Origin of the sequence: Rhizobium indicum (assembly GCF_005862305.2) — a bacterium.
Lineage (GTDB): Bacteria > Pseudomonadota > Alphaproteobacteria > Rhizobiales > Rhizobiaceae > Rhizobium > Rhizobium indicum.
In genome coordinates, this window is sequence record NZ_CP054023.1 from 114,152 (window position 1) to 344,837 (window position 230,686).

General features: G+C 61.5%; 198 protein-coding genes and 4 pseudogenes (2 of these 202 cut by a window edge). 75 read left to right on the top strand and 127 right to left on the bottom strand.

Annotated features, from left to right (window positions below; genetic code table 11):
* Positions 1-349, top strand: the 3' portion of a protein-coding gene (locus FFM53_RS30285) for an MmgE/PrpD family protein (protein ID WP_138389626.1). Its footprint begins 1,025 nt before the window's first position; only the last 349 of its 1,374 coding nucleotides appear in the window; its start codon lies off the left edge, out of view; its stop codon occupies positions 347-349.
* Positions 350-415: 66 nt separating this feature from the next.
* Here the strand turns inward: FFM53_RS30285 and yghX are convergent, their stop codons facing one another.
* On the bottom strand, positions 416-1,303 hold the full coding sequence (yghX, locus tag FFM53_RS30290; protein WP_138389625.1) for a YghX family hydrolase: 888 nt from the start codon (positions 1,301-1,303) through the stop codon (positions 416-418).
* Between the two features lie 329 nt (positions 1,304-1,632).
* Between yghX and FFM53_RS30295 the strand changes: the two genes are divergently transcribed.
* From FFM53_RS30295 to FFM53_RS30315, 5 genes are all read left to right on the top strand, one after another.
* Positions 1,633-2,790: a Gfo/Idh/MocA family protein gene (locus FFM53_RS30295; protein WP_024320074.1), complete on the top strand. Its 1,158-nt coding sequence runs from the start codon at positions 1,633-1,635 to the stop codon at positions 2,788-2,790.
* Between the two features lie 13 nt (positions 2,791-2,803).
* A complete protein-coding gene (locus FFM53_RS30300) occupies positions 2,804-3,688 on the top strand; it encodes a carbohydrate ABC transporter permease (RefSeq protein WP_138389624.1) in 885 nt (294 codons plus the stop codon).
* Positions 3,685-4,542 carry a carbohydrate ABC transporter permease gene (locus FFM53_RS30305; RefSeq protein ID WP_003553169.1) on the top strand — a complete coding sequence of 286 codons (858 nt, stop codon included), beginning with the start codon at positions 3,685-3,687 and terminating at the stop codon, positions 4,540-4,542. The genes FFM53_RS30300 and FFM53_RS30305 overlap by 4 nt, the downstream gene beginning before the upstream one ends.
* Positions 4,543-4,615: 73 nt before the next feature.
* On the top strand, positions 4,616-5,821 hold the full coding sequence (locus tag FFM53_RS30310; RefSeq protein WP_138331655.1) for an ABC transporter substrate-binding protein: 1,206 nt from the start codon (positions 4,616-4,618) through the stop codon (positions 5,819-5,821).
* A 190-nt stretch (positions 5,822-6,011) separates the two neighbouring features.
* Positions 6,012-7,145 (top strand): ABC transporter ATP-binding protein, encoded by a 1,134-nt coding sequence (locus FFM53_RS30315; protein ID WP_173863087.1) that lies wholly within the window; start codon positions 6,012-6,014, stop codon positions 7,143-7,145.
* A 582-nt stretch (positions 7,146-7,727) separates the two neighbouring features.
* Here the strand turns inward: FFM53_RS30315 and FFM53_RS30320 are convergent.
* From FFM53_RS30320 to FFM53_RS30335, 4 genes are all read right to left on the bottom strand, one after another.
* Positions 7,728-9,434 carry an adenylate/guanylate cyclase domain-containing protein gene (locus FFM53_RS30320; RefSeq protein ID WP_138331427.1) on the bottom strand — a complete coding sequence of 569 codons (1,707 nt, stop codon included), beginning with the start codon at positions 9,432-9,434 and terminating at the stop codon, positions 7,728-7,730.
* Between the two features lie 499 nt (positions 9,435-9,933).
* Positions 9,934-11,034 carry a D-TA family PLP-dependent enzyme gene (locus tag FFM53_RS30325; RefSeq protein WP_138331428.1) on the bottom strand — a complete coding sequence of 367 codons (1,101 nt, stop codon included), beginning with the start codon at positions 11,032-11,034 and terminating at the stop codon, positions 9,934-9,936.
* Positions 11,035-12,510, bottom strand: coding sequence for a M81 family metallopeptidase (locus tag FFM53_RS30330; protein ID WP_138389623.1), 1,476 nt, complete (start codon positions 12,508-12,510; stop codon positions 11,035-11,037).
* A 30-nt stretch (positions 12,511-12,540) separates the two neighbouring features.
* Entirely contained in the window at positions 12,541-13,023 is a 483-nt protein-coding gene (locus tag FFM53_RS30335; protein ID WP_138331430.1) for a hypothetical protein, read from the bottom strand.
* A gap of 111 nt (positions 13,024-13,134) precedes the next feature.
* Here FFM53_RS30335 and FFM53_RS30340 point away from each other — a divergent pair, with 111 nt between their 5' ends.
* From FFM53_RS30340 to FFM53_RS30360, 5 genes are all read left to right on the top strand, one after another.
* Complete coding sequence (locus FFM53_RS30340; protein ID WP_003553181.1) at positions 13,135-13,524, top strand: RidA family protein; 390 nt, start codon at positions 13,135-13,137, stop codon at positions 13,522-13,524.
* 22 nt (positions 13,525-13,546) lie between these two features.
* Positions 13,547-14,410: a MurR/RpiR family transcriptional regulator gene (locus FFM53_RS30345; protein WP_138331431.1), complete on the top strand. Its 864-nt coding sequence runs from the start codon at positions 13,547-13,549 to the stop codon at positions 14,408-14,410.
* Between the two features lie 25 nt (positions 14,411-14,435).
* Positions 14,436-15,212, top strand: coding sequence for an SDR family oxidoreductase (locus FFM53_RS30350; RefSeq protein ID WP_138389622.1), 777 nt, complete (start codon positions 14,436-14,438; stop codon positions 15,210-15,212).
* A 15-nt stretch (positions 15,213-15,227) separates the two neighbouring features.
* A complete protein-coding gene (locus tag FFM53_RS30355; protein WP_138389621.1) occupies positions 15,228-16,427 on the top strand; it encodes an MFS transporter in 1,200 nt (399 codons plus the stop codon).
* An 84-nt stretch (positions 16,428-16,511) separates the two neighbouring features.
* Positions 16,512-17,714 (top strand): ROK family transcriptional regulator, encoded by a 1,203-nt coding sequence (locus FFM53_RS30360; RefSeq protein WP_138389620.1) that lies wholly within the window; start codon positions 16,512-16,514, stop codon positions 17,712-17,714.
* 35 nt (positions 17,715-17,749) lie between these two features.
* Here the strand turns inward: FFM53_RS30360 and FFM53_RS30365 are convergent, their stop codons facing one another.
* Positions 17,750-18,664, bottom strand: coding sequence for a DMT family transporter (locus FFM53_RS30365; RefSeq protein WP_138389619.1), 915 nt, complete (start codon positions 18,662-18,664; stop codon positions 17,750-17,752).
* Between the two features lie 154 nt (positions 18,665-18,818).
* On the opposite strand from FFM53_RS30365, the gene FFM53_RS30370 reads away from it, so the two are divergent.
* Positions 18,819-19,682 (top strand): helix-turn-helix domain-containing protein, encoded by an 864-nt coding sequence (locus FFM53_RS30370; RefSeq protein ID WP_484573301.1) that lies wholly within the window; start codon positions 18,819-18,821, stop codon positions 19,680-19,682.
* A gap of 104 nt (positions 19,683-19,786) precedes the next feature.
* On the opposite strand, the gene FFM53_RS30375 is transcribed toward FFM53_RS30370, so the two are convergent.
* Positions 19,787-20,788, bottom strand: a complete 1,002-nt coding sequence (locus FFM53_RS30375; protein WP_138389618.1) for an NADP-dependent oxidoreductase — start codon at positions 20,786-20,788, stop codon at positions 19,787-19,789.
* Between the two features lie 50 nt (positions 20,789-20,838).
* Positions 20,839-21,654 carry an oxidoreductase gene (locus tag FFM53_RS30380; RefSeq protein ID WP_138389617.1) on the bottom strand — a complete coding sequence of 272 codons (816 nt, stop codon included), beginning with the start codon at positions 21,652-21,654 and terminating at the stop codon, positions 20,839-20,841.
* 90 nt (positions 21,655-21,744) lie between these two features.
* On the opposite strand from FFM53_RS30380, the gene FFM53_RS30385 reads away from it, so the two are divergent.
* Positions 21,745-22,206: a winged helix-turn-helix transcriptional regulator gene (locus FFM53_RS30385; RefSeq protein WP_138389616.1), complete on the top strand. Its 462-nt coding sequence runs from the start codon at positions 21,745-21,747 to the stop codon at positions 22,204-22,206.
* Positions 22,207-22,302: 96 nt separating this feature from the next.
* Here the strand turns inward: FFM53_RS30385 and FFM53_RS30390 are convergent, their stop codons facing one another.
* Genes FFM53_RS30390 through FFM53_RS30420 form a run of 7 tightly spaced genes read right to left on the bottom strand, consistent with a single transcriptional unit; the run spans position 22,303 to position 30,160 of the window.
* Complete coding sequence (locus tag FFM53_RS30390; protein WP_138389615.1) at positions 22,303-24,324, bottom strand: beta-N-acetylhexosaminidase; 2,022 nt, start codon at positions 24,322-24,324, stop codon at positions 22,303-22,305.
* 37 nt (positions 24,325-24,361) lie between these two features.
* Complete coding sequence (locus FFM53_RS30395) at positions 24,362-24,832, bottom strand: GNAT family N-acetyltransferase (protein WP_138389614.1); 471 nt, start codon at positions 24,830-24,832, stop codon at positions 24,362-24,364.
* A gap of 11 nt (positions 24,833-24,843) precedes the next feature.
* Positions 24,844-25,770, bottom strand: coding sequence for an ABC transporter ATP-binding protein (locus FFM53_RS30400; protein WP_138389613.1), 927 nt, complete (start codon positions 25,768-25,770; stop codon positions 24,844-24,846).
* Complete coding sequence (locus FFM53_RS30405; RefSeq protein WP_138389612.1) at positions 25,767-26,582, bottom strand: ABC transporter ATP-binding protein; 816 nt, start codon at positions 26,580-26,582, stop codon at positions 25,767-25,769. Before FFM53_RS30405 ends, FFM53_RS30400 begins: the two co-directional genes overlap by 4 nt.
* Positions 26,579-27,481, bottom strand: a complete 903-nt coding sequence (locus FFM53_RS30410) for an ABC transporter permease (RefSeq protein WP_138331443.1) — start codon at positions 27,479-27,481, stop codon at positions 26,579-26,581. Before FFM53_RS30410 ends, FFM53_RS30405 begins: the two co-directional genes overlap by 4 nt.
* Complete coding sequence (locus FFM53_RS30415) at positions 27,481-28,461, bottom strand: ABC transporter permease (RefSeq protein ID WP_138389611.1); 981 nt, start codon at positions 28,459-28,461, stop codon at positions 27,481-27,483. The genes FFM53_RS30410 and FFM53_RS30415 overlap by 1 nt, the downstream gene beginning before the upstream one ends.
* 19 nt (positions 28,462-28,480) lie before the next feature.
* Complete coding sequence (locus tag FFM53_RS30420) at positions 28,481-30,160, bottom strand: ABC transporter substrate-binding protein (protein WP_138389610.1); 1,680 nt, start codon at positions 30,158-30,160, stop codon at positions 28,481-28,483.
* A gap of 384 nt (positions 30,161-30,544) precedes the next feature.
* Between FFM53_RS30420 and FFM53_RS30425 the strand changes: the two genes are divergently transcribed.
* Positions 30,545-31,453 (top strand): flagellin N-terminal helical domain-containing protein, encoded by a 909-nt coding sequence (locus FFM53_RS30425; protein ID WP_029874829.1) that lies wholly within the window; start codon positions 30,545-30,547, stop codon positions 31,451-31,453.
* Between the two features lie 237 nt (positions 31,454-31,690).
* Positions 31,691-33,232: a DHA2 family efflux MFS transporter permease subunit gene (locus FFM53_RS30430; protein WP_138389609.1), complete on the top strand. Its 1,542-nt coding sequence runs from the start codon at positions 31,691-31,693 to the stop codon at positions 33,230-33,232.
* A gap of 177 nt (positions 33,233-33,409) precedes the next feature.
* Here FFM53_RS30430 and FFM53_RS30435 read toward each other — a convergent pair.
* The 5 genes and pseudogenes from FFM53_RS30435 to FFM53_RS30455 form a co-directional block, all read right to left on the bottom strand.
* Positions 33,410-34,721: pseudogene (locus FFM53_RS30435) on the bottom strand (MFS transporter).
* A 297-nt stretch (positions 34,722-35,018) separates the two neighbouring features.
* Positions 35,019-35,315 (bottom strand): PRC-barrel domain-containing protein, encoded by a 297-nt coding sequence (locus FFM53_RS30440; protein WP_138331448.1) that lies wholly within the window; start codon positions 35,313-35,315, stop codon positions 35,019-35,021.
* A 223-nt stretch (positions 35,316-35,538) separates the two neighbouring features.
* Complete coding sequence (locus tag FFM53_RS30445; RefSeq protein ID WP_138389874.1) at positions 35,539-35,799, bottom strand: hypothetical protein; 261 nt, start codon at positions 35,797-35,799, stop codon at positions 35,539-35,541.
* 47 nt (positions 35,800-35,846) lie between these two features.
* Positions 35,847-36,635: a DNA polymerase III subunit epsilon gene (locus FFM53_RS30450; RefSeq protein WP_138389607.1), complete on the bottom strand. Its 789-nt coding sequence runs from the start codon at positions 36,633-36,635 to the stop codon at positions 35,847-35,849.
* Positions 36,636-37,488: 853 nt separating this feature from the next.
* On the bottom strand, positions 37,489-38,157 hold the full coding sequence (locus tag FFM53_RS30455; protein WP_138389606.1) for a hypothetical protein: 669 nt from the start codon (positions 38,155-38,157) through the stop codon (positions 37,489-37,491).
* 344 nt (positions 38,158-38,501) lie between these two features.
* On the opposite strand from FFM53_RS30455, the gene FFM53_RS30460 reads away from it, so the two are divergent.
* Complete coding sequence (locus FFM53_RS30460; protein ID WP_138389605.1) at positions 38,502-41,789, top strand: GH36-type glycosyl hydrolase domain-containing protein; 3,288 nt, start codon at positions 38,502-38,504, stop codon at positions 41,787-41,789.
* A 27-nt stretch (positions 41,790-41,816) separates the two neighbouring features.
* On the opposite strand, the gene FFM53_RS30465 is transcribed toward FFM53_RS30460, so the two are convergent.
* The 3 genes from FFM53_RS30465 to kduI form a co-directional block, all read right to left on the bottom strand.
* The gene (locus tag FFM53_RS30465; protein ID WP_138389604.1) at positions 41,817-42,557 is read right to left on the bottom strand and encodes a FadR/GntR family transcriptional regulator; all 741 of its coding nucleotides are present in this window, start codon (positions 42,555-42,557) and stop codon (positions 41,817-41,819) included.
* A gap of 219 nt (positions 42,558-42,776) precedes the next feature.
* The gene (gene kduD / locus FFM53_RS30470; RefSeq protein ID WP_017957689.1) at positions 42,777-43,541 is read right to left on the bottom strand and encodes a 2-dehydro-3-deoxy-D-gluconate 5-dehydrogenase KduD; all 765 of its coding nucleotides are present in this window, start codon (positions 43,539-43,541) and stop codon (positions 42,777-42,779) included.
* On the bottom strand, positions 43,538-44,374 hold the full coding sequence (kduI, locus tag FFM53_RS30475) for a 5-dehydro-4-deoxy-D-glucuronate isomerase (protein ID WP_138389603.1): 837 nt from the start codon (positions 44,372-44,374) through the stop codon (positions 43,538-43,540). The genes kduD and kduI overlap by 4 nt, the downstream gene beginning before the upstream one ends.
* 212 nt (positions 44,375-44,586) lie before the next feature.
* On the opposite strand from kduI, the gene FFM53_RS30480 reads away from it, so the two are divergent.
* Positions 44,587-44,850 carry a hypothetical protein gene (locus tag FFM53_RS30480; RefSeq protein WP_138389602.1) on the top strand — a complete coding sequence of 88 codons (264 nt, stop codon included), beginning with the start codon at positions 44,587-44,589 and terminating at the stop codon, positions 44,848-44,850.
* 151 nt (positions 44,851-45,001) lie between these two features.
* Here the strand turns inward: FFM53_RS30480 and FFM53_RS30485 are convergent, their stop codons facing one another.
* The 6 genes from FFM53_RS30485 to FFM53_RS30510 form a co-directional block, all read right to left on the bottom strand.
* Positions 45,002-45,148 (bottom strand): DUF1127 domain-containing protein, encoded by a 147-nt coding sequence (locus FFM53_RS30485; RefSeq protein ID WP_003548073.1) that lies wholly within the window; start codon positions 45,146-45,148, stop codon positions 45,002-45,004.
* Positions 45,149-45,331: 183 nt separating this feature from the next.
* Positions 45,332-46,312 carry a 3'-5' exonuclease gene (locus tag FFM53_RS30490; protein ID WP_138389601.1) on the bottom strand — a complete coding sequence of 327 codons (981 nt, stop codon included), beginning with the start codon at positions 46,310-46,312 and terminating at the stop codon, positions 45,332-45,334.
* 92 nt (positions 46,313-46,404) lie between these two features.
* Positions 46,405-47,784: a sensor histidine kinase gene (locus tag FFM53_RS30495; protein ID WP_138389600.1), complete on the bottom strand. Its 1,380-nt coding sequence runs from the start codon at positions 47,782-47,784 to the stop codon at positions 46,405-46,407.
* Positions 47,781-48,455, bottom strand: coding sequence for a response regulator transcription factor (locus tag FFM53_RS30500; RefSeq protein ID WP_138389599.1), 675 nt, complete (start codon positions 48,453-48,455; stop codon positions 47,781-47,783). Before FFM53_RS30500 ends, FFM53_RS30495 begins: the two co-directional genes overlap by 4 nt.
* Before the next feature lie 143 nt (positions 48,456-48,598).
* Positions 48,599-49,198: a class I SAM-dependent methyltransferase gene (locus FFM53_RS30505; protein ID WP_138389598.1), complete on the bottom strand. Its 600-nt coding sequence runs from the start codon at positions 49,196-49,198 to the stop codon at positions 48,599-48,601.
* 86 nt (positions 49,199-49,284) lie between these two features.
* Positions 49,285-50,175, bottom strand: a complete 891-nt coding sequence (locus tag FFM53_RS30510; RefSeq protein WP_138389597.1) for a haloalkane dehalogenase — start codon at positions 50,173-50,175, stop codon at positions 49,285-49,287.
* A gap of 90 nt (positions 50,176-50,265) precedes the next feature.
* Here FFM53_RS30510 and FFM53_RS30515 point away from each other — a divergent pair, with 90 nt between their 5' ends.
* The 3 genes from FFM53_RS30515 (at position 50,266) to FFM53_RS30525 (ending at position 53,284) form a co-directional block, all read left to right on the top strand.
* Complete coding sequence (locus tag FFM53_RS30515) at positions 50,266-50,688, top strand: MarR family winged helix-turn-helix transcriptional regulator (RefSeq protein ID WP_138389596.1); 423 nt, start codon at positions 50,266-50,268, stop codon at positions 50,686-50,688.
* A gap of 63 nt (positions 50,689-50,751) precedes the next feature.
* Positions 50,752-52,014 carry a flavin monoamine oxidase family protein gene (locus FFM53_RS30520; RefSeq protein WP_138389595.1) on the top strand — a complete coding sequence of 421 codons (1,263 nt, stop codon included), beginning with the start codon at positions 50,752-50,754 and terminating at the stop codon, positions 52,012-52,014.
* 238 nt (positions 52,015-52,252) lie between these two features.
* Positions 52,253-53,284 (top strand): aldo/keto reductase, encoded by a 1,032-nt coding sequence (locus FFM53_RS30525; RefSeq protein WP_138389594.1) that lies wholly within the window; start codon positions 52,253-52,255, stop codon positions 53,282-53,284.
* A gap of 109 nt (positions 53,285-53,393) precedes the next feature.
* On the opposite strand, the gene FFM53_RS30530 is transcribed toward FFM53_RS30525, so the two are convergent.
* Positions 53,394-55,178, bottom strand: coding sequence for a trimethylamine N-oxide permease (locus tag FFM53_RS30530; protein ID WP_138389593.1), 1,785 nt, complete (start codon positions 55,176-55,178; stop codon positions 53,394-53,396).
* Positions 55,179-55,428: 250 nt separating this feature from the next.
* Here FFM53_RS30530 and FFM53_RS30535 point away from each other — a divergent pair, with 250 nt between their 5' ends.
* The 4 genes from FFM53_RS30535 to FFM53_RS30550 all read left to right on the top strand — a co-directional run bounded on the left by FFM53_RS30535 (position 55,429) and on the right by FFM53_RS30550 (position 59,159).
* Complete coding sequence (locus FFM53_RS30535) at positions 55,429-57,798, top strand: trimethylamine N-oxide demethylase (RefSeq protein WP_138389592.1); 2,370 nt, start codon at positions 55,429-55,431, stop codon at positions 57,796-57,798.
* Between the two features lie 282 nt (positions 57,799-58,080).
* Positions 58,081-58,290 (top strand): cold-shock protein, encoded by a 210-nt coding sequence (locus tag FFM53_RS30540; protein ID WP_003548109.1) that lies wholly within the window; start codon positions 58,081-58,083, stop codon positions 58,288-58,290.
* A 128-nt stretch (positions 58,291-58,418) separates the two neighbouring features.
* Entirely contained in the window at positions 58,419-58,643 is a 225-nt protein-coding gene (locus FFM53_RS30545) for a hypothetical protein (protein ID WP_062940231.1), read from the top strand.
* A gap of 135 nt (positions 58,644-58,778) precedes the next feature.
* Complete coding sequence (locus FFM53_RS30550) at positions 58,779-59,159, top strand: DUF6481 family protein (protein ID WP_138389591.1); 381 nt, start codon at positions 58,779-58,781, stop codon at positions 59,157-59,159.
* Positions 59,160-59,200: 41 nt separating this feature from the next.
* Here the strand turns inward: FFM53_RS30550 and minE are convergent, their stop codons facing one another.
* The 16 genes from minE to FFM53_RS30630 form a co-directional block, all read right to left on the bottom strand.
* Positions 59,201-59,461: a cell division topological specificity factor MinE gene (minE, locus tag FFM53_RS30555; RefSeq protein ID WP_003548116.1), complete on the bottom strand. Its 261-nt coding sequence runs from the start codon at positions 59,459-59,461 to the stop codon at positions 59,201-59,203.
* Entirely contained in the window at positions 59,458-60,273 is an 816-nt protein-coding gene (minD, locus tag FFM53_RS30560; RefSeq protein WP_018448670.1) for a septum site-determining protein MinD, read from the bottom strand. Before minD ends, minE begins: the two co-directional genes overlap by 4 nt.
* Positions 60,274-60,358: 85 nt before the next feature.
* Positions 60,359-61,078 carry a septum site-determining protein MinC gene (gene minC, locus FFM53_RS30565; RefSeq protein WP_025397601.1) on the bottom strand — a complete coding sequence of 240 codons (720 nt, stop codon included), beginning with the start codon at positions 61,076-61,078 and terminating at the stop codon, positions 60,359-60,361.
* 209 nt (positions 61,079-61,287) lie between these two features.
* Positions 61,288-61,890 (bottom strand): methyl-accepting chemotaxis protein, encoded by a 603-nt coding sequence (locus FFM53_RS30570; protein WP_138389590.1) that lies wholly within the window; start codon positions 61,888-61,890, stop codon positions 61,288-61,290.
* A 102-nt stretch (positions 61,891-61,992) separates the two neighbouring features.
* Positions 61,993-63,330, bottom strand: a complete 1,338-nt coding sequence (locus FFM53_RS30575) for an NAD(P)-binding domain-containing protein (RefSeq protein ID WP_138389589.1) — start codon at positions 63,328-63,330, stop codon at positions 61,993-61,995.
* Positions 63,331-63,380: 50 nt separating this feature from the next.
* Positions 63,381-64,421 (bottom strand): heme-dependent oxidative N-demethylase family protein, encoded by a 1,041-nt coding sequence (locus FFM53_RS30580; RefSeq protein ID WP_138389588.1) that lies wholly within the window; start codon positions 64,419-64,421, stop codon positions 63,381-63,383.
* A 34-nt stretch (positions 64,422-64,455) separates the two neighbouring features.
* A complete protein-coding gene (locus FFM53_RS30585; RefSeq protein ID WP_138331467.1) occupies positions 64,456-65,421 on the bottom strand; it encodes a PDR/VanB family oxidoreductase in 966 nt (321 codons plus the stop codon).
* Positions 65,418-66,023, bottom strand: a complete 606-nt coding sequence (locus tag FFM53_RS30590; protein WP_097616669.1) for a dimethylamine monooxygenase subunit DmmA family protein — start codon at positions 66,021-66,023, stop codon at positions 65,418-65,420. The genes FFM53_RS30585 and FFM53_RS30590 overlap by 4 nt, the downstream gene beginning before the upstream one ends.
* Positions 66,024-66,034: 11 nt before the next feature.
* Positions 66,035-67,168: an aminomethyl transferase family protein gene (locus tag FFM53_RS30595; protein ID WP_138389587.1), complete on the bottom strand. Its 1,134-nt coding sequence runs from the start codon at positions 67,166-67,168 to the stop codon at positions 66,035-66,037.
* Positions 67,169-67,342: 174 nt separating this feature from the next.
* Positions 67,343-68,227 carry a formyltetrahydrofolate deformylase gene (purU, locus tag FFM53_RS30600; protein WP_173883696.1) on the bottom strand — a complete coding sequence of 295 codons (885 nt, stop codon included), beginning with the start codon at positions 68,225-68,227 and terminating at the stop codon, positions 67,343-67,345.
* 99 nt (positions 68,228-68,326) lie between these two features.
* Complete coding sequence (gene glnT / locus FFM53_RS30605) at positions 68,327-69,634, bottom strand: type III glutamate--ammonia ligase (protein WP_138331470.1); 1,308 nt, start codon at positions 69,632-69,634, stop codon at positions 68,327-68,329.
* A gap of 80 nt (positions 69,635-69,714) precedes the next feature.
* Positions 69,715-71,043 (bottom strand): FMN-binding glutamate synthase family protein, encoded by a 1,329-nt coding sequence (locus tag FFM53_RS30610; protein WP_003548137.1) that lies wholly within the window; start codon positions 71,041-71,043, stop codon positions 69,715-69,717.
* Positions 71,044-71,057: 14 nt separating this feature from the next.
* A complete protein-coding gene (locus FFM53_RS30615) occupies positions 71,058-71,744 on the bottom strand; it encodes a GltB/FmdC/FwdC-like GXGXG domain-containing protein (protein ID WP_027665463.1) in 687 nt (228 codons plus the stop codon).
* A gap of 38 nt (positions 71,745-71,782) precedes the next feature.
* Positions 71,783-72,691 (bottom strand): class II glutamine amidotransferase, encoded by a 909-nt coding sequence (locus FFM53_RS30620; protein ID WP_138389872.1) that lies wholly within the window; start codon positions 72,689-72,691, stop codon positions 71,783-71,785.
* Positions 72,692-72,779: 88 nt separating this feature from the next.
* On the bottom strand, positions 72,780-73,463 hold the full coding sequence (locus tag FFM53_RS30625; RefSeq protein WP_062944519.1) for a helix-turn-helix domain-containing protein: 684 nt from the start codon (positions 73,461-73,463) through the stop codon (positions 72,780-72,782).
* 80 nt (positions 73,464-73,543) lie between these two features.
* Entirely contained in the window at positions 73,544-74,503 is a 960-nt protein-coding gene (locus FFM53_RS30630) for a GlxA family transcriptional regulator (protein ID WP_138389871.1), read from the bottom strand.
* Between the two features lie 87 nt (positions 74,504-74,590).
* Between FFM53_RS30630 and FFM53_RS30635 the strand changes: the two genes are divergently transcribed.
* Genes FFM53_RS30635 through FFM53_RS30650 form a run of 4 tightly spaced genes read left to right on the top strand, consistent with a single transcriptional unit; the run spans position 74,591 to position 79,626 of the window.
* Complete coding sequence (locus tag FFM53_RS30635) at positions 74,591-75,841, top strand: sarcosine oxidase subunit beta family protein (protein ID WP_138389870.1); 1,251 nt, start codon at positions 74,591-74,593, stop codon at positions 75,839-75,841.
* Between the two features lie 11 nt (positions 75,842-75,852).
* Positions 75,853-76,134: a sarcosine oxidase subunit delta gene (locus tag FFM53_RS30640; RefSeq protein ID WP_138389869.1), complete on the top strand. Its 282-nt coding sequence runs from the start codon at positions 75,853-75,855 to the stop codon at positions 76,132-76,134.
* Positions 76,131-79,088 (top strand): sarcosine oxidase subunit alpha family protein, encoded by a 2,958-nt coding sequence (locus tag FFM53_RS30645; RefSeq protein WP_138389868.1) that lies wholly within the window; start codon positions 76,131-76,133, stop codon positions 79,086-79,088. Before FFM53_RS30640 ends, FFM53_RS30645 begins: the two co-directional genes overlap by 4 nt.
* Complete coding sequence (locus FFM53_RS30650; RefSeq protein WP_138389867.1) at positions 79,081-79,626, top strand: sarcosine oxidase subunit gamma; 546 nt, start codon at positions 79,081-79,083, stop codon at positions 79,624-79,626. Before FFM53_RS30645 ends, FFM53_RS30650 begins: the two co-directional genes overlap by 8 nt.
* A gap of 21 nt (positions 79,627-79,647) precedes the next feature.
* On the opposite strand, the gene FFM53_RS30655 is transcribed toward FFM53_RS30650, so the two are convergent.
* Positions 79,648-80,790 (bottom strand): TadA family conjugal transfer-associated ATPase, encoded by a 1,143-nt coding sequence (locus FFM53_RS30655; RefSeq protein ID WP_138389866.1) that lies wholly within the window; start codon positions 80,788-80,790, stop codon positions 79,648-79,650.
* The gene (locus FFM53_RS36865) at positions 80,790-80,912 is read right to left on the bottom strand and encodes a hypothetical protein (RefSeq protein ID WP_260060310.1); all 123 of its coding nucleotides are present in this window, start codon (positions 80,910-80,912) and stop codon (positions 80,790-80,792) included. The genes FFM53_RS30655 and FFM53_RS36865 overlap by 1 nt, the downstream gene beginning before the upstream one ends.
* 516 nt (positions 80,913-81,428) lie before the next feature.
* Between FFM53_RS36865 and FFM53_RS30660 the strand changes: the two genes are divergently transcribed.
* The 11 genes from FFM53_RS30660 (at position 81,429) to FFM53_RS30710 (ending at position 91,862) form a co-directional block, all read left to right on the top strand.
* Positions 81,429-81,632, top strand: a complete 204-nt coding sequence (locus tag FFM53_RS30660) for a hypothetical protein (RefSeq protein WP_003548168.1) — start codon at positions 81,429-81,431, stop codon at positions 81,630-81,632.
* 13 nt (positions 81,633-81,645) lie between these two features.
* Complete coding sequence (locus FFM53_RS30665; RefSeq protein ID WP_011655292.1) at positions 81,646-82,209, top strand: A24 family peptidase; 564 nt, start codon at positions 81,646-81,648, stop codon at positions 82,207-82,209.
* A gap of 5 nt (positions 82,210-82,214) precedes the next feature.
* Positions 82,215-83,012 (top strand): TadE/TadG family type IV pilus assembly protein, encoded by a 798-nt coding sequence (locus tag FFM53_RS30670; protein ID WP_138389865.1) that lies wholly within the window; start codon positions 82,215-82,217, stop codon positions 83,010-83,012.
* A complete protein-coding gene (locus tag FFM53_RS30675; RefSeq protein ID WP_138389864.1) occupies positions 83,009-84,646 on the top strand; it encodes a TadE/TadG family type IV pilus assembly protein in 1,638 nt (545 codons plus the stop codon). Before FFM53_RS30670 ends, FFM53_RS30675 begins: the two co-directional genes overlap by 4 nt.
* Entirely contained in the window at positions 84,618-85,295 is a 678-nt protein-coding gene (locus tag FFM53_RS30680; RefSeq protein WP_138389863.1) for a TadE/TadG family type IV pilus assembly protein, read from the top strand. Before FFM53_RS30675 ends, FFM53_RS30680 begins: the two co-directional genes overlap by 29 nt.
* Position 85,296: 1 nt before the next feature.
* Complete coding sequence (locus tag FFM53_RS30685; RefSeq protein ID WP_138389862.1) at positions 85,297-86,235, top strand: hypothetical protein; 939 nt, start codon at positions 85,297-85,299, stop codon at positions 86,233-86,235.
* On the top strand, positions 86,232-87,188 hold the full coding sequence (cpaB, locus tag FFM53_RS30690; protein WP_138389861.1) for a Flp pilus assembly protein CpaB: 957 nt from the start codon (positions 86,232-86,234) through the stop codon (positions 87,186-87,188). The genes FFM53_RS30685 and cpaB overlap by 4 nt, the downstream gene beginning before the upstream one ends.
* Before the next feature lie 20 nt (positions 87,189-87,208).
* Positions 87,209-89,107 (top strand): TadA family conjugal transfer-associated ATPase, encoded by a 1,899-nt coding sequence (locus FFM53_RS30695; protein WP_138389860.1) that lies wholly within the window; start codon positions 87,209-87,211, stop codon positions 89,105-89,107.
* 111 nt (positions 89,108-89,218) lie between these two features.
* Entirely contained in the window at positions 89,219-90,082 is an 864-nt protein-coding gene (locus tag FFM53_RS30700) for a type II secretion system F family protein (RefSeq protein ID WP_029872054.1), read from the top strand.
* Positions 90,079-90,984, top strand: coding sequence for a type II secretion system F family protein (locus tag FFM53_RS30705; RefSeq protein WP_138389859.1), 906 nt, complete (start codon positions 90,079-90,081; stop codon positions 90,982-90,984). Before FFM53_RS30700 ends, FFM53_RS30705 begins: the two co-directional genes overlap by 4 nt.
* 2 nt (positions 90,985-90,986) lie before the next feature.
* On the top strand, positions 90,987-91,862 hold the full coding sequence (locus tag FFM53_RS30710; RefSeq protein ID WP_138389858.1) for an FHA domain-containing protein: 876 nt from the start codon (positions 90,987-90,989) through the stop codon (positions 91,860-91,862).
* Positions 91,863-91,984: 122 nt separating this feature from the next.
* Here FFM53_RS30710 and FFM53_RS30715 read toward each other — a convergent pair whose 3' ends face one another.
* Positions 91,985-92,956 (bottom strand): HNH endonuclease, encoded by a 972-nt coding sequence (locus tag FFM53_RS30715; RefSeq protein ID WP_138389857.1) that lies wholly within the window; start codon positions 92,954-92,956, stop codon positions 91,985-91,987.
* Between the two features lie 367 nt (positions 92,957-93,323).
* Entirely contained in the window at positions 93,324-94,208 is an 885-nt protein-coding gene (locus FFM53_RS30720; protein WP_138389856.1) for a LysR family transcriptional regulator, read from the bottom strand.
* Positions 94,209-94,333: 125 nt separating this feature from the next.
* Here FFM53_RS30720 and FFM53_RS30725 point away from each other — a divergent pair, with 125 nt between their 5' ends.
* Positions 94,334-94,519 (top strand): 4-oxalocrotonate tautomerase, encoded by a 186-nt coding sequence (locus tag FFM53_RS30725; protein WP_130653853.1) that lies wholly within the window; start codon positions 94,334-94,336, stop codon positions 94,517-94,519.
* A 749-nt stretch (positions 94,520-95,268) separates the two neighbouring features.
* On the opposite strand, the gene FFM53_RS30730 is transcribed toward FFM53_RS30725, so the two are convergent.
* The 10 genes from FFM53_RS30730 to FFM53_RS30775 form a co-directional block, all read right to left on the bottom strand.
* A complete protein-coding gene (locus FFM53_RS30730) occupies positions 95,269-95,580 on the bottom strand; it encodes a DUF982 domain-containing protein (RefSeq protein ID WP_112908772.1) in 312 nt (103 codons plus the stop codon).
* Between the two features lie 541 nt (positions 95,581-96,121).
* Entirely contained in the window at positions 96,122-97,390 is a 1,269-nt protein-coding gene (locus tag FFM53_RS30735) for a hypothetical protein (RefSeq protein ID WP_246413340.1), read from the bottom strand.
* Between the two features lie 316 nt (positions 97,391-97,706).
* Positions 97,707-99,446: a retron Ec67 family RNA-directed DNA polymerase/endonuclease gene (locus FFM53_RS30740; RefSeq protein ID WP_138389855.1), complete on the bottom strand. Its 1,740-nt coding sequence runs from the start codon at positions 99,444-99,446 to the stop codon at positions 97,707-97,709.
* 372 nt (positions 99,447-99,818) lie between these two features.
* Positions 99,819-102,224 carry a protein kinase domain-containing protein gene (locus tag FFM53_RS30745; protein ID WP_138389854.1) on the bottom strand — a complete coding sequence of 802 codons (2,406 nt, stop codon included), beginning with the start codon at positions 102,222-102,224 and terminating at the stop codon, positions 99,819-99,821.
* A 42-nt stretch (positions 102,225-102,266) separates the two neighbouring features.
* Positions 102,267-103,451, bottom strand: coding sequence for a serpin family protein (locus tag FFM53_RS30750; RefSeq protein ID WP_138389853.1), 1,185 nt, complete (start codon positions 103,449-103,451; stop codon positions 102,267-102,269).
* A 13-nt stretch (positions 103,452-103,464) separates the two neighbouring features.
* The gene (locus tag FFM53_RS30755; protein WP_138389852.1) at positions 103,465-105,996 is read right to left on the bottom strand and encodes a trypsin-like serine protease; all 2,532 of its coding nucleotides are present in this window, start codon (positions 105,994-105,996) and stop codon (positions 103,465-103,467) included.
* Complete coding sequence (locus FFM53_RS30760; protein ID WP_138389851.1) at positions 105,993-107,609, bottom strand: caspase family protein; 1,617 nt, start codon at positions 107,607-107,609, stop codon at positions 105,993-105,995. Before FFM53_RS30760 ends, FFM53_RS30755 begins: the two co-directional genes overlap by 4 nt.
* Positions 107,610-107,631: 22 nt before the next feature.
* The gene (locus FFM53_RS30765) at positions 107,632-109,581 is read right to left on the bottom strand and encodes a DUF4384 domain-containing protein (RefSeq protein WP_138389850.1); all 1,950 of its coding nucleotides are present in this window, start codon (positions 109,579-109,581) and stop codon (positions 107,632-107,634) included.
* A 210-nt stretch (positions 109,582-109,791) separates the two neighbouring features.
* The gene (locus FFM53_RS30770) at positions 109,792-110,169 is read right to left on the bottom strand and encodes a hypothetical protein (protein WP_138389849.1); all 378 of its coding nucleotides are present in this window, start codon (positions 110,167-110,169) and stop codon (positions 109,792-109,794) included.
* A gap of 292 nt (positions 110,170-110,461) precedes the next feature.
* A complete protein-coding gene (locus FFM53_RS30775; RefSeq protein ID WP_011655317.1) occupies positions 110,462-111,052 on the bottom strand; it encodes a hypothetical protein in 591 nt (196 codons plus the stop codon).
* 151 nt (positions 111,053-111,203) lie between these two features.
* On the opposite strand from FFM53_RS30775, the gene FFM53_RS30780 reads away from it, so the two are divergent.
* The gene (locus tag FFM53_RS30780) at positions 111,204-112,814 is read left to right on the top strand and encodes an NHL repeat-containing protein (protein WP_138389848.1); all 1,611 of its coding nucleotides are present in this window, start codon (positions 111,204-111,206) and stop codon (positions 112,812-112,814) included.
* 295 nt (positions 112,815-113,109) lie between these two features.
* Here the strand turns inward: FFM53_RS30780 and FFM53_RS36640 are convergent, their stop codons facing one another.
* The 4 genes from FFM53_RS36640 to FFM53_RS30800 form a co-directional block, all read right to left on the bottom strand.
* The gene (locus FFM53_RS36640) at positions 113,110-113,775 is read right to left on the bottom strand and encodes a tail fiber domain-containing protein (RefSeq protein ID WP_246413342.1); all 666 of its coding nucleotides are present in this window, start codon (positions 113,773-113,775) and stop codon (positions 113,110-113,112) included.
* Positions 113,776-113,799: 24 nt separating this feature from the next.
* On the bottom strand, positions 113,800-116,379 hold the full coding sequence (locus tag FFM53_RS30790; RefSeq protein WP_138389846.1) for a caspase family protein: 2,580 nt from the start codon (positions 116,377-116,379) through the stop codon (positions 113,800-113,802).
* 223 nt (positions 116,380-116,602) lie between these two features.
* Positions 116,603-117,880: an L-fuconate dehydratase gene (locus FFM53_RS30795; RefSeq protein ID WP_138389845.1), complete on the bottom strand. Its 1,278-nt coding sequence runs from the start codon at positions 117,878-117,880 to the stop codon at positions 116,603-116,605.
* A gap of 78 nt (positions 117,881-117,958) precedes the next feature.
* On the bottom strand, positions 117,959-118,693 hold the full coding sequence (locus tag FFM53_RS30800) for an SDR family oxidoreductase (RefSeq protein WP_138389844.1): 735 nt from the start codon (positions 118,691-118,693) through the stop codon (positions 117,959-117,961).
* A gap of 416 nt (positions 118,694-119,109) precedes the next feature.
* On the opposite strand from FFM53_RS30800, the gene FFM53_RS30805 reads away from it, so the two are divergent.
* The 3 genes from FFM53_RS30805 (at position 119,110) to FFM53_RS30815 (ending at position 121,411) form a co-directional block, all read left to right on the top strand.
* Positions 119,110-119,895 carry an IclR family transcriptional regulator gene (locus FFM53_RS30805; RefSeq protein ID WP_138389843.1) on the top strand — a complete coding sequence of 262 codons (786 nt, stop codon included), beginning with the start codon at positions 119,110-119,112 and terminating at the stop codon, positions 119,893-119,895.
* A 72-nt stretch (positions 119,896-119,967) separates the two neighbouring features.
* A complete protein-coding gene (locus tag FFM53_RS30810; protein WP_138389842.1) occupies positions 119,968-120,804 on the top strand; it encodes an amidohydrolase family protein in 837 nt (278 codons plus the stop codon).
* Between the two features lie 202 nt (positions 120,805-121,006).
* On the top strand, positions 121,007-121,411 hold the full coding sequence (locus FFM53_RS30815; protein WP_025397650.1) for a helix-turn-helix domain-containing protein: 405 nt from the start codon (positions 121,007-121,009) through the stop codon (positions 121,409-121,411).
* 81 nt (positions 121,412-121,492) lie between these two features.
* Here FFM53_RS30815 and FFM53_RS30820 read toward each other — a convergent pair whose 3' ends face one another.
* The 9 genes from FFM53_RS30820 to FFM53_RS30860 all read right to left on the bottom strand — a co-directional run bounded on the left by FFM53_RS30820 (position 121,493) and on the right by FFM53_RS30860 (position 129,635).
* Positions 121,493-121,759: a hypothetical protein gene (locus FFM53_RS30820; protein ID WP_138331511.1), complete on the bottom strand. Its 267-nt coding sequence runs from the start codon at positions 121,757-121,759 to the stop codon at positions 121,493-121,495.
* 66 nt (positions 121,760-121,825) lie between these two features.
* Positions 121,826-122,569: a TfuA-like protein gene (locus tag FFM53_RS30825; protein WP_138389841.1), complete on the bottom strand. Its 744-nt coding sequence runs from the start codon at positions 122,567-122,569 to the stop codon at positions 121,826-121,828.
* Entirely contained in the window at positions 122,566-123,828 is a 1,263-nt protein-coding gene (locus FFM53_RS30830; RefSeq protein ID WP_138389840.1) for a YcaO-like family protein, read from the bottom strand. The genes FFM53_RS30825 and FFM53_RS30830 overlap by 4 nt, the downstream gene beginning before the upstream one ends.
* 13 nt (positions 123,829-123,841) lie before the next feature.
* The gene (locus FFM53_RS30835) at positions 123,842-123,985 is read right to left on the bottom strand and encodes a hypothetical protein (protein ID WP_171598191.1); all 144 of its coding nucleotides are present in this window, start codon (positions 123,983-123,985) and stop codon (positions 123,842-123,844) included.
* 105 nt (positions 123,986-124,090) lie between these two features.
* Complete coding sequence (locus FFM53_RS30840) at positions 124,091-126,037, bottom strand: AfsR/SARP family transcriptional regulator (RefSeq protein ID WP_138389839.1); 1,947 nt, start codon at positions 126,035-126,037, stop codon at positions 124,091-124,093.
* A gap of 267 nt (positions 126,038-126,304) precedes the next feature.
* Positions 126,305-127,063, bottom strand: coding sequence for a sugar phosphate isomerase/epimerase family protein (locus FFM53_RS30845; protein WP_138331515.1), 759 nt, complete (start codon positions 127,061-127,063; stop codon positions 126,305-126,307).
* A 25-nt stretch (positions 127,064-127,088) separates the two neighbouring features.
* Positions 127,089-128,108, bottom strand: coding sequence for a LacI family DNA-binding transcriptional regulator (locus tag FFM53_RS30850; RefSeq protein WP_138331516.1), 1,020 nt, complete (start codon positions 128,106-128,108; stop codon positions 127,089-127,091).
* 142 nt (positions 128,109-128,250) lie between these two features.
* Complete coding sequence (locus tag FFM53_RS30855; RefSeq protein ID WP_138331517.1) at positions 128,251-128,691, bottom strand: VOC family protein; 441 nt, start codon at positions 128,689-128,691, stop codon at positions 128,251-128,253.
* 131 nt (positions 128,692-128,822) lie between these two features.
* The gene (locus tag FFM53_RS30860; RefSeq protein WP_138389838.1) at positions 128,823-129,635 is read right to left on the bottom strand and encodes an aldo/keto reductase; all 813 of its coding nucleotides are present in this window, start codon (positions 129,633-129,635) and stop codon (positions 128,823-128,825) included.
* Positions 129,636-129,815: 180 nt separating this feature from the next.
* Here FFM53_RS30860 and FFM53_RS30865 point away from each other — a divergent pair, with 180 nt between their 5' ends.
* The 5 genes from FFM53_RS30865 to FFM53_RS30885 all read left to right on the top strand — a co-directional run bounded on the left by FFM53_RS30865 (position 129,816) and on the right by FFM53_RS30885 (position 134,598).
* A complete protein-coding gene (locus FFM53_RS30865; protein ID WP_032986887.1) occupies positions 129,816-130,712 on the top strand; it encodes a carbohydrate ABC transporter permease in 897 nt (298 codons plus the stop codon).
* Positions 130,709-131,647, top strand: a complete 939-nt coding sequence (locus FFM53_RS30870; protein WP_138389837.1) for a carbohydrate ABC transporter permease — start codon at positions 130,709-130,711, stop codon at positions 131,645-131,647. Before FFM53_RS30865 ends, FFM53_RS30870 begins: the two co-directional genes overlap by 4 nt.
* A 3-nt stretch (positions 131,648-131,650) precedes the next feature.
* Positions 131,651-132,751: an ABC transporter ATP-binding protein gene (locus tag FFM53_RS30875; protein ID WP_138389836.1), complete on the top strand. Its 1,101-nt coding sequence runs from the start codon at positions 131,651-131,653 to the stop codon at positions 132,749-132,751.
* Positions 132,752-132,777: 26 nt separating this feature from the next.
* A complete protein-coding gene (locus FFM53_RS30880) occupies positions 132,778-134,025 on the top strand; it encodes an ABC transporter substrate-binding protein (RefSeq protein WP_138389835.1) in 1,248 nt (415 codons plus the stop codon).
* Positions 134,026-134,109: 84 nt separating this feature from the next.
* Complete coding sequence (locus FFM53_RS30885; protein WP_138389834.1) at positions 134,110-134,598, top strand: VOC family protein; 489 nt, start codon at positions 134,110-134,112, stop codon at positions 134,596-134,598.
* A gap of 4 nt (positions 134,599-134,602) precedes the next feature.
* Here FFM53_RS30885 and nadC read toward each other — a convergent pair whose 3' ends face one another.
* The 8 genes from nadC to FFM53_RS30925 form a co-directional block, all read right to left on the bottom strand.
* A complete protein-coding gene (gene nadC / locus FFM53_RS30890; RefSeq protein WP_173883697.1) occupies positions 134,603-135,526 on the bottom strand; it encodes a carboxylating nicotinate-nucleotide diphosphorylase in 924 nt (307 codons plus the stop codon).
* Positions 135,504-137,045, bottom strand: coding sequence for an L-aspartate oxidase (locus FFM53_RS30895; RefSeq protein ID WP_138389832.1), 1,542 nt, complete (start codon positions 137,043-137,045; stop codon positions 135,504-135,506). Before FFM53_RS30895 ends, nadC begins: the two co-directional genes overlap by 23 nt.
* Entirely contained in the window at positions 137,042-138,013 is a 972-nt protein-coding gene (gene nadA, locus FFM53_RS30900; protein WP_138389831.1) for a quinolinate synthase NadA, read from the bottom strand. Before nadA ends, FFM53_RS30895 begins: the two co-directional genes overlap by 4 nt.
* Before the next feature lie 69 nt (positions 138,014-138,082).
* A complete protein-coding gene (locus FFM53_RS30905) occupies positions 138,083-139,081 on the bottom strand; it encodes an NUDIX hydrolase (RefSeq protein WP_173883698.1) in 999 nt (332 codons plus the stop codon).
* A gap of 29 nt (positions 139,082-139,110) precedes the next feature.
* Positions 139,111-139,926, bottom strand: coding sequence for a 3-methyl-2-oxobutanoate hydroxymethyltransferase (locus FFM53_RS30910; protein ID WP_173883699.1), 816 nt, complete (start codon positions 139,924-139,926; stop codon positions 139,111-139,113).
* Between the two features lie 26 nt (positions 139,927-139,952).
* Complete coding sequence (locus FFM53_RS30915) at positions 139,953-141,179, bottom strand: NAD(P)/FAD-dependent oxidoreductase (RefSeq protein ID WP_138389828.1); 1,227 nt, start codon at positions 141,177-141,179, stop codon at positions 139,953-139,955.
* Positions 141,180-141,190: 11 nt separating this feature from the next.
* Complete coding sequence (locus tag FFM53_RS30920) at positions 141,191-141,505, bottom strand: MocE family 2Fe-2S type ferredoxin (protein WP_138389827.1); 315 nt, start codon at positions 141,503-141,505, stop codon at positions 141,191-141,193.
* A 21-nt stretch (positions 141,506-141,526) separates the two neighbouring features.
* A complete protein-coding gene (locus tag FFM53_RS30925; protein ID WP_138389826.1) occupies positions 141,527-142,615 on the bottom strand; it encodes a fatty acid desaturase family protein in 1,089 nt (362 codons plus the stop codon).
* Positions 142,616-142,746: 131 nt separating this feature from the next.
* Between FFM53_RS30925 and FFM53_RS30930 the strand changes: the two genes are divergently transcribed.
* Both FFM53_RS30930 and FFM53_RS30935 read left to right on the top strand, forming a co-directional pair.
* A complete protein-coding gene (locus FFM53_RS30930; protein ID WP_138389825.1) occupies positions 142,747-143,775 on the top strand; it encodes a LacI family DNA-binding transcriptional regulator in 1,029 nt (342 codons plus the stop codon).
* 161 nt (positions 143,776-143,936) lie between these two features.
* Positions 143,937-144,749, top strand: coding sequence for a TIM barrel protein (locus tag FFM53_RS30935; RefSeq protein ID WP_138389824.1), 813 nt, complete (start codon positions 143,937-143,939; stop codon positions 144,747-144,749).
* Between the two features lie 99 nt (positions 144,750-144,848).
* Here the strand turns inward: FFM53_RS30935 and cobM are convergent, their stop codons facing one another.
* Positions 144,849-145,607, bottom strand: a complete 759-nt coding sequence (cobM, locus tag FFM53_RS30940) for a precorrin-4 C(11)-methyltransferase (protein ID WP_138389823.1) — start codon at positions 145,605-145,607, stop codon at positions 144,849-144,851.
* Positions 145,608-145,611: 4 nt separating this feature from the next.
* Positions 145,612-146,844: a precorrin-6y C5,15-methyltransferase (decarboxylating) subunit CbiE gene (gene cbiE, locus FFM53_RS30945; RefSeq protein WP_138389822.1), complete on the bottom strand. Its 1,233-nt coding sequence runs from the start codon at positions 146,842-146,844 to the stop codon at positions 145,612-145,614.
* Here cbiE and FFM53_RS30950 point away from each other — a divergent pair.
* Positions 146,843-147,613 carry a cobalt-precorrin-6A reductase gene (locus FFM53_RS30950; protein WP_138389821.1) on the top strand — a complete coding sequence of 257 codons (771 nt, stop codon included), beginning with the start codon at positions 146,843-146,845 and terminating at the stop codon, positions 147,611-147,613. The genes cbiE and FFM53_RS30950 overlap by 2 nt on opposite strands.
* On the opposite strand, the gene FFM53_RS30955 is transcribed toward FFM53_RS30950, so the two are convergent.
* The 5 genes from FFM53_RS30955 to cobF all read right to left on the bottom strand — a co-directional run bounded on the left by FFM53_RS30955 (position 147,577) and on the right by cobF (position 151,919).
* Entirely contained in the window at positions 147,577-148,341 is a 765-nt protein-coding gene (locus tag FFM53_RS30955; RefSeq protein ID WP_138389820.1) for a precorrin-3B C(17)-methyltransferase, read from the bottom strand. The two genes, FFM53_RS30950 and FFM53_RS30955, sit on opposite strands and share 37 nt — an antisense overlap.
* Positions 148,338-149,069 (bottom strand): precorrin-2 C(20)-methyltransferase, encoded by a 732-nt coding sequence (locus FFM53_RS30960; RefSeq protein ID WP_138389819.1) that lies wholly within the window; start codon positions 149,067-149,069, stop codon positions 148,338-148,340. Before FFM53_RS30960 ends, FFM53_RS30955 begins: the two co-directional genes overlap by 4 nt.
* A complete protein-coding gene (locus tag FFM53_RS30965) occupies positions 149,066-149,698 on the bottom strand; it encodes a precorrin-8X methylmutase (RefSeq protein WP_138389818.1) in 633 nt (210 codons plus the stop codon). Before FFM53_RS30965 ends, FFM53_RS30960 begins: the two co-directional genes overlap by 4 nt.
* 2 nt (positions 149,699-149,700) lie before the next feature.
* Positions 149,701-151,083: a precorrin-3B synthase gene (gene cobG / locus FFM53_RS30970; RefSeq protein ID WP_138389817.1), complete on the bottom strand. Its 1,383-nt coding sequence runs from the start codon at positions 151,081-151,083 to the stop codon at positions 149,701-149,703.
* Positions 151,084-151,154: 71 nt separating this feature from the next.
* Positions 151,155-151,919: a precorrin-6A synthase (deacetylating) gene (cobF, locus tag FFM53_RS30975; RefSeq protein ID WP_138389816.1), complete on the bottom strand. Its 765-nt coding sequence runs from the start codon at positions 151,917-151,919 to the stop codon at positions 151,155-151,157.
* Between the two features lie 202 nt (positions 151,920-152,121).
* Here cobF and repA point away from each other — a divergent pair, with 202 nt between their 5' ends.
* The 4 genes from repA to FFM53_RS30995 all read left to right on the top strand — a co-directional run bounded on the left by repA (position 152,122) and on the right by FFM53_RS30995 (position 156,993).
* Positions 152,122-153,318 carry a plasmid partitioning protein RepA gene (repA, locus tag FFM53_RS30980; RefSeq protein ID WP_138389815.1) on the top strand — a complete coding sequence of 399 codons (1,197 nt, stop codon included), beginning with the start codon at positions 152,122-152,124 and terminating at the stop codon, positions 153,316-153,318.
* The gene (repB, locus tag FFM53_RS30985; protein ID WP_138389814.1) at positions 153,315-154,310 is read left to right on the top strand and encodes a plasmid partitioning protein RepB; all 996 of its coding nucleotides are present in this window, start codon (positions 153,315-153,317) and stop codon (positions 154,308-154,310) included. The genes repA and repB overlap by 4 nt, the downstream gene beginning before the upstream one ends.
* Positions 154,311-154,464: 154 nt before the next feature.
* Positions 154,465-155,679, top strand: coding sequence for a plasmid replication protein RepC (repC, locus tag FFM53_RS30990; RefSeq protein ID WP_138389813.1), 1,215 nt, complete (start codon positions 154,465-154,467; stop codon positions 155,677-155,679).
* 180 nt (positions 155,680-155,859) lie between these two features.
* Entirely contained in the window at positions 155,860-156,993 is a 1,134-nt protein-coding gene (locus FFM53_RS30995) for an RHE_PE00001 family protein (RefSeq protein ID WP_029872108.1), read from the top strand.
* A gap of 332 nt (positions 156,994-157,325) precedes the next feature.
* Here the strand turns inward: FFM53_RS30995 and FFM53_RS31000 are convergent, their stop codons facing one another.
* Genes FFM53_RS31000 through FFM53_RS31010 form a run of 3 tightly spaced genes read right to left on the bottom strand, consistent with a single transcriptional unit; the run spans position 157,326 to position 159,350 of the window.
* On the bottom strand, positions 157,326-158,036 hold the full coding sequence (locus tag FFM53_RS31000; protein ID WP_062939857.1) for a Bax inhibitor-1/YccA family protein: 711 nt from the start codon (positions 158,034-158,036) through the stop codon (positions 157,326-157,328).
* A gap of 20 nt (positions 158,037-158,056) precedes the next feature.
* Positions 158,057-158,824 (bottom strand): anti-sigma factor family protein, encoded by a 768-nt coding sequence (locus FFM53_RS31005; RefSeq protein WP_138389812.1) that lies wholly within the window; start codon positions 158,822-158,824, stop codon positions 158,057-158,059.
* Positions 158,811-159,350, bottom strand: coding sequence for a sigma-70 family RNA polymerase sigma factor (locus tag FFM53_RS31010; protein ID WP_064655082.1), 540 nt, complete (start codon positions 159,348-159,350; stop codon positions 158,811-158,813). Before FFM53_RS31010 ends, FFM53_RS31005 begins: the two co-directional genes overlap by 14 nt.
* A gap of 186 nt (positions 159,351-159,536) precedes the next feature.
* On the opposite strand from FFM53_RS31010, the gene FFM53_RS31015 reads away from it, so the two are divergent.
* Positions 159,537-159,845: a hypothetical protein gene (locus tag FFM53_RS31015; RefSeq protein WP_064655084.1), complete on the top strand. Its 309-nt coding sequence runs from the start codon at positions 159,537-159,539 to the stop codon at positions 159,843-159,845.
* An 18-nt stretch (positions 159,846-159,863) separates the two neighbouring features.
* On the opposite strand, the gene cueR is transcribed toward FFM53_RS31015, so the two are convergent.
* The 5 genes from cueR to FFM53_RS31040 all read right to left on the bottom strand — a co-directional run bounded on the left by cueR (position 159,864) and on the right by FFM53_RS31040 (position 173,214).
* Positions 159,864-160,253, bottom strand: coding sequence for a Cu(I)-responsive transcriptional regulator (gene cueR / locus FFM53_RS31020; RefSeq protein WP_064655086.1), 390 nt, complete (start codon positions 160,251-160,253; stop codon positions 159,864-159,866).
* 9 nt (positions 160,254-160,262) lie between these two features.
* Complete coding sequence (locus FFM53_RS31025; RefSeq protein ID WP_138389811.1) at positions 160,263-162,788, bottom strand: heavy metal translocating P-type ATPase; 2,526 nt, start codon at positions 162,786-162,788, stop codon at positions 160,263-160,265.
* 108 nt (positions 162,789-162,896) lie between these two features.
* On the bottom strand, positions 162,897-165,506 hold the full coding sequence (gene treY, locus FFM53_RS31030; RefSeq protein ID WP_138389810.1) for a malto-oligosyltrehalose synthase: 2,610 nt from the start codon (positions 165,504-165,506) through the stop codon (positions 162,897-162,899).
* Positions 165,507-165,670: 164 nt separating this feature from the next.
* Positions 165,671-167,749, bottom strand: coding sequence for a penicillin-binding protein 1C (gene pbpC / locus FFM53_RS31035; RefSeq protein ID WP_138389809.1), 2,079 nt, complete (start codon positions 167,747-167,749; stop codon positions 165,671-165,673).
* Positions 167,746-173,214 (bottom strand): alpha-2-macroglobulin family protein, encoded by a 5,469-nt coding sequence (locus FFM53_RS31040; protein ID WP_138389808.1) that lies wholly within the window; start codon positions 173,212-173,214, stop codon positions 167,746-167,748. Before FFM53_RS31040 ends, pbpC begins: the two co-directional genes overlap by 4 nt.
* Before the next feature lie 198 nt (positions 173,215-173,412).
* Here FFM53_RS31040 and msrA point away from each other — a divergent pair, with 198 nt between their 5' ends.
* Positions 173,413-174,117 carry a peptide-methionine (S)-S-oxide reductase MsrA gene (gene msrA / locus FFM53_RS31045; RefSeq protein WP_138331552.1) on the top strand — a complete coding sequence of 235 codons (705 nt, stop codon included), beginning with the start codon at positions 173,413-173,415 and terminating at the stop codon, positions 174,115-174,117.
* A gap of 66 nt (positions 174,118-174,183) precedes the next feature.
* Here the strand turns inward: msrA and FFM53_RS31050 are convergent, their stop codons facing one another.
* On the bottom strand, positions 174,184-174,723 hold the full coding sequence (locus FFM53_RS31050) for a L,D-transpeptidase family protein (protein ID WP_138389807.1): 540 nt from the start codon (positions 174,721-174,723) through the stop codon (positions 174,184-174,186).
* Between the two features lie 282 nt (positions 174,724-175,005).
* Between FFM53_RS31050 and FFM53_RS31055 the strand changes: the two genes are divergently transcribed.
* On the top strand, positions 175,006-175,446 hold the full coding sequence (locus FFM53_RS31055) for a response regulator (RefSeq protein ID WP_138331554.1): 441 nt from the start codon (positions 175,006-175,008) through the stop codon (positions 175,444-175,446).
* A 29-nt stretch (positions 175,447-175,475) separates the two neighbouring features.
* Here the strand turns inward: FFM53_RS31055 and FFM53_RS31060 are convergent, their stop codons facing one another.
* Positions 175,476-176,216 (bottom strand): TetR/AcrR family transcriptional regulator, encoded by a 741-nt coding sequence (locus FFM53_RS31060; RefSeq protein WP_138389806.1) that lies wholly within the window; start codon positions 176,214-176,216, stop codon positions 175,476-175,478.
* Between the two features lie 268 nt (positions 176,217-176,484).
* Here FFM53_RS31060 and FFM53_RS31065 point away from each other — a divergent pair, with 268 nt between their 5' ends.
* On the top strand, positions 176,485-177,684 hold the full coding sequence (locus FFM53_RS31065) for a multidrug effflux MFS transporter (RefSeq protein WP_138389805.1): 1,200 nt from the start codon (positions 176,485-176,487) through the stop codon (positions 177,682-177,684).
* Positions 177,685-177,861: 177 nt separating this feature from the next.
* Here the strand turns inward: FFM53_RS31065 and FFM53_RS31070 are convergent, their stop codons facing one another.
* From FFM53_RS31070 to FFM53_RS31090, 5 genes are all read right to left on the bottom strand, one after another.
* A complete protein-coding gene (locus FFM53_RS31070) occupies positions 177,862-178,899 on the bottom strand; it encodes a LacI family DNA-binding transcriptional regulator (protein WP_138389804.1) in 1,038 nt (345 codons plus the stop codon).
* A gap of 127 nt (positions 178,900-179,026) precedes the next feature.
* A complete protein-coding gene (locus FFM53_RS31075) occupies positions 179,027-180,067 on the bottom strand; it encodes a LacI family DNA-binding transcriptional regulator (protein ID WP_138389803.1) in 1,041 nt (346 codons plus the stop codon).
* A 214-nt stretch (positions 180,068-180,281) separates the two neighbouring features.
* Complete coding sequence (locus FFM53_RS31080) at positions 180,282-180,581, bottom strand: hypothetical protein (RefSeq protein WP_138389802.1); 300 nt, start codon at positions 180,579-180,581, stop codon at positions 180,282-180,284.
* Positions 180,582-180,792: 211 nt separating this feature from the next.
* Positions 180,793-182,691 carry an ABC transporter ATP-binding protein gene (locus tag FFM53_RS31085; protein ID WP_138389801.1) on the bottom strand — a complete coding sequence of 633 codons (1,899 nt, stop codon included), beginning with the start codon at positions 182,689-182,691 and terminating at the stop codon, positions 180,793-180,795.
* A 92-nt stretch (positions 182,692-182,783) separates the two neighbouring features.
* Positions 182,784-184,745: an ABC transporter ATP-binding protein gene (locus FFM53_RS31090; RefSeq protein ID WP_173883700.1), complete on the bottom strand. Its 1,962-nt coding sequence runs from the start codon at positions 184,743-184,745 to the stop codon at positions 182,784-182,786.
* 122 nt (positions 184,746-184,867) lie between these two features.
* Between FFM53_RS31090 and FFM53_RS31095 the strand changes: the two genes are divergently transcribed.
* The 3 genes from FFM53_RS31095 to FFM53_RS31105 all read left to right on the top strand — a co-directional run bounded on the left by FFM53_RS31095 (position 184,868) and on the right by FFM53_RS31105 (position 189,242).
* Positions 184,868-185,485, top strand: a complete 618-nt coding sequence (locus FFM53_RS31095; RefSeq protein WP_138389800.1) for a flavodoxin family protein — start codon at positions 184,868-184,870, stop codon at positions 185,483-185,485.
* Positions 185,486-185,838: 353 nt separating this feature from the next.
* Positions 185,839-187,245 (top strand): FAD/NAD(P)-binding protein, encoded by a 1,407-nt coding sequence (locus FFM53_RS31100; protein WP_138389799.1) that lies wholly within the window; start codon positions 185,839-185,841, stop codon positions 187,243-187,245.
* Between the two features lie 68 nt (positions 187,246-187,313).
* Positions 187,314-189,242 carry a hybrid sensor histidine kinase/response regulator gene (locus FFM53_RS31105; protein ID WP_138389798.1) on the top strand — a complete coding sequence of 643 codons (1,929 nt, stop codon included), beginning with the start codon at positions 187,314-187,316 and terminating at the stop codon, positions 189,240-189,242.
* Here FFM53_RS31105 and FFM53_RS31110 read toward each other — a convergent pair.
* From FFM53_RS31110 to cyoA, 5 genes and pseudogenes are all read right to left on the bottom strand, one after another.
* Positions 189,237-190,025: an SURF1 family protein gene (locus FFM53_RS31110; protein WP_138389797.1), complete on the bottom strand. Its 789-nt coding sequence runs from the start codon at positions 190,023-190,025 to the stop codon at positions 189,237-189,239. The two genes, FFM53_RS31105 and FFM53_RS31110, sit on opposite strands and share 6 nt — an antisense overlap.
* A complete protein-coding gene (gene cyoD, locus FFM53_RS31115; protein ID WP_129419331.1) occupies positions 190,022-190,423 on the bottom strand; it encodes a cytochrome o ubiquinol oxidase subunit IV in 402 nt (133 codons plus the stop codon). The genes FFM53_RS31110 and cyoD overlap by 4 nt, the downstream gene beginning before the upstream one ends.
* A complete protein-coding gene (gene cyoC, locus FFM53_RS31120; RefSeq protein WP_138389796.1) occupies positions 190,420-191,040 on the bottom strand; it encodes a cytochrome o ubiquinol oxidase subunit III in 621 nt (206 codons plus the stop codon). Before cyoC ends, cyoD begins: the two co-directional genes overlap by 4 nt.
* Positions 191,041-191,046: 6 nt before the next feature.
* Positions 191,047-193,050, bottom strand: coding sequence for a cytochrome o ubiquinol oxidase subunit I (gene cyoB, locus FFM53_RS31125; RefSeq protein WP_138389795.1), 2,004 nt, complete (start codon positions 193,048-193,050; stop codon positions 191,047-191,049).
* Between the two features lie 42 nt (positions 193,051-193,092).
* Positions 193,093-194,258 (bottom strand): annotated as a pseudogene (cyoA, locus tag FFM53_RS31130) (ubiquinol oxidase subunit II).
* Positions 194,259-194,637: 379 nt separating this feature from the next.
* Here cyoA and FFM53_RS31135 point away from each other — a divergent pair.
* Complete coding sequence (locus FFM53_RS31135) at positions 194,638-195,969, top strand: MFS transporter (RefSeq protein WP_138389793.1); 1,332 nt, start codon at positions 194,638-194,640, stop codon at positions 195,967-195,969.
* A 38-nt stretch (positions 195,970-196,007) separates the two neighbouring features.
* A pseudogene (locus FFM53_RS31140) lies at positions 196,008-196,202 on the top strand (hypothetical protein); the annotation flags it as partial.
* Positions 196,203-196,237: 35 nt separating this feature from the next.
* Here FFM53_RS31140 and FFM53_RS31145 read toward each other — a convergent pair.
* The 10 genes from FFM53_RS31145 to FFM53_RS31190 form a co-directional block, all read right to left on the bottom strand.
* Positions 196,238-196,705 (bottom strand): cyclic nucleotide-binding domain-containing protein, encoded by a 468-nt coding sequence (locus tag FFM53_RS31145; protein ID WP_029872144.1) that lies wholly within the window; start codon positions 196,703-196,705, stop codon positions 196,238-196,240.
* Between the two features lie 101 nt (positions 196,706-196,806).
* On the bottom strand, positions 196,807-199,521 hold the full coding sequence (locus tag FFM53_RS31150; protein ID WP_138331567.1) for an ABC transporter transmembrane domain-containing protein: 2,715 nt from the start codon (positions 199,519-199,521) through the stop codon (positions 196,807-196,809).
* A 182-nt stretch (positions 199,522-199,703) separates the two neighbouring features.
* On the bottom strand, positions 199,704-200,849 hold the full coding sequence (locus FFM53_RS31155) for a glycosyltransferase family protein (protein WP_138389792.1): 1,146 nt from the start codon (positions 200,847-200,849) through the stop codon (positions 199,704-199,706).
* Positions 200,846-202,093, bottom strand: a complete 1,248-nt coding sequence (locus tag FFM53_RS31160; protein ID WP_138389791.1) for a glycosyltransferase — start codon at positions 202,091-202,093, stop codon at positions 200,846-200,848. Before FFM53_RS31160 ends, FFM53_RS31155 begins: the two co-directional genes overlap by 4 nt.
* Before the next feature lie 9 nt (positions 202,094-202,102).
* Positions 202,103-203,311 (bottom strand): glycosyltransferase family protein, encoded by a 1,209-nt coding sequence (locus tag FFM53_RS31165; RefSeq protein ID WP_138389790.1) that lies wholly within the window; start codon positions 203,309-203,311, stop codon positions 202,103-202,105.
* Positions 203,312-203,407: 96 nt separating this feature from the next.
* Complete coding sequence (locus tag FFM53_RS31170; RefSeq protein ID WP_164067319.1) at positions 203,408-204,580, bottom strand: ABC transporter permease; 1,173 nt, start codon at positions 204,578-204,580, stop codon at positions 203,408-203,410.
* Positions 204,580-205,578 (bottom strand): ABC transporter permease, encoded by a 999-nt coding sequence (locus FFM53_RS31175; RefSeq protein WP_003548391.1) that lies wholly within the window; start codon positions 205,576-205,578, stop codon positions 204,580-204,582. The genes FFM53_RS31170 and FFM53_RS31175 overlap by 1 nt, the downstream gene beginning before the upstream one ends.
* A 3-nt stretch (positions 205,579-205,581) precedes the next feature.
* Positions 205,582-207,489 carry an ABC transporter substrate-binding protein gene (locus FFM53_RS31180; RefSeq protein WP_138389789.1) on the bottom strand — a complete coding sequence of 636 codons (1,908 nt, stop codon included), beginning with the start codon at positions 207,487-207,489 and terminating at the stop codon, positions 205,582-205,584.
* Positions 207,489-209,378, bottom strand: coding sequence for an ABC transporter ATP-binding protein (locus tag FFM53_RS31185; protein WP_138331573.1), 1,890 nt, complete (start codon positions 209,376-209,378; stop codon positions 207,489-207,491). Before FFM53_RS31185 ends, FFM53_RS31180 begins: the two co-directional genes overlap by 1 nt.
* A 154-nt stretch (positions 209,379-209,532) precedes the next feature.
* Complete coding sequence (locus FFM53_RS31190; protein WP_138389788.1) at positions 209,533-210,876, bottom strand: adenylate/guanylate cyclase domain-containing protein; 1,344 nt, start codon at positions 210,874-210,876, stop codon at positions 209,533-209,535.
* A 455-nt stretch (positions 210,877-211,331) separates the two neighbouring features.
* Here FFM53_RS31190 and FFM53_RS31195 point away from each other — a divergent pair, with 455 nt between their 5' ends.
* Positions 211,332-212,669: a nucleotide sugar dehydrogenase gene (locus FFM53_RS31195; protein ID WP_138389787.1), complete on the top strand. Its 1,338-nt coding sequence runs from the start codon at positions 211,332-211,334 to the stop codon at positions 212,667-212,669.
* Between the two features lie 165 nt (positions 212,670-212,834).
* Positions 212,835-213,209, top strand: a complete 375-nt coding sequence (locus tag FFM53_RS31200) for a tudor domain-containing protein (protein WP_138331576.1) — start codon at positions 212,835-212,837, stop codon at positions 213,207-213,209.
* Between the two features lie 71 nt (positions 213,210-213,280).
* On the opposite strand, the pseudogene FFM53_RS31205 reads toward FFM53_RS31200, so the two are convergent.
* Positions 213,281-214,455 (bottom strand): annotated as a pseudogene (locus tag FFM53_RS31205) (DUF3095 domain-containing protein).
* A 224-nt stretch (positions 214,456-214,679) separates the two neighbouring features.
* On the opposite strand from FFM53_RS31205, the gene FFM53_RS31210 reads away from it, so the two are divergent.
* Positions 214,680-215,159, top strand: coding sequence for a class I SAM-dependent methyltransferase (locus tag FFM53_RS31210; protein WP_138331579.1), 480 nt, complete (start codon positions 214,680-214,682; stop codon positions 215,157-215,159).
* 67 nt (positions 215,160-215,226) lie between these two features.
* Here the strand turns inward: FFM53_RS31210 and FFM53_RS31215 are convergent, their stop codons facing one another.
* Positions 215,227-217,017 carry an ABC transporter ATP-binding protein gene (locus FFM53_RS31215; RefSeq protein WP_138331580.1) on the bottom strand — a complete coding sequence of 597 codons (1,791 nt, stop codon included), beginning with the start codon at positions 217,015-217,017 and terminating at the stop codon, positions 215,227-215,229.
* 344 nt (positions 217,018-217,361) lie between these two features.
* Positions 217,362-217,817: an Rrf2 family transcriptional regulator gene (locus FFM53_RS31220; protein ID WP_138331581.1), complete on the bottom strand. Its 456-nt coding sequence runs from the start codon at positions 217,815-217,817 to the stop codon at positions 217,362-217,364.
* A 131-nt stretch (positions 217,818-217,948) separates the two neighbouring features.
* On the opposite strand from FFM53_RS31220, the gene FFM53_RS31225 reads away from it, so the two are divergent.
* From FFM53_RS31225 to FFM53_RS31235, 3 genes are all read left to right on the top strand, one after another.
* Positions 217,949-218,854: an NAD(P)/FAD-dependent oxidoreductase gene (locus FFM53_RS31225; RefSeq protein WP_138389786.1), complete on the top strand. Its 906-nt coding sequence runs from the start codon at positions 217,949-217,951 to the stop codon at positions 218,852-218,854.
* 246 nt (positions 218,855-219,100) lie between these two features.
* The gene (locus FFM53_RS31230; protein WP_138389882.1) at positions 219,101-219,544 is read left to right on the top strand and encodes a DUF805 domain-containing protein; all 444 of its coding nucleotides are present in this window, start codon (positions 219,101-219,103) and stop codon (positions 219,542-219,544) included.
* A 186-nt stretch (positions 219,545-219,730) separates the two neighbouring features.
* Positions 219,731-220,063, top strand: a complete 333-nt coding sequence (locus FFM53_RS31235) for a hypothetical protein (protein ID WP_138389785.1) — start codon at positions 219,731-219,733, stop codon at positions 220,061-220,063.
* A gap of 154 nt (positions 220,064-220,217) precedes the next feature.
* On the opposite strand, the gene FFM53_RS31240 is transcribed toward FFM53_RS31235, so the two are convergent.
* Positions 220,218-221,096 carry an FkbM family methyltransferase gene (locus FFM53_RS31240; RefSeq protein WP_138389784.1) on the bottom strand — a complete coding sequence of 293 codons (879 nt, stop codon included), beginning with the start codon at positions 221,094-221,096 and terminating at the stop codon, positions 220,218-220,220.
* Positions 221,096-222,814, bottom strand: a complete 1,719-nt coding sequence (locus FFM53_RS31245) for an adenylate/guanylate cyclase domain-containing protein (RefSeq protein ID WP_138389783.1) — start codon at positions 222,812-222,814, stop codon at positions 221,096-221,098. The genes FFM53_RS31240 and FFM53_RS31245 overlap by 1 nt, the downstream gene beginning before the upstream one ends.
* Before the next feature lie 179 nt (positions 222,815-222,993).
* Here FFM53_RS31245 and FFM53_RS31250 point away from each other — a divergent pair, with 179 nt between their 5' ends.
* Together FFM53_RS31250 and FFM53_RS31255 are read left to right on the top strand one after the other, a co-directional pair.
* Positions 222,994-224,082, top strand: coding sequence for a glycosyltransferase family 4 protein (locus FFM53_RS31250; RefSeq protein WP_138389782.1), 1,089 nt, complete (start codon positions 222,994-222,996; stop codon positions 224,080-224,082).
* A complete protein-coding gene (locus tag FFM53_RS31255; protein WP_138389781.1) occupies positions 224,082-224,834 on the top strand; it encodes a polysaccharide deacetylase family protein in 753 nt (250 codons plus the stop codon). The genes FFM53_RS31250 and FFM53_RS31255 overlap by 1 nt, the downstream gene beginning before the upstream one ends.
* A gap of 10 nt (positions 224,835-224,844) precedes the next feature.
* Here FFM53_RS31255 and FFM53_RS31260 read toward each other — a convergent pair whose 3' ends face one another.
* From FFM53_RS31260 to FFM53_RS31270, 3 genes are all read right to left on the bottom strand, one after another.
* Positions 224,845-225,714, bottom strand: a complete 870-nt coding sequence (locus tag FFM53_RS31260; RefSeq protein ID WP_138389780.1) for an alpha/beta fold hydrolase — start codon at positions 225,712-225,714, stop codon at positions 224,845-224,847.
* 24 nt (positions 225,715-225,738) lie between these two features.
* The gene (locus FFM53_RS31265) at positions 225,739-226,113 is read right to left on the bottom strand and encodes a GFA family protein (RefSeq protein ID WP_131713100.1); all 375 of its coding nucleotides are present in this window, start codon (positions 226,111-226,113) and stop codon (positions 225,739-225,741) included.
* Positions 226,114-226,264: 151 nt separating this feature from the next.
* Positions 226,265-227,095 carry an MBL fold metallo-hydrolase gene (locus tag FFM53_RS31270; protein ID WP_138389779.1) on the bottom strand — a complete coding sequence of 277 codons (831 nt, stop codon included), beginning with the start codon at positions 227,093-227,095 and terminating at the stop codon, positions 226,265-226,267.
* 498 nt (positions 227,096-227,593) lie between these two features.
* On the opposite strand from FFM53_RS31270, the gene FFM53_RS31275 reads away from it, so the two are divergent.
* Both FFM53_RS31275 and FFM53_RS31280 read left to right on the top strand, forming a co-directional pair.
* Positions 227,594-228,262, top strand: coding sequence for a GntR family transcriptional regulator (locus FFM53_RS31275; protein WP_138389778.1), 669 nt, complete (start codon positions 227,594-227,596; stop codon positions 228,260-228,262).
* A 73-nt stretch (positions 228,263-228,335) separates the two neighbouring features.
* Entirely contained in the window at positions 228,336-229,010 is a 675-nt protein-coding gene (locus FFM53_RS31280) for a GntR family transcriptional regulator (protein WP_138389777.1), read from the top strand.
* A 107-nt stretch (positions 229,011-229,117) separates the two neighbouring features.
* Here the strand turns inward: FFM53_RS31280 and FFM53_RS31285 are convergent, their stop codons facing one another.
* On the bottom strand, positions 229,118-230,686 hold the 3' portion of the coding sequence (locus FFM53_RS31285) for a bifunctional sugar phosphate isomerase/epimerase/4-hydroxyphenylpyruvate dioxygenase family protein (protein WP_138389776.1). 327 nt of this gene lie beyond the right edge of the window; 1,569 of the gene's 1,896 nt are visible here — the last part of the coding sequence; its start codon lies off the right edge, out of view — the gene reads right to left on this strand; its stop codon occupies positions 229,118-229,120.

Here is a 230,686-nt window from a genome sequence, read left to right on the forward strand (position 1 = left end):
TACGCGGCAGGAGATCGAGCGGCCGGAAATCCGGGAACTCATGCCGCGCATCAAAATGCAGTCCTATACGGCGGAAGAGGAAAAAGGCGTGGAGCGCCTCCCGCATGTCGTCACGGTGACGATGCGCGACGGGCGCATTTATAAAAAGTCTCGCTTGCAGGCGAAGGGATCGCTTGAAGCGCCGATGAGCGTTCATGAACGTGAAGTCAAATTCCTGGACTGCTTGCGCTGGGGAAATCGGAATGTGTCCGGCGCCTCTTTCCTGCAGCTTCGCCGGCTTGCCGATTTTGAAAACCTGTCCGGCGACGATCCCTTCTGGAACCTGATCATAGGCCGTCAGTCGCCTTGACAGGCCACGGGACGGATAGGCGGCGGGGAATGGCTCCCCGCCGCAGCGCGTTCAAGACCGGCCTTCTCAGGCGAGGTATTTCGTAAACCAGTCGACCGTTCGCTGCCAGGCGAGCTTGGCAGCCGTCTCGTCGTAGCGCGGCGTGGAATCATTGTGGAAGCCGTGATTGACGTCGGGATAGACATAGGCCTCGTAGGTTTTTTGAGACGATTTCAGCGCAGCTTCGTAGGCCGGCCAGCCTTCGTTGATCCCCTTGTCCAGTCCGGCATAGTGGAGAAGCAGCGGCGCCTTGATCTTCGGCACGTCTTCGGCGCGCGGCTGCCGGCCGTAGAAGGGCACGGCTGCGGCAAGCTCCGGATAGGCCACCGCCGCGGCGTTGGAGACGCCGCCGCCATAGCAGAAGCCGGTGATGCCGACCTTGCCGGTGGTGAGATCGCTGCTCATCAAGAATTCGACCGCCGCGAAGAAGTCGTTCATCAGCTTTTCCGGGTCGACCTTCTGCTGGAGTTCTCGTCCCTTTTCGTCGTTGCCGGGATAGCCTCCGACCGAGGTCAGGCCATCCGGCGCAAGTGCGATGAAACCTGCCTTTGCCACGCGCCGCGCCACATCCTCGATATAGGGGTTCAGACCTCTGTTTTCATGAACGACCACCACGGCCGCGACTTTGCCGGTGGCGTTTTTAGGGCGGACGAGATAGCCGCGGACATCTCCATTTCCCTTTGGCGAGGGATAGGTGATGTATTCAGCTGATATATCGGGATCGGTGAACTCGACCTGGGTCGCCAGCGCATAGTCAGGGCTCAGCGATGAAAGAATGGCAGCTGCCGTAAGTCCGCCGACAGCGAATTTGCCGGCCCGGTCGAGAAACTCGCGCTTGGTAATTCTCCCGTGCGCGTAATAATCGTAGAGTTCGAGAAGTTCCTGAGGGAAATCCTTGGCTGTCATACGGGTCATGATGGCTCCTCCGTGCCTTCGGGTCTCGCATCATCCTACACACGTAAACTCACGAGTCTTTTCAACATTTCGCGAGTCCCGCGTGTGCTAGCCATGGCGATCGCTGCCTGCGGCGACCGGTGCTGAATTCGCGGCTCCTGCTTCAAGCGGCGCGCCCTCTTCCCTTTGGCAATCGGCGTCCGGCCGGTCGCAGCCAGCAATCGACCGCCGGCTACCGATCCATGAAAATTAATTTCATGCTCGCGCTTCGATGCCCGTTTTCTATTGACGCCTCCCGATTTTTGTCCCAACTTAAAGAAAATAAATTACTAAATGGGAACCTGATCGGCATGAAAGTGGGAATCATCGGGCTAGGATTCCGGCTCGGCTATCTCGGCTATGTTTTCAAGGCAATCGATAGCAGCTTCGACATTGTCGGCTATGTGGATCCGGAACCCGCCGGACTTCCCGGATTGACGGAAAAGGGAATTTCAGTCGGCAAGGCCTATGGTTCGCCGGAAGAGCTTCTTGCCTCCGAAAAACTCGATCTGCTGATGATCGGCTCCCCCAATCACCTGCATCTCGACCATATCAGGCTCGGGCTTCAAGCCGGTCTCAAGGTCTTTTGCGAAAAACCGATCGTCACGACGATCGCCGAAAGCATCGAACTTGCCCATCTGATGGCAAAATTCGGCCATGAGCGACTGATGGTCGGTCTCGTGTTGCGCTATTCTCCTCTTTATAAGGATCTCCGCGCCATCCAGGCCGAGGGCAAGCTTGGTCAGATCGTGTCGATCGAGGCCTCCGAACATATCGAGCCTTATCACGGCGCCTTCTTCATGCGCGACTGGCGCCGCTATGAGCGCTATTCCGGCAGCTTCATGCTGGAGAAATGCTGCCACGACCTCGATCTCTATAATGGCGTCGCCGGCGCACGGCCGGAGCGCGTCGCAAGTTTCGGCGGCCGCAAGAGCTTCATTCCGGCCAACGACCCGGCGCGCGAGGGCATCAACGACCTCGAGCTTTTCCACCGCAAGCCGAGCGGATGGATGGGATCGGACAAGGTCTTCGACAGCGATGCCGATATCATCGACTATCAGGTCGCGATCGTCGAATATGCCAATGGCGTCGGCATGAACTTTCACACCAATCTGAACGTGCCCGACCAGTTCCGCCGTTTCGCCATCATGGGTTCGCGCGGCATGGCCGAAGGCGATTTCGTGCGCGGCTATCTCGACGTTCACGAACAGCTGACCGGCAACAAGATTGTCGAAAACAAATATGCCGCCACCGAGCTCTCCCAGCACTACGGCGCCGATGAACAGATGGCGAGCGATCTGCTTGAAAGCGTGCGCACCGGGCTCGAACTTCCTGTTTCCACCCTGAATGCGCTCGAAGCCGGCATCCTCGCCTTGGCGATGGACGAAGCGAGGATGAAGAAAGCGGTCATCGATCTGCGTCCCATTTGGGACCGCTTCGACGAAGCCCTTCACGCAAGAGCGGCTTGAGGGGGGCGGCAGGATGAGTGTTCAACGAAGCACCTTCATCTTCGCCTGGATCCTTCTTCTCCCGGCTGTCCTTTATGTTCTGGCGATCGTCGCCTACCCGCTGGTGGATACGTTTATTCTCTCCTTCACCGATGCGTCTCTTCGGAAGACAACCAACTGGGTCGGCTGGGTGAATTACGAGAAGATCTTCAACGAGCGGTTTGCCGAAGTCATCATCCGCACCTTCATCTGGACGTTCTTCTCGGTTGCCCTGAAAATGGTGATCGGCACGTTCGGCGCATGCATGCTGAATGCTGCCGTACCCGGCCGCTCCCTGTTCCGGCTTTTGACCATGCCGCCATGGATCGTGCCGATGGCGATCGGCATCTTCATGTGGGGCTGGATGTATAATGGCCAGTTCGGGATGATATCAGGCATGCTGCAGCGCTTCGGTCTCGTCGACGGCCCTGTCGCCTTCCTCGCTTATGGAAACACCGCCTTCTGGGCAACGATCATCACCGACGTGTGGATCGGCGTGCCGTTGGTGACGATCTACTTCCTGGCGGCGATCCAATCCATTCCGAAGGATCTCTACGAGGCCGCCTGGACCGACGGCGCCGGCCGCTGGTACCGCTTCCGCCGCATCACGCTGCCGCTGATGGTTCCGGCGATCATCACCATGTCGATGCTGTCGCTGATCGCCACCTTCAACTCGTTCGACATCATCTGGATCCTGACGCAGGGCGGACCGAGCGGCGAGACGACGACGATGATCATCGACACCTATCAGACCGCGATCGGCTCGAAGAAATACGGTGAAGGTGCAGCGCGCGCCGTGTTGATCTGCATCTTCCTGTCGCTCTTCTGCTTCGCTTATTTCCGCGTCACCCGCCGCCTCAATCCGGAGAAACGCGCATGAGCAATGCAGCCATGATCGACCGTTACCGCTGGTGGGAAATCATCCTGATCTATTGCGGCATTGCGCTGTTTCTTTTCTTCGTGCTGTCGCCCTTCGTCGAAGGTTTCCTGGTTTCGCTGAAGCCGCTCAGCCAGCTTTTCTCCTCGCCCTATCGTTTCTGGCCGGAGAACGGCTCCTTCGAAGCCTATCGGACGATGTGGATCAGTGTGCCGGGCTTCGGGCGCTATATCTTCAACTCGTTCTTCATCTCGATCATCGTCACGCTGATCGTCCTCTGCCTCGTCATTCCGGCGGCCTATGCCTTTGCGAAGTTCGAATTCAGGGGCATGGGCATCCTGCTCGGCGCCTTCCTGACGGTGAACATGTTCTCCGGCGCCGTGCTGTTGATCCCGCTCTTCCGGCTGATGCGCAGCATCGGCGTGCTCAACACCTATCTCGCCATGATCGTGCCGGGCGTCGCCTTCCTGATCCCCTCGGCGATCTGGCTGCTGCGCACCTACATGATCCGCATTCCGCAGGAACTCAACGAAGCGGCCTACATGGATGGCGCCAGCCATTTCTACACGCTGCGCCGGGTCATCCTTCCCATTGCGATGCCGGGGATCATCGTCGTCGCCATCACCACCTTCATCGGCGCTTACGCCCAGCAATTCATCTTCGCGCTGACGTTCAACTCGAAGACCGAATACATGCCCTTGCCGGTGGGGCTCTTTGCTTACTTCGGCAAGCAGGAGGTCATCTGGAACGAACTGATGGCGGCTTCCTTCGTCGGTATCGCGCCGGCGATGGTCGTCATCTTCTTCCTTCAGCGCTACCTTGTCGGCGGGCTGACCGCCGGTGCGGTGAAACAATAAGACCAAAAAACGAGTGAACAGCTAACACAAGAATGGGAGTCACGACGTGAGCATTACCATCAAGACAGGCCTTATGGCGCTCGCCCTGCTCGGTTCGACGGCACTGACCGCCGTCACTGCCCAGGCGGCCGACAAGGAAATCAGCTGGATCTATTGCGGCGACACGATCGACCCGGTCCACACCAAATACATCAAGCAATGGGAAGAAAAGAACACAGGCTGGAAGGTCGCTCCCGAGGTCGTCGGATGGGCACAGTGCCAGGACAAGGCAACGACGCTCGCTGCCGCCGGCACGCCGGTGGCGATGGCCTATGTCGGCTCGCGCACGCTGAAGGAATTCGCGCAGAACGACCTTATCGTTCCTGTGCCGATGACAGATGACGAGAAGAAGACCTACTATCCGAACATCGTCAACACCGTGACCTTCGAGGGCACGCAGTGGGGTGTTCCGATCGCCTTCTCCACCAAGGCGCTCTATTGGAACAAGGATCTCTTCAAGCAGGCTGGTCTCGACCCCGAGACGCCCCCGAAGACTTGGGCTGAAGAAATCGAGATGGCAAAGACCATAAAGGAAAAGACCGGCATTCCGGGCTTCGGTCTTTCCGCCAAGACCTTCGACAACACGATGCACCAGTTCATGCATTGGGTTTACACCAACAACGGCACGGTGATTGATGCCGACGGCAAGGTCACGCTCGACAGCCCGCAGATTCTCGCCGCGCTGAAGGCCTACAAGGACATCGTCCCCTACTCCGAAGAAGGCCCGACCGCCTACGAGCAGAACGAAGTCCGCGCCATCTTCCTCGACGGCAAAGTGGCTATGATCCAGGCAGGCTCGGGTGCAGCCGACCGCCTGAAGGCAACGAAGATCAGCTGGGGCATCACGACGCTGCCGCTCGGCCCCGACGCCAAAGGCCCCGGCACGCTGCTGATCACCGACAGCCTGGCGATCTTCAAGGGTTCGGGGGTCGAGGACAAGGCGACGGAATTCGCCAAGTTCATCACCTCGCCGGATGTGCAATCCGAATACGAACTGCAGGGCGGCGCCGGCCTCACCCCGCTGCGGCCGTCGGCAAAGGTCGATGAATTCGTCGCCAAGGATCCCCACTGGAAGCCCTTGATCGACGGCATCAGCTACGGTGGTCCCGAGCCGCTCTTCACCGACTACAAGGGCTTCCAGAACTCGATGATCGAGATGGTACAGTCCGTGGTGACGGGCAAGGCCGAGCCGGAGGCAGCACTCAAGAAGGCTGCCGGCGAAGTCGAGGCGTTCAAGTAGGCCTCTTTGGGGTCGCGGGATCGCGGACGGCAACAGCCCGCGATCCCCCTCCTGCAGCGCCGCATGTCTTTTCGCAGTGCGGCGCTGTAACACCTTGAATTGCTGCATTCCTTAAGTCGAATCCGATGTAAGGAATTATGCAGTCACGATGATCGAATGTGCGACGAAGGCCGCCAGCGGAGACAGATTTTTGGGACAGCTCCTTCTCAACAAAGTTCAGAAGTTCTATGGCGACTACGAAGTTCTGAAGGGCGTGCAGCTCGATGTGAAGAACGGCGAGTTCGTCGTCTTCGTCGGGCCCTCAGGCTGCGGCAAATCCACCCTGCTGCGCATGATTGCCGGTCTCGACGCGACGACGGCAGGCGACATCGTCATCGATGGTGTCAGGGTCAATGATCTGCCGCCGGTCAAGCGCGGCATCGCCATGGTGTTCCAGTCCTACGCGCTCTATCCGCACATGACGGTCTTCGAGAACATTGCCTTCCCGCTTCGGGTCGAAAGGATGGAAGAGGAGAAGCTCAAGGCCAAGGTGGAAAACGCGGCGCGCATCCTTCACCTCGAACAGCGGCTGCAGCAGAAACCCGGCATGCTGTCCGGCGGCCAGCGCCAGCGCGTCGCGATCGGTCGCGCCATCGTGCGCGAACCGAAGATATTCCTGTTCGACGAGCCGCTTTCCAACCTCGACGCAGCACTTCGCGCCGACATGCGCATCGAGCTTGCCAAGCTGCACAGGCAGTTGAAGGCAACGATGATCTATGTGACGCACGACCAGGTCGAGGCGATGACCATGGCCGACCGCATCGTCGTGCTGGATTCCGGCGATATCTCCCAGACGGGCGCGCCGCTGGAGCTTTATCACAAGCCCGCAAATCAGTTTGTCGCCGGCTTCATCGGCAATCCGAAAATGAATTTTCTTCCCGTGACCTGCAAGGGCGTCAGCGCCAATGGCGTCGAGGTGGATTATCAGGGCCAGACAGCCGTGCTGCCGGTGACGCCGCGTGACGGCATGGCCGGCAAGGCTTTGACGCTCGGCATCCGGCCGGAGCATATCCAGCTCGGCGGCGGCGATATCGTCTTTAAGGTGACGCCGACGGTCATCGAGCGCCTCGGAGCAAATACGGTCGCTTACGCCTCGCTGAATGGAGAGTCCGAGAATTTCTGCGCCATGCTGCCGGGCAGCGTCGGCATCCGTGCGGACGCGCCTGTCGCAACCGGCATCAATGCCGCAGATTGCCATCTCTTCGACGAGGCGGGCATTGCTTTCGAGCGGCGCGTCGAGCTGACCGAAATCGATATGAATGTGATCAATCCGACGGCGGCTTGAACCGGCGGCCAGGGCGGCGTTTTTCCTACCGGGGGTCGGCTCCGGATACGGGCCAAACGACGCCCTAAGCAATTTTGGCTGCTCGCCGGTAGGGTTCGGGTGATTTTCACCCCACGAACGTCGTTGGACAATCTCCTGCAGATGGCAGAGTCGGGCCCATTTGCGTCATAACAACCTTCGGCCCAAAGCGGACATTTTTCCGTTGTCGACCTTCGGCGGCTTTGCGCTGTCATTTCGGCCGTTGAAGCATACCTTGCACCTGCCGGAAAGCAGACATCGTCTAGTTTCAAGGTAACGGCATCTTTGCGCCGCCGATAGCGGAAGTAAGCGTCGTCGCCTTCATGTCTCGGCGAAGCTGCTTAAATGTTTCGCAAAGCATCCTGTCTTCATTCTGGGCTACGGGCTCATCGCCACCATGATGCAAGGCGGTCCAGCGGAAAAGTCATGCGAGACTCGGGCTGGTTGACGCGTTTTGTGGAGCGTCTGAATAAGCTTGGCACTGCGATCCAGACCGCCGTTCTCGCACAGCGCATATCCCGTTGATCAAGTCCTCGAACGCGTCGGGATTGTCCCCACCCGCTGTCACATCTCCGGCAGGCCGGCCTTTCGGAAGCCGTCAACAAAGTGGTCTCGTACAGATGCATCGCGCAGCGGCTGGGAGCTGAGCCAATGGCCGATCGTGAAATGAGGGTGGGCGATCAGGAACAATTCTGCTTCTCGCCGCGCCTCCTCATGGTGGCCCAACTGCGCAAGCGTAGCAGCCAGGAATTTGCGTGAGTTGGTACGATACGTGTCTTTCCTGCGGAGCGTAGCGGCTGCCGCCTCATAGTCACGCGCGGCGTATTGCGCCTGCCCAAGATGACAAAGATACCAGCAGGCTGGGTAGGGATTGAGCCGCAGAGCTTTTTCGATCTGCGCCAGTCCGTCGGCAACCCTGCCGTCCAGCACGGACATGTCCGACATGGCGGCCCAGGTGTCGGCGTGGTTGGGGTCCAGCTCCAGGGCCTTGGCGAAGGCGGCCTCCGATTCCTCCCATCGCCGCTCATAAGCCAAAATGGTCCCCAGAACATAACGGCAGCCGGCATCGTTGGGATCCAGGTCGACCGCCTTCTGCGCGAACGTCGCCGCCATCCGACGGTTAGGATCTTCGGGCTCGCCGAAATGAGTCCAGGCAAGCCAACGGTTATAGGCGAGCAGACCGAGCGCCTCGGCATATGATGGCTCGAGCTCAACCGCGCGTTGGAGCAGCATATAGGCCTCACGCTCAGTTTGCGGCGACTCTTCCGTCAGGAGGCGGGCGCGCACACACAGATCGTACGCCTCAAAGTTCTTCGGCCGATTGCGCGGCGTCGGGATGGTCAGCCGGCCAACGAGGGCTTCAACAATCTTGGCGTTAACTTCATCCTGTAGTTCGAAAACATCTTCCACCGTCCTGTCAAACCGGTCGGCCCACAAGTGCTGGCCGGCAAGCGTGTCGACCAATTGGGCATTGATGCGGACACGGCCCATTGCGCGTCTGGCGCTCCCCTCGAGGACATAGCGGACGCCGAGTTCCTGGGCGACCAGCCGGACGTCGACCGGCTTGCCCTTGTAGACGTACACGGAATTGCGCGCGATGACGAACAGACCAGCCGTACGGGAAAGGTCGGTGATCAGGTCTTCGGTCAAGCCGTCGACGAAAGGCGCGTCCGCTTCATCCCCACTCATATTCGTGAACGGCAATACAGCGATCGAGGGACATTCGGGCAGCGGCAATATGCTCTGCAGCGCATCCGGCCAATGCCACACGTGGACCGGGCGAGTCAGGTTCTTCAGGTAGCGTTCGCCTGCATCAATGAACCGGTCGCTAATCTTGCCGACGATCTCGCCGTGAACATTGGCTGAAATGCAGATGCCTCCCGGTGCGGCCTGCGTCTGGAGGCGCGCCGCGACATTGACGTCGTCGCCGAGGACGTCTGAACCGTCGTCAATGACATCTCCCAGATTGACGCCTACACGCAAAAGCAGGCGCCGGTCTCCGGAAGCCTCAACAGCGGTGGTGGCCCGTTGCATTTCCAACGCTGCTGCGACCGCGTCCACCGCGCTACCGAATTCGATTAGGAAGCCGTCGCCCATGACCTTGAAGATGCGACCGTGGTAGCGCATCACAGCCGGCTCGATAACGCCGGAACGGAGTTCCCTGAGGTTCGCCAGCGTTGCGGCTTCATTAGCTTCCATCAGGCGTGAATATCCCACCACATCGGCAACGACGATGGCGGCAAGGCGACGCTGAATAGATTGATCCGTCATGTGAGGACAAGCCTAACGACCGAGTTCGCAAGTTATTGTTCAACCGCGGGTGAGTCAACAAGTGGTAAAGAGGTAATGTCCCGGCGATCTCCACCTCCATCGAGCCGTCATCCTTCTTTGTGACCGACGGCGTCGAGGTGGACGACACGGAAATGAGTATCCACGGAAAGCGGACGGTTCTTGAACGTCTGGTGATGGGCGGCGAGCGAGGGCCTCGGCGGAAGTGCCCAGTTCTGTCCCGGGGGAGACCCGAGCTGCAACTGCGCTATGTCTGCATTTCTGGCTAACTTTCCAGATGCGGCCAGTCTCCTTCCGGCCCCAAATCGGTCACTCACTCAATCTCGCCAAATGTCAGCCCTTAGCGCAACCAGGTCATCCCTTGCGCGCACGTCTCGCAACATCAGCTACTGTATTTTGCTGATACGGAGATCGCGAGCGATCCACCGATAACCGCAGCCTTCGGCAATCGGCATCATTTTGCTCCAGCCGGAACCGCCCCCTACCAGACGAGACCGCGGGCGGCGACCTGCTCGACGCGGGTGACGATGCCGCCCCGATGGAAGACCATCGTATCGAACAGATTGGACACCACGCAGGTGTGGTTCGGGATGATGAAGAGCTTCTCGCCGATCTGCGGCCGGGGGCCGGTGCAATTCGACAGGTCGATCACGCCGTGTTCTTCCGAGAGGCTGCTGATCCGCGCCTCGGGATAACCGACGATCAGCCCGTAGTCGCTAAAACCCTGAAGATCCGATGTCAGCGCCTTCGACCCGGCATCGATGACGGCGCGGTCGGCGTTTGGCCGCGACACGACGGTCGCCAGCACATGCATGGCGCAATCGTCCTCGGTGCAATGGCCCATGCGCACCATCTGGCGATCGTTGTAAATATAGGTGCCGGCGCGGTGTTCCGTGGCCGAGGTGACGAGATGCGCCTCGAAGAGGCTCGGCGTTCCGCCGTTGCTGACGATCGGGCAGGTTATGCCTTCCGTTTTCAGCTGCTTGAGCGCCTCTGTGATGAAGGCTTCCACGGCGGCGGCCGATTGCGGCTTCGGATAGGTCACGATGCCGCCGAAGGTGAGGCCGTCGGCAGCGGCGATGCGCTTGGCGAGCGAGGCCGCCTCACCCGGCGTCTGCACGCCGCAGCGGCTGCCGCCGGTATCGCATTCGACCAGAACCGTGAGCGGCTTGTGGCCGGAGAAATGTGCTGCCAGCCCGTCGACCGTCACTTCGCTGTCGGCGACGACCTTGAGGGCCGAAATTCTCTCGTTCAACTTGGCCAGCCGCTCGAGCTTCTGCGGTCCGAGGATGTTGAAGGTGATGAGGATGTCCTCGAAGCCTGCTTCGGCAAAAACTTCGGCTTCCGTCACCTTCTGGCAATTGATGCCCTTGGCGCCCGCGGCAACCTGCGCGACGGCGAGAGCCGGGATCTTGTGCGTCTTGATATGCGGGCGGAAGTTCAGTCCGTGCTGATCCATATAGGATTGAACGCGGTCTATGTTTGCCGCCAGCCGGTCTTCATCGATCACAGGACGCGGCGTCGAGAGATCGGCGATCCTGTCGCCTGCCTTGGCGATGACGGCAAACCGGTTGTCATGCATCTAGGCGGCTCCGCGTTCTGGTCCATGTGGATCGGCGATGATCGGCCATATGGTCTTCGGTGCCCGCCGGTATGGCGTCGTCGCCGGATTATTGGGATAGGGCGTTCCTGCAGAGCAGTAAAGGATCTCGGCCGCGATCTTCGAGAAGGACGCGAAGAAGTGGTTGGTGGATTTGATCACCAGGATCTTCTGCCTGGCGGGGTCGATGCCCATCGCCGAAAAAAGGCTCGGATCGAAGCTTTGAGCGCGTGTGGAATTGAGGATGATGTCGAGGCCGTCAAGCACGATATGTGCGGCATCGCCGAAAGGTGCGAGGCTCTCGCCGAACTGCATCTCGGCATTCTTCAGCAGCTTGACGATCTTGACGGTGCCATCGATGGGATTGCCGGTGCCGGGCGCCGACTTGGCGCCGAAGCGCAGCGGAATTTCTGCCCCCTCGCCCGCCGCAAAACAAATCTGGACGGCCACCGGATCCCAGATGGTACCGATCGCGGCATTCGTGACGCCGCGGGCGATCAGCTCTTCGAGGATAACCGTCGCATCCCCTGCCGTGCCGCCGCCCGGATTGTCCCAGACATCGGCAATGACGACAGGCCATGCGGTGGCGGCCATCGCACGCGCGACGGCTTCCTTCTCGTCGATCTGCGGGACCATGAAGGTGCCGCGCTTCGAAAATAGCTCAAGGCCGAGCTCACGCGCCAAAGCCGCGCCCTTCTCCGGCTTATTATCAGTCACGACAAGCAGCTTCGTTCCCATTTCGGGAACGTCGCCCACCATGAAGCCGTGGATCACCGAGATCGACAGGATGTCCGGATCATCCTTCTCGATCTGCATGATCTTGTCGACGAAGGAACGCATGGGCTCGCGCGATGTCGGGAAGACGTCGATCATCTTGCAGTCGAACACCGACATAACAGGCTTAATCCGGCCCTCAAGCGTCTCGACCGCGATGCGCCAGAGATCCTCGGCGCGGTCGACGAAGTCCGTATGCGGAAACTCCTTGAAATAGACAGCGAAATCGAGAGCGGCGACGCGTTTTGCGGTAAGATGGCTGTGCGGATCGAGCTCGGCGCAGATGAGGACATCAGGCCCGACGATCTCACGGATGCGCGACAGAAGATCGCCTTCCGTATCCTCGTATCCGGCTGCCACCATGGCGCCGTGCAGGCCCATGACGACGGCGTCGACAGGCATTGCCGCACGGAGTTGGCCGAGGATTTCGTCACGCAATTCCTCGTAGGTCGTCCGGTTGACGAGGCCTGCGGGGTCGGCCCAGGTAGCCGTTCCCTCAATCAGTTCCCAACCCTTTTCTCGGGTGACGCGCCTTCCGACGGTGATCGGCGCGGTGCAGAGCGTTGGTGTTTCGGGATGCTGGCCGGGCGGGGCATAGAGAGAGGCTTCGAACGCGCGACGATCCACGCAGATCGGGGAAAAGGTGTTGGTCTCGGTCGCCAATGCTGCCGTGAAAATGCGCAAGAAAGTGGCCTTCGTGTTGTCGGCCCCGCGTCAACCCATCGGGTTCGGCAGGTAGCCGGTGAAACCTGAGATTTTCCAGCGTCCTTGGTGAAGCCTGCAATAATAGAGCGTCTGCCATTGCATGACGTCTCGGGTACCGTCAGGCTTGGAAATGCCGCCGTCGAATTTCTTGCGGACAAGCGCCATGTCGCCTTCGATTTCGATTTCTTCCAGCGTTGTCGTGGTGAAGATCGCCGTGCGTGTATCTTCCGCGAAACTCTGTTTGGCGAAATCCTTCGCCTGCCTCAGCCATTCGTCTCGATAGGCAGACAGCGTCGGAAATGCGAGACGCCACTTGTCAGGGCTGACTTCCTTGCGGCCATCGATGCCGATGAAGCCCTCTTCCACGAAGTCATCCTCGACCATCGACCAATCGGCGGCCAGAAAGGCATCGATATCGCGCGGAACGAGCATCTCCCAGATAGAATATCGGGCGCTGTCGGACGGGAATGGATTCTTGAAAGGATCGCGCATATCTGCCCTGGATTGAAATTCTTTTCATAAATCGCGTTTTTCACTGGTCAAATTCTGCTTTCTATGGTCACTTGTCAACTTATCAAGAAAATAATTTGCAAGGACTTCAGCATGCCGATCAAGCGCTATGGCACTGTTCAAACGGGCGCCGGCGGCAAGGCGCTGCCTTTCGCACGTGCGGTCGAAGCCGACGGATGGCTGTATGTTTCCGGGCAGGTTGCGATGGAAGATGGCGAAATCATCGACGGCAACATCATCGCCCAGACCCACAAGACGATTGCCAATGTCCTTTCGATCCTCGATGAAGCCGGATACGGTGTCGAGGACGTCGTGCGCGTCGGCGTCTGGCTCGATGATCCGCGCGATTTCTGGACCTTCAACAAAATCTATCAGGAGTATTTCGGCGAACATCCGCCGGCACGAGCCTGTGTGCAATCGTCGATGATGGTTGATTGCAAGGTTGAGATCGACTGCGTGGCCTATAAGAAGAAGGATAGATAGCGAACTATCGGGGGGGACGGGCTTGGATATCTTTTCAACGCTGCAGGAAGACAAGGGCCGGCTCTCTCCCTCCGAGAGCCGCATCGCGGAGATCATCGTCAACGACTTCGAGTTTGCCGTGAATGCCTCGATCATCGAGCTCGCGGAACGGGCCGAGGTATCGCCGCCGACCGTTACCCGCTTTTGCCGGCGGCTCGGTTGCGAGAGCTTTTCCGACTTCAAGGTGCAGCTTGCCCGCACCGCCCATATCGGTGTTCGCTATCTGAAGCCGGAATCGAAAAGCACCGATCCGGCTGATGTCGCCCAGGATATCATCACCAAGGCGCAGAACGCGCTCTTTCTGCTGCATCGGTCGCTTGATCTTGCCGCGATCGAAGCCGCCGTTTCGCATATTGCCAAGGCCGATATGATCTATGCGTTCGGGTCGGGCGGCAATTCGTCGATGATCGCCGACGAGCTCCAGAACCGCCTGTTCCGTCTCGGGCTTCGCATCACCGCAAGTTCCGACCACAGCATGCAGCTGATGATGGCTGCCGCGGCAAGGCCCGGCGATGTGCTGATCGGCTCGTCCTTCTCCGGGCGCAATATGGAGCTGGTGCGCGCCTTCGAGCTTGCCCGCCAGACCAAGGTGAAGACGATCGCGCTCACGCAGACGGAAAGTCCGGTTGCCAAGGCCGCCGAAATCGTCGTGCCGATCGACCTTCCCGAGGGCCACAATATCTATCGCCCGACCTCGACGCGCATAGCCTACATCGCGACGATCGATATCCTGTCGAGCCTGGTTGCCTATGCCGTTCAGCCGAAGGCGACGACCACGCTTCGGCGCATCAAGCAGCAGCTGGTCATTCACCGCGATGGCGACGACCGGCAATTGCTTGGAGATTGAGGTTCATGAACGGGAGCGACAGAAAATGACGCAGTCGATAGCCATCGTTACCGGCGCTGCAGGCGATATCGGCGCGGCGATCGCCGCACGGCTTGCCGATGACCACGACGTCGTGTTGCTCGCCGATATCGATGCTGCGGCTGCGGCTGCCGTGGCGTTGAAGCTCGGGCCGGATAATCGCTTCGTCGCCATCGAATGCGATGTAACCAGCGAGACGAGCATAGCGGAATTGGCAAGACGCGCCGCCGACGTCGGCGTGGTTAAAACCCTGGTCAACAATGCGGGTGCCGCCCGCGCGACCAGCCTGCACGACACGACGCCCGAGATCTGGCGGGCGGACAATGCGCTCAATCTCGAAGCGGCATTCTTATGTTTCCGCGCATTCGAGCCCATGCTGACGGTTTCGAAGGGGTCAGTCGTCAATATCGCCTCGGTCAACGGCATGCATGTCTTCGGACACCCGGCCTATAGCGCCGCCAAGGCCGGCCTTTTGCATTTCACCCGGCTGGTCGCCGTGGAATACGGCAAGTTCGGCATCCGGTCCAATGCCGTCGCGCCCGGCACGGTGAAGACGCAGGCCTGGGAAGCCCGCGCGGCAGCCAATCCCAACGTTTTCGAGGAAGCACGCCGCTGGTATCCGCTGCAGCGCGTCGTCGATCCGAAAGATGTTGCCAATGCCGTGGCCTTCCTTGCCGGTCCCCAGGCCGCAGCCATCACCGGCGTCTGCCTGCCTGTCGATTGCGGCCTCACGGCAGGCCAGGCCGAACTCGCGCGGACCTTCTCGCAATCGGAACATTACTGACATTCAGATGCCCGCATGAGCCGCCTTTTCCCCGACGTCTTCCGCAATCCGGCGATCCGCGCCAGCATGATCGCCATTTTCACCTTCGGAATGGCGGGGGCGATGACCGCACCTTACCGTTCGGTCGTGGGTATCCGCGAATTGGGCTTAAGCGACGGCCTCTATTCCTTCCTGAGTTTCGTCTCGGCGGCGGTGAACGTCGTCATCAGCATTCTGCTCGGCAATCTCGCCGACCGGCTGGGCGAGTACCGCTCGACGATGATCGGCGCCTGCCTCTTCGGCATCGTCGGCTACGGCATGGTCTACGCCTTTCCGACTGCGGCCATATTCGTCATCAGCGGGTTGCTGCCCCTGCCGATCTACGGGGCGCTGAACTCGCTGCTGTTTGCCAATGCGCGCGCGGCCATGCACGGCATGAACCGAAGCGACATGGTGACGGCCAACTCCGGCGTGCGCGCCATGATCTCGCTGTCCTGGGTGCTGATCCCAGGGATAACTGGCCTGCTGCTGTCTGGCGCATCGAGCATGCTGCCGGCCTACCTCTTTGCCAGCATCTCATGTCTGCTCTGCCAGGGGATCATCGTCTTCGCCCTGCCGAAGCGGACGGGAACGGAGATGGCAGCAGTTCATCATCTCAGCTATCTCGGCGCGCTTCGCCAGGTGGTTTCGCCGCGCATCTCGGCGCATATTTGCGGGGTGGCGCTCATCACCAGCACGCTGCATCTCAATGACGCCCTTCTGCCATTGATCGCCACCGGTGCCGCGCATGGCAGGCTGAGCGACGTCGGCATTCTCGTTGGCATCGTCGCATTGCTGGAAGTCGTCTTCATCATCGTCTGGTCGCGGATCGCGAGGAAGACCGGCCAGATGACGGCGCTGGCCGCCGGTACCATCATCTATGCCGTGTTCCTCAGCCTGCTCGGCTTTGCCTCCGAGCCGTGGCACCTCTATGCGCTCGCCTTACTTGCAGGCATCGGAGCGTCGGCGATCATCACCATTCCGATCACCTATCTGCAGGATCTGATCGCCGACCGGCCGGGCCTCGGCAGCGCCCTGATCTCCGTCAATATCTTTGCCAGCGCCGGGATCGGCGCGCTGGTCTTTGCCGCAGGCACCTATGTGACAGGCTATTCGGGAACCGCGATCCTGAGCGCCGTCACCGGATTGTCCGGAATAGCGATCATCGGCCTCTTGCACAGACGCGGTGTCCGTTGAGCAAATAAGTCGTTCCGAAGAATGGAGCTTTCATCGGTGTTCGTCTTGTGACAAGGGTGACGCACCATTTCCTTTGAAGGCGACATGAAGGCGATCTCCGGCACGAATCTCGAGCAGGCCAAGTCTCACAACCGGCGTGTGGTGATCGAGGCTGTCCGCACGAACGGTCCCTTGTCGCGTGCGGCGATCGCCCGGATGACGGCGCTGACCGCCCAGACTGTGTCCAATATCGTCGAGGAACTGGAGAGATCCCACCTTCTCGTCCCGTCCGAGGCGCAGAAGCTGGCGCGCGGCCAGCCGATCATCCCCTACACCATCAATCCGCGCGGCGCCTATTCGATCGGCCTCGAACTTGGCCGCCAGCGCGCAAGTGGGATCCTGACGGATCTCTCCGGCGCCGTTTGCGCGCGCATCGAGCGCCACGTCGAACATCCGGATCCGCAACGGGCCATGCCGGCTCTCCAAGCCATCGTCGAGGATCTTCAGCAAGCCTTCGCATTCGACCGGAATAGGCTGCTCGGCGTCGGGATGGCCCTGCCCGGCCGCTATGCCGATGGCGGCACCACCTCTCTCAGCCCGCTGAACCTGCCCGGCTGGCAGGATTTTCCCGTTGGGCACGAGCTGGAACAGCGGGTAAAAGTGCCGGTGCTGGTCGAGAACGATGCGACGGCAGCAGCGATCGGCGAGCGTCTTCATGGTGTCGCCCGCGGTTTGGGCAGCTTCGTCTATCTGTTTCTCGCCGGCGGCGGGGGCATCGGCGCCGGAATGTTCCTCGACGGCCACCTCTACAAGGGTAGCCGCAACAATGCCGGCGAGATCGGGCATATTATCGTCGAACCGCATGGCAAGCTCTGCAGCTGTGGCAAGCGCGGCTGTCTGGATCGCTACGTCTCGCCGGCCGTTGCCTATGAATACATGGGCATTGCCAAGGCCGAGGAGCTGTCGCCCGACGATCTCGACGCGCTGATCGCCAAGGGCAGCGAAGGTCTCGACGCCTGGCTGGATCAGGCCGTCCAGCCGCTACGGCAGACCGTCGATTTTCTGGAACTGGCCTTCGATCCGCAGACCATCGTACTCGGAGGCAGCATCTCGACGTCGCTGATGCTTCGGCTTGCAGAGCGGCTGGAGCCGTTGCACACCCCGATCGACCCTAATCAAAAACGGGCGGTGCCCCGTGTCATGATCGGCACGACCGGCAAGGATACGGCAATCCTCGGCGCCGCCGCCCTGCCGATCTTTTCCGAAACCAATCCGCGCTTCGACGTCCTGCAAAAGCCGCTCGGCTAGCTACCTTCGCCCGGGAGATTGCCGAGGCCGGCCTCTCATCCGCCTGCCGGCAGCCTCGCCTCTGACTGCGGCGGGCGACGGGCTAGAGGTGGCGCAAAGATGACCACATTCCCGAGAAGCGTCAGCGCCAGGCCGAGCAGGCCTAGGCCGGTCCAGTGGTAGCCCTCGAAGACCGTCGACAATGACAGGGCGACGATCGGGAACAGGACGGTAGCATAGGCGGCGCGTGAGGAGCCGATGCGGGACACCAGCATGAGGTAGGTGGTGAAGCCGATCACCGATCCGATGGCCGCGAGATAGAGCAGCGCGGCAAGATAGGTGATGTTGGGCGGTGCCACGATCGGCGTTTGCGTCACGGCAATCAGGAACAGGAGGATGATCGTGCCATAGGTCATCCCCCAGGCATTGGCGGTCAGCGGTGAGATTCCGACCGCGCTGTTTCGACGCGATGCCATATTGCCCAGCGAGAAGAACAGCGTGCCAAGCGCTGCGAGCCCGATCCCTTTCAACGTGCCCATATCGAAATCGACGACAACGTCCGGTCCGAAAAGGAGGAGAAGGCCGGTTGCTCCGAGCGCCGCTGCGAGAAGCGTGCGGCCTGTAATGCGGTCGCCGAAGAAGAGGCGCGCATTGACGGCATTGTAGATCGTTGCGAGCGAGAAGATCACGGAGATCAGCCCGGACGGGATAGAGGCGGCGGCGTTGTAGAAGCAGATGAAATTGAGGCTGAACAGGCAGAGCGCTTGCGCAAGGATGAAAGGTTGATCGCGCAAGGCAGGGAGCTTGAGCCGCCGCATGACGGCCAGGATGGTGACCAGGATCACTGCTGCCACCGCAAATCTGTAAAAGACCGAGACCAAGACCGGCACGGGACCGACCTGCATCGCAATGGCGATCCAAGTCGTCCCCCATATGAGGACGGTCGCGATGAAGAGAGCGGCATTTGCCATGGAGTGATCCTCGTTTTCCCGACCAATAGGCGAACCGTGCGCAGGCCTCTTGCAGATTCTTGCTATCAAATCGATTTGCCCGGACTTCCGGCTCGCCATGCGGGTCGACCGCCGGTATTGTTCGCGCGGCATGGTCAGGTGTGGGGAAGAATTGGTGAAAGATAGCCGCCTCTCGGTTTTCAGGTTTTTGTCCGCATCTCCCACTGCACGGATGTCACAGTCCATCGATTTGGGTTTCGGGCGATCAGCTGCAATCTGGAGCAATGCACAGGACAGGATGAGCTATGAGCGGCCAAACGGTCATACGTTCAGTCTTTATCTCAGGGGCGGCGCCGGAACGCGTCGTCTGGATGGCAGCCCCGGCGCGCGCGGCCGTCCGGGGGTCCTGTGCATCATGCCACAGGAGCACTCATCCGCATGGGAAATCACCGAATTCTCCGAATTCGTCCATCTGTATCTTCCCGACGATCAGATGCGCCGGATGTTTGCTGAGACGTTTGACCGCGATGCTCGGCTCATGGCTCTTCCCGAAGTAACCTTCGCCGATGCACCCGCCTTGGCGCACACGCTTCGGCAGATGACGAAAGCGATGTTGGCGGGCGGCCATCTGCTGGCTGAGGAAGCGATGACGCAGGCGATCAACGATTTCTTCGTTGATCCGCGTTATGGAGGAATGCGTCCCTGCGCGATCAGCGGCGGGCTTGCTCCTCATGTGCGGCGCCGGAGTCTGGAGTATATCGAGGCCCATCTCGGTGAGACAATCCGCTTGCAGGATCTGGCGGCGATCGGGCAGCTCAGCGCGTTTCATTTTCAGCGGATGTTCCGGGCAAGCTACGGTGTGTCTCCGCATGGCTGGGTGGCCCACCGGCGTGTCGAGCGCGCCAAATCGATGTTATCAGACATGGACCCAATAGCGCAGATCGCTTCGGCCTGCGGCTTCAGCAGCCAGAGCCACATGACACGGGCATTTAAGTTGGGCACAGGCATCACACCCTCTGCCTACCGGCAACGACAGTGAAGCCCCTTCGCTCGACCGCACTTCTCTTTTCCGAAGCCAATCCGCGCTTCGGCGTCCTGCAAAAGGCGCTTGGCTAGGCCGAGGGCTCTTCGGCCTTCCAGACCTCACTTCACCGCGATGACGACTTTCCCCTTGACGCGGCCTGTTTCCACATAGTCCAGCGCCTCGTTGGTCTTCTCGAACGGGAAGGCCCGGTCGATGATAGGGCGGATGGCGCCCGCCTCGATCAGCGCGGTGATCTTGCCGAGTTGCGCGCCGTTTGCCGTCATGAAGAGGAAGGAATAGCCGATCCCCCGGCGTTTCGATTTCCGCCGGATGCCGAAGCTCAAGAAGCGCATGACCTGCTGCAGCAGCCAGCCGAAGCCGTTTTCCCTCGCGAAATCGGGATCGGGCGGACCCGATATCGAGATCAGCTTGCCGCCGGGCTTCAGGACGGCGAGCGATTTCTCCAGCGTATCCTTGCCGAGGCTGTTCAGCACGACGTCATAGCCCTTCAGCACCTTTTCGAAGTCGTCCTTCTTGTAGTCGACCACCACGTCCGCGCCGAGGCTTTTCACCAGATCGATATTTGCCGTGCTCGCCGTTGTCGCCACATGAGCGCCGAGATGCTTGGCAAGCTGGATCGCGATGGTGCCGACGCCGCCGGAACCCGCATGGATCAGCACCCTCTGGCCTTTCTGCAGCTTGGCGCGCTCGACCAGCGCCTGCCATGCGGTCAGCGCCACAAGCGGAATGGATGCGGCCTCTTCCATGCTGAGATTGGCGGGCTTCAGCGCAACATCGGCAGCGTCGATGGCGATATACTCGGCGAACGTGCCAATGCGATCCTGATCAGGACGCGCATAGACCTCGTCACCGGGTTTGAATTGCCGGACATTGGCGCCCACCCGGACCACGACGCCGGCGACATCGTTGCCGAGCACCAGCGGAAGCCGGTAGGGCAGGATGAGTTTGAACTCTCCGTCCCGGATCTTGGCATCCAGCGGGTTCACGCTGGCGGCATGGATCTCGACCATGACGTCGTTCTTGCGCAGCTGCGGTTCAGGGCTCTGGCCGAGCCTGAGGGCGCCACCTTTCTTGTAGCGATCGATCAGGAATGCTTTCATGAGGGCGAACTTTCGTTTCTGGGATGAGCCGGCAATGCGGCAAGGCAGGCTCAAGCGGGAAGTTTGTTGAATTTCCGGAGGCTCTTGTCGACGAAGGACTCGGGCAGGAAGCGGCGGATGAAGCGCACCTGGCCTGCTGCTTTCCCGGCCGTGTAGCGTCTCTTCGGCGAGGCCGCATTGGCGGCCCGGATGACGGTTGTGGCGACCACCTCGGGCGCATCGCCTTTTGAGACGATCTCGCGCATCAGCTTCTCCGCGTCGGCGCGCACTGCGTCATAGACGGCAAGCGGCCGGTCGGGGCGCGTGATGTTCTCCTCGAAGGAGGTGCGGGTGACACCCGGTTCGACGAGCACGACGCGGATGCCCTGTGTGCGCACTTCATGATCGAGGGATTCCGAATAACCTTCGACCGCGTGCTTGGTCGCTGCGTAGAGCGCGTTGAAGGGCGCCGGGATCAGCCCAAGGATCGAGCTCAGGTTGATGATCCGACCGCCGCGCTGCCGCCGCATCACCGGCAGCACCGCATTGGTCATGCGCATCGTGCCGAAGACGTTGACGTCGAATACGGCTTTGGCCTGCGCCGTCGTCGATTCCTCGGCGCCGCCGAGCAGGCCGATTCCGGCATTGTTGACCAGAAGATCGATCCGTCCCGTGCGTTTTAGAACCTCGTCGACGACGCTCTGCACGGACTGATCGTCGATGACGTCGCAGACCAGCATGGTGATCCCATCGGCGGTGTCGGCCATCGGCTTTCGGCTGGTGCCGAACACCCGGTAGCCGTCGCGCCGCAGCGCCTTCGCCGTCACCAGCCCGATGCCGGAGGAAGCCCCGGTGACCAGGGCAATGCCGCGTTCTCTTTTGCTCATTGACGTCTGCCTTCGTTTTTGTCGTGGAACATCCATGCGCATTCTGTTACTATCAAATCGATAGCAAGTCACTACTAAAAAGATACTGACATGAAGAATCTTTCCGAACAACCCTGCCTGATCGCCCGCAGCCTGGCGCTCGTCGGCGATGCGTGGAGCATGCTGATCATGCGCGACGCCCATGCGGGGCTGACCCGCTTCGATGAATTTCGCAAAAGCCTCGGCATCGTCCCGACAATGCTGACGGGGCGGCTGTCATCGCTGACCGAGGAAGGATTGCTGGAAAAGCGTCGCTATTCCGAGCGTCCGCCGCGCGACGAATATGTGCTGACGGAAGCCGGCCGCGACTTTCTGCCGGTGCTGTTTGCGATCGGCGCCTGGGGCCGCAAGCACCGCGGCGGCGGTGCAGTCACCCGCTTCTTCGACGCCGAGACCGGAACGGAGATCGATCCCGTCACCATCGACCGCGCGACCGGCGCGGAGATTGGAACACGTCCTATTCGTATCGCCGCACCCGAATGTCAGCTGCCAGCGGCAGATGAACGCACCTGACAACACCCGTTGAAAGCGATGTCAGTATCCTTGCCATCGCCGCCTCCGGTGATGGCAAGGGTGATCCTTAAATCAAAATCCAGCCCGATCCGGGCGCTAAGACTGCTGCAGCCCGTAGAGCAGCGGCATCAGTCCTGCGAGCGCCCTGAAACGCTCCCACGACTTGGATGACGGCTTCGTCCAACCCGTTTCGGCAAGCGCGGAAAGGCGCGGGAAGACGAGGCGGTCGAAAACGGCCCGATCCGTCATCGGCTCGGACCAGATGCAGGCCTGGATGCCGAGGAGTTTCTGTTTCTGGCTCGCCGTCCAGCCGCCGATGGGGTCGAAATTGTAGAGCTTCTCGGCATCCGAAGTCCCCGCCCAGCTGGCGCCGGGCTCGTCCCAGTCGGGCCTGAGCGCCATGTCGAGGTAATAGACCTGTCCGGGGCAGACGACTATCTCGTAGCCGCGCTCGGCAAGTTCGGCCGAGACCTCGACATTGCGCCAGCTGCAGAGATAGCTCTTGGATTTGTCGATGACATCGCCGTGGGCCGCCTCTTCCCAGCCGCCGGTGATGCAGCCCTTGCTCGCAAGGAAGCGCTGGACGCGGTTCAGGAATTCCGCCTGCAGGATGGCGGCACCCGAGCCGTGGATGTCGTCGGCGCCATGGGTATTGGTCACGACGTTCAGCCGCTTGGCATGTGCATCGGCAACCTCGTCGCCCGCCACGCTACGCAGGCGTTCGAGCGCTTCCGGCGAACCGGACCATGCACCAAGCGGAACCTCGTCGGCGCCGAGATGGATGATCTTGAACGGAAAGAGCTCGATGAGTTCGGAGAGGATCGTCTCGATGATCTCATAGGTCTTCTCGCGGGCCGGATTGATGCAATTGTCGGGAAAGCCCTGAACCGAATAATAGCTGCCGACCTCGGCTGGATCGCGCAGTTCCGGTATTGCCTGCAGCATGGCGTAGCAATGGCCGGGGACATCAATCTCCGGCACGATCTCCACGCCGAAGCTCTTGGCATGGGCGACGATCTCGCGGATGGCAGCCTTGGTGTAGTAACCGCCGGTGCGGGCCGGGCTCGAACCGAGCAGCGGCGGAACGGCAAGGCCGTGGCCACGCCAGGCGCCGACCGCGGTCAAATCAGGATAGGCGTCGATCTCGACGCGCCAGGCTTCGTCGTCGGAAAGATGCCAGTGGAAGCGGTTGAGCTTATTCCAGGCAAGCACCGCCAGCAGCTTCTTGACTTCAGCCGCGCCATAGAACTGGCGGGCGACGTCGAGATGCAGGCCGCGCCAACCCATCGACGGCTCATCGACGATCTCGCCGGAGGCCGGAAACTGGAAGACCTCGGGATGCAGCCTTGCACCGCGCCAGATCTGGCCGAGTGTGACGAGGCCGTAGAGGAAGCCGGTCTGGCTGCTTGCCTCGATCGTGATCGTCTCACCCTCGAAGCTCAGCCGATAGGCCTCTGGCCCGAAGCCGGCGGCATCCTTCAGGGCAACCGGAACCGCGCCTTCCGCCTCGCTCCGCACGATGCCTTCGACGGCGAAGAGATGCTCGACCAATGCTGCGAAACTGCGGGCTGCCGCCTCCCCTTCAGCGCTCTGCGCCTGCGGCGCAAAACCGGCCGGCAAGGGCCGACGGGAAGTGACCGCCACATGGTTCGGCCAGGGAATGATCGACACCTGAACGGGCGCATTGACCGGCACCGGAAAGATCTCGGCGCCACGCTTCAGCGGCGCATTGCTGACCGAAGATCGCGTCGGCTCTATGGTGAGCAGGATCGTGCTGCCGTCGGAAAGCGCGAGATAGCCGCTCGTCGCGCCGTCCGTCCAGTGACGGAACTGCCAGCTCAGCGCGTAGACCGAGATCGTCCACGTCTCGCCGGCGCCGAGAACGAAATTGGCCGGCGGCTGGAATTCGGTGAAATTCGAGAGCCGCTGCGAGACAGTGGCGCCTTCGACGCGCCCGGCCGGATCGACACGACCTGGGCCGCTCACGCACAGCGAAAAATTCGAAAGCGGCTCGGTGCCGAGGTTCTTGAGGCGCAGGACGTAGGTAAATTCCTTGCCGTCCGCAGGCGGATTCCAAAGGGTTTCAAGCCGCAGGGTTTTCGGTCGCGATGTGGGCATGGTCACTTTTTCCTTTTGAAGATCGGGCTTTTACAAATCAGGTCTTGAGCATTCCGGCGTAAATGCCGGGAGCGGAATTGGGGATCGGCACGGCTCCGACCGCCTTTTCGTAAAAGGCCGAGGGGCCGACGTCGCCGATGATCGCATAGGCATAGCCCATCGCTTTCAGGTCGTTCAGGCTGGCAAAAAGCAATGCCCGGCCGATGCCGAGCCCGCGAAGGCCTTCGTCGACGCCGGTCGGTCCGAAGAAGCCGCGCGCCGTCGCTTCATGGCAGGAAAAACCGACGAGCTTCTGCTCGCGCGTGGCGATGAAGCAGGTCGGCGGTTGGCGGGTCATCGCGACGGACGCCTCGCTCGCCCATCCCTCACCGAATTGTTCTGCGATCCAGCCAGTGATCAGCCGGAATTCCGGCGGCAGAGCCCGGCGGATCGTCACACCCTCGCGTGCCATTCGTTCGGGCGACTGCGTGTCTGGCGGCAGGGTGGAGAGGTTAACGAGATAGTCCACTTTGCCATCCTTCAGCTGGAAACGCCGAGTGCGCGTATGAAATGGTTGGAGCCGACCTGCTCGATGACAGCCGATTCCGGACGGCTGAGCGAGCGTACCTTTTCCGCCTGTTCGAGGAAACGCGCGCTTCCGCCGGTCACGAACGGCCGGCTGCCATCCGGAACGGCCGAAAGCAGCAATTTTGTATAGGGATGGCGCGGATCGGACAGAACCGTATCGGTGTCGCCCCATTCGACCATCTGGCCGGCGAACATGACGACGATCTCCTCGGCCACATGTGCGGCCGTCGCAATGTCGTGGGTGATATAGAGCAAGGCCAGGTCATTTTCCCGTTTCACCGTCGCGAGCAGATCGAGAATGTCCTTGCGGATGGAGACATCGAGCATCGAGGTCGGCTCATCGGCCACCAGCACGCTCGGCGCAACGGCAAGCGCGCGCGCGATATTCACCCGCTGCCGCTGGCCGCCCGAGAGTTCATGCGGGAATTTCTGCCTGGTCAAATCAGGTTCCAGCCCGACGCTTGTCAGCAGGCGGGCAATCTCTTCGGCAAGATCCGCCCTGGAGCCGCTCTGCCGGTGCAATTGCAGCGGCCGCGCCAGATGATGGCTGACCGTAAAGGCCGGGTTGAGCGATGAGAACGGATCCTGGAAGACCATCTGCACCTCCCTGCGATACTGATGCTCATCTTTTGCCTCGCCGCGGACGGTCAGATCCTGCCCGCGGAAAAACAGCCTGCCGCCCGTCGGTTTGTCCAAGCGCGCGATGATGCGGGCGCAGGTCGTCTTGCCGCAGCCGGATTCGCCGACCAGCGCCAGGGCCCGACCGGGAAAGAGCGAGAAGGACACACCTTTCAGCGCCTGTACCGGGCCGAAATTACGCGTGAGATCTTCGAGCCGGATCACGGCTTCAGCGACCACAGGATTTGTCTCCGCCTTCATGCCAAGACTCCCGAGTGATGCGGATTGCCTGGAAGCTGCGGAATGGCATTCCAAAGCTTGCGGGTATAATCGTGCAGCGGCGCCTGGGCGACCTGGCGCACGTCCCCCACTTCCACGAGTTCGCCCTTCAGCATGACACCGATGCGCTGGCAGAGCTGCGCCATCAGATGCAGGTCATGGGTGATGAAGAGCACCGAGAAACCATAGGTCCGCTGCAGATCGACGACCTGCTCGAGGATCTCCCGCTGCACGACCACGTCGAGGGCCGTCGTCGGCTCGTCCATGATGATAAGCTCGGGTCTCAGCGCCAGGCAGATGGCGATGACGATGCGCTGACGCATGCCGCCGGAGAACTGGTGCGGGTAATCGCCGATGCGATGCGTGGGAATGCCGACAAGGCGGAACATTTCCTCGCCGCGAGCCCTTGATTCCTCATGCGAGCAGCCTGTGTGTCGTCGCAGAACGTCATGGAACTGCGCCTCGACCCGCATCAGCGGATTGAGCGAATTCATCGCGCTCTGGAAGACCATGCCGATGCGCTTCCAGCGGATTCTCTGCAACTCGCGTTCCGGCAGCCTCAGGAGATCCTGTCCATCGAGCCTTATGCTGCCGCCGCTGATCCAGGCAGGCGCCTTGGAAAGACGCGTGATGGCATAGGCGATCGTGCTCTTGCCGCAGCCGGATTCACCGGCCAGCCCGAAGATCTCGCCACGGCCGATATTGAAGGAGACATCCTTGACGGCGCGGAACTCTCCCTTGTCGACGAGGTAGTCGACATTGAGCTTGTCGATTTCCAGAAGATTGTCGCTCATCGGCCAAGCTCCAATTCTCTGTTGCGGGCGCGGGTGAGGCGGAACCAGCGTGTCAGCGCCGGGCCGGAGCGAAGCTGCGGATTGGCGATCTCGTCGAAGGTGAAATTCAAAAGCGCAAGGCCAAGGCCGGTGAGCGCGATGCCTGCCGCGGGCACCCCAATATCCCACCAGGCGCCGACCATGATCGCCGAGGAATTCTGGGCGTTGTAAAGCATGGTGCCCCAGGAGACCTTCAAGGGATCCCCGAAGCCGAGATATTCGAGCGTCGTCTGGGCAACGATGGCGTAGATGATGCTGCCGACGAGATTGATGCCGATCAGCGTCGTCAGGTTCGGCAGGATCTCCACGAAGATGATGCGCCAGGCGGGCTCGCCGATCATCTTGGAAGCCGTGACGAAATCACGATTGCGAAGCGCCATCGTCTGTGACCGTGTCATGCGGGCGCCCCAAGGCCAGGAGGTCAGCGCGATGATCGACATGATCGCCATCGGCCCGACCGTGCCGGCGAAGGAGGCGAGCAGGATCAGCAACGGCATGTTCGGGATGACCAGGACGGCATTCGTCGCAAGATCGAGCACCGCATCGGTCTTGCCGCCAGCATAACCGGCGACGAGGCCGATGGCCGTGCCGACAATGGTGATGGCAATGCCCGTGGCAAAGCCGACGGAGAGAGAGCTGCGGGCGCCCCAGACGAACTGGCGATAGACATCCCGCCCCATCTTCGTGGTGCCCATGACATGTTCGATCGACGGCGGTTGGTGCGAGCGTCCGACACGCGCTCCGGGCTCGCCGGGCGCAATGATCGGCGCAAACAACGCCATCAGCCACAGGGCAACAATGATGACGAGGCCGGCCAGGGCTTTCTTCTGGCGGAGGATAGACCGTAGCCCGAAGCCCATTATACGGCCTCCCGCAATCTGGGATCGACGAGCCCGTAAATGATGTCGACGAGGAAATTGGCGCCGAGCGTCGCGAGTGTCATCAGCAGCAGCTGTCCCTGGATGACCGGGTAATCGCGGGCGATGCTCGCGGTATAGAGCGTCAGTCCCAGGCCGGGATAGTTGAAGACGATCTCGGTGACGATCGAGCCGCCAAAGACGGCGCCGAGCATCAGCGCCAGGTTGGTCAGCACCGGAAGCATGGCATTGCGGGCGCCGTAGCCGAACATGACAGTGAGATGGCTGAGCCCCTTGGCGCGCCCCATGGTCACATAGTCCTCGCCGAGCACCGAGATCATCGACGAGCGCATCGTCGTCTGGAATTCGCCGATCAGGAACGGCGAGAGCGTCAGCACCGGCAGGATCGCATGGGCGAAGACGCTGCCGATGAAGGTGAAATTGAAGGCGGGATCGAGGTTCGGATCGTAGGCATAGCCCACGGGAAACCAGCGCAGCGAGACCGCGAAGACGAAAAGCGTCGTCAGCGCCACGATGACAGGCGGCACCGAAATCATGATCACGGAGAGCGGCGAGACGATCGTGTCGAAGCGCCCGCCGCGACGCCAGGCCGAGACCGCGCCAAGCACGACACCGACGCAGAGCGAAAAGATGATCGCGGTCGTCACGAGAAAGACCGTCCAGAGCGTCGACCGGCCAAGAACCTGGACGACGGTCTGGGGATAATATTTGACCGAGACGCCGAGATCCAAGGTCGCAAGCCCCTTGAGGTAATCGACGAATTGCCAGAGCATCGGCTGGTCGACCGCGCCGAAGCGCGCCTTGATCGCCTCGACGGCGGCAGGTGTCGCCCGCGGACCTAGCTGGGCGACCATAGCGTCGACCGGACTCCCCGGCATGAGCCGGGGAAGAATGAAGTTCACGACGATGGCGAACGCCAGGGCGACCGCATAGACGCCGAGGCGCCGGCTCGAAATGCGCATTTCCGCTCCCTCGCGAGGCTCAACTGACCGGCTTGAGGCGCAGCAGATGCATCAGGCGCATGCGGTTGTTGTCATGATCCTCGGGGTTCATGACGGGATCCTTGTCGGTGACCCAGCCGGTGAAGCGCTTGCTGGAGAACTGATACCAGGTCGGCCCGTTGAACACCGGCACGACGGGGAAGTCGTCGGCGATCAGCAGCTGGATGTCGTTGAAGATCTTCTTGTGATCGTCCTCCGATGTTGCCTTCAGATACAGATCGAAAAGGGCGTCCAGCTTCGGGTTCGAATAGCGCGAGGGCGCGCCGGTGATGCGCCCGCCATAAGCGGTCGACAGGTTCTGGTAATAGCCGCGGAACGGCGTTGCGCCATCGGCGCGGGAGTTCATGACGACCTCGAAGCTGCCGTCGATGAGCTGCTTGCGCCACTGTTCATATTCCGGGGTCGCGACCGACGCGTTGATGCCGGCGGCGCGCAATCCTTCGACGGCGATCTGCACCGCATCGATCCAGTCGGTCCAGCCGTTCGGAACGATAATCGCGAAGGCGATCGGCTTGCCGCTCGGCGTCGTGCGGAAGCCGTCTGCACCCTTCTTGTAGCCGGCATCGTCGAGGATCTTGTTGGCTTTCTCGGTATCGAAACCCATGAAGGCGTCCTTGTCGCCTTCGGCGCCCTTGTTGCGCCAGGTCTCGAAGCGTGGCGGCAGGCCGGTCGCATGTTCGTTGACGACGGGATAGCCGAAGCCCGCAATATCGACCATCGACGTGCGATCCATGGCGAGGCTGAAGGCATGGCGGAAGTTCAGGTCCTTATAGGCCTCGAGATTGCCTTCATTGCCGCTCTTGAAATTCATCTGGAAAGCGACGGTCTCGGCCGGCGGCTGCCAATAGCCGTTATGGTCGGGATCGAGCGCCACGAAGGTCTTGTCGATCTGGGGAATGAAGGAGCCGATCCAGTCCATGTTGCCTTCCGGCAGGATCGCAAGCATCTGGTCGTTGCCCGAGATCTGCGGCAGCCTGAGGCAATCGACATGCAGCGAGGCGGCATCCCAGTAGTTCGGGTTGCGGCATTGCTCGTAGACCTGCGGCGTGAAACGGCGCAGCTCCGTCATCGGGCCGGACCCCACAGGCTTCTCGTTCTTGAAGGCGACCGGATCGGAAACATCCTTCCAGATATGCTCGGGAACGACGGCGAGGTCGGCGAGCGTTTCCGGAAAATCGGAATTCACCGCCTTGAGATCGATCTTGACTTGGGTTGCCGACGGCGCCTCGACGGAGGCAACGGTCTCGCCGACGCCGACGCCGACGGTGTCGAGTGCGGCGTTCTTGAGCATGAGATCGATCGTGTATTTCACATCGGCCGACGTCAGCGGCTGACCGTCCGACCATTTCAGGCCTGATCGCAGCGTATAGGTGACGGATTTCATATCCTCGGAAAATTTATAGTCGGTCGCCAGACGAAACACCGGCTTGCCGCCATCCTCCGCATTGAAGATGACCAAGGGTTCGTAGATGAAATCCATGGTGCTCTGCCGGCGGCCGGCAAGGTCGAACGGATTGAAGTTCTGCACCCAGCTGGACTGCTCCTCGATATGTATCGTCAGCACCGACTCTGCGGATGCACTGCCCGCCGCGAAAGCGACAAGCACTGCCCAGCCGGCACGCATGGAAATGTCACGGAATACGCGCTTGCTCGATCTCATCCCAACGTTCCCTTGTTCTTTATTTTTGAAGTCAATCAAATTGATTTAATATTGATAGTCAGTTTCCCGCCGACACGTCAATTGCCGATTGGAAATTTCTGCAGCGCCGCCGGATCGGCTCTCCGCAGACATTAACTGGGCATGACCTTCACCCAAAAGATGGCCGCCCAACCGAGCAGCCGAGCCATCGCATCACATTTCTGCAAAAAGATATCGCCGCGCCCCTTGGCGTTAACGATTAAGGTACTTTTAAGTACCATAATTGACCCAACGATGGCGAATTGACCTTCCCGAACACGGGTCGATAAGCATGAGGCTGCTCGCCACGGCCCGGATTCACCCGGGATGCAACACATCCAACTTCATGAACGGGTCGAATTTCCAATGACGAGCATCAATACGAACAATTCAGCGATGGCTGCCCTTCAGACGCTGCGCAGCATCAATTCCAATCTCGAGACGACGCAGAACAGTGTCTCTACCGGCTACCGGGTCGACACCGCATCCGACAACGCCGCCTATTGGTCGATCGCAACCACGATGCGGTCCGACAACAAGGCGCTCTCCGCCGTGTCCGACGCCCTTGGCCTCGGCGCAGCAAAGGTCGATACTGCCTATACGGCAATGGAAAATGCGATCGACGTCGTCGACGAGATCAAATCCAAGCTTGTGGCAGCGACTGAAGACGGTGTCGACAAATCAAAGGTCCAGGAAGAAATCACGCAGCTTCAGAATCAGCTGCTGAGCATCGCCCAGTCAGCGTCGTTCTCTGGTGAGAACTGGGTCGCGGGCGAAAGCGGCACGAAAAGCGTCGTGTCGTCCTTTGTTCGCGATGGCTCCGGCGCCGTTTCCGTTAAAGTGACGGATTATGCCCTGGATACCAGCTCCACGGGCAACGTGTTGTTCGGCATGAGCAGCGGGACGATCGATACCGCGTCCGGCATCCTCGGAACGGTGGACGCAAATGGCGATTCCGTCTATTCGCTCGACATTACCGACTTCACCACCGGTCAGATCCAGTCGGCGCTGTCGACTATCGAATCCGCGCTGTCGGCAATGACCTCTGCCGGTGCGCAGCTGGGTTCGATCTCGACGCGCATCGAACTGCAGGAAGACTTTGTCGGTGCGCTGTCGGATTCCATCGAGTCGGGCGTGGGACGGCTGGTCGACGCCGACATGGAGGAGGAGTCGAGCAGGCTGTCTGCCTTGCAGACACAACAGCAGCTGGCGATCCAGTCGCTATCGATCGCGAATTCGTCGTCGCAGAATATCCTGTCGCTCTTCCGCAGCTAAGCCCCGGACAAATAGGACGCTCGGACCAAATCCGTTGAACGGAGGATCGAGCCTGACCTACCCGGTCAGGCTCGATCGCAATTGGGGATGGAAATGCCTACAGCGCCGCTGTCTTTCAGACGCCGCGCTGCATCACTTTGAATTGCTGCATATTTTACTCTCGATCGATTCCGATTTAAGGAATTCTGCAGTAGTCTTCGCACCCTGGGCGGAGAATGCAGCGCGGGGGATCATCGCATGTCGGAACGACTTGAATCTGCCCGCCCTGATGAAACACCCGCCATCGTCTGGCTCGGCTTCATGGCGATGTGCGTCGGCATGTTCATGGCGATCCTCGACGTCCAGGTGGTGGCGACATCGCTGCCGACCATCCAGTCGGCGCTGGATATCGATCCGGATCAGATGAGCTGGATACAGACGGCCTATCTCATTGCCGAAGTGGTGGCGATCCCGCTCACCGGCTTCTTGACGCGGCTTCTGACGATGCGATGGCTGTTCGTTACCGCCATCTGCCTGTTCGTCGCAGCCTCCGCCGGCTGTGCAATGAGCGGCAGCTTCGGTGAGCTGGTCGCCTGGCGGGTGCTTCAGGGTTTTTCCGGCGGAACCCTGATCCCCTCGGTGTTTTCGGCTGTGTTCATTCTCTTTCGGAACGAGCGCCAGGCGCTTGCGACGACGATCGCCGGCGTTCTCGCGGTTTTGGCCCCGACCGTCGGACCGATCGTCGGCGGATGGCTGACTGAGACCTATTCCTGGCACTGGCTGTTCCTGATCAACATCCTTCCAGGCATTGCCTCGGCAATCCTGGCGGCACGGTCCCTGCCGAGGCAGGCGACCGATCCGTCCGAACTCAGGCATCTCGACGGCCTGTCGCTTCTGCTGATGGCAACCTCGCTGACGAGCCTGGAACTCAGCCTGAAAGAGGCGCCGACGAGCGGCTGGATCTCGGCCTATGTCCTAAGTCTGCTGGCGGTCTGCCTTGCGTCGGGAGGTGTCTTCATCTGGCGAACGCTGCGCAGAGACCGGCCGATCGTCGATCTCGGAAATTTCGGCGATCGAAACTTTCTCGTCGGTTCGGTTCTGAGCTTCGTGCTCGGCATCGGCCTCTTCGGCTCGGTCTATCTCATGCCGGTCTTTCTCGCTTTCATCAGAGGACACGACGCCCTTCAAATCGGCATGACGATGCTGGTCACCGGCGTCGCGCAATTGATCACGGCGCCGATCGCGGTCGCGCTGGAGAAGCGGATGGACGCGCGCGTGCTGTCGGCCGCCGGTTTCGCGCTCTTTGCGATCGGTGTCGGGATGAGCGCTTTTCAGGACCCTCGTTCGGATTATGACGCGATGTTCTGGCCGCAGGTCGTGCGCGGCGTCGCCATCATGTTCTGCCTGCTGCCACCGACGCGACTGGCGCTCGGCACTCTGCCGCCAGACCGCATTCCCGACGCGAGCGGACTTTTCAACCTGATGCGCAACCTCGGCGGGGCCATCGGCATCGCGCTGATCGACACCATCATCTACACGCGCTCGGAGCCGCTGGGACAGGGCCTCTGGACCCGCCTTCAAGCCGGCGACGTCGAGGCCGCGACATTCGTCGGCGCACCTCTCCAGACCATATCCGGGCATAGCGGCAGCTTCGACGCGGATACCACGGCGCTGCTCGATCCGCTGGTCCAGACCGCGGCAAGCGTCCAGGCAATCAACGAGGCCTGGATGGTAATTGCCGTCCTGACCGGCTGCGCCCTGCTCTCAGTGCCCTTTGCCAGGCGGCCAACGTCAACGTGAAAACCAGGGTTGACGAAACCGCTCTAAGAGAATCAACTAAGTTGTTGAAAAACCTGGAGCCGAGACTGCAATGGTGCCACCAGCTGTCAGTCTCGCCGCAAAAATTTATTCTGCGACAAGGTCGAACCTACCCTCCGCCATCCCGAGATGGAGGCCAACGCATCGGTCAAGCGGCTTCTAGGCTAGCGTAGCACTGCGTGTCTCTGCATCGATGAAATAGGCTGCAGCACCTGCCAACAGCAGCAAAGCAGCGAAAATCCCGATGACCAGGCCGAAATCTTTAGTCACAAAAAGACCGATCAACGATGGCGCAAGTAGCCCTCCAAGCCGAGCCATAGCACCGGCGGCACCCATTCCGGTTGCCCTAGATGCAGTGGGATAAAGCTCTGGCGTATAGGCGTAGAGTGCACCCCACGTACCAAGTAGCGCGAAACTCATGATTAGCAGTGACGACGCTACCAAGAGTGCGGATGAGCCGACGACGAACAAAATGGATCCCATCGCAGAAAGGATGCAAAATGCCACAAGCGTTGGACGCCGCCCCCATTTTTCGACGCCGTAGGCAGCGAGCGCATACCCAGGAAGCTGGGCAAGCGCGATCAGCACAAGAAAACCGTAGCCTCGAACGAAGCCAAAGCCGTCCCCGGCAAGTTTCGGAGGTATCCAGGTGAAGACGCCATAGTAAGAAATGGACACCAGAAACCAAACCGCGAGGATCAAAAGGGTTCGACGCCGCAGAGCGTGGGAGAATATTCCGATACTACGCGTCGTTGTCGCAGGCGCGATGTCAACCTCTTGTCCCAGAGCACTGCGGCCATTCACCAGGGCCATCCGGTCGATGATCGCCTTTGCTTCTCCACCCCTTCCCTTGCGCAGAAGATAGAGCGGCGATTCCGGCACGAAAAACCGCAGACCGAAACCGATAATCGCCGGGACCGCTGTTACGGCAAAGATCAATCGCCAGGCTTCGGCCACGTTCCAGAGACTGAGCAGCCAGGCTGCAAGTGCGACAACCAGAGTTCCGACGGCCCAGAAACCCTCCAGCAGCACCAGCCACCTGCCTCGGTTCTTCGCCGGTAGGAATTCGGCCATCATCGCATAGTCCACCGGCAACGTCCCGCCGACTGCTGCACCGGTCAGGAAGCGCATGAACAGGAGGAACGTGAAGTCTGGCGCGAAAATTGACAGCGTGCCAAAGACGGCATCACAGGAGACAGTCGCGATCAAAACGCCGCGACGGCCGATCCTATCGGCAAGCCTACCAAACCCCATTGCGCCCAGAAACATGCCAAGGAAAAACACCGTGCCCGTTGAAGCGCCTGCGGCACCGTTAGTTCGAAGCTCGTGGCGATCGAAGCGGCTGTGAAGCCCACTGCGATGACCTGCATGGCGTCAGTGCCCAGACCAACCCGAAGATGGCCATCAGCCGTCCCTGATATCGTCCTGCCCCCGCGTGGTTGAGTGCATCGTCGATTGTGATTGTGGTCATTTGTTTTCCATACCCGGCTGCCGTGGTCCGCTCATAGCGCATTCAGCCCAAAAGGTCACAGCCGCAAGCCGCGATGGAGGTCGTCGCCGCGATATAAAGGCGAATCGACCGTCTCCTGTGATGGCACGATGTCTAATGGCCAAAGGTTTTCCGCGAGGTTCACGTCGGACGGTAAACCGCCCACTTGACCACTAGTGGCACCACCCTCCTATCCGACGGCATTGGCCTCGGTCTGTCCCAACCGCGATCCTGAAAAGCCCGATGTTGAGATCGGGCTTTTAACTTCCTCGCCGTGAATTAGTCTCGATGCTCAGGCATTTCTTTCAGCTGATCTTTTGTCCAGGACGTAACTGCGTGAACGTCGCCATCTTCATCTCGCATGAAGTCCAGATCGCTGATCGGCACGGAAACAGGTTTCGCGCCAATGCCGAGAACCCCACCGACGTCGATGACGACATTTGCGCTGGTGCCTGAACCGTGCACGTGGTCCACGCTTCCAACCTTGTCGTCATCTGCGCCGTAGACAGTAGCGCCTTCAAGGACTGCGGCCGTTAGTTCGTCGGTGCCCAGTCTTACGTGCTTGCTGTGGTCCATTTCAAACTCCTCCGTTCGAGCCCATGTGAAAGCCGCCGGGGGTGCTGTTTGTTCCTGTGTGAGGCTAATGGTTGACGCTCAAAGAGCTATCGGCCTTTGGGGACCGTTGTTGCTCCTCGTTGTTTAAGCTCCTGTAGATGAACGGTTAACTTGGCGAATGGCTTGAAATCGTCGGCCGTGCCGAGCCCCATGGCCCTATCGCGCATTCGTAGCGAAATCTAACCTACGATTTCGGCTTAAAGAACCTATCGGCTTCCTTCATCGCATTCTGCGCCGATCCGTACAGCGCGCTTACGGCATCGCGCATTTCGGCAAACGCCTGCATGGTTCGTGGCGAAATGTAATCGCCTCTTGCTTCAGCATTGAGCCGCAAAGCTCTCTCGCAATCGGCGGCAATTCTATCCAGCTCCGGGGAAACCCGATAGAGCCGTTCCAAAATGGCGTCGATGTCACCCTTGGCGCGTTCAGACATTCGTTCTGTCATCAAACCCTCACCGCTGTGTCCCTTCCCCTGCAGCAGCCGAAGAACTCCTAAAGCAGTGTTCCCTGCTCGGCTTCGTCAGCCACTTTTACGTCCGCGTCACCACGGCGGCGAAGTTCCGTCTCCGCGCTGAAGCGGACGTCGGTATCCCGATCGCGAGCGAACGCCTGCAATACCGCAATATCCACCCGATCCCAGCTTTTTCCACGCTCGGGGCCTGTAGGTACTCGTGGCAAAAGGCCCGGCTCGCTGCTCCATTTCACCAGTTGCTCGAAGGTGGATTCATTCAACATGTCCCGCAAATGATGTCCGGTTACGTACGCATCGGGCATTGCGCGGTGGGCGGGAAGACCGATCGCGTGCACCAGTCCCTCGGGCATACGCAGATACCGGAGCATCTGGTTGGAGAACCTCGGCAGTTCAGGCCACAGGCGAAGCGCGCATTTCCACGTACATATCCAGGCCGCTCCCCTGGAAAATCTGGGGGTGCAGTAGCGCTGCTCGAAACTTGCCCGATGTGCAGCCAGTGCGATCACTCCACCTTCCGGCCGTAAGACGCTTGCGGCAATTTCTTTCCAAAAAGGTGCCGTCGCGACCTCTGCGTCCACGATGTGATGTATTGCCATCGTCTCAGGAGAGATCGGTCGCCCTGGATTTATAAGCAATGATCCGCGCTCATCGTCAACCCGCCATCTCCCGTCATGGCCAAGCACGACGTCCTGCCAGCCGATCTCGCAAACATCATTCGGGCCATTCCCGGCTGTTTCGAGGTCAACGACCCGGATGCGAGATGCATGATCTACAGGTTTTGATAGGATCCCACTGCTCTCAATCAACATATTTAGTTATTTCGACCCGATGCCGTAAAAGTCCAGATATCACTCGGACATGATGCGACAGGCTGCTAACGATTGTCGACATGGTCGACGTGCTTAACCTGAGCGACATGGCTAAAAGAGGCCTGCTCCGCCACTAGCACCGATCATTTTGGAGAATTTTCCCAATGTTCCGTAAAATAACCGGGGCCACTTACCAGGCCCAGGAGATCGGACTTTACGCGACGGCGTCTCGCCTGTATTGCAGCACCACTTCAAATCGCCTGCCGACTTGTTGGTTTTCGCGCTTTGAGCAACAAAAAGGGCGCTCCCCGGAAACGGGTTGAGCGCCCTATAACTTTCCTCCATTGCAATCGTGTCTCGACAGCTCGCATATCGCCCGGGTCTCACACAAACTCTATCAATGACTGAATTGCGGTTTAGAACCGAGGCCAGCGCCTGGGACTTGGATGCCCGTCAATCAAACCCGGCGGCAACGCGTGATTTTCGCGGACAAAAAAAGAGGGCCGACGGAGAACCGCGGCCCATTAATTGTGAAGGTATAAACCTCCAGAGGGGAACAGCTGAAACGACGGAACTGGGAGGAAAGCCGTCGTGTTGCATCAGCTGTGATCACCATGCTCCTTTTTTGACCGGTTGGAAAACATTTTTTGTGCAATGCAGCTATGCAACAGCGGATCATCCAGCCGAAGTGGTCCGTGGAGGATGGCATCTTGAAGGCTCTCACCGCGACCTCTTGAACTCTTTAGAAGGCGTCGATCCGGAGCCGGACTAGGCCACAGAGAAACGAGCCATCCAATGATGAAGAGGCCATGCGTGCGATGCCTTTGATCGGGTTCGGCGATTTCGCTTGATTTTACTCGGCGTCGTCGTTCGCCTTTGGGAACAGTTGCAGCACATTTGACCCACTCGGGTGCGCGAGAGCGCGCGCCTTTGGGCGCCGCGAGTTGTTTTCTCCAGCCTTTTGGATAGCTGAAACGAGACCTTCCCGCTGGCGATAATAATCTGGCTTGGCAGGCAGGGTGAGGTCAAACTCTTCGAGCATACGCTCAATAATGTCCATCGCTTCAGCCGCCAGACCAGCATAACCTTCTTGGCGTCGCTCGAAGAAGCCATCGTATCCGGGCTTGGAAAGGTCGAGACTATCCAACGCATAAGAAAGGGTCTTCACTCGGTTCGACAACCACAAAATTTCTTCTGAAAGCTCGGTACTAAAAAGTCCCCAGTTCGCGTCGTGCGGAAGTGCAAGGGTTGGATCGCGAACGTGAAACGCGAATTCGCCTTCATCCATAGGATTGAACTCGGGCATGTCGTGAACGGCCGCGTAGCTGGCTCCGACAAAATCGTCTAGGGCCAGCACCGTCAGCATCGCTAGGTTTCTAACCTCGGCTTTCGGGCGTCGGTTGATCCTAGACTTCGCAAGTCGAATGACGATGGGAAGCAAGGAGCCAGCGGCTAAACCGCCAGCGCCGATGAACGCTCCCATTGCCATGATCCCTTGAGTGGTTTCGAAGAACTGCGTCAATAGTCACCTCGTTGAATGGGAGCTGCGAGTTGCGTCAAGAAGCACGCACAGACGGAATCAGCGCTTTCCGTCCCAGTTTGCCTTGAACTTAATTGATAGGGAACTCCGTTCCCGCCGTATGGCGCCATTGAGCAACCTGACGGCATCATCGTCTCCGGCGACCTCAGTTCCTTTGACGCCTTGGCAATGACCTCTCGGTGCAACTTTCGAATTGAAACATCAAGTGATATCGGCTGGCCTGTCTTTCAAGGACCTAATCGAGAACCGGCGATAGTGGTAAGATTTCTCTCAACCATTTTGCGTCATCCTCCAGTTCCCTTCTGAAGCCAATCGACGAGATCTCAATGGCCACGGACCTTGACCGCAGTTTTCAAATGCCCCGACGCGACGAGCTTGGCCTCTTCACGATTAGCAACGGTTCCGGCCTGTCGATATCGGCCTTGCCGAACGGCACCCTGTTTGCCATCGAATACGCCGACGACAAGGGATCGGTGCAGATCAACCAGATCCAGGGCTCGCCGCTCGCCGGCGGCGTCGGTCGCCTTTATCTGCGCATCGGCGGGGCCGCGCCCGAGGTGGTGGAGCTTGTCGGGCCTCGCGCTAACGGCAGCTTCGGGCACGATGCGACGAGCCTCTCCTGGAGCGGCAAGAGAGGCAATATCGGCTACAATGTCCGCCTCGCGCTTCATCCCTCCGAAACGGCCTGGTTCTGGCGTGCCTCCATCCGGCATCTGAAGGATGGGACGCTGCCGGTCGATCTGGTGCTGATCCAGGACGTCGGTCTCGGCGATCGCGGCTTCCTGATGAACAGCGAAGCCTATGCATCGCAATATGTCGATCATCATATCGCCGATCACGAGACATTCGGCCCTGTCGTGATGAACCGGCAAAATCTCAAGCAGTCGGGCGCCCGCAACCCCTGGCTCGCGCAGGGCTGCCTCGATGGCGCGGCTGCCTATGCCACCGATGCGATCCAGCTGGTGCAGGCGAGTGACCGTCTCGGCGACCTGCTGGTCGGCCCCTTCGGCACCAACCTGCCGAGCAAACGGCGGCAGCAGGAGACGGCATGTCCCGCCATTCAGTCGAAATCGCTCTCCGTGCCGGCGACCGGCGCGACCGCGACCTTCTTTGCCGTGTTCGCCGCTGATCATCCCGAGGCGTCGAGCGATGCCGACCTTTCACGGCTTGACGAGCTCGCGGCCACAGACAGTGCGGTCTCCGATATCGAGGAGGCCACGCCGGTCCGCAGCCTGCTGCAGGATGCGGCCCTGCTGAAGGCCGAGGCGCTGGATAAAAAGGCGATCGGCAAGCTCTATCCGGAGCGGAGCCTGGAAGAGCGCGTCGACGGAAAGCTTCTTTCGTTTTTCGTGCCGGACGGCGTTCTGAACCGTCATGTGGTCCTGCGCGACAAGGAGTTGATGGTGGCGCGCCGTCACGGTGCCATCGTCCGCAGCGGCCAGAATATGCTGCTCGATGATGCGACGCTTGCCGCGACCTGTTGGATGCAAGGCATTTTCGCCGCCCAGTTGACGATCGGCAATACGTCTTTCCACAAGCTCTTTTCCGTCTCCCGAGACCCCTACAATCTGACCCGCGCCAGCGGGCTGCGCATCATGGCGGATGTCGGCGCCGGCTGGCAGCTACTGGCGGTGCCGTCGGCTTTCGAAATGGGGCTCAGCGATTGTCGCTGGATCTATCGCCTCCCCGAACGCACGATCATCGTATCGGCGGTCGCCTCCGGCGAGGATGCAGCGATGCAGTGGACCGTCTCCGTCGAAGGCGAGCGGTGCCGCTTCCTGGTGTTCGGCCACGTCGTGCTTGGCGAGCGAGAATATGATGCGGGCGGGCAGATCGAATTCGATACGTCAGCCAAACGCATCCTTTTCCGGCCGGACCCGGCCTGGCTCTGGGGCGAGCGTTATCCCGATGCCGGCTATTGGCTGGTGAGCTCGACGCCCGATGCGATCGAGGAGATCGGTGGCGACGAACTGCTCTATAGCGACGGGGTAACACGCAACGGCGCCTTCGTGGCGCTCCGATCCCTGATGACGCAGGCGCTCTCTTTCGCCGTCGTCGGCTCGATGACCGATGCGGCGGAAGCCGAGCGCCTGGCGCAACGTTACGAGGCCGGCATCACCCATGAAGCCATGCTTGCACCGGCATCAACATTCTGGCGGAACACCGTGCGCGGCGTGACGATCGTCGGCACGTCGCCTGATCTTGCCGCGCAGACGGCCCTGCTGCCCTGGCTTGCGCATGATGCGATCGTGCATCTGAGCGTACCGCACGGCCTCGAGCAATATACCGGTGCTGCCTGGGGCACACGCGACGCCTGCCAGGGGCCGATCGAATTCCTGCTCGCCTACGAGCATGACCGGGAGGCCAAGGAAGTGCTGAAAACCGTCTTCAGCGAACAATACCTGGAAAAGGGAGACTGGCCGCAATGGTTCATGCTGGAGCCCTATGCCAACATCCGGGCGGGCGATAGTCACGGCGACATCGTCGTCTGGCCGCTAAAGGCGCTCTGCGATTACATCGAAGCGACCGGCGATCTCGCCATCCTCCACGAGAAAGTCTCCTGGCGCGACGAAAAGACGATGGCCCGGGCGCCGGAGCTCGACACCATCGCGATCCATGTCGAGAAGCTGCTCGAGACCGTTCGCGAAGCTTTCATCCCGGGAACACATCTGATCCGCTATGGCGAGGGAGACTGGAACGATTCCCTGCAACCGGCCGATCCGCATCTGCGCGACTGGATGGTCAGCAGCTGGACCGTTGCCCTGCTCTATGAGCAGATCGTCCGTTATTCGGCGATCCTGCGCCGCCTCGGCCATGGCGGCAAGGCCAAGGGCTTGAGGAAGATCGCAACGGCGATGCGCCGGGATTTCAACCGCCATCTCGTGCGCGATGGCGTCGTTGCCGGCTACGGTATCTTCGATCCCAGCCATGACGGCGTCGAATTGCTGCTGCATCCGAGCGACCGGCGCACCGGGCTGCATTTCTCGCTGATCTCGATGACGCAGGCGATGCTCGGCGGCCTCTTCACGCCGGTTCAGAGGCGCGTTCATATGAAGCTCATCGAGGAGCATCTGCTCTTTCCCGACGGCGTGCGGCTGATGGAAAAGCCGGCGACCTATGCCGGCGGGCCTGAGACGCTGTTTCGCCGCGCCGAATCCTCCTCCTTCTTCGGCCGGGAGATCGGGCTCATGTATGTCCATGCGCATCTGCGCTACTGCGAAACGTTGGCGCTGGAGGCAGAAGTGGACGAACTCTGGAAGGCGATCGCCGTCGTCAATCCGATTTCTGTCACCACGGCGCTGCCACATGCTTCGCTGCGCCAGCGCAATACCTATTTCAGCAGCAGCGATGCGGCTTTTCACGATCGTTATCAGGCAACGGCGGAATGGGAGCGCGTCAAGGCGGGAGAGATGGCCGTCGACGGCGGATGGCGGATCTATTCAAGTGGCCCGGGGCTCTACACCAGGAGCTTCGTCGAAAATATCCTCGGCTTCAAACGGCGCTTCGGCCGGCGCAAACGCAAACCCCTTCTGCCCGCGATCCACGCCTCAGCCGATCTGCAAACGGATCACGCCGCCTGGCGGCGGCTGATGAAGCCGAAGCCTGAGGTGTGAAGTGGGCGGGTGCCATGCACTGCGGCATTATGCGGTAGCGTCGCGCAGCTCCTCGAAGCGTGCGGCGCTTTTCGACAGGTGGCTTCGGATGGCGCGACGGGCGGCGGATTCGTCGCGGTCGCGGATCGCCGCGAATATGGCATGGTGTTCCCTGCGCATACGCGCCGCATGGCGCTTGCGCTCGGCGGATGTCATCTTGTCCAAGCGCGCCCATTGCCGCGGCACCATGATGTTGCCGAACGTGTCGAAGAGGCGGCCGTAATAGGAGTTTTGCGTCGCGACCAGAATGGATCTGTGGAAGGCATAATCCTCTTGCGCGCCGTATCCACCCTCCTCGAGCGCCTTGTCGAGGGCGTCGAGACGATCCTGCATGCGCTCGATATCTTCCTGCGTGCGCCGCATCGCGGCAAGACCGGCGGCTTCGTATTCGACCCCCATGCGCAGCTCCAGCACGCGCAAAACCTCGTCGATCGACTGCAGGTCGTTGGGAATGATGGAGAAGGATCTGGGCGTCGGATCGTTCGAGACGAAAGCCCCAAGGCCTTGCCGCGTGGTGATCAGCCCCTTCGCGCGCAGCGCGGCGAGCGCTTCGCGGACGATCGTCCGGCTGACGCCGGTTGCCGTCATGATCGCCTGTTCGGTCGGCAGGCGTTGGCCGGGCTTCAGGTCGCCGGACTCGATTTGTGCCGTCAACATATCGGCAAGGTTGCTGCGCAGGTTGGGCGCCTGCTGAATGGTGGTAAAAACCGCGTTGTCCTTATCTGCCATCCTGATTCGAAATCCCGGTGTCGAGACGGCTGCGCCGACCCGTTTCCTGTTCGCATTCCGCATCCACACCAATGCGGTGGGCAGCGGTGCTAAAGCGCGTCGCGATCTTTCAGATTAGCTCCCCCGCTTTAGGTCTTTGTTTTTACACATGTCGTTACCACAAAACCGCATCACACTTTTGCGCGACATGTTTCAGGCCTGATCGGTTGGTGAGACCGATCAGCGCGCCAGCCAACCGCCATCGACGGGCAGCACCGTTCCATGCACGTAGTCGGATGCCGACGATGCCAGGAATACGGCCGCACCGCCGAGTTCGGACGGCGTTCCCCAGCGCCCGGCCGGGATGCGGGCAAGGATGGCGGCATTGCGGTCGGCATCCTCGCGCAGCGCCGTGGTGTTGTTGGTCACGAAGTAACCCGGCGCAATGGCGTTGACGTTGACGCCCTTGCCGGCCCATTCGCAGGCCAGCAGCTTGGTCAGTCCGGCAAGCCCACTTTTTGAGGCGGTATAAGACGGGATGCGGATGCCGCCCTGGAAGGAGAGCAGCGAGGCGATGTTGATAATCTTGCCCCTGCCCTTGTCGACCATGTGGCGGCCGGCCGCCTGCGACAGGAAGAAGGCGGTCTTCAGATTGACGTCGATCACCGCGTCCCAGTCTTCCTCGGTGAAGTCGAGCGCATCGGCGCGGCGGATGATGCCGGCATTGTTGACGAGGATGTCGAGGCCGCCGAAGGTCTGGATGGTCTCAGTGACGATCCCCTTGACCGGTTCGATGCTGGCGAGATCGGCCTTGACGACATGGAAGCGGCTTCCCGCCTCCTTCACCAGTGCCTCGGTTTCGTCCATCGAGGAGCGTCCGACGGCGACGATCGACGCACCGGCCTGCGCCAACGCGGCCGCGATGGCCTGGCCGAGCCCTGTATTGGCACCGGTGACGACGGCAACCCGGCCGGAAAGGTCGAAGGGATTTGCCACGATGCTCACCTCAGATCTGCAATGGCGATATGGTCCATGTCGGTGAAGCTCTTATTGTCGCCGGCCATCGCCCAGATGAAGCTGTAGTTCCTGGTGCCGGCGCCCGAATGGATCGACCACGGCGGCGAGATGACTGCCTGTTCGTTGGCGACAAGCATATGCCGGGTCTGCTGCGGCTCGCCCATGAAGTGGAAGACACGCTGCTCCGCTTCCAGATCGAAATAGAGATAGGCTTCCATGCGGCGGTCATGCGTATGGGCAGGCATGGTGTTCCAGACGCTGCCCGGCTCGATCATGGTGAAGCCCAGTGTGAGTTGGCACGACTGGCAGACATCAGGATGGATGAACTGGTAGATCGACCGCTTGTTGGCCGTCGCGGCTTCGCCCGGCGTCAGGTGACGGGCCTTTTCGCGGGTGAGCAATACGGTCGGGTGCGTTTGATGCGCTGGCGTCGAGACCAGATAGAACTTTGCCGGATTGGCGGCATCCGCGCTCTCGAACCTGATGTCCTTGGCACCCTTGCCGACATAGAGGCAATCATATTTGGCAAGATCGTAGTTCGTGCCGTCGACGATGATGCGGCCGGCACCGCCGATGTTCAGGGCGCCGAGTTCACGCTCGGCAAGGAAGGTTTCCTGTCCGATCGCCGTCGGCGCCGTCAGCGTCAGCCCCGGGCCGAGTGGCGTCGCGCCGCCGATGACCATCCGGTCGTAATGCGAATATGTGAGCCGGATCTCTCCGCTCGCGAAGACGGTTTCCACCAGAAAGTGACGCCGCAGCGTCTCCGTGTCGAAATCACGCACGGCCTCGGGATGGGAGGCGTGCCTCACGTCGATCTGCATGTCAATTTTCCTTCCGCTTCATTGTCGCTACGGGTCGTCGCTGTTGCGGAAGCCGATCTTGTCCGGCGTGTTCCGCTGCGGCGGTATCCATCCGGTTACATAGTTGTACGACAAGTTTGGTGTCAACAGGTTTGTCGGTGCTTGCTTGAGCAGACGCAAGGCCCGCAAGAGCACGAAAGAAAATCTGGGAATAGACAGGAGAATTTCTGGAAATGATGACGCCATCATCCAAGCAATGGATCGCAAGCGGCTGTTCTTGGCGCGATCCAGCGGTGCTATCGGCCAAAACGAAAAAGCCTGCCGCGGGAGGAGGTGCGGCAGGCTTTCGTAAAAAACCGAACGACAGCTGGGAGGAGGAGTGCTGTCATTCCACAGACGACCCTGGGAGGAGGATGGGGCGCCTGTACATCGAAGGGATGCGGGAGGAGGTGCATCGCTTCGATAGAAATAATCATACTTATTTTTTGCTCAGTTGATAGGCACTTCTTTGCAGGGCAGCTATGCGTTATGCGAAAAGCGGGAGGCTCGATCACGTGGTCCATCTGCCGGAAGCACAAAAGCAAAGCGCCCGCTCGGGAGGAAGCAGGCGCTGGCATAGTCTTTGAAGATGCTTGATCTAAGCTGCCGTTAGCGGGCGATGGCTGCGCGGGCGACGTTGCGGATTTCGCTGCGGCCGATGCCGAGGTCGTCCAGTTCGCGTGCGGACATACGACCCAGTTCAGCGACCGTCTGACGGTACTTGCGCCAGTTATTGAAAGAGCGTGCTACGTTCATGATGATCCCCTTTCGTGGGCTTTCGAAGCTTAGCTGCCAGTCCTTGGCGCTTCGTTCGCTTCGATGAGCTGTATATAGTATGGGACATCTGATTATTGCAGCGCCAATGCATCACTGCACCTATGCGGCGATTGCATGGGTCGCCATATCTTGCAGCGGATCAGGATCCGAACCGCTTCGCGATCAGAGTTTGAAACGATCGAAGGCCGTCAGCCGCACGATCGGCGGCTCCGCCTCGGCCCAGCGGTAAATATCCGAGCGCAGATAGGAAAGTTCGTCGCCGAGATCCTCTTCGCCGACTTCGATCCACCAGGACTTCAAGCGGCCGTCGCTGCCGTCCGACCAGCGGTAACCCCTCGCCTTCAGATGATCCTTCATCTCGAACGGGCTGTGTTCGGCAAAGATACGGATGCGCGAGCGCTGGCTGGCGCGGTAAAGCTCGGTGAACGGGCTTTCACCGTTGCGCTGCTCTCGATCGAGGATTTCCAGGAGTGCGTGGCAGTCGTCCACGGCGCGATGGCCTTCGTGGAAATATCCGGCCTGGCCGACGAGATAACCGAGCTTCGTACCCTCGAAGCCGCGGGCGCTCCAATCGATCTCCGAAACGGAGCATGCCCAGGCTTTGCCGGTGAAAATCTTCGAGAAGGCCTCGCAGAACGGCCGGTCGAAACCGGCATTGTGGGCAATGATCAGATCCGCCGGCTCGATCAGAGTTCTCAGCGATTGGATATCGATGAGCTGTCCTTCGACCATCGCATCGGTGATACCAGTCAGGCGGGTGATGTCCGGCGGGATCGGCCGGGACGGCTGTTGCAGGCCGCCGTAAATGCCGACGATATCGCCGATTGCGCCGTCATCGTCGAAGGTAAAGGCGACGGCGCCGATTTCGATGATCTCGTCGCTGCGGTGGTTGAGACCTGTGGTCTCGGTATCGAGAATGACGCCGAGCCGCGAAAACCCCGGCTGTCTGACTGACGCAATCGGCCGGGCGGCCAGTTTTCTCAAGATGCGATAGTTGCCGCTCTCTTCGAGCGCCCGCGCCATGTCTTCATCGGAGTGAACGACCGGCTGCGATGGCCGCCGGTGCGATGGACCGCGTGCCTTGGCAATCGCGGGCGATGCCTTGGCAAACATGTCGAGTTGCGAATCTCTGTGCACGCTCATCGAATCTATATGTCACGGAGACGCGATTTAATCCATCGCACGACAGCACCGCGCGCCTTTCGAAAGGCGCAAGGACGCTGTAGCACCTTAAATTATGCAGTAGCCAGGCGCGGCGGCGTGTCAGCGTCTGCGGTTTTGTCCGGCGGGAAGCTCAGCCGGCAGATCGCCCCGGGGCTGCGGTTGTCGATCGTCACCTCGCCGCCGTGCAAACGCAGGATATCGCGAACGAGATTGAGGCCGAGGCCGGCACCGCGTCCGTCGTGATGGCGCTTGAAGAATGGTTCGAATATGCGATCCCGCATATCGACGGGGATGCCCGGTCCCTCGTCCCTGACTTCGATCCAGTTGCAGCCTGAAGTCAGCGAGATGGTACCTTTCCTGCCGCCGTGGTTGATCGCGTTCTGCAGGATGTTCATCAGGGCGCGCTGCAACGCCAGAGGATCGCCCTCGATCTCGCCGGCGCCGTCGACATCGAACTGCACCGTATAACCGGCGGCAAAGGCCAGCGGCGCCATCTCGATGATGACCTTCCTTGCCAGCTGGCCGAGATCGACCTTGCAGAACTGGACCTTGCCCTGTTTCAGTCGCTGAAGATCGAGCATCTGCTCGGTGAGAACGGCGAGCCTGGCGGCATCTTCCAAGAGGTCGGTCTTGATCGAACTGTGCGGCAGCGATCCAATTCTGGTATTCAGAATGGCGATCGGCGTGCGCAGCTCATGGGCGGCATCGGTCAGAAACCGTTCCTGCCTCTCATAACCCTCGTCGAGACGGCCGAGCGCGCGGTTGACGGCATGCACCAACGGCGCGATCTCTTCGGGAATATCGTTTTCCGACAGCCGGCCGCCACGCTGGTCGATATCGATCGTATCGGCCTGGAGCGCGGCCTGGTCGATCCCGACCAGCGACCTTCGCACGACAAGCGGCGTCGCGATCAACGCACCCAACGCCATCACTGCGACGATAGGAATAACAATTTTCGCAAGGACCAGCGAAAGCTTGAGCAGGATGAAGGTGGAGGAGTTGGGGCCGTCGGTGCCCGTCAGAAACTGCACCTGTCCCCAATCCGTCGCAATCCACTTCATCCGGGCAGCCGGACGGTCGTGGTCGCCGAGATTCGAGCCGAACTTGGCCTGGCCGACATGATCGAGCGTGTTGCCGATTGCGGCATATTCTTCCGGAATCCGGCCCTCGGTTAAAACATGTCCCTGCATGTCGCGAATAGTGTACCAGAGATCGGGCGCGTCTTTGCGCAGCTGTCGTAAATCCTCGGTCTCCCTCAGGCTCAACTCTCCGGTGGGCTGGCGGAAGACAGCCTGGCGCAGGATCTCGATCGTGCCCTCCGTCGACCTGAATTCGGATATCTTGCCAACCGAAATCAGCACGATCATCACCAGGATGAGCACGACCGATTGCACGGCAAGAAGCCGCCAGAACAGGCGCTTGCGCAGCGAATAGGAGCATCGTTTGCTCATGATGCTTCACGCAGGAGATAACCCACGCCCCGGATTACGTTGATGACCACGCCTGCTTGCGATGCTGCCAGCTTGCGCCGCAACCGCGATATGTGGGAATCGAGCGCGTTCGACTGGATCTCGTCGTCGAAGCCGAAGACCGCTTCCATCAAGGCCGGTCTCGGCACCATGCGACCGGCACGGCGCATGAGGCATTCGAGCACCAGCGCCTCCCGGCGCGGCATTTCCAGACGCAGGCCGGAGACGATGATGTCGCAATAGGTCGGATCGAACGAAAGACGGCCGATCGAGATCAGCGCCGGGCGCAAGGTTTCGGAGCGGCGCATCACGGCGCGCAGCCGCGCCAGAAGTTCGTCGAAGACGAAGGGCTTGGCGAGGTAATCGTCGGCGCCGGTCTCAAGCCCGGTGATCCTGTCTGGAACCTCTCCCTTGGCGGTGATGACGATGATCGGCAGCGTCAGCCCCTTCTTGCGGATCTTCGGAATGAGTTCGAGGCCATCGCCGTCGGGTAGTTGCCGATCCAGAAGGACGGCGTCGTAGGCGCCGTCGCCGATCACCAGCTCTGCGTCGCCTAGGGTCGAAACGTGGTCCATCACCATGTCGTGCCTGGTGAGCGCCCCCCGGAGCGCCACGGCCATTTGAGGTTCATCCTCGATCAGTAATATGCGCATCTCACATTCCTGTCGTGGGGCCTATCGGAGGCCACTATCGGGGGTCCATAGGTGGAAACCATATCACCCTCGAGCAAGTCTGCGATGCCTGTTGCGCATCGAACGCCGGATTGCCGCCTCGTAGCGAAGGATTATATCCGCCATCATGCGCGGCGTTGCTCGATCAATATCATTGGCTGGTACCTGCGGCTGATCCGGTAGACGGCGGCCGGCGGGAGATTGCGCAACGTCCAGCCGATCCTCGTGGCGACAAGGCCGAGGGAGTCGAGGATTTCGACGGGCACCGGGCATTTCGGCCCGTAGGTGAACTGATAGAAGGCACCGTATGGCCTGAGATTGGAAAAGCAGCCCTCGAGGAGCGCCCGCACATCGTCGGGCCGCATGGCAAGAAGCGGAAGCCCGCTGACGACGCCGCCGAAGAAGCTTCCGGAAAGCGCCGTCTTCCATATCTGCCGGACGTCCAGCCGCAGCACCCTGGCATCGGGAAAGCGGCCTTGAAGCAGCGTGGCGAAATCCCGCTCGTATTCGACCAGCGTCAGATCGCGCTCTGCAATGCCGCGTTCCAAAAGGGCTGCGGTGAAAACACCGGTGCCCGGGCCGAGCTCGAGGACCGGCCCGGTCAGCGCAGAAATTTCCTTGGTCATCAGGCGCGCAAGGCGGGGACCTGACGGCGTGATCGAGGCGATGCGCAGCGGCGCGCGAAGCCAGGCGAGAAGAAAGCGTCGTCGATCGAAACGTGGCATGGGACCTTCACATTGGCAGATTGATCCCAGCTATGAACCCGCCCAACATTGCAACAGTCTGTCAAATCGCCGCCCGAGGCAGTTCTTCATGCCGGGAACGAGACCTTCCGGTGCGCTGTTCTGAGCCCCTTTCGGTCGATCCAGCTTTTGATTTCGGCGGCAATCGCCTCGGGCTGGTCCTCGGGGGCAATGTGGCGCGCCGGCCCGCAAGCTTTTATCTCCAGGCCTGCGATGCTGTCGCGACACCACGAAATCATCTCGCTGCCGATCAACAGCGTTTCGGAAGGCCCGTCGAAGGTCAGCAGCAGCTTGGGAGTCTCAGGACTGGCGGAAAGCCAGCGGTCATAGGCCTCGATCCTGGCAACCACATCGGCCGGCTCGCCATTGATCGGCATGGCGCGCGGCCATTCCAGCAGCGGGCGCCGGCTGTTACGGTCCGGATAGGGTGCGCGGTAGACATCCCAGTCGAAATCGCTGAGCCCTTTCAGCGTGGTCGCGCGCAAGGCCTGTTCGATGAAGAAATTTTCGTCGAGGACCTTGGCCTCGCCGGTTCCGGCACCCCGCAACAGTTCATAACGCGCCTTTCCACCGCCCGGCAGATCCTCCCAGCTCATCGGCCGCAGAATGGTTTCCATGAAGACGATCCCGCGCACCCGCTCGGCGTCGCGCGAGGCCCAGTCGAATGCCAGCGCGCCGCCCCAGTCGTGGCCGACGAGCACGACGTCGTCGAGGTCAAGCGCATCGAACCAGCCGTCGAGATAGGCGATGTGATCGCCATAGCGATAGCCGATATCGGGTTTGCCGGAGCGTCCCATGCCGATGAGATCGGGCGCCAGGCAGCGGCCGGGCCCGATGCCGGGCATGATGTTCCGCCAGAGATGCGATGAGGTGGGATTGCCGTGAAGGAAGACGATCGGGTCGCCCTCCCCCAGCTCCTCGTAGGAGATGAACGAGGTGAGGATATCGATGGTCGGCATATGGAGCTCCACGCTTTCGTGCTATATAGGCAGGCGACTGTCCATTTATCACATAGACAGGTAACTGTCTATGTTACTGCGTGAGGTTTCATGTCGTCGTCTTCCCTTGGCCTGTTGTTGCGTCTGGTCCATCAGCATTGGACACAGGCCGTCGAAGCGGCACTCGATGAGGCCGGCTATGGCGATATCCGCCCGCCGCATGCCAATGTCTTCACTTTCGCGCGGCCGCAGGGCATCCAGGTCAGTGAGCTGACCAAGCTCGCCCGTGTTCGCAAGCAGACGATGACGCAGGCCGTGGAAGAACTCGAGCGCTTGGGTTATGTCGAGCGCCGGCCCGATCCGAATGACCGGCGCGGCCGGCTGGTGTTTCTGACGGAAAAAGGCCAAGGGGTCAGGCCGATAGCGATGGCGGCAGGCCGGCGCGTCGATGAAAGCTGGGCGGCCTTGACCAGCCAGCAGCAGATGGATGATTTGCGCACCGCACTCCGGCGGCTGCTGGAGCAGCTGCAATAGCAAGGCGGGTTGGCATGAGAGCGACCCTTTCCACTTAACCGTCGCGCGACCAAAGGAGAATGCATGCCTGGTGACAACAGCAAAGGTGCCGACGAGGATGTCGTTATCATCGGCGCCGGCGCCGCCGGCATTGCCGCCGCCCGTCACCTGCAGGCAATCCGCCCGGATCTTTCCATCCTCCTGCTTGAAGCCGGCGATCGTCTCGGCGGTCGCGCTTGGACGGCCGGCTTGCCTGAAGCTGCCGATATCGGGCTCGATCTCGGCTGCGGCTGGCTGCATGGCGCGCGGACCAATGCCTGGACTGCGATCGCCGGCGAGGTCGGACTGACGGTCGACCACACGCCTGCGCCCTGGAACGATGGCGGACGGCGGCTTCAGCGGGATGACGCGGAGGCGCGTGCGGCAAGGCAGGCGATCGGCGCCTACTTCGAGCGCCTCGAGAGCCACGAGGGGAATGATGCAGCCATGGCCGATATGCTCGAGCCCAGAAATCCCTGGAACGGCCAGATCCGGGCGGTCGGCACCTATATCACCGGCGCCGAACTGGAGCGGTCGTCGGTCGTCGACTACAACAGATACGATCCCGGCCCTGGCCCTGACTGGCGGGTGCGCGAGGGTTATGGAACGCTGGTCTCGCTTTACGGCAAGCCGGTTCGGGCAAGGCTCGGCACCGAGGTCACGCGCATCGACCATCGTCATGCCGGCCACGTCGGCGTCGAGACGAACCAGGGTGTGCTCAGTGCCCGCGCGGTGCTGGTGACCGTTTCCACGAATGTGCTTGCCGCCGGCAAGATCGCCTTCGACCCGCCTTTGCCCGACAAGATCGAGGCGGCAGCCCGTTTACCTCTAGGGCTCGCCGACAAGCTGTTCTTGAGGCTCGCAAATCAGGAGGCGCTGCCGGCGGATACGCATATGTTGGGCTCTACCCGTCGCGGCGCGACCGGCACCTATCAGCTCAGGCCGTTTGGCGCTCCCGTCGTCGAGGCCTATTTCGCTGGCGACCTTGCGCATGATCTGGAGGGGCAAGGCAGAGAGGCTGCCTTCTCCTTCGCTGGAGATGAACTGGCGGCACATTTTGGCGCGGACATCCGCAAGGAGCTATCAGTCGCCGCAATGTCGGCTTGGGCAGCAGCGCCGCATATCGGCGGCTCCTATTCCTACGCCGAACCCGGCGCCTCCGATCAACGCGGCCGTCTCGCTGCGCCGCATGACGAGCGGATCTTCTTTGCCGGCGAAGCCTGTTCGAAGTCGCGTTATTCGACGGCGCACGGCGCCTACGAGACCGGTGTCGCCGCAGCCGATCTGATCGCCGGCTCGTTTTCGTAAAATCCGTGATCGTCGCCGGCTGCGGCGGCAGGCGGGAATATTTTTTTCTCACTTGTCGCGCGGGCGGGATTGGTTATGCTGCCCTCGCCTCTGTGCTCCCAGCTCAGGGCGCTATACGTCATCCGGCGGCAAGCGGCCGCCTCAAGCACAATATTGTCATTGTCATTGATTGCAGGAGCCCCGGCTTCTACCCCGACGTTTGCACGTCGGCTGCGGGTATCCGCATGAGGAGGAAGAAATGGATTATCGCAAGCTCGGTCCCAGCGGGACCGTCGTCACCGCCTATTGCCTCGGCACCATGACCTTCGGCGCGGAGGCCGATGAGGCCGCCTCGCACAAGCTGCTCGACGATTATTTCGCCTGGGGCGGCAATTTCATCGATACCGCCGATGTCTATAGCGCCGGCAAGTCGGAAGAGATCATCGGACGCTGGCTGAAGGCGCGCCCGACCGAGGCCCGCCAGGCGATCGTCGCCACCAAGGGGCGCTTTCCGATGGGCAACGGACCCAACGATATCGGCCTGTCGCGCCGGCATCTTGGCCAGGCTCTCGACGATTCGCTCCGCCGCCTCGGCCTCGAGCAGATCGACCTCTACCAGATGCATGCCTGGGACGCGCTGACGCCGATCGAGGAAACGCTGCGTTTCCTCGACGATGCGGTTACCTCCGGCAAGATCGGCTATTACGGCTTCTCCAATTATGTCGGCTGGCACATCGCCAAGGCCTCGGAGATCGCCAAGGCGCGCGGCTATACCCGCCCTGTGACGCTGCAGCCGCAATATAACCTGCTGGTGCGCGACATCGAGCTCGAGATCGTCGCTGCCTGTCAGGATGCCGGCATGGGTCTGTTGCCGTGGTCGCCGCTCGGCGGCGGCTGGCTGACCGGCAAGTACAAGCGCGACGAGATGCCGACGGGCGCCACCCGCCTCGGCGAAAACCCCAATCGCGGCGGCGAGTCCTATGCGCCGCGCAATGCGATGGAGAGAACCTGGGCGATCATCGCTGTCGTCGAGGAGATCGCCAAGGCGCATGGCGTCAGCATGGCGCAGGTGGCGCTCGCCTGGACGGCGGCGCAGCCGGCAATCACGTCCGTGATCCTCGGCGCCCGCACGCCGGAACAGCTCGCCGACAATCTCGGTGCCATGAAGCTCAAACTCTCCGACGACGAGATGGCGCGGTTGAACGAGGTGAGTGCGCCCCAGCCTTTCGACTATCCCTACGGCAAAGGCGGCATCAACCAGCGCCACCGCAAGATCGAGGGCGGCCGCTGAGCCCTCCGTCTGCAACCGGCTGAGTCGTCTCGCCCGGTCTGCAACCACCAATGAAAAAGCCGCCATGTTTCCATGGCGGCTTTTCGGCCTTTCTGCTTGGGAGGCGATTTTAGGCCGGAAGCTGGAAGATGACGTTGGCGATCAGGACGATCGCCAGGCCGCCGGCGAGTGCGAGATAGGGCAGGATGCCGGCTTTCTTGACGCCCAGATCCTGGCCGACGAGGCCAAGATCCTCCATCGCGCCGGCCGGGAATTTGCCGCCGTCGCGCACATAGTGGCGATAGGCGAAGACCGGCAGGATCAGGGCGGCGAAGATGAAGCCGACCCAGAGCGCATTGGAATAACCCCAGACCTTGGCACCGGCGCCGAGAAACAGCGCGTTGACGAAGGCCAGCACGGTGTTGAGGCCGATCAGCCAGGTCGGCGCCTTCCAGGGGCGTTCGATATGGCCGGAATCCATCCGGTGGATCCAGCCGGAATTGAGGTTCAGGAAGTTGAAGATGATGTAGCCGACATTCGAGACGGCGAGCACGAAGAAGTAGCCGCCGACATCCGAGGCGATCGCCAGCAGGAAGAGATTGAAGGCAAAATCGGTCCACATCGCCCTGGTCGGCGCGCCGTGTTCGTTGACGTGGTCGAGATATTTCGGCAGCCAGCCGTCCTTCGAGCCCTGGTAGAGCGTGCGCGAGGAACCGGCCATCGCCGTCATGATGGCGAGGAAGAGCGCCATGATCATCAACACGACGAGCAGCTGGGTAACGACGCGGCCGGCGCCGATCAGGCCGCCGAGCGCTTCGGCAACACCGGTGCCATCGACGATGCCGGGGGCCAGCATGCCTGCATGGCCGAGAACGCCCTGGAAGGCGAAGGGCACGAGGAAGAAAAACAGGCAGCAGGCAAGGCCTGAATAGAAGATCGCCTTGAAGGTGTCGGTCTTCGGGTTCTTGAGTTCGCGGGTGTAGCAGACCGCCGTCTCGAAGCCGTAGGTCGACCAGGCGGCGATATAGAGGCCGCCGAGGAAGAGCGTCCAGCCGCCGTTGCTCCAGGTGCCGTCGGCCGCGGCATAGGCGGCTGTCGGCGGCACGAGGCCGGTGACGTTGGTGGCAAGGATCTGGCCGCTGACGATCGGGTAAAGGCCGATGATGAGCAGCGGCACCAGCACGATGATGGCCAGCCATTTCTGCACGCTTGCCGTCTCCGAAATGCCGCGATGCTGGATCGCGAAGATGATCAGCATCAGCATGCCGCCGATGAAGAAGGTGGCGTTGATATTGGCGGTGGCGAGGAAGGGAATGTTGAAGCTCAAGAGCGACCAGCTGCGGATCGCCGGCGTCAGAGCGGCGATCCCGTCGGTGCCGAGCAACGCCTTGACGGCGTCATCCGGCGTGGTGCCGGCATGGGCTGCGATATATTCGGCGACGCGGGGGCTGTCGGCCGTGACGGAAGCGGCATGCGCTGAGATCCAGTCGAGGACCATTTGCGAATCCGCCGCCGGAATTGGGTAGAAAGCGTTGAGGATATAACCGGCGGCGATGGCGCAGCCGAGCGACAGCACCGGCGACCAGGCAAACCAGTTGCACCAGACGGACAGCGGCGCGATGAATTTCGAGTAACGCAGCCAGGCAGTGGCGCCGTAGACTGAAGCGCCGCCGGATTTGTTGGCGAACATGCCGGCGATTTCGGCATAGGTGAAGGATTGCAGGAAACCCATCACCATCGAGATGATCCAGACGACGAAGGCGAGCTTGCCCGTCGTGCCTGCGATGCCGCCAATGGAGAAAAGAACGAGCGGCGGCACGCCCGCAGCCACCCAGAATGCGCCCTTCCAGTCGAGCGCGCGTACAAGCTTACCTTCGGTGCCGGATGCAATCCCGGCCTCCACAACGTCTGTCATCGGTGAAATTCCCCATTCTATTTGTTCCGGACGTATCTTCGTACGTCTCCCTGAACGTGTCTCCCTGACAGTCTCAAGCCCGCCCGGATGATTTTGGCGATCCGTGTTCCCGACGGATTCCCCGAGTCTCAACTCTTTATGCATAGTGAAGATATTTTCTTTTTAGTCAACATCACTTTACTTTCCCCGGGCATTTTGTAACCTGCATGGGTGGGTGTCCGAGGACGCCCGATCCTCCCATGAGGGCAGTATGCGAGAACTTCATCCTGCTATGACAGGCCTGCGGCCGGCCGCTCCGAGCCTCGTGCATTATCCCGGCATTCCCACCCTGCCGGAGGGAACCGAGCGCTATAGGACAAAGGGCGGCGGATCGGTCGTTATGCGCGTCGAGCCGGGCGATCGCGTCAGCGTCATCGACAGCGAGGGCGGTCAGCTCTGCGAGATCTCCTTTCTCGACGAGAAAGGGCGTTTCCTCGCGGCCGGTCTCGGAACGGATTTCAGCAATTCAGCCGAGGGTTTGAAAGCCATTCTTCAAGCGGAGGATGAGAGCGCTGCCCGTACGCGTGCAGCGCTTCAGCGTCGCGGCGCCGATCTTGCAACGGCCGGCGCACTCAGCATCTTCGGGGCGGGATCGATGCCTGGCAGCCGGGCGGATTTCACGATTTCCCTGAAGGGCCTGCTGATCGTCGCGGCACCCGCCAGCGCCATGTCGCCGGAGGCGCAGGATACGGCGACGCCGATCGAGATCAGGATCATGCGCAGCCTGCTGATCCGCGATTACGCTTCCGCTTTGCCGGAACCGGCCGCCGATCCCGTCGAGGATATCCGCATCCGGGCGGCGACCGCCGCGGCCTATTTCGTGCGGGCCGGCGAATTCATCCAGATCATCGACGTCTATGGACGCCAGTGCACCGATTTCCAGGCCTTCGCCGCCCGCAAGGTTGACAAGGGTCTCGACCTCGCGCTCGATTCCACCGTCACCCGCACTCTGCTCGGCCGCAGCTATCCGATGCCGGGTCTCCCCTCCAAGGCCTTCGACCGCGACTTCGAGCCACTGGTCGAAATCGTCCAGGATACGATCGGGCGCCACGATGCTTTCGCGACCGCCTGCAACTCGCGTTATTACGACGACATGGGTTATCCCGGCCACGTCAATTGCACGGATAATTTCAATGCGGTGCTGGCGCCTTACGGCATTGCCGGCCGCAAGGGCTGGGAAGCGCTGAACTATTTCTACAACACCAATATCGACCACAACAACCAGCTCTATCTCGACGAGCCCTGGTCGCGTCCCGGCGATTACGTGCTGATGCGGGCGCTGACCGATCTCGTCTGTGTCTCCTCGTCCTGCCCTGACGATATCGACGCTGCGAACGGTTGGGATCCGACGGATATCCACGTCCGCACCTTTTCCGGAAAAGAGAAATTCTCACGAGCGGTGGCCTATCGCATGACCCCAGATGCAGACGCCGAACTGACGCGCGAAACCGCCTTCCATCCCCGCCTCTCCGCCTTGACGCGGGACTATACCGAATATCGCGGCTACTGGCTGCCGAACCGCTTTTCCAGCGAAGGGCCGGTCGAGGAATACTGGGCCTGCCGCGAGCGCGCTGCCGTCATCGACCTCTCGCCCTTGCGGAAATTCGAGGTGACGGGGCCGGATGCCGAAGAGCTGCTGCAATATTGCCTGACGCGCGACGTGCGCAAACTGTCGACCGGCCAGGTTGTCTATTCCGCCATGTGCTACGAAAACGGTGGCATGATCGACGATGGCACGCTGTTCCGGCTCGGTGACAAGAACTTCCGCTGGATCGGCGGCGATGATTTCAGCGGCATCTGGTTGCGTCAGCAGGCCGAGAAAAAGGGCTTCAAGGCCTGGGTCCGCTCTTCGACCGATCAGATGCACAACATTGCCCTGCAGGGGCCGAAAAGCCGCGATATCCTCAAGGAGATCATCTGGACGGCGCCGCGCCAGCCTGATATCGGCGAGCTCGAATGGTTCCGCTTCACCGTCGGCCGTATCGGCGGCTTCGAGGGTGCCCCAATCGTCGTCTCGCGCACGGGTTATACGGGTGAGCTCGGTTACGAGATCTTCTGTCATCCGAAGGATGCGCTGACGGTGTTCGACGCCGTCTGGGAGGCGGGCCAGCCGCACGGGTTGAAGCCGATGGGGCTGGAGGCGCTCGATATGGTTCGCATCGAGGCGGGCCTGATCTTTGCCCATCACGAATTCACCGACCAGACGGACCCGTTCGAGGCCGGGATCGGCTTCACGGTGCCGCTGAAATCCAAGCAGGACGAATTCATCGGCCGCGAGGCGCTGATCCGGCGCAAGGAGCATCCGCGCCATCTGCTCGTCGGCCTCGACATCAAGGCCAACGAGGCCGTCGGCCATGGCGATTGCATCCATATCGGCCGGGGCCAGGTGGGCGTTATCACCAGCGCCACGCGCTCGCCGATCCTCGGCAAGACGATCGCGCTCGCCCGCATCGACGTGATGCATGCAAGCCCCGGCACCGAGGTCGAGATCGGTAAGCTCGACGGCCACCAGAAGCGCCTGCCGGCGACGATCGTGCCGCTTTCGCACTACGACCCGCAGAAGACGCGGCCGCGCTCGTAATGCCTGCTTTCGAGGTCGGGAGACGGCGATCGGCAGTTGATATTGCCGCCGACGCGCACGACCAGCGAGATGCAATCTAATGGCGAATTGGCGAGTCAAAAAAACTAAAAGTTGACATATCCGGCTTTGATGATTATATCTCGGTGGTCGATATTGCTTGTTTGACTTTTGTTATCGCACGCTGGCAACGTGCCCTGGACGAACTTCCCTCTTCAAAATCGAGATCATCATCCGTCGTGCTTCCGCACGTGCGGTCGTTCAATTGCTATGAAAGGGTTTGTTATGACCACTGGCACAGTTAAATGGTTCAATTCCACCAAGGGCTTCGGCTTCATTCAGCCTGATGACGGCGGCGCTGACGCCTTCGTCCACATCTCTGCCGTCGAACGCGCCGGCATGCGCGAAATCGTCGAAGGCCAGAAGATCGGCTACGAGCTTGAGCGCGATAACAAGTCGGGCAAAATGTCCGCTTGCAATCTCCAAGCTGCTTAAACTGAAATCTGCTTTCCTTTGACCGCGGATGTACCGGCACTGTCGAAAGTATGATACTATCAAGGTCAGGCAAGTTGCCTGGCCTTTTTGCTGCTTTCGCCAAGCGGGCTCACAAATCCAGGATTAATATGACAGAGTCACACAGCAAATCACGCAAGCAGGCGGAGATTGCCTTTGGAAACGCGCAATCGCAATTCCTGGCGCGAAGCCGCGCGGTCGAAGAGATCGATTCGACCGTACGTGCCCGCGAGGAAAAAACCTTGCGGTTACGCGAAGCGCGTGAAGCCAAGGAATTGCAGGATCGCTTGACAGGGGTTACTGCTCCCAGCGCGAAGCGAAAAAAGAAAATCTGACCCTACGGCATAATTCCTTAAATCGGTCCGATTTCAGGATAAAGCGATGCAGCAGTTCAAGGTATTACAGCGCCCTTTGCGCGTCTTAAGACGTGCGGCGCCGTAGGGTCGAAGTCAAACAGTCAGGAAACAGATTTGAAAAACGCCAAAAACAACGAGCTTTCCGATCGCCGCAGCGCCGCTGCCGAAGCCAAGGCCGCTCTCCTCAATGCGTATCGCAGCGCCAAGGATTCAGCCGAACCCACCAGGCTGGCAAAGCAGGCGGAGCGTCAAGCCATTGCCGCGGCCAGGGAAGAACGTCGCGCTCAGCGAGAACGGGTCAAGCTCAAGGAGCTGGAGCGGGCTCAGGCCGCCGAGGCCGAACGTCAGGCTGCCGCCGAGGCCGCAGCACGCGCCGATGCCGACGCGCGCGAAGCAGCTGACAAAGACCGGATCGCCCGCGTGATTGCCGACGAAGCCGCCCGAAAGGCCGAACGCGACCTGCGTTACGCCAATCGCAAAGCCAGGAAGTCCTGATCGTCAGCGCCGCCTGTTGTCGTAACAGGCAGCGCTCTCTTTCAAGCGGCCTGCACGGCTGCATTCAGCGGGATTTCGACGTCGATCTCAAGGGTCGAGACGTACTCGTTGCGATCGATCGTCACCTGCACCTTGTCGTGGTCGAGCTGTACATGCTTTGCGATCACCGCCAGGATTTCCTCGCGCAGCAGGGTGACCAGGTCCGACCCTGCCGAGGAACGTTCATGGGCGAGAAGGACCTGCAGCCGTTCGCGGGCGGCCGGTGCGGTTCTCTGTTTGTTGAAAAGACGGAAAATATTCATGCCGCCCTCCGTCCGAAGATCTTTCCGAAAATATTCCTCTTTTCCTCTGGGATGGCGATCGGCACCGTCTCGCCGGCGAGCCGGCGAGCGGCGTCGAAATAGGCCATCGCAGCCGCGCTGCGGCTGTCTGCCAGCGTGACCGGCGCACCGATGTTGGATGCACGCAGAACATCCATGCTTTCGGGTATGATGCCGAGCAGCGGGATGGACAGGATTTCCAGGACGTCGTCGACCTTGAGCATGTCGCCGCGTTCGGCGCGGTTGGCGTCGTAGCGGGTGAGCAGCAAGTGCTTTTCCATCCGTTCGCCGCGTTCGGCCTTGGCGGTCTTGGCATCCAGCAGGCCGATGATGCGATCGGAATCGCGCACCGACGAGACCTCGGGATTGGTGACGACCACGGCAACATCGGCGTGGCGCATGGCGAGCGTTGCGCCGCGCTCGATCCCGGCGGGGCTGTCGCAGATGATCCAGTCGAAATAGCGCTTCAGGTCGTTGATGACGCGCTCGACGCCCTCGGCCGTCAGATTGTCCTTGTCGCGCGTCTGCGAGGCCGGCAGCAGGAACAGCGTTTCCAGCCGCTTGTCGCGGATCAGCGCCTGGGTGAGCTTGGCGTCGCCTTGGATGACATTGATCAGGTCGTAGACGACCCTGCGTTCGGCGCCCATGACGAGGTCTAGATTGCGCAGGCCGACATCGAAATCGACGACGACGACTTTTTCATTGCGTTGCGCCAGTGCCGCTCCCAATGCGGCGGTCGAGGTCGTCTTGCCAACCCCGCCCTTGCCTGACGTGACGACGATCACTTTCCCCATCATTGTCTCTCCTTTGCCGTGGCCCCAGTAATTCAAAGTGTTGCAGCATTCGTTGCGCCTCTCGAAGAGACGCGCGGCGCTGTCGTCAGATCAGTTTCTCTGCCATGATCGCGTCGTCTTCGAGCCAGAGTTGAACAGCCTGTCCGCGAAGATTGGGCGCCATGTCTTCCGCCATTTTGTAGATGCCGTCGATTGCAACCAGCTCGGCCTCGAGCTTGCGGCAAAAGATCCGCGCCGATGCGTTTCCGATGGATCCCGCCATGGCTCGGCCACGCAAGGCGCCATAGATATGGACGGACCCACCGGCGATGACCTCGGCACCCGAGGCAACCGATCCGATGACGGTGACGTCGCCTTCCGGAAAGATCACCGATTGCCCCGAGCGCACCGGCTCCCTGATGACGATCGATTGCATAGCCGGGCGGGTCTCTGCCACTGCCGGTTTGCCGGGCGGATCGGCAGGCTCCTTTGCCTGAACCTCGATATCGGAAACCGAACGACCGCCTTTGAGTGCTGGCGGCATGCCGGATCCGAGGATCGAAGGCCGCGCGCCCTCGATGCCCATGATGCTGACATTGCGCTTGGCAAGTTCGGCAATCAGGTCCTTCAGCTGCGGCCGGTCGATTTGCAGGTCCGTCAGATCGAGCACGACAGGCCGTCCGAGGAAGAAGCCGGCCGAACGCGCGGCCAGATCGTCCAGCCTGATCAACCAATCATCGATTGGAAGATCCGGGGACAGCATGACCGCGAGGAAAGAGCGGCCCTTGATGCGGATAGAGCGAGCGTCTGTTAGCACTTTGGTCATCTATGTGAAGAAATCGTTGACCATGTCTACCGCTGCTATGGTTAACAAAAAGTTAACGCAGCCTTAACATTAGCCATAATCACAGCAGATTCTTCAAGCGCAGGATTACCGCAAGTCATTGGAAAAGCGTTGCAATCTCTGGAAGCACTGAACGGTTAATAATGCGGCTTTCAACGTGAGCCGCAAATCTGCCGCTGCTTGGGCAACGCTCAGCCTTCCGCCTTGCGTTGTGCGTTGGAAATGGCGCGTGCGGCCTCTTCCGAGGAGTTGGCAAGCGTGCGCATCTCGGCGGCCAGTACGGCAAAGCCTGACCCGGCCGTGCCGGCGCGGGCGGCCTCGATGCCGGCATTGACAGCGAGCAGCTTGAGGTAACGCAGCGATTGCAGGATCTCATTGGTCTTCGAGGCGGTGACGCGCATATCGGCGGTCTGATCATCGATTCGCTGATAGAGTGATTCGATGTTGATGATGCTGCCTTCGAGATAGAGAAGCTCACCCTTTTCGTCCCAGATACCGCCGCCGGTCTCGGTGACCCAGACGAGATGTCCCATGGCGTGGCGGATGCGGTATTCCATCGTCCAGTCGGTGCGCCTTTCGAGCGCCCGTCCGACGATCTCGTCCATCAGAGGCACATCTTCCTCGTACATGATCGAGGTGAAGGTCCGCGTGCGGTTGCCGATGATCTCGTCGGCCGGATAACCGAAGATGCGCTCGATGCCGTTGGTCATCTCCAGCATCGTATAGTTTTCATCGGCGCGGCAGCGATAGAGAAAACCGCTCATGCGCCCGAGAATGCTCGTTTGAAAATCCATGAAGGCCACATCCGAAGAGAAGAGTTGCAGATGGATTTATGTCGTCTCGTTTCCGGAGGAGAGTGCCCGAACAGCCTCCTCCGGCAATGCAGGTCCGCCTCATCAGTTGCGCAGATATTCCTCCATGGAATCGTCGAGCGCCTCGACCCAGGGCGTGTGATGTGTGGGCGACATGTTGCCGGTCATCAGCGACCGGTAGGCATGGTCGCGGAAGCCCATGATGTTGTGGGCCTTGTGGTGTTCCCACTCCATGAAAGTCTGGTTGGTGCCCTCGATGTCGAAGCTGGGATAATCGGTTTCGGCAAGCAGTTCCTTCACATAGTCGCCCTGATACCAGATCATCTGCTCGGCATCTTCGAGCGTCTCCTCGCGGGCGCGCCACATGTCGAAATTCGCCTTCAGCTCCTCTTCCGGCGGCAGGGTGATGCGGCCCGTCATCACGTCGCGCGCCCACCAGGCCTGCACGTCGAACATGTTGAAGGTGTAGAACTGGTCCTGCATGCCGATATAGAAAAGCTGCGGGTTCTTGTCGAAGATCACCCCCTTGTAGAGGCTGTCGGCCCAGAGGCGGTTGGCGGTCTTCAGCCGGAGATCGTCTGGCAGGAAGGGAAAGTGGTGCTGGTATCCGGTGCAGAGGATCACCGCATCGACCTCCTTGGTCGAGCCGTCGAGGAAATGCGCCGTGCGGTTTTCGAGCTTGGTCAGCAGCGGCCGCTCCTCGAAATTCTCCGGCCATTTGAAGCCCATCGGTTTTGAGCGATAGCTCGTCGTCACCGATTTCGCGCCGTATTTCCAGCATTGCGAGCCGATGTCTTCGGCCGAATAGCTGCGGCCGACGAGCAGGATATCCTTGCCCTTGAACTCCAGCGCGTCGCGGAAGTCGTGGGCGTGCAGCACGCGGCCGTTGAAGGTCTTCACACCCTCGAAATAGGGCACGTTCGGCGTCGAGAAGTGACCGCTGGCGACGACGACATAGTCGAATTCCTCGTCATACATCCGGTCCTCGATGCGGTTATGCGCCGTCACCGTGAACTTCTTCGTCTGATCGTCGAAGCGGACCATGCGCACCGGCGTGCTGAAGCGCACCCAATGGCGGACGTTCGCCTTCTCGACGCGGCCCTTGATATAATCCCAGAGCACGGCGCGCGGCGGATAGGAGGCGATCGGCTTGCCGAAATGCTCCTCGAAGGAATAATCGGCAAATTCGAGGCATTCCTTCGGGCCGTTCGACCAGAGGTAACGATACATGCTGCCATGGACCGGCTCGCCATATTCGTCGAGCCCGGTGCGCCAGGTATAGTTCCAGAGCCCGCCCCAATCCGACTGCTTTTCGAAGCAGACGATCTCCGGGATCTCGGCGCCCTTCTGGGCCGCCGATTGAAAGGCGCGCAGCTGCGCCAGCCCGGAAGGACCGGCACCGATGACGGCTACTCTTGTCATGAAGCATTCCCCTCTTGATTATATCGTTTTATCTGGTGCATCGCTGCACCTCAGTCCGGATAGATGCCGGGGCTGGTCGGCGCCCCATCGTCATATTTCGAAAGCCAGTCGATCGTCGTCTCGCGGAAGCGGGTGAGGCCCTTGTAGTCGATAAGCTCCGGCGGCAGCGTCCTCAGCACGCGCGGAAAGCGGCGCGCCCATTTCGGCACGGTGACGAGCTCTTCCATGTTTATCAGGTAGCAGCGGATGACGAAGAGGATGGCGTTCGAGCGCGGCAGGCGCCAGAGGCTTTGCAATTCGACACGCAGATGCACCTTCTCGCCGACATTGTCTGGCGTCACCGTCGTGCGGTCAGGACCCCATTTGTGATAATTCTCCGGGCTGGTGTCGAGCCGCGGATTGATCGTCATCGTCCAGTTGAAGCGTCGTGTCGGCTTGCCCTGCTGCAGGTTCAGCAGGAATTTCAGCGCCCGGTCGAAGACGCCGATCTGGTGGGCGAGCGGCACCGGTCCGTGCCATTCCATGAAGTTCATGCCGATATCGAAATCGAGCGACCAGTCGGCCTGCGTCGTCACCATGCCGGCATCCATCCAGAGATTGCTGTCGCGCTGGTCGACGATGCAGAAGTCGCCCTGGGCCTGGCGGGTGATATATTCGAAGGGCTCATAGGGCAGCGTCGAGGCATCGCCGAAGGTGAAGCTGTCGTCGATGCCGAGTGGGCGGTTGATCCAGCGCCACTGGTCGCCGTTGCGGATCAGCGTGAAATGGTCGGGGTAACCCGCCGCCTGCTCTTCCATCAACAGTTCAAGCGTATCCCATTGCGCGCTCATCATGTGCGGCAGCGCCTGGTAGCGCAGCGGATCTTCTTTTAGGACGAGGGCCCGGTCGTGCATCTCGGCAACGTAATGCTCGTCGACGTCGATCAGGCTTTCATAGACGGTTCCCGCCCGGCCATGCACATGCGGCTCCATATTGACCGAATACATGTATTCGTCGCGGTCGAAGGGAAACGGGAAACGCCGAATGTTCTCGGGGCTGTTCCGATAGCTGAAATCGTTCCGGAAGGTTTCCTGCTTGAAGACGATTGCCATGTCCGGTCTCCTTGTTCCGCTTTTCCCGATGCCGCTAGAGATCAAGATGAAGCGTGTTTCCCTCGAAGCGGGAAACGCAGATCATCACCTTGCGGCCGGATGCTTTTTCTTCGCTCGTCAAATAGACGTCATGGTGCAGCAGCTTGCCGTCGCAGGTGACGACCCCGGTCTCGCATTGACCGCAGGCGCCGCCGCGACAGAGGAAGGGCGCGTCGACGCCCGCCGCCTCGATCGCCTCCAGCATGCTTTCGTGGTGGCCGACCTTCACGGTCTTGCCGGACCGCAGGAGCTCGATCGCGAAGGGCTTGCCTGGTAGAGACGACAGGAACCGTTCCGAATGCAGGTTCTGTTCCGGCCAGCCGGCGTTGAGGCCGGTTTTCAACACGCCGTCGATCATGCCAGACGGGCCGCAGACATAGAGATGTGTGCCGAGCGGCTGGCTGTCGAGCAGGCGCGTCAGGGGGATGGCGCCGCCTTCGGCATCGCAATAGATCTTGATGCGATGTCCGCCGTAACGCTCCTGGAGTTCCCGCCAATAGGCGCCGCGGTCGCGTGTGCGGATGGCATAATGCAGCTCGAAATTGGCGCCCTCGCGGGAAAACTGCTCCATCATCGCGATGAAGGGGGTAATGCCGATGCCGCCGGCGATCAGAAGATGCTTGCGCCCGCGCCAGTCCGGCTGGAAAAGGTTGACAGGATAGCTGACCTTCAGCTCGTCGCCTTCGCGGACTTTCTCATGCATGAAGGTGGAGCCGCCGCGCGAATCCTCGACGTGCAGCACGCTGATTTCATAAGCTGCGCAATCATGCGGCGGCGACATCAGCGAATAGGCGTTGCGGCGCATATGGCCGCCATCGTTCATCAAGACGATGACGTGGGCGCCGCCGGAGAAATAAGGCATCGGCTTGCCGTCAAGACGCTCGAAACGAAAGCGCTTGACGCGCTCGGCGATCGGGGTGATCCGCGCCACGCGGACAGGAATTTCAGTGCCACCGCTCAAAGGAACAACTCCTCCGGATCAGGCGCGCTGCCCGGTTCTTCCGCATCGATATTGACGCCCTGGAAGGCGGCGAGCCGGCGCGAATAATGGTCGCGCACCAGAAGCGGCAGCCCGCAATGGCTGCAGGCAAACGGGCTGGTGGTGACGTCGTCGGTGATGCCCTTGCAATGGACGCATTGCACGCGCCGGGCCAGCGAGCCGCGATGCTCGGTGATGACGGAGGCATGGTCCATGCCGTAATCGAGCGCCACCAGCATTGCCTGGCCGATGAAGCCCTCCGTGCCCGAAAGATAAAGCCGCGTGCCCATATGGGCGGTGGCAAGCGAACCCTTCAATCGGAAGAGCAGCGTTGCGATCGTCGGCGCCGTGAAGAACATGTCGGCGCCGAGGCGGCGCAGCGTCTCGTCCAGGCCGGATCCTTGCGAGCCACGGGCGACATAGAGGATCTCGCTGCGGGAAAGAGCTGTTTCGTCAAGCGCCGGCTGCTGATCGAGCAGAGCCCTGGCACCCTCCCCTTCGAGCGCGAATATGTGCCGCCGGGCGTTGGGCTGGATGGTCAGGCCCGTGTAGACTGGTCGGCTCTTGATGCCTGCAACGAGCATTGGCGTGCTCCTTAACCTACGGCAGTCCTCTTCTTCTTCTCCGGATCGTCGAAGGGAAGCGTATGGGCGGTGGCGCTTGCCTTCACGGTCATGCCGCGGACTTCGAGTTTCGTCCCATGCACCGCCTTGTCAACGTCCAGACGGGCAATCGCCATGGATTTCTTCGTCAGCGACGAATAGCTTGGGCAGGTAATGACGCCGACTTTTTTGCCGTCGGCAAAGACTTCGTCGCCGAGATCGGCCGGTCCGTCGGCATCGATCAGCATGCCGAAGATCTTGAAGCGTTCCTTGCCCTTCAGGCGAGCATGTTCCTCGGCGCCACGGAAGCCCGTCTTGCCGGGGCTGACGGTGAAGTCGAGGCCGAGTTCCCAGAGACTGTCGCCGGGCGGCTGATCGGCGAAGGGATACATCTGCGAATTATCGTAGGGGTAGAAGAGCAGGTAGCTTTCGACCCGCAGCATGTCGAGAACGGAGAAGCAGCAGGGGATGATGCCCATCTCCTTGCCTTCCTCGACGATCCGGTCCCAGACCATGACAGCGTCCTGGCCGCGCACGAAGATTTCGTAGCCGCGTTCGCCGGTATAGCCGGTGCGCGAGATCATCACCGGTGCGCCGAACAGCGTCGTCTGCATGTGGTGGAAATATTTGAGGTCGCGGATGCCGGGCACATATTTAGCGAGATAGTCGACCGCGATCGGACCCTGCAGCGACAGGTCGTGCAGGTCGTCATCGAAGAGGACCGCGCAATTGCGGCCTGCCGCCTGCTTGACGAGCTCCTCATGGCCGGAGCCGGAGCCATGCACCAGCATCCAGGAATTCGGGCCGGTGCGATAGACGATGCAGTCGTCGGTGAAGTGGCCACGGTCGTTCAACATGGTCGCATAGACGGACCGGCCGGGATAGATCTTCGTCAGGTCGCGGGTGGTGATGGAGTCGAGCACGGCAATGGCGTGCGGGCCGACCAGGTGCACCTTCTTCAGGCCCGAGACATCCATGATGCCTGCCTTGGTGCGGACGGCGATATGCTCTTCCGACATGTCCTTGTCGTAGGTCCAGGCGGTGCCCATGCCGCTCCAGTCCTCAAGCTTCGATCCCAGAGCGCGATGCCGATCCGCCAAGACGGAGAAACGCCATGATAAAGCCATTGTCCGTTCCCTTTTATTTCCTCTACGGAATATTTATTTCCTGACTATATTCGTCTTTCGCGCCGTGGCAAGCCCGCCCGGCATGCATTTCCCAAAACTTTTGGCGCCCCTGCTGCATCCCTCACCAAATGAATGAGGGATGCGGCTGCGCTTTTGCCGTCCCCCAAACCGTCTCTAACCCATGCGTTCGGAGGCGTAGCTGCCGGGGCTTGCCGGGAAGACCACGGTGCGGTTGCCGTTGATGAAGGTGCGGTGATGAATATGGGCGTGGATGGCACGCGCCAGCACCTGGCTTTCGACATCGCGGCCGATCGAGACATAGTCGTCGGGTGACTGCGCATGGGTGATGCGCGCCGTGTCCTGCTCGATGATCGGGCCTTCGTCGAGATCGGCGGTGACGTAATGCGCCGTCGCCCCGATCAGCTTCACGCCGCGGCCGTAGGCCTGCTTGTAAGGATTGGCGCCCTTGAAGCTCGGCAGGAAGGAATGGTGGATGTTGATGATCCGGCCAGACATTTTCTGGCACATCTCGTCCGACAGGATCTGCATGTAGCGGGCGAGCACGATCAGCTCCGTGCCGGTCTGCTCGGCCACTTCCATGATATGGGCCTCGGCCTGCGCCTTGTTGGCCTTGGTGACCGGAATATGGTGGAAGGGAATGTCGTGGTTGACCACGACCTTCTGGTAGTCGAAATGGTTGGAGACGACGCCGACGATATCGATCGGCAGGGCGCCGATCTTCCAGCGGTAGAGCAGGTCGTTCAGACAATGGCCGAAACGCGACACCATCAGCAGCACCTTCATGCGCTTCTCGCTGTCGTGAAAATCGTAATCCATCGCGAAGGGCGCGGCGACGGCCGCGAAACCGGCGTCGATATCGGCGCCCGAAAGCCCCTCTTCCGAAATGAAGCTGACGCGCATGAAGAACTTGCCGGTATCGAGATCGTCGAACTGCGAGCTGTCGATGATGTTGCAGCCCCTGTCCGCCAGATAGCTCGAAATCGCCGCGACGATGCCGCGCGTCGACTTGCAGGATACGGTGAGTACGAAGTTCTTCATGCCGTCACTTTCTTCGCCATATCAAGTGCAGGGGTCTCGATCACGCCGGAGCTTGTTCGCCCCGGCGCGTTTGCCTGTCATTCGACGCGTCCAGGCCACTCAGATATCGAGCGTGCTGTCGCGTTCCCACTGGGTGAAATGCGAGCAATAGGCATTCCATTCCTGATGCTTGAGCTTGAGATAGGCGGCGGAAAACTCGGCCCCGATCGCCTGCTTCAAGCCCTCGTCGGCATCATAGGCGCGCAGCGCATCGAGCAGGTTGAGCGGCAAGCGCGGCGCGTCCTTCACCAGATACCCCTCGGCATACATGTCGATATCGTAGTGCCGGCCGGGATCGGCTTGGCTGCGAATGCCGTCGAGGCCGGCCGCGATGATGATCGCCTGCAGCAGGTACGGGTTGACCGCACCATCAGGCAGGCGCAGCTCGAAGCGGCCCGGTCCCGGCACGCGCACCATATGGGTGCGGTTGTTGCCCGTCCAGGTCACGGTGTTCGGCGCCCAGGTCGCGCCCGATGTGGTGCGCGGCGCGTTGATGCGCTTATAGGAATTGACCGTCGGATTGGTGATCGCGGCAAGCGCGGAGGCGTGCTTCATGATGCCGCCGAGGAAGGTTTTGCCCTGAGCGGAGAGCCCAAAGGCCATTTCCTTGTCCGCAAAGGCGTTTACCTTGCCATCGATATCCCAGACCGAAATGTGGGCATGACACCCGTTTCCGGTCAGGCCCTTGAAGGGCTTCGGCATGAAGGTGGCGCGAAGGCCGTGCTTTTCGGCGACCGACTTGACCATGAACTTGAAGAAAGAGTGCTTGTCTGCCGTCTGAAGAGCGTCGTCATATTCCCAGTTCATCTCGAACTGGCCGTTCGCGTCCTCGTGGTCGTTCTGATAGGGCTTCCAGCCGAGCTCGAGCATGTAATCGCAAATCTCGGCGATGACATCATAGCGACGCATCACCGCCTGCTGATCGTAGCAAGGCTTTTCGGCTGTATCGAACTGGTCCGAAATCACCGAGCCGTCGGCGGAGATGAGAAAGAACTCGGGCTCCACGCCGGTTTTCACCCGGAGCCCCTCCTTCGCAGCTTCAGCGACCAGTCTTTTCAGCACCACACGCGGTGCCTGTTCGACAGGCTGATCGTCCATGACGCAGTCGGCGGCAACCCATGCGACGTCTTTCTTCCAGGGTAGCTGGATCACGGAGGAAGCATCGGGAAGCGCGAACAGGTCGGGATGGGCAGGCGTCAAATCGAGCCAGGTCGCGAAACCCGCGAAGCCGGCGCCATCTTTCTGCATATCGGCGATGGCTTCTGCCGGGACCAGCTTGGCGCGTTGGCCGCCGAACAGGTCGGTATAGCTGATCATGAAATATTTGATGCCTTTGTCTTTGGCAAAAGCAGCAAGGTCCAGTGTCATTCTCGTTCCCCTTTGGATTTCTTGGAGACACTTTGGTTATGGATGCGAGACGGCCGGGACGTTTGCCCGGCCGATAGAAATCAATAGCCTCCCTTGCCGGGATACCAGTTTGTGCCGGCGAGCGGGATCTGGGCCATGGCGGCCGCTTCCATCGTCAGCGCGCAAAGATCTTCCGGTTCCAGGTTGTGCAGGTGGTTCTTGCCGCAGGCGCGCGCGATGGTCTGGGCTTCCAGAGTCATGACCTTCAGATAGTTGGCGAGACGGCGGCCAGCGGCGATTGGATCAAGGCGCTTCATCAGTTCCGGGTCCTGCGTCGTGATGCCGGCCGGGTCTTTGCCTTCGTGCCAGTCGTCATAGGCGCCGGCCGTCGTTCCGAGCTTTTGGTATTCTTCTTCCCAATGCGGATCGTTGTCGCCGATCGCAACGAGCGCCGCCGTGCCGATGGCAACGGCATCGGCACCCAGCGCCAGTGCCTTGGCCACGTCGGCGCCCGAACGGATGCCGCCGGAGATGATCAGTTGCACCTTGCGATGCATGCCGAGATCCTGCAGCGCCTGGACGGCGGGGCGGATGCAGGCGAGCGTCGGCATGCCGACATTCTCGATGAAGACATCCTGGGTCGCGGCGGTTCCGCCCTGCATGCCATCGAGCACCACCACGTCGGCCCCAGCCTTCACGGCAAGCGCCGTATCGTAATAGGGACGCGCGCCGCCGACCTTCACATAGATCGGCTTTTCCCAGTCGGTGATCTCGCGCAGTTCCAGGATCTTGATTTCGAGGTCGTCCGGGCCAGTCCAATCCGGATGGCGGCAGGCCGAGCGCTGGTCGATGCCCTTCGGCAGGTTGCGCATGTTGGCGACACGATCGGAAATCTTCTGGCCGAGCAGCATGCCGCCGCCGCCGGGTTTTGCGCCTTGACCGACAACCACTTCGATCGCATCGGCGCGACGCAGGTCCTTGGGATTCATGCCGTATCGCGACGGCAGATACTGGTAGACCAACGTTTGTGAATGGCCCCGCTCTTCATCGGTCATCCCGCCGTCGCCTGTCGTGGTGGAGGTTCCGGCAATCGTCGCGCCGCGTCCGAGCGCCTCCTTAGCATTGCCAGACAGAGCGCCGAAGCTCATGCCGGCAATGGTGATCGGCGTCTTCAGGTGAATGGGTTTTTTGGCGAAGCGCGCGCCGAGGACGACCGACGTGTCGCACTTCTCGCGGTAACCTTCCAGCGGATAGCGCGAGATCGATGCGCCGAGAAACAGCAGGTCGTCGAAATGCGGAACCTTCCGTTTGGTGCCGGCGCCACGGATGTCGTAAATGCCGGTCGCCGCAGCACGGCGGATTTCCGCCAGCGTGTAATCGTCGAAGGTCGCGGACTTGCGCGGCGGGGTATAGGGGTTGTGATAGCTCATGATGGTCCCTCGCCTTAATATGCGTCAGCGTTGTCGATATTGAAATTATAGAGCTTGCGGGCGGAGCCGTAACGCTTGAATTCCTCGGGCCTCACTTCGCTCACGCCCGCCTTTTCGAGAAGTTCGGCCAGCTTCGTCAGATGCTCGGGACGCAGCTCCTTTTCGATGCAATCGGCACCCAGGCTCTTGACCGAACCGCGCACGAAGAGCTTCGCCTCGTAGAGCGAATCCCCAAGCGCATCGCCGGCATCGCCGAGCACCACGAGGTGGCCCGACTGGCCCATGAAGGCGGACATGTGGCCGATATTGCCATGAACGACGATGTCGATGCCCTTCATCGAGATGCCGCAGCGCGATGCCGCATTGCCCTTGATGACAAGAAGGCCGCCACGGCCGGTTGCGCCTGCATACTGGCTGGCATCACCCTCGATGACGACTGTTCCAGACATCATGTTTTCCGCAACACCCGGACCTGCCGAACCGTGAACGGTGACGGTCCCGCCGTCGTTCATCCCGGCGCAATAATAGCCGACCGACCCCTTCACATCGACCGTGACGGGCGCATCGATGCCGACGGCAACCGAATGGCTGCCGCGCGGATTGACGACTTCGAAGGAAAGATCGTTCGAACCGTTCTGGATGTTGTGCAGGGCGCTGTTGAGTTCACGCAACGGCGTAGTGGCAAGATCAATGACAGGCATGTTTCGATAACCCTTGGAGAATACGCATGAGGCGCCGGTCAAGCGACCTTCTGGTGATCCCAGAAATAGACGGTTGCAGGCTCCGGCTCCCAGACCCGGGCATTCTCGATGCCGGGCAGATTGACGAGCGCCCGGTATTCCGAACCGAAGGCGACATACTGGTCCGTTTCGGCCATGACAGCGGGCTTGCAGGCGATCGCATCGCGCACGACGCCGAAGCCGGACTTCGTGCCGACGACGAAGGTGAAGAAGCCGTCGAGGTCATCCACCGCGCCTTCCAGCGCCTGGCCGAGATTCTTGCCCTTGGCCATCTCTGCCGTCAGATAGGCGGCGGCGACCTCGGTGTCGTTTTCCGTTTCGAAGGTCATGCCTTCGCGCTTCAGCTCGCGGCGCAGATTGTTGTGGTTGGACAGCGAGCCATTATGCACCAGGCACTGGTCGGAGCCGGTGGAGAAAGGATGGGCGCCGAGCGTCGTGACGGCCGATTCCGTTGCCATGCGGGTATGGCCGATGCCGTGGGTGCCGGCCATTGAATTGACCGCGAAGCGTGAGACGACATCCTTCGGCAGGCCGGTTTCCTTATAGATCTCGATCGCGTCGCCGCTACTCATGATGCGGATGTTCGGACGCAGTTCCGAAACGGCTGCCTTGCCCGTGTCGAGCAGATCCTTGGCAAGCGTGATGACGGCATGCGTGCTCTTCACCTGGATGGTGACCGGTGCGCCAACCGCCTGGCCGAGTTCGGCCTCGAGGCCGGCGAAATCCTTCTTCGGATTGGCCGACTGGATGGTGATCTTGGCATTGTTGCCGCTGGCGTCGCCATAGATCGCGATACCGGCGCTGTCCGGCCCTCGATCCGTCATCGTCACCAGCATCGAGGACAGCAGTGCCCCGAGCTCCGGTTCGAGACTTTTATCCTTGAGGAAGAGACCCACAATTCCGCACATGACCAGACCTCCGTTCGTGTTGAGAAAGGACTAGCAGGTCTGTTTTGGGTTTTCAACTCGGAAGAAAGATTTTTTCTTTTAAGGCAAGTCAGCTTTTCGAGCTCTGCTGTGGATAGCTGATGATCGAGAGGTATTTGCTCGGCAGCTTCACCAGCTGCTCCGGCCCATGCGGCGCATCGGCGTCGAAGAACAGGCTGTCGCCCGGCTGCATCTGGAAAAGCTGGTCGCCGTGGCGGTAAACGACTTCCCCCTCGAGCATATAGAGAAATTCCATCCCCTCGTGCTGGAAGGTCGGGAAGATGTCGGAGTCGGTCGTCAGGGTGATGAGGTAAGGCTCGACGATGACGCCGCTGGTATTGTTGTCGATATGACCGAGAACATTATACTGGTGACCGGCGCGCGTGCCGCGCCGTTCGAGCTCGATGCCCTGGCCTGCCTTGACGAAGACGGCGTTGCGCGGTTCCTCGAAACGACGGAAGAAGGCCGTCAGCGGCACACCGAGCGCCCGCGACAGCGATTGCAGCGTCGTCAGCGACGGCGAGATGTTGCCGTTCTCGATCTTCGACAGCATGCCGAGCGAAATGCCGGTCGCCGCCGCCAGATCGGTGACCGTGATGCCGAGTTTCTTGCGGTAGGCGCGCACCTCATGGCCGATCGCCATTTCGAGGTTGTTTTCTTTCGGCTCGCGGACGGCGTGCGGGTCCTGGGAAAAGGGAGCGCGTCCACTATGCGCCTGTTCCGGTTGCTCTGCCGCTGCACGCTTGGATTTCATGGATTTTCCCCTGCCGCCTTCTCTTTTGTCCAAAGGCAACCCTATCGTCATAGTGAAAATTTCTCAACCGTGAAGAAAACCTATTCCCGCCGCGCCGCGCGCGGGGCGATGCCGTAGACGGCACGGAACATGCGGGAAAAATGGCTCAGGCTGGAAAAACCGGTGGCCACCGCGATTTCCGAGACGGAAAGCGGGCTCTGCTTCAACAGGCGATGGGCATGCTGCAGCCTGATCCTTCGGTATTGATCAAGGTAGGTGGTGCCGAGATGCGCCGAAAAGAGCCGGTCGAGATGGCGGGTGGTGACGCCGGCAATGCGCGCCATGGCGGCGCGCTCGAGCGGCATCTCGATCGTCTCCTCCATCCGTTCGAGAACGCCGAGCAGGCCGGGATGATAGACGCCGTAACGCTGCGCCAGCGAGGCGCGCTGGGGCGCAGCCGGTTCGTTGACCTCTGTATGAAGGTACCAGTCGCTGACCCTGCGGGCGAAATCCGGCCCCATGCGCTCGGCGATCAGCACATGCATCATGTCGAGCGGTGCGATGCCGCCGCCGCAGGTAATCCGGTTGCCGTCGATCATGAAGCGCGCCTGGCGCGGTGTGAGGTCCGGGAAGGCTTCGAGAAGGGCGGCCGCATGCTCCCAGTGGATGGTGAAGTCGCGGCCGCCGAGCAGTCCGGCGGCGGCCATCAGATAGGGACCGCCCGAGATGCCGCCGATCCTCACCCCTTCGCGCGACAGCTGCCGCAAGCAGGAAAGCACGCCGGGATATCGCCAGTCGCGGGGCGAACCGCCGGCGCAGACGAAGGCCGTTCCGAGTCCTGAGCCTCTGACAGGGAGAGGTTCGGCGGGGACGCTGACGCCCGAGGAGGAGAGCGCCGATGCGCCATCCGGTGAGAAGACCTGCAGCCGATAGATCTCGCGTCCGGCCAGAAGATTTGCCGCCCGCAGCGGCTCCGTCGCCGAGGCATAGGACATCAGCGCAAATCCCGGGATAAGGATGAAGCCGATCGTCTGTACATTTCTGCTATCAAGCGAGGACATGTCTCTTTCTTAGCGATTCATGTCCCTTCTGTGCAAGTCCGCCCTCCCCTTTCTGGCATCATGCACCTGTTCTTTCCGGGGTGACCCATGCGCTATTCCGCTCTTTCGATTTTCCTGAACGGCCTTCGCGGCAACAAAGGCTGGGCGCCTGCCTGGCGCGATCCGGCGCCGAAGCCGCATTACGACGTCATCATCGTCGGTGGCGGCGGTCATGGTCTTGCGACCGCCTATTATCTTGCCAAGGAATTCGGCGTCACCAATGTCGCCGTCCTCGAAAAGGGCTATCTCGGCTCCGGCAATATCGGCAGGAACACCACGATCATCCGCTCGAACTACCTGCTGCCCGGCAACAATCCCTTCTACGAACTGTCGATGAAGCTGTGGGAAGGGCTGGAGCAGGACTTCAACTTCAACGCCATGGTCTCGCAGCGCGGCGTGCTCAACCTCTTCCATTCCGACGCCCAGCGCGACGCCTATACGCGGCGCGGCAACGCCATGCGGCTGCACGGCGTCGATGCCGAGCTTCTCGACCGGCAGGCAGTGCGTCGGAAATTGCCCTTCCTCGATTTCGACAATGCCCGTTTCCCCATCATGGGTGGCCTGTTCCAGCCGCGCGGCGGCACCGTGCGCCACGATGCGGTCGCCTGGGGTTATGCGCGCGGTGCAGACAGCCGCGGCGTCGACATCATCACCCAGTGTGAGGTGACCGGTATTCGCCGCGAAAACGGTGAGGTGATCGGCGTCGAGACCAGCAAGGGCTTCATCGGCTGCGGCAAGCTGGCGCTTGCGGCAGCCGGCAATTCCACCGTCGTCGCCGATATGGCCGGCCTTCGGCTGCCGATCGAAAGCCATGTGCTGCAGGCCTTTGTTTCGGAAGGGCTGAAGCCCTTCATCGACACGGTCGTCACCTTCGGCGCCGGGCATTTCTACGCATCCCAGTCGGACAAGGGCGGCCTCGTCTTCGGCGGCGATATCGACGGCTACAATTCCTATGCCCAGCGCGGCAATCTCGCCTCGGTCGAGCATGTCGCCGAAGCCGGGCTGGCGCTGATCCCGTCGCTGTCGCGCGTGCGCTACCTGCGTTCCTGGGGCGGCGTCATGGATATGAGCATGGACGGCTCGCCGATCATCGACCGCACCCATATCGACAATCTCTATCTCAACACCGGCTGGTGTTACGGCGGCTTCAAGGCCACGCCGGCCTCCGGCTTCTGTTACGCCCATCTGATCGCCCGTAACGCGCCGCATCAGACCGCCCGCGCGTTCCGGCTCGATCGCTTCGCGCGCGGCTACCCGATCGACGAAAAGGGCGTCGGCGCCCAGCCCAATCTGCACTGAGGACATTTAAGATGGCAAGCCTGATTTCCTGTCCTCATTGCGGCGCCCGACCCAAGGAGGAATTTTCGATCCGCGGCGATGCCGGTCTTGTCAGACCGGCGCCGAATGCCGGTGCGGAGGCCTGGTTCGACTATGTCTATCTGCGTGACAATCCGAGGGGCCGGCACAGCGAATACTGGCACCACTCCTCCGGATGCCGCCGCTGGCTGATCGTCGAACGCGATACCGTCACCCATGCGGTCCACGGCGTCAGGGATGCCGCCCTTTCCAAGCTCGGCGGAGAACCGGCATGACGAGTTTCCGTCTTTCCTCCGGCGGCCGCATCGACCGCGCCACGACGCTCGGCTTTACTTTCGACGGCAGGCCGCTCGAAGGCCATCCGGGCGACACGCTCGCCTCGGCACTGCTTGCCAACGGAGTCCAGCTCGTCGGCCGCAGCTTCAAATATCATCGCCCGCGCGGCATCCTGACGGCGGGGGCTGCCGAACCGAACGCGCTGGTGACGACGGGCAGCGGCGGGCGCACCGAACCGAACACGCGCGCTACGATGATCGAGCTTTATCAGGGGCTGACGGCAAAGAGCCAAAACCGCTGGCCCTCCCTCGGCTTCGATGTCGGCGCGGTCAATGGGCTGCTCTCGCCCTTCCTCAGCGCCGGTTTCTACTACAAGACCTTCATGTGGCCGGCTGGCCTCTGGGAAAAGCTCTACGAGCCGGTGATCCGCAAGGCGGCCGGCCTCGGCAGGGCCTCCTACGAAGCCGATCCCGACACTTACGAGAAATGCTGGGCGCATTGCGATCTGCTGGTGATCGGCGCCGGCCCTGCCGGTCTTGCCGCGGCGCTGACCGCCGGCCGCGCCGGCGCGCGCGTCATCCTCGCCGATGAGGGACCCGAACTCGGCGGCAGTCTGCTTTCCGACAGCGGTTCTGTCGACGGCAAGCCGGCGGACGCGCTTCTCGGCGAGTTGCTTGCCGAGCTGGTGGGACTTTCGAATGTGCGCCGCCTGCCACGCATGACGGTGTTCGGCTGGTACGACGACAATGTCTTCGGCGCCGTCGAACGGGTGCAGAAGCATGTGGCGATGCCTGATCCGGATCGTCCGGTCGAAAGATTGTGGCGCATCGTCGCCCGCCAGGCGATCCTTGCGACCGGCGCCGAGGAACGTCCGCTTGTCTTCGGCGGCAACGATATTCCCGGTGTGATGATGGCAGGCGCCATGCGCAGCTATCTCAACCGGCAGGCGGTCGCACCCGGCAGAAGCACTGTCATCTTCACCACCAACGATGCCGGATATCGCATCGCCGCCGATCTCGAGGCCGCCGGCCTCGCAGTTACGGCGATCGTCGACAGCCGCGCGGATGCGGCCGAGAGCTGGCAGGGCCGCGCCGAAGTGCTGAAGGGCGCCAGGGTCATCGATGCGTTTGGCGGCAAGCGCCTGCGCGGCGTCAGCGTCGAGACCGCCGGCGGCGCCCGCCGGATCGAAGCGGATGCGCTTGCCATGTCGGGCGGCTGGAGCCCGATCATTCATCTTGCCTGCCATCGCGGCGCGAAACCGCAATGGTCGGACGAGGCCTCGGCGTTTCTGGCGCCCGTCCAGCAGGAAGGCCTGACCGTTGCCGGCTCGGCGGCCGGTATGGCGCAAACGACGACCTGCCTCGGTGATGGCGCTACGAAGGCAGCGGCCGCGTTGACGGCGATCGGTTTCGCAGCGGCGGAACCGGCCTTTGCCGCGGCTTCCGAGACGGCCGCGCAGGCAAAGCCGCTCTGGTCGGTCAAGGGCTCGAAGGGCAAGGCTTTCGTCGACTATCAGAACGACGTGCATCTCAAGGATTTCGGCCTCGCCGTCCGCGAAGGTTACGGTCATGTCGAACTCGCCAAGCGCTACACGACATCAGGTATGGCGACCGACCAGGGCAAGCTTTCCAACATCAACGCCATCGGCATTCTCGCCGAGGCACGCGGCGTGTCGCCCGCCGAGGTGGGAACGACAACCTTCCGGCCCTTCTACACGCCGGTTTCCTTCGGCGCCTTGACCGGGACATCGCGCGGCAAACATTTCCAGCCGGCGCGCAAATCGCCGCTGCATGGTTGGGCCGAGAAGAACGGGGCGGTCTTCGTCGAAACCGGCCTCTGGTACCGTTCCTCCTGGTTTCCGCGTGCCGGCGAGACGACATGGCGCGAAAGCGTCGACCGCGAGGTGCTGAACATCCGCAGGAATGCCGGCCTCTGCGACGTCTCGACCCTGGGCAAGATCGAGATATCAGGGAAGGATGCCGCGACCTTCCTCGATCGCATCTACTGCAACGGCTTCGCCAAGCTTGCTGTGGGCAAGGCGCGTTATGGCATCATGCTGCGCGAGGACGGCTTCATCTATGATGACGGCACCATCAGCCGCTTCAGCGACGATCATTTCTTCATGACCACGACGACCGCGCTTGCCGCCGGCGTGCTCACCCATCTCGAATTCTGCGCCCAGACGCTCTGGCCGGAGCTCGACGTCTGCTTCGCCTCTTCGACCGATCAATGGGCGCAGATGGCCGTTGCCGGGCCGAAGTCGCGTCTCATTCTCCAGGAGATCGTCGACGAGGACATATCGGACGCGGCTTTCCCCTTCATGAGCGCCCGCAAGGTCTCTCTCTTCGGCGGCCGCCTCGAAGGCCGGCTCTTCCGGATTTCCTTCTCCGGTGAACTCGCCTACGAGTTGGCGGTGCCGGCCGGCTACGGCGAAGGTGTCGCCGATGCGGTCATGGCGGCGGGCGAAAAACATGACATCTGCGCCTATGGCGCCGAAGCGCTCGGCGTCATGCGCATCGAAAAGGGCCATGTCACCCATGCCGAAATCAACGGCACGGTGACGCCCGGCGATCTCGGTTTCGGCCGCATGGTTTCATCAACCAAGCCGGATTTCATCGGCAAGGCGATGCTTGCCCGTGAAGGGCTGCAGGATCCCGAGCGGCCGCGCCTTGTCGGTGTCAAGCCACTCAATCCGGCGACCGGATTCCGCACCGGCTCGCATATTCTTGCCGACGGCGTTGCCGCAACGCTCGAAAACGACCAGGGCTACGTCACATCAAGCGCCTTTTCGCCGGGGCTCGGCCATACGATCGGCCTGGCCCTCGTCAGGCGCGGGCCGGAGCGCATCGGCGAAAAGGTGACGGTCTGGAACGGTCTGCGCAACGAATTCACCGATGCGGTGCTCTGCCATCCCGTCTTCATCGATCCCGAAAACGAGAAGCTCCATGCGTGATCTTCCGCAACACAAACCGGTTCTTGCCGGGGCAGCATATAACGGCATCTCAGGGGCGGGCATCCGGCTCGAAGCCTTGCCGGAGGGCCATCTCCTGCATGTACTCGGCGCAATCGAGCCAACCGCGCTCGCCGCGGAATTGGTGAAAGCAGGCTTTGCGAAAAGTTCGATCCGTCAGGCAGGCTTCCGCCAATGGTTCGTCGCCGGCGATGAGCCGCTTGTCCCGGCCAGCCTCGATGCTCTCGTTGCAGCGCTTGCGGGAAAGGCCTTCGTCATGGACCAGAGCCATGGGCGTGTGCGTATCGGCGTTTCCGGTCGTTCTTCGCGGGCGCTTCTCTCAAGGGGGACCGCCGTCGATCTCGATCCTTCCGTCTTTCCGGAAGGCCATTCGGCCATGACGATGGTCGGTCATCTCTCCGTGCAGATCGTCCGCACCGGCGATGACAGCTTCGAGCTTACGGTCCTGCGCAGTTTTGCTGAAAGCCTCTGGGACGATCTCGCGCACATGGCGGCGAGCGCTGAAAAGGACGGCGTCTGAGAGAGACGGTTTCGATCGTTCTTAAGCTGTATGCAGCGCGGCGGCACCGACCCATTCGGGGCGCTCGGCGCCTTGCAGCTCTTCCACCGTATCGGCGGCGAAGCTCGGCACGACACCGGTCCACAGCAGTGCGCCGTCGGGATTGGAATGACCGTCGCCCTCGAGCTTGTAGATGCTTTCGACGATATACTGGCCGTCATTGTTCAGGCCCTTGATCTCGGAAATCTCGATCACCCGGCGCCGGCCGGTGCGCTTGAAGCGGGCGATCTGCACGACGACGTCGACCGCCGAGGCGATCTGGGCGCGCAGCGGCCGAAGCGGCATGTCGATATCCGACATCAGCGCCAACGTTTCCAGCCGGTGCAGGGAGTCATAGGGCGTGTTCGCATGCACCGTCGAAAGGCTGCCGCTGTGACCCGAGGTCATCGCCTGGATCATATCGAGCGCCTCGCCGCCGCGGCACTCGCCGACGATGATCCGGTCGGGCCGCATACGCAGCGACGAGCGGAACAGGTCGCGGATGCTGGCGCCGCCGCGACCGAAACGGTCGGGCTTCGTCACTTCGAGATAGACCACGTGTTCCTTGCGGATCTGCAGTTCCGACGTGTCCTCGATCACGATGATGCGCTCGTGGTCGGCAAAGGCTTCCGACAGCGCGTTCAGCATCGTCGTCTTGCCGGTGCCGGTGCCGCCGGAGATGATGACGTTCTTCTGCAGCCCGACGGCCGCCTGCAGCAGTGACAGCGATTGCTCGGTCAGGCTGCCCTGGGTGACGAGATCGTGGATGCTGCGATGTTCTTTCAGAAAGCGGCGGATGGAGATGCAAAGCCCGGTGCGGGACGCGGGCGGCTGGATCATCTGCACGCGCGAACCATCCGGTAGCCGCGCCTCGACGCTCGGTTCCTCCGGCGTCAGCCGCTTGCCTGAGAACTGTGCGATGCTGCGCGCGGCCGATTCCAAATCCTCACGACTGGCGAAACGCGTATCGGCGCGTTCGAGCTTGCCTCGCCTTTCGACGAAGATGTCGGATGTGCCGTTGATCAGGATTTCGGACACGCTCGGATCATCGAGGAGAAAACGGATCGGCCCGAGCAGCTTGTCCAGCGCCCGGCTCAGGACCTGGAAGGTCGCCTGTTCGGCAGCGTCGTCGGAAACGGCCTTCATTAGAGCGGCATCCCGACCAGGACCGTGCTCATGCCGAACAGCGTCGCCATCATCTGAACCGCGGTCGGAAAGAACATCATCAATGGAATGAGGACCAATCCAAGTATTAAGATGCTGCTCATCGTTTCCATCGTTCTCTCTCCGGATCGACTGGCGGGCGATACCCACCATTTGACGAAAGCTTAATCCAGATCGCCAAACAACGCCATGGCCGGCCCCGCGGAGGCAGTCATTATGATCGCCACGCGCCGTTTCTTCTATCGCTTTGAAAGAATTGACCAATTATGGAGCAGTAGACGAGGCCTCGCTGGGTCGTCAAAAACTTCCTATCCGCAGGTAAAAATGCAGCCGCTTCAAAAGCTTAGTTAAAATAATTGGGCGTCAACTGCGATTTTGCAGCCGATGCCTCCAAGACAATTGGAACCCTTCGTTTCGTTTGCTTGACGGAGGGCTGGCCTTAGGCGCACTCTTGGGTCTTAATGGTGTTGCTCAACAAACGTTGGCCGCCGGGGAAGAAAAGCTGAAGCAGAAAATATCATTGGATCGAGCAACATGCTCGTTCGGATCGATAGCGTATGCTTGGTTCATCTTCACCACGGCTTCGAACCGAAACAAACCTGGGAATGAGGAGTAATCACATGTTTGGTAAACTCAAGACTCTCGCAATTGCACTTCACAAGGACGAACGCGGCGACATGGCCCAGATCGTCCTGGCCGTCGCCCTGATCGTCATTCCGCTGATGCTGATCCTGCTCGCATTCGGCAAACAGATCGGCGAATGGTTCAACGAAAAGAACACGGCGCTCTCGGATGCCGAGAGAATTCCTGAGCCGGGTCAATAAGCGGATCGGGATCATGGATACGACCTATGATCTGACCCTGATGCCTGCGGCGGCGGCTCTTGCCGTCGCCTGCACCATGACCGCGGCGGTGCTCGACCATCGCCACGGTCATATCCCGAACGCCGTCACCTATCCCTGCCTGCTTGGCGGGTTCATGTTGGCGGCAGTCAGCGGCGGTCTCGCAGGGATAGGGCTTGCCTTCGCAGGCCTCCTTGCAGCCGGCCTGATCTTCATCATCGCCTTCGCAGCCGGAAGCTGCGGCGGCGGCGACGTCAAGCTGATGGCGGCGCTCGGCGCCATTCTTGGCCTCTGGCCCGCCATCGACGTCACACTTGCATCGCTGATGGCCGGCGGCGTGATCGCCGTTTTCTCCATGGCGCGGCGTGTTCAGTGGAGCGTGCTGGCTCGAACGGTCGGACTGTTTGCGCTTCTCCTGCCAGCCGGGTTCCGCGATGCCGCTTCGGTGCTGAAGCCGCGCGAAACCCATCATACCGTCCGCTTCGGCGTTGCCGCTGCTCTCGGACTTCTCTGGTGCCTTTTCATGCCCGATTTCACCCCTCTTTCATTCGTGAGGTAACGGCAATGCGCGCGGAACTCGAACGCCCCATCTTCGACGGTGCCTTCTGGAGTTCGATCCTGCACTCGCGGACCTTCTGGGTCCCTCAGGATCACGGCGCGCTCCTCGGTACCTTTGCGATCGCCATGATGCTGCTTGGCTCGATGCTGCTGCTGCCGCGGCTTTCCGCCCGCCGGCGCCGGATATCGGAGCTGCACGGCGATATCTCCGGCAGCACGACGATGATGGATTTCGTCCTCGTGACACCGGTCTTCGTCTTCTTCATGTTCGTGGTCTTCCAGTTCACGATCCTGGCCAAGAACCACCTCTTCACCCATTATGCCGCCTATGCGGCGGCCCGCAGCGCCCGCGTCTATTTCTGCCCGGCTTTTCCGATCACGCTTAGAAGCATCATCGACGTCAAGACCTGCGATGACGATGCTGCCGCCGGCAAGGCCGATCTTGCCGCCCGCCTGGCACTGATCCCGGCTGCCCCTTACGACCAGCTGAGATGCGTCGGCGCCTGCCAGCCGCCGGAAGATGCGCTGAAAAGCCTTGCCGATGCCTCGGGCCTTTCGAAGAACTGGCGCGCGATGCGCAACCAGGCCCGCTATATGTTCGACCCGCAGAACGTCACGGTGACCGTCGACCGCGCGCCGATGGCGCTCTATGCCGCCATCAACCGCTCGCCGCACGTGCCGGTCACCGCCAAGGTGGAAGCGCGCTTCCTGCTGCTCGAATATGCCGGCTGGGTCTTTGCCCGCGGCCAGAGGAAGGACGGCCGCTACTACACGATCTCGACGGCGGAGGTGAACCTGCTATGACACCGACCCTTATCAAGCGCCTGCACCGCGACGAACGCGGCTTCCTGTCGCCGATCATTCTCTACATGACGATCGCGCTCGCCCTGATGATCGTCTGGATCCTGAATACGGGACAGATGATCTACGACAAGCAGCGCACGCAGGACACGGCGGATGCCGCAGCACTCGTCCATGCCGACTGGGAAGCCCGCTATCTCAACATCATGGCGATGAACAACGTCGCCTCCTCGCAGGCAACCGTCGTCATGGCGACCTCGGTCGCCTTTCAGCTGACGACGGCGGAACTGGCCCTGCGCTCGGGCGCCATCCTCGCGAAACTCGCCGAATACTCTTTCACGGATGGCTTCGGCCCGGCGTCGCTCCTGCCGCCGATGCCGCCGATGCCCCATTGCCCGGGCTGGCAGAAGGTCCCGGTCGTCGGTGGCATCATCTACGGCGCTTGCCTGGCGTTCCAGGGGGTCCGGGCGATAGGAGCCACCAAGGCGATTGCATATACGGTAAAAGCACAGATCGATTATGATCCCTGGGGCCTCATCGTGAAGTCCAGCGACATCATCGACGCCATGAATGATCTCAACGACTACCTCGTCGAGAGCTTTCCGCAGCGGGTCGGCAACGAAGCCCTGCATCTGGTGCGCCTGAACAAGTCGGATCATGTCGTCTTCCATCCGCCGTGCGAGTCCTGCAACAACGCCGGAGAGGGAGCCGGGGGTAACCTGCCGGTCGATCGCGACGGCATCAATCCCGCCTCGGCCTATGCTGAAATGTGCCTCGCCATGACCTATGGCACCCAGGGGCAGGACCCGTTCCTCATGCGCGGCGAGTTTGCCAATCGCGGCTTCCCCAACGGCAAGGGTCCGTTGACCGCAGGTGGGGTCGACGGCAGCCATATCCGCGACTGGGTCAATCACGAGAGCGGCATCGACGATGCTTTAGTGGACTTCTACATCTTTTATGAAGCCTTTGGCCCGGCCTATTTGAGCAAGATCCCGTTCAAGGCGATCATCGAGCAATTTGGCGATCTCAGCTGGTGGCAGGAACTGCTGCTCGATGGCAGCTTCTTTATCGCCGAGGAATTCTTCGGCATCGAATTCGGCATCGTGAACCCCTTTCAGCTGCCGATCGACAAGCCACCGCGCTATTCCGACAAGCAGACAAAGGACGAGAACGATTTCACCCGCAAGTTCGAAACGATCTGGAGTGGGGTCTGCAGCCCGGCGGGCGCTGCGATTTCGATGGCAGGCGCACTGCCCGTGATTTCCTTCCCGAAGCCTTACTGGCTGAAGGGACGCACACCTTTCAACTTCACGCCCTTTGGCGGCGAGCAACTCGACGACTACCAGACGCTGGCGATCGTTTCGCGCGCCCCGCGCGCCCGGCTGCAGATCCGCATCTTCAAGGACAAGACACCGTCCGCCTATGCGCTCGCGCAGAGCTGGGTCCACAATTACACGGCCTTCGACCTCTACACGCAGGACTGGCTGGCATCGCTTGCGCCCGCCACGCTTGCCGACGATATCGGCGAGGTTTCGAACACCATCAAGCAGAGCCCGGCGGCCGACAGTTTTACCGGCTTGACGCGCGTCTTCGATCAAGGAGGAGCCAATGCCTGGGCTGCCGTCAACACACACTGAGCCTATGAGCGGTCCTCCCGGCCGCGGGCTGCTGATGCGGCTGCACCGCGACAAGCGCGGCCTGGCCTCGATCGAATTCGTGCTCGCCGCGCCGGTCATCCTGCTGATCGTGATTTTCGTCATCCACGCGAACAAGATTTCCACCAAGAAGGTCGGAACCATGGTGGCGATGCGCAACGCCGCCTTCGCTGAGGCGAATGGGCTGGACTGCACGTCGGATTTCTCGAACGCCTTCCCGATCCCGGCTTTGCCGGCACTGCCCGGACGCGACGCCATGAGCTGCTCGCGCACGCCATCGCATGAAGGCGGCGGCGACCCTCAGCGCACCTTTGTCTGGGACGACGTACAGAATACCTTAAAGAACGGCCGCGATTTCGGCGATATGGTCGGCGACCTCGCCAATGAAAAGCCGCAGCTCGTCACCGCGACGGCCGACCGGATCTACAAGTTCAGGGATTCCGACGATCTCGATACGATCAGGAGCCTCCGCTGGAAGGACGCGTTCACGGTCGACGACTCGACGCTGTTTGCCTCCCAAAACAACGATACCACGAGCCGCGGCTACGATCCGACGCTGCGCCGGGAAATCCGCGATGTGGCCGACGATTCCGGCGATCTGTTCGACGGCGTCTTTCCGGGAGCGAAATAAGATGAGACAGGGCTCGCGCATCTCTTTTCGTCTCGTCGGCCATCTCGCCGGCCATCTCACCGGTTTACTGTTCGTCATCGGGCTCGCCGCCGCCATGGCCACACCTGTTCGCGCCGAAATCTACAAGGATTTCAAAGTGACGCTGAATTCGATGCTGGCCGGCATCCTCGGCGCGCCGGAGCGGGCGCCGCGCGATCTCGTCATCAACGGCCAACCGCTTGAATTCACGCCCTACCAGAGCGATCGCAGCATTTCCGATATCACCGACGAATGGCTGCGGATGTTGGCCGCCAATACGAGGCCTGCCCTGCCGAAAAGCAGCGACAAGGAAGAGCTGACCGCCGTCATTGCCGCCAACATGCTGATCGTCCCGAAGACGAGCCGCATCCGCGACGATCTCGCCGTGGTGGTGCGGTTCTTCGATGGCGACGGCGAGGCAGCCCTCGACTATCTCCGCCGGCAGGATCCTAAAAATCCTTCGGCAAGAGCGCCGATCCCAGGCGTCTCGATCATGATCCGCCGTCCCGCCGATGCGCCGAGGACCGAGGTGCTGATGAGCCGCTTCGAGGATGTCGCCTCGACGCTGCCGGCCTTCGCGGCTCCGGCCGACGTCAGCAAGCTGCCGATGTCGCTGCGTCCGCCGGCCGGTGTCGAGGTGCTGAGCGATATCGGCGATCGCGACAAGGGCCACACGTCGCGCACGGTCGTGTCGAAAGGCGCGCTGTCGGCCTCGCGCTGGTCCGATCAGCGCGCCGATCTGCTTGCCCGCGACGGCTTCACCATCGAGACGCCGCCGGCGCAGCGCGGCGGGGTCACTGCCCTTTACGGCAGGCGCGGCAGCGTCGAGGCCAATGTTCTCTACACCCGCAGCAAGACCGACGGCCGGACCGTCGAAGTCATTCAAATCAGGCAACCCTTCGTAGGGGGAATAACACCATGAACTGGAAGCTCATCGCGGCTGTCATCGTCGGGCTCATCACCGGCGTTCTGCTCTATTTCTGGACCGAGAGCGTCAAGAACGAACAGACGGCCTATGCCTTCATGCGGCTCCAGCCCGACAGGAAGGTCACGCGAGGACAGGCGATCACGCCCGACATGCTCGCCGAACCGGTGATGCTGCCGGAAAGCTTCGGGGCGCTGGCCAAACTCGCGGTTCCCGCTGCCAGCGCCTATCAGGAATGGCTGAAGGACAGGACGGCTGCGAGCGATATTCCGGCCGGCTCGGTGCTGCTCTTCCAGTATTTCGACGATACCGACGGCGGACGCCTGACGACGATGATCGCGCCCGGCAAGCGGGCGCTGACCCTTCCCGTCAACGCGGCCGCGGCCGTCGGCCATTTCGTCGAGCCGGGCAGCTATGTCGATATCCTCGGCACGGTCGACGAACCGGTCGAGCCCGTGGCGCCGGCCGCCGCGACCCAGCCGGGCGCTCCTGGCCAGCCCGCCGCCGTGCCAGGTCAGCCTGCCGCCCCGGGTCAGGCGCCGGCCATGGCCGGACAGCCGCAGGCTCCAGCCCAGCCGCAGTCGCCGGTCGAGCAGATGCTGAAGAACTATCTCACCCAGTATCCAGGCGCCGACGAGAACGATGTCAACGCCTACCGCAAACAGGCGCAGGATTATAAACTCGGCATAAGCTCGCGCACCCGCGTCGTCACCCGCACTTTCCTGCAGAATGTCAAAGTGCTGGCCGTCGGCGCGGCGACGACGGCGGAGGGCGCGGTCACCAAGGCCAACAGCACCTACAACAATGTGACCGTCGAAGTGACGCCGTCGGAAGCTGAAATGCTGATTTTTGCCATGGGCCAGTCGAACGGCAGCCTGAACCTCGTGCTGCGCAATCCGGCCGACAATACCGTCGAGGACCTGCCGAGCATCAACTGGACGCGCATGTGACCGCCGCGGGGGAATGAGCCATGCTGTTGAAGATTTCCTATGAGGACGGCAGCGGTCGGGAGGTGATCCCGCTCTCGGCGAACGAGACCTATTTCGTCGGCGAAAGCAGCACGCTGACCCTGCCCGCCGGCGCGGGCGTCGTGCGGCTGCGCGGCAGCCACGTCTCTTCGCCGCAATTCGTGCTGCGAAAGTCCGGTCAGGGCTGGTCGGTGCAGCATCACGGCCGCAACCCGACGCGCGTCGACGATCAGCCGCTTCGGGCCGGCATGCCGGTTGCGGTATCGGCCGGCATGTCGATCTGGGTGCCGAACGTCACGATCGAACTCGTCGAGCCGGCCGCGGCCGCCGAAGTGGTCACGCAATTTCCAGATCAGGAACGTGTGCTCGCCCTGCAGATGGAAATTCACGAACGCCTGCTGAAGGACACGCAATATGACCGGCTGGTGAAATCTTCCGATTTCGGCCGCGAGGACACGCGAAATCGAATCCGCGAGCGCCTCGACATGTTCATCAAGGAGGCGCTCGACGCAGCACAGCAGGATCTCGTCATCCTCGTCATCAAAAACGCCGTCTATCGGTGGCTGGCAAAACGCATCGCCCGCACGGGCCGGCGTGATGCGTCGTCGAATGCCGCAAGCCTCTCGCGTGAGGAGCAGGACAATCGCCGTCTCTTCGACGTCGGCAAGGCACTGATTTCGGCCCTTCAGCTCAAGCTGAACTTCGAATCCACCCGCTCCGATTTTGCCCAGCTCGACACGCGGTTCAGTGCCGCCTTCCAGTCCCGGCAGGCTCTTTTCAACGCCGGCGACCGTTACGAGATCGCCCATATGCACCTGCGCTCCAATATCGAGGAGCTGATGTACCGCTGGGGGACGATCTCCGAGCTGATGGATCTCGACGTCATCTCGGAAATCATGGTGACGCGTTATGACGAGATCTACGTCGAAAAATTCGGCCTGCTGGAACGCTATCCCTTCGCCTTCGCCAATGAACGGCAGCTGATGAAGGTGATCGAGCGCATCGCCGTCGATTCGAACCGCTCGATCAACGAGAGCGAGGCGATGGCCGACTTCCGCATGCCGGACGGCTCACGTGTCAACGCGGTCATTCCGCCGCTGGCGGTCAAGGGCGCCTGCCTCACCATCCGCAAGTTCGGCGGCAAGTCGCGGCTCGACATCAGCAAGCTGGTGACCGCCGGCGCGCTCAGCGAGCCAATGCGCGCCTTCCTCGAGGCTGCCGTCCGATCACGCAAGAACATCGTCGTCTCAGGCGGCACCGGCTCCGGCAAGACCACGCTCTTGAACAGCCTGTCGCAATTCATTCCGGTCGGCGAGCGCGTCGTTGCCGTCGAAGACACGTCCGAACTGCAGCTCGACGGCATCCATGTCGTCTATCTGCAATCGCGGCCGAAGACGGCGGAGTCCGAAACCAGCGTCACCATCCGCGACCTCGTGCGCAACGCGCTGCGCATGCGCCCCGACCGCATCATCGTCGGCGAGTGCCGCGGCGCCGAGGCGATCGACATGCTGCAGGCCATGAACACAGGCCATGCCGGCTCGATGACGACGGCGCATGCCAACACGCCGCAGGACATGATGACCCGCCTGGAGGTGATGGTGCTGCAGGGCCAGAGTTCGCTGCCTGTCATGGCGATCCGCCAGCAGATCGTTGCCGCCGTCGAGCTCGTCGTGCAGTTGAACCGCCTGGCGAACGGGCGGCGCGCCGTGACCGAAATATCGGAGGTGATCGGCATCGATCCGGATACCGGCCTCATCATCGTCGAGCCGATCTTCAATCTCGTCGGCCGCGCCGGTGGCCAGGCCGTGCATGCCTTCACCGGCTACCTGCCGAGCTTCGTCGCCGAGCTCGTCGAGTTCAACGACGACGGCGAGATCGAGAAACTGGATATGTTCGTCTAGAGCGGTTCAGGTTTTCGCGGAAGCGCAAAACCGCTCTAAGTTTTTGTTTTTACGCAATTCCCCAGCAAAAGCGCTGCACACTTTTCCTGGAATTGCTCTGAGGGGGAAGCCATGGATATCAGCATTCTGCAGATTTTTACGGTCGCCCTCGGCGCTGTGACGGCGGGATTGCTCGTCTGGGGCGCGCCGGTGCGCTGGCCGGCGCCGCTGCTGCGCGCCACCGAACGCGACATTGCGCTCGCCAGCGAGGCGGCGCAGGTCTTCGGGCGCGATGCCGTTCCGCCCTATACGATGATCCTCGCCTACGGCATCACGGCGATCGTCGTCTTCATCGTGATCTCGCTGATCTTCGGGCCGATCTTCGGTTTCGTCGTCGCCATCCCGGTCGCCTTCTTCCTGCCCAAGGGCTTGATCCGGTATTTCCTGCAGCGGCGCTGGCTGCAGATCGAATCGCAGCTTCCCTATGCCGTCGACCAGATCGTCTCGGCGGTGCGCACCGGCAAGCCGCTTGCCGTCGCCGTCAATGCGGTGGCCGATACCGGCCAGATGCCGGCCTCGCGCGAATTCGAGCGCATCGCCCGCGAACAGAAGCTTGGCATCGGCCTGGTCGAGGCGCTCGACCGCCACGGCCGCACTGTGCCGAGCCTGCACTTCAAGATGGTCGATGCGGCCCTCGGTCTCTTTGCCCGCCAGGGCGGCGACATTTCCGAGCCGCTGACGGAAATGTCGAAATCCTTCAAGGAAATTTGGAAGCTCGATCAGAAGATCACCACCTCATCGTCGCAGGCGCGCATGAACTTCCGCGTCGTCAATGGCGGCGCGCTGTTCATGATCCTGCTGATCTTCTTCGGCCAGCCCGAGTTGATCGACAAGGTCTTCGGCAACGCCATAGGCATCGTCATCGCGATCGTCGGCGCCATTCTCTATGCGACCGGCTTCTTCTGGATGCGCTCGATGATGAAGGTGTCGGTATGATGTCTCAGATACCTCTCGCCCCGATCGCCGTCGTCTTTGCCGGGATCACCGCTGCGCTGTTCGTCTGGTGGATCGGCGATATGCTCGGCAGCATTCAGGTGGTGCGCCGGTCAGCAGGCGGCGATGGTCCGCCCCCGAACATTGTCGACAGCATCGGCATGCGCACGCCGGTCGAATTCGTGCTGACGCATTTTGAGCCGCTTTTGGCCGATTACGGCGCGCAGCTCGAGCAGAAGCTGATCTATGCGGGCCGGCCCTTCGGCGGTGTCACGGGGCGGGAATATATCGCCCTTCTCGTGGTCTTAAGCCTCTTCGGCTTCGTCGTGCTCGGTCTGCTGTTCGGCATCGCCAGCGGCAGCGTGATCGGCGGGCTCGTGGCCGGGCTGATCCTCGGCCTCATCCCCGCCATCTATTTTTGGGTGGTCGCCGACGACAAGGCGCAGGACCGCAAGGAGCGCATTTCGCGCGAATTTCCCTATTTCCTCGATCTCGTCGTCATGACGCAGCAAGCGCAGGCGACGCTGCCGGAAAGCCTGAGGCTTTATGCAGAGGCGGCACCCGGCACTGTCATGAGCGAGGAGATCGAACAGACGCTGAAGGACGTGGCGCTTGGCACCGGCATGATCGAGGCGCTACAGCGCCTGGAGCGCCGCATGACCGCCGAGGAGGTCATCCGCGTCATCCGCGCCGTCATCCAGGGCGAAGTCGAGGGCAGCAACCGTGTGGAGCTGTTGCGCGAACATGCGCGCGACCTGCGCTTCCGCCGCTGGGAAAAGGCCGATAGGGCCAGTGAAAAGTTGAAGGCCAAGATCGTCATGCCGGCGATGATGATCGTCGTATCGATCCTTCTTCTGGTGCTGGCGCCTGCAATTGTCGAGATGATGTCGAGTGGGATGTTCTGATCATGGTCTTTTCCTTCTTTCGCGGAAACAAGCCTAGCCTTCTGCAGACCGGTCCCGGCGGCCAGAGCCGCAGCCATGTGCTCGACCGGCCCGAAATGTCGATCGGCCGGGCTGGCAATGCCGATATCGTCGTCGACGATCCGTTCCTGGCGCCGATCCATGCGCGCATCGAGCGGCAGAGCGACGGCGGCTTCATCATCCGCCGCATGGGGCTGAACCCGATCATGCTGCGCGGCGAAGCGCTGTTGCAGACGGCCTCGCTGAAAGCCGGAGACAGCTTCCGTCTCGGTAAGGACGTCGAATTCCAGTTCGTCGTCAAGGCTGCCGCCAAGGAAGCGCCAAAGAAGGAGGCCTCCAAGGCAAGTGACGACAAGCCGAAAAAATCGCTCCTCAAGCAGCCGGCCTTCCTCGCCGGCATGGGGGTCGTCTATCTCGCCATCGTCGGCATCATCGGCTACGTGATCCTCTCCGACAGCGGCAGCGCGGAGGGTGGCCCGACGGCAGAACGCATCAATGCGGAAGCCGCCCGCATTCCGACATGCATCAAGAACGCGCGGCGCATGCGCCAGGTTTCGGAGGCCAGCTTCAACGGCGCCGTCGGCGGCCGTGTCGGCAGGGATGGCGACGCAACCTATGCCGCGCTTTCGCTGGCAGCCGAACCATCGGACGATGCCGCGTTGGCAAAGGCCGCCGAGCCGATCGTCGAGGCCTACAAACGCACGGCCCTTGCCGCCCTTGCCTCGGAAAACCGCGGCAACAATACGCTGGCGCAGAGCCTCTACCAACAGACCTACGATCTCGTTCCCGACGTCAACTGCTCGGCCGCGCGTTTCGCGCTGCAGCGCCGGGCTGCCACGAAGCCGCCGGCGCGGCGTTGATCGCCGGTTCTACACTGCTGCTCGTTGACATACAGACCGGCTTGCTCATTTTTGGGGCCTGCAATGCAGGTAAATCGCCACTTGTGAGGCTCTGGCCTACATCGCTGGATACTGGAACGGCCTCACGCTTCCTTTACCTCAGCTAACAGTGCCTTCAGCTTGCTAACGCTGTTCTGCCAGGGACGTATTCGGTGAACCATTCTATGGCAATTGGAACAAAGCATCATCATATCGCCGGGCTTTGTCTTATCGCCTGGTCTCATCTCGCAAACTGGAACACTATGATGTGCTTCAATGAAATTCGCGCCGATCGCCCCATAGGCTTTGTGAAAGTCGAAATTGCAGACTTGGCAAAAGAAGCGGCCATGCCGGTTGTGAAATGCTTTCTTCGCAATCCGGACAACGGCAGGGTTTCTCTCAAGTTGGTAATGCTGTCTTTGCATTTTACCGCCTTCGGGGAATTCCGTCTCACCGCCATCTTGGTAGTCAGTTGATACCGTGTTTCCTGAATTGGCACGCGCGTATCGGCATATAGCGCCGTACTCGTTTGCAGAAATCTCGGTAGGCCGGCTAAAATGCCAACCTACCGTCGGCAAGAGTGCTGAAGGGATAGTGATCGAGAAAGCTAATGGCTTTATGTCTTGTGGGTGGAGCCGCCAGCGATAGTCCGACTGAGCTTCCTTTAGCTTGTCGAAAACCATGCTTGGCGACAGCTTGTGGTACTCACCGGCTATATGACCTGCTCTTTGAAGATTCACGATCTGCTCAGCGCGCTTCCTAAGTACCTCTGTATCAAAACTCGCTCCTTCGGGATCGTAGACTGCCTTTTCGTAGAGGCCGGCAAGGCTCCAAATACCTTTGCCCTCGTACGTAGCGAAAGCGATGCAAAATTTGCCTAGTGGATCTGCGGGGACATAGTAACAGTATCCGTAGGCATCCTCGTTAGCGGATACGTCGTGTGCGAAATTCCAATCCTCATGAGCGAAACCCTGGTCAGCAACATAACCCTTGTCAAATATACTGTTTAGTCTGCCACCCGATGGGTGCTGCCAAAGGCCATCGTTGTGAACAATCCGCTGAAACAGGTACCGCAATTCGACTGCTCCTATGTTTGGTGTGGCGACCGTATGTTATACGCCGCGATTGTAAAATCGCTGAACAAGTGAAATTTTCACTGGAAGTTTGATAACCATGTGGGCGGTTTCCGCGCCTCTCTATTAGATGCCGTGAGGTGCATCACCGTATTCAACTACGGTATGTAGATAGGACCTTTCCCACTATACGGTCGCGGATTGTTTGAACTTCCGCTTCTGGCGTAAAGGGAAAATTGTCTCCGGCGGTTTCGAAGGCAAGAGTCTGCGAAACTGGGCAGAAGCCGCGCGCCGACAGTGCCTAAAGATTGGCAAGGATCGGCTGATAGGCTTCCGCGGTATAGCGGCCGCCGGCCACGACGGAGCGTCGCTAGCCAAACCGTTCCACCAGGAAGTCTGTCACCGTCCGCAACATCGCTGTCGGCCGACGGTTCGGCGCATAGATAAGGTGCATCGGTACAGGCTTGTAGGACCATTCCGGCAGCACCTGCTCAAGCCGTCCTTCGGCGATATCGGCGGCGAGCAGCAGTTCCGGTTGAAGCGCAATTCCCGCGCCGTGGAGCGCAGCGATGCGCAGCGCCGCCCCCTGGTTGGTCGAGAATTTTCCGGAAATCAATACATCGCGCATTTCGCCTCTCGGTCCGACCAGGTGCCAGCGATCCTGCATGCGCCAATAGGAGTGGCCGAGGCAGAGATGGTTCGTCAGAGCCTCGGGCGAGGCCGGTCGGCCATGGCGGGCAAGGTAGTCCGGCGAGGCAGCGAGAATCCGCCGGTAGGGCGTGAGCGGGCGGGCGACCATGCTGCTGTCCGAGAGCGGACCGATGTGGATGCCGAGCTCGAACCCCTCGCCGACGAGGTCATGGACATTGTTGTCGAGCGATAGCTCGATGCTGACGTCGGGATAGGCGTTCTGGTAATCGATCAGCGTCGGCACCAGGACCTGCGTCCCGAAGCTGACGGGTGCCACCAACCGAAGCCGGCCGCACGGCGCCGATTGCAGCTCGCTCGCCGAAGCCTCGGCCAGCGCCACTTCGGAAAGGGCGCGCTTGCAACGCTCGTAATAGAGCTGGCCGACCTCTGTCAGCTGATGGCGTCGCGTGGTGCGATGGATCAGCTTCGCCCCGAGCCGGGTCTCAATGGTCTTGATGTGCTTGGCAACCATGGCAGGCGACACTTGCGCGATCTCCGCGGCGGCCGCGAAACTGCCATTGTCGATGACCCTGACGAACATCGCCATGCCGGCCAGCTTGTCCACGATTGCCTACCTGTTGGTTTCGAATGACGATACCAACAGCTTATTTATCAACCGGAGAATTTACAACATGGTCATCATGCCCGCGTCAAGACGACGGACATCGCCAACCTGACCAAGGAGACACCATGCCCATTCTTCACCTGCAGATGCATCCCGGCCGCACCGACGATCAGAAGCGCGCCTTCGCGCGCGAAGTGACCAAGGCCGCAGTCGAAACCCTGGCGTGCCCGCCGGAATCGCTGGAAATCCTGATAACGGAGATCGCCAAGGATTCCTGGGCGGTCGGTGGCAAGCTGAAATCTGAAGCCTGAGAGACGACCCGCAGTGTCGAAGGCTCGAGCTGCGGGACGACGCCGCCATGGTATCGGACAGGGAGCCGGCACGCGGCTCCCGTGCTGACCGGCGCGGACGATTGGTTGACTTTACTGGCTGCTGCAACTCCACCGCCCGCAAGCCTATGGCAGCCGACTTCGCCGGGGAATTTGCCTTTTGGTGCATCTGAGCCATGGCGGAGTTCGGCCCTGAACGGTCGTTGGTGAGGAGTTTAGTTGCTTCGCTCGGGGCTGAGATTAGGTGGAATACAAAGTACGCTTACTCCATTGCTAGCTCGAAAACTCAACGATTTTTCCACCAAGCTGATTTCGATCCTCGACGCCTTGTCTAGGATGAGCGTCTCGGGGGCGCCGTCACTCCCGGAACACGCCCTGCGGACGACCTTGATGACAGGGCCGTAGACGACCAGATAGCGGCCAAGGTCGACGCAATTGGGCTCTCCTGTAGTAATCGGATTACCGCTAGCATCACATCTCTCAGCATAAGGGAAATTTTTTGCTGTCATCGAAAGCCGAATGAGGGCTGCGCTCTGGCTGAACATTTCCCAGAAAATATATACGACGATAACGACAGAGGCGAAGAGGCCACTGAGTCTGAATAGACCAAGGGACAAACTAGGACCGGCTTCATCATCCTGCATTTTGTGCTTTTCTAGCTTTGGGACTAATGTCCGCGGCTTCTGGCGCAAACATGATGTCGAAAGCCGAGTAGCCCCTCGACATTCGGACTATCTTTGCGCGCTTGAGGGAAGGTCCGGTCGACGCTCTCCCATTCCCTGCCGGACGAGTGATAGAGTGGCGATACCCGCCTCATCGGCCGCACGCAGAAGTGCTTCCCGGAATTGTTCCGGGGCAATCTTCCCGCTCAATGCGTCGACGCAGGCTTTGACGGCAGCCACATATTCCTCGCCGTCATCGCAGGGCCAGTCGTTGATCAGGAGACGCGCCGCGTCGCCCAGCGTCCATACGATCTTGCGAGATGCCGGGCCTCGCAAAGCAAACCCAACCGGCGTGAATGCTGATGATGTGTTCCAGCACATTGTCCTCGACCCCTCAAGGCACGGATACCGCAGTCCCCACGTTCAATATACGCGCGTATTCTGAAATTTGGAATTGAAAAGTGTAGAGGTGTACGGCTTGAGCGCGAGCTGCCGGATGAAGAAGAAAGGGCGCTCTAGAACCTTATGTCGGAGCGCCCTGCGCTGCGTCGACAAGTGTTGCACTGATGTACGCATTCCGGGTTCACTTGCAGATTACCCCGCCCAAGTGTAAGCACGGTTGGTCAGAGAGTGGCAGGCCCAAGACCTTTTCCACTTTCTAGGCCACCTCCTCATCGCGTTCCCTGATTGGCAAGGCATCATAGTAAAACAGGCGATTGTAGCCCGAGACATCCGCTTGAGGTCGAATTCGAACTTTTGATCGGCGAAAAATCGGCGCGAGATATTCTTGATGTAGACACTCAGGGACGCCGCATCGACGAACATGTAGTTTATAGCTGAAGGGCCCGTGGATCCTGTGCTCCGTACATGCTTTCTCACGAATGGTTGTCGCCAGCCAGCTATCGGCGAGCGGAGAAATGGGTCAAACGCGAGGCTTAATCCGTTCCGGTACATTGTAACCTTGAACGGTGATGGTGATCTCCCTGTTCGCATCATCCTTGTGCCCGAACAGATAGGTCCAACTACTTTCCGATCGCTTCCTGACCAGCTTTTTGAAGTTCGGGTGGCTCCGGCTAGCCTCGTCAATTTTCGCAAGAACGCCGCTAAAATCTTTGTTTCTATTGAAAACGAGAACGGCTGCCTTCGTGTCTCGCCAGCTTAGATAGGAAAGCACCTGATCCAAAGTTTCAAGGTAGCCCTTTTCACCAGTCCAAAACTTGCACTCGCCAATGAAAATGTTTTTTCCATCAACTTTGATGAGAATGTCGGATTTTCCCTCGTAGTTGAAAGTCTCGCCAGTCGCGTTGCCTGCAAAATGCCCGTTGAGTTGCACCAGAAAGTGGGTCCTCAAGCTTTCCTCATCGATTTCTCTGAAGGCGCCCGGACTCTGCTCCATCACACCGACCATGTTTTCCATAACCGACAGGATATGCTCGTAGTCTTCGCCGGCAAGGATTGGCTCGGGCTTATAAGGTTCGCGAGAAGCGAGAGGTTTGGCGGTGGTAGGTCGAATGTTCCTGCGAACTGACGGAGCCGCGAACGTCGGACTTGCGCCGGGACGCTCCTTCATTTTGAACCCTAATCCTGCGACCAGAGATTTGTCCTTAAGCAGTTTCTCTTTTCGACGCTCAATCGCCTGCATAGCCAAGCTTTCCAGGCTGGCATTGTAGGACTTTGCGTCGTTCGCGAGCCAACCAAGGTGCTCGTTGATTGAATTCACCGCACGGTCGATTTCTTGCTTCACTCGGTCCGGGGTGAGGTCTGTCCCCGTGATGGAGAATGAGATAATACCATCGCCGACATGAGCGCGTGGATTGTTGAAATTGCTGGTCGTCGGCTGGATATCAAATCCGAGCTTGTTCCCGGTAAAGGGCAACTCAACGTCCACTGCCGTCCCGGTGATAAAGTGCGGCCGCGACTGGTCGGATATCCATCTGCTTTGATCACGGCTTACATCAATTTGCGTTTCGCGTTGATCCACCACTAGATCGGCTGGGTAGATTTTCGGCACTTCAAAAGCAAAATCGCGTGCATAATACCGAGCTAGATCTGTCGTAGATGTGTTGAGAAGTTCGTCACCATCTTTCGCTTCGATGGCGTCGCTAAGCTGCTTTCTCCAAGCTTCTTGCGTTGCGAACCAATCACCTTTGTTAAAAAGGTGATAGTTTGATCCAGAACGATTGCCGCGCATTGAGAATGTATCTCCAAACCCACCCACTCGGTGTGATTGTATATTAACGCACTCGCAATATTACAAAATTTCATGAAAAGCTGGAGTTGCTCACAAGAATATTCGAGTGGGAAACGGCGCGATATCCAATAGCCGTGACGGTCCCCCGTTAATTTAGGCCATTTGGAATTTTCCCCTTATTGAACCGCTGGAGCGAAATCAAAATTGGATAAAACTTGGGGGCAAGGTCACTCTCAGAGAAGAGGTGCGCGATAAACTTCTCTTGCCTGCTTAGCAGTCCACCAATTCGGCCGCGCTAAGCCGAAGACGAATTTGCTTATTCTATGTCAGTGATATCGCTGAGTGTTTGAAGCAGCGGAAGGAAGTTCGAGCAATCGACCTTGCCCCGGTTCGCTCGGATGACTTTGGTAGCAAACTCGCCCTTACCATATTCGTCCGGACCGAGCTTCTCCCCCTTCTTCTGCATTATTTTGAAAGATTTTGTGCCCAGCTTCTCCTTCATCCATTTAGGCGGAAAGAGTTTTTCGATGTAGAAGTCTTTCTTTCCGGCACTTGGAATGGGCACAACGTAGAGGTTCTTTCCAACGTGGTAATATGGTTGAGATCCGTCGATGACCCCTTTGGATCCGATCGCCTCCTTGATATACGACCACATGCCCGCGCTCTGGTTGTCGTTATCAACGATGATGATGACCGGCTTTGTCGCCTCCGCCTTGTGAAGTTTTTCAAAGCGATCTAGGTGATAAGCGGCAAACTTCGGTAGATCGCCTCCACCACCGGCGAGATCAAGCAGATCGCCTGCCATGTCAGTGTGGCGGAGGAAATCAACGTGCCAGTGGTCGCCCTTCGAGGTCTTGGTAAGCGGCGAAACATTAAGAAGTTTAGCGACCTTGGGATCCGTGATGTTCCATCGGATTGCTTCCTTCAGATATATATAATCCGTCTTTCCTTCGCAGATCACGAGGGGCTTCGGATTGGTGTGAATGCGGTGGTAATGAAAGAAGTCCCGCATTAGCCTAAGATAGTGAGGAGCCGGATGGCTCTTCGTGAAGCTTCGTATAGCCGCATGATCGGACTGGCGGCCTTTGATATCGTGAACATGACAGAGCATGCCCCATATCTGATGCGAACTAAGCTCCTTCTCCGGAAGCTTCAAAATTGCTGGCGCCTCAGCCTTGCCGGCGGTCATCATTGCGTGCGCACAGAACCGAACACCCTTGTAGTAGTGTCGGCCGACGTTGACCTTCCGGTTCACAGTCAGCCCCGTTGTCGACTGCCGCTGATCTCCGAACTGCATTCGAACTTTCTTGGCATTGAGCTTAAAGCCGCTAGACGTGACGGCTTTTTCAAGCGAGGAACCCGCAATCCAGCCACCTGCATCCGCTAATCCGATTTGTTCGGGAAACTCCGGAAGATTGGTGGAGAACGTTATGTCATCTGCATACCGCGAATAGGTGCAACGATGCTTTCTGGCGATTGCCTGAAGGCGGTAGTCCAGCGCTTGGCTTATAAGCTCCGAAATGATGGGGGAAGACGGGGCACCTTGCGGCAAAGCGTTATCAAAGCACGCGGTCTGAGCCAAAACGGTGGCCACGGTGTCGTTTAATGCGAAGTGCTTGTTCTTAACGAAATACCCTCGAACCCTGCCGAAATTGAAACTCGGAAAAAAGTCCTCCAAGTCGGCATTAAAAACATGCCGTTTCCCCGTATGACGGAAAGCATTCGTGTAAATGGATAGGTCGCGTTTTTTTTGAAACCCATGGGAAATCGCGCGTGCCGGAAACTCAGGCTTCCCGTGTATATCAAAATAGCATTGATAGAGAAGTCGGCTTAGGCGGGACTGAATAAATTTCAGGTTCTTATTGGGAGCATTGATCAAGCGGCTTGAGCCGTCTTTCTTTGGGACCTGGAAAATATGGTATTTAACGCCAGGGTCAGTTTTATAAATCTGTTTGGAAAGAAATTTCGGCTCCACATCTAAAAGAAATGCGACACCTGAAAGATCGATGCAGGATTTTAGCTCCTTCAAGCCGTAACGATAGATTTTCTTTGTCATAGATTGGCGATCCGCAAGCACTCTTTCGTCGTCACACGGTTATTAACCGTCAGTCTTAAGGTGCGTAGGGAAAATCCCTCTGTACGCTCTTTATAGCCGCCACAATGCATGGCGGAAAAATCTGCCTGCGGATCTAAGCCTTGCGTAACGAGCGTGTTCCGCGATTCGCAAGTGGCTTCACAACCAGCGCGATAAAACCAAAAATAGTTACAAGGTTTCCGCACAGCAATCATCGAGAGCTGTTATAGCGGCTATGCCAATGGAAGCCTCGACAATTGGAATCTCCGAGCTTTAAAGGTAGATGACCCCGCCGAACCTAGCTTTGCGAGGGAGCCGTTAACTTTCCCTTTTCGGTTGCGACGCTTCTGTCGCTCACCGCAATTCGGCGGTGACACGGAAGATGCCGCCGGCCGAGGCGTCGGAGCAGACGACGAAGGTCGAGCCCTCCTGCGCCATGAAGGCGACATTGCCGCCGGCCTCGCAGGGGGTGGCGCTCCATTGCAGGATGATATCGCCGTTATCGGGCAGTTTTTCCTGCGTGATCTTCGCCGCGCTCGCCATCCATTCCGTCGCCGACGGCAGGTGGACGGGCGCGTTCAGCTGCTTCGACAGCCAGGCCGTATAGTTCTGCGCCACGGCAAGCGGCACGTCGTCGGCCGGCTGCTGCGGATTGTCGGCATAGGCCTGGGCTGCGGCGGGATCGGAATTGGCGGTGTAATATTCCGCCATCTCGGCCCGGGTGACGGCCTTCGTCTGCATGCAGAAGGACTTGTCGATCTTCACTGCATCATTGGCAACGCCGAGCATGCCGCCGAGCTCCTTCATCGACGAGGTCATCAGCCGGACATTCTCCAGCGAATAACTCCCCGCCGGGACGGTCTCGAAGGCAAGCGTCTGCGAAACCGGGCAGAAGCCGCGCGCCGACAGCGCCTCGAGATCGGCAAGGATCGGCTGGTAGGCAATGATCGCCAGCTTGTAGGCCTCGGCAGTGTAGCGGCCGTCGGCCTCGCCGATCTTCGGGGCGAGGGCTGCAAGCGTCGGCTCGGCGGCACCGGCGCGGGTTGCAATGGAGGCGCTGAGATCGGTGACTTTCTGCTTCAGCGCCGTCGCCTCATCCTTCGCCGCCATGACATCGGCGATGACGGCGTCGAACAGTTTGGCGGCGTCGCCATAGCCTGTGGTCGCGGCCGGCATCTGCCATTGTTCGGCCTTGGCCTTGGCCTCGGTCATCAACCCGCTCGCCTTGGCGACGTCGGGGCTATCGCCGGCGCCGATGCGATTGACGGTTTCGCGCTTTGCCGCCGCGTCCTTTTCGGCCGCGGTCAGCGCGGTGAGCGCCTTGGCGAGATCGTCAAACGTCGCTTTCGACTCGTCGTAGGCGCCGACCGCAGCATGCATCTGCTTTGCGGTGGCGGCATCGGCAGCAGTCTTCATCTTGGCGTCGGCCTCGGCAAAACCTGGCGCCTTGTCGCCGCCGGCGGCCGAAGCGGCAGCCTTCGCCTTCTCGGCATTCTCCTTCGAGATGCCGATCAGCGCATTGCCGAGATTGATGGCGGCCGTCTGGAAGCCCGGAAGCGCCTTTTCGTAATCTTCATCCTTGAGCAGGGCATCGGCCGATGTGAGCGCCGAGGCGCCGGTGTCATAGGAGAGTTTCGCCTGGTCACTGGCCGGGCGCTCCGGCGCCTTGGCGGCGATCGCCTTCTGCTTGCGGCTTTCGGCTTCCTTCTTCCAGGTTCCGACGTCGGCGACGAGTTTCGGATCCGGGCGGAGCAGCTTCGGGATGGTAACGGCACCGACGCCGATGCAGATCAGCAGCAGTGCTGCGATCATGGAGATTTTGACAGGCGTCCATTTTTTCGGCTTCGGGGCGTCCTGCTGCTGCGGCATGCCGCCGCGCGGATCCCACGACATCGGCTGGATGCCTGTCGTCACCCGGGCGAACTCGCCCAGCGCATCGGCGCCCGTGCGCGGTCGCGCACTCGGATCGCGGCTCAGCATCCTTTCCACAAGGCTTGCAAGCCCCTCGGGAAAGCCCGGGATCAGCACGTCCAGGCGGGGAAAGATGTTGGAAGGGTCGAGATGGATGTTCTTCCAGCTCTGCTCGCGCTGGTGCTCGTCTTCCCAGACCATGACGCTGTCAAAGACGCTGGCATAGGTCTGCCGCGGCAGGAAAAGCTTGTAGGCGATCATGCCCATGGCGTAGATGTCGAGCGCGGCGGAGGCGGAAAAAGTGCCGCTGGCATAGATTTCCGGCGCGCCGAATTCCGGCACATAGGGCGGGATGATGTGCTCGCCGATCTTCGAGATCAGGTGCAGGTTGCCGATCCGGACCGACAGGCCGGAATAGTCCTCGGAGACGTAGATGCACTGGTCCGTCAGCGCATTGTGAGCGTAACCGGCGCCGTGCAGCGTCGCCAGCCCCTCGAGGATGTGGCGGCCGATCTCGGCGGCGCGTTCGTAAGCCACCATTTCGGTTTCGTCGAGATATTGGTGCAGCGTTTTCGACGGCCGCTTCTCGACGATATAGAAATTGTCGTCTTCCGGCGATGGCGGGATGAGGTCCTCGATTTCGACGAAGCGTCGCGCCGTCAGCGATTTGGCCTCGTTGATGGAGGTCCAGACCCGCTCGAAACGAGCCTTGTCCAGTTTCAGCGCCATATCGGGCGCGACGATGAAGACCGCATGGTCCATCCGCTTGTCCTGGGCCGGATAGACGATGAACTCGTTCTCATAGACCGGCTCGCCGATCGTGTAGCGGGCGATCAGATCACTTCTCATGCACTTGTCCCCCTGCATTCATTGCATTCATGAAACTGAATTCTATTCACCCACCAGTAATGGATCGCCGATCAGGCCTGCGGCGAGCAGCAGGCCGGTTCTTGTATCGCGAAGCGCGAAGGCAAAACGGGCATCGGCCACGACGCGAATAAGCTTCGGATCGATGCTGCGTTCCGTGATGACAGCCGTGGCTGCCGCCGCCTCCGTGCCGTTTTCGTCAACCTTGATCATCGTCTTCTGAAGGACGCGCGACAAGCGGATGTTTTCCTTGGTGAAACCCGGGAAACCCGCATCCTTGGCTTTCTCGGGCGTCACTCCCATCGCATTGAGTATCGGCATCAAATCACGCCCGTCGTTCAGGGAAAAGCGGGGCAGGAAGATTTCGCCCTTGGCGGCTTCGAATTTTTCCCCTTGCAGCCAGGAAGCGAGCGCCTTCAGGTCCGCGCCGCCGACACCCTTGCCGGAGCGCGCCGCCACCACGACCATGCTGTAGCCCTCGCCGGCATAGGCAAGGTCGACGGCTGCGAATTTCTCGTCGGAGCGGAATTTCTGGCCATCGCCGGCAAGATGCATCATCGGCACCGAAACCGTCGAGCCATCCGGGCGCTGAAAGGGGCTTGCTGGGCTCTCCTTGTCGAAGGAGGTCTTCCAGCGCGCCTTGAAGGAGAGTGCGCCGAGGCTGACGAAGCCGCCGCCGGGCGGTGCATCCAGGATGACGGGAATGGCGCCTCGCGTTGCCTGTTTGGCCCAGCCGTTGATGTGCTCGACCGATTTCGGCCCGTCGAGATCCTCGATCGAAGGCTTGATCCGGTGGCCGGCGAGCAGGGAGAGCGCATCGGGGACGAGCACCAGTTTGTCGTCGAAGACGATCGCGACCGCCGTCGTCAAAGGCGCATCCGCCGCTGCCGGCTTATCGGGGGTCATTGCGTCAAGCGCCGTCTCCGGTCCCTTCACCTCGCCACCAAAGCCGAGGCCCTTGGCGATCGAGGCCTTGCCTTGGTCGGAGGCGCCGAGGGCGGCAAGACCGAGTGCTGCGGCAAGGCTTGCCGGCGACACCATGATATTGGCAGCACCCTCCTTTGCCAGCGTGCGGTCGATCAGTTCGGCCGCAAGCTCTGCTTGTGCTGCAAGCATCGCCTTGCTGTCGCCGGAGTTGCCGGCATGGGCGGCCGGGGCAAGCGTCAGCAGGGAAGCGGCAAGACCCGCCAGCAGAGTGGATTTCGGCATGGTTCGCTCCTGTTCAGCGGATGCGATAGAATTTGGAATCGAAGGACCATTTGCCTTGGGCGCCGGTCTCGTCGTCGCCGACGATCCTGAGGCTTCGGGCGAGATCGTAGACATAGTTGAAGGCGGCGCGCTGACCGACGAGCGGCGTCGGCACATCGGGCAGGTCGAGCACTTCGATCGGCTTGTCACTGAGGATGGCCACGACCATGCCGACGCCTGCCGGTCCCTCCACAACATATTCGAAGCCGGTATAGGGATTGCGCGCATCTGGCACGACGACCGGCCGGGCCGGATCGAGCCGGTTGTCGCCGCTTTTGGCTGATGGTTTCAGGCCCATCGAGCGCTTGTTCGGGTAAAGCTGCGTCAGCTTGCCGGAGGCGTCGATATCGACCAGGATCAGATAACCGGATTTTTTGGTGGAGACACGCATCGCCACCTTGTCGCCAATGCTGACCGCGGTGCCGGGCAGCACGTCGACGGCGACGCCGGCCTCGTTGTCGCTCTTCAGCGTGTTTTCGACGGCGGCGAGCGGCGTCTTCGCCTCCTCGCCGGTGATGACATCCCGGCCGAGCGCATCCGGCTGGCCATAAAATTGCGGCACCGGGGTGAAGCGGCAGTCTCCCGCATGCGTTCGGCAATATTCGTCGGATTTGCGCCGGACATAGTCGAGAAGCGCGGCATTGCTAACATTCGGCTTGTCGGCTGCGCGCGCCACGCCATCCTGCACGCCTTCGATGAAGTGGCGGGTAAAGACGCCGAGCGCCGGCTTGGCCTCGCGGTCGACGAGGGCCCACTGCCCTGCGTTGACGGCCGACCAGACCATGGCGTTTTCGCCGCCGAAGGAGAATTTTGCTTCCTTGCCTGATTTGTTCGGCGGTTCGAGCGCTGCCAGCACCGGGCCGAGGCAACGCACGGTGCCGGAAGGTGCGGCCACCGCGCTGCGGCTGCCGGGGCCGACATGGCAGGCATCGATCAGCAGCGTGACGCGGCGGTCCTTGAGGCTGTTCAGCCGTGCAGCGATCTCGGTTTCGCGGATCTGGTTGGTGACGGTTACCTTGCCGCCCTCGCGCACCAGCTTGGCATCGGCTGCAACCAGCGTCGGGCTGGTTGTCGCCTCCGCACCCATTTCTTCCGAGCCCTGGCCGCTGAAATAGAGGAAGACCCGGCTTCCGGGCGTCGACTGGCGCACCAGCCAGTCGTCGATTTCGGCAAGGATCGCCTCGCGGGTCGCCTTGCGGTTGGTCAGTGTGTGGATCTGTTCCGGCCGGTAGGCGAGCGTCTTAGCGAGGAAGAGCTGCATCGCCTTCACATCGGTGGCGGATCCGGTCAGTTTCGCCTCGCGCATCTCGTAATCGTCGATGCCGATCAGCAGCGCGCGGTCGCCAGGCGAGCTTTCGATCACCGGCGTCTGGACGACCGGCGGTTGAACGGCGGGTTCGTCGGCGACGGGCTTGTCAGCCGGCGAGGTATCGCCAGCGGGCGTGTCGGCAGCAGGCGTTTCGGTCGTGCCGGCCGGCGCCGTTTCGCCGGCGGGCGGGCTGGTGATGGCGAGATTGGCCTCTTCCTGTCCGGACTTCCTCTGCTTCGTCCCGCCACTGGTGGTGGTGGACGCGACCTGATCGCCGGCGGCAGCCCCTTCAACATTCGGCACGTCGCCGTCGGTCTTTGCGGCGATCCAGTCGCGGAAGGCGGCAACACGGGTATAGACGCCGTAATGTTCGGCCTCGGCGCAGCCGGCGCCCCAGCTGACGACGCCGAGCTGGATCCAGCGCTTGTCGGGACGCTGGGCGACCAGCGGCCCGCCGCTGTCGCCCTGGCAGGCGTCCTTGCCGCCCTCGGCATAACCGGCGCAGACATTGCGCTCGTCGATCGGGTTCATGCGCATCGAGCTGTCGCGGTAGGCGGCGCGGCAGTCCTCGCGCGGGACGATCGGCAGTTCCACTTCCTGCAGCTCGGTCGGCAGGTATTTGTCGTCCCAGCCGTGATCGGCCTTGGTGTAACCCCAGCCGGTGACGACGGCCGGGTGGCCGGCGGCCTCCACTTCGTCGTCCGAAACTGAAGCAAGGATCGCCGGCTTCGATTTAGCGGGCTCGGCGAGCTTGATGAGGGCGATGTCGTTGGCAAAGACCTTGCGGTCGAAATCCTCGTGAATGATCACCTCTTCCACGGCAAGGCCCGGCTTGTCGGGCCCGTCGACCGCGATCACCTTGTCGATCTTCGACTTGCCCTCGACGATCAGCAGGTCGCGGGCGAAGAGATCCTGCTTGCCGGAGCGGCCGCTGGTGACGCAATGAGCGGCCGTCAATATCCAGCGCGGCGAGATCAGCGAGCCGCCGCAATGGCCGCCGAAGCGGCCGCGCTGTTCGGGATCTGGCGCCAGGATCTTCACCTGCCAGGGCCATTCGCCCTTCTTGGCCGCCTGGCCGCCGATGACGCGCCCGCCATCCTCGCCGGCAAAATCGGTATCCTGCTGCGCAAGAGCCGGAGAGGCGAGCAGCAGCATGACGGCCGTAACGTTGAGGATCCTGCTGATCGACGTGCTCATAGCTTGGCTCCGGCGGAGGTATAGAGGACCGTAAATCCGAGGCGCGCGCCCTCCGGCAGGAATTCGCCGAGGCGCTTGGCGATATTGCCGGCGGTGCGGCGTCTGTCGTTCTGCTTCAGGAATTCTATAAGTTCGGGCATCGGGGTTTCAGAGGTGACGGCGACGAGCAGGTCCGTGCCGAAAGGTGCGACGACGGAAAGGTCGAGATCGAAGGTCTGAGACATCCCGGCATCGACCTCCTTTTCGTTGGGATAGAGGAACTGCACGGTTCCATCGCCGGTGACGTCGAAGAGCACGAGCTTGCGGCCTGATATATCGGACACCGTGACGCCGACGCGTTCACCTTCGCGATGGACGGTGTCGGAAGGCGTCACACGCACGGTCTGCGGGTTTGTCTCCGACAGCCGCTTCAGCGCATCGAGCGCGGCCATCCGGTCGACGACGAAAGGCATGTCGCCGGCACCGACGCCGGAGGCGACGACATCGCCGCCGGCAATCGCCTCGTGTTTTTCCGGATCGAAGACGAGTTCGGCATCAGCACCTTCCGTCAGCTTGAACGGCGTGACGGCGGGGTCGATCCCCTGCAGCACCGGATCGGAGCCGAGGGCGGCAACGCTGATCGGCGCGGGCTCGGCGGGCAGCGGAGCGTTTGATTTCTCCGCCGCCGCTTGGGCCCCCGCCCCTTCGTAATTATAGACCACCGCGCGATCGAGATCGGTTCCGGGCGGGCTTTCGGTAAAGATATTCTGCCGCTGGTTGGTGAACTGGTAGACCGCCTGGCGCACATATTCGAACAGTTCGCGTCGGCTGACGGCGCCGTCGCTATTGCGGTCCGCGGCCCCTTCGAAGGCGCGGGCGGTGGCATAGCTCAGCGCACCGCGTTTCTGCGGAATGCCGGGGATTGATATCTCGGGCGACTTGGTATTGTCGTCGACGGCGGCGAGGAAGGTCAGCCGCTTGAAATCGAAGCCGGTGGACAGCGCATCCGCCGTGGTCGAAATCGGCGCGAGATCGTCTTCCTCGATCGTATAGGACGGCGCCTGACGCCAGGTGATCTCGGCGCCGCGTGGATCGACGTCGCGGGTCATGCCGCCGGCATGGCAGGTATCGGCGATGAAGACGACATCGGCGCCCTTGGTCTCTAGCTTGCGGATCAGCGTCTTGAATTCGTCGCCGAAGATGCGCTCGCGCGAGCCCGGCAGCCGGGTGTCGAAGCCTGCGAGGATATAGACCTCGTCGCGGCCGCTCGGTTTCGAGCCCTTGACGCGTTCCGGCTCGCTCGATCCGTGGCCGGCGATGCCGAGCACGATCAGGTCGCCAGGCTCTGCCCGTTCCGTCACGGCCTCGATCGCATGGAAGATCCCCTCGCGGTCGGCAGCGCCATTCTTCAAGAGCGTCATGTCCTCGACGCCGACCGAGCGCAGCGAAAGCGAAAGGTCGTCGGCGTCGGCGACGGCGCCGTGCAGCGGCGGAACGTTGCGGTAGAGGTCGATGCCGATCAGCACGGCCCTGACCGCACCACGCTCGGGCGCCTCGATCACCTTTGCCAGGCTGTCGGTGGCCGCCATGGTGAGGAGGGCAAGTGCTGCGGCCATGGAAACGAATGCGGTCATGGCCAGATCCTCCTCGCCCGGCCTATTCGCGGCGCCATTCGACGCGGCGGTTCAGCGCATCGACATCGTCTTCGGTGAGGTTTGCGGTTGCCGTGACGTCCACCGGCTCGGATGCTCCGCGGCCTTCGGCGTCAATTGTCGCGTCGAGTCCGTGGCTCTTCAGGAAGTCGGCGACGGCCTGAGCGCGGCGTTCGGACAGCTTCTGATTATAGTCGTCGCCGCCGCGCCGGTCGGTGTGACCAACCAGGATGATGCGGCCGGGCTTCTGCTCCTTCAGCGCCTCCAGCAGCTCCTCAGCGGCTTCGGTGCCGATCGAGGTGAAGCTCGACTTGTTGAAATCGAAGGTGATCGGAACCGGAATGGAGACCGGCACGATGCCACGCACATTCTCGGAATAGATGCCGCCGAGCACGCCGCTGCGATGATCCTTCTCGGCCGGCACGAAGCGGCCTTCAGGATTGTCGCTCGTCGGGTTGGCGGCAAGGATGCGGGCCTGGGCGGCGCGCTGGATGAGATCGGAGATCGTCTCGGCAGGCGGCGCCTTCGGCGTGCGGGTCTCGTTCTTGATGATCTCGATCGCCTGCTGGTAATCGGCGGCGGCATCGGCGAAGCGGCGTGCGGAGAAATAGATCTCGCCGAGCGTGGCGGATGCCTGCCAGAGCACCTGCGGGCTGTCGGCAGCAACGAGCAGCGGCTCGTAATCGGCGACCGGTTGGTTGGCGGCCATCATCTCCTGGGCAGCGGAAAGCCTGAGGGCCGCGACGCGGCGCTGGGCGTTCACCTGGAACTGGCCGCAATCGGCGCTGACGGCGATCGCATCGGCCTCAGCCGCTGCAGTACCGATATCCTTGGCGGCAACGGCGGTATTCAGCTTGTCGAGAAGGGCGGTGCAAACAGGCGTATCGGCGTTTGCTACCTCGATCTCCTCGCCGGCTTGATCAGGTTCGGCGGAACGGCCGAGGTTTAGCTGCGGCATCTTGATGCTGAAACCGCCGGGAAGCTTGAATTGCGGCATCTTGATCTGCGGCATCGGCAGTTTCGGCATCTTCGTCTGCGAAGACTGGCTCGGCTGCTTGTACTGGGTGGGCTGCTTATATTGGGTCGGCCGGGTGGATGAGGTGGTGTCGGCCGGACCAATCAGTTCCAGTTCGTCGGCGGCCAGCTCCTGGCCGGGCGCCAGATTGGTGACGATCTTGTATTTCTTCGGCGGCGGCTGTGTGGCCTGCTCGACAGGCTTCGGCGCGACCTTTTTCGGGGCTGCCGGCTTCGGCTTTTCCACGACCGTTTCCGGCTTCTTGGCGACTTCCTTTTTCGTTACCGGCTTCGGCTTCGGAGCGGCCGCAGGTTTCGGCGCAACCGGCGGCTTTGCAGCCTGCTCGACCGGTTTCGCTGCGGGGGCGGCTGCGACGGGCGGGATGGCAGCCGGACTATCGACCGTCGTCAGCATCAGCGTCTTGCTGCTGATCTTGGTGCCGAGGCTGCGGGCTTCTTCAAGGCTGCGGGAAACGGCATCCATGCCGCCGTCGATCGAGCGGAACATGCCAGCGCCGCTACCGCCGAGATCGGCGAAGATGTTGAGCGGCTTGGAGGAATAGAAGACTTTGATCTGCTCCTGGCCGACCGGGCCAGAAACCTGCAGCTTGGCGCCGCTTGCCGGATCCGGCACCTGCACGCGCTTGCCGGCGCCGACAAGGGCGTCGGTCTGGTACTTGTTCGGGAAAAGCTTCACGACCGCGCCGTTCGGCGAGACGTTCAGCACCGTGACATAGGCATTCTCGGTCGACTGGATGAAGAGGCCGACAACTTCGCCGATGGCGTATTTGGCTTCAGCGCGATCGAAGGTGATGGTGACAGGCCCGGTCTGCGCCGGCGCTTCGGTCAATGTGCGTTCGTTCTGCGCCTCGACGGCGGGAACCACCGAAAAGAACGAAAGAAAGGTGGCTGCAGCCAGGATGGCTTTGCGGTTCGGCATTGAAAAACCTCCTCTTCGAACATCTCACACTGTGTTGAAGATGAGAATAGCACTGACTGGCGAAATTGGGATGGTTTCGCCTGTCTTGCTTGAGGGAGGGTTACAAATTATTTGGAGCCTGGAAGAATCCGCCAAGGCAAAGACGTGAGCAAGACTCACGCTCTGGAATAACCGGGGCCTGTTATAGTCCGTTCAACTGCGAGGAGGCGGTTAGTTCTTGGGTTTCTGCCCGGCTGATTTCAGAATCGAGATCAGGTCGCTCATTCCCTCGGGCGAGGAATTGTAGAGCCAGAGAATATCCGGATTGTCGACCGTGAATTCCTTGCCGGGGCCTGAGCCCATGTCGCGGCCGGGCGAGGTCGCATCGGGCAGCTTCGCCTCGCCGGGCGTCAACCCCTTGGCGCGTTCGTGTTCGGCGATGATCGCAGTCGCCGCAGCAAAGGCCTTCTCGTCATGTTGGCGCAGCGCTGCCAGCGAGGGGTTTCGCGCCGCAAGCGCGTCCTCAGTCGGGCCGGAATAGGCAAGCCGCGGGGTCTGCAGCGCTAGCAGCAGGCCGATCGACAAGGTTATGAGCCAGGATTTCGTCATCGTCGTCAAATCCGTCTTATTGGCGCCACTGCGCGACAAAAGCACGTCGCATTAAACTTGATTCATGCGACGTGCTTTCGCTCTTTGTTTTTATGCATGTCGTTGCCCCGGAACCGCTGCACCCTTCCGGGCGACATGCATAAGCGCCCCGAGAATAGGGAGAGGCCGGAAGGAAGGCAACGGCGCTCGGTGCCAATCGATTGGGAGGGTTGAAATCGGCTGGCAGCGGCGCTTTCGCTCTTTGTTTCATGCATGTCGTTGCCCCCTGCCACACAGTTCCGGGCGACATGTATCAGAGGATCTTCAATTGCTGCAGGCTAAGGCGCAGATCGCGCAGCATCTCGCCGAAGATCTCCTCGATCATTCCGGTCGACCAGACGACCATGGTGCCGTAGGGCGAGCGCTTGCGCTGCATGAAGCCTGCCGTCTCGAAATCGATCAGCGTCTTGCGGCAAGTCTCGCTCGACATTACCGCGACAAGGAAACGGGCGAGATTGGACTGGTCGATAGCGCCTGATTTATCAGCCCAGTTCTGGATCAGCCGCGGCTTGGTGTCGGCGGTGAACATCGAGGCGAGCGCACGATCCTGCGAGAGCCCCAGGCGCTGCAGCTTGGCCGAATCGCGGGTGAGCGAAACGACGTAATCATTGTGCAGATCGGCGAAGCGTTCGATATCCTCGGCGGTGCTGATGCCGAAGACCTTCATCGAATAGAGGAACTCGGCCATCAGATAGGTCGGCTCCGAACGCAGCTGCGCCAGATGCTTGTCGTCCTTGCTGGCTGAGGCGGCGCAGACGCGGTCTGAGAAACCTATTCTCGCCGCGCGAACCTGCTCCAGCAAGCTTATGTCGAGCGCCAGTTCGTCACCGTTCCATTCCAGCATAAGCATTTCCTGCCGATAAATCTTCGAGACGATGATCTTGTACTATCGCCGGCGCAGATCTCCAAATCGTTTGGAAAGCAACGGCTTGCTGAGAAGTCATATCTAGCCTACCATTTTTGAAAGACGTGACGGTCTTTTGGGGGTCGAGGCAATGCGTAGTTTTGGGTCGCATATCTTGTTTGCCGCGGCACTTGCGGTCGCCTCGCCGGTTTTCGCCAAAGATACGACGATCATCGAGCTTCGCGGCGGCGACGGCGCGCGCTCGGTCGGCATCATCTCTTCCAACGAGGAAGCGGAGGCATCCGGGCCGGCGGCGATCACCGTTGGCGACGACGGCACCATCTACATCCTCGACCAGAACAACGGCCGCGTGCTCGCGGTCGACGCCGAACGCTCGCAGGCCGATCCCGAAATCCTGCCGCTGCCGGAAAATGCCACGCCGGAGGACCTCGCCGTCGTTCACAACGAACTCTACCTCTGGTCCGACGGCGTCGTGCCGCTCGAGCGCTCCACCGATGCCGACGGCCGATCGCAGACGCTGCGCGCCGTCGACGGCGGCGGTGATGCCGACGACTACACCCGCTCGGTCTTCGCCTCCATGGGCTCGGTCTCGCCGGGGCCGCTGAACAGCATCATCGACGAGATCGGTCGCAGCACCAGCCGGCCCGAGGCCCGCCCGCCGATCATTCAATACGTGCCGAGCCGCGGGCTCGGCGATATCGTTGCCGAGGTCTCGGCTGCCGCAAACGACAAGGCGGAGATCCTGCTGCGACGCAGCAGCTCGGAGGAGAATTTCCTTTCGCTGCAGCTCGCCTCGGAAGGGCGGATCGGCACCGTCGAACTTCTCGACATCGACACGACAGGGAGGCCCTATGCGCTGGTCGAGCTTGTGCCCGCCGACCGGCCCGAGCGCACCGGCATGCTGGTGGTGCGCTTCACGCCGAACGGGGCGATGGACCGGGTTTACGACCTGCCGATCGAACCGGGCACGGTATTCTCCAGGCGCTTCGTGGCGATCGGTCCGCGCGGCGACGTACTTTATCTGCGCTCGCAGGAAAGTCGGGCGCAGGTGCTGCGGCTCGACGGCCGGGAGCCCGGTCGCAAGCTTGCCGTCGCCCGCCCGGCCAAGCAGCCGGCGGCCGGCAAGCCCGGCAAGACGCCGAAGGTGGCGATCGTGCCGAAATCGCGCAGCGACGTCATCGAGCGGGCAATCGGCTTCGAGACGATGAACTGGCTGGTGACACCAACCGCCTATGGCAGGGATCCCGGCCCGGGCTGCGTCAACATGAACCGGCTGCGCCGCCCGATCTACCTGATCGGCAAGCGCGGCCAGACGGTCAAGGGTGTTCCCTACTGCTGGGGCTGCAAGACGCCGCTCGAGAATTTCGTCGGCGGCGTGGAAAAGGGCCAGACCGCCGGCAACGTCTGCACCAAGAGCGCGCCGCAATCCAACATTCTCGGCGTCGACTGCTCCGGTTTCGTCAGCGACGCCTGGGGCCTGAAGATGCACGTTTCGACGCGCGCCATCCCCGGGATCACCAAGCGCCTCTCAGACCCCTGGTCGATGCGGCCGGGCGACGCGCTGAACAAGCCGGGCTCGCATGTGCTGTTGTTCATGCGCTTCACGGCCGATAAGAAGGTGGAGGTGATGGAGGCCTCGCCGAATGCCTGCAAGGGCCGCGTCTGCCGCAATACCTATTCGCTCGGCAGCCTGTTGATGCGCGGCTACCAGCCGGTGCGCTTCAAGGGGCTCGACGGCTGAACGGTCGGAAGCTCACGCCGCCGGTCTTGATGTCAGCCGCCGCTTCGCCATCGCCAGAAGCCCATTGATGGCGACGCTTGCAGTAATCCTGATAGGCCGGATGCTTGATGAAGTGGCTTGACGTGTCGCATGTGTGGGGTTGAAAAATCTCGGCCCGAGAGCGTTATCCGCCCGGACATAGACGAGGCTACAGATATAGAGCGCTCAAACAGCGTCATGTTGCCGCTGGCCCTACGTGAGAACTAAAAGAGTTCCTGCGAAAGGAATCTTATGGGCCAGTCGACCGTCTTCTCGATCATACTGCTGACAAAACGAAACCTTCCGAAGATGCGAGTTGTGTCCGTGAGCGGCGGCTTGCAGCGTTAACAGAGAGTGCCACGGCTACTGCGCCAGCTCCTGACGTAGCCAGCGAAAAACCTTCTTCTACAGAAACCATATCGATGTCGAGATCCGCATAATTCACCATGTAATACCCGGACGCAGTCCGTATGACCGCATCAGGCCGGATCAAAAGCAGGTCCTGAGCCATAGTCCCGATAAAAAGCGGGCCGCCCCAGACATAGCGGAATGCGTAGACTGGGATTCCGGAGGGCGAGGCGCCGATGCGACGAATTTGCGTCTTCAAGCGGCGATCCGAACTGTCCCATCCCCCACCGGGGCCGCCGCTGTCGGAGCTGCCAGAGTCAGAGCCGCCGCCCATGCCGCCGCCAGAGCTGGAGCCGGAGCTGGAATTCCCACCGGCACCGTTGTCGGAGCGGGCAAAAGCCGGTTCATTGCTCTTGGTGGCCACTCGTCGGACGGTGGGCGTGGTCTTCCTCGCAGGCGTGGCACTCCTGGCCGGTTCTTCGCTGGCGAACAGTGTTCTTGCGCCCGGGTCGAAGATGCAACTCTGCAGGATGGCGCCGGAGCCGGCGATGAATGTCGAGCACATGAGTACGCGGATGATGAGTTTGCTGGTCATGTAGGGCGCTCCCGGATCGCCGTTTCAGAAGAGATCATACCTTGGATTTCGCTTTACCCATGTCGCCCTGGCGAGCTCGACGAGCCTCGCGTCGAGCGATTTGGTTTTTGGCAGGGTCGTTCGTTCCTGAGCAGTCAACTCGGCGCTGAAGGCTTCTTCCGCCTCCTTCTTCGCCGCGCTTGGCAGTAATTTGAGTTCTGCCAGCGCCTGGTTCTTAGTGTCACCTATCCGTGGCTTGTTAACGGCGGCTGCGAGCGCGAAATAACGCGCCGCAATTACCATGTTCTCCGGATCCGCGACCTCATCTTTTGCGAGTCTGGCGCGATCAAGCGCGCCCCAATAATCGCCTCGTTCCGCGCCCATCTCCAACCACTTCACCGCGGCCGCTTTGTCGGCGTCAACGCCGATGCCGTCCCTGTACATGCGCCCGAGGTTCGTGGGGGCAAAAGGCTGGCCGCCTTCTGCTGCTTTGGTAAAAAGCTCCAGCGCTTTGCCGAGATCCTGAGGTACGGCCTTTCCCGACCGATACACCAGCGCGAGATTGTTCATCGAATAGATGTCATTACGTGCAAGGCCGGCCTCATAGAAGCGAATGCCGCGCTGCGGATCGGCGGGAACATTGACTCCATTAAGGAAGATGTAGCCGAGCTCGTTCATCGCAAAAGTATGTCCGAGGTCTGCCGATTGCAACATGAGCTTCAGGCCCTGCTGAGTATCGGACTTGACTCCTCGCCCGTAAAAGAGGCTTTTGCCGTAAGTGTATAAGGCGTAGGGGTCGTTCTTCTTGGCCCCTGCTTGTACGATTTCATTCGCTTTCGCAGGATTGGCTGGTACGGACGCGCCGACGATGTACAGGCTGGAAAGCTGGTCGATCGCTCTGACATGCCCGGCATCCATCGCCTTCTTGATCGTCGCGAAGGCCGTCTTCGTCTCGCGGTTGGCGAGCTGGGCGCGGCCGAGCTGATAGACGAAGCGCGCGACCTCGGGATAAGCCTTCATCGCCTCCGTGCAGGCTGGCACCGCCACGCTTGGATCGATCTCATTCGGCAGCTTGCCCGCGGTGACGCCCTGCAGGTCGAGCGGAGCTGCGGCCGCGCTATCGCAGGCATCGAGCGCCGGCTTGAAGGTGACGGTGGCCGGCGGCAAGTCGTCGTTGGCGGCCTGCAGCGTCAGGGCGAAAGGCTGGTTCTCAGTGCCGATCTGTGGCTCGTAGGCAAGCGCCGGAATATCGGCAGCTTCAAGCACGTGACCGAGCCCGATCACCCGGTCTCCGGCGCGTAGCGTGCCCTTGTCGGGCAGGGCCGCGACCTTGAAGGTCATCTCCGCGGCCGTTTCAGGCACGACCGGCAGGCTGGCTTCTACAGGGCCGACGCCGATCGTCGTGTCCACGTCGCGCGGCAGCGTCTTCAGATAGGCGTCGGCATCGGCCAGCCGCACCTGCTTTTCCTGTTCGAGCTGGGCGAGCTTGGCGCCGGCATCCGCCGAGACGGTGATCGCGATCACACCTTGCGTCGCCTGGCCGTAAGGGTCGCTCACGGTATAGCCGATCAGGCCGACGGTTCCGGCGGCAACACCCGATGAATCATAGGTCAGCGCCGTCAGTGCCGCGGCCGGAATTTTCGCGCCCTGCTCGACCGGCTTGCCGTCCAAGCTGAGCTTGCCGGTCTTGGGAAGCTGGTTGAGGGTGACGAGCAGCGCCGAGCCGGTCTCGTCATGCGGCGGGGCGATCGGCAATTTGGTCGTGGCCGCACCCTCCGGCACGCTCACCTGCTGCATCGGTTCGACGCTCGGCGGCGGCGGCGCCGGGATGAAATAGAAGCTGTCCATCAGGGAGGAGTTTTCCCAGGGGACCTGCTTGCCGTCGGTCATGGCGATCACGTCGCGGCGCACATCGGTTAGGACCTGGCGGATTTCCTTGTTGGGTTCGCTGGCGCGCTTGATGAAGGATTCGGAATAGGGGCTGAGCGCGCCGGTGCCATCGAGCGCCACCTGGCCGGGTTCCGTGGAAAAGGCGATGAGGCTGCCGAGATCGCTGTCGATGCGTGCAAGCCCGCGTGTGGCGCCGACCGGCTCCAGTTTTTCCGCCATCCAGAATTTCTGGGCATTGAAGGGATTGTTGCGGCAGGCGTCGAGGAAGATCAGCTGCACCCGCGAATTCTGCTTGAGATGGTTCAGGATGAGGTCGAGCGGCATGGTCTGCGTCTCGACGTCATAGGGCGTCTCCAGCGTCGCATCGACCGGCACGATGAAATTCTGGCCGCCCACCTGGATGCCATGGCCCGAATAGTAGATGAGGCCGGCCTCGGCATTGCTGGTCGAACGCAGGAAGCGGCGCACCGTATCTTCGAGCCCGATGCGGTCGACATTGACGCCGATCGTCACGTCGAAACCGGCCGCGCGCAACGTGGTCGCGACCTCTTCGACATCATTGGCAGGATTGGGAAGCGAGGGCAGCGTCTTGTAGACCGAGTTGCCGATGACCAGGGCGACGCGGCGCCCGCTCTCCTCGGTGACGGCTGCATGTACCGTGCCTATCGATAGCAGCATTGCTGCGATGATCAGCAGATAAGCGCACAGTCTCTTGACGCAGTGAAACTTGGGCATGGCTCGATCGCAAACATTCTATTGTCTAAGTTCAATAAAATTTGCTGGCCTGCTGGTGCTGGGCCCCCTCCGCATTCACATTTCAAAACTATTCCTCGGCGCTCTAAAAAGCAAGCTTCGCCGCCTCCAAGTGAATTGGAGCAGTCCCGTCAGATTGGAAGCCCGTCGTCGACAAGAAAGACTGTAAAAATCAGGAATTTAACATGCGGCCGGTGAAGGTTCCTTAGCCTAGAAACGTATAGTTGCTGATCGAGGCCGGTTTCATCTCGATGGAGAAGCCCGGCAGGGTGGGCGGCATGTAGGCGGCGTTCTCGATCAGGCAGGGGTCGAGGAAGTGTTCGTGCAGGTGATCGACATATTCGATGACGCGACCTTCTTTGGTCCCCGACACCGCGACGTAATCGATCATCGACAGATGCTGCACATATTCGCAGAGGCCGACGCCGCCCGCATGCGGCCAGACGGGCAGGTCGAACTTGGCGGCGATCAAGAGCACGGCCAGAACCTCGTTCAGCCCACCCATGCGGCAGGAATCGATCTGCACGATGTCGATCGCGCCCTCGGCGATGAACTGCTTGAACATGATGCGGTTCTGGCACATCTCGCCGGTCGCGACCTTCACCGGGCCGATCGCCTGGCGGATCTTGCGGTGGCCGGCGACATCGTCGGGGCTTGTGGGTTCCTCGATGAAGAAGGGCTTGGCGAAGGAAAGCGCCTTCACCCAGTCGATCGCCTGCCCGACGTCCCAGACCTGGTTGGCATCGATCATCAGGTAGCGGTCGGGGCCGATCACCTCGCGGGCGATCCTGAGGCGGCGGATATCGTCTTCGAGATCGCGGCCGACCTTCATCTTGATATGGTTGAAACCGGCGTCAATCGCTTCCTGGCAAAGGCGGCGCAGCTTTTCGTCGCCGTAGCCCAGCCAGCCGGCCGAGGTCGTGTAGCAGGCATAGCCTTCCTTTTCGAGGATGGCGATGCGTTCCGCCTTGCCCGCCTCGGCGCGTTTCAGGATCTCGATCGCCTCCTCGCGCGTCAGCACGTCGGTGAGATAGCGGTAATCGACGATATCGGCGATCTCCTCCGGCGACATTTCGGCCACGAGTCGCCAGACGGGCTTGCCGGCCTGTTTGGCGAGCAGATCCCAGACGGCATTGACGACCGCGCCGGTCGCCAGATGAATGGCGCCCTTTTCCGGGCCGATCCAGCGCAGCTGGCTGTCGCTCGTCAGGTGCCGCCAGAATGTGCCGGGATGGGCGAGAACTTCAGTGAGGTCGGCGCCGACGACGAGGTGGCGCATCGCTTCGATCGCCATGCAGCAAATGTCGTTGCCGCGGCCGATGGTAAAGGTCAGGCCGTGGCCGGCAAGATCAGGCGCATCCGTATCGAGAATGACGTAGGCCGCCGAATAATCCGGATCGGGGTTCATCGCATCGGATCCATCCAGGCTTTGCGACGTGGGAAAGCGGAGATCAAAGACACGAAGGTCGGTGATGCGGGTCATGGTGTTTCTCCCGATTATATGGGCCGATTATAGAGAGCCGATTGCAGCGGCCGGGCCGGCCGGCCGCATCCGCTGAAATCAGATTGTCCAGCCACCGTCGATGGCGATCGCCTGGCCCGACGTGTAGGTCGCGCCGGCGAGATAGACGGCGAGATCGGCGATCTCTTCCGGCGAGCCGAGCCGGCCCATCGGCTGGCGGGCGATGAAGGCAGCGCGCGCTGCATCGTAATCGCCCTGCGCCCGCATGCGATCCTGCAGCGACGGGCTTTCCACCGTGCCCGGGCAGATGGCGTTGCAGCGGATGCCCTGACCGACGTAATCGGCGGCGACGGCTTTGGTGAGTCCGATCACCGCCGCCTTGGTGACGCCATAGGCGAAGCGGTTCGGCACGCCCTTGATGCTGGAGGCGACGGAGGCCATGTTGATGATCGCCCCGTCCTTGCGCTCGATCATGCCGGGCAGCACGGCGCGGATGGTGCGGATCATCGCCTTGACGTTGAGGTCGAAAGCGAATTCGAGATCGGAATCCGTCATCTCGAGGATTGAGCCGGCATGGACGAAACCGGCGCAGTTGAACAGCACGTCGACGGCTCCGATCTCGGCGACCAGAGCCTTGACCGCATCCTCTTCGAGCACGTTCAGCTTATGGGTGGAGACGCCGGTTTGCGCAGCAAGCGTCGCCAGCGCCTCGGTGTTGATATCAGTCGCGTGAACCTTGGCGCCGATTGCGGCGAAGGCTGCCGCCGTCGCCCGGCCGATGCCCTGGCCGGCGGCGGTAATGAGAACGGTCTTGCCGGAAAGTCTGTTTGTCATATCACGGGCCTTTTCTGGAATGTCTACGCTGGACTATGGAGTGCGGTTGATGTCTTGGCGAAGCTCGGTCGTGATGGAACGCCTCGTCCGCCATTCGCCCTCTTTGCGCGTTTCGACCGGGTTCTGGCAAGATGCGCGCGGCTCTCTGTCTTAAATGGAGGAGTTGCCACGGTTGCAAAGGCGGGCCGGCGCCGGATCCCACCGATCGGCTGCATTTTAGTCGACCTTCGCCGGCTCCAGGGCCGATGACCATTCCCATGCGCTGCATGGTCTTCCTCCCTGTCGCCGCCCTGTTCTTCAGTGATGATTTGTCTGTTTATAGACAAACAGACGATTGGCCAAGGGTCAAGTGCGAAGTTTTCCTTTTCCGGCTGCGGTTCTGCGTATATGCAGGGTGATATTCACAGGGGGAAGGAATGGAGACCGACGAGTCCGACCGCTACCGCGCTCCTGCCCTCGACAAGGGCCTCGATATCCTGGAGCTGCTCGCCGGCGTTGACAGCGGTCTCACCCAGGCCGAAATCGCCAAGCGGCTCGACCGCAGCCCCAACGAATTCTACCGCATGCTCGATCGCTTGGTACGCCGCGGTTACGTCACCCGGCTGGATGGCGACCGCTACTCGTTGACGCTGAAGCTCTTCGGCCTTGCGCAGCTGCACGCGCCGGTGCGCCGGCTCGCCTCTTACGCCACCCCGCTGATGCGCGATCTTGCCCAGCGCACGCGCCAGGCCAATCACCTTGCCGTCTTCGATAGGGGTGCTGCCGTCGTCATCGCCCAGCAGGAGGCGCCGGACTATTGGGGGTTTTCGATCCGCATCGGCGCCCATATCAGCCTCTTCGACACCGGGTCTGGGCACGTGCTGCTGGCCTTCCGCAGCGAGGAGGAGCGGGAGATGATGGTCTCCGAACATGTGCGCAGCCGCGCGGACGTCGAACTCGGGCCCGAATTCTACGACCGTCTCGACCAGATCCGCGAGCGCGGCTACGAGATGATGGCGAGCGCCCAGACATCCGGCGTCTACAATCTCTCCGCTCCCGTTCTCGGGCCGGACCGCCGCTGCATTGCCGCCCTCACCTGCCCCTTTATCGCACTCGTCAATGCGCCGTCCGCTCCCGATATCACTCAGGCGATCACACTGGTGCAGAAGGCGGCGGCCCAGCTTTCGCTGCTTGCCGGCGCCGATGTCGTCAATTCCGGCTGACGGCTGGGAATTTCTATTTGAATAATCCATTCACCAGGGATAGTTTCACGACACCATTCTGGGAGGAAGAGCGTGTTCATCGACACCCATCTGCATATCATCGATCGCTCGGCGCTGCCCTATCCCTGGCTCTCCGGCGCGCCTGATCTCGATCATGATTTCCTCTACGAGACCTATGCGACCGAGGCCCGGCGCTGCGGCATCACCACGGTGCTGCATATGGAGGTCGATGTCGATCCCGCCGCCATGCAGGCCGAGACCGATCACGTCGCCAGGATCGCCAAACGGGAAGGCAGTCTGATTGCCGGCGCCATTGTCTCCTGCCGGCCGGAAGAGCAAGGCTTTGCCGCCTATCTCGAGCGGCAAAAGGCCGATCCCTTCGTCAAGGGGTTCCGCCGCGTGCTGCATGTCGTGCCCGATGATGTCTCCGAAGGCGCCCTGTTTCGCGAAAACATCAGGCGCATCAGCGGCAGCGGCCTGACCTTCGACCTTTGCACCTTGCCGCATCAAGCGGACCGTGTGACCGCCCTCGTCGATCTTGCGCCCGACGTGCAGTTCGTACTCGACCATTGCGGCGTGCCGGATATCCGCTCGGATGCCTTTGAGCCCTGGAAGGCCGGCATATCGGAGATCGCCCGGCGGCCGAACGTCGTCTGCAAGATTTCCGGCGTTGTCGCCTATACCGATGCGAAGACATGGACGGCGCAAACGCTGCAGCCCTATATCGAACATGTGACCGCAAGTTTCGGCTGGGACCGCGTCGTCTGGGGCAGCGACTGGCCGGTCTGCACGCTCGGTGGCGGCCTCTCTACCTGGGTCGCGGCGACCCATGCGATGCTTTCCGGCGTGAGCGAGGCGGAGCGTTCCAAGTTGCTTTTCGTTAACGCACAGCGCCTCTGGTCGCTCTGACGTCACAAAATAAAGCGACCGGTCTCCTGGACGTGCCATTTCGGCATGTTTTTTGTACCATTCCGGGACAAAAAGGGCCCGATTTTCGGGTTTAACTCTATCTACATGCAAGCAATTGCTAGCCTTATTTATCTCGGCTAAAAGTTGTTGACACGGATATGGCGAATAACCCCTTGTCCGCTGCCTTCAGAAGGGAAATGAGATGAAAGAAGAACCGCATTCCGTCGATGTTCACGTCGGAAAGACGATCCGCATCCAGCGTCTATTGAGGAAAGTTTCTCAGACGGAACTGGGCGATCGTGTGGGCGTAACGTTCCAGCAGATCCAGAAATACGAAAAGGGTTCCAACCGCGTTTCCGCCAGCATGCTGGTCGAAATCGCCGGCGCGCTCAAGGTCGATGTCAGGACGTTTTTCGACGATCTGTCGACCCCTGATACGGCCAACGACAACGCCGCTCCCAGCGAGGAATTCGTTATTTCGCGCGAAGGCGTGCTTCTCAATGCGGCGTTCTTTTCGATCAAGAACGAAGCGCTTCGCAAGAAGATCCTGAAGCTCGTCCAGGCGATTGCCAACACCGGACAGCTGGATACTGAAGCGGCCGAATAGACCGGTTGTCCTTCACGCGCTCCGAACGGACCGCATGAGGATCAATGGCGGTTGATCGAGATCAATAGCAATCGATCGGGCTCAATGGCGATCGATCAGGATCAGATTCTCGCTGGCATCCTTCATTGCGATCTTGGCTTTGCTGCCGAGCAGCTTCTCGAGATTGACGTCAAGCTCCCTGTCGGGGTCTATGCCGTCCCAATCGATGACGACCTGCAGCAGCGCCATGTTCGTCAGATGCGTCAGATTGCGCAGCTGAAGCTTTTCAGCCTCATCCTTGGCCGCCGACAGCAGCCGGAAGATCCTTGCATATTCGCTGCCGGTACCTTCGTTGTGTTGTTCAAACATCGTTCCCGCCCTCTTTGGTCGTGGAACCCTACGATTCCATCATTACTGCATCTTCCGCCGCGACCGTTATTCAAGCGTTACAGGAACCGCGTTGCGCGTGACTTCGGCGTGCAGGAGCTCCCAGTGCGAGGTCGCAGCAAAGCGCCAGTCACGGTTGACAGGGCGGAATTTGTCCCGGCGCAGCCATTCCAGCACCAGTAACGCGTCGTTGCGCTTGCGCTCGACACGGCTGCCGCGGATGGCGGCGAGGATATGGTCGCGGCGCGGCTTGCGGAAATGGCACTCGTCGGCCACCTTCGCATAGGTGCGCTCGGAGAAATGCAGGAAGCGGCCGGCCAGCAACAGCTTCTTGCGCTCGCCGGGCGAAATCTCGCCTTTGGCGTGAAGCGCATCGATGGTCGGCTCGAAATCGACCCAGGGAACGGAAAGCGGCAGCCAGCCGAGCTCCTGCGGCGCATGCACTAGCGCGACGGCCTCGTCGTCGAGCAGCCGTCCGGACTCGTAATCTTCGAAGATCGAGCCCAGCCCGACCATGCCGAAGGGCTCGCATTCGGCTGCCCGCAACGCCCCCATGCTGGCGCCGCCGGCAACGGCGACATCGTGTTCGAGTGCGTAAAGTATTTCCTTGTGCCAGACCGAAGGCAGATCGCCGAAATAGCCGTCGACGAGACCGATCGCGGTGGCGCCGTCCTGAACGGCCTTCAGGATGTCGCCGGCGGCGGCCGGCGGCCGGAAATTGATGCGAGGAGACATGGCCCTTGCCGCGGCAAGATCGCTGCCAAGGCTCGGGCCGACGAACAGCACCTTCATGATTCGGCTCCTCTCATAGTGTTGACCGCGCGCAGGCCGAGCTGGATGTATTGGCCTGAGATATCGACCTCCAGTCCCGGCACGACCACCCTGACGACGGAAACCGGCAGGGCCGGGTGCGGAAACGGCACGACGACGATCTGCTCGATGCCGGTCGCCGCCAGCCGGTCGGCAATATGGCCGATGGTTTCCTGGATCGTCGCCGGGCGGCGATCGCGGGCCTGGAACGAGCGCATCCGGCCGCTGTCCTCGCAGAGTTCGACCACCTGCTGCATCGCCGCACTCCTGTCGAGCCGCTGATAGATGCGCGGCGAAAAATCGTCGCGGCTGCCGGCAATCGCGGTCAGCCGGCTCTGCGCCGCTTCGGTGATGGCGCGCAGCGCGGCGCGCACGGGATCGGGATGGCAGCCGCAGCCACCGCAGACATGCGACCAGCGCGCGTCGACACGGTCGGAAAGGTTGCCTGGCATGATGACGGCCAGAAAAGCGGGAACGCCGATATCCGTCGTCATGTCGAGCAACAGCAGTTTCATGCCGGCGCGGGTAATCCGGTCGGTCATGACGTCGATGACTGCATCGCCGAAGGAGGCGGGGTCGATGCGGCTCTCCTTCAGGCGCTCGGGCGATTTCAGCTGGGTCAAGGCCCAGGCGTCGCGCTCCACCAACTCGCAAAGCCCATGCAGGACCGCTTCGGACGGCGTGTTGCCGGAGGCGAGCCCATCGCTCGACTGCTCGAAGCCCGGCGGCCTCTCGCCGCGATGGTCGAGACCGACGAGCCACCAGGGCACGAAGACGCTGCTGCCGGAAAGAATGTCGAGCCCGGAGCACCAGGGAATGGGACCTCTGCCGATTTCGTCGGGCGCGCAGCGTGCGACATTGTCGAGATCGATCATCGCGGCACGCTCCGCCCGCATGCTCTCGACCGTCGCCTGCGTCAGGTCGGTGGGGGCAATTTCGGCGATCCGCGTCTCGACTGCTTCCATCGCCGCCGAGGCCATGGCGGCATCGTTGTCGATACCCTTGCCCTGAAAGACCGACAGCGTATGGCTGTTCGGCCTCGTTGCGAAGGCGACGGGGATGTTCACAACGTCGAGTGCGGTCAGCAGACCGACGCGCGTAATGCCGAATTCGCGCATATGCGGCCTGATGGCCGCCAATGTCTGAGCCGGCGTGACGGCGCGGTCATGATAGTCGCTGACGCCGGCCGATGATCGTTCGAGGTCACCGGCAAGCGCTTCAAGGTCGGTGAAAGCAGACATACCGATTTGTTCCTTAGCGGAACCTCAGCGCATGTGTCAGGCTCTCGAGCGCATTGGCGGAAACGGTGAGCTCGTCCTGCTTCATGGCTGCCTTGGCGGCTGCAGAGAAGCGCAGTGACTGTGTCTGAGCTGCGGTGGTGTCAGCATTCGTCTTCATGTTTCATCTCCGATTGGTTAGGCAGCGCCTTGCTGCCGTTAACCTTCGGAGGGAAACATTGCCTGCGTCATTTAAGCGTTACAGGCTTCATTAAAAGGCGGTGCATCAGGGAAGTCCGGCAAGTTGCAGGCCCTGTATCAGCGGTTCCGTATAGGCGGGATCGCGATCTGGGACGAAATGACGGATGTCCTCACTGCGGAAATCGGGGAAGTTTTCCAACACTATCCTGGCGTAATTCCCAGCCTTGCCCCTATCGCCTGCCATGGCATGCGAGGCGGCGAGCAGACGGGCCGTTGCCTGCTTCGCCTTCACCGGTTCCAGCGCCTCGATCGCCATTTCATATTCTTCGCGCATGAAGTGGATGCCGCCGAGGTTCCAGTAATAATAGTCCGGCGGCAGCGGATTGAGTTTGAAGGCAGCGCGGCTGAGCTCCAGAGCTCGATCGAAATCGCCATCATGGGAAAGCGCGTCGGCATAGTCGGCCAGGATGTCGGCATCGTTGGGATTGAGATCCTGGGCTTGCTGAAAATATTCCAGGCTTTCGTCGAAGCGGCGCCGATAAAGCGCCACGAAGCCGAGCTCGCGATAGGCCCGGCCGCTGTTCGGGTCGGACTGCTGTGCCTGCCGGGCAGCGCCGTTCGCTTCGTCGAGCAGTTCCTTGTCCCGCATGCCGCGGATCAGCCATTCCATGCCGAGCGCGCGTGACATGCCGGCATGGGCGGCGGAGAAATGTTCATAACGATTGAGCGAGGATTTGAACCATTTGCGCGCCTGGCGCAGATGCTGCAAGTCGGTCTGGGCGATCAGCCGCTTGCCTTCCAGGTAGAGACGGTAGGCGGACGGCGGCACGTCGCCGATCGGCATCGCCAGTTCGTGACGCTCGATCGTGTCGGCAAGCGAGGATACGATCCGTCGCGTCAGATGCGCGAAGGATTCGCTGATCTTCTGCATGACCAGCGGCAGTTCGATGGCCCAGATCACCTCCGATGTCGTCGTCCGCGTCAGCCGGCAGGTCGCATAGACATCCTCGTCGCGGCCCTGGATGGTGACGTAGACCGCATAGTCGAAGCTGAGGTCGAGCGGACCGGGCACGGCACGGGACGGATCGATCGAACGGCTGAGGATTTCCAGGCTCGTATGCGCCGCGATCACCTTGAAGCCGCGCTGCTGGCTGAGGCCGATGGTGACGTCTTCGAGAAGCGCCCTGCCGACGCGCTCCATCAGCGGATCGGTGAAGATGCTTTCCGGCGGCAGGATGATGATACGCGGCTGACCAAGCGGACCGACGGAAAGGTTAGGCGCCGACTGAGGATGTCCCGACGTTGCCTGTGCTGCCGGCACCAGGTTAAGTTCGCGGGCAAGAGCGGTGGTGCTTTCTTCCGGCTCGGTGTCGAAGTCGTCCTTCAGCTGGCTCTTGCACTTCAGATAGGCCTGACGCGCCGCTGCCGGATCGTTCATCCTGACATAGGTGCGCATCAAGGCGCGATAGGCCGTCTCGCTGGCAGGGTCGAGTTCCAGCAGGCGCCTGGCAAGCGTGACCTGCTCTTCATCCGATCTGTCTTCTGATGTCTCGACCAGCCGGGCGAGATGGGCGGAGCGCAACTCGTCGACCCGCTGGCGCTCAAAGGTCAGCCAGTCCTCGGCGCCCTGCGTCGGCGATTTGACGCCTTCGAGCAAGTCGCCGTTCAGCAGGTCGCCGTCTTCGGGTGCGAGCGGCCTTTTCTGTTTCAGGATATGAACGTCGACCTCCCAGCCATCGGCAAGGCCGATATGTGTTCGGGTCGCGGCAAGCAGCGGTGGAAGGCCGGCGGGAATGCTTTGTTCGATGCGCGCCAGCAGTTGGCGAAGGCTGCCCGCCCGCTTTTCCGGCAGCTCCGATTGCCAGAGTTGTCGCCTGACGGTTTCGCGGTCGAGTTCGAAATTGGGTTCGGCGGCGAGCATGGCGAGGAGAAGATAAGACTTCTCCGGCAAGGGGAGTTCCTTCCCCGCCGCCATCAATCGCGGTCTTCCGAGCAGGCACAGCCTGTTCGTCAGCATCTGCCGGATGTCCATCGCATCTCGGTTCTCACCCCTGAAAGCCAAGGCGCACAAGCGCACCGGCGGTCAAGAAATCATGTTAAAGCTATAAAGCCGCCGCGCATAGCGGCTTTGCTATAAAAAGAAGAAATTTCAGCGACTATTTGCATTTTCGCGTGTCGCTCGCCGAGAAGATGCTTTGCCGATATTTTAGATGGCAGACGTTTTGCGTTCCTTGGCGGCAGGTTATTGAGCTGTCGACGGTCCTTGTCACCCGCTATTCCCAACCAAGTCGCGGCCGCGCTACAGGCCGAGCGCCTTGATGTGCTCGATCGAACGCCGGGCGAAGCGGCGCCAGTCGGCCGGATTGTCATGCTCGGTGACGATATGCTCAGCTTTTGTCTCGCGGAAGAGTGGTACGAATTTTTCCCAGTCGATGATACCGTCGCCGGTCGCAGCCCAACCGTCTTCCGTCGTGGTGCCCTTCGGCGCCATGTCCTTCATCTGGATAGCGATAATGCGGTCGGCGAACCTCTTCAGTTCGGCGGCCGGATCGGCACCGGCGCGGGTGATCCAGCCGCAATCGATCTCGAACCCGACAGTGTCGCCACCACCAGCGAAGATATGGTCGATCGGCCGCGAACCGTCGGCCAGCGCAAGGAATTCGAAATCGTGATTGTGCCAGGCAACCTTGAGCCCGTGTTCCTCCGCCTGCTCAGCGCCTTCAGCCAATTGCGCGCCGAGGTTCTTCCAATAATTCGCCGTCGTGCCGCGCTTTTCCGGCGCGACATAGGGCGGGATCATGATGGTGGCGCCCATCGTCAGCGCGATGTCGATGAAGCGCTGCGGCTCCTCGACCAGCCCTTTCAGCGGCATGTGAAAGCAGTGGCATTTCAGCCCGGCGTCGTCGAGCGCCGTGCGGAAAGCCTTGGCATCGGCCTCGTAGGCCGGAAGCCAGGGTTCGATCGCGTCGTAGCCGAAAGCCTTCAGCTCGGGAAACTGGGCAAAAAGCGGCGGAAAATTGCGCGAAGAGTAAAGCTGGTAGGAGATCGGATAGGTCAAGTCTTTGCTCCCATTCGTGCCGGCCTCAGCTTCGGCCGGTGGTGCTTTCCCGGATGACGAGATCCGGCTCGATCATGGTGACACGCGGATCGGGCAGCGCGTCCTTGGCGGCGACGAGCCGCATCAGTCGCTCGACGGCAAGTTCGGTGACGATATCGACGGCGTAGTTGACGCTCGAAATCGGCGTCGCCGCATGTTCGGCGAATTCGATATTGTCGAAGCCGATGATGGCGACATCTTTCGGCACGTTCACGCCGTTCTTCTGGCACCAGCGCAAGGCGCCGATCGCAAGGGAATCATTGGCGGCGAAGACGCCGGTCGGCCGGTTGGCGGTGCTCATCAGCTGGTCCATCGCCCAATAGCCCTTCATCACCGAATGGCCCTGCGGGTCGGCCGTCAGCACCGGCTCAAAGGTGATGCCGGCTTCCGAAAGCGCCTGTAGGTAACCTTCGCTCTTTTCCAGATTGCCGAGCGGATTGGCGCTGTCGATGATGCCGATCCTGCGATGGCCGGTATCGATCAGATGCCGCGTCGCCTTATAGGCGCCGCACCTCTCATCGACGCAGACCGCGTCAATGCCGGAATCCGGGTCGCCGACGAGCAGCACGATCGGATAGTTCGACTGGCGGATCTTGCGGATATGATCGAGCTTGCGATGGCTGCGGGGATAGATGAGCATGCCGTCGACCTGGCGCGAGCGGAACATTTCCAGCGCCCTGATCTCCTCCTCCGGATCGTTGTTGGAGGTGGCAAACAGCGTACCGTAGCCCCTGTCGGCCAGCTCCAGTTCGATCGCCTGCGCGGTGCGCATCAGCGTCGGATTGGTGATGTCGGTGAGGATAAGGCCGATCGTCTTCGTCTCGCGGCTGACCAGCGACTGGGCGATATGGTTCGGCAGGTAATTCAGCGCCTCGGCGATGGTGCGGATCAGCTGGCGCGTTTCCTCCGGGATGCGCGGACTGCCGCGAAGCGCCAGCGAGACCGTGTTCACGGAAAATCCGGTCTTGTCGGCAATGTCTTTGAGGCGGACGCTCGATCTGGTCATCGTGAGGGCGGCTATATGTCCTGATGCTTAATCTTCCTTCCATAACCTTCCCCAGTGGAAAGTAAAAGTTTCCACTGGGGAAAGCGGAAGCTTCCACGGGGACAGCCACGGGATACCACCCCATGGCTTTCCTCGATCCCCATTATTTTCCTTCGGCATGCAGCCGTTTGATGCCCTGATACTGCAGGCAGTCAGGATGCATCTCCATCAGCTCGATGCGGTTGCCGTCGGGATCCTCGATCCAGGCCTGGCGATTGCCGTCGAGCCCCGGCTTGATCTCGGCGGTGAGCTTGATGCCGCCCGCCTGGATCCTCTCGGCCGTCGCATCCAGATCATCGATGGTGAAGCACATATGGTTGACGCCGTTGGCGTTCCAGCCGGGCGCCCGGTCGTTTTCAGCACCAGGGAAAATTTCGAGATAGTGGTCGTCGGTGATGCGGAGATAGACGAGCCAGGTCGAGCCGTCCTCGTTCTTCAGGCGCAGCATCTCGGGAAAACCAAGGCGTTCGCGGTAGAAGTCGAGCGAGGCGTCGAGGTCCTTGACCTTGATGGCGACATGGCCGTAGCCGGTTATTCCAAGCATGTTTCCTCCTCACGGGCGGCGTCGGTCGCCGCCGTCAACGGTTTTTCGATCAACAGAAGCCAATTTTGAATTAACGATAATACAAGATCACAATTGTACGCACCGCGCGCAATTGTCAACCGCCGGCGGATTCAATCCCAATCAGGCCCCCAGTCGGGATCGATGGTGCGCTGGTTGCGGTCGAGCGTCTCTATGAGGGTGATCTCCTCCTGTTTCAGCTGCAGTTCGCCGGCTGCGAAATTCGAACGGATGCGTTCGGCCCGGCTCGACGTCGGAATGGCGCAATAGCCCTTGGCGAGTTCGAAGGCGATGATTACCTGCTCGACCGTGGCAGCGTGATTGTCGGCGATCGAGCCGAGCACCGGATCACCCGAAAGCGTGCCGCGGGCTATCGGCAGATAGCAGGTGACGAGGATGTCGTTCCGCTGGCAGTATTCCGCAAGTTTCTTGTTCTGGATCAGTGGGTTGAGTTCGAACTGATTGTTGACGATCCGCCCCTTTCCGCCGATCGCTTCTGCCTGTTGCAGCAGTGCGATGGTGAAGTTGGAGACGCCGATCAGCCGTGTCAGGCCCCTCTCCTGCGCCTCGACGATCTGTGAGAGATAGACCTCCAGGGGAATGGCGCCGTTGGGCGCTGGCCAATGAATGAGCGTCAGGTCGACCTGGTCGATACGCATCGCTTCCAGGCTCTTTTCGAGCGAAGGGATGAGCTTGCCTTCGCCGAAATGGTCGGTCGAGATCTTCGTCGTCATGAAGACCTCGCGTCGCGCAATGCCGGACCGGCGCAGCGCTTCGCCGGTCTCGAATTCGGTGTCATAGGTCTGCGCGGTATCGAGATGCCGGTAGCCCGTTTCCAGCGCGCAGAGGATGGCACCTATGCCATCCTTGCCGTTGCGGCCATAGGTGCCGAAACCCAGTTTCGGTATAAGTTGCTGATTTTGCATATGATATCCCTTTCTTTTCGGTCGTGTCCGGTCCGCTTTGTAGAGCTTATCGCCAGTTTCGAGCGATAGCAGGCAAAAATCGCCTGTTGACGCATGGGTATTTTTGATCTTAGTTTAACGATAATACAAGCGTGCTTCAGGTTTGGTCCGATGTGGGAGCGTTGGGTCTGGGAGGAAGAGATGCAACTACGCTGGAGCCGGATGATGCCCCAGCTGGCTCTCGCGCCGGCTGTCGCCGTCACCTTCGTCGCATTCATCGGCGCAATCGGCTGGACGGCATGGCTATCGCTGACGCGCAGCCGCCGCGTCCCGGAATATGAGATCAATTGGAGTGAGTGGACGCGCCAGTATGAGCGGCTCTTCAACGATGCCGGCTGGGCGATCTCGCTGCACAACCTGGTCATTCTTGGCATCGGCAGCGCCCTTGCCATAGTCTTCGGTTTCATCCTCGCTGCGATGATCGATCGCGAATGGCGCGGCGAGAGTTTCTTCCGCACGGTCTTCCTCTATCCGCTCGCCGTCTCGCTGATCGTCACGGGTGCTGCCTGGCGCTGGATCTTCAATCCGCAGCTCGGGCTTCAGAATTTCCTGCACGGCCTCGGCTTCACCTCGGTCAGCTTCAACTGGCTGGCGAGCCCCGAGACCGCCATGTACGCGATCATTCTCGCCTCGATCTGGCAGAGCTCCGGCTTCTACATGGCGCTGATGCTATCAGGCCTGAAATCGATCAACACCGAAATCTGGAGTGCCGCGCGCCTCGACGGCGTCAGCTTCTGGCGGCTCTATCTGGAGATCATCATCCCGATGATGAAGTTCACCTTCATCACCTGCGCCATCCTGCTGTCGCTCGGCGTCATCAAGGCCTATGACGTGATCGTGGCGATGACCAATGGCGGGCCTGGCAATTCCACCTGGGTTCCGGCCTATTTCACCATCAACGCGCTCTCGGCCAAGAGCAATATCGGCTATGCCTCGGCCGCCGCGATCACCATGCTTGTAATCACCGCGCTGATCTTCCTGCCGCTGGTGCTGATCACCACCTGGCAACAGCGCCGGGCGAACGGGGGTTCGCGATGACCATGGTGACGCAAGCAGCAGCGCTGGAAGATGCGACGAACGCTTCACCCGGCCCGCGCCAGCCTTTCTTCCCCCGCAAGAAGAAACGCATTCCCGGGCGCTCGATCGCCATATTGCTGTTCCTGACGATGTGCGCGCTGTTCTTCTGCATCCCTCTCTATGTCGTGGTCGTCACCTCGTTCAAGACGATGGACCAGATCCGCGAGGGCGCGATCTTCTCGCTGCCGCATGTCTGGACGCTCGAGGCCTGGGACCACGCCTGGAACAAGGCCTGCTCCGGCATCAACTGCAACGGGTTGAAGGTCGGCTTCTGGAATTCGGTGCTGATCCTCTGCCCGTCGCTGATCCTGTCGATCGCCTTGTCGATCATCACAGGTTATGCGCTGGCGCTCTGGAATGTGCGCTGGGCGAATGCTTTCCTGTTCCTGCTCTTCATCTGCGCCTTCGTGCCCTTCCAGGTCATCATGTATCCGCTGATCCGCATCACCGCGGCGATCGGCATCTACGGCACACTCTGGGGCATCGCCGTGGTGCACGCGGTGCTCGCCATGCCGGTGCTGACGCTGATCTTCCGCAATTATTACAAGGATATTCCGCAGGAGATCATGCGGGCCGCGATCATCGATTCCGGTTCCTTCTGGCGGATTTTCATCGAGATCATCCTGCCGATGTCGGGCAATATCCTGATCGTCGTGCTGATCCTGCAGATCACGTCGATCTGGAACGACTATCTGATTGGCGTCACCTTCGGCGGGCTCGGCACGCAGCCGATGACCGTCATCCTTGCCAATCTCATCACCGTGTCCACCGGCGTCGTCGCCTATAACGACAATATGGCGGCTGCCCTGCTCACCGCCATTCCGCCCCTCGTCATCTATTTCCTCGTCGGCAAGTTCTTCGTTCAGGGGATCACTGCCGGCGCGATCAAGGGTTGATCCATGCCGCGTGTTTCCTTCGAACATATCGTCAAGTCGTTCGGCACGGTGACGATCCTCGACGATCTCAATCTCGCGGTCGAGGATGGCGATTTCCTGGTTTTGCTCGGCCCCTCCGGCTGCGGCAAGACCACGCTGCTCAATCTGCTCGCCGGCCTGCTCGAAGTCTCCGACGGCCGCATCATGATCGGCGAGCGCGACGTCACCGATCTCGACCCCAGGGATCGCGGCCTGGCCATGGTCTTCCAGTCCTATGCGCTCTATCCGACCAAGACCGTCTACGGAAACCTGAAATTCGGCCTTGCCGCAAGCCGCCTCGACCGGGCGGAGGTCGAGCAGCGCATTGCCGCTACCGCCAGGCTGCTGCAGATCGAGCCGCTGCTTGCCCGCAAGCCCGGGCAGCTCTCCGGCGGTCAGCGCCAGCGCGTTGCGATCGGCCGCGCCCTCGTCAAGCAGGCCGGCGTCATCCTCTTCGACGAGCCGCTGTCGAACCTCGACGCGAAGCTTCGCACCGAGATGCGTCTGGAGATCAAGAAACTGCACGACACGCTGAAACCGACCGTCGTCTATGTCACCCATGACCAGATCGAGGCGATGACCATGGCGACGAAGATCGCGGTGATGGATGGCGGCGTCATCCAGCAATTCGGTACGCCCGACGAGATTTACGGCAAACCCGCCAATCTTTTCGTCGCCGGTTTCATCGGCGCGCCGGCGATGAATCTCCGCCCGGCGCGGTTGAAGGTGGATGGCCATTGCGTCAAGGCGGGCTTCGATACCGGCGATGTCATCGATCTCGGCGACTATGGTTTTTCGCAGCGGCCGGAAAGCGGCGCCGAGGTCGTCATCGGCCTCAGGCCCGAGCATTTCGTCGCCGCCGATCAGCCGGTCGCCAATACAGCGGCAAGCTTCGAGCTGCCGCTCAGACATGCCGAACGCACAGGCTCCGATGCCACCGCCTATCTCGGCTTCGGCGACCAATTGCTGGCGCTGCGCGTCGATCCGGACCGCGCCGCCGGTTTCAGCGCCGGCCAGAGGCTGCGTGCCGATTTTCCGCGCGGCAAGGTCAACGTCTTCGACGCTCGCACCGGGCGACGCATGTGAATGAGCAACCAAAGGGAGGAATGGAAATGATGAACAGGATACTTGCCGGCATCACCGCAGCCGTACTCGCGGGCGCCGCCCCCTTAAGCGCGCACGCGACCGATCTCGTGATCTACCACACCTGGTCGGCGCCGCCTGAAGTGGCGGCGCTGAACGTGCTCAAAAAGAACCTGGAGGCCAAAGGCGACAGCTGGACCGACATCGCCATCCCGCATGACACCGGCTCCAACGTCAATCTGATGAACCTCGTTGCCGGCGGCAACCCGCCGAACCTGTTCATGGAGTCAAATCCCGGCGTCTATCGCGATCTGACGAAAGCCGGACTCGGTCGGCCGCTGACCGATTTCTTCAAGGAGCATGGCTATCCGGACAAGTATCCGGATGCCGTGGCCCATTCGATGGTCGTCGATGACCAGGTCATGAAGGTGCCGACCGCGCTGCACATTGACGGCATGGTCTATTACAATATGGATGTCGCCAAGAAAGTCGGCATCGATCCGACGGCCTGGAAATCGCTCGACGAAATGTTTGCCGACTTCGACAAGATCAAGGCGGCCGGCGTCATTCCGCTGGCCGTCGGCGGCCAGCAATGGCAGGTGGGCTACCTCACCCATGCGCTGGCGGCGGCGATCGGCGGACCGGACTTCTTCAACAAGATCTATGGCGAAAAGCCCGATCCCGCCGTCTTCGATACGCCGGAATTCCGCCAGGTGTTCGACTATCTGCGCAAATTCCAGCAGGCGGCCGACGAAGGCTCGGCCAACCGCGAATGGAACCTCACCACCAATCTCGTCATCACCGGCAAGGCGCTGATGCAGATCCATGGCGACTGGATGAAGGGCGAATGGTTGGCGGCCGGCAAGACCGCCGGCAAGGATTTCGGCTGCATCCAGATCCCCGGCGCTAAAGCCGTGGCTGCCAGCGTCGACAGCTGGGGCCTGCTTGGCGGCCAGCCTGCTGACAAGGACAAGGCCGAACTCGACTTTGCCTCGATCGTCGTCGATCCGAATGTCCAGGCGGAATTCGCCAAGGCCAAGGGCTCGACCCCGGTGCGCCTCGATGCGCCTCAAGACAGTCTCGACGCCTGCTCCAAGGAAGTGCTCCGCATCGTTGCCGATCCGAAGCATCAGGTACAGAACCCGCACGCGATCAGCGACGCCGACTGGGAGAACTCGATCTGGGACGTGGCCTTCAACTTCTGGAGCGATCCCGAGATGAGCGTCGACGACGCGATCGCCAAGATCAAGGAAAACTACAAGACCATTCTCGGCTAGAGCAGCGGTTCGACGCTTCTCCCGAAGGGGCGGTCCGTTTCCGAAACGGCGGGCCGTCCCGCCCCATCGCAGAAAGGAATACCGATGGACAAGCGTTTGCTTGATGAAGATGCCGTCATGCAGATCTGCTTCGTGACCGACGATGTGCAGAAATCCGCTGCCTGGTTCTCGGAACTGACCGGCAAGCCGGTTCCGCCGGAAGGCAAAGCCGCCGAGCCGGATGAGGCGCAGGCGATCTACAACGGCAAGCCCGCCGAGGTCGGCTGCCGCATCATCATGTTCAAGTTCGGCAACATCGACGTCGAGTTCCTGCAGCCCGGTCCGGAGAAAAGCGCCTGGCGCGATCTGCTGGAGGAGAAAGGCCCCGGTTGCCACCACATCGCCTTCAAGACGAAGAATCTCACCGAGCGAAACCGCTATCTGGAAGACAAGGGCCACCGCCTGCTCCAGCGTGGCGAATTCGACGGCGGCCACGGACGCTATGCCTATTACGACACAGTACCCGATCTGGGCGTCATGATCGAACTGCTGGAATTCGACAGCGACAAGGAAGTCCAGCCGAAGCAGGCCTGAGGGATTACAGCACCTGTGCAATCCGTCTCGGGCTTGTTTCCGTTGCGGTCGCGGCCTCGACGAAATCGAGCCCGATATCCAGCACCGGGGCGCTGTGCGTCAACCAGCCGACGGAAATGAGGTCGACACCGGAAGCCGCGATTGCGGCAGCCGTTATAGGCGTTACGCGGCCGGACGCTTCGGTGATGGCTCGGCCGGCGACTATGGCGACGGCCTCGCGCAGCTGATCCGGCGTCATATTGTCGAGCAGAACGGCGTCGACGCCGGTCTCCATCGCGTCACGCAGCTGATTGAGGGTGTCCACTTCGACCTCGATCTTCACCATGTGGCCGACGCCTGCCCGCGCCCGGCGGATCGCTTCAGCGACCCCGCCGGCGATGGCGACGTGATTATCCTTGATCAGCACAGCGTCATAAAGCGCGAAACGGTGGTTCATGCCGCCGCCGGCCCGGACGGCATATTTCTCCAGCGCCCTCAGCCCCGGCGTCGTCTTCCGCGTGCAGGCAACTGATGCCTTGGTGCCGCGAATGGCGGCGGCGATCCCTGCCGTCACTGTGGCGATACCAGAGAGATGGCCGAGGAAGTTCAGCGCGGTGCGCTCGGCGCTCAGCAGGCCGCGCGACGGGCCTTCGATGGTAGCGATCACGTCGCCAGGCTTGACTGCTTCGCCGTCCTGGAGATGGCGGCGCATGACGATCTCGGGATCGACGAGGGCGAAGGCGAGTTCGGCGGCATCGAGACCGGCGATCACGCCCGGCTGGCGGGCCGCCATCGCCACCGTCGAACGGTGATCGCGAGGGATGACGGAGGCCGAGGTGATGTCACCGGCAAGACCCAGATCTTCGAGCAGGGCAGCCCGCACCAAGGGTTCGACGATCAGGCGCGGAAGGGGAACGAGGCTCATCTCAGGCACTCCTTGCAAGGGCATAGGGCGGTGTCGCGCGGGCGATCTCCAGAACGTCGGAAAGGCGCATCTGCCGACGGTTGGTGTTGGCGAGCTTCAGCGGAAAATCGGTGCGGGCATGGGCGCCGCGCGATTCCATCCGCAGGCTGGCAAAGACGGCAATCAGTAGCGCAACGATGGCCGGATCGGCGGCAGGGCCGTTGCCTTCGGCAAGCGGCAGCAGGGCGGCGATCGCGCCATGAATGGCGCCGGCATTGCGCAGCACGCCGAGATGGCGCGAGACGATCGGCCGCACGAATGACGCATCGGTCGGCGCCGGGAGACCCCCGGCGGAGATGGTGCCGGTACCACTCGCCGGCATGCCTGAAATGTCGCGCGCCGCCCGCATGCCCATGACGGCCGCTTCCAGCAGCGAATTGCTGGCAAGCCGGTTTGCGCCGTGCAGGCCGGTCGAGGCCGCCTCTCCGGCGACCCAGAGACCGGGAACCGAACTGCGGCCATTTGCATCCGTGGCCACGCCGCCCATGTGATAGTGAACGGCCGGGCGCACCGGAATGAGGTCTTTCGCCAGATCGATGCCGGCCTCGCCACAAAGGCTCGAGATGACAGGAAAGCGCGTGGCAAAGCGGCTGCCGAGAGCATCGCGAGCGTCGAGGAAGACCCTGCCGCCACGGGCGATTTCGGCGCTGATCGCCCGCGCCACCACGTCGCGCGGTGCAAGTTCGGCACCTGGAATGCGGGCCATGAACCGTTCGCCGCGCTCGTTGACGAGCAAAGCCCCTTCCCCGCGCACCGCCTCGCTGATGAGCGCCAGCGGCCTGCGGCGTGAATCGAGTGCGGTCGGATGGAACTGGACGAATTCCATATCGGCGAGCGCAGCACCGGCTCTTGCCGCGAGCGCGATCCCCTGGCCGAAATTCCCCATCGGATTGGTGGTCGCGTCGTAAAGCCCGCCAATGCCGCCGGTGGCGAGCACCACCTTCGATGTCGGCAGAATGACGGCGCCATTCGCGGTCGCGCAGAGCAGGCCGGCGACCTGCTCGCCATCCATCACAATCCGCCGCGCCTCGAAGCCTTCGAGCACTGATATAGTTGGCGTTTTCATTGCCGCCTTGATCAGCGCGGCGATGATCGCCGTACCCGAGCCGTCGCCTTCAGCATGGACGATGCGGCGGCGATTATGGGCCGCCTCCAGCCCGAGCGAGAGTTCGCCGGCGGTATTCCGGTCGAAGCGAACGCCGGCCTGCTCCAGCGCGACGATCGCCGCCGGCGCCTCGGCGATGATGCTGGCGGCAATGGCCGGATCGCAGAGCCCGTCGCCGGCGGCAAGCGTATCGGCAAGATGCAGTGCCGCGCTATCGTCGGCGCCCATGCTGGCGGCGATGCCGCCCTGCGCCCAGGCGCTCGACGTCTCTGCGCCAAGGGCAGCGCGGGTAATAATGACGGAGGGTTCAGGCGCCAATGTGAGCGCGGTCATCAGCCCGGCAAGCCCGCTGCCGACGATCACCGTGCGTCCGGCAAGATGGTCGAGAAGCTCGGTCATATCGCCAGCATCCTTTCGACGGCGCGGCGCGCGGCCACGGCGATCGCAGGATCGACGGTGACCTCGTGGCGGTTTTCCTCAAGGGCGGCGCGGATATTGGCCAGCGTGATGCGCTTCATATGCGGGCAGAGATTGCAGGGGCGAATGAACTCGACATCGGGATGGTGCACGGCGACATTGTCGCTCATCGAGCATTCGGTGAGCAGCACGACGCGCGCCGGCTTCTGCCTGCCGACATAATCCGACATCACCGCGGTGGAGCCGGCGAAATCGGCTTCGGCCACCACCTCTGGTGGGCATTCCGGATGGGCGAGCACGGTGACGCCCGGATGGTTTTCGCGCAACTGGCGCACGTCCTCGGCGGTGAAGAGTTCATGCACCTCGCAATGGCCATGCCAGGCGATGATCTCGACATCAGTCTCGCGGGCGACATTGCGCGCCAGATATTCGTCCGGGATCATCAGCACCTTCGGCACGCCGAGGGATTCCACCACTTGCTTGGCATTACCCGAGGTGCAGCAGATATCGGAAGCAGCCTTCACCGCGGCCGAGGTGTTGACATAGGTGACGATGGGCACGCCGGGATGGGCCTGGCGCAGCAGGGCGATATCCTCGGGCGTGATCGAATCCGCCAGCGAACAGCCCGCGCCGAGATCCGGGATCAGCACGGTTTTCTCAGGGTTCAGCAGCTTGGCGGTTTCGGCCATGAAATGCACGCCGGCAAGCACGATGACATCGGCATCGACCTCGATCGCCTTGCGGGCGAGCGCCAGGCTGTCGCCGACGATATCGGCCACGCCGTGGAAGATCTCCGGTGTCTGATAGTTGTGCGCGAGAATGACGGCGTTACGGCGGCGCTTGAGCTCGAGGATGGCGTCGACGTCATTTTCGAACGTCATCCATTCGGCTTTGGGAATGACACGGCTGACGCGCTGATAAAGCGAGGATGCGGAAACAGGGTGATTCATGACCGGCTCCTAATTATGCTCTCTTTGAGCATATCGTAAGCAAAGAGATATTCTCACAGTGAGCATATGTCAATTGCGGGAGAGCGGTAATTTCGTTCCTGCCAGCGCCCGTTCTTCGAGCACGGTGTGGCGAAAGCGGAAGAGCTTGGCCGGCCGACCGCCGGTTTCGCTTTCCGTTCCGCCGGTTTCCTCGACCAGTTCCTGCTGTTCGATGAGGCGGCGGAAGTTCTGCTTATGCAGCGTCAGCCCCGCCAACGCCTCGATTGTGCGCTGCAGCCTCAGCAGCGTGAAACTGTCAGGCATAAGTTCGAAGACCACGGGGCGGTATTTGATCTTGGCGCGGAGCCGGGCGATGCCGGTCGCGAGAATCCGCCGATGATCGGCAAACATTGCCCGGCCGAGATTGGCCTCGGCCCCGCATCCGGCTTCCGAGACGAGCCCCGCCTCGTAAAGCAGTTCATAGCGCTGCAGGGCCAGATCCTCGTTCCAGCCGCCGCCGTCGAGGCCAAAGGTGAAATCCGCCCGGCGATGACGATGGTCGCGCCTGGCCGGATCGGCATCGGCCCAGTTCCTCAGACGCGCCATGATCTCGTCAAGCACGGCTGGCCGGCCCTGCCGGTGGTCTTCCCAGGGGAAATATTCGTACCAGCCGTGCCATCCCGGCCGGCCGGCGCCCGACTGCTCGTTGACGAGGCCGAGATAGCTGATCGAGATCGTCCGCCCGCCTGGGATGTCGTTGTTCCGGTCGCGGTCGGCAAAGGTATAGAGTTGTTCGAGATAACCGACGGGGTGTTCTGTCTGCTCCTGCACCCATTCGCGCAGGCCCGATTGCAGGGTGCGATGCCCCATTTCGAAGGGGCCCGACGGCAGCGCATTGCCGGAGCGGATGGTCATCACGCGCGGCTCGTCTCCCGTCACCGCGACGAGCACCGCAATCAATTCCGCATGTGCAAAGCCGATCGTCACAGGGGACCGAATACTCCGTTCCGAATGGGTCGAACGGATCATTCCTGACACAGGCCGGGACGGAAGCCAATGGAAAGGAAGCGCCTTTGCGGCGCTTCCCACATCATCGAGGCAACAGAACTCGTTTGCCCTCAGCTATTGCCCGTCTCGCTTTTCAGCCGCTGCAGGAAGATTTCCAGTTCCGCGTCGTCGATACCGACGAGATGGCGCTTTTCCGGATAGGCGCCGGTCCGGACATCCTCGGCGAATTCCGTGAAGGCGGCGATGCGTTCGCGCTGCAGCCGGTCGTGTTCGGCGGCAAAATTGCGATAGACCTTGGCATGGCGGGGATAGTGGTCGCGATTGGCGCCGAGCACGTCGTCGGCAAAGAGATATTGGGCGTCGCAGCCGCTGCCCGCCCCCATGGAGATCATCAGCATCGAGGTGTTGCTGCTGATCGCGGCCGCGACATCATCAGGCACGACTTCGATTTCGGCGGCGAAGGCGCCTGCCTCTTCCAGCGCCTTCGTCTGCCGCCAGATTTCGGCCGCACTCGCCGCCGTCTTGCCGACGACGCGAAAGCCGCCGGTCCAGGTCGCCTTCGAAGGGATCAGTCCGAGATGGCCACAGACCGGAATACCCTCGTCCCGCATGCGCCGGATCGTCTGCAGGCTTGCGGCGCAATAGACTGCATCGCCGCCCGCCTTCAGCGCCGCGAAGGCCGCACGAAGATAGTCCTCGGCCGAGACATGATCGCCATATTCGAGCCCCGGAATGGCAAAGGGCGTGGGGGCTGCCTCGCGAAAGACCGGCCCGAGCAGCGAGGGCGGCACGGAGACGATGTCGATCCCTGCCTTTTCGGCGGCGTCCGCTTCCTCCAGTGAGGTAACGCGCAGCATGGTGAGCTGGCGTTTGCCTTTTTCCGAAAGCAGATCGGCGACGGTTGCGCGTCTATGTTTCTTCATCATCAATTCCTTTGAAAATATCGGGCGGCTCAGGCGGCCAGCAGGGATTTCAGCTTGATGTCGCTGGCTGCGAGTGCTGCCGGGTTGGGATGGGCGCGCGCTGCGATCAGCATTTCGGCGAGCCTGATGTCGCGGGCCACCGCATTGCCCGGCCCAATGCCGCTCGCGGCGATCAGCCGTCCGTCGGCATCGAGATGGAAAAGGATGAAGGCGCCTCCGGCGAGGTCGCGGCGCAGATGTCTGACAGCACCTTCGGCAAGGCCTGATATCTGCAGCGTCATGTCGTATTGATCCGACCAGAACCAGGGCACGGCCGAGATGGCTTCGTTTAAGCCGAGCAAGTTGGCCGCGGCCAATGTGCCCTGCTCCTGGGCATTGCGCCAGGATTCGAGCCGCACCCGCCGGCCGCCATAGATCGACAACGGAAAGGAGCAGCAGTCGCCGGCGGCAAAGACATCGGGTGCGGAGGTCTGGAGATTGATATCGACGGCAATGCCATTGTCGATTGCCAGCCCGGCCCTTTCGGCGATCTCGATATTCGGCCGCGCGCCGATACCGACAAGGGCGAGATCGGCTTCGATCAGCTCTCCGGTCGACAATCTGATCAACGCTTTCCCGCTTCCCTCCGTCAGCGCTTCGATGGAGACGCCGCAGCGGATATCGACGCCTTCGGCGCGATGGCGCTCAGCGAGCAGATGAGCAATCTCCTCCGGCACGCCGCGCTTCAGCACTCGTTCCAGCCCCTCGATGAGGGTAACGTCGGCGCCGAGCGACCGCGCCGTTGCCGCAAGTTCCAATCCGATGAAGCCACCGCCGATGATGGCGATGTGCCGCCCCGGCTTCATGGCGTCGCGCAGCGCCATCGCATCGTGATGTGTCCTGAGCGCGCGGATATGCCGGCTGCCCTCAGGCGCGCCGGGAAACGAACGAGCGCTTGCGCCTGTTGCGAGAAGTAGCCTGTCGTAGGAGAGCGATGTATCGTCCGAAAGCGTCACGGTTTTGGATGCGGTGTCGATATCCCGGGCCTCCAGGCCAATCAGCAGCCGGATATCGTTCTCGGCGTATCTCTCCGCCGTTGCGATGAATTTCGGACCGGTCGCATCGGCGGAGCCGGTCTTCGACAGCGGCGGTCGTTCGTAAGGAGCAAGAGGCTCGGCTCCAACCAGCGTAATCTCGCCGCTAAAACCCTTTTCCCGCAATGCGAAGGCAGCGCGCGCACCGCATTCGCCTGCCCCGATGATGACGAAATGAACCACGCCAGCCTCCCTCAGATCGAGATGAAGACGGCGCCGTCTTCGATCTTGACAGGATAGGTCTTGAGATTGACGCAGACCGGCGCACCCTTGGCTTCGCCCGTCTTGTAGTTGAAGCGGCCGTTATGTTTCGGACATTCGATGATCTCATCCATGACAAGCCCGTCGGCGAGATGGATATGTTCATGTGTGCAGAGCCCGTCGGTCGCGAAAAATTCGTCGTCCGGGCTGCGATAGACCGCGAAGGTGCGCCCGTCGTGGTCGAAGCGGATGACATCCTCCTCGTCGATCTCGTCCTTGCCGCAGACCTGGATCCAGTTTCCGCTCATCTTGTCCTCCCTCGATTGTCTTTATTGCGCGGCCGGGGCCAGCTCGTTGTGGAATTCCTCGCGATAGGGCCGCGCGGTGGCCGGCAGTTCGCGTTTCAGGAAATAATCCTCGTTGCGCAGCTGGCGCAGGAAGGCTGGGATCATCTCGCGATAGCCGGACCAGATCGACGGGTTCGGCGCCGGCAGGTCGTGCTTGATCATCGCGTGCAGCTGGGGCAGCGCGTGGTAAGGCACCATCGGAAACATGTGATGTTCGACGTGGTAGTTCATGTTCCAGTAAATGAAGCGGCTGATGGGGTTCATATAGACCGTGCGGCTGTTCAGCCGATGGTCGGTCACATTGTCGGCAAGGCCGCCATGCTGCAGCAGACCGGTCAGCACATGGTGCCAGGCGCCGTAGAGGCGCGGCAGGCCGATCAGCACCAGCGGCAGGATCGAACCCATGGCGATCGCGGCTGCGATCGTCGCAACATAGATCGCCAGCCAGACGCGGGCGATGCGGATGGCCTTCGGCTGCTCCATCTCGGGAATGAAGGTCTTTTCCGCCGCGCTGACGCCGCCGAGGGCATTGCGCAGCATGTCGACGACCGCATGCCAGGCGTCGAGGATGCCGAAGAAATTGAGAACCAGCCGCAACAGATCGGGCGGCCGCATGACGGCGATCTCGGGATCGCGGCCGACGATCACCGTATCGGTGTGATGGCGCGCATGGCTCCAGCGCCAGGTCACTGGATTGCGCATGATCATGAAGCAGGCAATCTGGTAGACGACATCGTTCATCCAGCGCGTCTTGAAGGCGGTGCCATGGCCGCATTCGTGCCAGCGGCTGTCGGAGGCCGAGCCGTAAAGCACGCCATAGGCGAGGAAGAAGGGCAGCGCGATCCACGAGCCCCAGTAATAAATGCCGAGCCCGGCAAGGACCAGCATGCTGCCGAGCCAGAGGGCCGTGTCGCGGATCGCCGGCGCATCGGAGCGCTGCATCAGCGCCTTCATCTCCTTGCGCGGAATGTCGGTGTGATACCATTCGGCCGCCGCCAGCCCCGTCTCGACGGCGGTGCGGCCGCTTTCGCCGAGAAGGTCGTAGTCGCGCTTCTTTGTCTGGGTCGCCATTGTCCGCCTCCCGTTGCCCTTGCCTGGGAGAATAGGTTGACTTTGGAAAGCGCTCAATGCAGGCTTGATATAATCTATCAAAAGCTATCACGAATGACTTGCATTCATGATCGAATCCATCAGGAACGCCGATGCGCCGTCCCACCATATCCGATCTCGCCCGCGCCTCCGGCGTCAGCATCGCCACCGTCGACCGTGTTCTCAACGCACGCCACCGGGTGCGCGAGGAAACAGCGCGACGGGTCTATGATGCGGCGCAGTCGATCGGCTATCACGCTGTCGGCCTGATCAAGCAGCGCGTCTTCGAGGATCTGCCGCAATACAAGCTCGCCTTCCTGCTGCAGAAGCCGATGCAGCCCTTCTATCAGAGCTTCGTGCGTGAGATCGAAACCGCAGCGCGCGCGCTGACGAGCGCGCGCATCCAGACGCAGATCGACTTTCCGTCAGCCGCGACACCGGCTGCGATCGTCGAAAAGATCAAGACGCTCGGCGCCCGCAACCAGGCCGTTGCTCTCGTCGGCCCGGATTATCCGGCGGTGACGACGGCGGTCGAGGAGTTGAAGGAGCGCGGTATTCCCGTCTTCTCGTTACTCTCCGATCTCGCCACCGGCGTGCGCGACGCCTATCTCGGCGTTAACAACCGCAAGGTCGGACGCACTGCCGCCTGGACCATTGCGCGCACGGCACACAAGCCCGGCAAGGTCGCCTGTTTCGTCGGCAGCCACCGCTTTCACGGCCATGAGCTCAGAGAAATCGGCTTTCGCTCCTATTTTCGCGAGAATGCGCCGGAATTCGATGTCGTCGACACGCTGATCAATCTAGAGACGGCCGAGATCACTCATGAGGCGACGTTGACGCTGCTGCAGAAACATCCCGATCTCGTCGGCCTCTATGTCTGCGGCGGCGGCATGGAGGGGGCAATCTCGGCATTCCGCGAAGAAGGCGTAGGCGGCAAGATCGTCCTGGTGGTCAACGAGCTGACGCCCGACAGCAAAGCCGGCCTTGCCGACGATATCGTCGCCATGGCGATCGGAACCCCCCTGCCCGCACTCTGCAAGGAGTTGATGGTGCTGATGACGGGCGCCATCGAAAACGGCGAAGCGGCTGTTCCCGGGCAGCTCTTCCTGCCTTTCGATATCCATATTTCGGAGAACATTTAAGGAATGATGGAATTCCATCATTCCGTTCGAAATTCTCTCAGCGATGAAAGCACGTCGCGGCGATGACGGATGGATTGCGACGCGAATTCCGATAGAGATTCGCTGACCCATTCACGAGGACTGCTCCGCCCTGATGCGGAGATCTGGAGGAGATACCGATCATGACTTCGATCCGTTTTGCGCTCAACCATATGGCAGCACCGTCGCTTGCCATCGACGATTTTTTCGCGCTGGCCAGATCGCTCGGCATCGATGCCGTCGAGATCCGCAACGACCTTTCCGACAATGCCATCCTCGACGGCACCAAACCCGAGGTGATCAGGCAAGCGGCTGCCCGCCATGGCCTAACGATCACCTCGATCAACGCCCTGCAGCGCTTCAACGAGTGGAACGCGACCCGGGCCGCCGAAGCGCAGGAACTGATCGATTATGCCGGCGCGTCGGGCGCCAAGGCGCTCGTCCTCGTTCCGAAGAATGACGGCACCGGTTGCGCCGACGGCGAACGGCAGGCCAATCTGCGCCAGTCCCTGGTTGCATTGAAGCCGATGCTCGAGGAAGCCGGTATTCTCGGTCTCGTCGAGCCGCTCGGTTTCGAGATCTGCTCGCTGCGCTCCAAGACCGAGGCGGCCGAGGCCATCAAGGAACTCGGTGCGCAATCCACCTTCAGGCTCGTCCACGACACCTTCCACCATCATCTTGCCGGCGAAGCGGCGACCTTCCCTGAGCTTGCCGGCCTCGTGCACATCTCCGGCGTCAGCGATTCTTCCGTTGCTGTTGCCGATATGCGCGATACTCACCGCGTCCTGGTCGATGCCGACGATCTGCTCGACAATACCGGGCAGGTCAGGGCGCTGCTGCAGGCGGGCTATAACGGCCCGTTCTCCTTCGAGCCCTTCGCAGCCGAGGTGCATGCGCTGAAGGACCCGGCCGCCGCGCTGCGCGCCAGCATGGATTATCTCAGCGCGCGGGTTTGAGATCTGGGCAAAGCGTCGGCTGACCCCGCCATGGGTGTCGGGACGGCGCGCAGGACGATTGTCACGAGAGACCGCGCTGGCGCGGCCTCTCGCCCGAAGCTACTCCCTGCCTCTGAACCGGCGCTGATAGGCCGGATCATAGAGTGAGCTCTCGCGAAAATCCTCGGCCGCGAGAGAAGGGCCGACGAAGATGATCGCCGTGCGTTCGATCGGTTCGGCTGCAACCTTTGCCTCGATATCGGCGAGCGTGCCACGCAGGACGCGCTCGTCCGGCCAGGAGGCCTTGACGACGATGGCGACAGGGCAGTCGGCGCCGTAAAGCGGCGTCAATTCTACCACCACCTGCTTCAGCGCGTGGATAGCCAGATGGATCGCCAGCGTGGCGCCCGTCGCGCCGAACTTCGCCAGTGTCTCGTCATTCGGCATCGGTGAAGCGCGGCCGGAAACGCGGGTCAGCACCAGGCTCTGGGCCACAGCCGGGATCGTCAGCTCGCGGCCGAGGACAGAGGCTGCGGCGGCAAAGGCCGGAACGCCTGGCGTCATCGTATAGTCGATGCCGTGTTTTTGCAGCCGGCGCACCTGCTCGGCGACCGCACTCCAGACCGAGAGATCGCCGGAATGCAGCCGGGCGACATCCTGGCCGGCCGCAGCGGCGCGAAGATATTCCGCCTCGATCTCATCGAGCGACATCGGCGCCGTATCGACGATGCGAGCGCCCGGCGGACAATATTGCAGCAGTTCGGGCGAGACGATCGAGCCGGCATAAAGGCAGACCGGGCATCGGGCGATGAGATCGCGGCCACGCACCGTAATCAGATCCGCAGCACCTGGTCCCGCGCCGATGAAATGCACCGTCATCTCGTCATCCTTTCGTCCAGCGCCACTGCGTCACCGGCATGGCCGGCCGCCAGCCGGTCATGCCGCCGACGGGCTGGGCGCGCGATATTTCGATCCGCGTGAGGAGGCCGCCGCGTTTGGCATGTTCGGCGAGCAGTACCGCTTCCATCTCCAGCGTCACGGCATTGGCAATGAGCCGCCCTCCCCGCTTCAGCGCGTCAATCGCAGCGTCGATAACACCCGGTTCGCTGCCGCCGCCGCCGAGGAAGATCACATCCGGCTCCGGCAGGCCTTTCAGCGCGTGGGGTGCCGCACCTTCGACGACGGCAAGATGCGGTACACCGAAGGCGGCTGCGTTGCGGGCGACCCGTGCGGCCCGTTCCGGCGATTGTTCGACCGCGATTGCCTTCAGGCTGGGATCGGCCAGCATCCATTCGATGCCGATCGAGCCCGAGCCCGCGCCGATATCCCAGAGCAGCTCGCCGTGACGCGGCGCAAGCGCCGAAAGCGTCATTGCCCGGATTTCACGCTTGGTGATCTGCCCATCATGCTCGAACAGCTCGTCCTCGATTCCTGCGGCAAAAGGCAGAATGCGTGCCCCCTCCCCTGCCGCGATTTCGAGTGCGCAGACATTCAGGGGATCGATGTCCAGGAGGTCGAAATCCGCCGCCGCCGCACTTCTTTGCCGTTCCCGAGCGCCGCCAAGCGCCTCAAGCACGGTAAGCTGCGACTGACCGAAGTCAGCAGCAGTCAGCAGGGCAGCCAGATCGCCAGGCCCTTTCTCGTCCGAGGTCAGCGCGATGATGCGCCGCCCGGGGTGCAGATGCGGCCGGATCAGATCGATCGGCCGTCCATGCAGGGAGATCGTCGCGACGTCCTGCAGCGGCCAGCCAAGGCGGGAGGCGGCAAGGCTGAAGGCCGAGGGTGCGGGGATGGTGAGCATCTCGTCCGCCGCCACGTAGCGGGAGAGCGTTGCGCCGACGCCATGGAGGAAGGGATCGCCAGAGGCGAGCACGACAACAGGCGTGCCACGCCTTTTAACGACGGCCTCGACCGAGCGCTCGAACGGGCTCTGCCAGGAAAGCTTTTCGCCTGTGATCAGCGAGGCAGAGAGTGCATGATGTCGCGCACCGCCGAAGACGGCGGGTGCGGTCGCGATCAGCCTCTTTGCCTCCTCGCCCAACCCTTCTGGACCATCTTCGCCGATGCCGATAATAGTCAGCCAGCGCTGACCGGACGCAGGAGCGACATCAGACATGGGACGACCCCGCATCCTGATCCTTGGCGGCACCAGCGAGGCGCGGCTGCTGGCCGAGGCGCTCGCCGCGCGTGACGATTGCGATGTTTTGTTGTCGCTTGCCGGCCGCACCGAAAAACCGGCCACGCAGCCTGTTCCGGTTCGCATCGGCGGTTTCGGCGGCGCTGCCGCACTTGCCGATTTCCTGAAAGTCGGCGGATATGACCTGTTGATCGACGCCACGCACCCCTTCGCCGAGCGCATTTCGGCCAATGCCGCTTTTGCGGCCGAGACTACCGGCATTGCCGCGATCGCTCTGCGCCGTCCCGAATGGCAACGCGTGGCCGGCGATCGCTGGCGGGACGTGCGGAGCATTCCGGCTGCCATCGAAGCGATTGGCCCCCTCCCCCGCCACGTCTTCCTGGCGACGGGTCGGCAGGGCGCGCATCATGCGGAAGCTGCGCCGCAGCATCACTATCTCGTTCGCAGCGTCGATCCCGTCGAACCGCCGCTGGCGCTTGATAATGTTGACTATGTCCTCGATCGGGGTCCGTTCACGCTGGATGGTGAATGCGATCTTCTGAGGCAGCACCACATCGACGTCATCGTCGCCAAGAATAGCGGCGGTGCGGCCACCTATGCGAAGATCGAGGCAGCCCGCCTGCTCGGCATCGAGGTGATGATGGTAACGCGCGCGCCGGCCTCGATCGTCAAGGCGGTTGACACTGTCGAGGCGGCGCTGGCGGCGATCGATCACCTGTTTCCCCCTGCCATGAAACGTGGCGTATAGACGAGGTCCAGTCTGCCTGGGCGTGTGACGATGCGTGTCTCGGCCGAGCCGATGATGATGCAGGTTGCCATATCGGCAATCGACGCATCTGCCTGCGACAGCTGCTGGACGGCGATACGTTCGTCCGGCCGCCCGGCCGCGCGTCCGAAAATAACCGGTGTTGCTGCAGGCAGATGGTCACGCAACAGCTTGAAGGCTTCGCCGAGCTGCCAGGGCCGCGCCCGGCTGATCGGATTATAAAGCGCGATGACAAAACCTGCCTTTGCCGCCAATACAAGACGGTTTTCTATTATATTCCAAGGCTTTAGATTGTCAGACAGCGATATGGCGCAGAAGTCGTGGCCAAGCGGAGCGCCTGCCCTTGCCGCCACTGCCAGCATCGCCGTGATGCCGGGCAGGATGACGAGATCGACCGCACGCCATGCGGCCGGCCCATTCTCGACCGCTTCGCAGACCGCGGCAGCCATGGCGAAGACGCCGGGGTCGCCGCCGGAGACGACGCAGACCTTGGCGCCATCGGCTGCCATGGCGAGTGCTGCCCCTGCCCTGTCGAGCTCCTCGCGATTGTCCGAGGCATGCCGCAGCTGATCGTGGCGGAGCTGCAGCCTGTCGAGATAAGGTCCGTAGCCGAAGAAGTCCGTCGCCGCATCGACAGCGGCCAAAGCTTCCGGCGTCATCTGCTCGGGGTTGCCGGGACCGGTGCCGATCACGAAAAGCCTGCCGCTCATCGGCTGCCCTCCCAGCCCGGCACCAGCACGAGCGAAAAATACGGCGCATCGCCGTCGGTCCTGTCGGCAAGCCTTTCCATCGCCGCATTCGCCATGGTGCCGCGCTCAACATAGACGGATTCGGCAAGCCGGCCGGCCGCCGCCAGCGCCCGGCGGATCTTCGGCAGATTACGGCCGACCTTCATGATGACGGCGGCTTGCGTATCGGCAAGACGGCGCGTCAGCTCGGCCTCAGCCATCGTACCGGGCAGTACGGTAAGCACGTCGTCGCCCTGGACGATCGGCATGCCCGCCAGCGACCAGCAGCCCGACATGGCGCTGATGCCCGGGATTACTTCCGTCGGGTAGCGCGTGGAAAGCCTGACATGCAGGTGCATATAGGAGCCATAGAAGAGCGGATCGCCTTCGCTGAGAACGGCGACAGTCAGCCCGGCATCGAGATGCCCGGCAACAGCTTTCGCGGACAGATCGTAGAATTGGGTGATCAGCCTCTGATAGCGTTCGTCATTCTTATCGATTTCGGTCGTCACAGGATAATACAGCGGCAGCAGCGTCACCCCGGACTTCAGCAGCGGCTCGACGATCGCCTTGCCGTTGCCGCCCCTGCCCTGCTTGGCGAAATAGGCGATCACATCAGCGCCTTCGATGGCGCGCACGGCTTTGAGGGTCAGGAGCTCGGGATCGCCGGGACCCGTGCCGACGCCGATAAGACGACCGCTTGTCGTCATAGGCCTGGCCTCGCCAATGCATTGATGGCGGCTGCCGTCATGGCGCTGCCGCCGAGCCGGCCGCGGACGATGGCAAAGGGGACGCCGTAGGAATTTTCCGCCAATGCATCCTTGGATTCGGCGGCGCCGACGAAGCCCACGGGCATGCCGAGGATCGCAGCGGGTTTCGGGGCGCCGTCGCGCAGGAGTTCGAGCAGATGGAAGAGGGCGGTCGGTGCATTGCCGATCGCGACAACGCTTCCGCCGAGCCGATCGAGCCAGAGATGCATGGCGGCGGCCGAGCGCGTATTGCCGGTCTCGCGTGCAAGCGCGGGTGTCGCGGGATCGCGCAGCGTGCAGATCACCTCGTTCTGCGCCGGCAGCCGCGCCCGAGTGACGCCCTGGGATACCATTTCCGCGTCGCAGAAGATCGGCGCGCCGCCTTTCAGTGCATCGCGCGCAGCGCTGACGAAATCGGCGGAGAACAGGAAATGCGTCGCCGCCTCGACCAGGCCGCAGGCATGGATCATGCGCACGGCGATTTCGGCTTGATCGTCGGTGAAGCGCGAAAGATCGGCCTCAGCACGGATAATGGCAAAGGAACGATCGTAGATCGCATCGCCGCTGCGGATATAATCGTAGTCTGGCATTCCTATTCCTGTCGCAGCGCCTTCGAAACGCCGGTTGCGCCAAGCCGTGTAAGGCAGGCGGCGGTCGATTCGCCAGAGTCTTTGTTGTCTTCGATGGACCGGGCGAGCCTCTCTATAGCGAAATCGATCCGACCGCCAGCGATCCGTTCGTCCGGCTGATCCGCAGCAAGCCCATTGAGAATGAGGCCATAACCCTCCGCCGAGCCAGTCAGGGTCAGCGCCGGCCGGGCATGAGCGCAGCCCTTGGCGCAGCCGGACAGATGCAGCGTCAGAGAACCGTCGAAGAGGGCAGGTGCCGCGGCAATGATACGGCGCGCAAGAGTTCTGGTCTCGTAGAAGGCGGAACCGCAAGCGCCGGCGCCGGCGCAGGCGGCGATATGCTCGCTGTTCTCGCCGGGTTGCGCGGCGAAGCCATGTCCAGCTGCGGCGATCTGCATAGCCGGCAGTGTATCTGCTGGAAGCCCGATGAGGAAGAAACCGCGACCGGGTGCAAGCCGGATGCCCGTTGCGCCACGGGCCTTTGCCAGATCGAGGAAAGCGATCAGATCGGGGGCTCTCACCTGCCCGAATTCCGGCCTGATGCCGAGTATGGTTTTGCCGTCGTCAAGCCAGTGCGAGCCGGCAAGCGGCATCCCCGCCGCGCGTGACGGAATGAACTGAATGCCATCCATCGCGGGAAAACGCGCCCGCAGAAGCGCCGGATCGATATCCCTTGCCCGTCTGCCCTGCCCCAGGGTCGCCAACAGGCTCAGGATTTCGCCGACGGCCGATATCGCAGCCTCTGCAGGACCGATCGCCACTGGCATTGCAGTTTCACCGTCGCCATTGATCGCGACAAGCCAATCTGCGGGGGATTGCGCGACGATACGGATATCGGCGGAAAGTGCCGATAAGCCGAAGGTTCCACCGCCATCGATGATAAGCGAGAGTTTTGGCGCGAGCCGCGGCGACGCAAGCTGATCGCGGAGCGTGCTGCGCAAGGCCATTTCCATTACCGCCGAATCGCTTACCTCCTCCGGGTCGATGCCGTGCAGCGGCGATGTCTCGATCGCCGACCCGTACGGCACGGTGATTCCGGCGGCATCAATATCGGCCGCGAGCTGTCCGACGGTCTCAGCCCGAAGGCCTCGGATCTGCAGATTGCCGCGGGCGGTGATTTCGAGAATGCCGTTTCCATGGGCCGCGGCGGAGCGGGCAAGGCTTGCGAATTGCGACAGCGTCAACGCGCCGCCGGCCGGCCGCAGCCGGACCAGCAAACCGTCGCCGGTCGGCATGGGCGCGGCAAGGGCGGGGCAGGCGCCGCGCCTACGCATCTCTGCCGCCGGGCGATCGTGCAGATCCGCCTCGCCTGTCCTGTCGCTCGCCTTTGCGGCCTGAATGCTCATTCTTGATCCTCTGATCATTTCTTACATGATCGCGGCCGACCCGGCAAAGCTGATGGAAAGGCTTCGGACCGCTATTCCTCGAAATCCCGTCCCTTGCGCAGGAGATAGATGTCCATGATCCAGCCGTGCCGTTGCCTGGCCTCGGCCCTGAGCGTCAGAATGTCGGTGGCGATGTCGCCAAGTCGCCCTGCTCTGACGATCTCGTCCTTGGTGCCGAGATAGGCGCCCCAGAAGATCTCGGCATCGGGATCGTCGATCTTGGCAAAAGCCTGTTCGCCGTCAAGCATGACGACGGTGCTGTCGGCCAGAAGTCCGTCCTGCGCCAGCCGGCGCCCTGTGGTGATCTCGATCGGTTTGCCGACGAGGTTGATCGGGATTCTGTGGCTGGCCGCCAGCGCCTGAATGCTGGTGATGCCAGGAATGACGCTGTAATCGAAATCCAGGCTGCCTTCCTGGCTCACGCGTTCGATGATGCGGATCGTGCTGTCGTAGAGACTGGGATCGCCCCAGACGAGAAAGGCGCCGCGGCCCTCCTCCGGGAGACCGGAGATCAGTTCTCCATAGATGCCGGCGATCTCGCCATGCCAAGTATCGACGCTCTGCACATAGGTCTTGTCTGCCGTCTGCCGTTGCGGCACCGCGAACTCTGAAATCCTGCCGGCCGGCCGTGTGATATAGCGTTCGCAGATATCCCGCCGGATTTCGGCGAGATCTTCCTTGCCGGCGCCCTTGACCGGCAGGAAGACCACGTCGGCCGCGTTCATCGCATTGATCGCCTGTATGGTGAGGTGCTCCGGGTTGCCCGTGCCGATGCCGATGATATTGATATGCTTCAAGCGGATACTCCCCGTTGAGTCCCGGCGGTCTTGCCGAAAAAGTCAGCTCGCCGCAAGGGCTGAACGGGAGTTGGCCGCGGCCAACCGGGCCTGAGGGTGGCATCTGAGCCCTGTTGTTGCTGCAAATCCCGAATCGTGTCACTTTCGATACGCTTTTTGACGCTATGTTGACAGAAAAGCGCATCGAAAAGGATTGGGTGTTTTGGACAACATTAGCGTATCGACGACAGATGTACGGATCGAGCGGCATGCGAACCAGCTTTCGCGGCAACTGAAGCTCCTCCGCGACAAGCTGTTCCCGCCGCTCTCGCAAAAGACGCTGCGGACATTCTCCTCTGGCGAGGCGGCCCAGATGATCGGCGTGTCGGACGGCTATCTTCGCCAGCTTTCACTGGATGGCAAGGGACCGCAGCCGGATCTTGCCCAGAATGGCCGGCGTTCCTACACGCTCGGCCAGATCAACGAATTGCGCCACTATATGGCGAAGCTCAAGCCGAAGGACGCGCTTTCGTATCAGCCGTGGCGTCGCCCTGGCGAAAAGCTGCAGACGGTTGCCGTCACCAATTTCAAGGGCGGCTCGGCCAAAACAACGACGACGCTCTATCTGGCGCAGTATCTGGCGCTGGCGGGTTACCGGGTGCTTGCCATCGATCTCGATCCGCAGGCTTCGCTCTCCTCTATGCTCGGCGTTCAGCCCGAATTCGATCTTTCCGAGGGCGATACGCTGTATGGCGCAATTCGCTATGATGAGGGCCGCAAGCCGCTGAAGGAGATCGTCCGCAAGACCTATTTCGACGGGCTGGATCTGGTGCCAGGCAATCTCGAACTGATGGAGTTCGAGCATGAGACGCCACGGGCGCTGAACGACCGGCAGCGGCCTGGAGAGCTGTTCTTCCGCCGCGTTGGCATTGCCATTGCCGAGGTCGAGGCCGATTACGACATCGTGGTGATCGACTGCCCGCCGCAGCTCGGTTACCTGACGCTTGGCGCCGTTTGCGCAGCAACATCGCTGCTCATCACCATTCATCCGCAGATGGTCGACGTCGCTTCGATGTCGCAGTTCCTGCTGATGACTTCGGATCTGCTTTCCGTCGTGCGCAAGGCCGGCGGCGACCTGCAGCATGACTTCATCAAATATGTCGTCACCCGTCACGAACCCTTCGACGCGCCGCAGTCGCAGATCGTTGCGCTGCTGCGCAGTCTTTTCAGTGATGACGTGTTGACGGCGACCATCCTCAAATCGACGGCCATCGCCGATGTCGGTCTGACCAAGCAGACGCTCTACGAGATCGAGAAGGGGCAGGTGCGCCGCTCGACCTATGACCGGGCGCTGGAATCTGTCAATGCCGCCAACAGCGAGGTTCTCGCCGGTATTCACAAAGCCTGGGGTCGAGCATGAGCAGACGCGATCGCCTGAAAGGTCTTTTCGACGATACGGCGCAGGAGTTGGCCGCGGCCAACTACGAGGAGCCATCTTCACGCGGATCAGCCGGGCCGGTTCGGACGATGGCGCTGACCCTTGGCCGTATGGAGGAAGAGAGCAGGGCGATGCAGGAGGCTTTGCTCTCCGGTGAACGCATCGTCGAGCTCGATCCTGATCTGATCGATTCCTCCTTTGTCCGCGACCGCCTTGCCGACCAGCCCCTCGATATGGAAGACGAGCTGGTGCACTCGATTGCCGAGAACGGCCAGGAAGTGCCGATCCTCGTTCGTCGCCATCCGAATGATGAGGACCGCTACCAGATCGCCTACGGCCATCGGCGTCTGCAGGCGGTCAAGCTGCTCGGCCTCAAGGTGCAGGCGATCGTCCGTAAGCTTGACGATACCGATGTCGTCATCGCGCAGGGCATTGAGAATTCGGCGCGCCGGGACCTTTCCTATATCGAGCGTGCGGTCTTTGCCCTTAATCTCGAGCTCAAGGGTTTTGAGCGCCCGGTCATCATGAAAGCGCTGTCGACCGACAAGACGGAGCTATCGAAGCTGATATCCGTTGCAAAAGCTATCCCCGCTGAGATCGTCAGGTCGGTCGGAGCCGCACCCGGCATCGGGCGGCGCCGGTGGATGGCGCTTGCCCAGGACTGGAATGGGATGACGGCCGCCCGGCTTGCGAAGCTCATTGCCTCGGGAAGTTTCCTGGCGGAAGAGAGCGACCGCCGGTTCGAGCTTTTGGTTGCCGAGCTCGCCAAGAAAGAGGCCAAGCCCGAAACCACGGAATATGACTGGAAGCCGAAGAGCGGCGGCAAGATTGCCGGCCGAATCAAAAGCGCCGGCAACTCCTTCACGATCGCGTTGAAGACCGGCGATGCGCCGGATTTCGGCGCTTACATTTCACGCCGTCTCGATGAGCTTTACGAAGCCTATCGGGCCGGCAGGTTGCAAGCAGGAGAATAGGCCGCAAAAGAAAAAAGCCTCCGAACGTTGCCGTCGCGGAAGCCTTTCTCATATCTGGACAATCTGAGAATCGCACTTCCTCGAATCACTGTCAAGCGTCTTCGGCATCCTTTTGGGTGGTAGGTTTCTTTTGCCTTGAAAAAAGGTGAGGGACATGGAGCCTCAATATATATCGACGCCCTTTGGGCGGCGATCGATGACGCTTGGCATGCTGGCAAGCCAGGAAAGTGCCAGCAAGGTCGATCCGGACGCATCGGTCGACAAGTGGAAGATTTTTCGTGCGCTCTGCGAAGCAAAGGACATGGTCGGCGTATCGGATCGTGCCCTGGCTGTGCTCAACGCGCTGTTGACCTTCTACCCGAAGAACGAGATTGCCGAGGCCAACGGCTTCGTCGTCTTTCCGTCAAACGAGCAGCTGTCGCTGCGCACCCACGGCATGGCGGGCACGACGCTGCGGCGAAACCTGGCGATGCTGGTGGAAGCCGGCCTGATCATCCGGAGGGATAGTCCGAACGGGAAGCGTTTTGCCCGCCGCAACGGCGAGGGCGGGCTTGGAGAGGCCTTTGGCTTCAGCCTGGCACCGCTTCTGGTTCGCGCTCGCGAGATCGAGGCGCAGGCGGCTCAGGTGATGGCCGCCAAGCTCGAATGGAAGCGCCTGAGGGAGCGCCTGACACTTTGCCGGCGTGATATCACCAAGCTCATCGAGATCGCGCTGGAAGAGGAAATTGCCGGCGAATGGATCGAGATGCAGAAGCATTTCAATCTGCTTTTCGCAAGCCTGCCGCGCCGCCCGTCGGTTGCCGAGATGGAAAGCCTGCTGGCTGATCTCGAAGCTTTCCGGCAATTGATCGTCAAGACGCTGGAATCGAAGTCGAAAACAGAAAAAACAGACGTCAATGATAACCAAAACGGTCGGCACATACACAATTCAAACCCACACCCTATATCTGAACTTGAACCAAGCTTCGAAACGAAGCAGGGAGCAAAACCGGAGGAAGAACCGCAGCCGTGGCGGGAGCCGCCGAAATCCTTCCCCCTCGCCATGGTGCTGCAGGCCTGCCCGGAGATCATCGCTTACGGACCGGGCGGCGGCATTGGCAGCTGGCGCGATCTGATGGCCGCGGCCGTCATCGTCCGTTCCACGCTTGGCGTCAGCCCCAGCGCCTATCAACTGGCCTGCGATATCATGGGGCCGGAAAACGCCTCCACGGTGATCGCCTGCATCCTGGAAAGGGGCGGACATATCAACTCGGCCGGCGGCTACCTGCGTGACCTGACGCGGCGGGCGGAGCGCGGCGAATTCTCGCTCGGACCGATGCTGATGGCGCTGATGCGGGCAAATGGTCCGACGGCGAGGAAAACCGGATGAGCGGCTATGAAAAAGCTTCGCGCCAGCTCAGACGGTTAGAATGATATGCGGCCGGTCGATCAGCCAGCTTATCGGCTTCATTCCCTCTAGATTTATTGAAATACACTGTTAACCATGTCATACATGGCGGAAGGAAACACGTATTTTGCTTCCATTTGTGAAAAACCGTAAAGCTTAACAATGCGCTACGATATCGACGGTGCAATGCTTCAAACCCTGCTTCCAGCCCTTACCGCGGCGGAGGATGCAGTGGCGCGGCTGGACGAGCGGGTGTTGCGCTCGCCGGTCGGCGAGGGATTTGCCGAACGCAGCCATTTCTTCGACGCCGCCGGCGCGCTCTGGGTGGCCGGCGAACTCGTGCATGTCGAGGATCTCGTTTTGCATGACGCGCATATGGATAGCCGCGCTCCCACCCACGAACTGACGATCGCCCATTCCGTGCTGCGGGCACGTCGGCGCATCTGGACGGGCGAACCCGCCTGGGCACTCGGCGTCTCGGGGCTTGCGACGCTGACCGCGACCGGCGGGGAAGGGGAGGGGAAAGCGCAGGAAGCAAAGAGTGTCGCCGCTCCACTCGAGACCGACGAAGAGGGCGAGGATGAGGAGGGGCCGCTCGCTGCCGAGATGGCGGAGATCGATGCGCTTCTTGCCCGCTCGCAGAAGCTGCTCGATATCCATACCGGGAAAACGCCGCCAGGCGAGACGGCCGCCCTTACCCCGGCAAGGCGCAACGAAGATCCTCTCGGCTTGCTCGGTGACGACGAGTGGGACGAGGAACAGCGGCTTGCGGAGTGGCGAAGCGTCCAGCCATTGGCCGATAGCTTACCGCCGGTTCTCGGCGCTATCATCCTCTTCGAAGCCTGGGAAAGGATCGAGCCGTTGCGGCGTCAGCACTGGCTCGGCGGTCTTCTGGTCGCAAGCCATCTACGCGCCCGCGGCAAGGTCGCCTCGCATCTCTTTTCTTTTTACGGTGGGCTGAAGCTGGTGCGCCATGAGCGTCGTCGGGCACGCGATCGCGTCACCCGGCTGCAAGCCTTTCTGGAGGCGATGCATCTGGGTGCTGTGGCCGGCCTCAAGGAAATCGACCGCTTGTCCTTAGCACGCACGCAGATGGAGCTGCGCTTTCGCGGCCGCCGTTCGAACAGCAGCCTGCCGGAGCTTGCCGATTTCATCCTGTCGCGGCCGATGGTCTCGGCGGCGATGATCGCCCGTCAACTGCGCATCACGCCGCGCGGCGCGCTCAATCTCGTCAATGAGATCGGCATTCGTGAAATTACCGGCCGGGGGCGCTATCGTGCCTGGGGCATCATCTAGCGCGAAACTCCGAAAATCGGCGTCGATTTTCGGAAAGGATTATGCGCAGATTCAAAGTGATAGAGCGTCCTTAGCGCGTCTGAAAAGACGCGCGGTGCTCTGCTCTAATGCATGTCGCCCAAAAGTGGGCAGCGGTTTTGGGACAACGACATGCATAAAACAAAAACTTAAAGTGCGTCGCATGATTCCGATTTGACGCGATGCGCTTTAAAAACGAAAACGGCCGGGCGTTGGCCCGGCCGTTTCCTTTAGGTGAGCACCCAGTCCGCCATCCTGTCACAGACTGCAGACCAGGCGCTCTTGCGCTTCCTTTGCCCCCAGAAGCGCAGTCGTTACTCCCGCTCGCCCGTAAAGTTGAGCAGAAGCTGGAAGATGTTGACGAAGTTCAGGTAGAGCGAGAGCGCACCGAAGACGGCGAGCTTCTGGTTCGATTCCTGATCAAAGTTTTCCGAATACTGTTCCTTGATGTTCTGCGTGTCGTAGGCGGTGAGACCGACGAAGACGACGATGCCGATCACCGAGATCGCAAACTGCAGCGCGCTCGAACCCATGAAGATGTTGACGACAGAGGCGATGATGACGCCGAAGAGGCCCATCATCAGGAACGAGCCCATGCGCGAGAGGTCACGCTTCGTCGCATAGCCGTAGAGGCTGGTGGCGCCGAACATCGTCGCGGTGATGAAGAAGGTCCGCGCGATGCTCGCCCCGGTGAAGACCAGGAAGACGGAAGCGAGCGACAGGCCCATCACGGCGCAGAAGGCCCAGAAGGTGATCTGGGCGGTGCTGGCAGACATCGTCTGGATCTTGAACGAGAAGAAGAAGACGAAGGCGAGCGGGGCGAGCATCACCACCCACTTCAGCGGCGAGCCGAAGATCGGGACGTAGAGTGCCGGCGTCGAGCCGACGACAAAGGCGACGAGGCCTGTGATGACGAGGCCGAGAGCCATATAGTTGTAGACGCGCAGCATATGCTGGCGAAGGCCTTCGTCGAAGAGGGCCTGGGAGCCGGCGACGGCGCCGTAGCGGGGATTGATCGGGTTCATGCTGATCTCCTCGGTTTGAATTAATAGAGCGAGCGGGCGAGCCGTTCGGCCGCCTGGTCGAGATTGAGACCGCTATCGTCGGCGATCAGCGCATAGGCGACCTCGCCGATCTGCCAATAGGCGGCTTCTGCTTTTTCCAGCGTGAGATGACTGACTGGCTTGACCTCGAAGGCGCCCGGACGGACGGCGAAAAGCGACAGTTTCTTTCCATCTGATTGTTCGATCGCCATCTCGACGCTGGGGCCGAATTCGGACGGGAAGATCTGCACGTCCGCGACCTTCCAATCCCTAGGCAGCTCGGGCATCACGATCGCGGTGGCGGCGCGAATATCGTCGGCGCTATAGGTGGCCGGCGTCTGCGGAGGCATCGATTGGCGCAGGGCCGCGGTCTGATAGGCGCGCATCGCATCCTCGACATAGGCGGGTGCCGGAACCGATGCCACCACCTCAGTCGCCGAGAAGGCGCCGAAGGAATTGTGCGCCACCCAGCCGGCGGCAATTAGAATGCCGACGGCGGCAATGCGCTGCATCGAATGGAAGATGCGGCCATAGGAAAGGCCACGTTCCAGCCGGCGGGCCGCATCGCGGGTCTCGGGGCGGCCAAAGGCACTTTCGCCGGCAAGCGCCAGACGCAGTTCGCCCTTCACACTGAGGTCAGCCATGACCTTGGCGGCAATCGCCGGATTCTCGGAGAGAAAGGATTCCACCTGGATACGACGGGCGACGTCGAGTTCGCCATCGACATAGGCGTCGAGATCGGCATCGAGGATCGGATCAATTGCTTTCATTGCCGTTCCCTCCGATGATTCTCAGATGCGAAACCCGCGGCGTCTTCTCCTCGAATTCGCGCAGTTGAGCGCGCGCGCGGGAGATGCGCGACATCAGCGTCCCCACAGGAATGCCGAGCGCCTGGGCGGCCTCCTGGTAGGAAAGGTCTTCGATCGCAACGAGATGCAGCGCCTCGCGCTGTTCCTCCGGGAGGTCGAAGAAGGCGTCGCGCACCTGCTGCAGGCGCACGGCATGTTCCTGGCCGGCCGGCAGCGACTGCTCGGCTTCGACAGCCGCTTCATCGTGACGGCGCGTCAGCGACCGGTTCCGGCGAAGACGATCGATATGGGCATTGTGCAGGATGGAGAGCAGCCAGGTGCGCAGGTTGCCGCCGCTGCGAAAGCTCTTTCGCTTCTCGAAGGCGCGCACCAGCGCATCATGCACCAGATCCTCCGCCTCGTCCGAATTGCGCACCAGCGAGCGAGCGTAGCGCCTCAGCGCTGCAAGCTGTCCGATGACGTCGAAGGGGCGTTCTCTGCGTTCCATGATTGAGTATACGGAAATGCGGCGGGTTTTATTCCCGGCGGATGTAAAAAAATCATCCGGACCGAAGACCGTCGCCGGATCATCATCAAAATAGTCTTCTCAAGCGGACAGGCGCCTCAAATCCGCGATTGTTTATGACAATTACATGACAGATCATGACCGCTGATTTGCAGGGGACAAGCAAGAATGAAGGAAAAAAAGCGGGTCTACGAAGCTCTCGTGGACGGCGCCATGGAAGGGCTGACGGATGAGGCGCTCTATGATTTCGTCAAGGCGCGTTGTCCGAAGGCCACCAGCAAGAAGATCGTCCGGGCGTCGCTTCTCGCCCTGATGGATCCCCATCTCAGGGACCGCAATATTCTCGACGTGATCTATGCGCTGGCGATCAAGCATCGGCTGGATGATGGCGTGCTGGACGACGGCGAAGACGAGGAGCCAGACGAGCGAGGACAATCGTCGCAGGCGGCCAACCAGAACTTGCCACAGCTTTCCTGATGCAGATCCCTGAAATGGTCAGCCGCCGTCGGAAAGCTCTTCGAGGATCGGACAGTCCGGCCTGTCGTTGCCGTGACAGGCATGCACGAGGTGCTCCAGCGTCCGGCGCAATTCCGTCAGTTCGCGGATCTTGCGGTCGACCTCGGCAAGTTTGGTCTCAGCAATATCCTTGACGTCCGCGCTCGCCCGGTCCTTGTCTTCGTAGAGCGCCAGCAATTGCCGGCATTCTTCGACGGAAAAGCCGAGGCCGCGCGAGCGCTGCAGGAAGCGCAGTTTGTGGATATCGGTTGCGGCATAGTCGCGATAGCCGTTTCCGCCCCTGTCGGGGCGGATGAGGCCGATATCCTCGTAATAGCGGATGGTCTTCGAAGGCAGCCCGGAGCGTTCCGATGCTTCGCCGATATTCATCGCCGTCTCCTATAGTTTTGCAAAGCGCAGTCTGAGCGCATTTGATATGACCGAAACGGACGAGAGGCTCATCGCTGCCGCGGCGATCATCGGCGACAGCAGCAGCCCGAAGATCGGATAGAGCAGGCCGGCGGCAACCGGCACGCCGAGCGCATTATAGCCGAAGGCGAAGCCGAGATTCTGGCGGATGTTTCGCATCGTCGCCTCCGCCAGCCGCCGCGCCCTGACGATGCCGTTCAGATCGCCCTTTACCAATGTGATGCCGGCGCTTTCCATCGCGACGTCGGCGCCGGTACCCATGGCGATGCCGACATCGGCGGCGGCAAGCGCCGGCGCGTCGTTGACGCCGTCACCGGCCATGGCGATGATGGCGCCCTTGGCACGCAACTCGTCGATCAGCACCTTTTTGCCTTCCGGAAGCATATCGGCGCGCACCTCGTCGATGCCGAGGCTTTTTGCCACCGCGCGTGCCGTGCGCTCATTGTCGCCCGTCGCCATGATGATCTTCAATCCGCTGTCGTGCAGCGCTTTGATGGCGGCCGCTGTCGTCGGCTTGATACGGTCGGCAACGGCGACGAGACCGGCAATCGCGCCGTCGATCACCACGAACATCACCGTCTTGCCTTCGCCGCGCAGGGCTTCGGTCTTGTCGGCAAGTGCTGCCGGATCGATGCCGAGATCAGCGAGCATCGCCGCATTGCCGAGCGCCACCGGCGTGCCGCCGGCAAGGCCCTGAACGCCCTTGCCGGTCTTTGCCTCGAAACCGGTGACTTCCAGGAAAGGGACGCCACGCTCCTCGGCGCCGGAAACGATCGCTTCGGCCAGCGGATGTTCCGAGCCGCGCTCCAGGCTTGCCGCCAGCGACAGCAGTCTGTTTTCGCTAACCCCGCCGAAGGCGACGATATCGGTAAGCTTCGGCTTGCCTTCGGTCAGCGTGCCGGTCTTGTCGACGATCAGCGTGTCGACCTTGGAAAAACGCTCCAGCGCTTCGGCGTCCTTGATCAGCACGCCTTCCTGCGCGCCGCGCCCGGTCGCGATCATGATCGACATCGGCGTTGCAAGGCCGAGCGCACAGGGGCAGGCGATGATGAGAACGGCGACGGCGGCAAGCAGGCCATTCGCCATGCGCGGCTCCGGCCCGATCGCGGCCCAGACGAGGAAGGCAAGCACGGCGACGGCGATCACCGCCGGCACGAAGACGGCCGACACACGGTCGACCGCACCCTGGATCGGCGCCCGCGAGCGTTGCGCCTTGGCGACCATGTCGACGATGCGCGACAGCACCGTGTCGGCGCCGACCTTCTCGGCGGCCATGACGAAGGTGCCGTTTTTGTTGATCGTGCCGCCGGTCAGCGGGTCGCCCTTCGACTTCTCCAGAGGCAGAGGCTCACCCGTGATCATCGATTCGTCGACGGTCGACTGGCCTTCGAGGACGGAGCCGTCCACCGGCACCCGCTCGCCGGGGCGCACGCGCAGCCGGTCACCAGTCTGGATATCGTCCACCGGCACGTCGCTCTCGCTACCCTCGGCATCGATGCGCCGCGCCGTCTTCGGCGCAAGGTCGAGCAAAGCGCGGATCGCCGAGCCGGTGCGTTCGCGCGCTTTCAATTCCAGCACCTGGCCGACGAAAACGAGCGCGACGATGACGGCGGCCGCCTCGAAATAGACGGGCACGGCCGCACCATGGCCATGGAAGCTCATCGGGAAGATGCCGGGCGCAAGCGTGGCGACGACGCTGTAGAGATAGGCGGTTCCGACGCCGAGACCGATCAGCGTCCACATATTCGGGCTGCGGTTGACGACAGACGCCCATGCGCGGCGGAAGAACGGCAAGGCCGCCCAGAGCACAACCGGCGTTGCCAATAGGAGTTCGATATACGACGCCTGCGGCTCGCCGATCGTTTCCCGAAGCGGCAGGCCGAACATCGGCCCCATGCTCAGCGCCAGCAGCGGCACGGCAAGGATGGCGCTGACCCAGAGCCGCCTGACGAAATCGACGAGTTCCGGGTTCGGGCCTTCGTCAGCAGGCGGAATGCCCATCGGCTCCAGCGCCATGCCGCATTTCGGGCAGTCGCCGGGGCGGTCGCTGACGACTTCAGGGTGCATCGGGCAGGTATAAAGCGTACCCTTGGGCGTCGGCTTTGCTGCTGGGCGGCTGCCGTTGCGATAGGCTGCGGGCTCGGCTTCGAACTTTGCTTGGCAGGCGGCCGAGCAGAAATAGAATTTTTCGCCTTCGTGCTTCAGGAAATATTTCGCGGTCGACCGATCGACGATCATGCCGCAGACGGGGTCCGTCGCAGTGAGGTAATCCTCAGGTGCCGCCGCAAATTTCGTCCGGCAGCCCTCAGAGCAGAAATGATAGATGCGCCCGTCATGGTCGAGCGAGGGTTTGCCGGCCTGCGGATCGACGGTCATGCCGCAGACAGGATCACGGATCATGGCGCTTACAGCCTTCTCCTGTTCATGGCCGCAATGGCAATGATTATCGCCATCGGCGTGACTGTGATGGTGATCGTGTTCGTGCTTGATATCCATGACTATTCTCCTGTGCCCGGAGGGGCACTTGGATAAGCTTATCAACCTTCCAGCGACTGGAAGGTCAAGCACTATTTTCATGGACTCGATTTTTGCGGCGGCTGATCCTCAGATCGGGGTGATCAGCCCGACCGGCTGGCTCCCGAGCAGGGTGGCGACTGAAATGCTGCCCCCGGGCTCGATCGTCTTTCCGGTCACCAGATCGGCCTTCAGCCCGTGAAGCGGGGAGGGGACGGCAATCGCTGTATCCTCCCAGAATTCCGGACCGGCGAAGAGCACGCCCGGATCGAGCCAGCCGAACATCAGCCGCGGCGCCGCGATGATGGCGAAATCACCCTTATGCACCCGGGCAAAAGCAAGCACATGGTCGCGCCGGTTGCCCGTTACCTTCAGCGGCAGATAGTCGCCTCCAGCAAAGAGGTCTCCGTGCCGCTGGCGCAGCTGCAGGCCGATCCCGACGAGGCGCTGCTTCAACGCTGCCGCCTGCAGCTTGGCGATCGGCCCGGCTTCATCAAGCCAGGCCGTCAGCCGCTGATGATCGACCGGCCGGCGGTTGTCGGGATCGACGAGGCTGAAATCGAAACCCTCCGCACCCTGGTAGATATCGGGAATGCCGGGGGCCGTCAGCTTGAGCAGCGTCTGCGACAGGCTGTTGAGGTAACCCGCCGCGATGAAAGGCTGCAGCACCCTTTCGAAATCCTCGAGGAAGACGTCATTGTCAGGCGAAACCAGTGCCGCGGCATAGGTGGTGACCGCTTCCTCGTAGTCGGCATCCTGTTCCGTCCAGTCGCTGCGCAGTTTTGCCTCGCGCACGGCCTTGACCGCGTAATCGGTGAAGCGTTCGCGGAGTTCTTCGGTCTGTCCTCGGTCGAAGTCCTCCGGCCAGATGCCGGCCAGCGCCTGATAGAGCATCCATTCGACATTGGGTTCCGGCGCTGCACCATCCGGCAGATCCTTCAGCCACGGCCGGTTCATCTCGCGCCACCGCTCGACCGCCTGGGCAAAAACATCCGCGCCCTCGCTCAGGGCATAAAGCCTTGCGCGCGCATCCTCGCCGCGTTTGGTGTCGTGGGTGGCGCTTGCCGAAAGCCCATGCGGCTGCAGCCGCGCCCGCTCGGCCATGCGGCGGTGGAATTCTTCCGGGCCGCCAGGCGCCTTGCCCGGTTCGCCGCCGACTTCGTTTGCGGCAAGCAGCCTGTTATAGCGGTAAAACAACGTATCCTCCGTCGCCTTCGCCATCACCGGCCCGCTCAATTGCTGGAAGCGGATACGGAAGTCGTGGGCCGGGTCACCTTCGACCTTGCCTTCGAGAAGCGTCAGCACATGGTCGCATGCACGCCGATCGTCGAGCTGCGCCATGGCTTGCGAGGCGGTCGCCGCAAGCACCGCTGAATCCTGCCAGGAAAGCGGGCCGCCGTCGCCATAGGTGCGGTAGACGGGAAAGGCGATCAGCAACTCGCCGAGCACAGTGGCGATCTCGTCTCTTTTCACCTCGGGAAAGATGCCTGTCGCGATCGACACCAGCCTGTCGGTCTCGCCGGCGAAATTGCGTTCGACCATCAGTCGCTTGGCAATCCGCCGGCCCTCCTCGAGATCACCCGTCTCGCCGGCGAGGCTGCGATAGGCATCGTCCAATATGCGCAAGCCGCCGGCGTCGATGAACAGCTCGCTCAGTGCAGCGATGAATTCATATCCCGTGGTGCCGGCAATCGGCCAGCTCTCCGGCAGGACCTCGCTGGCCCCGAGGATCTTTTCGACGACGATATAGGTGTCCGGTCCCACCGCCTCCCGCAGCCTGTCGAGATAGGCCGTGGGTTCGGCGAGCCCGTCGACATGGTCGATGCGCAGGCCCTGGACCTTGCCATGGCGCACCAGCTCGATCACCAGCCGGTGCATGTCCTCGAACACGGCTGGATCTTCGACGCGGATGCCGACCAGTCCGGTCACCTCGAAAAAGCGGCGATAGCTCAGATGTCGTGCCGCCGCCTTCCAGTGGGTCAGCCGCCAATGTTGCGCCTCATGCAGGCTTCTGACGAAATCGCGATCGGCCGAGACGTCTTCGAGTTTTTGCCGGAGCACGGCCCGATCGCCGCCTTCAAAGAGGATATCGCGCATCGCGCGGTTGAAGTTCTCGCCGGAGGTGACGGCTGCAGCCTCCGCCATTCTGGTGGCAACCGGATCGTCGAGCCGATCAGCGATCGCTCCGTAACTCGTAGGGTTCAGCGGCAACAGCGTCTCGAAGTAACCGAAGGCGAAGTTACCGTGCGTTTCGTCGAGCGTGATGCGCAGTTCGCCGTCGGCCAGTGCGCTCTCGAAACCCTGGCCGAGCTGCGGCAGCGTCAGCGGCTCGCTCCAGTCGATGTCGAAATGGCTGAAATAGGCGCTTTGCCGGCCAAATGTCAGCACGTCGCGCCACCAGCCGTTTTCCGGCGAGGCCGCCATGTGGTTCGGCACGATGTCGAGGATCAGCCCCATGCCCGCCGAGGCGAGGCTTTCCGTCAGCCGGTCGAATCCTGCCCAGCCGCCGAGCGCCGGGTCGATGTCGGTGGCGTCGGTGACGTCATAGCCGTGGGTCGAGCCGCTGACGGCGGTGAAGATCGGAGAGCCGTAGAGGTGGCTGATGCCGAGCGTCTTGAGATAGGGGACGAGGTCGCAGGCGCGATCGAAGGTCATGCCGTTGCGGAATTGTATCCGGTAGGTCGATGTCGGAAGTGTCATGGGGCCGTCTGACGTTGGAAGGAGATTGTCCCCAACGGTTGCAGCGCGGCTTTTGTTCCCTTACCGCGGGGCGTGTCTTTTCAGACGCGCAAAGAACGATGTAACACTTTCAATCCCCGCATCGTGCTTTCCGAAATTCGATCCCGAATTTTCGGGCCGCTGCGCTAGTCGATGAAAACGCCGACGCTTGCGGCGCGTCCGGCCGAATCGATGACGGTCAGTTTGGAGTAGCCGCCGCCATCGGGCAGCCATTGCTGAATGCGCCGGCGGGAGAGGTCGGGCAGCGGCTTGCCGTTGGCAAGCCAGCGGAAGGGCGCGCGGCCGCCCTGAAGCTTCAGCATCAGCGGTGACAGGTTGCCTTGTCCAGCGCCGAGATCGACATGCGCGCCCTCGGGCGGATAGATGATCTGCGGCGCGGCCTCGCGGCCGGAGGCGAGCAGCCCGCTGGCATTGAGGGCGAAACGCCGCTGGCTGATGGGCAGCTCGGACTGGGCGATGCGCACGGCGCCTGCAGGCGGGCGGGGCAGGGGCGTCGTCACGATGCCTGACTTGGCGAAACCTTCAAACAGGATGGGCGCGGCGGTGCCATAGCCGGTCAACCCCGGCACGGCGCTGTTATCAGGTCGTCCGACCCAGACGCCGAGCACATAGCGGCCATCATAGCCGACAGACCAGGCATCACGGTAGCCGTAGCTCGTGCCGGTCTTGTAGGCGATGCCGCGCTGCGGCGCGCCGGCGGGGGGAATGACGCCGGAGAGAATATCGGCGACGTTCCAGACCGCGACCGGTTCCAGCAGCGGTTCGCCGACGAGCTTGGCCGGTGCGCCGGTGACACCGTCGCCGAGCCTAGCCGGCTGACCGCGATTGGCGAGCGCCGTATAGAGTTGCACCAGATCCTTCAGGGTGATGCCGACGCCGCCAAGACCGATCGCCAGTCCCGGCGTCTCATTCGGCGGCAGGACGGGGCGTACCTCGGCGCGGCGGAAGCGGACCATCAGCCGCGACGGCCCGACGGCATCGAGCAGCTTGACGGCCGGCACGTTCAGCGAAAGCTGCAGCGCCTCGCGCACGGTGACGTCGCCCTGATAGCTCATGTCGAAATTGCGCGGCCGGTAGCCGAAGAAATCGGCGGGCCGGTCTTCGATGATGGTCTCCTGGGACACCAGTCCCTGCTCGAAGGCGAGCCCGTAGATGAAGGGCTTCAGCGTCGAGCCCGGCGAGCGATTGACGCGCGTCATGTCGATCCAGCCGGAACGGCTGGCGTCGAAATAATCGGCCGAGCCGACCTCGCCGACGATCGCGCCGGTTTGCGCATCCGCCATCACCATGGCGAGCGAAAGCTTCGGCCCGAGCTTCATGGCCGCTGCCCGCGCAACCGCCTCCAGCCCCTGCTGCACCTGTTTCTTCAGCGTCGTCTGATGCTTGAGAACCGTCGGCTCCTTGCGCAGCGCTGCTTCGGCGACATGGGCGGCGAGTGCCGGCAACCGCATGCGCCGCGGTGGGACGGCGACATCCTCGGCCCGCTCTGCTTCGCCGTCGCCAACGGCCTCGGCGACCGCGACGCGGTCGAGCACACGCTTGCGCGCGGCCTCGGCTGCCTTGAGATTGCGGTCCGGCCGGCGCCGTTCCGGCAATTGCGGCAGGGCGACGAGCAACGCTGCCTCGGCGATCGTCAGGCGGCGCGATTCCTTGCCGAAATAGGCAAGGCTTGCGGCGCGCACGCCTTCCAGATTGCCGCCATAGGGCGCGTGTGTGAGATAGAGGTCGAGAATCTGTTCCTTCGACAGCCGCCGTTCGATCTGCACGGCGCGCACCAATTGCAAGATCTTTGCCGAAAGCGAGCGCCCTTCGCGCGGCTCGATCAACCGCGCTACCTGCATCGACAGCGTCGAGGCGCCGGAGACGATGCGGCCGTTGCTGACCAGTTGCACGGCAGCGCGCCCGAGCGCCCAGGGGTCGATGCCACCGTGGTCATAGAAACGCTGATCCTCATAGGCGATCAGCATGCGCAGGAATTGCGGATCGACCTCGGGGACCGTGGTCTTCAGCCGCCAGCGGCCTTCCGATGTCGCAAAGGCACGCAGCAATTGCCCATCGGCATCCAGCACTTCGGCCGACACGGCATTCGCCCTGTCGAGTGGCGGCGGAAAGGCCCTGTCGGCGGCATCGAGCGCAAAGAGAGCCGCGCCGGCAAGAATGATGCCGGCAGCCGACCTGATCGCAAACTTGTGCCGCCGCCTCATTGTTGTGCCGTCACGACCTCCATCTTGCCTGTTGCCGTGCGGGCCGAAAGCTCCGGCCGGTACATATCCTCGACGTTTGCGGCCGGATGGTCGTAGGTGCCGGGGGTGACGGCGCGCACGACATAGGCGACGTTGAATTCGCGGTTGTCGCCTGCCGCGCGGTTGAAGGCGGCGACGAAGCGGTCGTAGCGGAATTCGGTATGGGCAGCGGAGATCTCGCCGATCCAGTCGAAATTCGTCATCTGGGCGCTGTCGACGAGATTTGGATTGTCGATCTCGAAGCCGGCGGGCAGAAGGTCGGTGATGACGATGCGCGACGGCCAGTCATTGGTTTCGCGCACATGGATGACGACGACGTAGCGTTCGTTCTGCTTCGCCTCGCTGACATTCGCCTGCTCGCCGTCGAGCGTGTAATAGGTCCGCTCGATGATGAAGCCGTCGCCGCCGGCCGGGAGCGGCACTGTCGGGGCGGCAACGGTGGTGACCACGGCCGAAACCGTGTCGTTTGTCTGGTTGGTCAGTGTCAGCGGATGATCGGCGAGCGCATCGCCGGTCATGTGTGCCATGTAGGCACCAGTGTGTGCGGCGCCATTGACATCGACCTTCAGGCCATCGTCACCGCCCTGGATGGCGCGCGCGGCAAGCAGCATCCAGGTTTCTTCCTGCGTGCTCTTGTATTTGCTGCGCTCCCATTCCTTGCCGACCGCCTTTGCGAGTTCCGGGATGACGGGCGGCACCGGCCGGCTTTCGGCAGCGAGCGCTAGGATCGCCGCGCCGTCGCGCAGGATCGTGCCGTAATCGGTGCGCGACAGGTTCACGCGTGACACCATCGACTGCTCCGACATTTGCAGCGCGTCGAGGAAAATGGTCTTCGAACGCTGCGCATCGCCGTAGAGCGCCAGCGCGGCGGCGATATGCGCCTTGGCGAGCGGCGTCGGGAAGTCGTTGATCATCGTATCGGCATAGTAGCGCAGATCGCTGATCGCAGCCTTCTTGTTGCGGGCAAGGACGTAGATGGCATAGGCGATCTGGTCGCCCTGGCCCTTGATGTCGGTGGTGTAGGACAGGGTGTTCTGCAGGTTTTCGAGCGCCTGCACGAAAGCCCTTTCCGGTACGTCATATTTCATTTCGCGGGCCCGCGTCAGGAAATCGGTGACGTAGGAATCGAGCCAGACATCGCCCGAATCCGGTCCCCAGAGGCCGAAGCTGCCGGCCGAGGCCTGATAGGAAAGCACGCGGTAGATCGCATCCTGCACGCGCTTCTGCACGTCCTCGTCGTTTTCCATGCCCGCCTGCTTCGCCACTTCGGCGAGATAGAGCAGCGGCAGCGCCCGGCTGGTGGTCTGCTCGGCGCATCCCAAGGGATAGCGGTCGAGCGTCATCAGCAGGGCTGGGATATCGAAGGCGGCCGAACGGGTGACGTTGACGCTGATCGAGGCGCCGGGCAGCACGCTGTCGGCAAGCAAGTTCTTGTCGACGGTGAGTTTTGCCCCCGGCTTCAGCGCCAGCACCCTGCGTTCGGTGATCGGCAAGGAGGCCGGGCGCACCGGCACGTCGACCGTCTGGTCGAGCGAAAGGCCGGAGGCGTCGGAGAGGTTGATCGAGACGCTGCCGGCGCCCGGCTGTTTGCCGATGAGCGAAAGCGTCAGCTCGGATTTCGCTCCGGCCTCGAGGCGGATTGTCTGCGAGGCGGACGCTTCTTCGATGCCGACCGCGTCATTGCCGGTCAGCTGCAGCTTGTAGTCGCCGGCCGGCGCATCGGTATTGGCGATGTCGAGGCGCAGATTGGCCTGGTCGCCGGGGGAGAGGAACTTCGGCAGGCTCGCGGTTACCACAACAGGATCGCGGATGATGACGTCCTTGACGCCGTGGCCGACGCCTGATTTCGACCAGGCGACCGCCATGACGCGCGCCGTGCCGTTGAACTGCGGAATGTCGAAGGAGACATTGGCCTTGCCTTCGGCGTCGAGCTTCACGGGCCCGGAGAAGAAGGCGACGAGCTTCTGCGTCGGCGGGCTTGCCTGCAGCGCGATGGCGCCGCCATCGCCGCCGGTCCGGAGCTTGCCGGTCGCACCCAGCGAGCCGTCGATCAGGCGGCCATAGAGGTCGCGGATTTCGAGGCCGAGCTGGCGCTGGCCGAAATACCAGTCCTCCGGGTTCGGCGGTTCGTAGCGCGTCAGGTTGAGAATGCCGACATCGACGGCAGCAACCGTCACATAGGCATCCTCGTTGGCGCCGGCGCCCGCCACCTGCAGGCCAATGTTCAGTGGTCCGCGCGGCAGCATCTTTTCGGGCGTGTCGAGCGTCACGTGCAGCGCGCGCTGTTCGGGATCGACTTTCAGCCATTTGATGCCGATCGAGCGCATCGGCATGTGGCTGTCCTGGGCGTCGCCAGGGCGGAAGAGCGTGGCGGTCACATAAGCACCGGCACCCCAGTCCGATGTAACGGGGATGTCGACCTCACCGCCGGTCTCGCCGATCGTGGCGTTCTGTACGGCAACCAGCTTTTCGGTTCCTGATGTCACCATCAGCTCGCCGCCGTAGCGCGAGGTGACTTTCAGCTTGGCCGTTTCGCCGATCTTGTAGCTGTCCTTGTCGAGGGCGATTTCCAGCCCGTCGGGCGTTTCGGTCGAGGTCGAACTCACGAACCAGCCGGCGTCGAATTCGACGCTGGAGGTCGGGCCGTCGGCATCGGGGCTTTCCACTTCGAGGCGATAGCGGCCCCAGGTCACCGGCACGGAGATCTTGCCGCCGTCCATCGTCGCGTCGACGCTGCCGTTGGAGACCTGCTCGGCAGTGTAGACCGGCTCGTATTTCCAGGCCGTTCCTTCGCGATACCATTGGTATTGCCGGTTGAGGCTATAGAATTTCCAGCGCAGGCCCTTCGCCTCCTGCTTCTGTCCATCGGCCTTGACGCCGATCACCGTGAAGTTGGCGATCGAGTTCTCCGGCAACTCGTCGGAAAATTCCGGCTTGATGCCGATCGATGCGCCCTGATTTTTCACCGGAATGGTCAAAGTGCGCTCGATGGCCCGGCCGCCCGCCTCCTGCATGCGCATATAGACGGTGGCGTTCAGCAGTTGCGTCGTTGCCGGCAGTTCGCTGATGGTGAGATCCGTCGAGGCTTCGCCGTTCTCGTCGAGTTCCGGCAGGCCGTCGATCGGCTGGCGCGAATCCTCGCTCGCCTCTTCGTCGGCAAGCCCGAAGAAGAAGCCCTTATAGGCCGCACTCTCACGCGTCGGCTTGACGACGACGTCGCCTTCGAGCGTCAGGCCGGCGGCCGGGGCGCCGTAGAGATATTTGCCCGAAACGGTAATCGTCGCCGGCGTGTCCGGACCGACTTCCTTGGCCTCGGTCTTGATCTCCATGTCGGTGCGATCGGGGACGAAATCGTCGACGAGGAAACTCTTGGTGGCGATCGCGCTGCCCTTGGGATCGGTATAGATGTTCATCGTCCAGGTGCCACGCATAGCGTTTTCCTGGGTCGGGAAATCGACGGTATAGCCGCCGAGATTGCTGGTCTGGCTGACGATCCGCCGGTCCTCGACACCGTCAGGGCGGCTGAAGATGAAGGTGAGAGGCAGGTTCTCGATGGCGTTGCCATCGGTGTCGCGGGCGAGCGCCTGCGCATGCACCGTCTCGCCGGCGCGGTAGATGCCGCGTTCGGTAAACGTCAGCACGTCGATCGCGCCGGGTGCTGCGCGACCCGTCACGCCGCGGTCGGAAAGGTCGAAGCCGGCGCGCGTCATGTCGAGGAAGACGTAGTCCGAGGTGCCGTTCCTGGCGGCAATGACGGCGGGCGTCAGCGCCGCCGTGCCGCGGATCAGGCCGGCGGTGAATGTGGCGCGGCCGTCCGCGTCGGTCGTCGCGGTGCCGAGTACTTCGTTGTTCTTGGCGAGCAGCTGCAGCTCGACGCCTGCGATCGGCTTGGCCGAAGCGAGTGAGCGGGTAAAGACGTTGAGCCCGTCCGTGCCGGCATAGGTGGTGACGCCGATATCGGAGACCAGGAACCATTGCGTCGCCTGCGAATTCCACTCCTGCGCCGGGCCGTTTGCCGCCGTTGCGGTCATCACATAGATGCCGGGCTTGCGCTCGGGCAGCGCCTCGTCGACCGGGAAGCTGGTGACGATGTCCTTGTTGAGCTCGTTGGCGATGTCGATCGAGCCCTGCCAGACAAGTTCGCCGCTCTGATCCTGGATGTTCTGGGCGCTGTAGCCGTCGAGCTGGCTCAGGAACTGCGAATTGGTCAGCAGCGGTGCAATGGCGCGATCGCCGATGCGGTAGAGTTTGAGGTTGGCCGAGGTCATGTTGACCGAAACGATCGGGATGCCGCGGCGCGCCGTTGACGGCAGCACGAAGCTGTCGCCGGTGAAGCGCACCATCTGGCTGCGGTCCTTGATATAGACGTCGATGCTGACAGGTGCTTCGAGCACCTCATCGACTGATGACGGCAGGCCGGTGCGGAAGCCGATCTTATAGGTCTGGCCGTGCGTCAACCCTTCGACGCAGATCTGCTTGTTCTTGGTTTCGAGTGCCTTCGGCGCTTCGCCGTTCAGCGTCACGAAAGGTGTGTAGTCCGTGGTTTTGACCAGCGCCTCGGAGAAGGTGACGCAGGCGCGTGGCGTGGCGCTGTCGGCATCGACAGTATGTTCGGTGACGCGGAAGCCTTGCGTTGATTTCAGCTGCAGGTAGGCCGCCTGCACATCCTTGGCACCGACAAGCGCCAGGCTCGCCTTGTAGGCGTCGAGCGCCGGGCGGTAATTGGCGTTTCGTTCCAGTGCATTGGCGAGTATGGCGAGCGCATCGGCGCGCTTGGCGGTGGTGCGCGTCAGCTCGTAGCCGTTTAGCGCGTCGACTACCGCTTGTCCCGTCGTGCTGCTCTCGGCGCTGCCGAGCGACGCTGCGGCACGAGCGGTTTCGAGCCAGAGATCGGCGTCGTCAGGTGTGATCGACAACGCACCATGGAAGGACTTCAGCGCGTCAGCCAGGTTGTTGGCGGTGAGGTCGAGGCGGGCGTTGGCCGTCAGGCTGTCAACGCCTTGGCCCTGCTGGTCGTCGGCTAGGGTGAGATTGTCCTTGAAGTCGTGGGCCTGCTGGATGAGATCGTTGCTCAGGAAGGTCAGGCGCGGCGCGGCGCCGATGTCCCGTTCCTGCTGGCCGGCCGTTTCGACGATCTTGCCGGCGATGGCGCCGGGGAAAGCGTTCATCGTCTTGAAATCGGATTTGAGGAAGCACCATTTCACCTTGGGATTGTAGGTGAAGGCCTTGCAGCTCTTGTCGCCGATGCAGGAGGTCTTGCACTGATCGAGCGAAACATTCTGTTCCGTGCGAAGATCGAAGCCGAAGAAATCGGCGTCCTTGATCGTCTGGATGTCGCGCTTGTTATCCGCAGCGGCTGCGGGAAAACTGACGGCGATCATGGAAAATGCGATTGTCGCGAATGCAAAGAACGAGCGCACGGACATAGGTTCCCCCCGGAATGCTGGCTCTGACCGGCCGGCACTGTCCTCACTCCTCGCGAGATTGTCAACTCAAGTTGAGCGCTGTTTCATCTTCGCACAGCCGCTTTCGTCTGGCTGTCACATCGGCGTGAGTGACCGCCTTGTGATTTGCGGCTTTTGCAAGGATGAGCAAGGATTTGGGCGATCGCAGGAGGTAGCGCAATGTCCCCGTCTTCCCACCGCAGGAGCCTTGCCGCGCTCCTTGCCGCCACTCTTCTCTCGCTCGGTACGGGTGCCGCAGGCGCGGCCGAAGATGCCGTCGTCATCCCGCCGCCAGCCGTCGACGAGGCGGCTGGCTCAGGCACCGAGACTGCCATTTTCGCCGGCGGCTGTTTCTGGGGTGTCCAGGGCGTCTTCCAGCACGTGAAGGGTGTCGAGAGCGCCGTCTCCGGTTATGCAGGCGGCGACGCCAAAACGGCGCAGTACGAGACCGTCAGCACCGGCTCGACAGGCCATGCCGAAGCCGTCCAGGTGAAGTTCGATCCGAAACAGGTGACCTACGGCAAGTTGCTGCAGATCTTCTTCTCTGTGGCGCACAACCCGACGCAGCTGAATTTTCAGGGGCCGGACCGGGGAACGCAGTACCGTTCGGCGCTGTTCGTTGCCGATCCGGAGCAGCGCAAGGTCGCCGAGAGTTATATCAGCCAGCTCGACAAGGCGCATGTCTTCCCGCAGTCGATCGTCACCAAGGTGTCTGAAGGCACAGGCTTCTATCCCGCTGAAGCCTATCATCAGGATTTCCTGACGCTCAATCCGACCTATCCCTATATCGTCTACAACGACCTGCCGAAAATCGAGAACCTGAAGTCGCTGTTTCCCGCCGACTACCGCGGCAAGCCGGTCCTCGTGATGAAGGTCAAGGGCTGATCGATCCTGTCGGTCCTGGGATTGTCGGCTCCGAACACAGGGATGCAATGCGTTCGTCGCAACAGTTCAGGGCATGATGTCTATGGGCGTGTGGTTGGGGACGCGGGCCCAAATATCGCGCATCTCCGAGTTGGTGACCGCAATACACCCATCCGTCCAATCCCACAGTCGATGGGCGTTTGCGAATAGGCCCCAGCCATTGGGAAGCCCGTGGATCATGATATTGCCGCCGGAAGGAAAGCCACCGGCTTCAGCGTTGCGCCGATCATCAGGGCCTGGATATGAAATGTGCAGGCTCAGATGCGCCATGGACTTGGGATTTCGCCAGTCTATTTCATAACGCCCTTCAGGTGTTTTCTCGTCACCTTCTCGTTGCTTGGGACCCTCATCGGCAGCCTGCCCAAGAGAAATCCGGTATGTTGAGATGGGGGTATCCCCTTTGAGAAGGACCATCCGGCGTTCGGCTTTATGAACGCGAATGCTGTCAGCCTGTTGCTCCAACGGCGCATCTGGAGGTGGTGAGCCCGCGCCGATCCTGGCCATCAATTTCGTGTAAGCGAACAAGCTGACGACCACGGCGGCTAAAATGACAAATTTGCTTCTCAACCTGATCCTCATCTTCGAGCTCACAGAATGGCTAATACCGCCTTACCGCGTCCCCATCCAGAAGGCGCGCAGTTGAGACTGAGCACGATCGGGTGCCGCCTTTTTTCTTCATGTTCTCTATTTTTAAGAATTTGTCAACGTTAACAATATCTTAAATACAAGAAACGGCGTTCCACCGCGGAACATATCGTCGACTTGCCCGTTACTGCCATGAGTTTCGCGTCGGATAGACTGCCGGAGCGGATACCTCTTTCGAGTTATGCGTAACCAAGGGGACGTATCATGGCCACCAATGTCGTGCGGCGCTGGCAACGAGATGATCTCATGAAACAGAGAGTATTGATCGTCGAAGATGAATTCCTGATCGCCCTCGATCTTGAGGCGACGGTGGAAGGCATGGGGATGCAGGTTGCGGGCCTTGCGAATGATCGCGAACAGGCGCTGCGGCTGGCGCCGCTTGCCGACATTGCTTTTGTCGATGTCAATCTCGCCGACGGCCCGACCGGGCCTGAGATCGGCCGGCGGCTGGCGCAGGAGCATGGCATTGCCGTCGTCTTCATGACCGGCAATCCCGAAGTGGTGGCTGACGGCGTCAAGGGCGCGGTCGGCGTGGTCCAGAAGCCGGTCATGCCTTCGGTTGTCGAACAGCTGGTGAAATACCTTGCCGCGCGCCGTGTCGGCATGTTTGCGGTCGTACCCTCACAAATGACGGTCTTTACCTGATCGGACGGGGCCCGATCGTAAGGGCCTGATCAGCCGGATATGGCTGCGAGCTGCGGCGGATGGCCGGCCTTTTCCGCCTCCGGCCTGCCATAGGCCTTGAGAAAGGTATGGACGGCGTTACGCGCCGCGTTTTCCAGTTCTTCGTCGGTGGGCGTGCCGCCGAGCAGGATCATCATCTGCAGATCGGCATTGCCGAGCGCCACGAACTGCCTCGCGGCGACGTCGAAATCATCGATGGCGAGCGCGCCCTTATGGGCAAGCCGCCCGAAAAGTGCGGACAGTGCGGTGGTCAGCTTGCCCGGCCCCTGCTGGCGCCAGCTTTCGAAGAGGTGCGGATATCGCTCGCCCTCGGTCTGCACCAGCTTGCGCAGGAATTTTCCATCGTGGTTGCAGATGCAGTTCTTGTTGAGGCGCACGGCGAAGGCCGTCAGATCGTCTTCCAGATTGTCGGCACGATCCGGGAAGGTCGACAGCACGGAGAAGAGCATGGCGTTGGCGCGGTTCATGACGTCTTCGACGACGGCGACGAACAGCGTTTCCTTCTCGCGATAGTGATTGTAGATCGTCTGGCGCGAGACACCGGCAACGGCGGCGATCTCGTCGATGCTGGCGCCGGCAAAACCCTGGCGGCAGAATACGTCTGCCGCGGCATCGAGGATCGACATGCGCTTGGCGCATTGTCCGCGCTGCGTATGCCCCGTCATCCGGACTGCCGGTGTCATGCGATCTTTCATGAGAGTGAAGATAAGACGTCTTGACGTTTTAGACAATGGCGTCTAATTTTACATACGTGTCCAAATTTGTTGACACTCCTGGTTCCGCCGCTGAGATATGAGCTCCCAACTTCGTCTTTGCGCGAACGATCATCATTGAGCCCGCGCATCGCCGAAAATCGGAACCGATTTTCGGAAAGCACGTGCGTAGATTTAAAGTGTTGGAGCGTCCTTGTGCGTCCGAGAGGACGCACGGCGCTCTCAGAGCAATGTCGCGGAGCGACGATCCGGTATTTCCGCTGCGCTTTTATGAAAGATCACCATTATGACGGCTCCCTTCTTTCGCATTGCCCTCATTCTCGGCCTTCTGTCGGCCATCGGGCCTTTCGCCATCGACATGTATCTGCCTGCGCTGCCGTCCATCGGCCAGGACCTGCATGCCGATAACAACGTCACCCAGCTTACCCTTCTTGCCTTCTTCATCTCCTTTGCGCTCGCCCAGCTCGTCTATGGTCCGCTGTCGGATATGTGGGGCCGTAAGCTGCCGCTCTATCTCGGCATCGGCCTTTTCGCCGTCGCCTCGATCGGCTGTGCGCTGGCGACCGATATCGAAACGCTGATCGCCTTCCGTTTCGTTCAGGGTATCGGCGGTGCCGCCGGCATGGTCATTCCGCGCGCCATCGTTCGCGACATGCATACCGGCGTGCAGGCCGCCCGCCTGATGTCGCTGTTAATGCTGGTCTTCTCGATCTCGCCGATCCTGGCGCCGCTGACCGGCAGCGCCGTCATCGAGTTCTACGGCTGGCGCGGCGTATTCTGGGCCGTGACGATCGCCGCCTTCATCGGCCTCGTCCTGCTTGCCACCCAGCTTGACGAAACCCGTTCGGCGACCGAACGCAGCGGCAGCGGTTTGAAAAGCGCCATGGCGGCCTACCGCCTGCTGCTTGCCGACCGCAATTTCCTGACGCTGACCTTCATCGGGGGCCTCGGCATTTCGAGCTTCCTGGTCTATCTCGCCAACTCGCCTTTCGTGCTGATTCAGCATTACGGGCTGACGCCGACGCAATACAGCTTCGCCTTCTCGATCAACGCCGTGTCGTTCTTCGCGGTATCGCAGGCGACGGGCTGGCTCGGCGAGCGTTTCGGCCTCGTGCGCGTCATGCGGATTGCGGTCAGCGCTTTTGCCCTTGCCATGGTCGTCATGGCGGTGGTGATGGCCGCGGGCTTCAATCAACTGCCTGTCCTGGCGACTTTCCTGTTCATCGGCTACGGCTTCCTCGGCCTCGTCATCCCGACGAGCGCGGTGCTCGCGCTTGAGGATCACGGCGAGATCGCCGGCACAGCCTCGTCGCTGATGGGCACGCTGCACTTCGTGATTGCCGCCGTTGCTATGGTCATATCGAGCGTCTTCTTCGACGGCACAGCCGTTCCGATGGCCGCCGGCATCGCCCTCTGCGCCTTCGCAGCCTTCGTGCTGACCCAGGCAACGATCGGCCGCCGCGCCGCTGTTGCCGCAGCTGAATGATCGAAGCAGGCCGCACCCGGTCTCCAGGTGCGGCCACATGACTGGTCGTGGCCTCGGAGAAAATGCAACGCGGGTGCAGGGGCTGCGGCGGGCCTTGCTGCCATCAATTCGGTCGGAAATCTCGGCGGCCCCTAGCCGGGTCTGATCAAGCCGCCAAAAGTATCTCCGCGGCGGGCTTCAGGCCGTCAGCGTGAAAGCGTCGCTTTCGCCTGGAACGAGTTCCAGCGGCCAGATCCTGTTGCGGGCGCCTTGCGGATAGTGATCAGCATAGGCCGGCATGGTGGCGAGCAGGGTTTCGCCGAGCTGCGCGCCGAGATCGCGTAGCGACATGCGGAAGGAGGTCAGCGTCGGCTGCAGGAAATGCGTGCGCGGCTCCTCGCGGAAACCGACGACGGCGAGGTCGCGGCCGGGCACGATGCCGGCCTCGGCAAGCCGGCGGTAGAGCCCGATCGCCATCAGCTCGTGGATCAGGATGATCGCCGTCGGCCGCTCTTCGATCATCAGCAATTCGTGGCCGGCCTGATAACCGCCCTGTTCGCTCGACTTGACCCGGATGACGAGGGCCGGGTCGAAGGCAATACCGTGCCGTTGCAGCGCCTGGCGGTAGGCGTCGACGAAGAGATAGCCGAGATTGATGTCGGAGGAGGGGGCAGCTACCGCGATCCGCCGGTGGCCTTTGGCGACCAGACGGTCGACGCCGCGCGCCGCCACGCCCTCGAAATCGAGGTCCATCCAGGTGTAGCTGCCGCCCGACGCGCTGCGCCCGAGCGCCACGAAGGGGATGCGGGCCTTTTCCAGAAGCTCGATGCGCCTATCGGTTCGTCGTGTCGCCGAGAGGATCAGCGCGTCGACAAGCCGGCGCGCCACCATGCGCTTCAGATATTCATGCGGGTCCTCGTCATCGGGGCAGGGCAGCATGACGAGATCGAGCTTGTGGCGAGAAAAGACGCTCTGCAGCCCGTCGGTGACGCCAAGGAAGAAGTCGTCGCTGTTTTCGATCGTCTCGCGGCTCACTTCGAGCATCAGCCCGATGACGTTCGTCATGCCCTGGCGAAGGCTGCGGCCCGACTGGTTGGCGACGTAACCGAGCTCTTCAGCGGCGGCGAGCACGCGCCGGCGCGTCTCGTCATTGACGTCGGGCTTGCCGTTCAGAGCACGGGACACCGTTCCGATCGAAATGTCGAGATGCTCGGCGAGCTGGCGAATTCCCTTCATCTGCGGCGATCTTCCTCCCCAATGCATGTCGCCCAAAACTGTGCAGCGGTTTTGGGATAACGACATGCGTCAAACCGTCAGCCCTTCTTGCCACAGGATGGCGCCTGCGAAAAGACAGAGGGAGGGGTCAGAGTCTGAAGCTCTGGCGGATGACGAGCTCCGGAATGACGCGTTCGTAACCCGGAGGCAAGTCCGGGTTTTCAAGCCGCCGCTCCATCAGTTCGACGGCGCGCTGCGCCATGGTCAGCGGGTCCTGGCGGAAGGTGGTCAGCTGATAGCTCAGCCAGGAGGATTCCGGCACGTCGTCGAAGCCGATGACGGCGACATCCTCGGGAATGCGCAGCCGCGTTTCCAGGCGCACGACATCCATCAGCCCGAAAGCGATCTGGTCGTTGGCGCAGAAGACGGCGTCGGGTTTGATCGTCTGCGAGAAGAGCGCGCGTGCGGCGCTGACGCCGCCGTCATAATCGGAATCGCCGCCACGCCCGACGACGACGGATACACCGAGCGACTCGGCTGTCGACAGGAAGGCGCTTTCGCGCTCGATGATAGCAGGCGTTCCGGTGTTGGAGCCGATGACCGCCAGCCGCCGTCTGCCGCTTTCATAAAAGGCCGTCGCCGCCTTGCGGGAGGCCTCGGAGTTGCCGGCGCGCACATGGTCGGCGTCGGGTTCCGAACGGCCGATCACCACGAGCGGCTGGCCATTTCGCTGCGCGAGTTCGAAGAAACTCGCCGGCGGCGAGCCGGACAGGATGATGATCGCCTCGGCACGGTGGCCGATCAGCATCTTCTGGGCGGCCAGCAGCTCTTCTTCCGTCTGGCCGGTGTTGATGAGAATCGGGATGCTGCCGCGTTTGATCAGGCATTTGGCAAGCGCTGCGGCCAGATGCGCGCGAAAACCCACTTCCGGCCGGGTCGCGACGATACCGACAAGGCGGCTCTGATTGGCAAGCACGCCGCGCGCCAGGTCGTTGACATGGTAGCCGAGTTCTTCAGCCGCCCGCAGCACCTTTTCGCGCGTTGCAGGCGCGACGCTCGTGCCCGGCGTGAAGGTACGCGAGACGGCGGAGCGCGAAACGCCCGCCAATTGCGCCACCTGCTCGGCGCTGACGAAGCGCATGCGTTCTTTCTTTGGCGTCTTGTCGCCGTTCACTGGACCATCATTCATTGGCTTTCAGCTATTGATCGTCTCTGACAGTCGGATGACAGGCGGCCGTGGCAGCCCGAAATTTTTGCTATGAGGAGTGACTGCGAATTAACTTCATTGGCCCAAGCAAAGAAAAACCGAGGCTGCCGGATGCAGCCTCGGTTGATGGGCGAAAATCAGCGGCGACGACGTATGATCAGATCCGCGCCGCCATGGGGAAGGCCAAGTCTGCCGGTTATTCGCAGACGCGTACAGTTTCGGCATGATAGCCGCCGTCGTAGCGGTTGCGGACATCGCGGTCCTCATACCAGCATCTCGGCGCGGGTTCGACATAGCGAGGACCATCGACATAGCGAGGGCCGCCGCCATTGGCGATTGCGCCGCCAATTAGCCCGCCAACAACACCTGCGGCAACGCCGCCGGCGATAATTCGACCGGTGTTATCGTGGTGATGGCGATCACGCGCCGCAGCGGGCTGAATGGCCAATCCAACAAGGGCCGTTGCGATCAACAGGCTGCTGGTAACTCTCTTCATAATATTCTCCTCAGTGGCACTCGCCCCGGATAAAAGGGAAATGCGGCAGCAAGTCGTCGGTTCGTTCAAACTTTGCGACAGGCGTTAATGCATGTCGCCTGAGATTAGAGCGCCGTGCGTCCTCATGGACGCACAAAGGTCGCTCTAACACTTTCAATCCTCGCATCGTGCTTTCCGAAAATCGATTCCGATTTTCGGAAAGCACGATGCGCTAGGTCGCCGACTCCGCTGCCGCCGTCTCTTCCAGCACGTCTTCGGGAATGTCGTCGAAGGAGGAGTAGTTCAGATTGTAGAGCTTGGAATAGAGCTTGCCGTTCTTCATCAGCTGACGGTGGTCGCCGCTTTCGATGATTTCGCCGTTCTGCAGCACGATGATGCGGTCCGCCTCGCGGATCGTTGCGAGGCGATGGGCGATGACGAGGCCGGTGCGGTTTTCGAGCAGCTTCACCAGCGCCTTCTGGATCAGCATCTCGGTATAGCTGTCGATATTGGCCGTCGCTTCGTCGAGGACGAGGATCTTCGCGTCCGCCACCAATGCGCGTGCAAAGCTTAAAAGCTGGCGCTGGCCGAGCGAGAGGTTGCCGCCGCGCTCGCCGAGGACACTGTCGTAACCATCGGGCAGGCGCATCACGAAGTCATGCGCGCCGACGGCTTTGGCGGCCTCGATCACCTGTTCGCGCGTCGCCTCCAGCTTGTGGTAGCGGATGTTCTCGAAGACGGTGCCGGTAAAGAGGAAGGGCTCCTGCAGCACCATGGCGATCTGCGCTCCGAGCGAATCCTGCGTCAGATCACGCACATCGTCGCCGCCGACCAGCACCTGGCCCTGCTGCACGTCGTAGAAGCGATGGATCAGCGACATGCAGCTCGATTTGCCGGACCCCGTCGGCCCGACCAGCGCCACCGTCTCGCCGGGATTGACCTTGAAGCTGACGTGCTTCAGCACCGGGTGTTTCGGATTGTAGCCGAAGACGACGTCCTTGAATTCCACCGATCCGTCCATGTCGCGCGACAAGGCTTTGGCGTCGGGCGCGTCCTTGATGTCGACAGGCACGTCGAGCACTTCGGTCAGCCGCTGGCCGGACGCCATGGCGCGCTGCATCACCGAATATTGCAGGGTCAGCGAACGGATCGGGTCGAAGAAGCGCTGGATGTAGAACAGGAAGGCGACGAGCACGCCGACATCGAGCGCCTGATTGAGAACGCGCGCGCCGCCGACGACGATGACGAGCGCCATCGCCACGCCGGTCAGGCTGTCGACGATCGGCACCATCACCTGCGCATAGCGCGCCGCCGTCAGATGCGTCTTGAGGTTGGCATGCGCCTTGTCGTCGTAAAGCGTGAAGTTGACGCCCTGCCTGTCCATGCTCTGGACGGCGCGCACGCCATGGATCGCTTCTGCAAGCGCACCGTTCGCGACCGAATTGGTCTCGTGCGCGGCCATGAAGGATTTGCGGGCCAGCGGCAGCCAGAACAGCCGGACGATGAACAGCACCGGCAGCACCGAGAGCGTCAGCAGCCCCAATTTGAAATCGAGATAGAGCATCACGAAGACGATGCCGAAGAGCAGCACGATGTCGCCGACTGACAGCACCGAGGTTTCGAGGAATTCCTGCATCGAGTTGACGTCGCCCTGCAGGCGCGACATCAACCGGCCGACTTCGGTCTTGTCCATGAAGGACAGCGAGACGCGCTGGAGATGCGAAAACATCGCCTTGCGGATATCGAAGAGCACGTCCTCGGCCACGCCGCCGACCAGCGTCTCCTGCGCATAGCTTGCCGCATAGTTGATGAGGATGGCAATCGTGAAGGCGACGATCGACCACACCAGGGCCGAATGGTTGCCGCCCGGCGACATGCCGTGGTCGATGGCATAGCGGATGATCAGCGGGATGGTGAGCTGCATCATCGTGAAGGTCAGAACGGCGACGACGGACCACAGGACCTGGCGGCGATAGGGGTGAACGAAAACCCAGATGCGCTTGACGATATTGCCGTCGAAGGCCTTGCCAAACATCTCCTCCTCGACGCGATGCGAACCGACCACCGCCCGCGGCGGGCGGCGTCCATCCTCGCGAACGTCGGGACGCTCGGTTTCCAGTTCCTCGGCCATGCCATTCCTCCCGCGGCCATCACGTCCGGTGGCCTGCATAGTCATTGCTTGTCCGCTCTTCTCCCTGGTGGGCAGAAGAACGGAATTCATTGCTAGGCGCTCAAGACCTCGTCGCCCGGCCGCACCTGCAGGTCGTAGAGCGCCTTGTAGCGCCCGCCGAGCGAAAGCAGCGCTTCATGCGTTCCGCGCTCGACGATCCGGCCGTCTTCGACGAACAGGATCTGGTCGGCATGCATCAGCGAGCTCAGGCGGTGGGCGACGATGATCGTCACCCGGTCGGCGGCATAGCGGCGCATGGCGCCGCGGATGCGCTGTTCGGTGGCGGCGTCGATAGCCGCTGTCGAATCGTCGAACACCATCACCGCCGGTTTCAACATCAGCGCGCGGGCGATCGAAAGACGCTGCCGCTGGCCGCCGGACAGCGAAACGCCGCGCTCGCCGACGACGGTGCCGTAGCCTATTGGCAGGCCAAGCACGTAATTGTGAAGTTGGGCGCTTTCACTGGCGCGCTCGATGCGGCCTTCCTTCGCCCATGGGTCGCCATAGGCGATGTTGTTTTCGATCGTCGTCGTGAACAGGAAGGAATCCTGCTGCACGACGGCAACCGCCCGGCGCAGCGATTGCAGCGTCGCCTTGCGGATGTCCTGACCGTCGATCGTGATCTTGCCGCCGCTGACGTCGTAGAAGCGGGGAATGAGATGGGCGATCGTCGACTTGCCGCTGCCGGGCGGGCCGACGATGCCGATCGTCTGGCCACGCCTGGCTTCGAAGGAGACATCGTCGAGCACGCTGCGCTTTTCCGAACCGGGATAGGCGAAGCTGACATTCTCGAAGCGCAGCACGCCGTCCGTGACGTTCAGCTCTGTCGCATCCGGCGCATCCTTGATCGCGACGTCGAGGTCGAGAAGGGCAAAGAGGCGCGAGCCGCAGGTGGAGGCGCGGGCAAAGGCATTGACCATCAGGCCGAGCTGGCGCACCGGCATCTGCAGGATGGTCATGAAGGTCAGGAACGAGGCCAGCGTGCCGACGGTGATTTCACCCGACATTACCTTGCCGCCGCCGACCCAGAGCACCAGACCCATCGCAGCGAAGAAGGAGAAGGTCATGGCGCTGGTGTTGGTGACGCGGATGCCGACGCGCTGATGCGCGAGCGCCAGCGCGCTCTTCGACGCCACCTCGAATTTCGAAATCTCGTGTTCGTGGGCGGCAAAGGCGCGCACGACGCGGATACCGCCGAGATTTTCCTCCATGATGCGGGTCAGCACCGAAAGCCGCTCCTGCAGGTCGAGCCAGGTGGCGCGTAGCCTGAGCTGCGTCACCGATGAGCGCCAGCCGACGAAGGGCACGAAACTCAGCGCCAGGAGGCCGAGCACGACATCGGTCGACAGCAGCATATAGGCGCCGATGCCGATCAGGGTCGACAGCAGGATCATCCGGACGAGTGCGGTGGAAAAATACATGCGCACGCCTTCGAGATCGAGCAGGCCGACGGTGATCAGGTCGCCGGAATGAACGGTGTCATGAAAGCTGAAGGAGAGCCGCTGGATCTTCTCGTAGCAGGCCAGCCGCAACTCATATCCGATGTGATGGCCGACGGCTTCGCTGTAATAGTTCTGGACCATGGTGAAGAGGCCGCGCAGCACGCTGGCGCCAAGCAGCAACAATGCCGTGGTCAAAAGCGCGTCCTGTGCCAGCAGACCCGCCGCACCACCGCTCATCGCCATCTGCGTATGGTCGACGGCCTGGCCGAGAAGGCGCGGGATCATCAGCTGGAAGGTGGAGGCAACAAGCGTGGCGCCGATTGCAAAGCCGGATTGCCAGGGGTGGCGGAAGGCCATCATGGTGATGCGCACCAATGTGAAGAGGCCTCGGCCCCAGCCTGCCGCAGTTGCAAGCGCCATCGAAGCCGAAGGCTTCGTCGCGCGTGTTAACACATCGCTGCTCACGGTATTTTTTCCAATAGATGTGTGGTCGGACGCTGGCCCGAAAAGACGGCAAATCCATGAAGGGATTGATTGCACCTTCACTTTTGCCGATTCCATTTGGGGGTTCAAGTAAAGAATTCACCAGTTGGTTATTTTTACGTGAGGTCTCCTCGCATCCCGGCGGGAACAATCTGTGGGCGAAGGGGTTGCAGCAGGCGAATGCCAACCGCCGACCGGTGCCGGAGAGACCCATGCCGCTGAAAGCCCTCGCCCTCAACGCCACGCTGAAGAGCAGCGACGCCAAGGAGGCGTCCTCGACCGACCGGATGATCGGTCTTATCGACAAGGCAATGTCCGCACACGGCGTTGTGACCGAAGTGCTCCGCCTTGCCGATTTCAACGTCAAGCCGGGCGTAACATCCGACGAAGGCCCCGGCGATGATTGGCCTGATATCCGCGCCAAGGTGCTCTCCGCCGATATCCTGCTGATGGCGACGCCGATCTGGCTCGGCCAGCCGTCCAGTGTCTGCAAGCGGGCGCTGGAGCGCATGGACGCCTTCCTCGAGGAAACGGACGAAGATGGCCGTATGGTTTCCTATGGCAGGGTCGCGGCTGTTGCCGTCGTGGGCAATGAGGACGGCGCCCATCATGTATCGGCCGAGCTCTTTCAGGCGCTGAACGACGTCGGCTTCACCATTCCGGCGAATGCGGTCGCCTATTGGGTTGGCGAGGCGATGGGTTCCACCAATTTCGTCGATCTCGACAAGGTGCCGAAGGTCGTGACGAAAGCCGTCGACATGCTGGCGCGCAACACGGCGCATCTGGCGGGCCTGCTGAAGGCAAAACAATATCCGGGCGAGGGCCGCTGAGGTCGCTGGCGATCTGACATTTGCAACGATCCGTTCGCAGTTCGGGGTGCAAAACTCGCCAGACTTCCCACAGGAGAGTTCTAAATTCTAATATATTTCAATATCTTGAAGTGATTTAACAACAAACCTCTTGCCACCTGCGCCATTTAGCGCTTTCATACACTACTAGTTTGATAGACTATGGATGAGCGTGATTGCTCACCTAGTTCTCTTGCGGGGCCGCTGGTTCGGACCCGGATGCCGCGGCAGGTGTTTTGAATGGCCGCATGAACCTCATCAACGCGTGAACCGCTGTTTTATGCGTTGAAACCTCGATCGACCCACGGTGCGGATGAAGCCGCAAAGGAGTTGTGATGACGGTTCAGGGACTTTTTTCCGCCAGAGCCAATGCGGCGGCGCAGATATCAGCCGTACCGCGCATTGCGATCGTCGGGCGCGGCTTTTCCGGCATGATGACGGCTATCGCGCTGATGAAGACGGTGCGCGCGCCCTTCCACCTGCAGCTGTTCGATCCGAATTCGTCGGTCAGCGGTGGGCAGGCGCTGGCCTCAGTCCGTTCCTCGACGATCCTCAACACCCGCGTCCGCGATCTCTCGGTTTCGGTCGGCGACAACGACGATTTCAACGACTGGCTCTGCAGCAATGCCGCCTTCCGCGCCGCCGTGCCGGCCGCCATTCCCGGATTCCGGCAGATCTTCGTGCCGAAGGAGATCTTCAGCGATTATGTCTACCAGCGCTTTTCGGAAGCGCTTGCCGCGCGTAGGGACATCACCGTCCAGGTCTGCAACGATCCGGTCGTGGCGATCCGCAGGAGCCACGGCAACCGCTTCCTGCTTGAAAGCGCCAATCCAGCTAACCCGCTGTTTGACACCGTCATCCTCGCCACCGGCTACGGCCTGACCGCGCCGGATGCCGGCGGCGAGGACGTTTCGCCAATCAGGGCCCAGCGCCTCGTCGCGCGGCCGCATGCGGTGTTGCTCGGCAGCGGCATCCGCGTCGTCGACCAGCTGCTGCAGCTGCGCGATTCCGGCTATGCCGGCCAGGTGACGATCATTTCCCGGCGCGGATTCCTGCCCCAGAGCCATACGCCGAATTCCGCCGATCCGGTCTTCCCCGCCGAAGCGCTGCCGCAGAGCCTGCCGGAGATCGTCCGCTTCATCCGTCAAGCCTGTCGCGAGGCGGAGGAAGCGGGGCGAAGCTGGCAATCGGTGATGAACGGCCTCAGAAAACATGCCCGTTCGCTCTGGCGCTCGCTGCCGGCGCGCGACAAGCATCAGTTCAACCGCCATCTCAGGGCAATCTACGACAGCCATCGCAACCGCCTGCCGGAAGCCATGCACCTGCGCCTGAAACGCGAGCTCGCCGAAGGCCGCACGGTGCTGCGCCGCGGCCGGGCCGGCCGCCGGGGCTTGAGCGGCCTGTTCTTCACACCGGCCGGTTCCGCTGCCGAGGAAGTCATCCATGCCGAGCGCATCATCGATTGCCGCTGCCAGGCGCCTGATCTTTCAGCACCCTTGATGCAGAGCCTGCTTTCCGCCGGCCTCGCCATGCCGGACGAGCTTTCGCTCGGGCTCGCGGTCAATGCGCGCGGTGAGCCCTTCCTGGAGGATGGTTCGACGGTCGCCGGGCTCTTTGCAGTCGGCCCGCTCGGTCTCGGAAGCCTGCCCGATATCGATCTCGTGCCGGAGATCGTGTCGCAGGCCTATGCCGCTGCCGAGCGGATCAATGAGAGGTTCTACCCGCAGGTCAAGGCCGTCTGAAATTCGGGCCGTTTCGGAACCATCCGCCCCCTGCTGCGTTATAAAGCGCTGGTGAATCCGAGGGGCCGATGGAAGTGCTGAATCGACATGACACGTCTCTTGACGAAGAGGGACGCTTTCGCCTTCTGGTCGATGCCATCACCGACTACGCTATCTATATGCTGAGCCCCGAAGGCATCGTCACCAGCTGGAATACTGGCGCCCAGCGCTTTAAAGGTTACAAGCCTTCTGAAATTCTCGGCGAGCATTTTTCCCGTTTCTATCTGGAAGAGGACCGCGCCGCGGGAATACCGGCACGCGCGCTCGCCACGGCGGAGGAGCATGGCCGGTTCGAGGGGGAAGGCTGGCGCCAGCGCAAGGATGGAACCCGCTTCTGGGCGCATGTGATCATCGATCCGATCCGTCGTCCCTCCGGCGAGCTCATCGGCTATGCCAAGATCACCCGCGACCTGACCGAACGCAGAGCAGCTGAACAGACTATCCGCCAGAGCGAGGAACAATTCCGCCGGCTCGTCCAGGGCGTCTCGGATTATGCGATCTACATGCTCGATCCCGACGGCAATGTCAGCAGTTGGAATTTCGGCGCCGAGCGTATCAAGGGCTATCGACCGCAAGAAATCATCGGCCGGCATTTCTCGACCTTCTATACCGCCGAGGACCGCGAAGCCGGCGTGCCGCAGACCGCGCTCGATATTGCGCGCGCCGAGGGCCGGTTCGAGAGGGAAGGCTGGCGTGTCCGCAAGGACGGCACCCGTTTTTGGGCCAGCATCGTCATCGACGTCATTCGGGACGACGAAGGCGATGTGCTCGGTTTCGCGAAGATCACCCGCGATATCACCGAGAAGATGGAGACCCAGCGGGCACTGGAGCAGGCGCGCGAAGAGCTCTTCCAGTCGCAGAAGATGGAGGCGATCGGTCAATTGACCGGCGGTATCGCCCATGATTTCAACAATCTGCTGATGGCTGTGCTCGGCAGTCTCGAAATCCTGAAGAAGCGCATGCCGCAGGATCTCTCGCTGACATCGCTGGTCGACAACGCCATGCAGGGCGCCCAGCGCGGTGCCGCGCTGACGCAGCGCATGCTGGCCTTTTCCCGCCGGCAGGAACTGCACATGGAGCCGATCGACGTCTCCGGACTGGTCCGTGGCATGATGGATATTCTGAGCCGTTCGCTCGGCCCGCTCACCGTGATCGAGACCTCGTTCCCCGTCAGGCTGCCGACGATCATGACCGATCCGAACCAGCTGGAGATGGCGATCCTGAACCTCGTCGTCAACGCCCGCGATGCGATGCCATCCGGCGGCCGGATCGCGCTTCGCGCTTCCGAGGAATCGGTCCCGTCAGGCAAGAGTCCGCTGCCGCCCGGCCGCTATGTGCGCATCGCGGTAGTCGATGAAGGCGAAGGCATGGATGCAAAGACGGTGGAGCAGGCAATCACGCCGTTCTTCACCACCAAGGGTATCGGCAAAGGCACCGGTCTCGGCCTTTCCATGGTTCAGGGCCTTGCGTCCCAGTCCGGCGGCCGCCTCATCCTGAAGAGCAGCCTCGGCCAAGGCACGACGGCCGAATTGTGGTTCCCGGTCGTCATTGCCGAGCAGGTGACCGCGGTAGCTGCAGACCTGCCGCAACGCGAGGAAAACGCGCCGCGTCGGCTGCGCATCGTCGCCGTCGATGACGATGGTCTGGTGCTGATGAATACGACACTGATGCTCGAGGATCTCGGCCATACCGTATTCGAGGCGATGGCGGGTTCCGAGGCGCTCGACATCCTGCGCAAGCAGCAGGTCGATCTGGTGATTTGCGACCATGCCATGCCGCGCATGACGGGCGCGCAGCTCGCCCAGGCGATCCGCGACGAATGGCCTGATATGCCGATCATCCTCGCAACCGGTTACGCCGAAATCCCCGAAGGGGCAGGCATCGTCGATCTGCCCCGCCTGGGCAAACCCTTCTCGCAGGCGCAGCTCGCCGAGGCGATCAGCCGGATCGCTTCATAAGCGGCGTCGGCTATCCCTCTCACCGCGAAGAATGAACACCAGCAATGCCAGCACCATTGCCGCCAGGGCGTACCAGGTGATCGCGTAGACGAGATGGTTGTTGGGGAAAGCGATGACGGTCAGGCCGCCGACAGGCAGGCCTCCCGGATTGGCAGCCGCATCGGCGTCGATGAAATAGGGCGCGATCGCACCGATGCCGCGCTTTTGCGCGATCGCTGCGACATCGCGCGAATACCAGCGGTCGGCTACGACGTCGTTGGATTGCAGCAGCGATCCCTTCGGCTCCGTCATCCGCATCAGCCCGGTGATCTCGACCCGGCCGGATAGTTCACCCTCGCGGCGCGAGGCCGGGTCGCGCCGGTCGGTCGGCACGAAACCACGATTGATGAGGATTGATGTCCCGTCGGCAAGCGTCAGCGGCGCCAACACCCAATATCCCGGTCCCAGCGCGGTTGAGGCATAGACCAGCGTTTCCTTGTCGTTCGCCAGCATCCCGGCCGCGGTCACCCGCCGATATTCGTCATCAGTGGCATTGACCTGGTCCCAGTCGGCGCGCGCCGGGGCCGGCACGGGTGACGCATGCACACGCTGGTCGACGCGGGCGATGAGGTCGCGTTTCCAAGCCAACCGCTCGACCTGCCAGGTGCCGAGTGCGGAAAGTGCCGCGGCAAGCAGCACCAGGCAGCCGGCGAAGATCGCGCGTTTGACCTGATAATGCCGTCTTTCCGATTTTTCCGAGGGAGCCTGCGGATGACGCTGCCGCCGCCCCTTCGTGACCGTCACGGCATGTTCTTCATCATCTCGGGGCTCATCGGCATCATGTTGGTGTTGAGATGATGCATGACCCAGAGCGAACCGGAGAGCGCGATGGCGACGATGATGAGGGTGAAGATCAGCGCCATGATCGTCCAGCCGCCCTCGCTCCTGGTATTCATGTGCAGGAAGAAGACCATGTGGACGACGATCTGGATCGCACCCAGGCCCATCACCAGAACCGCCGTCAGCGTCGGGCTGGCGAAGACGCCTGACATGACCAGCCAGAAGGGAATGGCGGTCAGGATGACGGAGAGCACGAAGCCCGTCATGTAGCTGCGGAACGTGCCATGGCCGGCCTGATGGCCGTGGCTGTGGCCGTGATGAGCCTCGTGGGCGTCCTCATGTGCAGGTGCTTGCGAACTCATCCGAGAACTCCCAACAGATAGACGAAGGAAAAGACGCCGATCCAGACGACGTCGAGGAAGTGCCAGAACATCGACAGGCACATCAGGCGGCGGCGGTTGGCCTCGATCAGCCCGTGCATCGATACCTGCACCATCAGCGTGATCAGCCAGATGATGCCGAAGGTGACGTGCAGACCGTGCGTGCCGACCAGTGTGAAGAAAGAAGACAGGAAGGCGCTGCGCGTCGGCCCGGCGCCTTCATGGATCAGGTGGATGAACTCGTAGAGCTCGAGCCCGATGAAAGCCGCGCCGAACAGGCCGGTGACGCCAAGCCAGAACAGCGTTTCCGCCTTTGCGTTCCGCTCCATCTGCAGCATGGCGAAGCCGTAGGTGATCGAGGAGAACAGCAGCATCGAGGTGTTGAGGGCAACGATCGGCAGATCGAAGAGATCGGCCGGCGACGGGCCGGCGGCATAATTGCGGCCGAGCACGCCATGCGTGGCAAACAGCACCGCGAAGATCAGGCAGTCGCTCATCAGGTAGAGCCAGAAACCGAGATTGGTGCTGTTCTCCGGATGATGATCTACCGTCAGGTAGAATTCAGGCTTTTCGGCCGTGTCGATGGTGTGATCGCTCATGGTCTCTTACACCTGCTCGGCAAGCAGCGCGGTGCGCTTGCCTTCCGTTTCGGTTACCTCTTCGGCGGGGATGTAGAAGTCGCGTCTGTAGTTGAAGGTATGGCCGATCGCCACAGCCAGCATGGCGACGAAGGAGACGACGGCCAGCCACCACATGTACCAGATCAGGCCGAAGGCGAGTGCGACGCTGATAGCAGACAGGATCGCGCCGGTGCCGGTGTTCTTCGGCATGTGGATCGGCCGGAAACCTTCCAGCGGACGCGCGTAACCGCGGTTCTTCATGTCGTACCAGCCGTCATGATCGTGCACGACAGGCGTCAAGGCGAAGTTGTATTCCGGCGGCGGCGAGGAGGTCGACCATTCCAGCGTACGGCCATCCCAGGGATCGCCGCTGTCGTCGCGCAATTCCTCGCGCCTCATGAAGCTGACGACGATCTGGATCAGGAAGGCGGCAATGCCAAGCGCAATCAGGCCGACGCCGAAAGCGGCGATGATGAACCAGATCTGTATCGACGGGTCCTCGAACTGGCTCATGCGGCGGGTGACGCCCATCAGACCCAGCACGTAGAGCGGCATGAAGGCGAACCAGAAGCCGATCTGCCAGAACCAGAAGCTCATCTTGCCCCAGAAGGGATCGAGCTTGAAGCCGAACGCCTTCGGGAACCAGTAGTTCACGCCGGCGAACATGCCGAAGAGTACGCCGCCGATGATGACGTTGTGAAAGTGAGCGATGAGGAACAGCGAATTGTGCAGCACGAAGTCGGCAGGCGGCACGGCAAGCATGACGCCGGTCATGCCGCCGATGACGAAGGTCACCATGAAGCCGACCGTCCACAGCATCGGCACCTCATAGCGGATGCGGCCGCGATACATGGTGAAGAGCCAGTTGAACATCTTCGCCCCCGTCGGGATCGAGATGATCATCGTGGTGATGCCGAAGAAGGAGTTGACGCTGGCGCCTGAGCCCATGGTGAAGAAGTGGTGCAGCCAGACGATGTAGGACAGGATCATGATCACGCAGGTCGCGTAGACCATCGAGGCGTAGCCGAACAGGCGTTTGCCGGAGAAGGTGGCGACGACTTCCGAGAAGATGCCGAAGGCCGGCAGCACGAGGATGTAGACCTCCGGATGACCCCAGATCCAGATGAGGTTGATGTACATCATCGGATTGCCGCCGAGGTCGTTGGTAAAGAAGTTCGTGCCGGCATAGCGGTCGAGCGACAACAGGGCGAGCGTTGCCGTCAGGATCGGGAATGAGGCGACGATCAGCACGTTGGTGCAAAGCGCCGTCCAGGTGAAGACCGGCATCTTCATGAAGGTCATGCCCGGCGCACGCATCTTGACGATGGTGGCGATCAGGTTGATGCCCGAAAGCGTCGTTCCCACACCGGCCACCTGCAGGCCCCAGATATAATAGTCGACGCCGACGCCCGGACTGTAGGCCGCGCCCGACAGCGGCGGGTAGGCGAGCCAGCCGGTCTGGGCGAATTCGCCGATGAACAGCGACAGCATGATGATGATCGCGCCGGCGGTGGTCATCCAGAAAGAGAAGTTGTTGAGGAAGGGGAAGGAGACGTCGCGCGCGCCGATCTGCAACGGCACCACGAAGTTCATCAAACCGGTGACGAAGGGCATCGCCACGAAGAAGATCATGATGACGCCGTGAGCGGTGAAGATCTGGTCGTAATGGTGCGGCGGCAGGTAGCCCTCCGAACCGTTGAAGGCGATCGCCTGCTGGATGCGCATCAGGATCGCGTCGGAGAAGCCGCGCAACAGCATGATGACGGCCAGGATCACATACATGATGCCGATCTTCTTGTGATCGACGCTGCAGATCCAGTCCCGCCAGAGCGGGGCCCAGAACTTGAAATAGGTGATGATGCCGAGCAACGCGATGGCGCCGATGACGACGCCAATGAAGGTCACGACCAGGATCGGCTCGTGATAAGGGATGGCATCGAGGGTCAACCGGCCGAAGACGAACTTCAGGAGGTCAGGATTGGAAAACATGGAACAACCCGTTCATTATGTCTTGCGACGCAAAGCGCCAGGTTAATTGTTATTGTTGAGCTGCGCCGGCGCCGGATCGGCGCCATTGCTCATGCCGGGCATGGAATGACCCTGATGTTGCATGTCAGTTCCGGGCATGTCGTGCTGCATGGTGTTGCCGTCGGTACGCTCGGCGGGCTCGCTTCGCGCCGGAGCCCCTGTCGCCGGCACGGTGGCGGCGGGCGCCACGATGCCTTCGTCGGCATAACGGTTGTCATATTGCAGCTTTTCGCGGTTCTCGGCACTTTCCTTGCCGCCGCCGCCCATCATGTCGATGTGCATCATCTCGTTCATGCACATCTTGCCGGGCGTGGCGCACATGTTGAGGATGGCGTTGTAAAGGTCGGCATCGGCGCCGGCATAATAACGCACCGGTTCCTTCTCGCTCGGCTTCTCGAGCTTCAGGTAGGCGTCGCGGTTGAGCATTGTGCCCCGCTCCTTGACCTGCGCCACCCAGGCGTCAAATCCCTCTTGGGTAAGGCCGTGGAACTTGAAGCGCATATGCGAGAAGCCTGCGCCGCTGTAATTGGCGGAGAAGCCCTCATATTCGCCTTCCTTGTTGATGACGGCATGCAGCTTCGTCTCCATGCCCGGCATCGCATAGATCTGGCCGGCAAGGGCAGGTATGTAGAAGGAGTTCATCACCGAGGAGGCGGTGATCTTGAAATTGATCGGCATGTCGACCGGGGCAGCGAGCTCGTTGACGGTGGCAATGCCGAGTTCGGGATAGAAGAACAGCCACTTCCAGTCGAGCGCCACGACCTCGACGTTCAACGGCTTGGTATCGGCCGGAATGGCGCGCTCCGCATCGAGGCGGTCGAGCGGGCGGTAGGGATCGAGCTTATGGGTGGAAATCCAGGTCACGGCGCCGAGCGCGATGATGATCGCAAGCGGCGCTGCCCAGATCACGATTTCGAGGCGGGTCGAATGGTGCCATTCCGGCGCATAGGTGGCAGCCGTATTGAGCGGCGGTAGCGCCAGGCGAAGAACAGCGTCAGGAAGATCACCGGGATGATGATCAAAAGCATCAGCACCGTCGAGATGACGATGAGATCGCGCTGTTGCGCGGCGATGTCGCCGGAGGGCGCCATGACCACCATGTTGCATCCTGCCAGGAAAAGCAGCGGCAAGACGGATAGAAGGCGGGAAAACTTCACCAGTTTTAGCACGTCTCTAAGCTCTTGTTGTTTCGTTCGTTCCGCGACTAACGCACTGAACCGGATAGCGACATGAGGTGTTTGGTCGCAGTGCAGCAATCATGCCGCACTGCGGCACAAATCATGGTGCACTACAGCTTTGGAATCCTGATGAATTCAAGAAGGATTCTTTCGCCAGCGCTGTTTCAAATCAATATATCCGCAAGAGGCGGCCAAGCCAGCGTCTCCCGGGAAAAATCGCCGGGCCAATCACGCTATTTTTTCCGCCCAGGCCTCATTTTGAGCCGTGATGATGAACTATTTACGTCTTACGGACTTGATAAGCCTGCGGGTTTGATCAAGATCAGGCTGAGGCGCCTTGGCGAAAGCGCTTCATCGAGGGAGGCGTTTCATGGCTACAACATCGCATTACGGACCGTCATCGTCGTCGCTGGAACGCGACGCGCGGCGCATTCACGACGACAAGCCGGTTTCGCCGGGTAGTATCGCCATCGGCGTGGTGATCGGCCGCATGTCGGAATTCTTCGATTTCTTCGTCTATGGCCTTGCCTCGGTTCTGGTCTTTCCACAGCTGGTCTTCCCCTTCGCGCCGGACAGGCTGACGGGAACGCTCTATTCCTTCGCCATCTTCTCGCTTGCCTTCCTGGCCCGCCCCGTCGGCTCCGTCGTCTTCATGACGATCGACCGGCTGTATGGCCGCGGCACCAAGCTGACGATCGCGCTCTTCCTGCTCGGCGGCTCCACCGCCTCGATCGCCTTCCTGCCGGGTTACAACGAGATCGGCGTCTGGTCGATCGCGTTGCTGGCGCTCTTCCGCCTCGGCCAGGGCTTCGCGCTCGGCGGCGCCTGGGACGGCCTTGCTTCGCTGCTCGCGCTCAATGCGCCGGCCAAGCACCGCGGCTGGTATGCGATGATCCCGCAGCTCGGCGCGCCGATCGGCTTTGCGCTGGCAAGCACCCTGTTCGGTTATTTCGTCGCCAATCTTTCCAGTGAGGATTTCCTCTCCTGGGGCTGGCGTTATCCCTTCTTCGTCGCCTTCGCCATCAACGTCGTGGCGCTGTTTGCGCGTTTGCGGCTCGTCATGACCAAGGAATTCGGCACGCTGCTGGAGCAGCACGAGCTGGAAGCAGCACCGATCCTCGACGTGCTGCGCGTTCACGGCCGCGACATCCTGATCGGCGCCTTCGTGCCGCTCGCGAGTTTTGCCATGTTCCACCTCGTCACCATCTTCCCGCTCGGCTGGATGAGCCTCTATGGCAACCAGCCGATCGGCGCCTTCATGGTGGTGCAGGTGATCGGCGCCGCAGTCGGCATCCTCACGATCATCGCCTCGGGCCTGATCGCCGACCGTATCGGCCGGCGCGCCCAGCTTGCCATCTGCGCCGTCATCATCGCCGTCTTCAGCTTTATCGGGCCGAGCCTGATCGCATCCGGCAACAGCGGCCATGACGCTTTCGTCATCATCGGCTTCGGCGTGCTCGGCCTTTCCTTCGGCCAGGCGACCGGCTCGATCTCGTCCCGCTTCGGCCGCGGCTACCGCTACACGGGTGCCGCCTTCACCTCGGATCTGGCCTGGTTGATCGGCGCGGGTTTTGCGCCACTGGTGGCGCTCAGCCTTTCCAGCCGCTTCGGCCTGACCTTCGTCGGCTACTACCTGCTTTCCGGCGCTGTCTGCACGCTGGCAGCACTTGCCTTCAGCAGGGCGCTGGAGCAGCGCGAATAGGACTTTGCGAGGAAGCCATGCCCGGGAGAGAAGTGGGACCGGATCGTGCAGAGGCTTTGCGGCGAACTCACGAGGCGGCGGCATACGAGGGATGGTTTCTCGAACGGGTCGAGGAAGCAATCCGGGAAGCCGATGATCCGAACGCTGTCTGGATCCCGCATGAAGTCATTAAGGGAGAGATGGCGCGCGAGCGTGCCGAGTTGCTTGCCTTGCTCAAGGATGAGGCCAAGTGAGGATCGTTTGGCCACCCAAATCCTATAGCTGAATCCTACTGCGCCATCTGCGGTTGTTTCGCCGCCCGGGCTGCGGTCAGTTCCGCCGTGGTATGGTTCAGGCGGTCGGCCAGCACCCGCATGATTTCCACGGCCATCTCGGGAAAGTCGCTGAGCAGCTTCAGGAAGTGCTCCTTGCTGATGCGCAGCACCTCGAGCGGTGAGGTGGCACGCACCGTTGCCGTGCGCGAGACATCGCAGAGGATGGCGATTTCGCCGACGATGGAATTGGGTTCGACGTCGGCGACCTTGATCTCGCCCGCCGGCGAGTCGACGACGATATCGGCGGTACCCGAGAGGATGACGTAGGCGGCATCACCGACATCGCCCTGATGAAAGAGGTTCTGCCCGGCCTTGTAGGTCATGCGATCGGAGGTAAAGGCTAAAAGCTTGAGCTTTGCTGGCGCGATCCTTGAAAAGATCGGCACCCTTCGCAGCATTTCGACTTCGTCTCTCAACAGCATGAGCGTTTCAATCCCCTGACGCAGGGTCCGCAGGACCAGGCATCTTCAAACTCCGAGGCGTCCCCATCGGGAACACCCACCATCGCCGCCCCTATAGAATATTACGATAACAGTTCCTTGAACATCCCGTTTTTCTCGGAAAGTTCCGGATAGTTTCCGGCTTCTGCCAATCCGCCGCGGTCGAAGAGCAGGATGCGGTCGAACATCTCTGCCAGCCGGGCATTGGAGAGCACCCAGATGATCGCCGGCCGATGCCCTTCTTCGTGCAGGCCTTCGATGATGTTGCGGGTGATCTGATCCTGAAGGCGCTGGTCAAGCGCCGACAGCGGCCGATTGAAGATGAAATAGTCCGAGCGCTTCAACAGCGCGCGGGCCAGGTTCAGCTTCTGCCGCTGCACCATGGTCAGTCGCTTGCCGCCGGAGCCGACGTCGAATTCGAGACCGATCGACAGCACGTCGTCATAAAGATCGAGCGCATCGAAGAGTTCGCCCATGATGCCGCGGATGCGGTCGGAGGCGTCGGCCTGCTGATAGGCGATACGGCCGAAGAGCACATTGTCCATCAGGCTTGCCGACGGGGTGAAACGCTCGGCGTCGTAGCGCTCGATCAGCTCGGCGAGATCAGCCGGAATATGCTCGTGGAACTGCTTGCGGGCGCTGACGATCTTGTCCATGAGCTCGTCGGTCAGCAAGCCGAAGCGATGGCGCGGCTCGATATAGGCAAAACTCAGCCGGATGATGGCCGAACGTTCCTCTGGCGTGGCGTCCTCGAAGCGGCGGCTTTGCAGCTTCTGCAGCAGCGCCTGATAGGTCGGGATGTCGTCCGCCGTCATGAAGGTCAGCTGCTGGAAGAATGGATGGTCCGGCGGCAGGTCGTGGAAGAGTTCCACCGCATTCTCGGCGATCTCAAGGCCCATGGCGTAGAGATCGGTGCTGAGGCCTGTCTCACGGAAGAGCTGCTGGAAATAGGGATGCGCGGCAAGCCTGCGGTTGGTCATCAACGGCCGCTTCATCGTGCCGAAGAGCAGGTTCTCGCCGACCGTCGCCTGGCCGTTATAGGCATCGAAATCGAAAGGCACGACGATCGTGTCGAGCCCCTCGTCGCGCAGCCGGTCCCTAAGCGAGGCGCGTAGCGCCACGACATGGTCGCCGAGCGCCACATGCACGTCAGTGTTGACGGTCGAGCGCAGCGCCAGATCGAGGATGTCCTGCGAGATCAGGACGGCGTCGAGCACCGGGCGGATCGCTTTCAGAATGTCCTCGGGCCCGCTGGCGCCGGCGGCCTTGTAGTCCACCCAGTCGCTGTTGAGGTCGAGCGTCGGATTGCCGGCCTTCTCCGCCTCGGCGGAATGCCATTTATACTCCAGCGCTTCCCGCTCGTCGTAAACCGGATCGGTCATCGGCGCATGTTTCAGGCCGTAGAGCAGATTGCTGGCGAGCGTGCCGTGGAAGAAGAAGGTGTCGGACGAGGCATAGGAGATCCGACGGCCGGTGATCGATTCCGGCATGTCGAGGAGATCGCGGCCGTCGATGGTGATGCGGCCGGAGTCCGGCCAGACCATGCGGCCGAGCGCTTCGGCGAAGGCTTCCGCGCCGCTGCCGTTCGGCCCGACGATCGCCACCGTCTCGTTCGGCTTGATCTCGACGGAGACGTGGTCGACGAGGCGGGCGCCGCTGTCGTCGGAGAGCGACAGGTTGGTGACGACGAACGCGCCCGTCAGCGCGCCGACCGGGGCGGTTGCGAGTTCCTGGATGCGGCTGTCGATCAGCGGCTCGACATTGAACTGCTCGTAGACCTGCTGGTACTTCACCTGCACGTCCTGGCGCATCTGGTCCCAGTCGATCAGTTCCTTCAGCGGGCCGGGCAGGTCCTTGTAGGCTGATATGACGGCGACGAGCTGTCCGATGTCGAGCCGGCCCTGCAGCGCCAGGTAGCCGCCGATCGCATAGAACAGGAAGGGCGTGACCTGGGCGAGGAAGTTGTTGATGAACTTCACCAGGAACTTCCACTGGTAAAGGTCGTAGCGGATCGAGAAGATGCGGCCGAGCCGCGAGGCGATGTCGGCGCGTTCGAGGTTGGATGTGTCGTTGCCGTGGATCGTGCCGATGCCCTCGACGATTTCGCCGACCCGGCCGGAGAGCTCGCGGGCCGTCAGCTGCCGCTGGCGGCCGAGATCCAGCAGGCGCTTGCGCATGCGGGGAATGACGATCGCCTGCACACCGACGATGCCGGCGGCGATCATGCCGAGCCAGAAATTCTGGACGATGATGAAGGCGAGCGCCGTGATCGCCTGGCCGCCGAGAAGGGCAGGGGAGACGAAGGCATCACCGGTGAAGCCGCCCATTGGCTCCACCTCGTCCTTGATCATGGTGGCGATTTCGGCCGATTTCACCCGCTTGAAATGAATGGGCGGAAAGCGCAGCACCCGGTCGATCAGCTCGAAGCGGATACGGCGCAGCATGCGCTCGCCGAGCCTGCCCTTATAGGTGTTGATGTAGAACTTGAAGAGGCCGTTCAGCACCACCAGCGCCAGAAACACCAGGCTGAGGGCCATCAGCATCTGGAAGCGGTTGAGCTGCAACCCTTGAAAGAACTCGACATGGCCGATCAGCGGCAGGTCGTAGGCAATGTGCATGAAGGTCTGCGTTGCGCCAGGACCTTCGAAGCCGTCACCCTGGATCGGTCCGTTGACGATCTGTTTCGGCAGGTCGAAGGACAGGAAGTAGGGCACCATCGAGGCGGCGACGACAGCCAGAATCCACAGCTGCTGCAGCCGCGTGTTCTTCCAGATGTAGCGGGCGAGGCTTTTTTCCATGGCTAACCGTCAGCTTGCTGGGAAATTCCGGGGGCGCGATCCGGGCGCCGGGACGGGAAGGAATTTTGAGAACAGGATCATGCAGCCGGACCGCCGATATCGCAATGAAAACAAGGCGAAGCGACCGGCTGCAAAAATGCCGATTCTCGCCGGAACATTGCTTATATCACAGGAATTTTGGATTAGGCGAGGGATTCGGCAATCATGGAGCGAATGATGAGGGCGGTTTTCTCCGCCCCGTCGAGGTCGAGCAAGACCGGCCCCCGTGGCTGTGCGGCGAGTGCCTTTTCGACCGCCTCTTTCACATGGCCCGCCGTCAGTCCGTTTTCCGGCAGGATATCGGCGAGGCCGAGCGCCTGCAGCCGTTCGGCGCGCACCGTCTGCTCGGTCTCGCCACCGGCGACGAAGGGGATGAGGATCGCCCGGCATTCGGTGCGCAAGAGATCGCCGACCGTGTTATACCCTGCCTGCGAGATCGACACCTTCGCACCGCGCAGCAGCGAGGGAAAATCCTTGCGGAAGCGCACCAGCGTTACATTCGGGGCCGCGTCCTCAGACAGCGCGGCGAAATCGGTCTCCGGCAGGTTCGGGCCTGCGACCAGCAGCCAGCGAAGATTGTCCGGCAGCAGCGCTGCCGCTTCTTTTGCCGCGCCGATCAGCGCGGCGCCGACCGCGCCACCGCCCGCCGATGCGATGATGTCGAATGTTTCGGCGGGTTCCGGCGCCGGCGGGGCTGCGACGAGACCGGTATATCGCAGCCGGTCGGCGATCTCTGACGTCAGCGGGAAGGTGTCCTCGAGCCTGACGAAACCGGGATCGCCGTGGACGAGCACGGCATCGAAATGATCCTTGACCAGCGTGACGGTCTCCGCGTCGCGGCCGGCCTTGCGGTTTTCCTGCAGGATGTCGCGCACCGAGCTTATGAGTTTCGGCCGCGGTTCGGCCTTGTCGATGGCCTCGAGCAAAGGCAGCAGTTCGAAGCGCATCTGTCGCCGGCCGAAGGGGAAGGCTTCGATGATGACGACATCCGGCCTTGCGGCATGGAAGGCATCGAGTAGCAGCTGGCGGCGAGCATGGAGGAAATCCTCGCCGGCCGGCCGGCCATCGGCATCAGCGAGGCCGGAGAAACCGGCATTGTTGGCGACGACCGCCGGCAAGGCTACGGTCTTCACGCCTTCGCCGGGAAAGCCCGGCACCGGCAGGCCGCCGGTCACGACAGTCACGTCAAAACCGTCCTTGACCAAGGCATTGGCGATGCGGCTGGCGCGGGCTATGTGGCCGATGCCGAGCAGATGCTGGACATAGAAGAAAATACGCGGTGCCGTCATGACGCCTTCTGCCATTCGGCCTCGAACAGGCCGGTGAGCTGTCTGATGCTGGAGTGATAGTCGAAATATTCGCGCACCTGGCTTTCGGCGGCGTCGCCGAGGCGCTTGCGCAGCGCCGGGTCGCGGATCGCCGCCTCCAGCGCGCTGGCCAGCAGTGCCGGGTCCTCCGGCGGCACGACGAGGCCGTTTTCACCGTTCTTCAGGAGCTCCGGCACGCCGGATACGTCGGTCGAGAGGCAGACGAGCCGCTGGCTCGAGGCTTCGACCAGGACGTTCGGCAGGCCGTCGCGGTCGCCGTTGGCGGCGATGCGGCAGGCAAGCGCGAAGAGGTCGGCACGGCGGTAATGATCGAGCACGTCTTCCTGCGCCATGGCGCCCTTCCAGATGATGCGGCCGGAAATGCCGAGTTCGGTGGCCAGCGCCTTCAGTTTCGCAAGCTCCTCGCCGCCGCCGATATGGTCCATGCGCCAGTGAAGGTCGGCGGGCAACAGCGCCAGCGCGTGCAGCAGCACGTCGTAACCCTTCTTCTCGACGGCGCGGCCGACGCTGAGGATGAAGGCCGGATCGTCGGGGTCGCTGCCTGTGCGGTTCGAACGCTCGCCGGCAAAATGGCCGAAACGCGCAAGATCGAGACCATGGTAACTCAAGTGCACGGCCTCCTTGCGTGACGTCAGCGTCTGCATGTGGTCGTAGCCCGTCCTGGTGCAGGTAACGGTCCAGCGGGCGCTGCCGAGTTTCTCGTTCAGCTCCCAGTCGGGCGACGTCCAAATGTCCTTGGCGTGCGCCGAGCAGGTCCAGGGCGTGTCCGTGAGGATGCTTGCATATTCCGTCACCGAGGCCGGCGTGTGGATGAAATGCGCATGCAGCCATTCACCCTCGTCCGGCCATTCGCGGCCCAGCACCAGCGCTTGGCCGAGACGGCGGAAGCGGTTGCGGGAGATATCGCGCTTGAGGTCGGCGAGGAAGCGTTTCATCAGCGCCTTGAAGCCGGGTTTGGAGAAACCAGCGATGAGGCCCTTCAGCACGCGGATCGGCTCCTCGTGCAGATATTCAGGCAGATAGACGACACGCGCCCGGATCTCGTCATGCACAGGATGCCGCTTCTTGTCGGTCGGCCGGCGCATCGAAATCAGCGTCAGGTTGAAGCCGGCCTTTTCGAGGCCGAGCAGCTCCTGGGCGATGAAGGTTTCCGAAAGGCGGGGATAGCCTTTCAGCACGACGAGGATCTTGCGGCGTGGCGGCAAGGCTGTGCCCTATTCCGCGCCGACGAGGGAAAGGTGGCTGCCGCGGCCGTCGATCCACCGGCCGACGGTCTGCGAGATATGGTCCAGTCCTTCGAGACGCATATTGCCGCCGCTCTTCGACGGTGGCTGGCGGGAGGGCAGGCGCTTCAGCGCCTCGGCCATGATTGTGGGGTCGACCGACTGTTCCGGCAGCAGCATGTCGACGAGGCCGAGTTCGCTTGCCCGCTGGGCGCGCAGCAGCTGTTCCTCGCGCGGCTTGACACGCGGCACGATGAGGGCCGGTTTGTCGAAGGAGAGGATCTCGCAATAGGTGTTGTAGCCACCCATGGCGACGACGCCGGTGGCGCTGTCGATCAGCTCTTCCATGTGATTGTCGAACTCGATCACCTCGATATAGGGAATGGCTTCCCCCTTCTGCACCAGCTTGGCGCGCTCGGCGGCCGGCATATAGGGCCCGAGCACCACGAGCGCCTTCTGCGTCAGCGTCGGATCGGCCTCGTAGGCGTTCATGACGTCGTGGACGAGATCGGAGCCGTCGCCGCCGCCGCCTGTGGTGACGAGGATGTAATTATCCTTGCGGGCGTTGATCGACGTCTTGCCCCTGGAGACGCTGCGTTGCAGGAAGCCGACGAAATCCATCTTCCGGCGCAGGCTTTGCGGCACGTCAAGGCCGATCAGCGGATCGTAGAATTCCGGCGGACCGTAGACCCAGACGCTGTCGTAATACTGGTCGATCTTCTGCATGATGCTGTTTTTCTTCCACTCGGCCTCGAGCAGATGCGGCGCGTCCATGATCTCGCGCAGGCCGAGCACCAGAACGGTGCCGCGGGCCTTGAGATAGGCAAGCGTATCCTCGACCTCGCCCTTCAGTCCCATCGGTTCCTTGTCGACGATGAAGATATCGGGCTGGAAGGTCTCGGCCGTGTGGCGAATGCTCGATTCGCGCATCTTCAGCGTCTCGTGCAGGTCGATATGGCTGGCGAGCGACGTATATTCACCGTTGCGGAGCTTGATGACGCTCGGGATCTTCACGAAGTCGACACGGGCGCGGTAGTCGAAGGCGCCGGCGATCGTGGCACCCGAAATGATCAGAATATTGAGGCCGCGATAATCCTCGACCAGCGCATGGGCGATGGCGCGACAGCGGCGCAGATGGCCGAGACCGAAAGTATCGTGGCTGTACATGAGGATGCGCGCATCTTCGAGACGTCTGGACATGGGCATCCCTTCTGGGCTCAGCAACATATTTAGTACCCCCACCGTCCGGAGGCCAAGAGGTGGGGGCGGTGCCGTGATGCGCCGCCGCGTTTCCTGCTATTTGTAGGGATCTGCCGCATCACGCAAGCCGTCTCCCAGAAAGTTGAACGCCAAAATGACAAGAACAACAGGAATGATCGGATAGAGCAGCCATGGATAGAAGGCGATGACGCTGACGCTTTTTGCCTCGGTCAGCAGAATGCCCCAGCTGGTGATCGGCGGACGAAGGCCGAGGCCGAGGAAGGAGAGCGCGGTCTCTCCAAGGATCATGCCGGGGATCGAAATCGTCGCCGAAGCAATGAGATGCGACATGAAGCCCGGCACCAGGTGCCGGCCGATGATGCGTGGCGTGCTGGCACCCATCAGCTGTGCGGCCTGGACATAATCCTCCTCGCGCAGCGCCAGGAGTTTGGAGCGCACGGCACGCGCGAGCCCCGTCCAGTCGATGATGCCGAGGATGACGGTGATGCCGAAATAGATGACGATCGGGCTCCACGTTACCGGCATGATGGCGGCCAGCGCCATCCAGAGCGGCAGGCTCGGCAGCGATTGCAGCACTTCGATCAGGCGCTGGACGATGAGATCGAAAATGCCGCCACGATAACCGGCAAGGCCGCCAATGACGATACCGAGCACGAAGCTGATCGAAATGCCGATCAGACCGATGGTCAGCGATATCCGCGCGCCGTAGAGGATGCGCGAGAGCACGTCACGGCCGAGCCGGTCGGTGCCGAGCAGGAACATCTGCCCGCCGATCGCCGGGCAGACGAGATGATAGTTCGAGGCAACAACGCCCCAGAATTTGTAGGCATCGCCGCGGCAGAAGAATCGGATTGGCTGCACGTCGTTCGGCCTATCCGTATAGACACGATGCAGCGTGTCGAGATCGAGCGTCATGCTGCGGCCGTAAACGAAGGGACCGACGAAGCTGCCCTTGTCGAAGAAGTGGATGGGTTGCGGCGGCGCGTGGATGAAATCGACATTGCGCGTGTGCAGGCCGTAGGGCGCCAGGAACTCGACGATCAGGATCATCAGGTAGACGACGGCGAGAAAGATGCCGGAGATCAAGGCCAGCTTGTGCTGCTTGAATTTCCACCACATCAGCTGCTTCTGCGAGGCGAGATGAATGCGCGATTGCGCCGCCGTCATCGATTCGGTCGCAAGGGGATCGAAAGGCGCGGTCGAGACGTAATGCGGCAGCGGCGCGCCGGGTGCGGGAAGGGGCGACATTATTTGGTGCTCCTGCCTTGCAGACGGATGCGGGGATCGAGGAAGCCGAGCGCGATGTCGGAGATCAGCACGCCGATGACGTTGAGGAAGGCCAGGAACATCAGGAAGGAACCGGCGAGATACATGTCCTGGCTCTGCAGCGCCTTGATGAGCATTGGCCCCGTCGTTTCCAGCGACAGCACGATCGCGACGATCTCGGCGCCCGAGATGATCGACGGCAGGATCGAGCCGATATCGGCGACGAAGAAGTTGAGCGCCATGCGCAGCGGATATTTGACCAGCGCCTTCAGCGGCGGCAGGCCCTTGGCACGGGCGGTGACGACATACTGCTTCTGCATCTCGTCGAGCAGGTTGGCACGCAGCCGCCGGATCATGCCGGCCGTGCCGGCCGTGCCGACGATGATCACAGGGATCCACAGGTGAGAGAGGATCGACCGCGCCTTCTCCCAGCTCATCGGCGCCGAGATATATTGCTGGTCCATCAGATGGCCGATCGAGATGCCGAACCAGATATTGGCGAAATACATCAGGATCAGCGCCAGCATGAAGTTCGGAATGGCGATGCCGAGCAGGCCGAGGAACGTCAGCCCGTAATCACCCCAACTGTACTGGTGCGTGGCCGAATAGATGCCGATCGGAAAGGCGATCAGCCAGGTGAGCAGGATCGTCGTGAAGGAGACGAGCATCGTCAGCCAGAGGCGATCGCCGACCACGTCGGAGACCGGCAGCTGATATTCGAAGGAATAGCCGAAATCGCCGTGCAGCATGCCGCCGACCCAGTAGAAATAACGCACGATCTCCGGCTTGTCGAAGCCGTATTGCTGGCGCATCTCCTCGATTTCCTGGAGGTTGGCGGTCTCGCCGGAGGCACGCAGCTCGGCGATCTGGCTCTCGAAGAAGTCGCCGGGCGGCAGCTCGATAATCGTGAAAACCAGCGCCGAAATGACGAAGAGCGTCGGCACCATGGCGGCGATGCGCCAGAGAATGTATCTGAGCACGCCTCAGGCCTCCTTGTACCAGAATGCATCCGGCATGTAGACGCCGAGATAGGAGGTGGGATCGAAGCCGTAGAGCGCTCTCTCCGGCAGGTTCTGCAGCTTGGCAGCGCGAAGGATCGGCTGCAGCGTGCTGTTGATGAGGCCGATCGAGAATACCTGCTGCGTATAGAGCGACAGCATCTTGTGCCAGATCACCTGGCGTTCCTCGAATTTCGCCGTCGAGCCCCATTGGCTGAGCAGGTTGACCAGCTCGGCTGCCTCCGGCAGGTCGGGTGCGACCCCCTCCTGGCCGGCGGAGAGGTAATGCATGCCCCAGAGCGGCCATTGCAACTGATCGTCGAGTGTCGGCGCAAGGCCGGCCGGCGACATGTCGGCCGTCGGGACGCCATTGTCGAGGCCGTACCAGATCGACATCATGATCGAACCGCTCATGGCGCGATTGCGGAAGACATCGCGCTGCGAGGTCCGGGTATAGAGCGCCAGGCCGATATTGGCCCAGTGATCTCGCACCAGTTCCAGCACGTCGGTGTCGAGATTGCTCTCGCCGGCGGTCTCGACGGTGATCTCGGCGCGACGCCCGTCCGGCAGCAGCCGAATGCCGTCGTCACCGCGTTTGGTCAAGCCGAGTTCGTCGAGCAGGCGGTTGGCCTCGTCGGGATCGAACTTCACGAAGGCATCGGCATATTCCTGCTTGAAGAGCGGGCTATCGGGCAGGACGGTATCGGCGCTTGGCGTGCCGAGGCCGTAGAAGGCGACCATGTTGACCTCGTGCCGGTCGATCGCCAACGACAAAGCGCGGCGCAGGCGGACGTCGCGGAAAAGGCCGCGCCACACTTCGTCAGCACAGTTGAGGTTCGGCAGCAGCGTGATGCGCGAGCCGCGCGCGAGCTTCCAGAGATTGACCTTCACCGGGAAGCGCTTCTCGGCCTCCTTCAGGAAGGTGTAGTCGTTGAAATCGATGCCGGTCACCTGCAGGTCGGCTTCGCCTGCCCCCGCCTTGGCGGCGATGATCGATGAGGAGGAGACGTTGAGGATGAAGCGGTCGAGATAGGGTAGCTGCCTGCCGGTCTCGTCGATGCGGTGGAAGAACGGGTTGCGCTCGAAGACGAACTGCTCGGACGGCAGCGGCGTCGTATTGCGCCAGGGATCGAGCGTCGGCAGGTTCGGATTTTCCGGACGGTAGGAACGCGCCATCTTGATGTGCAGATCCTGCCATTTCTTGACGCGGTAGGTCTTCATCAGCTCGTCCATCTTCGCTTGGTCCGGCTGGAATTTCTTGTGGAACTGCTTGAGATAATGACCAGGGCCGAAGATGACGAGCGGCTGCGGGCCTGCCAGCGTCGGCAGGAACATCGGGTTGGGTTTTTCCCAGGTGTAGCGCACGGTCAGCGGATCGAGCATCTCGAAGCGCGGCAGGCTGCCGTGCGGACGAAGCTCTAGCGCGCCGCCGCCGGGCGTCAGCTTGTCGTTCAGGATGACGTCTTCCCACCAGTAGCGGAAATCGTCAGCCGTAAACGGCTGGCCGTCGGACCATTTATGGCCCTCGCGCAGTGTGAAGGTGAAGACCGTGTCGTCCTCGGACTGGAAACCGGCCAGGATGTCCGGCTGGAACTGCAGGTGCTTGTTGTAGCCGACCAGGCGGGCATAGCCGTAGATCGTCATGAAGCGGATGTCGCGCTGGCTGCCGATGATGGTGCGCACCGTGCCGCCGTAGGCACCGGGTTCGAGCCCCATCTCCTTCAGATTGACGATACGCGGGCGGACGGGAATGCGCTCCGCCATCGGCGGCAGGCTGCCTGATGTCAGCCGCTCCTTCAGGAATTCCGGCTCGCCGACCTGTCCGGCGCGAAGCAGCGCGGGCGCGATCGCCGCGCCGACGAGGCCGCCGAGAAAAATGCGACGCGTCACCATCAGCGCAACTCCTTGGCATCGGCGCCTTTGCGGGCGCGCACCAGATGGCCGTCGCCGAGGTCGGCATAGGCAAGTTCGGAAGCGTCGTCATGCTCGGCGGTGAAGGTCGCGCCCCAGTTCTGCTTGTCGGCGGCGCCGTTTTCCCTGAGCGCCTTGAAATCGAGCGGCCGGTCGAGATCGGGGAAGGGGACGGCGGCGAGCAGCGATTTCGTATAGGGGTGCACCGGATCGCGCAGGATGATCTCGCGCGGCGCGATCTCGACGATGCGGCCCTTGCACATCACCGCGATGCGGTCGGCCATGTAATCGACGACGGCGAGATTGTGCGAAATGAACAGATAAGTAAGCCCCAGCTCTTTCTGCAGGTCCTTCAACAGGTTGAGGATCTGCGCCTGCACGGAGACGTCAAGCGCCGAGACCGGCTCGTCGAGGATGACGAGCTTCGGGCCGAGCGCGAGCGCCCGCGCGATGCCGATGCGCTGGCGCTGGCCGCCCGAAAAACTGTGCGGGTAACGGCTGAGATAACGCTTGTCGAGGCCGATTGCCGCCATCAGCCCTTCGACCTTGCGCTTGCGCTCGTCGCTGTCGCCGCGGTCATGGATTTCCAGCGGTTCACTCAGGATGTTGCGCACCGTCATGCGCGGCGAGAGCGAGGAGACCGGGTCCTGGAACACCATCTGGATCTTGGTCCGCATGTCCTGCAGTTCGGCGCCTTTGACGGAGAGGACGTCGACGACCTCCTTGCCGTCGTTGAACACCACTGCGCCGCTGTCCGGCGTGATGGCGCGCATCAGGATCTTGCTGAGCGTCGTCTTGCCGCAGCCGGACTCGCCCACCAGGCCCAGACATTCGCCGCGGCGGATGTCGAAGCTGACGTCGTCGACGGCGCGCAGGACGGTGGCTTCATGCTTGCCGAAGAAACTGCGCTTGCGCGTCTTGTAGGTCTTCGAGAGATTGGCGACGGAAAGCAGGATGCCCGGCGCCTCTGCCTGGAGCGGCTTCTTCTTGCCGACGAGGGACTCGAGATTGACCGTTACCTCCCGCAGCGCTTTCAGCCGCTCGCCGGGTTTCATGTCGAAATGCGGGACGGCGGCCATCAGGCCCTTGAGATAGGGATGCTGCGGATTGCGGAAGATATCCTCGACCGGTCCTGCTTCCATGATCTCGCCGTGATAGATGACGACCACCTCGTCGGCCATGTTGGCGACGATGCCGAGATCGTGGGTAATGAGCAGCATCGCCATGCCGAGCTTGGCCTGCAGCTCGCGGAGCAGTTCGAGGATCTGCGCCTGGATCGTCACGTCGAGCGCAGTCGTCGGCTCGTCGGCGATCAAGAGCGCCGGCTTGCAGATCAGCGCCATGGCGATCATCGCGCGCTGGCGCATGCCGCCGGACAGTTCGAACGGATACATGTCGTAGGTGCGATGTGGATTGGAGAAGCCGACCAGCCCAAGCATCTCCTCGGTCTTTTCACGGGCTTCCTGCTTGTCGGCTTCGGTATGGATCAGCAGCACTTCGCTGATCTGATTGCCGATCGTATGGAGCGGCGACAGCGAGGTCATCGGCTCCTGGAAGATCGTCGCCATGCGGCGGCCGCGCAGGTCGCGCATTTCCTCGCTGTCGCGCGGAAAGGACAGGATATCGGTCGTGCTGCCGTCGAGCGGATCGGTGAACAGGATGCTGCCCGAGGCCTTGGCCGGATTGGGCAGGATGCCCATGATCGACTGGCTGATCACCGATTTTCCGGAGCCGGATTCACCGACGAGAGCGGTGACCTTGCCCGGAAGAATGCGAAGATTGGCTTGCTTTACGACGCGTAGCCGGTCACCGAAAACCGAGAAGGAGACGTCGAGATTTTCAATACGCAACAGATCCGCTGCAGACGCCATACCAATGAAATTCCCCAGTCTTCTATGTTCCCGTTAAGGCACACTAGCGTACCGCAAACGGGGTGTCTAGCTGATGACAATCATAGATAAACCAGCATGTCCCGCCGAAGTTCCCCGGGCGAGACGCGCAGATTCTGACTGGGGTTCTGAGCTCTTACTGGATGAATTTCTCCATGCTGGTGCGCTCGACCTGTTTCTTGGCGTCACGATGCAGGAGAATGACCTGCTCGGCTTCTGAAAGTCCGTTCTGCACGGCCTCGCGGAAGCTCTCGTCGACGTTGATCGCCGGCGCCGGCGCGCGCGGCTGCAGCACCGTCACCTTCTGGCGGATGCCGCGCAGCTTCTCTTCGCCGAGCGTCGTCCATTCGCCGCCGCAATAGCCGGCGAAGGCCTGGCTGGCGACGACCTCGCGGCCGTATTTCTTGGTCAGGATCTGCAGGCGTTGCACCTCGTTGACCGCCGAGCCGAAGGCGGAGAAGGTCAGGCGGTCCTTGAGGCCGACATTGCCGAACATGACGTTGCCGACATGCAGGCCGATGCCGTAGCCGACCCTGGTCAGGCCCTTCTGCTCGCGGTCCCTGTTGAGCTCGGCAACCCGCGCCTGCGCCTGATGGACGGCCGAAAGAGCCGCCTCGCAGGCAATTTTCGATGGGTCCTTATGGCGTCCACAGGGATAGACGGCGAGAAAGCCGTCGCCGAGGAAACTCAGGATCTCGCCGCCATTGCGGTTGAAGGGGGCGGCGATCGCGTCGAAGAACTGGTTCAGCGTGTCGATATAGGCCTGCCGGCCTTCCTTTTCGGCATAGACGGTGGATTCGCGCATGTCGCCCATGACAAGGGCCGCGCGGATCGTCTCACCGTCGCCCCGGCGGATCTGGCCGTTCAGCACCCGCTTGCCGGCGTCGCCACCAAGATAGGTGGTCAGCATGTTGTTGGCGAGCTTGCCGAGCACGGCCATCTTGGCGGCGACCGCCAGATGGTTCTGCATCCTGAGCAGCGCGTCGATCATGTCGTCGGAAAAGCCGGTGTGATGGTCGGTCGACCAGGAGCCCATCATGCCCTGCACCGAGCCGTCGCCGAAGGGCTGCACGAAGGCGAGATAGTCGGTGATGCTGTCCTTGCGCAGGTCCTCGAAAATCGGGAACTCGTTCGGCCCATCCTGCATCAGCCGGCGGCGGATGTGCTGCAGATTGTTGTCGAGCAGGTAATAATAAGGGCTCTGCAGGAAGCGGTCCGGCTTCTGCCCGGCGGGCATGCGGAAGCCCTCGATGGTGACGCCGCTGGCGCGCCGCCAGGTGAAGCTCAGCGCATCGTAGAGCGGGTGCAGCATCGAGAAGGAAAGATGCACGCGCGCAAGTGGCAGGCCCGCAGCAGTGAGCCTTTCGCAGAAACCGCGGACGATGTTTTCAAGCTCGTCTCCGGCCAGCGAAGAGTTCGTCAGCCATTCAGCGACCCGGTCCAACAGGATGGAGGACACGCTGGATTCGATCGTGCTCATTCTCGGTATGATCCTCATAAGGCACGCCATCCCCAAGAGCCAAAAGTCCCCCGGCCGGCACATTTTCATGCGCAGGTCACAAGGAAATCAGGATGTACGAGCGGTATTATTGTGTCAACGATCTGCCGAAAGCCCGGCAGCGGCGCCCCTCAGTTCCCCCATAGCGGGATCGGACGGGTAGTCCTTTCGCGGTGGTTCATTATCAAAAGTCAAAATAGGGATGCTGCAAATGCGAAACAATGGGATGCGCATTTTTTTGTGCGCTCAAGTTGCAGCGAAGGGAGCGGCCTGAGTCATTTCGGCCACACCCGGTCGGCCACACCCGATAAGCATCGCAAGGGGTCGCGGCCCTGTTTTTCAGCTCCTGTCGTACGCGGAGAGACGGGGCCTGGGTTTAATTTGCCTGGAGCATGCATTAGATCAGCTTTCCCTGTTCCCGTTCGAAAGATCCCGCCTTGGCCATCTCCCCCTTCGATACGCTTTTGCAGAAGATCGAAACCCGCGCGGCCCGTGCCGGCATCATCGGCCTCGGTTATGTCGGCCTGCCGCTGGCGATGGCGGTGGCGCGTAGCGGCTTTGCCGTCACCGGCTTCGACATCGATCCCGGGAAGATGGTGGCTCTCGATGCCCGCCGCTCCTATATCGACGCGGTGAGCGACGCGGCGTTGTCGGCCGAGATCGATGCGGGACGCTTCAAGGCGACGACCGATTTCGCCGGCCTTGGCGAGTGCGACGTCATCATCATCTGCGTGCCGACGCCGCTGACCAAGCATCGCGATCCCGATCTTTCCTTCGTCGAGGCGACGTCGCGCTCGATCGCCGCGCATTTGCGCCCCGGTCAGCTCGTCGTGCTGGAATCGACCACCTATCCCGGCACGACCGACGACGTGGTGAAGGTCATTCTCGAAGGCACCGGGCTGAAATCCCGCTCGGACTTTTTCGTTGGCTTCTCGCCGGAGCGCGAGGATCCCGGCAACCAGCATTATCATACCGCCACCATCCCCAAGGTCGTCGCCGGCGACGGGCCCGAGGCGCTGGCGCTGATGAAGGCTTTCTATGGCGCGGCGGTATCATCCGTCGTTCCGGTCTCGTCGAATGCCACGGCCGAGGCCGTGAAGCTCACCGAAAACATCTTCCGCTCGGTCAACATCGCCCTCGTCAACGAGCTGAAGACCGTCTATGCGGCCATGGGCATCGACGTCTGGGAAGTGATCGACGCGGCCAAGACCAAGCCCTTCGGCTACATGCCCTTCTATCCCGGCCCCGGCCTTGGCGGCCATTGCATCCCGATTGATCCTTTCTACCTCACCTGGAAATCGCGCGAATACGAGCTGCCGACCCGCTTCATCGAGCTCGCCGGCGAGATCAATTCGGCAATGCCGCGTTACGTCGTCGGCAAGCTCGCCGAAGCACTCGACATCCGCGCCGGCAAGGCGCTGAGCCGCAGCAAGGTGCTGGTGCTCGGGCTTGCCTACAAGAAGAACGTCGCCGATATTCGCGAAAGCCCGTCGCTGCGGTTGATCGAGATCATCGAGGAGCGTGGCGGACACGCGGATTATCATGATCCCTTCGTCGCCGAGATCCCGCCGACGCGCGAATACCAGGCGCTGAAGGGCCGCAAATCGGTGGCGCTGACGCCTGATACCATTGCCGGCTACGATGCTGTGCTGGTCGCGACCGATCACGACAGGGTGGATTATGCGGCGCTCGCAAAAAGTGCCTCGTTGATCGTCGACACGCGCAACGTCTTCAACCGGCTCGGCCTTTCGGCCGATCACGTCATCAAGGCATGACGGAAACGTTGCTGCATTATGCGGCAACTCAAAGTGCTACGGCCTCTTATACTGATCCGCGCGGCTTCTTGTTGTTAAGGCAGGCTTCATCCCCGCGCTTTAAGCTGCCGACCTTGCCACGACCATTTCGGGGGCGGATTGGGTGAGTTCCGAGGGAGGACTATCTTGAAGAGTTTTGTTGCTGCGGCTATCGCAATCGGTGTCATGTGCTCCGGCGCTTCTGTCGCATCTGCGCAGACGAAGGGCGACTGGGTTCTCGGAAACTGGAAGGGAGCCGGTTATTGGTTCCCTGGCGTTATCGACAACACCTCCGGCGGGAAGGTCACCATCCGATATGATGACGGCGATAGGGAAACCGTTCCTTTGAGCGATGTGCGTCCTTACAACTGGGTCATCGGGATGAAGGTCGAGTGCAACTACAAGGGTGCCGGCGATTGGTATGCAGGGAAGATCACCTCGCTTGGGGGCGAGAAGATTGGTATTGCCTACGATGACGGCGACAAGGAAACCACCCGAACCGGCCGCTGCCGTTCACGATAAAGTCTTTGCCTGAACCGATGCGAGATCAGCCCGTCGCCGTCAAAGCGACGGGTTTATTTTTCTTCGGACAATCACGTTTGATGCGGCGCTGTCGCAAGCACCTTGCCGGTCATCCGGCTTGCGGCCACCGCATAACCGCCGGCCGCGCCGTCGATGAAATGCATGTGATCGCGCGAGATCGGCGTCGGCACGAAGCAGGTCATCAGCGCCGAGGCCTGCCGATGCAGGCCGTAGCGGGCAATGCCCTTGGCGCGTGCCGCTTCCAGTAGCGTCTCGATCCGTTTCAAATGTTCGGCGTCGACGTCGATCGTCATCTTCAGCCCGTCATCGAACTTGCGGAAGTCGGAATTGCCGGCGACGTCGCGCTTGTAGCGGCGGGCATCGAAGCGGCCGAGCGGAATGCCGAGCTTGTAGCACACGACGGTGATGGCGAGCTGCAGGAAGATGATGAGCTTCTGCCGCAATCGCCGGCCAGCCGGCGCGGTGGCCTTGGCTTCGCGGTTGATGCCGTGCAGCGAAAAGGCAAGGTTCGGACCATCCGCCGGCACCGGATGGCTGTCCCGGTTCTGCTCGGTGGTGATGGAGACGATGCCGTTGACGAGGTCCCGGAATTCCTGCCCCGGCCGGCCCTCGCCAGGAACCGCGATGATCGAGACGATCTCGCCGTGCCTGGCGTCGATCGGCTCCAGCGGCAGGAAAGGCCGGTGAGATCCGGGCGCGTTCCCGGGGCCGCGCGATCGATACCGTAGCGGCCGAGCTTCATTTGTCTTTCGGCCCAGCTGGTGCCGCCGCCCCAGAACATCGCATAGGTGACATAAGGGCTTGCGGAGTAACGTGCGACGCGAACGTCGAGGCCCTCGGCGCGGGTGTCGGCGACCGGCACGATGGCGATGCGCAGCGTCAGGCCGAGATCCTCCTCGACCCAGACCTGCACGGCGGCAAGGGCGTCGCGCGCTGCCTTTTCCAGCGAGCCCGGAAGCGCGATCAGCGCGCCGTCGCCGCCGAAGACGAAGGGATAGTCGCCCTTGCCGACGGAATTCAACACCGCCGATATGACGCTGGCGCCCGCCATGTTGACGTCCTTGTAGCGGCCGGCGGCGATCGCCGGCGTCGAGCCGACGATGTCGGCCAGCGCCAGCACCCATCCGTCCGGCAGCGGCCGGTAATTGGCGGCGTCGGTCACGCCCTCGAATTCGCTGAAGAGCGGCACTTCGGCAAAGAAGGTTTCGTCGGTCACGGTTTTCATATCGTCCAGCTTAGCACAGACCCATGTCGCCACTGCAACGCCAATTCCCATTTACGGCAATCGACTTGGCAAGGTTTCATGTGTTAGAGCATTTCGTGCTTTTTCGGACGTACGGAAATGCGCTATCTTTTTGTTTTTACGCAATTCCGGACGCAAAACCGCTCTCGCACTTTTGCTGGAATTCCTCCTGGACCGCCGACGATTTCATGACGGATATAGATTAGATGAGCCGCCTCGACAGCTTCATTCGCCGGTTGACGGCTCAACGCGACATTTTGAACTCGATCATCGATCTGGTGGGGGAAACGCCAGGCCCGGTGCTGGAGTTCGGCCTCGGCAACGGCCGCACCTATGATCACCTGCGCGAGAACTTTCCCGGCAGGCGCATCGTCGCTTTCGACTGGGAAGTCCGTTCCTATTCGGCCTCGACACCATCGGCAGAAGACATGGTGACCGGCAATATCCGCGAGTCCGGCCAGGCCTTCGTCGGCATCGGCGCAGCCCTTGCCCATGCCGATATCGGCACCGGTCATGACGAGATCGACGCGGTGACGCTGACCTGGCTGCCGCAGCTGATGGCCGGCGTGCTCGCCCATGACGGCATCGCCGTCAGCGGGCTGCCGCTGGAGCATCCCGAGCTGATGGCGCTGCCGCTGCCAGACGGCATCAAGGAAGGCCGCTATTTCCTGTATCGCAGGACGTAGCATCAGCAATTGAAAGTGCTAGAGCGCCGCGGCTCTCGAAAAGACGCGCGGCGCTGTCGTGTTTCGGTTACGCCACCAGACCCTTGGTCAGTTCCAGTGCCTGCCGTTCGAACAGCCGGCGATAGATACCGTTATTGAGCCTGATCAGCGCTTGGTGATCGCCTTCCTCGACGATCTTTCCCTTGTCGAAGACCAGCAGCCGGTCCAGCGCCCTTACCGTGGACAGCCGGTGGGCGATGACCAGCGTCGTGCGGCCGTTCATCAGGCGTTCCATGGCCTGCTGGATCTGCACCTCGCTCTCGCTGTCGAGGCTCGACGTCGCCTCGTCCAGGATCAGCACCGGTGCATCGGCCAGGAAGGCACGGGCAATGGCGACACGCTGCCGCTCGCCGCCCGACAGCTTGACGCCGCGTTCCCCCACCATCGTCTCATAGCCCTTGGGAAGGCCCATGATGAAGTCGTGGGCACTCGCCTGTTTCGCCGCCTGCACGATCTCGCGCCGCGAGGCGTTAGGCCGGCTATAGGCGATGTTTTCCGCCAGCGTGCGGTGGAACAGGATAGGCTCCTGTTGCACGATGGCGATCTGGCCGCGCAGACTGGATTGCTTGACCGCCGCGATATCCTGTCCGTCGATGCGGATTTCGCCCGAGTTGACGTCATAGAGGCGCTGGATGAGCTTGACGAAGGTCGTCTTGCCCGAGCCCGAATGCCCGACCAGGCCCACGCGCTCACCCGGCTTGATGGTGACCGAGAAATCCTCATAAAGCGGGGTGGGATGCGCGCCATACTGGAAGGTGATGCGATCGAAGACGATCTCGCCCTCGCCAATCTCGATCGGCTTGGCGTTCGGCTTGTCCTCGATGCCGAGCGGCATCTTGTCGAGCAGCACCAGTTCCTCCATGTCGTTGACGGCACGCTGCAGATTGCGGATGTCCTGGCCGACATTGCGCAGATAGCCCTGCAGGACGAAGAACATCGCCAGCACGAAGGTGATGTCGCCAGGCGTCGCCAGCCCCTGCCGCCACATGATCAGGCCCGTTCCCAGAATGCCGGCCTGCATGGAAACCATCAGGAAACCCTGGATCGTGCCGCTCAATGTGCCGCGCTTCCATGTCCGCCGCGTGCGGCTGTCCCATTTCGCCATCACGTGGCGCAGGCGCACCTCTTCGCGGCCTTCGGCGCCGAAGGCCTTGACCACCGAATTGCAGCTGATGGCATCCGCCAGCGCGCCGCCCAGCTTGGTGTCCCAAGCATTGGCAAGCCGTGCCGCCGGCGACACGAAGCCCATGGAAAGCGCCACGGTCACGCCGATATAGATCAGCGACCCGGCAGCAACGATCAGGCCCATGATCGGCCAATAGCTGCCGAGCACAATGCTTGCGCCGACCAGCATGACGATGGACGGCAGCAGGGCGACCAGCAGCAGGTCGTTGAGCTGGTCGAGCGCCCACATGCCGCGGGTGATCTTGCGCACCGTCGAACCGGCAAAGCTGTTGGCGTGCCAGTCGGTCGAGAACCGCTGCACCTTATGGAAACCGTTATTCGTCACATCCGCCATGGTGCGCAGCGTCAGCCGGATAATGCCGTTGAAGATGAACCAGCGCAGTGCCACGCTGGTCAGGCCCAGTGCCACGACGATGACGAAAGCGCGCAGCGCCCTGTCAGCCGCATTGCTGCCGGCAATGGCATCGACGATCTGACCGGAAAACACCGGCACCATGACTTCGGCCAGGGTGCTGGCAATGACCAACACGATGATGATGCCCACCAATACTGGCCGATGGCGCCAATGATGGAAAACAAAGCCGAGCACATGGCGATAGGCATCGGCGCGGAAATCGAGCTTCTTGCGAGTCATTTCAATCGCTCGGCGCCGTGTCGGCGACCGGTCCTCAAAATCGAGAGTTGGATGGCACAGCCCAAGCGGGAGACGAAATGATCCCGCGGACCAATCGGGCTATGAATTAAGGGAAAACCGCATGTCGGGCGCGCTCGAGGCGGGCCGCGAATGGAAATGACCTAGTGTCGGGACATTCCGCACGGGAAGGTTTCGATGATTGCTGGTGTCATGCAACGCCTCCCTTATGTTCGAACTAAAGCGGTCAGCGTTTTGTACCGAAGCAATTCGCCATTGCCAAGCGGATATTTGCAACCTTACGGAAAGTGATGCGGAAACGACACACCTTGTGAGCTTGCGACCGCTCAGGAGGCGCAGGAATGGGATGTGGCCGGGCGCGTGGCCAGTTTCGCCTCGAAGTCGGCCGCGATTTTGTCTAGCGTCACGCTGTCCAACCGCCGCAGGAGCAGGGCCTGGGCTTCTTTCATCGCGTCGCCGAGGACGACATTCACCGCCTGTTCCACCAGGCATTGCGGCTGGTCGTCGGCCGGGCCGATGGCGAAGAGATGCGGTTCGCCGATGGCGTTATAGACGTCGAGCAGGGTGATGTCGGACAAGGGACGCACCAGCGTCCAGCCGCCGCCATGGCCCTTTTCGGAGCGGACGTAGCCCTGTTCGCGAAGGCCGGCCATGGTGCGGCGGACGACGACGGGATTGGTGTTCAGCATCTTTGCAATCATGTCGGAGGTCGCCGAATGCTGGTGCTTATCCATGTGGATCAGCACGTGCAGCATGCGTGAAAGGCGGCTGTCATTGCGCATGGGTCTCTTCCTGTCGATCGGACGGGCCATTATCGCAAAGGGATCGTAACAAGACAAGTAACATGATGCTTGACGACATTGGTTCATGTAACTTATGTTGAGTCATGAGTTCAATATCAAGGAAGAGTTCCATGTCGTTCGAAGCCATCATCATCGGCGGAAACTTCGCCGGCCTTTCGGCAGCGATGCAGCTGGCCCGGGCACGGCGGCGCGTTCTGCTCGTCGATGCCGGCGCGCCGCGCAATCGTTTTTCTGAAGCCTCGCACGGTTTCCTCGGCCAGGACGGCCAGACGCCGGCGGCGATCATGCGGGAGGGAAAACGGCAGCTTTCGCTTTATCCGACCATCACCATCCGCGAGGGGAAAGTCGTCCGGGCGCAAAGCGATGGTGACGCCTTCACTATCGGCACCGAAGACGGCGGCGAGGAACGAGCCGCGCGCATCGTGCTCGCAACCGGCGTCAGCGACACGCTGCCCGAAATCCCCGGCCTCAAGGAGCGATGGGGCCGCTCCGCGCTGCACTGCCCCTATTGCCACGGTTTTGAGGTCGGCGGCGGCAAGCTCGGCGTTCTCGCAAACCATCCGCATTCGGCTCATTCGGCCATGATGATCCCAGACTGGGGTGCGACGACCTTTTTCACCCAAGCGCTGTTCGAGCCCGATGAAGAGCAATTGGTGAAGTTGACGGCCCGTGACGTCCGGATCGAACGCAGCCCTATCGTGGAATTGTTGGGCGACAAACCGAAGCTTGAGGCCGTTCGCCTCGCCGATGCCCGCGTCGTGCCGCTGGACGCCATCTTCGTCGCTCCGAGAACGGCGATGGCGAGCACGATTGCCGAACAGCTCGGCTGCGCCTTCGACGACGGCCCGTTCGGGCCAATCGTTCGGATCGCCGATAACAAGGAAACCACCATCAAGGGCGTCTTTGCCGCCGGCGATGCGGCAAGCGCCATGCACAATGCCACGCTCGCCTCCGCCTCAGGCGTGCTCGCCGGCGTGCACTGCCATCAATCGCTTGTCATGCAGTCGGCCGCTTAGGGCGGAAACAGCACGTTAAACGGGTGGAATTCTCCCCAACAGGTCAGGGACACGTGCACCTCGCGGTCATCGAGGTGAAAATCTCAACGCGTTAATCATTGCTTTTAAAATAATGAGCCGATGCAACCGACTTATTGCAATTTCTACGTTTGAATTGTAGCTGTTTTCATCTGAATGACTATCAAGCAAGACGATGGTGAGACCGTGGATCACCGCGCTTGCAGCAAGCAGAAATGGGGGATTTCAATGGGGTTTACTGAAGCTGTTCGGACTGTTCTGAAGCAGAAATATGCGACCTTTTCCGGCAGGGCTTCCCGGTCGGAATATTGGTGGTTCGTGCTATTCTATCTGCTGGCGCTGTTCGCACTCATAATTCCGGCCTTTATACTCGCCTTCGCTACCAGTGGCGGCGGAGCCCCGTCACCGGTTCACTATACCGTGGTCATCTGGATGTTGTTCACACTCGCAATTTTTTTGCCGCTGACATCTCTTCAGGTTCGCCGCTTCCATGATCGCAACATTTCCGGTTGGTGGTATCTCGCGCTGTTTATCGGGAGCTTCGTTCCCTATGTCGTTCTCGTCACCGCCCCAGTGACTATTGTTATTTCCGTGCTCCCGGGCACAGAAGGTCCGAACAAGTTCGGGGCGGATCCGCTGCGTCCGGAACGAAGCGCGGAGGTCTTTGCTTAGAGCATGACCATTCGCAAGGCCGACCTGCTGTGGCTGTGTGCTCGCCGCAAATGATGATTGGACGGTGGGATCCGATCCCTCCTATCGATGTAACTCTGAAAGAATAGTGGTTCTGAGCGGCGAATTGACTTCGGAAATTCGCCGAGGTGTATGGCGCCGAAGGATTGTATTTTAAGGGCAGGGGTAATGAAGCTACGTATTTTAGGCGCTTTCGCGCTTGTTCTTGCTGCTACGGGTCACGCTCAGGCTGGCGATCGCACAGCCGCGGCAGCAACCTTCTTTCGTGATGTGACGAAATCGACATGCGGTTTCAAGATGACGCCAGAGTCGGCGTTAAAAGCTGCAACCACTCTTGGAATGTCGGATCCTATTAGCGAGCCATCGCTTTCTGCGGTGGTTGCAATTTGTGGAGAGGTAAAAAAAGGAAACAAAAGCAAAACCATTGTAATCCAGGTTCCCGACAACCGAAAAGTGCTTCGGAAAGTCATGATTGAAAGAGCCAAGTGGTGGCAAGCATGATGAGAGCGGCAGGGCTTGGCGGAGATGACAAACCTGCTGTAACTGCTGGATACCCAAGGAAGTGACAAGTGCTGCATATTCACCGCGTGTCTTCGCGGTGAATGACTCAATTGCCGCAGGGGAAATAGTCTCTCCGGCATTCACGGCCGAACATCTAAGGCAAAAACAGCACGTTATACTGATCGACATCGCTCGGCAGGTCCCGCACCCTCATCTCCTCCTCGCGATCCTCGAAGAGGACCAGGCAATCCTCGTAGAAGCCTGATAGCATGGATATGAAGGCTTTCGTTCCCTCACGCCCGTAAAAGAGTGGCGTGAACTCCATGTAGAGCGGCACGCGGCGGGCAAGCAGCGGCTGCATTGAGCGGCAGGCGACCGGCTCGTAGCCCTCGATATCCATCCAGACGAGGCCGATTGCGACCGGGTCGATCGAAAGTCCGGCAAGGATCTCGGAAATCGGCTTTACCGGCACGCTGATCTTCCTGTCCGTCGGGCTTTGGCGGATGGCGCTGCTCTTGCCGTGATTATTGAGGTTGAGAAAAAAGTCGATCTCGCCTTCGCTCTCGCCGGCGGCGCAATTGACGAGTCGGACTTTTTCCTCCAGCCGGTTCTGGCGAATGTTAAGTTGAAGCAGCGGGAAATTACGTGGATCGGGCTCGATGCTGACGATCTTGATGTAGGTGTCGCTGAGGGCGAAATAGACGGTCTGGGTGCCGATATTGCCGCCGATCTCGAGCAGCGTCGCGTCTTTTCGCAAAAGGCCGCGCTCGCGCAGGATGACGATCAGCCGGTCGACGGCCTCGCGCTCGAAATGGCCCTTCCGGAACACCTTGCGACCGATATAGTCGGCCGGCGAGAAGGTCATCAGGTGGTCGCCGGCATCGACCGTCATCGAGACGACGCGCGGGCCGATATTCTCGATCAGCAGGCGGCGGCCGAAGCGGGTGTCGAAGAAGCGCGAAGCGGCCGCATTGCGCGCCTTGCGCAGCCGGCGGCTCCAGTATTTGGCGGTCAGCCAGGGCTTGCCAGGCATCAGGCTTTTCCTTCGAGCGGCTCTGCCGCTTTCTCTCTCGGAATGACGTAGACTTTCAAGGGCAGGGCCCGGCCGCGCACACTGATTTCACGGCTTTCGATGCCGGCGAGGTTAGCACCCGAAAGGCTCGCCACCGGCTCGGAGATGACGATCGCCGCCTCGAACTCCTTGGCGGCGCTTTCCAACCGGCTCGCAACATTCACGGTGTCGCCGATCGCCGTCATGCTGCGCACCCGGCCATATCCCATCGTGCCGACGACGGCCGGGCCGGTATGAATGCCGATCGCGATGCGCAGCGGCAGCGCCAGTTCGTCGGCCAGCTCGGCGGCGAGTTTCTCGATCTCGGCGACGATCGCCGCGGCCGCGTTGAGCGCCTGGCGGCAGGCTTCCTCCGGTGCGGTGTTGAGCCCGAAGAGCGCCATGGCGCCGTCGCCGATGAACTTGTCGAGCCGCCCGCCCGACTGCTCCACCGCCTTGCCGATGATGGCGAAATAGCGGTTCAGCAGGAAGACGACGTCGAAGGGCAGGCGGGTTTCCGTCAGCGTGGTGAAATGGCGGATATCGACGAAGAGCACGGCGATCTCGCGCTCGCGGCCGGGGCTCGTCTCCTGGCTGTTGGCGGGAAGGGCCGCCTCGATCGCCGGCACGAGAAGCGGCGCGACGGCAACGTTGCCGTTCGGGCGAAGCTGGCAGGCGAGCCGGACATCCGGGCCGGCATTGATGCGCCTCAGTGTCGTCTGTTCCATCTTGTCGGGGGCAGGCAGGCTTTCGTAATCGCCAAGGATCTGCACGCGACAGGTGGAGCACTGGCCCTTGCCGCCGCAGACGGCATAATGCGGCAGGCCGCCGAGCCGGCTTGCCTCCAGCACCGAGAAGCCGCGCGGCACACGGATCACCTCGCCGCCCGGATAATTCACGGCGACCTGGTCAAGCCGCTCCTTCAACTTGCGCCGGGCGCGGGCGACGACGACGATGAGCAGCGAGGCCGAGAAGGCGCCGTAGAGCCCGGCGCGGATCATGGCGACCTGACGGTGAACCTCCGGGTTCGAGGCGTAACGGGTGTTGACGCCCTCCTTGTAAGCGCTGACCGTCATTGACTGCTGGTAGGAAGGGTCGGCGAGCGTCCTGCCCATTTCGACGAAGCCGAGCAGCGAGAGCACCGGCACGAGGATGGCGAGTGCCAGCATGAGCGGTGCGAAGTCCGGGTACCAGGAGCGGTAGCGCAGCCAGAAATGGATGCCGATGCAGCCGTGGATCCAGACGGCGACGACGGCGAGCGCCTGCCGCGCGCCGTTCGCCGGAGACCTGATCCACAGCGAACTGACGACCGTCTCGTAGTCGTCGATATAGCCATAGAACTCGTGGGCGATGCGCGTGCCGATGACATGATCGAGGAGAAGCAGCGGGATCATCAGGCCGAGCACAATCTGCGCCATTTCCCCCTTCGGCATGACCAGGCTGCGGCGCATGTAGATGGCGCGCAGCACCAGCGCGATATGGATTAGCACCGACGAATAGAAGACGGTGGTCCCCAGGGGATTACGCCAGATCGCCAGGAAGAGGTGGGCGGCTTTATCGGCGGCTGCGACGGAAATCAGGCCAATCGCATGGTTCGACAAATGCAGCACGACGAAGATGAAAATGACGAGGCCGGAACCGAGCCTCGCCCTTCTGATCGTACGTTCCGAAAAAATCCCTGTGGCCGAGACCGTCGTCATTCATTCCCGTTCTTGTCGATGTAACCGCAGGCCCATAGAGATTGGGAAAGAGGCGGAATTGCTTCGATGGCGATCACATTCCATATGCTTATGCGCAAGTTTTCGGCAAAGGGACAATAGCGGAATTTTCCCGACAGGCGCGAAAGTTGTAAACAGTGTGTCTTACCTGAGGTGTCCCAATGCAGGTGGCTTTCTACGCGCCGATGAAATCGCCGAACCATCCGGTGCCGTCGGGCGACCGTTTGATGGCGCGGCTGCTGATCCGGGCGCTGGAGCTTGGCGGGCATCAGGTCGAAGTCGCCTCCGAATTCCGCACCCATGCCTCGACACCGGAGGCGGCAGCCGCGCTCGAACCCGCCATCGGCGCCGAACTGGAGCGGCTGCGGCTGAGATGGAAATCTGGGCCGCGACCGGAACTCTGGTTCTGCTACCACCCCTATTACAAATCGCCCGATCCCTTCGGGCCGGCGATTTCTGCCGAATTCGCCATTCCCTATGTCACTGCCGAAGCCTCCTATGCGGCAAAACGCGACCGAACCGGCTGGGCAACATCACAGAAGCTGGTGGGCGAGGCGATCATGCAGGCGGCGGTCAATATCAGCTTCACCGAGCGTGACCAGGCCGGGCTTGCCGCCGTCTTTCCGCAGGCGGGCCTTGCCAGGCTGAAACCCTTCATCGACACGGCGTTGTTCGAGAACGTGTCGCCGGCGCCCGATCCGCGCCGGCTGATGACGGTCGCGATGATGCGGGCCGGCGACAAGATGGACAGTTATGCGATGCTTGCGAGAGCATTGCGGCTGATCGAAGACCGGCCCTGGACGATTGCCGTCATCGGCGATGGTCCGATGCGCCAGGAGGTACAGGCGGTGTTTGCCGAGTTTCCTGGCCGGATCGAATGGCTGGGCGAGCGCAATGCCGTCGAGATCGCCGAACTGCTCGGGCGCGGCGGCGTCTATGTCTGGCCCGGATGCGGTGAGGCCTATGGCCTTGCCTACCTGGAAGCCCAGGCCGCCGGCCTGCCTGTCGTCGCTCAGGAAACGGCAGGCGTGCCAGCGGTGGTCGAGGCTGGCGTGACCGGCCTGCTGACGCCGGATGGCGATGTCACTGCCTATGCCGAGGCCCTGGCTGCCCTGCTTGACGACAGGCAAAGGCGCGACGCCATGGGGCAGGCGGCGCGGCGCTTCGTGCTCGGCGAGCGATCGCTTGCGACGGCGGCGCAGGTATTGAACGGAATTTTGCGCGACAGCGCAGCAACAGGAGTGACGTGATGACCGACGGGATAGCCTGGGACCCCCTGCACCATGAGCTTGACCGCTGGCAGGCCGCCGACCGGGTGGCGCGGTTCTGGCTGCGGGACGACGACGCCGTTGAGCCGACCCAGGCGCTGGAGACGTTGATGGCGCTCGCCTGTCAAAGCGAGGTTCCGCTGACACTCGCCGTCATTCCCGGCTTGACCGGCGAGGCATTGGCCGCGCGCCTGGTGGAAGACGCAGCCGTCGCTGTCGCGGTGCATGGCTGGTCTCATACGAACCATGCGGGGCCGGAGAGAAAAAAGCAGGAACTCGGCGGCGACCGGCCGGCAGATGTCGTGCTCGGCGAGTTGGGTGAAGGGTTCCGGCTGCTGCAGCGGCTGCATCCGGCCCGCTTCCTGCCGGTGCTGGTGCCGCCGTGGAACCGGATCGACGCGGCCCTCATCCCGGCGCTGCCCGGTCTCGGATTTGCAGCACTGTCGGTCTATGGGCGGGCAAATCAGGGTGGCCCGGTGCCGCTCCTCAACACCCATGTCGACATCATCGACTGGCATGGCACGCGCGGCGGACGAAGCGAGGCGGACCTGGTGGCCGAGCTGGTGGCCGAGCTTCGCCACCGGTTTGCCGGGAGCGACGAGCCTGTCGGCGTGCTCACCCACCATCTGGTGCATGATGCAGCCGCGTGGGACTTCCTGTCGGCCTTGTTTGCAGTGACGGGCCGGCATCCGGCCGTCCGCTGGTCGCCGGCGTCGGAACTGCTAGGGCCTTAGACATTGCCGATCAGGCGGCGTGAACGCGTCCGAGGAACTCTCGCATGAGTGCTACGACATCATCGAGATGCGTCTCGAGCAGCCAGTGCCCGCCGCCGAGCAGATGGAGTTCGGCATCCGGCAGATCGCGCAGATAGGCCCGAGCCGACTTTTCCGGCATGTAGTGGTCGTTCGGACCCCAGACGATCAAGGTCGGCGGCCGGTATTCGCTGAGATATTTGCGGTGTTCCGGGAACCAGGCCCGGTTCTCCCTCAGTCCGGCGATGAGGTCTATGGCGATGTCCTTGCGCCGCGGCGTGATCAGCGACCAATGCAGCTTCCAGAGATCGGGCGGGATCGTATCGGCCAAAGCAGGCGGCAGATCGTTGAGGAACTCCTCCTTGAAGGCCGCCTCGCTGATCGCCTCCGCCAGCACCTTCCTCATCTCCGATCTCGGAAGCGTCCATGTCGCCTCGATATCCGCATATTTCGGTCCGAGGGCATCTTCATAGGGGATATCGCCATTCTGGATGATCAGCCCGGCGACGCGGTGAGGGTCTTTGATTGCCAACCGCGCACCGATAGGCGACCCGAAGTCGTGGAGGTAGAGGACAAACCGGTCGACATGCATCGCATCGACGAAGGCCTCCAGCCAGGCGGCATATCCATCGAAGCTATAGTCGAAATCATCCGGCGTACCGCTATAGCCCGCACCCGGGAAATCCGGCGCAATCAGGCGCCAACGGTCGGCAAGGCGCGGCATTAGATTGCGAAATTCATAGGATGAGCAGGGATATCCGTGCGGCAGCAACAAGACCGGTGCATCTTCCCGGCCGGCCTCGCGGTAAAAAGTCTCGACGCCTGCAACCGTCATCCAGCGATGTCGGACGAGAGTGGCCATCAGAAAGCTCCTCAGAACCGTTCTTCACTTTCGGTCTTCGTCATACTGCTTGGCGCCTTCCACCGGTCGCAGCCACGGTTCACGGCGTTTGATCCAGAGTTCGTAGCTCGGCACCAGAGGCGTCGGCGCCTCGGAGAGGATGCCAAGCTTGATTTCCGCCTCCCGGTCATCGGCGGAAAACAGCCGCGAGCCGCAACCGGTACAGAAATGCCGACCTTGGAACGCGCCAGTTTCCCCTGAATGTTCGAATTGGCCGGCGGGCCAGATCCCATAAAAGGTAAAAGCCGAACCGCTTTCCTGCCTGCAGTCCGTGCAATGACAAATTCCAACGCGCAAGGGTTCGCCCCGGACAGAAATACGCACCTGCCCGCAAAGACACTTTCCGGAAAGCACGGTCATGACGGATCCCTGTTTCGTTGATTTGCGCTGCCGGGAAAACGGTCCGGCCCGGCATCTGTTCCTTCGTGACGTCGCCGGCATGCCAGTTCGACGAATGGGCTCTCTGTCGAAGAGCTTCGGACGCAAGATGGAGCCGGCCTTCGGCGGCCTGCTAGATCACCACGGTCTGATTGTCGCGGGCGGCAAAAGATTCGGGGAAGGCGGCCTGCGCCTGCATTTCCATCTCCGCCAGCTGTTCGTCCGTGCGCGAGGGGGCGTGGTGGAACAGCGCGAAGCGCTTGGTGCCCGCCATTTTCGCAAGCTCGGTGCCATGCTGCCAGGTCGAATGGCCGAAGCCCTTGAAACGCTGCATCTCGTCTTCATTGTAGGTGCAGTCGTAGACGACGAGATCGGCGTCCCGCATCATCTCCAGCGAGACCGGATCATAGCTGCCGGGAATATGCTCGATATCATAGACGAGAGCGACCGAACGGCCCTGCCATTCGATGCGGTAGCCGATGGCGCCGCCCGGATGGTTCAGCATGAAAGTCTTGATCTCGATGCCCGCATGCGGGGTCAGCACCTGACCGGCATGGAAATCCCGGAAGTTCATCGTCGCCTGACAGATGTCGGTCTTGACGGGAAACCAGGGCGGGCTGATGAACTGCTCGACCATTTCCCGCGTGCTCATCTTGCCATCGAGATGGCCGGACCAGATGTTGACGTTGATCGAGGGATAATAGATCGCCTTGAAGAAGGGCAGGCCAATGATGTGGTCGTAATGGCAGTGGCTGAAGAACAGGTCGACGTCGCTGACGCCGTCGGCGAGCATCGACAGCCCGGCCTCGCGCAGGCCCGAACCCGCGTCGAAGATCATCCGATGTTTTCCGCAGCGAATTTCGATGCAGGAAGTGTTACCGCCGTAGCGATCGAACTCGGGGCCCGACACGGGAATACTGCCGCGGACGCCCCAAAATTTTATTTGAAACAAATCTGTCGTCATCGTTCTTCAAACCGGCCTTCCCGCATCGCCATCGTAGTCATAGTTCGTCTCTATGCGAAGCAGCAGAATTCCACGGGTTTGTCTGTTCCCCTTTGTATTCTCCTAACCGCTAGCGGAAGAAGAAGTAGATTTTCCTAAGCAATCGGCTTTCGGCTCGGAAAGCAACCCGGTATGGTTGGTTTTCGGTAAACAGGCTGCTGAGGACGGGGGACATTTTCCCGTAAGTCATGCCTATTAGATGGTTGCGCGCGATTGAAAAAACAATTGCCGCCATGTTGAGCCGAAAATCCCGTCTTGAAAGCAGCACGAACGCGGCGCCGAAGGGGCTGTCCGAAACGACATGTGGCGCGTGGATTCTCGTTCGGCCCGCTCGCCCGGTTCTCCGGGAAAACCGCCATCATATGAGAAAATTGTGCTTCCTATTCCGCGAATGTTTCCTTGATTGGGAATGGCAAAAAGCGATATATCCGACGATACAGGAAATATAAGAGACTCGCCATGTTGCAGCCGGTTATCAACGAGACCATCGCCGAAAGCAGCTACAGGCGCATTCGGGCCGACATTATTTTTGGCCGGCTGGCTCCCGGACAAAAGTTGAAGCTGGAAAGCCTGAAGGAGACCTACGAGACCAGCATCAGCACACTTCGAGAAGTGCTAAACCGGCTCTCCTCCGAAGGGCTTGTCCTCGCCGAGGGACAAAAAGGTTTCGAAGTGTCTCCGGTGTCCGTTTCGGACCTCAAGGAGACAGCGGCACTCAGGCTTCTCCTGGAAACACATGCGCTGGAGCAGTCGTTCGTGCATGGCGACGTGGAGTGGGAGGCTCCCCTGGTATCCGCGCACTACAAATTGGCGCGGATGGAACAGGTGATGGCATCCGGCGACACCGGCAGGGCCGAGGACTGGAAGCGCTACGACTGGGAGTTTCACCAAGCGCTGATATCCGCCTGCGGGTCGAAACTGCTGATGGAGACGCATTCGGTGATCTTCGACAGATATCTCAGATATCAGATGGTTGCCTTGTCCTATCGAGGCGATGTCGCGGCCAATGAACATCAGCAGCTTCTGGACGCGGCATTGCGACGGGACGCAGAGACGGCCAAGCGGGTGCTTGTCCTGCATATTCAAGGCGGGGTTGAACATGCGCTGGCGAGAGGGACGCTGAAATAGAAGTGGTTCGGACGTTTCTCTTCGAGCTTCAGGTCCCGACGTAAATTGCATTTCGGCGAAATCAGGAAAAGCCATGCTCAAGCAAGTCCACGACCCGGCTGAAACAGTAAGCGATGTTGTCTTCCGACAGATCCGCGAGGACATCATATCGGGCACATTGCCGCCGGGGGCCAAGATCAAGCTGGAGCAGGCAAAGGAGCGCTATTCCATCGGCATTTCATCGCTGCGCGAAATTTTGAGCCGCCTCACCACGGAAAACCTCGTCGTCGCCGAGGGGCAGCGTGGCTTTGAAGTGAGCCCTGCTTCGCGCCGCGAACTTCTGGAGCTCGCCGACCTTAGGATCGTTCTGGAAACGCACGCGATCGGCCTTGCCTTCGCCGCGGGAAATCTTGAATGGGAAGGGCGCATCGTCGCCGCCCATCACCGGCTGGCTGCCGCCGAACGCAAGCTCCTTGCCGGCGACGTCTCGCGGACCGTCGACTGGGTTCGATACGATTGGGAGTTCCATCAGGCGATCGTCTCGGCCTGCAATTCGGCGACGCTGATGGCGACATTGTCATCCGTCTTCGACCGCTTTCTCCGCTACCATATGCTGGCCGAGAGTTTTCGCGGAAAGCCCGTCGTCGATGACCACAGGCTTATGTTTGAACTTTCCATTCGGCGCGACGTCGCTGGCGCGACCGACATCGTCAGGCGGCACGTTCAAAGCGGCGTGGACCATGTGCTGAAGAGCGGCCGGATTACTTAGCTCAATTCCAGGAAAAGTGCGACGCGGTTCCGTCCGGAATGCGCGAAACAAGAGGTTGGAGCGGCTCTGCGTTTTCATGAAAAGCTGAGCCGCTCCTAAACCATGGCTCAAGAGGCGTCTTTAGGAATTCCTTCCGGACGCATCTGTTTCTTCAGAGCGGCGATCCGGAAAATTGCGTTCGGGGCGCCGTAGCCGCGGTAGCCGCGGCGCTCGACGATCTCGAAAAAGAAACCCTCTCCATAGGTTCCGCTATAGAGCTGGAAATATTCGCCATGCTCGTCGCGGTCATAGAGGATGTTCTCCGCCTTCAGCCGCTCGGTCAATGCAGGATCGAGGCCGAAGCGTGCTTCGACGTCGTCATAGTAGTTCGGCGAAATGTGCAGTGATCTGAAACCGCAAACACGAAGGCTTTCGGCGGTCGCGAAGATGTCGTCGGTCACAAACGCCAGATGCTGGATGCCGGCCCCGAATTTCTCGGCGATGAAATGTCCCGCCAGAGTGCGGCGATTCTCGGCGCCGTTCATGGTAATGCGCAGCGCCCCGGTGTCGTTCTCGACGACTTGACTGCGCACCACCCCGGCCGGATCGATGATATCGACCATCGGGGTCTTCCGCGTCTCGAAAATGGACGTGTAGAACAGAAGCCAGGTGAGCATTTCATCGTAGCCGACCGTCTGGGCGACGTGATCAATGCGCAAAAGGCCTGCAGGCGGCGCGTCGCTGTCGTCGGTGACCGGCTGAAAGTCGATTTCGGAGAAGCGACCCAATGCGCTCTTGTCGTCGATGAGATAGACGATCCCGCCCCCCACGCCCCGAATGGCGGGCAGCTCAAGCTCACCGTCTGCGACAGGCTGGGTGAATGGCTCGGCATCCAAGGCGAGCGCGCGCTCATAGGCCTTGGCCGCATCGTCGACGACCAGGGCCATGGCATAGGCAAAAGTACCGTGAACGGCGTAGGCCGCATTGGCGAACCCTGCCTGATCGACATTGACGAGGATCCGTATCTCGCCCTGCTCGAAAAGAGAGACTTTCTTCGTGCGGTGGATTGCCGTCTTTTTAAATCCGAGGGTGCGCAGCAAGGCAACCAGCTCGACTTCATCTTCCTCGTCCGTGGCAAACTCGACGAAGCCGACGCCCTTGACGGAAGGCCTTTCCGGCATTGCCGCCCCGGTCATGCTGCCGATGCCGAGATGGCGGCGCACCTGATCGCCGAGATAGATCAGGGAGCGGTGGCCGTCGGCCGCAATCGCCCGCGACAAACCGCCTCGAAATTGATCGTTGAAGATCTCCAGGGAGAAATACCCGTCATAACCTGTCGCCGCGACGGCTTCGGTGAACGCCGTCACGGGAAGGTCGCCTTCACCCGGCATGTTTCGGAAGTGGCGGCTCCAGTAGAGCAGGTCCATGTCGATATCAGGGGCATCGGCAAGCTGGACGATGAAGATTTTCTCTTTGGGAATTGAGCGGATCGAATTGACGTCGATCTTCCGCGACAAGGTGTGGAAGCTGTCGAGGATAAGACCGATATTCGGATGATCGGCGCGACGGACGATCTCCCAGGCGTCGCGATGGTCGCTGATATGGCGGCCCCAGGCAAGCGCCTCATAGCCCACCCTCAGTCCACGCCGGGCAGCACGCTCGCCAAGTTCATGAAAGTCCGCTGCCGCCCGGTCGAT

What these genes read in the sequence shown, in the direction of transcription:
- FFM53_RS31105 (WP_138389798.1), top strand. Translation starts at nt 187,314, where the DNA reads ATGGAAGTGCTGAATCGACATGACACGTCTCTTGACGAAGAGGGACGC.
- FFM53_RS31255 (WP_138389781.1), top strand. Translation starts at nt 224,082, where the DNA reads ATGACCGACGGGATAGCCTGGGACCCCCTGCACCATGAGCTTGACCGC.
- FFM53_RS30745 (WP_138389854.1), bottom strand. Translation starts at nt 102,224, where the DNA reads ATGAGAAGTGATCTGATCGCCCGCTACACGATCGGCGAGCCGGTCTAT.
- FFM53_RS30535 (WP_138389592.1), top strand. Translation starts at nt 55,429, where the DNA reads ATGCGAGAACTTCATCCTGCTATGACAGGCCTGCGGCCGGCCGCTCCG.
- FFM53_RS31250 (WP_138389782.1), top strand. Translation starts at nt 222,994, where the DNA reads ATGCAGGTGGCTTTCTACGCGCCGATGAAATCGCCGAACCATCCGGTG.
- FFM53_RS30920 (WP_138389827.1), bottom strand. Translation starts at nt 141,505, where the DNA reads ATGAGCGGAAACTGGATCCAGGTCTGCGGCAAGGACGAGATCGACGAG.
- FFM53_RS31075 (WP_138389803.1), bottom strand. Translation starts at nt 180,067, where the DNA reads ATGAATGATGGTCCAGTGAACGGCGACAAGACGCCAAAGAAAGAACGC.
- FFM53_RS30495 (WP_138389600.1), bottom strand. Translation starts at nt 47,784, where the DNA reads ATGAGCAAACGATGCTCCTATTCGCTGCGCAAGCGCCTGTTCTGGCGG.
- FFM53_RS30815 (WP_025397650.1), top strand. Translation starts at nt 121,007, where the DNA reads ATGAAAGAAGAACCGCATTCCGTCGATGTTCACGTCGGAAAGACGATC.
- FFM53_RS30860 (WP_138389838.1), bottom strand. Translation starts at nt 129,635, where the DNA reads ATGCAAAATCAGCAACTTATACCGAAACTGGGTTTCGGCACCTATGGC.
- FFM53_RS30695 (WP_138389860.1), top strand. Translation starts at nt 87,209, where the DNA reads ATGCTGTTGAAGATTTCCTATGAGGACGGCAGCGGTCGGGAGGTGATC.
- FFM53_RS30805 (WP_138389843.1), top strand. Translation starts at nt 119,110, where the DNA reads ATGGAGACCGACGAGTCCGACCGCTACCGCGCTCCTGCCCTCGACAAG.
- FFM53_RS30725 (WP_130653853.1), top strand. Translation starts at nt 94,334, where the DNA reads ATGCCCATTCTTCACCTGCAGATGCATCCCGGCCGCACCGACGATCAG.
- FFM53_RS31275 (WP_138389778.1), top strand. Translation starts at nt 227,594, where the DNA reads ATGTTGCAGCCGGTTATCAACGAGACCATCGCCGAAAGCAGCTACAGG.
- FFM53_RS31005 (WP_138389812.1), bottom strand. Translation starts at nt 158,824, where the DNA reads ATGAAAGCAATTGATCCGATCCTCGATGCCGATCTCGACGCCTATGTC.
- FFM53_RS30415 (WP_138389611.1), bottom strand. Translation starts at nt 28,461, where the DNA reads ATGCGCATTTCGAGCCGGCGCCTCGGCGTCTATGCGGTCGCCCTGGCG.
- FFM53_RS30375 (WP_138389618.1), bottom strand. Translation starts at nt 20,788, where the DNA reads ATGAAAGCATTCCTGATCGATCGCTACAAGAAAGGTGGCGCCCTCAGG.
- FFM53_RS31185 (WP_138331573.1), bottom strand. Translation starts at nt 209,378, where the DNA reads ATGGCGTCTGCAGCGGATCTGTTGCGTATTGAAAATCTCGACGTCTCC.
- FFM53_RS30795 (WP_138389845.1), bottom strand. Translation starts at nt 117,880, where the DNA reads ATGACCCGCATCACCGACCTTCGTGTCTTTGATCTCCGCTTTCCCACG.
- FFM53_RS30840 (WP_138389839.1), bottom strand. Translation starts at nt 126,037, where the DNA reads ATGGACATCCGGCAGATGCTGACGAACAGGCTGTGCCTGCTCGGAAGA.
- repB (WP_138389814.1), top strand. Translation starts at nt 153,315, where the DNA reads ATGAGCAGACGCGATCGCCTGAAAGGTCTTTTCGACGATACGGCGCAG.
- FFM53_RS30365 (WP_138389619.1), bottom strand. Translation starts at nt 18,664, where the DNA reads ATGGCAAATGCCGCTCTCTTCATCGCGACCGTCCTCATATGGGGGACG.
- FFM53_RS30790 (WP_138389846.1), bottom strand. Translation starts at nt 116,379, where the DNA reads ATGCCCAAGTTTCACTGCGTCAAGAGACTGTGCGCTTATCTGCTGATC.
- FFM53_RS31210 (WP_138331579.1), top strand. Translation starts at nt 214,680, where the DNA reads ATGAGCCGCCTCGACAGCTTCATTCGCCGGTTGACGGCTCAACGCGAC.
- nadA (WP_138389831.1), bottom strand. Translation starts at nt 138,013, where the DNA reads ATGAATCACCCTGTTTCCGCATCCTCGCTTTATCAGCGCGTCAGCCGT.
- FFM53_RS30615 (WP_027665463.1), bottom strand. Translation starts at nt 71,744, where the DNA reads ATGCCTGTCATTGATCTTGCCACTACGCCGTTGCGTGAACTCAACAGC.
- FFM53_RS30625 (WP_062944519.1), bottom strand. Translation starts at nt 73,463, where the DNA reads ATGAAATCCAAGCGTGCAGCGGCAGAGCAACCGGAACAGGCGCATAGT.
- FFM53_RS31010 (WP_064655082.1), bottom strand. Translation starts at nt 159,350, where the DNA reads ATGGAACGCAGAGAACGCCCCTTCGACGTCATCGGACAGCTTGCAGCG.
- FFM53_RS30510 (WP_138389597.1), bottom strand. Translation starts at nt 50,175, where the DNA reads ATGCCGACCATCGATATCCTCACCTCGTTCATCTCCTACGAGGAGCTG.
- FFM53_RS30310 (WP_138331655.1), top strand. Translation starts at nt 4,616, where the DNA reads ATGGCGCTCGCCCTGCTCGGTTCGACGGCACTGACCGCCGTCACTGCC.
- FFM53_RS30440 (WP_138331448.1), bottom strand. Translation starts at nt 35,315, where the DNA reads ATGGACCACAGCAAGCACGTAAGACTGGGCACCGACGAACTAACGGCC.
- FFM53_RS31165 (WP_138389790.1), bottom strand. Translation starts at nt 203,311, where the DNA reads ATGTCCAGACGTCTCGAAGATGCGCGCATCCTCATGTACAGCCACGAT.
- FFM53_RS31215 (WP_138331580.1), bottom strand. Translation starts at nt 217,017, where the DNA reads ATGACTCGCAAGAAGCTCGATTTCCGCGCCGATGCCTATCGCCATGTG.
- FFM53_RS30380 (WP_138389617.1), bottom strand. Translation starts at nt 21,654, where the DNA reads ATGAGCAAAAGAGAACGCGGCATTGCCCTGGTCACCGGGGCTTCCTCC.
- FFM53_RS30480 (WP_138389602.1), top strand. Translation starts at nt 44,587, where the DNA reads ATGATGACGCCATCATCCAAGCAATGGATCGCAAGCGGCTGTTCTTGG.
- FFM53_RS31150 (WP_138331567.1), bottom strand. Translation starts at nt 199,521, where the DNA reads ATGGAAAAAAGCCTCGCCCGCTACATCTGGAAGAACACGCGGCTGCAG.
- repC (WP_138389813.1), top strand. Translation starts at nt 154,465, where the DNA reads ATGGAGCCTCAATATATATCGACGCCCTTTGGGCGGCGATCGATGACG.
- FFM53_RS30875 (WP_138389836.1), top strand. Translation starts at nt 131,651, where the DNA reads ATGCCGCGTGTTTCCTTCGAACATATCGTCAAGTCGTTCGGCACGGTG.
- FFM53_RS31280 (WP_138389777.1), top strand. Translation starts at nt 228,336, where the DNA reads ATGCTCAAGCAAGTCCACGACCCGGCTGAAACAGTAAGCGATGTTGTC.
- FFM53_RS30595 (WP_138389587.1), bottom strand. Translation starts at nt 67,168, where the DNA reads ATGGCTTTATCATGGCGTTTCTCCGTCTTGGCGGATCGGCATCGCGCT.
- FFM53_RS30870 (WP_138389837.1), top strand. Translation starts at nt 130,709, where the DNA reads ATGACCATGGTGACGCAAGCAGCAGCGCTGGAAGATGCGACGAACGCT.
- FFM53_RS30320 (WP_138331427.1), bottom strand. Translation starts at nt 9,434, where the DNA reads ATGACGGATCAATCTATTCAGCGTCGCCTTGCCGCCATCGTCGTTGCC.
- glnT (WP_138331470.1), bottom strand. Translation starts at nt 69,634, where the DNA reads ATGACACTGGACCTTGCTGCTTTTGCCAAAGACAAAGGCATCAAATAT.
- FFM53_RS31245 (WP_138389783.1), bottom strand. Translation starts at nt 222,814, where the DNA reads ATGACGACGGTCTCGGCCACAGGGATTTTTTCGGAACGTACGATCAGA.
- FFM53_RS30490 (WP_138389601.1), bottom strand. Translation starts at nt 46,312, where the DNA reads ATGAGCGTGCACAGAGATTCGCAACTCGACATGTTTGCCAAGGCATCG.
- cueR (WP_064655086.1), bottom strand. Translation starts at nt 160,253, where the DNA reads ATGAATATCGGCGAAGCATCGGAACGCTCCGGGCTGCCTTCGAAGACC.
- FFM53_RS30850 (WP_138331516.1), bottom strand. Translation starts at nt 128,108, where the DNA reads ATGACCAGATCGAGCGTCCGCCTCAAAGACATTGCCGACAAGACCGGA.
- FFM53_RS31155 (WP_138389792.1), bottom strand. Translation starts at nt 200,849, where the DNA reads ATGACGGCACCGCGTATTTTCTTCTATGTCCAGCATCTGCTCGGCATC.
- FFM53_RS30505 (WP_138389598.1), bottom strand. Translation starts at nt 49,198, where the DNA reads ATGCCACGTTTCGATCGACGACGCTTTCTTCTCGCCTGGCTTCGCGCG.
- FFM53_RS30670 (WP_138389865.1), top strand. Translation starts at nt 82,215, where the DNA reads ATGCGCGCGGAACTCGAACGCCCCATCTTCGACGGTGCCTTCTGGAGT.
- cyoB (WP_138389795.1), bottom strand. Translation starts at nt 193,050, where the DNA reads ATGTTTTCCAATCCTGACCTCCTGAAGTTCGTCTTCGGCCGGTTGACC.
- FFM53_RS30515 (WP_138389596.1), top strand. Translation starts at nt 50,266, where the DNA reads ATGTCGTCGTCTTCCCTTGGCCTGTTGTTGCGTCTGGTCCATCAGCAT.
- FFM53_RS30820 (WP_138331511.1), bottom strand. Translation starts at nt 121,759, where the DNA reads ATGTTTGAACAACACAACGAAGGTACCGGCAGCGAATATGCAAGGATC.
- FFM53_RS30755 (WP_138389852.1), bottom strand. Translation starts at nt 105,996, where the DNA reads ATGAGCACGTCGATCAGCAGGATCCTCAACGTTACGGCCGTCATGCTG.
- FFM53_RS31040 (WP_138389808.1), bottom strand. Translation starts at nt 173,214, where the DNA reads ATGTCCGTGCGCTCGTTCTTTGCATTCGCGACAATCGCATTTTCCATG.
- FFM53_RS31240 (WP_138389784.1), bottom strand. Translation starts at nt 221,096, where the DNA reads ATGCCTGGCAAGCCCTGGCTGACCGCCAAATACTGGAGCCGCCGGCTG.
- FFM53_RS36865 (WP_260060310.1), bottom strand. Translation starts at nt 80,912, where the DNA reads ATGAGCAGCATCTTAATACTTGGATTGGTCCTCATTCCATTGATGATG.
- FFM53_RS30650 (WP_138389867.1), top strand. Translation starts at nt 79,081, where the DNA reads ATGCGTGATCTTCCGCAACACAAACCGGTTCTTGCCGGGGCAGCATAT.
- FFM53_RS30865 (WP_032986887.1), top strand. Translation starts at nt 129,816, where the DNA reads ATGCAACTACGCTGGAGCCGGATGATGCCCCAGCTGGCTCTCGCGCCG.
- FFM53_RS30765 (WP_138389850.1), bottom strand. Translation starts at nt 109,581, where the DNA reads ATGCCGAACCGCAAAGCCATCCTGGCTGCAGCCACCTTTCTTTCGTTC.
- FFM53_RS30340 (WP_003553181.1), top strand. Translation starts at nt 13,135, where the DNA reads ATGCCGATCAAGCGCTATGGCACTGTTCAAACGGGCGCCGGCGGCAAG.
- FFM53_RS30610 (WP_003548137.1), bottom strand. Translation starts at nt 71,043, where the DNA reads ATGAGCTATCACAACCCCTATACCCCGCCGCGCAAGTCCGCGACCTTC.
- treY (WP_138389810.1), bottom strand. Translation starts at nt 165,506, where the DNA reads ATGACACTTCCGACATCGACCTACCGGATACAATTCCGCAACGGCATG.
- FFM53_RS31265 (WP_131713100.1), bottom strand. Translation starts at nt 226,113, where the DNA reads ATGACCGTGCTTTCCGGAAAGTGTCTTTGCGGGCAGGTGCGTATTTCT.
- FFM53_RS30445 (WP_138389874.1), bottom strand. Translation starts at nt 35,799, where the DNA reads ATGACAGAACGAATGTCTGAACGCGCCAAGGGTGACATCGACGCCATT.
- minE (WP_003548116.1), bottom strand. Translation starts at nt 59,461, where the DNA reads ATGAATATTTTCCGTCTTTTCAACAAACAGAGAACCGCACCGGCCGCC.
- cobM (WP_138389823.1), bottom strand. Translation starts at nt 145,607, where the DNA reads ATGACGGTGCATTTCATCGGCGCGGGACCAGGTGCTGCGGATCTGATT.
- FFM53_RS30465 (WP_138389604.1), bottom strand. Translation starts at nt 42,557, where the DNA reads ATGGCAGATAAGGACAACGCGGTTTTTACCACCATTCAGCAGGCGCCC.
- FFM53_RS30665 (WP_011655292.1), top strand. Translation starts at nt 81,646, where the DNA reads ATGGATACGACCTATGATCTGACCCTGATGCCTGCGGCGGCGGCTCTT.
- FFM53_RS31220 (WP_138331581.1), bottom strand. Translation starts at nt 217,817, where the DNA reads ATGCGCAATGACAGCCGCCTTTCACGCATGCTGCACGTGCTGATCCAC.
- FFM53_RS30545 (WP_062940231.1), top strand. Translation starts at nt 58,419, where the DNA reads ATGACAGAGTCACACAGCAAATCACGCAAGCAGGCGGAGATTGCCTTT.
- FFM53_RS30660 (WP_003548168.1), top strand. Translation starts at nt 81,429, where the DNA reads ATGTTTGGTAAACTCAAGACTCTCGCAATTGCACTTCACAAGGACGAA.
- FFM53_RS30760 (WP_138389851.1), bottom strand. Translation starts at nt 107,609, where the DNA reads ATGACCGCATTCGTTTCCATGGCCGCAGCACTTGCCCTCCTCACCATG.
- cpaB (WP_138389861.1), top strand. Translation starts at nt 86,232, where the DNA reads ATGAACTGGAAGCTCATCGCGGCTGTCATCGTCGGGCTCATCACCGGC.
- FFM53_RS30580 (WP_138389588.1), bottom strand. Translation starts at nt 64,421, where the DNA reads ATGGCAATCGTCTTCAAGCAGGAAACCTTCCGGAACGATTTCAGCTAT.
- FFM53_RS31055 (WP_138331554.1), top strand. Translation starts at nt 175,006, where the DNA reads ATGGCCACCAATGTCGTGCGGCGCTGGCAACGAGATGATCTCATGAAA.
- FFM53_RS30485 (WP_003548073.1), bottom strand. Translation starts at nt 45,148, where the DNA reads ATGAACGTAGCACGCTCTTTCAATAACTGGCGCAAGTACCGTCAGACG.
- FFM53_RS30955 (WP_138389820.1), bottom strand. Translation starts at nt 148,341, where the DNA reads ATGAGCGGCAGGCTTTTCGTGATCGGCACCGGTCCCGGCAACCCCGAG.
- FFM53_RS30590 (WP_097616669.1), bottom strand. Translation starts at nt 66,023, where the DNA reads ATGCTCGTTGCAGGCATCAAGAGCCGACCAGTCTACACGGGCCTGACC.
- FFM53_RS30295 (WP_024320074.1), top strand. Translation starts at nt 1,633, where the DNA reads ATGAAAGTGGGAATCATCGGGCTAGGATTCCGGCTCGGCTATCTCGGC.
- FFM53_RS30710 (WP_138389858.1), top strand. Translation starts at nt 90,987, where the DNA reads ATGGTCTTTTCCTTCTTTCGCGGAAACAAGCCTAGCCTTCTGCAGACC.
- FFM53_RS30400 (WP_138389613.1), bottom strand. Translation starts at nt 25,770, where the DNA reads ATGAAGGCGGAGACAAATCCTGTGGTCGCTGAAGCCGTGATCCGGCTC.
- FFM53_RS30655 (WP_138389866.1), bottom strand. Translation starts at nt 80,790, where the DNA reads ATGAAGGCCGTTTCCGACGACGCTGCCGAACAGGCGACCTTCCAGGTC.
- FFM53_RS30855 (WP_138331517.1), bottom strand. Translation starts at nt 128,691, where the DNA reads ATGCTTGGAATAACCGGCTACGGCCATGTCGCCATCAAGGTCAAGGAC.
- FFM53_RS30780 (WP_138389848.1), top strand. Translation starts at nt 111,204, where the DNA reads ATGCGTAGTTTTGGGTCGCATATCTTGTTTGCCGCGGCACTTGCGGTC.
- FFM53_RS30995 (WP_029872108.1), top strand. Translation starts at nt 155,860, where the DNA reads ATGCGCTACGATATCGACGGTGCAATGCTTCAAACCCTGCTTCCAGCC.
- FFM53_RS30450 (WP_138389607.1), bottom strand. Translation starts at nt 36,635, where the DNA reads ATGTTGATTGAGAGCAGTGGGATCCTATCAAAACCTGTAGATCATGCA.
- yghX (WP_138389625.1), bottom strand. Translation starts at nt 1,303, where the DNA reads ATGACCCGTATGACAGCCAAGGATTTCCCTCAGGAACTTCTCGAACTC.
- FFM53_RS30950 (WP_138389821.1), top strand. Translation starts at nt 146,843, where the DNA reads ATGGGACGACCCCGCATCCTGATCCTTGGCGGCACCAGCGAGGCGCGG.
- FFM53_RS30520 (WP_138389595.1), top strand. Translation starts at nt 50,752, where the DNA reads ATGCCTGGTGACAACAGCAAAGGTGCCGACGAGGATGTCGTTATCATC.
- FFM53_RS31190 (WP_138389788.1), bottom strand. Translation starts at nt 210,876, where the DNA reads ATGAGCACGATCGAATCCAGCGTGTCCTCCATCCTGTTGGACCGGGTC.
- FFM53_RS31015 (WP_064655084.1), top strand. Translation starts at nt 159,537, where the DNA reads ATGAAGGAAAAAAAGCGGGTCTACGAAGCTCTCGTGGACGGCGCCATG.
- FFM53_RS30630 (WP_138389871.1), bottom strand. Translation starts at nt 74,503, where the DNA reads ATGTCCTCGCTTGATAGCAGAAATGTACAGACGATCGGCTTCATCCTT.
- FFM53_RS30775 (WP_011655317.1), bottom strand. Translation starts at nt 111,052, where the DNA reads ATGCTGGAATGGAACGGTGACGAACTGGCGCTCGACATAAGCTTGCTG.
- FFM53_RS30620 (WP_138389872.1), bottom strand. Translation starts at nt 72,691, where the DNA reads ATGTGCGGAATTGTGGGTCTCTTCCTCAAGGATAAAAGTCTCGAACCG.
- FFM53_RS30500 (WP_138389599.1), bottom strand. Translation starts at nt 48,455, where the DNA reads ATGCGCATATTACTGATCGAGGATGAACCTCAAATGGCCGTGGCGCTC.
- FFM53_RS30935 (WP_138389824.1), top strand. Translation starts at nt 143,937, where the DNA reads ATGACTTCGATCCGTTTTGCGCTCAACCATATGGCAGCACCGTCGCTT.
- msrA (WP_138331552.1), top strand. Translation starts at nt 173,413, where the DNA reads ATGTCCCCGTCTTCCCACCGCAGGAGCCTTGCCGCGCTCCTTGCCGCC.
- FFM53_RS30425 (WP_029874829.1), top strand. Translation starts at nt 30,545, where the DNA reads ATGACGAGCATCAATACGAACAATTCAGCGATGGCTGCCCTTCAGACG.
- FFM53_RS30570 (WP_138389590.1), bottom strand. Translation starts at nt 61,890, where the DNA reads ATGGATTTTCAAACGAGCATTCTCGGGCGCATGAGCGGTTTTCTCTAT.
- FFM53_RS30385 (WP_138389616.1), top strand. Translation starts at nt 21,745, where the DNA reads ATGAAGAATCTTTCCGAACAACCCTGCCTGATCGCCCGCAGCCTGGCG.
- FFM53_RS31025 (WP_138389811.1), bottom strand. Translation starts at nt 162,788, where the DNA reads ATGGATATCAAGCACGAACACGATCACCATCACAGTCACGCCGATGGC.
- purU (WP_173883696.1), bottom strand. Translation starts at nt 68,227, where the DNA reads ATGAAGAACTTCGTACTCACCGTATCCTGCAAGTCGACGCGCGGCATC.
- FFM53_RS31095 (WP_138389800.1), top strand. Translation starts at nt 184,868, where the DNA reads ATGCCGCTGAAAGCCCTCGCCCTCAACGCCACGCTGAAGAGCAGCGAC.
- FFM53_RS31270 (WP_138389779.1), bottom strand. Translation starts at nt 227,095, where the DNA reads ATGACGACAGATTTGTTTCAAATAAAATTTTGGGGCGTCCGCGGCAGT.
- FFM53_RS30325 (WP_138331428.1), bottom strand. Translation starts at nt 11,034, where the DNA reads ATGCATGACAACCGGTTTGCCGTCATCGCCAAGGCAGGCGACAGGATC.
- FFM53_RS31145 (WP_029872144.1), bottom strand. Translation starts at nt 196,705, where the DNA reads ATGCTGTTGAGAGACGAAGTCGAAATGCTGCGAAGGGTGCCGATCTTT.
- cobG (WP_138389817.1), bottom strand. Translation starts at nt 151,083, where the DNA reads ATGAGCATTCAGGCCGCAAAGGCGAGCGACAGGACAGGCGAGGCGGAT.
- FFM53_RS30960 (WP_138389819.1), bottom strand. Translation starts at nt 149,069, where the DNA reads ATGACGACAAGCGGTCGTCTTATCGGCGTCGGCACGGGTCCCGGCGAT.
- FFM53_RS30675 (WP_138389864.1), top strand. Translation starts at nt 83,009, where the DNA reads ATGACACCGACCCTTATCAAGCGCCTGCACCGCGACGAACGCGGCTTC.
- FFM53_RS31085 (WP_138389801.1), bottom strand. Translation starts at nt 182,691, where the DNA reads ATGGCCGAGGAACTGGAAACCGAGCGTCCCGACGTTCGCGAGGATGGA.
- FFM53_RS30705 (WP_138389859.1), top strand. Translation starts at nt 90,079, where the DNA reads ATGATGTCTCAGATACCTCTCGCCCCGATCGCCGTCGTCTTTGCCGGG.
- FFM53_RS31260 (WP_138389780.1), bottom strand. Translation starts at nt 225,714, where the DNA reads ATGGCCACTCTCGTCCGACATCGCTGGATGACGGTTGCAGGCGTCGAG.
- FFM53_RS31135 (WP_138389793.1), top strand. Translation starts at nt 194,638, where the DNA reads ATGGCTACAACATCGCATTACGGACCGTCATCGTCGTCGCTGGAACGC.
- FFM53_RS31235 (WP_138389785.1), top strand. Translation starts at nt 219,731, where the DNA reads ATGAAGCTACGTATTTTAGGCGCTTTCGCGCTTGTTCTTGCTGCTACG.
- FFM53_RS30575 (WP_138389589.1), bottom strand. Translation starts at nt 63,330, where the DNA reads ATGACAAGAGTAGCCGTCATCGGTGCCGGTCCTTCCGGGCTGGCGCAG.
- pbpC (WP_138389809.1), bottom strand. Translation starts at nt 167,749, where the DNA reads ATGAGGCGGCGGCACAAGTTTGCGATCAGGTCGGCTGCCGGCATCATT.
- FFM53_RS30910 (WP_173883699.1), bottom strand. Translation starts at nt 139,926, where the DNA reads ATGATGAAGAAACATAGACGCGCAACCGTCGCCGATCTGCTTTCGGAA.
- FFM53_RS30525 (WP_138389594.1), top strand. Translation starts at nt 52,253, where the DNA reads ATGGATTATCGCAAGCTCGGTCCCAGCGGGACCGTCGTCACCGCCTAT.
- FFM53_RS30800 (WP_138389844.1), bottom strand. Translation starts at nt 118,693, where the DNA reads ATGACAAACAGACTTTCCGGCAAGACCGTTCTCATTACCGCCGCCGGC.
- FFM53_RS31100 (WP_138389799.1), top strand. Translation starts at nt 185,839, where the DNA reads ATGACGGTTCAGGGACTTTTTTCCGCCAGAGCCAATGCGGCGGCGCAG.
- FFM53_RS31065 (WP_138389805.1), top strand. Translation starts at nt 176,485, where the DNA reads ATGACGGCTCCCTTCTTTCGCATTGCCCTCATTCTCGGCCTTCTGTCG.
- FFM53_RS30680 (WP_138389863.1), top strand. Translation starts at nt 84,618, where the DNA reads ATGCCTGGGCTGCCGTCAACACACACTGAGCCTATGAGCGGTCCTCCC.
- FFM53_RS30895 (WP_138389832.1), bottom strand. Translation starts at nt 137,045, where the DNA reads ATGACCGAGCTTCTCGACCATCTTGCCGGACGCACGGTGATCGTCGGC.
- FFM53_RS30735 (WP_246413340.1), bottom strand. Translation starts at nt 97,390, where the DNA reads ATGCGCGGCAATCGTTCTGGATCAAACTATCACCTTTTTAACAAAGGT.
- FFM53_RS30355 (WP_138389621.1), top strand. Translation starts at nt 15,228, where the DNA reads ATGAGCCGCCTTTTCCCCGACGTCTTCCGCAATCCGGCGATCCGCGCC.
- FFM53_RS30880 (WP_138389835.1), top strand. Translation starts at nt 132,778, where the DNA reads ATGATGAACAGGATACTTGCCGGCATCACCGCAGCCGTACTCGCGGGC.
- FFM53_RS30390 (WP_138389615.1), bottom strand. Translation starts at nt 24,324, where the DNA reads ATGCCCACATCGCGACCGAAAACCCTGCGGCTTGAAACCCTTTGGAAT.
- FFM53_RS30825 (WP_138389841.1), bottom strand. Translation starts at nt 122,569, where the DNA reads ATGAAGGTGCTGTTCGTCGGCCCGAGCCTTGGCAGCGATCTTGCCGCG.
- FFM53_RS30305 (WP_003553169.1), top strand. Translation starts at nt 3,685, where the DNA reads ATGAGCAATGCAGCCATGATCGACCGTTACCGCTGGTGGGAAATCATC.
- FFM53_RS30430 (WP_138389609.1), top strand. Translation starts at nt 31,691, where the DNA reads ATGTCGGAACGACTTGAATCTGCCCGCCCTGATGAAACACCCGCCATC.
- FFM53_RS30930 (WP_138389825.1), top strand. Translation starts at nt 142,747, where the DNA reads ATGCGCCGTCCCACCATATCCGATCTCGCCCGCGCCTCCGGCGTCAGC.
- FFM53_RS31180 (WP_138389789.1), bottom strand. Translation starts at nt 207,489, where the DNA reads ATGGTGACGCGTCGCATTTTTCTCGGCGGCCTCGTCGGCGCGGCGATC.
- FFM53_RS31080 (WP_138389802.1), bottom strand. Translation starts at nt 180,581, where the DNA reads ATGAAGAGAGTTACCAGCAGCCTGTTGATCGCAACGGCCCTTGTTGGA.
- nadC (WP_173883697.1), bottom strand. Translation starts at nt 135,526, where the DNA reads ATGCCCTTGCAAGGAGTGCCTGAGATGAGCCTCGTTCCCCTTCCGCGC.
- cbiE (WP_138389822.1), bottom strand. Translation starts at nt 146,844, where the DNA reads ATGTCTGATGTCGCTCCTGCGTCCGGTCAGCGCTGGCTGACTATTATC.
- FFM53_RS30835 (WP_171598191.1), bottom strand. Translation starts at nt 123,985, where the DNA reads ATGAAGACGAATGCTGACACCACCGCAGCTCAGACACAGTCACTGCGC.
- cyoD (WP_129419331.1), bottom strand. Translation starts at nt 190,423, where the DNA reads ATGAGTTCGCAAGCACCTGCACATGAGGACGCCCACGAGGCTCATCAC.
- FFM53_RS30635 (WP_138389870.1), top strand. Translation starts at nt 74,591, where the DNA reads ATGCGCTATTCCGCTCTTTCGATTTTCCTGAACGGCCTTCGCGGCAAC.
- kduI (WP_138389603.1), bottom strand. Translation starts at nt 44,374, where the DNA reads ATGCAGATCGACGTGAGGCACGCCTCCCATCCCGAGGCCGTGCGTGAT.
- FFM53_RS31225 (WP_138389786.1), top strand. Translation starts at nt 217,949, where the DNA reads ATGTCGTTCGAAGCCATCATCATCGGCGGAAACTTCGCCGGCCTTTCG.
- FFM53_RS30335 (WP_138331430.1), bottom strand. Translation starts at nt 13,023, where the DNA reads ATGCGCGATCCTTTCAAGAATCCATTCCCGTCCGACAGCGCCCGATAT.
- FFM53_RS30740 (WP_138389855.1), bottom strand. Translation starts at nt 99,446, where the DNA reads ATGACAAAGAAAATCTATCGTTACGGCTTGAAGGAGCTAAAATCCTGC.
- FFM53_RS31000 (WP_062939857.1), bottom strand. Translation starts at nt 158,036, where the DNA reads ATGAACCCGATCAATCCCCGCTACGGCGCCGTCGCCGGCTCCCAGGCC.
- FFM53_RS30750 (WP_138389853.1), bottom strand. Translation starts at nt 103,451, where the DNA reads ATGCCGAAATCCACTCTGCTGGCGGGTCTTGCCGCTTCCCTGCTGACG.
- FFM53_RS30360 (WP_138389620.1), top strand. Translation starts at nt 16,512, where the DNA reads ATGAAGGCGATCTCCGGCACGAATCTCGAGCAGGCCAAGTCTCACAAC.
- FFM53_RS31170 (WP_164067319.1), bottom strand. Translation starts at nt 204,580, where the DNA reads ATGTCGCCCCTTCCCGCACCCGGCGCGCCGCTGCCGCATTACGTCTCG.
- FFM53_RS30885 (WP_138389834.1), top strand. Translation starts at nt 134,110, where the DNA reads ATGGACAAGCGTTTGCTTGATGAAGATGCCGTCATGCAGATCTGCTTC.
- FFM53_RS30685 (WP_138389862.1), top strand. Translation starts at nt 85,297, where the DNA reads ATGAGACAGGGCTCGCGCATCTCTTTTCGTCTCGTCGGCCATCTCGCC.
- FFM53_RS30730 (WP_112908772.1), bottom strand. Translation starts at nt 95,580, where the DNA reads ATGTGCTGGAACACATCATCAGCATTCACGCCGGTTGGGTTTGCTTTG.
- cyoC (WP_138389796.1), bottom strand. Translation starts at nt 191,040, where the DNA reads ATGAGCGATCACACCATCGACACGGCCGAAAAGCCTGAATTCTACCTG.
- FFM53_RS30300 (WP_138389624.1), top strand. Translation starts at nt 2,804, where the DNA reads ATGAGTGTTCAACGAAGCACCTTCATCTTCGCCTGGATCCTTCTTCTC.
- minD (WP_018448670.1), bottom strand. Translation starts at nt 60,273, where the DNA reads ATGGGGAAAGTGATCGTCGTCACGTCAGGCAAGGGCGGGGTTGGCAAG.
- FFM53_RS30410 (WP_138331443.1), bottom strand. Translation starts at nt 27,481, where the DNA reads ATGGGCTTCGGGCTACGGTCTATCCTCCGCCAGAAGAAAGCCCTGGCC.
- FFM53_RS30540 (WP_003548109.1), top strand. Translation starts at nt 58,081, where the DNA reads ATGACCACTGGCACAGTTAAATGGTTCAATTCCACCAAGGGCTTCGGC.
- FFM53_RS30925 (WP_138389826.1), bottom strand. Translation starts at nt 142,615, where the DNA reads ATGGCGACCCAGACAAAGAAGCGCGACTACGACCTTCTCGGCGAAAGC.
- FFM53_RS30645 (WP_138389868.1), top strand. Translation starts at nt 76,131, where the DNA reads ATGACGAGTTTCCGTCTTTCCTCCGGCGGCCGCATCGACCGCGCCACG.
- FFM53_RS30350 (WP_138389622.1), top strand. Translation starts at nt 14,436, where the DNA reads ATGACGCAGTCGATAGCCATCGTTACCGGCGCTGCAGGCGATATCGGC.
- FFM53_RS36640 (WP_246413342.1), bottom strand. Translation starts at nt 113,775, where the DNA reads ATGACCAGCAAACTCATCATCCGCGTACTCATGTGCTCGACATTCATC.
- FFM53_RS30770 (WP_138389849.1), bottom strand. Translation starts at nt 110,169, where the DNA reads ATGACGAAATCCTGGCTCATAACCTTGTCGATCGGCCTGCTGCTAGCG.
- FFM53_RS30420 (WP_138389610.1), bottom strand. Translation starts at nt 30,160, where the DNA reads ATGAGATCGAGCAAGCGCGTATTCCGTGACATTTCCATGCGTGCCGGC.
- FFM53_RS30530 (WP_138389593.1), bottom strand. Translation starts at nt 55,178, where the DNA reads ATGACAGACGTTGTGGAGGCCGGGATTGCATCCGGCACCGAAGGTAAG.
- minC (WP_025397601.1), bottom strand. Translation starts at nt 61,078, where the DNA reads ATGACCAAAGTGCTAACAGACGCTCGCTCTATCCGCATCAAGGGCCGC.
- FFM53_RS31230 (WP_138389882.1), top strand. Translation starts at nt 219,101, where the DNA reads ATGGGGTTTACTGAAGCTGTTCGGACTGTTCTGAAGCAGAAATATGCG.
- FFM53_RS30640 (WP_138389869.1), top strand. Translation starts at nt 75,853, where the DNA reads ATGGCAAGCCTGATTTCCTGTCCTCATTGCGGCGCCCGACCCAAGGAG.
- FFM53_RS30830 (WP_138389840.1), bottom strand. Translation starts at nt 123,828, where the DNA reads ATGTCTGCTTTCACCGACCTTGAAGCGCTTGCCGGTGACCTCGAACGA.
- FFM53_RS30405 (WP_138389612.1), bottom strand. Translation starts at nt 26,582, where the DNA reads ATGAGCGACAATCTTCTGGAAATCGACAAGCTCAATGTCGACTACCTC.
- FFM53_RS30700 (WP_029872054.1), top strand. Translation starts at nt 89,219, where the DNA reads ATGGATATCAGCATTCTGCAGATTTTTACGGTCGCCCTCGGCGCTGTG.
- FFM53_RS30965 (WP_138389818.1), bottom strand. Translation starts at nt 149,698, where the DNA reads ATGCCAGACTACGATTATATCCGCAGCGGCGATGCGATCTACGATCGT.
- FFM53_RS31070 (WP_138389804.1), bottom strand. Translation starts at nt 178,899, where the DNA reads ATGAAGGGAATTCGCCAGCTCGCCGAGCATCTCGACATTTCGATCGGA.
- FFM53_RS30460 (WP_138389605.1), top strand. Translation starts at nt 38,502, where the DNA reads ATGGCCACGGACCTTGACCGCAGTTTTCAAATGCCCCGACGCGACGAG.